We start from the raw sequence: 230,686 nt of genomic DNA, 5'->3' as shown, positions 1-230,686 counted from the left end.
AAACCAGTCGTAATATTCCAAAACGGTGTATTATCTCCTAATCCTTCAAATCCAGATCCGTTATTCGCAGCTGACGATGTATACTCATATACAACTTGCGTTAAACCGTGGAAACCAGAATGAGAAATAGCATCCGTCCCTAAATTTGTTGAAAGAGCTAATGCCGAAAATCCTAAAATGAGCAATGGATGAAATAAAATCGTGACCGCGATTAATTTCATTTCCTTACCTTCAATCTTTTTACCTAAAAACTCTGGTGTCCGTCCAACCATTAACCCAGATATAAACACCGCGATAATTGCATACATAATAATATTTACAAAGCCTGCTCCAACTCCGCCATACACTGTATTTAACATCATATTTACAAGTGGAACTAGACCGCCAATTGGTGTTAACGTATCATGCATTGTATTAACAGCACCAGTTTCAGCAGCTGTCGTTACTGTTGCGTATAGTGAAGAAAATACTGTTCCAAATCGTACTTCTTTCCCTTCTGTACTTCCTTGTACATGTTCGATACCCATTCCATTTAATGCCGGATTCCCGTTTAGTTCAGATGTCGTAATCGTTATAAATCCTAGTAAAAACACCATAAAAAGTGACACGAAAAGGATGCGGCCTTGTTTTTTATTTCCGACCATTCGTCCGTACGTAAATGGAAGTGCTGTTGGTAATAACATCATAAGCATCATTTGCAAAATATTACTCATTTGTCCTGGATTTTCGAAAGGATGCGTAGAGTTTGCTCCGAAAAATCCACCGCCGTTATTTCCAAGTTCCTTAATGGAAACGAATGATGCAACAGGTCCACGTAAAATACTTTGCTTTGCACCTTCAATCGTTTGTGCTGTAACCGCCCCATCTAACGTTTGTGGTACACCAAGTGCGACAAAAACTAGTGCCGTAATAAATGCGATAGGAAGAAACACTCTCGTTAACGCTCTCGTAAAATCAACGAAAAAGTTACCAAGTTCTTTTCCAGCAAGTCCTCTTATAAAAGCCATAACGAGCACTAATGTCGTTGCTGGTGCCGCAAACATTAAAAATGTAATTCCGATTAATTGTGATAAATAAGATAAACCATTTTCACCGCTATAATGCTGTAAGTTTGTATCAGCCATAAAACTAATTGCTGTATTAAAAGCGAGCGTAGGCTCCATCCCTTCAATATGCGCTGGATTTAGTGGCAGCACACCTTGTAATCTGAAAATGAAGTATACGACAACGATCATAAATCCATTTAATAAAACTAATGATAATGCGTACTGTTTCCACGTTTGATTGTATGCTTTTACACCCGTAATTTTAAAAATAAGTTTTTCAAAAGGCCCGAATACTTTATCTAACGTTTTGCTACCTTGAAAAGCTTTTTCTAAATAAATCCCCGTTGGCTTTGCTACTAAAATAAACAAGAGCATTGTAATAATGACTGCAACCCAAATCATAATGAATGATTCCCCCTAATTAAAACTTCTCTGGATTTAATAATGCATACACTAAATACACTGTAATTGCTGCGACAATAACCGATAAGACAATCATCATGATTGCTTTCCTTCTTTCACAACTTTATCTGACCAACTTGCAAGACTTGCCATCGATGCAACTAATAAAATAAAAATCCCGACCATTACAACATCTAACATAACTATCCCTCTCTTCTTTTTTGTAAAAATTTACCATCAAAATATTAAAAAAGAACACTGAGCTCTACTCAGTGTTCAAAAAATGAACAACAAAAAGTAAACCTCCTCTCTAAACGCTTACGAGGTTAGCTGTCGGATTCGGGCCTAAAGAGTAGCCCTACTTTCAAAACTGAAAGATTCACCCCAAGTGACGATGCACAAAATTGGTTCCCCCGCTCCATTTCTGGAACTCAGCGATTTTAGGTTTTTTTGGAAATTTTATGAATGATTTATGAGAGTAAATATACTCCTCTATATTTCACTTGTAAAGGGGTAAATTGCTGAAAATAATAATATTTACATTCATTTAAACGCTTACATTGAAGATTATTACTATTATTTCATCTATTTTCTTTATTTCTCTTTTCTTTTCTTAAAAATGACCTTTTAAATATGAAATAAAAAGAGCGAATGACATGAAGTGCATAGCCTGTTGCACTCAGCATTCGCTCTTTTTTATTCAACCTTTATTCTCCTCTTAAAAATGCACGTAAATTTCTCCCACGAATATAAACTTGTGTCAATTCTGCATGTAGCTGCTCATACTCGGTAATATCCATCTCTAAATACAAAGCATCTTTTGACGGTAATATAATATATGGCCCGGGAAAAAGAGGATCAATCTGAACCAATTCTTGAACTCGCTCTACCGATACTGCCCAACGATTTGCTATATCTCCAAGTAATAGTACCTTCATCATTTCTTCCCCCGCCCTATTCAAAAAATAAAAAAGAAATATTATCACAATTTGTAAACACGACAAACTTAGCTCCAATTGTTTCATAGAGCCTCGCTGGATATCGTTTATTCCTTGTAACAACAGTAATAGGTGCTTGAAAAAAAAAACGAATGTGTTCTGTGAAGAAACTAACGATTGGAAGCTCATCCCCTAGTAAAATGACCTTCTTAATACACTCACAAATACTAGTAAAATCCTGCTCCTTACTACAACTATAAGTCCAATCAAACCCACAATTCCTAACTTCAGCCGCTACCTCTTCATTTGCTGTAAAAATAACTAACTCATGTTGAAATGCAACTAGATCTCTTAAACTATTTACCTTACTTTCTTCTCCAACACAAATAAGTGTTAGTTCCATGTACCTCATCCTCCTTAGTATAAAAGAAATCAAACATAGATTGATATTCCCCTATACTAATCAGATCGATGAAGTGATGTATCCATCATGGCACCGTCCTCTCTCAAGACGCTTACGAAGTTAGCTGTCGGATTCGGGCTTTGAGAGTAGCCCTACTTTCAAATTTGAAAGATTCACCCCTAGTGACACTGCACAAATTGGTTCCTCCGCTCCATATAATTGGACTCAGCGTTTACAAAAAAATATATTCTGGCTGATATATTACTCCTGTATTTTGAAAAAGTAAACAGAAAAAAAGCCAGTTATAAAACTGGCTTTTCACTTATCTATACACGCGTTCTATTCACTTTATACGCAAAATGATTCGTCGGTCCATGACCACTACCAATATTCAATGGCTCTTCAATTGCTATACTAATAAATCGTTTTGCTTCTTGAACAGCATCTTCAATTGAGTATCCTTTCGCAAGTCCTGCTGTAACCGCTGAAGCAAATGTACACCCACTTCCGTGCGTTTGCTTTGAAGGAATTCGCTCGCTTCTAAACTCAATAAATTTTTCTCCATCAAAGAGGAAATCAATTACTTCATTACCTTGATATTCTGCATGTCCGCCCTTCATAAGCACATATTTAGCACCTAATTCGTGCAATACTTTTGCAGCTTCCTTACTATCTTCAACATTATGAATCTCCATCCCAGTTAACACTTCTGCTTCTGGGACATTCGGTGTTATAACAGTTGCTACTGGTAATAAATATTCTTTTAATGCATGAACTGCTTCTTGCTGTAATAATGATGCACCGCCTTTTGCGATCATAACGGGATCTAGCACAATATTATTCCAGCCAAATTTTTCAATTTGTTCTGCAACAATTTGAATTATTTCACTACTAAATAACATTCCTAGTTTCACTGCATCTGGTGTTAAATCCGTACCAATTGAATTCAGCTGTTCTGTAATACCTTCTAACGGAACAGGATATACCCCTTGAACGCCAAGCGTGTTTTGAGCAGTAATTGCCGTAATAGCCGTCATTCCGTATACACCAAGCTCTTGGAATGTTTTTAAATCTGCCTGAATTCCAGCACCGCCGCCGCTATCAGACCCTGCAATTGTTAAAGCTTTATTCACTTTCATCCCACTCATCCTTTTCTATCCAAAATAGCGATGATAAATCGTTTTTGCTTCGCTTATATCTTTCGTTCCATGTACGAGCACACGGCCATCTTTAAAGGCGACTAACCTCTTGTCTTCAACAGAAAATGATAGTAAATATGGATTTACATTTAAATCATTCACGCGACCTTCCAGCAACTCTTTATATTGTTCAAAATTCATTTCTTCTTTATGAGGTGGTCTAATTTGAACTGTATTTCGCCCGCATAAAACTGCTGTTTTTGATGTGTTCTCTTTATTTAAATACGGATATAATGCATTCTCTCCGCATGAAGAACAATTATGCTGGCGAAGCTTTTGCACATTCATACATGAATACTCATTCTTCCACATATCAAACGATACAAGCCCATCTCGAAGTGATTCGTAATCTTCTACTAACAGTTTAAGAGCTTCTGTTACTTGATGAGAAACGACAAGAGATACAGCAGGTGATATAATACCCGCTGTATCACATGTTGCCCCGCCAAGCGGAATCGACTGCAATAAACATGATAAACATGGTGTTTTACTAGGAATGATTGTATAAGAAAGACCGTAACTACCTACACATGCACCGTAAATCCATGGAATAGAATATTTTTGTGCTATATCATTCACAATAAAGCGTGTTTCAAAATTATCAGTCGCATCAATCATTACATCAACGTTTGTAACAAGTTCTTCTAGCTCTTCAGCTGTTACGTCTTGAACGAGAGCTTCTATTGTTACATCGCTATTAATCTCTTCTAAACGTTTTTTAGCCGCTATAGCTTTTGGGAGATTATTCTTTACGTCGCTCTCTGCATACAATTGTTGTCTTTGTAAATTACTCCAATCTACATAATCACGGTCAACAATTGTTATCTTGCCAACACCCGCTCTTACAAACATCTCTGCATTTGCACTACCTAATGCACCTGCACCGATAATAAGTACATGCTTTTCTCTTATCTTTTGCTGCCCTTCTGCTCCAATTGGAGAAAATAGTTCTTGGCGAGAATATCGATTATTCAACTACGCTCATTCCTTCTAAAGGACTACTTGCAGTTGCACAGCGCTTACGTGCAATACGACCTGCTTCAAATCCTAAACGGCCTGCTTCAATACTTAGTTTCATTGCCTGCGCCATTTTAATAGGATCTTTCGCTCCTGATACAGCTGTATTTAATAACACGCCATCTGCTCCTAATTCCATTGCAAATGCCGCATCAGCTGGGCTACCAATACCAGCATCAACGATAACTGGTACTGTCGCTTGTTCAATAATGAAGCCCAAATTTAATGGATTTACAATACCAAGTCCTGATCCGATTGGAGATGCTCCTGGCATAATCGCATGCACGCCAAGCTCTTGTAATTTACGTGCTAATACAACATCATCAGATGTGTACGGAAGTACGATAAATCCTTCTTCCAGTAACATTTCAGATGCCTTTAACGTTTCTACCGGATCCGGTAATAACGTTCTATCATCACCAATAACTTCTACCTTTATCATGTCACAAAGCCCAGACGCTTTTGCTAATTTTGCAATGCGAACAGCCTCTTCAGCATTTTTTGCCCCTGCTGTATTTGGTAATAACGTATATTTTTTCACATCAAGTTTCTCTAATAAATTAGGTTGCTTTGCATCAAAGATATCCATACGACGTACTGCAAACGTTAAAATTTCAGCTTCAGAAACGTCAATTGCCTTTTGCTGTACGTCAAAATCAGGGAATTTACCTGTACCTAATAAAAGTCTAGAATGAAATGAAAATGGTCCAATGTTCAACATAATCAACCGCCTCCTACGAAAGTTACAATCTCAATTTGATCTCCATCAAAAACAGATGTATCTGTATGATCATCTTTTTGTAAAATATCTTTATTACGCTCTACTACAACAATTCTGTTATCTAGCTCTAAATGTGTAAGTAGCTCAGCTACTGTTTTTACACTCGCTGGCACTTCAATTTGGTTACCATTAATTTTTAATCTCAAACTTCCATCCCCTCTCTAAACTCTTCTAGAAAGCAAGGAATCTAGCAAATGATTCTCTTGCTCTCCTTCTATTAAATCAGCCATATATTGGCCAGAAATAGGACTTAATAAAATACCGTTCCGATAATGGCCCGTGCAAGCATATAAACCTTTTATTTCTTCATGCTCTCCCATATAAGGAGCTTCATGATTCGATTGTGGTCTTAATCCTGCCCATGCGCTTTCCCATTCTGCTTCTTTTAAAGCTGGCAATATTGTATAAGCACGCTCCAATATAGAAGTTATACTTTCTGGCTGCACAGTTTTATTGAACGTATGTGGCTTCATTGTTGCCCCAATTACGTAACGTCCACCGCGCTTTGGAGCAATGTAAAATCTTTCTTGAAAAATAGGTGCTTTTAAAAGTTGTTTTCTACTTCTTACCGCAACCACTTCTCCTTTAACTGGATATGTACCCCAATCGCGGTGAAAATAACTGAGTAACTTCGTGCTCCATGAACCTCCTGCAATAACGACTTTCTCACATGTGACAATACCTTCGCTCGTAAAAATTCCGGTCACTTTATTATTTTCAATACGAATATCAAACACTTCTGTCTGTTCATATATATCAGCACCTGACATTGCCGCAGAATGTGCGAATGCTTTCGTAAGCTCTGGTGCAATAACATGACCGTCTTTCGGATAATATACTGCTCCTATAATAGATTCGGATAGATACGGCTCTTTTTCCCGCACATGGTCTCCCGTTAGAAAATAGGAATCTTCACCTGTTTTTTGCTGCCAATCCATAATGTGAAGAATTCTTTCCTTCTCATCTTCATTTTGAGCAATACGATAAATTCCTTTTTCTTCATATCCAATATCAATACCCGTCTTTTCACGTAAAACTGCTGCAAGTTGTGGAAATATAGCTCGGCTTTCTCTAGCAAGTTCAAATAGCGGATCATACGCATCCCATTCTGCCTGAACACCAAGTAGACCAGCAGCTGCTTTTGAAGCTTCCGATGCAATTCTTTGCTTCTCTACAATCGCTACTTTATGTCCTCTTTCTGCTAGAAAATGTGCAACTGAACTACCAATTACACCACCACCAATAATCGCTACATCATACTTCTCACACATGTTTTTCCGCCCACTTTCTTATTGATTCCTTATAAGATTTCGCTTTGCTATACGGGTCACTACTACTTACAATTCCGGACATAACTGCTATACCGCTTACACCGTTAGTAAGGACATCCACTGCGTTTTCTGGAGTAATTCCTCCAATTGCTGTAATCGGTATAGATAAACACCTTGCAATGTCAGAAATTTCTTCAAGCCCTCTCGCTGGCACACCTTTTTTACAATCTGTCGGAAATACATGACCATAAACGAGTGAATCCGCTCCATTTTTAAATGCTACTATCGCTTCATCTAGCGAATGCACAGAATAACCGACATGCAAATACGAAAACTTTTCTTTCACTGACTTTATATCTGTGCTTCGATACCCTAGTTGAACACGAGGAATATTTAATAAAATTGCAATATCAATTCGATCATTTATGACAATTTTAGAAGCCGGAAAGCCTTCCATTAAAAGACTTTCCACACCTTCATATAACTCCTTCGTACTCTTCTCACGCTCACGAATATGCAAATAATCAATCTCACTCTCAATTTGCATCGCTACATTCACTAGCTCTTCGAATGGCATATGGCCATTTGAGATTACGTGGAGCTCATTTTTCATATTCATTCGCCTACTTTAAAATATTTTCGAATAGTTCATCGGCTGGAACGGTTTCTTTCGTCATTCCTTTGTCCTTCAGCCATTTATTTTGTTTCTCCCAAGATTCTTTTGAATCTGATAAAAATGGCTCATCTTTCGTTTCCATCTTCTCTAATAAAATTTTCATACTTTCCTTTTCAACTTCTGGCACAAGTGGGAAGTTTTCTTTTTCTTGATGATTTAATAAAATATTCAATGCTTCATCTGGGTTTTTCTTCATGAAATCATAGCCTTTTTTCGTACCACGTAAGAAAGCTTGCAACGCTTCTTTATCTTTTTTCAACGTTTTATCACCTGTTACAAACACAAGTTCATGATAGTTCGGTACTCCGTAATCAGCTGGATTAAAGTAAGCTGGTTCATGGCCTTCATGACGCATAACCGGTACTTCATGATTAATGTATGCCCCTGTTACCGCATCCACTTTTTTCGTAATTAAGGCTGGTACTAAATCAAATCCAACATCAACTACTTTCACTGTATCAGGATTACCACCAGCTTCTTTTACCATCGTTTTTAAATACATCTCACTTAAAGGTGTTCCAGAATATCCTACTGTTTTTCCTTCTAAATCTTTCGGTGATTGAATACCCGCTGATTTCAGCGATACGACATGATTTAATGGTGAACGTACGACAGCCCCAATTGATTTCACTGGAATTTGCTCATTTGCTCTTGCCATAACAACATCTGGCTGATAATACAAGCCAACTGTCACCTTCCCTGCTGCTGCCAATGTTAATGGATCAGTCGGATTAGAAGGAAATTTAATATTTACCTTTACACCTTCTTCTTTAAAGTATCCTTTTTCAATTGCTGCATAAATAAAGCTATGTACCGCATTTGGATACCAATCTAACATGACTGTTATTTCTTTCTCTTTTTTACTTTTTTCTGATGCTGAATTACTCGAACATCCTGTAATCATTGCAATTAATAATGTAAACACAAAGATGCGCTTTAAAAATTTCATGAATGCTTCCTCCAACTAATGAATTTCTTTTCTAATATGGAAATAAGTACGACGAAGAAAATAGCTAATAATGATAACAATACAATGGGTGCAAATACGCCAGCTCCATCTAACTGCGTCATCATTCTCTTACTGAAATATCCAAGTCCAGCTTGTGCACCGAGCCATTCTCCAATTGCTGCTCCGATAACACTAAGCGGAACTGCAATTTTTAAAGCTGAGAAAAAATAAGGAAGAGCAGACGGCAACTTTAATTTAAGAAAAATATCTCTTTTCGTTGCTCCATATGTAACTAAGAGCTCCTCCCATTCTTTTTTTGTACTACGCAGTCCATCATACGTATTGACCGCAATCGGGAAAAACGTAATTAAAACTGTGACAACAACCTTACTCCAAATTGTGTATCCAAACCATAAAACAAATAGCGGAGCAAGCGCAGTAATCGGAATCGTTTGTGAAGCAACTAATAATGGATAAAATGCTCTTTCCATCCATGTACTCGCATTCATTAACATCGCTAGCCCTACACCTAATACGATAGAAATAACAACACCTATTAAAACGACGTATAACGTTGCAGGTAAATGAACCGTAAATAATATGTCTTTTAGTTTCCATATCTTCATTACAATCGCAGACGGTGACGGTAAAATGTACATCTCATCTACAATTCTTGCTCCTATTTCCCACACAGCTAGTAAAATACTAGAAAGTGTAATAGCAGGAACTAATTCTTTCAATCGGTTCATCACACAAGTACCTGCCTTTGTAACATACTAAGAAGCTCATCTTTCAGCGCTAATACTTCCGGTTTATATAAATCTTTTCGTGTTCTGTTATGATCAAGTGGTACAATCCGCTCAGTCAAAGTCGTTATCGGCTGCTGTTCCACTACTAAAACTCGGTTCGAAAGAAATAACGCTTCTTCAACATCATGAGTAATGAATAAAATTGTTTTTTCCCACTCTTGCCATTGTTCAAACAGCCATTCTTGCAAAGAGGCCTTCGTTAAAGCATCTAACGCGCTAAACGGTTCATCTAATAACAATATCTCCCCGCCCGTTAACAAAGTTCGGATAAAAGATACGCGTTGCCTCATACCACCAGATAAATCTTTCGGATGTTTTGTCTCATATCCTTGTAAACCAAATTTATATAACAGTTCCTTTGCCTTTACTTGGGCTTCTTTCTTCTGTACACCTTGGCACTCTAGCGGCAGAGCAGCATTCTCAATAATTGTTCTCCACGGCAAAAGCATATCTTTTTGCGGCATATATCCTACAGGATGGTGCTTTGTTTCTGTCAGTTCTATCTTTCCAATACTTACCTTCTCTAGGCCTGTAATAAGGCGAAATAAAGTACTTTTCCCACATCCACTCGGTCCGATAATACTGACAAACTCTTTCTCATGTATAGAAGCATTTAATTCATGGATGATTGGTTTCTCATCGTAATGAAAAGAAACATTATGAAACTGTAGTATGTTCTTGCTCCTCAAATCCCCACATCTCCTTACGATAGGACATATCCCAGAATAAATATTCAAATCGACTGGAATATAAGAAAATCTCCTCTAATCTATCTAGTTCTTTCTCAGACTTTCCAACTGCCATTTCATTTAATAAATCTATTAACCAAATACAAAGATTACCGTATTCTTCCGAACTATATCCTTGAATCCACTCACCAAAAAACTCATGATCTCTTGCTCCAGGAATATCATTTAAACGCTTTCCAATTTCCCAGTAGCTCCACATACATGGAAGAAGCGCTGCTATTAATTCTGCAAGTGTGCCATTTTGAGATACAGACATCATGTAATTTGTATAAGCTAAATTTTTAGCAGATGGTTTCGCAGACTCTATATCCTCTATAGAAATTCCAAGTCTTTTTGCATATTGTTTATGGATTGTCATTTCGCCATTTAATATCCCATCAATTTGTTCAGCGAACTTTCCCATTACTTGTGGATTCGTTGCTTTTACAACACCAATCGCATATAACTTTGCATAATCTAGCAGATATAAATAATCTTGAATAATATAATACTGGAATTTATCTTTTTCTAACGTGCCATCTCCCATACCCACTACAAACGGATGATTATGACTCATCTCCCAAACCGGTTGCACAGTTTCTAATAATCTATCGCAAAATTTCATTTCTCTATCCCCTTTCAATATATGTATCTAAATAAAAAACCACTTCTATATATAAGAAGTGGTTACAGCAAATAAAATTATACATTTATTCGATGTTCCACTTCCCTTCGCTAGTATTACCTAGATCAGGTGTTATAAGGGTTAAGGATTATTCCTCTCTCAGCAAATCAAGCACCCCTAGTGGTTTCAATATGAAATTTTTAAATAAAAAAGCCCCGTTTCTATACGCAAAGAAACGGGGACTCATTGTTAGTGTCCGAATTGCTTCCCTACGCTAGCATAATCTAGATCAGGTAATAAAAAGGATCAAAGGCTTACGGCCTACTCTCAGCTGGCAACACCAGCTCTCCTAGCAAACTATAAAATTATCACTGTCAGTATAACACCCTAATAAGACATCATCAACTGTTTTAATTTTCTTAATTATCAACAAAATATTGAAGTTATACAATACATACATTCTATTTTAGAAAATAAAACCCAAATTAATTGTATAAAAAGGAATCATTATCCTCAAAAAATTTATTTTTATATTGATTTCATATTACATTTATGTGAATACACCCACTATATTATATCTTTATACTATAATAAAATTACAACTATACAACTAGAGGAGGTCTCTATTCCATGAATATGAAAGCTACGGCTTTAACAGCAACTACTGTAGCGATTGCTTCTTTACTTCCTTCTATGGGTGAAACAAATGTACAAAAAGCAAACGCTGAACAATTATCTAATGTTAAAACTGGGTATGTCAAAGTCGATCAAGTAGCATTACATACAGAAGATAACGTAAAAAGCACATCAATTGATACAATTCGCTTTAATACAAAAGTGAACATCCTTGAAACAACTAATGGTTGGTATAAAGTATCTGTTCATAATAAAGTAGGTTATGTACAAAAAGATGCTATTTTACTAAAAAACAAACTTCAATCTAATGATCAATACATCGTCAATGCTAATGCATTAAACGTTCGCTCTGAACCTAATTTAGAATCTTCCATTTTAGATGTATTACCAAATGGCAAGTTTATTACTGTTCAAGAAGATCAAGGCGAATGGTATAAAATATCACATAATGGCCAAACGGGTTACGTACAAAAAGCATTCATCTCTAATGGTTCACAACCCTTAGTAAAAGGAATCACCGTTCAAAATAATACAAAATATACTGTTGCAACACCTAATCTGAATGTACGTAGCAACACTAGTACAAGTAGCGCTCTACTCGGTTCATTACAAAACGGTACACAAGTACAAGTAGTAGAAACTGTAGGAACTTGGTATAAAATTCGTTTTGGCACAGGATACGGATATGTAGCAAAACACTATGTAGTACAAAATCAACCACAGGCTAAAACAGATCAGCCTTCATCTATTCCAGCTGCTTTCAAATTCCCTGCTCAAGGAAGAATTAGCTCAACCTTTGATATACGCTGGGAACAAATGCATTATGGTATAGATATTGCTGCTCCAGGGAACGTCTCTATCCAAGCTGCTGCTGCAGGTAAAGTTGTGAAATCTTATTATTCAGCTAGCTATGGCAATGTTGTGTTCATTGCGCATCAAATCAATGGGAAATTATATACAACTGTTTATGCTCATATGAAGGATCGCACTGTACAAACTGGTGATCAAGTACAAGCTGGACAATTAGTAGGTCATATGGGCAACACAGGTCATTCATACGGGCAACATCTTCATTTTGAATTACATAATGGAGAATGGAATTTTGAAAAAACAAATGCAGTAAATCCACTGCCATATTTAGTTAGGTAAATTGTATGCCACGCAATATACCTCTTATAATTGAATACGCAGCCTTTTTAGGTTTAATCTGTTGTTTAATCATTTACAATACAAACATTGTATTTTTATCTATTATTATTGCTTTTGTTGCATTAGAAATTATGATGGAATCATTTCAAGTGCAACTAAAACAAAAAATTGCCCATATTTATAACGCTATATTTCTTTTGAGTGCTCTCATAACAAATATAATTAGTAATGGCTTTTATTTATCTACTGTATTTCCAGTATTCTTTATGGCTGTTTTATTATTTGTAGCTAGATATATTAATGTCCCTTATAACCAAAAACAAAAACAAGAACAAGAAGCTTAGAAAGAGGAGACACTGTGTACCAATCTTTCAAAGATACTCCAATAAAATACATATTGCATTTGTATAAGAAAGCCAATACTTTTTTTGGTATACAAGGAAGTTATACTGCACAACTTCTTCTATATGGAATGTTGTTTCTTGTTTTAATCACTTTCTCCTTGTTTTACTAACAAAAAAGGATCTCACATAAACTGGAGATCCTTTTTAATTTATATTAATTTTTCATATCGAAAATATTGTTTATCCACAAGCATATTTTTCATAAATAAAGCTCAGATTATATTTTTTCTCTAAGCTCATTCGTTGTTCGTCATCGCACCAATAGAAAAGAATATCATGAATCGTTGCGTAACGCTTATTTTTAAGAAATAGCCTAAAGAATGATGGTAAACAATCATGTAATTGTATAAATATATAATTGCGTAGTGTTTCTTCTTTATATTCAATGCCCTTACAAATATACAGTAATTCTTCACAATAATATGCATGCTGTGGAACTTGTATCATCTCGAAAAATGGCACATAAGATAGTAGCTTTCCAATAAAATGACCGTATCGATCCATTACTCCTATCGTCATATGCTCCATCATTTCTTTCATTACATATAAATAATCATCTACATGTGTTGTCTTTAATGGGTCTAAGCGATCGGAAATTTGAGATAATACAGCTCTTTGACATGCTAAAACTGCCTGACTAGGTCCATAATATGATAGGAAATCTGTACACTTACGATATTTCCGTAATAAATCATGTGTATATAAATCATATACGAAAGTATTACAATACATTGCTAAACTCATCATATCACTATTTAATTGCTCTTTTGATAATGATTTCGCTCTCTTGCACATATAAAAGAATGTAAATTCCAATACTTCTTTATGAGATAATAAATGTTTACAATCGGTTATACATTTCTCATTAAATTTAACTCTATCCCAAATTTCAATATCCCTATCTGTCAATTCACCTATACGATATTTAATAATTAAATAGTTTAAAGCAACTGATTGCGTCAAAAGATCCCATGTTTCATATTCCAATGAAGTATGAACAAACTCAGCTAATCCTTGTGCTATCATAAAAGCATTTGCCTCTTCATACCAACCAATCTCTTGGCATAAGCGAAGAATACGCACTAAAGTTGGAATTTCATCTTTATGAAACTGCGGTAAATTCTTTACTTTATTCATGCCATATACGATAAATGCCGCTAAATTTTCTTCTTTATAAAATTCTTTCTCTTTCCATACTAATATAGTTCGTTCTTTCCCCTCACCTTTTGGGTGACAAGGTACAAGCAAAGAAAATAATTCAGCAAAATTATTTGGTTCTATATATGTATCTGTAACCAAATTCCAATTTGGATCGCCCTGTACAGCCTTCATATAATTCCCCTTCCCTTTTCATCTATGTAGGAAATATTAATTTATTATCGTACCACTAAAAATTAATATTGTTATATTCAAAATCTCTCATAATACTTATATCTATCAGTATATCATCTTTTCTCTTATTAAAAATGAAGAATAACAAATTTAAAAAAACTGTGGAAATTATTAACCATATACTTATTATATAATGCCTCAGATACATCACGCTAACATATTAGTTTAATCCATATATACTAGAATAATGCATCTGAACTTTATATATAATTTAGCTCTTTATGAGTGACCATTAAAATCTCGGTTAATTAAAGTTTCAATTTACTCTGTACGCTCTGAGATTTCGCTCAAGGCAAATCCAGCTTGATCATCTGCCGATTCCCTTATAGCTAAATCCCCTAGTGCTAACATGCCAATAAGCTGACCACTATCAACTACTGGTAACCGTCTAATTTGATACTGTGCCATTAGCTCTGTAGCTTTTTCAATAGAATCATTTGGAGAAACTGAGATAATATTTGTTGTCATTACATTTGTAATTTTATTAGATCCAGGATGTTTTTCAGCAATCCCTCGAACAACTAAATCTCGATCAGTAACAAGCCCAATAACTTGCTCATTTTCAACAACAGGAATTAACCCAACCGATTCTTCCTTCATTTTTACAGCTGCCTCATATACATTGTCTAGCGGTGTACAATGTACAATATGGGTACTCATTAAGTCTCTAACTCGTGTCATTATTTATTTCCTCCTTTTTATACATACCATAGCTTTTCCAAAATTCCTTTATTTATTTCTGGAAAGTAACATGATAAAAAGGATCAACAAAATAAAAAAGAGCCAGCATAATGCTGACTCTTTTTTGTATGACCCGTACGGGATTCGAACCCGTGTTACCGCCGTGAAAGGGCGGTGTCTTAACCACTTGACCAACGGGCCATGGCTCCGCAGGTAGGACTCGAACCTACGACCGATCGGTTAACAGCCGATAGCTCTACCACTGAGCTACTGCGGAATAATATATGGTGGGCCTAAATGGACTCGAACCATCGACCTCACGCTTATCAGGCGTGCGCTCTAACCAGCTGAGCTATAGGCCCATATACTTTACAGGGGCAGTAGGAATCGAACCCACACTGGAGGTTTTGGAGACCTCAGTTCTACCTTTAAACTATGCCCCTAAATGATGCCGGCTAGAGGACTTGAACCCCCAACCTACTGATTACAAGTCAGTTGCTCTACCAATTGAGCTAAGCCGGCATAAAAAAAATGGTGGCTCGGGACGGAATCGAACCGCCGACACGAGGATTTTCAGTCCTCTGCTCTACCGACTGAGCTACCGAGCCAACATAAATGGCGGTCCCGACCGGGGTCGAACCGGCGATCTCCTGCGTGACAGGCAGGCATGTTAACCACTACACCACGGGACCATTTGGTTGCGGGGACAGGATTTGAACCTGCGACCTTCGGGTTATGAGCCCGACGAGCTACCGTGCTGCTCCACCCCGCGACAATATTAAATTAAAAAATGGAGGAGGTAGAGGGATTCGAACCCCCGCGCGACTCTCGCCGCCTGTCGGTTTTCAAGACCGATCCCTTCAGCCGAACTTGGGTATACCTCCATGAAGGAAAAAAATAAATATTTATTATTATATGTCTAAACCATTTTTAAAAATGGAGGAGGTAGAGGGATTCGAACCCCCGCGCGATTCTCACCGCCTGTCGGTTTTCAAGACCGATCCCTTCAGCCGAACTTGGGTATACCTCCGAGACATATATTAAATAAAGTGGAGCCTAGCGGGATCGAACCGCTGACCTCCTGCGTGCAAGGCAGGCGCTCTCCCAGCTGAGCTAAGGCCCCATGTTTTTTGGAATATCGGGAAGACAGGATTTGAACCTGCGACCCCCTGGTCCCAAACCAGGTGCTCTACCAAGCTGAGCCACTTCCCGTTAATAAAAGCGCGCCCGAGAGGAGTCGAACCCCTAACCTCTTGATCCGTAGTCAAACGCTCTATCCAATTGAGCTACGGGCGCATATGGTGCCGAGGGCGGGGGTCGAACCCGCACGGTGGTCACCCACCGCAGGATTTTAAGTCCTGTGCGTCTGCCTGTTCCGCCACCCCGGCATGTCATATTGAAAATTGGAGCGGAAGACGGGATTCGAACCCGCGACCCCAACCTTGGCAAGGTTGTATTCTACCACTGAACTACTTCCGCAAGACATGTATGAGTTATTTTATTAAAAGTGCGGGTGAAGGGAGTCGAACCCCCACGCCAAAGGCGCTAGATCCTAAGTCTAGTGCGTCTGCCAATTCCGCCACACCCGCATGTTTTATTAAAAATGGTGAGCCATGAAGGATTCGAACCTTCGACCCTCTGATTAAAAGTCAGATGCTCTACCAACTGAGCTAATGGCTCTTAATGGCTGGGCTAGCTGGATTCGAACCAGCGCATGACGGAGTCAAAGTCCGTTGCCTTACCGCTTGGCTATAGCCCATTAATTAAGAATGGTGGAGGGGGGCAGATTCGAACTGCCGAACCCTAAGGAGCGGATTTACAGTCCGCCGCGTTTAGCCACTTCGCTACCCCTCCGACATATATGGTGGAGGATGACGGGATCGAACCGCCGACCCCCTGCTTGTAAGGCAGGTGCTCTCCCAGCTGAGCTAATCCTCCATTTTGCCTGGCAACGTCCTACTCTCACAGGGACAAGGTCCCAACTACCATCGGCGCTAGAGAGCTTAACTTCCGTGTTCGGTATGGGAACGGGTGTGACCTCTCTGCCATCATTACCAGACTATATTCATTTAAGACAAGAATCATTTTAACTCATTTACTTTTAAAAGTCAACAAGTTTTTTATATTCTTTCAAAACTAGATAACATTGCTTCATATTATATGGTTAAGTCCTCGATCTATTAGTATTCGTCAGCTCCACATGTCACCATGCTTCCACCTCGAACCTATCAACCTGATCATCTTTCAGGGATCTTACTAGCTTACGCTATGGGAAATCTCATCTTGAGGGGGGCTTCATGCTTAGATGCTTTCAGCACTTATCCCTTCCGCACATAGCTACCCAGCTATGCCCTTGGCAGAACAACTGGTACACCAGCGGTGCGTCCATCCCGGTCCTCTCGTACTAAGGACAGCTCCTCTCAAATTTCCTACGCCCACGACGGATAGGGACCGAACTGTCTCACGACGTTCTGAACCCAGCTCGCGTACCGCTTTAATGGGCGAACAGCCCAACCCTTGGGACCGACTACAGCCCCAGGATGCGATGAGCCGACATCGAGGTGCCAAACCTCCCCGTCGATGTGGACTCTTGGGGGAGATAAGCCTGTTATCCCCGGGGTAGCTTTTATCCGTTGAGCGATGGCCCTTCCATGCGGAACCACCGGATCACTAAGCCCGACTTTCGTCCCTGCTCGACTTGTAGGTCTCGCAGTCAAGCTCCCTTATGCCTTTGCACTCTACGAATGATTTCCAACCATTCTGAGGGAACCTTTGGGCGCCTCCGTTACACTTTAGGAGGCGACCGCCCCAGTCAAACTGCCCACCTGACACTGTCTCCCGGGTCGATAAGACCCGTAGGTTAGAATTTCAATACAGTCAGGGCGGTATCCCACCAGCGCCTCCACCGAAGCTAGCGCTCCGGTTTCAATGGCTCCCGCCTATCCTGTACAAACTGTACCAAAATTCAATATCAGGCTACAGTAAAGCTCCACGGGGTCTTTCCGTCCTGTCGCGGGTAACCTGCATCTTCACAGGTACTATAATTTCACCGAGTCTCTGGTTGAGACAGTGCCCAAATCGTTACACCTTTCGTGCGGGTCGGAACTTACCCGACAAGGAATTTCGCTACCTTAGGACCGTTATAGTTACGGCCGCCGTTTACTGGGGCTTCAGTTCAGAGCTTCGCTTACGCTAACCCCTCTCCTTAACCTTCCAGCACCGGGCAGGTGTCACCCCCTATACTTCGCCTTACGGCTTCGCAGAGAGCTGTGTTTTTGCTAAACAGTCGCTTGGGCCTATTCACTGCGGCTTTCCGTTAAGAAAGCACCCCTTCTCCCGAAGTTACGGGGTCATTTTGCCGAGTTCCTTAACCAGAGTTCTCTCGCACACCTTAGGATTCTCTCCTCGCCTACCTGTGTCGGTTTGCGGTACAGGCACCTTTTATCTCGCTAGAAGCTTTTCTTGGCAGCGGGGAATCAAAGACTTCGCTCCATAAGGAGCTTCCCCATCACAGCTCAGCCTTCACGATAAGCGGATTTGCCTACTTATCAGCCTAACTGCTTGGACGTGCACAACCAATCGCACGCTTCTTCTATCCTTCTGCGTCCCTCCATTGCTCAAACGATAAAGAGGTGGTACAGGAATATCAACCTGTTGTCCATCGCCTACGCCTGTCGGCCTCGGCTTAGGTCCTGACTAACCCTGAGCGGACGAGCCTTCCTCAGGAAACCTTAGGCATTCGGTGGACGGGATTCTCACCCGTCTTTCGCTACTCATACCGGCATTCTCACTTCTAAGCGCTCCACCAGTCCTTCCGGTCTGACTTCACTGCACTTAGAACGCTCCCCTACCACTGATACCATTGGTATCAATTCGCAGCTTCGGTGGTGTATTTAGCCCCGGTACATTTTCGGCGCAGAGTCACTCGACTAGTGAGCTATTACGCACTCTTTAAATGGTGGCTGCTTCTAAGCCAACATCCTAGTTGTCTAAGCAACTCCACATCCTTTTCCACTTAATACACACTTTGGGACCTTAGCTGGCGATCTGGGCTGTTTCCCTCTTGACTACGGATCTTATCACTCGCAGTCTGACTCCTAAGGATAAGTCATTGGCATTCGGAGTTTGACTGAATTCGGTAATCCGATGAGGACCCCTAGTTCAATCAGTGCTCTACCTCCAAGACTCTTACACTTAAGGCTAGCCCTAAAGCTATTTCGGGGAGAACCAGCTATCTCCAGGTTCGATTGGAATTTCTCCGCTACCCACACCTCATCCCCGCACTTTTCAACGTGCGTGGGTTCGGGCCTCCATTCAGTGTTACCTGAACTTCACCCTGGACATGGGTAGATCACCTGGTTTCGGGTCTACGACCACGTACTAAACGCCCTATTCAGACTCGCTTTCGCTGCGGCTCCGCCTCTTCAGCTTAACCTCGCACGGGATCGTAACTCGCCGGTTCATTCTACAAAAGGCACGCCATCACCCATTAACGGGCTCTGACTATTTGTAGGCACACGGTTTCAGGATCTCTTTCACTCCCCTTCCGGGGTGCTTTTCACCTTTCCCTCACGGTACTGGTTCACTATCGATCACTAGGGAGTATTTAGCCTTGGGAGATGGTCCTCCCAGATTCCGACGGAATTTCACGTGTTCCGCCGTACTCAGGATACATTCAAGAGAGAACGAAGTTTCGACTACGGGGTTGTTACCCTCTACGACGGACCTTTCCAGGTCGCTTCGTCTACCTCGTTCCTTTGTAACTCCGTATAGAATGTCCTACAACCCCAAGAGGCAAGCCTCTTGGTTTGGGCTATGTTCCGTTTCGCTCGCCGCTACTCAGGAAATCGCATTTGCTTTCTCTTCCTCCAGGTACTTAGATGTTTCAGTTCCCTGGGTCTGTCTTCCATACCCTATGTATTCAGGTAAGGATACCATACCATTACGTATAGTGGGTTTCCCCATTCGGAAATCTTCGGATCAAAGCTTACTTACAGCTCCCCGAAGCATATCGGCGTTAGTCCCGTCCTTCATCGACTCCTAGTGTCAAGGCATCCACCGTGCGCCCTTTCTAACTTAACCAAACTAAAAATTAAAAAATATGAGCTACACTGTTATCTAGTTTTCAAAGAACATACATTTATATATGAGAGATAGTTCTCTCAAAACTGAACAAAACGAAACACGGAAACTTATATTGATGAACAGCGTTCATCAATTCTCCATAGAAAGGAGGTGATCCAGCCGCACCTTCCGATACGGCTACCTTGTTACGACTTCACCCCAATCATCTGTCCCACCTTAGGCGGCTGGCTCCAAAAAGGTTACCCCACCGACTTCGGGTGTTACAAACTCTCGTGGTGTGACGGGCGGTGTGTACAAGGCCCGGGAACGTATTCACCGCGGCATGCTGATCCGCGATTACTAGCGATTCCAGCTTCATGTAGGCGAGTTGCAGCCTACAATCCGAACTGAGAACGGTTTTATGAGATTAGCTCCACCTCGCGGTCTTGCAGCTCTTTGTACCGTCCATTGTAGCACGTGTGTAGCCCAGGTCATAAGGGGCATGATGATTTGACGTCATCCCCACCTTCCTCCGGTTTGTCACCGGCAGTCACCTTAGAGTGCCCAACTTAATGATGGCAACTAAGATCAAGGGTTGCGCTCGTTGCGGGACTTAACCCAACATCTCACGACACGAGCTGACGACAACCATGCACCACCTGTCACTCTGCTCCCGAAGGAGAAGCCCTATCTCTAGGGTTTTCAGAGGATGTCAAGACCTGGTAAGGTTCTTCGCGTTGCTTCGAATTAAACCACATGCTCCACCGCTTGTGCGGGCCCCCGTCAATTCCTTTGAGTTTCAGCCTTGCGGCCGTACTCCCCAGGCGGAGTGCTTAATGCGTTAACTTCAGCACTAAAGGGCGGAAACCCTCTAACACTTAGCACTCATCGTTTACGGCGTGGACTACCAGGGTATCTAATCCTGTTTGCTCCCCACGCTTTCGCGCCTCAGTGTCAGTTACAGACCAGAAAGTCGCCTTCGCCACTGGTGTTCCTCCATATCTCTACGCATTTCACCGCTACACATGGAATTCCACTTTCCTCTTCTGCACTCAAGTCTCCCAGTTTCCAATGACCCTCCACGGTTGAGCCGTGGGCTTTCACATCAGACTTAAGAAACCACCTGCGCGCGCTTTACGCCCAATAATTCCGGATAACGCTTGCCACCTACGTATTACCGCGGCTGCTGGCACGTAGTTAGCCGTGGCTTTCTGGTTAGGTACCGTCAAGGTGCCAGCTTATTCAACTAGCACTTGTTCTTCCCTAACAACAGAGTTTTACGACCCGAAAGCCTTCATCACTCACGCGGCGTTGCTCCGTCAGACTTTCGTCCATTGCGGAAGATTCCCTACTGCTGCCTCCCGTAGGAGTCTGGGCCGTGTCTCAGTCCCAGTGTGGCCGATCACCCTCTCAGGTCGGCTACGCATCGTTGCCTTGGTGAGCCGTTACCTCACCAACTAGCTAATGCGACGCGGGTCCATCCATAAGTGACAGCCGAAGCCGCCTTTCAATTTCGAACCATGCAGTTCAAAATGTTATCCGGTATTAGCCCCGGTTTCCCGGAGTTATCCCAGTCTTATGGGCAGGTTACCCACGTGTTACTCACCCGTCCGCCGCTAACTTCTTGAGAGCAAGCTCTCAATCCATTCGCTCGACTTGCATGTATTAGGCACGCCGCCAGCGTTCATCCTGAGCCAGGATCAAACTCTCCAATAAAGTTAGTTTGTCTAGCATCTAAAAATAAAAATTGACGTTTCACGTTGTTTGTTTCGTTCAGTTTTCAAAGAACTTGTCCGCCGCTTCAGAAGCGACTTCATCATATTAACATCTTCATTTTTCGATGTCAACTAAGTTTATAAATTTCTTTTTTGTCGTTTTCTGCGTTTCCGCATCAGCGACGTTTATTAATATACCATCATGATTTTTAAATAACAAGTGTTTTTTTATAAAAAACACAAAAAAATTATCTATCCTACTTTCTTCTATAGAAAGAATTATTATCCTTCCTACTAAAAATAGTTATTCTGATTGTATACTACTACACTTCATTCAACCAAATTGCATTTCACAATACCTTCCCAAGTTTTCATTCTCTTCTATATTAAAGTTTATAATAATTATCCTTCTATAGAATAACGATATAACTTAGCCGTAAGAAAAAATCCCATCCACATTAAACAATTCCAATGCAAATATAAACTTAAGAATATTATTAGAATTTTTTTACATTTAATTAATGAAAAATATCCATTTTTTGTTATATAGTAAGAAAGGATGTACTCAACTATAAATAAACCAATGGAGGAATTATTTTATGGATAGGTTAACAAAGTTTTCATTAAAAAACCGAGCTGCCATTATCATCATGATTTTTCTCATTTCCATACTCGGTGTTTATTCCGGCTCTAAATTACCTATGGAATTTTTACCAAGTATCGACAATCCAGCAATTACCGTCACAACCTTATCTCAAGGACTCGACGCTGAAACGATGACAAAGGATGTAACTGATCCTCTCGAAAAACAATTTCGCAATTTAGAACACATCGACACCATTACTTCTTCTACATACGAGGGATTATCACGTATCGACATTGCGTATACATCAAAAGCAAACATGAAAGATGCAGCACGCGAAGTCGAAAAAGCCGTCAATACAATTAAATTACCTAAAGATGTAACCAAGCCCGTAGTTAGTCAACTAAACACTTCTATGATTCCACTCGCCCAAATTACTATCCAGAAACAAAACGGGTTTTCAAAAGCAGATGAAAAACAAATTGAAAAAGAAATCGTACCACAACTCGAAAACATTGATGGTGTTGCTAATGTTATGTTTTTCGGAAAATCCACCTCTGAATTATCTATCGTACTTGATCCGAACCAATTAAAAAACAAAAACGTAACATCACAGCAGGTACTCACTGTTTTACAAGGAAAAGAAACTTCTACTCCAGCTGGGGCAATTACTGTTAATCAGGAAGAATACAACCTCCGCGTCATTGGGGACATAAAAAATGTAAATGACATTAAAAACATCACTGTGGCACCCCAAGTGAAATTGCAAGACATTGCTCAAATTGAAATTAAACAACACTACGATACAATCTCACATATAAACGGAGAAGAAGGCACAGGATTAATCATCATGAAAGAACCAAGTAAAAATGCAGTTGCCATTGGAAAAGAGATTGATAAAAAAGTTAAAGAGATAGATAAGGAATATAAAGATCAATTTTCTATTAAACTTTTGGCTTCAACCCATGAACAAGTTGAAAATGCTGTTACTAGCATGGGAAAAGAAGTAATACTTGGAGCAATCGCTGCAACTCTAATTATCTTAATCTTTTTACGTAACTTCCGAACAACACTCATCGCTGTTGTCAGTATTCCATTATCTATTTTATTAACACTCTTTTTACTACATCAATCTAACATCACACTTAACATTTTAACCCTTGGTGGTTTAGCTGTTGCGGTTGGACGTCTCGTCGATGATAGTATCGTTGTCATCGAGAATATTTTCCGCCGTTTACAAAAAGATTCTTTCTCTAAAAATATTATTCTTGATGCAACGAAAGAAGTCGCCGTCGCAATTACTTCTTCTACTTTAACAACGGTCGCTGTTTTTTTACCTATCGGCCTCGTATCAGGAGCAATCGGAAAATTAATGTTACCTATGGTATTAGCAGTTGTATATTCTATTCTATCATCCTTAATCGTTGCACTCACAGTCGTTCCACTTATGGCTTTTTTACTACTCAAAAAAACAAAGCATCGAAAGTCAAGTTCTTCATCACGATATGTCGCTACGTTAAAGTGGTCTCTTTCTCATAAATTCATTATTCTACTTACTGCATTTTTATTATTTGCAGGATCGATTGCAGTCTATATATTACTACCGAAAGCAAACATAAAATCTGAGGATGACACAATGTTATCTATTAACATGACATTTCCAGCCGATTATAATGCTGAAGCTCAAAAACAAAAAGCATTCGATTTCGAAAAGAAATTACTTTCTAATTCATATGTAACAGACGTTATTTTACGAATGGGATCTAGCGCAGAAGATGCACAATGGGGGCAAACAACTAAAAATAACCTTGCTAGTATATTTGTAGTCTTTAAAAAAGGTTCTGATATTGATCAATATATTAAAGAGCTAAAAAAGGAAAATAAAACTTTTGAGCCTGCTGAACTTGATTATATAAAAACAAGTTATTCAAGCTCTGGCGGCGGCAACAACTTACAATTTAACGTAACAGCTACTAACGAAGCGGATTTAAAAGAGGCGGCTACTATCGTCGAAACAAAACTAAAAAGCATGGATGATCTTTCTAAAGTAAAAACGAATTTAGAAGACTCTAAGAAAGAATGGCAAATTCATATTGATCAAACAAAGGCTGAACAACTAGGTTTAACACCAGAAATAGCTGCGCAACAAGTAGCATTCCTTATGAAGAAGTCACCTATTGGCGAAATTACAATTAATAATGAAAAAACTACTATTATGATAGAACATAAAAAGGAAAACATTACTAAACAAGAAGATATTTTAAATACAAACATACTATCACCTACTAATGGACCAATTCCTTTAAAAGACATCGCAGCTATTTCAGAAAAACAAACGCAAACAGAAATTTTCCATAAAGACGGAAAAGAAACAATTCAAATTACCGCCGAAGCTTCAAATGAAGATTTGAGTAAAGTAAACACAGCAGTAAATAAAGCGATAACTGACTTAGATTTACCTAGCGGTTCAAAAGTAAATATCGCAGGAGCTACTGAATCTATGCAAGAGAATTTTACAGATTTATTCAAAATTATGGGGATTGCAATCGGGATTGTATATTTAATTATGGTTATCACCTTCGGGCAAGCACGCGCTCCTTTTGCAATCCTATTCTCCTTACCGTTAGCTGCTGTCGGTGGTATTTTAGGATTAATCATTTCACGAACACCTGTTGATGTAAATTCCTTGATTGGCGCATTAATGTTAATCGGGATTGTCGTTACAAACGCTATTGTATTAATAGAAAGAGTCCAACAAAATCGGGAACACGGAATGGAAACTAGAGAAGCCTTACTTGAAGCAGGTTCTACTAGACTACGCCCAATTATTATGACAGCTATTACAACAATCGTTGCTATGCTCCCGCTCCTATTTGGCCAATCCCAAGCAGGAAGTATGGTATCAAAAAGTTTAGCCGTCGTTGTCATCGGCGGTTTGGCAGTCTCGACTGTTCTTACATTAGTAGTCGTTCCAGTTATGTATGAACTATTAGATAAAATCGGGAGAAAAAGACGCTCCCGTAGGAAAATAAGCACTTCTACAGAAACACCTGATATTTAAAAACAAAAGACGTTATCTTCACAAATGAAGATAACGTCTTTTCTCTACTTAGTCATATAATCCATCATTTTTTCCACATATTGCTCTATAGGCTTACTAGAATCCACAATAAGGTATTCATTATTTAAAGGTCTTTGACTACCATTTAACCACTTTTCAAAACCTACTTCCGACTCCACCTTTTCAATTTGACTGATCATACGCTTACGTGTTTGCAGTCTCCTATTAATCTCTTACATATCATTAAGATAACACTCAATATATTTATATTTCACACCATGTTTAGTTGATAATTTAATTCCTTTTTCAACCATTCCCTCATATAAACACGGACTATCCAATATAACACTATGCCCTTGTTCTAAATAAGAATCAATCAATACCCATTCGGCATCATACGCAAGCCCACCAACAATCGTTGATTCAATTCCTTTTACTTTTAATGATTTTAACAACGCGGATTTCAAAACATCATGATCTATAATTACAGCACCTGTTAATTTCGCTATATACTTAGAAACTGTCGATTTTCCTGACCCAGGAAAACCTGACATTTGCAGAAAAAACAAATTAAAACTCCTCTCTAAATTACATCTGTTCTTCTTTATAATTAATCACAAATTCAACAATCATTACATCCATTCCTTCTATATTAAAATACAAAAGAACCCCCTACTTATAAAATAGCGAGTTCTTCTTTATAATTTATGCCGCTTTTACCTTTTTCGTTGCTTTACTTTTTCTTTTCGTTCCTGTAAAGCGCTTGTGTAATATAGATGCTATCAAGCGTGAAATAACATTGAATAGTAATACCATAATAATTAATACAGCTGCAGATTTTGTCGCAATCAACTTCGCATCTGGAATAACTCCTTCAGAATTTAATTTCCAAATGTGAACCGCTAATGTTTCAGCTGGTCTAAACGGATTTAAAGGATGCGCAGGACTTGAGAAATCCGCTGCTGAATTTAAAATCGGGGATGTTAAACCCGCTGTGTAAATTAATGCTGCCGCTTCCCCAAATATACGACCCGCCGCTAAAATAATCCCTGTAATAATTTGTGGTAATGACGATGGGATAATAATACGAGCGATTGTTTGCCACTTCGTTGCACCTAATCCAAGACTTGCCTCTTTTACATTATGAGGAACTTCTGAAATCGCATTTTCACAAACACGCGTTAAACCTGGTAAATTTAAAATAGTTAAAGCAATAGCACCACCCATTACTGTGTATCCCCAACCTGTCATTGTAACGAACACTAACAAACCAAATAAACCAACAACAATAGAAGGTAAAGACGCCATCGTCTCTATACATAGACGAACAAAATTTAAAAAACGTCCTTGTTTTGCGTACTCCGCTAAATATATTCCAGCACCTAATCCAAGAGGAATAGATATAATAAGCGTTATAACAAGCATGTAGAAGGAATTGAATAACTGCGGACCAATCCCACCACCAGCTCTTGTATTGCTTGGTTCTCCAAACAAGAAATTAGGATCCCAAAATCCCCATCCCTTTTGTAAAATCTCAAATACTAAGAACACTAGCAAAGCTACAACTAAAGCCGCAACCGCATAAAAGATACCTGTCCAAACTTTATTTACCGTTCTTGCATTCATTATTATCGCTCACCTCTTTGCCCAATCGCTCGAATTACTAAAATAAACAGGAATGAAATAACAAGTAAAATCATCGCTAAAGTCCATAGCGCATTGTTCCAAGCAGTTCCGTTCAATGTATTCGTCATATCCATTGTTAAAATACCAGTTAACGTCGCTGTCGGACTATATATTCCTTCTGGTAATTTAATCGTATTCCCGATTACCATTTGAACCGCTAACGCTTCACCGAAAGCACGCGCTAAGCCTAAAACAACACCTGTTAAAATCCCTTTTTTCGCAGCAGGAACAATCACTCGGCTAATCGCTTGCCATTTCGTTGATCCTAGACCATAAGAAGCTTCTAAATAATCAAATGGAACAGAACGTATTGCATCAGAAGCGATACTAGCAATAGTAGGTAAAATCATAATACTTAATACAACAATACCTGCAATTAAACTAAAGCCTACTCCCCCAAACGAATCACGTAATAGTGGTACTAAAATCGTAACACCTAATAATCCGTATACAACCGAAGGAATACCAACTAACAATTCTAGAACAGGCTTCAACACTTTATTTCCAAACTTTGGCGAAATTAAATTCATGAATATAGCAAGAGCTATAGCAATTGGTGCACTAATAATAACCGCACCTAACGAAACCACCGTTGAACCTACAATGAAAATTAAAGCCCCGAAGGATCCTTGATCAGCATTTGGATTCCATTTTGTCGATGTTAACATCTCAGTAAATGAGATACCACTTTGTGTAAAAGATTGAATACCTTTACCACAAATAAACGCAATAATAGCTAATGTAATTAAAACAATAAAAATACCACAAAACGTAACAAGTGATCTTCCTATATATTCACTTTTCACGTAATTAATTTGTTTTTTCCCCTTCATCACAGGACAGACCCCACTTCACAGATTGAAATGAACAGGACTGGCCTTGCAGCCAGCCCCATAAAACTTTATTACTTATTTAATTTAGACATTGGAATGTAGCCCATATCTTCTACTTGCTTTTCAAAGTCTTTACCTTTTACATAATCGATGTAAGCTTTTGTTGCTTCTTTCGCTTCACCTTTTGTTACCATATACTCGTAAGACCAGAATGGATATTTACCAGACGCAATGTTTTCAACTTTCGGTTCAGCACCATCAATTTTCACTGTTTGTAGTGCACCTTTTTTATCTCCAACCATGTAAGACATCGCTAAATAGCTTACTGAACCTGGAGTAGAATTGATAGCTTGCTCTACTGCACCGTTAGAATCTTGTGTTGTACCAGTTCCATCATTAATTTTCGCGTCTTTCATAATCGTTTTTTCAAATGTAGCACGTGTACCAGATGAAGCCGGACGATTAATTACGTTGATTTTTTCATCTTTTCCGCCTACTTCTTTCCAGTTTGTTACTTTTCCAGTGAAGATATCTTGTACTTGTTGCACTGTTAAGTTATCAACTTTTACATCTTTATTTACGACAAGAGCGAATGCAATCCCCGCTACCTTGTTATCTACTAATTCTTTCGCCTTTTCAGCATCTTTTATTTTATCTCCAGACGGAACATCTGAATTACCAATTTGTACTGCACCAGATGCTACTTGGTTAATCCCAGTTCCACTACCGCCACCTTGAACTTGAATAGAAACTTTTGAATTTTTCTCCATGAATTTCTTTCCAGCTTCCTCCGCAAGAGGTAGAAGAGCTGTAGAACCAGCTGCTGCAATCGTACCTGATAATTCTTGTTTTGTATTATCGCTTCCTTTAGCAGTTTCTTTACTAGTTGTATCTTCTGCTTTCCCACACCCAACTAATGCTCCTGCTACCACTAAAGCTGCTAAAGAAAATTTAATACCTTTTTTCATAACCATGTCTTGTACCCCCATTTGGATTATCACTTTTCGAATTCATTTTCTTTCGAACACAAATTCATTGTAGGACAACAATATTATGTGAGTGTTAAGCAATTTTTAATTTTAAGTAAATGACGATAATCATCCTCAAAAGCTAGGAATCCCAACATTTGTAGTTAAAGAAGCAAACAAAAACCACACTAACTATGCTGTAATGTAAATTTATTCTTAACAATGTAAATTCAATGTAAATGTTTTTCTCTCTTTTTCCCTTTTAGTTAAAGTTACATTTACAATTCCGCTGTATTTTGTAACTTTTTCACGCCTAATTTATGCACATTAAAAAGAATTTCAGTAATATTTTTTAGTACAACTAAATAAATTGGAACAATTCTAAAATTAAATGAATATTTTTAAAGTACTAATTGACAGCATCATCCAATGTAGTCTACTATATTACTAACAAAAAGTTTACCTAAGGAAACTTTTTAAACTAACACTAAAAATATAGAGAAGAGGTAACTTTTATGGTATCGGCTAATACTAAACCCCTTTCCGAGTTTAAAACAGGGGAGTTTGTACAAATTGAGAAGATACAATTAGAAGGAACTATGAAACGACGTTTATTAGATTTGGGATTTATCCCAGGGGCAACGATTAAAGTATTGCAACGCAGTCCACTTGGAGATCCGGTCGCTTATCAAGTGAGCAACACAACTATTGCACTGCGCAAAGAAGAAAGCTCCCTTATTTTCGGGGTATTAATAGGAGATGATTTCAGATGAGCAAACATCGTATTGCTTTAGCTGGTAACCCGAATACCGGGAAAAGTACATTATTTAATACTTTAACAGGTTTAAAACAACATACTGGAAACTGGACGGGAAAAACTGTTTTAAAAGCTGAAGGAGAATATGAACATAACGGAAGTAATTATACATTAATAGATTTACCTGGAACTTACTCACTATACTCAAATTCCGCAGACGAAGAAGTAGCGAGGGATTATATTATATTCGAAAAACCAGAAGTAACTGTAGTTGTCATAGACGCAACTGCTATGGAAAGAAATTTAAATTTAGCACTCCAGGTGATGGAGATGACAAATAATGTAGTCATTTGCATTAACTTAATTGATGAAGCTGAGAAAAAAGGGATTGTTATCGATGAAAAGAAATTAGCAAAATCACTTGGTGTACCTGTCGTTAAAATTTCAGCACGTAACCGAGTAGGTATTGGTCATTTGCTAAATGTTATTGCAAAAGTAGCAAATAAAAAACTAATTCCAACACCAATTAAAATTACTTACAGCGAAAAAATCGAAAATATGATTCAGGAATTAGAACCACAAATTTATAAAGTGTTCGGTGATACGTATCCAGCACGTTGGATTGCGTTACGTATATTAGATGGAGATAAAAATTTCTTAACTACACTTCAAAAACACCATAATGAACCACTTGTAAGGGAGGTCGTAATTAATGGAATCTCACTCAGCCAGTAAAGCTCTTCCATTAGACTATATTATTCAACATGCACAAACACTTTCAAAAGAAGATATACGAGATGATATAGTCGGAGATATTTACCGAACATCTGCAAGCATATGTAAAGAATCTGTCCAATATACAAATACTGATAAATTATATCGTTCCGAAAAACTAGATAAAATTTTCACCTCTCCAATCTGGGGATTCCCAATTATGCTCGGTATTTTATCTATTATTTTTTATCTTACAATTGCAGGCGCTAACGTACCATCTGATATGATTGCCGAATTCTTCGGATGGGCCGAAGGATATTTAACATCTTGGTTCCAAGCAGCGCATGCACCTGAATGGTTACATGGCATTTTAATACTTGGTTTGTTCCGTGGTATCGGTGCTGTTATTAGCGTTATGTTACCACCTATGGCAATCTTTTTCCCTATGTTCGCGCTATTAGAAAACTACGGATACTTACCACGTGTCGCGTTTAATATGGACCGCTTATTCAAACGATCCGGCGCACACGGGAAACAATCTTTAACAATGGCAATGGGATTTGGTTGTAATGCAGCAGCCATTATGTCAACACGTATCATTGAATCACCACGTGAACGTATGCTAGCAATTTTAACGAACAACTTCGTTCCTTGTAACGGTCGCTGGCCTATGTTAATTTTAATGGCTTCACTATTTATGGCTGCTGGTTATACAGGCAGTATGCAAACATTGGTTACTGCTGGCGTTGTAGTTGGAATGGTTGTAATTGGTGTTATTATGACATTAACTGTTTCTTGGGTACTATCAAAAACAGCCTTAAAAGGAGTTCCAACTCACTACACACTGGAGTTACCTCCGTACCGCAAGCCAAAAGTTTGGAATACAATTGTTCGCGCAACACTCGATAAATCAATCTACGTTTTAAAACGAGCTATAGTTGTTGCTGCCCCTGCAGCTGCATTAACTTGGTTACTTGCTAATATTTTTATTGGTGACACAAGCTTACTTATGTATTTTGTAAACTTTCTAGATCCATTTGCTAAAATGTTAGGACTTGACGGCTTTATTCTAGCTGCATTCATTCTTGGACTACCCGCTAATGAAATTGTAATCCCAATTTTATTAATGTCTTACTTATCAACTGGGGCTTTAACTGAAATAGATGATTTTAATCAAATTAAAAATCTATTCCTAGAAAATGGTTGGACTTGGTTAACAGCGTTAAACACAATGTTGTTCTCACTTCTTCATTTCCCGTGCGGAACAACACTTGTTAATATATACAAAGAAACAAAAAGTGCAAAATGGACATTCTTATCGTTTGCAATCCCTACCGTTATCGCCATTGTTGTTACATTCCTCTCTACACAATTGGTACATTGGTTAGGGCTTGTATAAAGCAAAGCATACATAGAAGGCATCCCCCTTCACATATGCTTTGCACGAAAGAAACCTGAAATTTATTCAGGTTTCTTTTTTTGTACATCAGTATTCCACGGCTGTGCTCCATACGTTGTGAGTTTTTTATGAATGAAATAAATAGCCCCCGGCAGCACCGCCGTTAATATCGTGCCACTAATTCCTAATCCAGTAAACAACTTTCATCACCTTATTTCACTCTTTTCGGTAAAGCTGAACCTGAATGTTCAATTGTTGGATGAACGTGAACAGTAATTTCAGCATTACTAAAGTAATTTTCGCCTTGATCCCAATTCTTACTTACCTTTTTCCACTCTTTATAATTATGTCGCTTATACACTTCCCCTAACTCTAGTACATCTACCTTATATTTTTTTTGAACAAGTTTAATTGATTTTTGAATACGCTTCTCCATTTCTTCCGATATATCCTTCTCTAAACGCTTTTCATTCAAAACCTTTTTATGATCACTGAAATGCAACTCAGCTATTGTACCTTCCAGAAATAAATGAATATTAAATTTCGGTTTTGTAGCATTCGTTGTGGATACTTTAATTTTTCGACGTAACTTATGAATTTCATATGTAATAAGTTGATTCTTTTTACGGATGGTAAAAAAACCTCCAATTTTTTTGCCTATTATATAATTCATCCCTACTGTTTCTTCCCCACTCAAATTGCCTACACATTTATTATCCTTTCCACGAAACAATGCTGCACCGTTCATTTGTACTCCTTGTTTTGTTAGTTCCAGAATAGGTAATACAAAACTTCGGTTAGAGATCATCTTTTCCTGCACCTCACCAATTCTTGCAGCCTCAATCATTTGGGCATTTTTCGGAGGGTGTTCAGCTAACATATCAATATACTGCGCCGGTAAATTTTCAGGCTTGGCACTTTGTTTTAAAATAGCTTCGGCATTTTTATTAGAAACGAACAAACGAATATTTCTTCTCATCTCATGATCGCGAATATATACATCTAACGTATTTTGTAAAATGTATGGATGTGAAAGTAATTCTTCAGAGAAAATAATCACCTGTATATGAGGGAAAAATAATGTACGACTAATTTTTTTGGCGATTATTCTTATTTGTTCAAATACACTATCTGCTTTTGCACTAACATTAATATAATTTTCGCTATCCCCACCCCCTTGTCCACCCTGTTGAGACAATTTACTAGGGAGTACCATCTGATAGGTCCCTTTCATAATTGGATTCGCTTTCTTCTCCTTCACAATATCGTAAGCCGCTCCTACTACAAATCCTCTTTCTTCTATCTCTTCTAACTCAGAACACCCACTCATAAATCCAGTTAAAGCCATAACCATTATAATTTTAAGAAGGTGTTTCATTTCCACCATTCCTTCTTTTTATTTTATATACAATTAAAACGAGCAAAGGAGCTAACACAACAAACCCCATATCTATCCAAGCTAAATAAGTCCCATAACTTGATAAAGTATTTAAACTACTAGGTATCATATTCACCATAAAAATAATAGGGGCACTTATGAAAATAAAAATTTGTTTCTTCACTTTCGGAAACATAGCACAAAACAATAAAGATGCGACGTCATAATACATTGCTGTAGTGTTATAAATTGTAATAATCCAAGTCGTAAAAAAAATCGCATCAAACCTTTCTAAAAATCCTCCCCCAATTTCAATTTCTTTCCCTAATTCAATTGTTGGATATGTCAATCCACGTGTTGTCATATAAGTAAAAACGCTAATACAAGTTACATAAATTAAAATGTATGACAGTACGTTTACCATCACCGCTTTCGCGACTGCCATTGGCGCTTTTTTCGCTGTCTTATCATTTAGCAACACCGCATAAAATAAAGCTACTTCAAATCCAATAAACGTAAAAATAGAATTTTTAACTCCAACAGCATATTGACTTACTTTCGTTTGAAAAGCTGGTAGTAAATTATTTATTTCCATTAAATTTATATTCAATAAAGAAAGAAGTACTATTGCAATTAAAACAATAGGTAAGAATAAAACATTTAACCTTAATAAGGCTGCTCGTGATCCTGCTATTCCATAAATAACAACTAATAAGAAGAAGAAAGACAGTAGTTGTATCGGTGTATCACTAAATAAATACGTTTGAGAAATAACTGAAATCATTCGCGATTCATATGCTGTCAAAGCAGCAAACGTTAATACTAAAATACTACTAATTGTGTATGCAACAGGCTTCGTCAAATGCGCACTCGTATATTGAACAAAATTTTGTTTCGGAAATAAGATAGCTACTCTCGTCACAAACCAACCTAAAACTGCGCAGATCAATCCACCCAAAAGTAAGATAATCCAACCGTCCGAAAATAAAGTTTGGTTAGCGATATCTCTTGGCATAGACAATGCCCCTATACCAATAATGGTCGATGATACCGCAAACCCAATTTCCCGAGATCCAATCTCTTCATCGCCATACTCAAATGGTTTCACTTATTTTCGCTCCTTTGGACGTATTGTAGAATCTTTTGTTTGTAAGTACTCTGGTCTATCTTTCAACATCGATTTTGGCATGCGAATAAATTCTTCTTTCCAATCTTTATAAAATGCAGGAGCAATTGGGGTTGTATACGGTATACCAACACTTGTTAAATTTGTAATATGAATAGCAAGTGCAATCAGAGCTAGAATGATCCCATACAACCCAAAAGCCGTTGCAGCTAATACAAAGACGAAAAGTAAAATTCGGAACGTAATCGTAATACTATATACAGGAAGCGAAAACGTAGCAATCGCAGTAACCGCAATAATAATAACTAAAAACGGATTTACAATCCCTGCATTTACCGCAGCTTCTCCAATTACAAGACCTCCTACAATCCCTATCGTTTGTCCCATCGGTTTCGGCAATCGGATTCCAGCTTCTCGTATTAATTCCATAGTCAAGGCCATCATTAACGTTTCAATATATGCTGGAAACGGAACACCTTCCCTCGCACCCGCAATTGAATAAGCCAGTTTAGAAGGAATAAGTCCTTGATGGTAAGATACAAGCGCTACATACATAGCTGGTAACAAAACCGCAATTATACCTGATCCCATACGTAAAAATCTTAATAACGTTCCAATCACCCAGCGCTCGTAATGATCTTCTACAGATTGAAAAATATCAACAAATACGAGTGGCGCGATAAGAGCAAACGGGGATCCATCTACTAAAATGGCCGCCTTCCCTTTCGCTAATGAGGCTATAATATTATCAGGCCTCTCCGTATTCAAAAATTGTGGAAATGGGGATAAATTATTATCCTGAATTAATTGTTCAATCGTACCTGTTTCCAAAACGACATCTGTCACTATTGATTGAAGACGGCGATCTAACTCTTTTACAATGTGAGGATTTATAATATCTTCTATATATACTAGGGTTACTTCTTTCTGCGATCGCTTCCCCATAATATAAGATTGGAACCTCAACTTTGGATCGCGTAAACTGCGTCGGATTAACATTTTATTCACATTAATATCTTCATTTAATCCAACTCTCGGTCCGCGTATTAAATCTTCTGTCACTGGTGGCTCTAAACTTCTCTTCTCCCAAGCCCTACTATTAATAACGATAGCAGTTTGAATATTATCAATTAATATAACTGTATCTCCCGCTAAAATCGCATTCATAATATCTGGAAACTTCGTCTTTACACCCACTTCTGCGATAGAAATAAAACGATCCAATAACGTTTGAACAACAGCTTCCTCATTTTGAATTTCTTCGTATTGCAGTGTGCGAATGACATATTTATAAACATTATCCTTATCTGTTAATCCACATAAAAACACAACCGCACAACGTGTAAAACTCCCAGCAAGAGCAACTTCTCTAATTGTTAAATCATTAGGTGAACCTAACTCATCCCTAATTTCTTTCATAACTTCAAATAAGTTACCTTCAAGCTCTAACAATTTCCCCACCTAACTTCCTTTTCAACAAGTTTTTAGTTAGATTCCGCTAATAGAAGAAAATATATACAAAAAAGAGCTATCTCTTTGCAAAGATAGCTCCAATAAACGAATTACTTTTCTACTATTGTAGTGTTTTTCTTTATAAATACACCTTTTGTAAATCCACTAACTACAAACATCACAATCATATTAATTAACAATGCGACTATGCCCACATTCAAATCTTTTATATACTGCGGAAAACTCGGAAACATCGTAGCTATAGTTGAGCCAGATAAGGTAATATATGCGACCACTAACAGCCCAACTCCCATTCCTGCAATCGCTCCTTGCTTCGTAACAATTTGGCGTGGAAACACGCTACATACAAGTGCAGGGAAAAGTTGCGTAACGATACTGTACCCCATTAAGAGAAGCGCTCCTATTGTTTCCCCTCCTTTAAATGTAAATAAAACTGCCACGAGCGTTACTACAGGCACAAATAATTTTGCCATCTTAGCAACTTGTCTATCTGAAGCAGATGGAACAATCGTTCGATAAATATTTTTTGCTAACAGTGTAGAAGCCGCCATAACAAGCATAGAGCCTGGAACCAATGCCGTTAATACTCCCGCACTACCAATAATCCCAATAAACCAAGGATCAAAAGTTTGTAAAGCAAGACGGACTAACGAAAGATCTACATCTGCTCCCTTTAACCCAGGAACTTGCAATATAGCAGCAAACCCTGCGAAAAATACGAAAAGTAACACTAAAGAATACAATGGCATAATTGCTGCATTTTTACGAAATACTTTTTCATTTTTTGCAGAAAAAGCAGAAGCAAATGTATGAGGCCACATATAGAAACCGAGGGCCGTTAATATAATAGTAGAAACAAACCAAGAAATACTCATTCCTTCTTCAGGTAAAGATAAAAATCCTGGTTTCGCTGCTTCTACAGCTTCAAACATCGGCTGAAATCCTCCATAATAATGATACGGTAAATATATACCTAAAAACATAACGATAAACAGTATCATAATATCCTTCAAAGCAGCCGTCCAAGCTGAACCGTGTATACCTGAAACCATTACATATATAGTTATAACAATAGCACCAATCCAAACCGCAACAACAGGTGATACCCTTCCGTAAGACGCTTCTGAAACGATAATTCCCAGTCCCTTTAACTGTAAAACAAGATATGGGATGATGGAAACAACACCAACAATTGAAACAATAAGTCCAAGCGCCTTACTTCTGTATTTCTTCGCAAAAAAATCCGACTGCGAAACAAGGTTATGCTCTTTTGCATACTTCCAAATCGGTGGCAATAAAAAATACGATAAAAGATAAGCTAAAGCACCATAACCTAAAATATAAAAGGTAGGTGCGCCTTTACTATATGCCCAGCCGCTTCCTCCTAAAAATGTAAACGTCGTATAAATTTCACCTGCCATAAGGAGAAAAACAAAAATAGTGCCAAACCCTCTTCCTCCAACTGACCATTGCTCTAAATTCATATCTTTTCCATGTTGTGCCCGAATCCCTAAAAATAGTGCGAGAAACAAAAATAAAATAATGATAAGTAATGCAGTCATTTTACATCCTCCTTATTAGCAGGATCAAACACGTACACAAGCCCCATACAAAGAGATGTAATAAACACTGATAATAATACCCAAAATAATAAAAAGGGCATCCCTAATACGTAAGGAGTAACTGAATTCGCAAATATTGGCCCAACTACTAAACAAAGAACTGGAATAAGCGCTAGGATGTGTATTTTCTTCATCTCATTCTCCTTTACTTATAAAGTTCATAATGGCTGATACAAAGACTTCCACTCCAATCGGTAATGCATCTTCGTCAATCGTAAAACGAGGGTGATGGTGAGGATATATAATACCTTTCTCTTTATTTCCTGCTCCGATAAAAAAGAATGTCCCCGGTGCCTTTTGTAAAAACGCTGAAAAATCTTCTCCAGCCATCGTTGGCTGTAAACGAACAACTCCATCCCTTCCATAAAGTTGTAATGCCGTTTGTTCAATAAGCTCTGTAGCTTCATAGTCATTTACAACTGGTCGATATCCATATTCATATGAAAATGTATATTTCGCTCCGTAAGATTCCGTAATATACTTCACAATCCGCTCAATCTTCTTCTCTGTTTCACCTCGTAATTCATGTCTTAAACTTCTCACTGTCCCTTCAATCTCGGCTTGCTCTGGTATTACATTATGAGTTGTCCCCGCATGAAATTGCGTAACAGATATTACGAGCGAATCTAATGGATTCGTGAGGCGAGATACAATTTGCTGAAGTTGCGAAACGAATTGTGTTCCGATTGCGATACTATCCACCGTTTCATGAGGGATTCCAGCATGTCCACCTTTTCCCTCTATCTTAATTTTAAAAACATCCGGTGCAGCCATTGCAGGACCATAAATAACACCTATTTTCCCAACCTCTAACGACGCCCAAAGGTGAGCACCAATAATATAATCCACACCTTCCATTACACCTGCAGCAACCATCTCCTCTGCACCACCAGGAAAATTTTCTTCAGCATGTTGGAATAGAAAACGAATCTCCCCTTTAATCTTCTCTCTTTCTTCTACTAACTTATGTACAACCCCAAGTAATATCGCTATATGTCCATCATGACCACATGCATGCATTACACCTTTGTATGTAGAAATAAAATCAAACTCATTTTCTTCATGAATAGGAAGAGCATCCATATCAGCTCGAACCGCAACTGTTTTGCCCGGATGTTTACCTACTAACTTTGCCATCACACTATATTTAGTCGGCCGTGACACTTCTAAATATGGGAATTTCCGAAGTATATCGAACACAAACTGCGATGTTTTTTCTTCTTGAAAAGATAACTCTGGATACTTATGAAAATGCCTTCTCCACTCAACTAACTGATTTTTTGACAAAACAAATTCTTTTGCAACATCCATACCCCTTCACTCCTTCTTCACCAAGTTAAATGTTATTATAACGTGAATTGTTAACTTTTAAAAGAATCTTCTGAATTTTCCGTAATAATAACTCAAAAAGAAAAAGCCACCCAAAAGATGACTTTTTCATTATTATAAAATAGTAATTGCTTGTTTTCCCATTTGCTCCCAAGCTTTCTCAAATTCTGCTCGCGGAACAGCCAAACGCGGATTATTTTTAAGAGGATCATTTACATATACAAAGTTTTGATCATATCCAATTACTACTGCACTATGCTCATAATATGTAATTTTCACTTCACCTGAACTCGTATTCCATGTTTCAAAACTACTTTCAGCTAGCGGCTTAAACGTCGTATTAATAATGACCCATACTGGAGAACCAGAACTAATTACTTTATATATATCTTGCATGTCTCTACCTGTTAAATTAATTACTTTTTCAGGAACATATTTTTCTGCCAAATTAAAAATCGGTTGATTATATACACCATATCCAGGCTCTGCCTTTGTATAAATATTTCCAACAAACCCTTCGTAAGGATTTCCCCGTACGCCATTTTGTTCAAATGGAACGCGATGAATTTCGCTAGCAAGTTGCATCTTATCTACTTGTACACCTTTATATTGCAACAACATAGCTAAACTTGTCACTTCACATCCTCGGGGTAATTCTGGTAATTGTTTAATAAACGGAACATCCTCAATCATAGCTGCTTCTTTCATTTCAGATAGAAACTCTAAGCGTAGAACTTGCGCCTTTTGCATGATTTTATCTTTCCCTATAAAAAATGCAGCAGCAAGTATAATCCCAAAAACAAAAAGATATTTTAACTTTTTCATTATAAACAAAACTCCATTAATTATTATTTTACAGACACAACTCTTATCATTGTACCCTTCTTCTTACTAGTTTGCTAGAAAGATCATGTGAATTATCGCTCATAGAATTAATTATAAAAATTCTAATTATTTTTAATAAAAAGAAAAATAAATATACATTTCCAGAATATTTTGCTAAAATCAAAATTGTTAACATAGTGAAGATATCACCATGTTAACAAACATTCTTAGAGTATTTAGTCATAGTTCGTTTATTTACATACTCCATTCATTTCATAGTAAATAAACCGAGTGTGTTGCATCCCCCACTAATGATTAAAAACTCAGAATAAAACGAAGTTCACACATTCAAGAAAATACGGGGTGAGGGGCATATGAATCAACAAATTGAACAAACAGATTTAAAACGAACAATGAAAAGTAGACACCTATTTATGATTGCACTCGGCGGTGTTATCGGAACCGGGCTATTTATGGGATCTGGTCAAATTGTCCATAATGCCGGACCTGGTGGTGCTATTCTTGCATTTTTAGTCGGTGGATTTGTTATGTATTTAACGATGTTATGTCTTGGTGAATTATCCGTTGCTATGCCAGAAGCAGGTTCATTCCAAAGCTATGCAAGCAAATTCATTTCACCTGGTTTTGGATTTGTTGTCGGTTGGATGTATTGGCTAAATTGGGCTGTTACAGTTGGCGTAGAGTTAACAACTGTAAGTATTTTAATGAAACGCTGGTTTCCAGACGTTTCTTCATGGATTTGGTGCGTTACATTTGCAGCAGCGCTCTTTCTCGTAAACGCTTTATCAGCAAAAGCATATGCAGAAGCAGAGTTTTGGTTCGCAAGTGTAAAAGTCGCAACAATTGTTATTTTCATCGTACTTGGTGGCGCTGTTATGTTCGGTCTACTAGACTTTAATGGAAAGCCAGCTCCAATGCTTCATAATTTCACTGAAAATGGCGGGCTATTTCCAAACGGTGCATTAGCTGTTCTTCTTACGATGATTACAGTAAATTACTCCTTCCAAGGAACAGAATTAATCGGAATCGCTTCAGGAGAAAGTGAAAATCCTGAAAAAACAATTCCAAAAGCAATCAAAAATACAATTTGGCGAACTCTCTTCTTCTTCGTCTTAGCGATATCAGTTGTTGTAGGTTTACTCCCGTGGCAAGAGGCTAATCTAGTCGAAAGTCCCTTTGTACTTGTATTTGATGTAGCCGGTGTCCCATATGCAGCAGACATTATGAACTTCGTTATTATTACAGCTGTATTATCCGTTGCTAACTCTGGTCTATACGCAAATTCTCGTATGCTGTGGGCGATGGCAAAACAAGGAATGGCAAGTCCAGCGTTTACTAAATTAACTAAAAGAGGTGTACCGCTAAACGCATTAATTTTCAGTCTGATTTTTGCAAGTCTTTCTTTATTAACAAGTGTATTTGCGGCAGATACTGTCTTTCTAGTTTTAACATCTATTGCAGCGATGGCTGCTGTTGTCGTGTGGATGTCAATCGCCGCTTCACAGTTTTTCTTCCGTAGAAATTTCGTGAAAAATGGTGGCGACGTAAATGATTTAAAATATCGTACACCGCTCTATCCACTAGTTCCAATCGTAGCGTTCTCGCTCAATTTCATTACATTTGTTAGTTTGGCTTTCATTCCAGATCAAAGAATTGCTCTTTATTGTGGCATTCCATTTATGATTACTTGTTACATTTTATACCAAGTTAAATATAAAAAAATTGTCAAACTTGAACAGCCACGAACTGTCACACAAGAAATAAACTAAATATACAAAATATTCAGCTATCTTTCTTATGATAAGATAGCTTTTTTCTATTTCTTGGATATCCTGGTATAACTTTATTTATCTTAAAATTTTCACAATCACGTTTTTCTCTGGAAAATAGTTTACAATGTAATCAAGTTACAAATGATATTCACCTTAAAAAGTGTGCATTTGTGTCTATTTTTTAACAATATATCAAAAACTATTGCCTTCTATAAATTAATAGGTTTATATTGTTTTATTGGCATAGTTTCAATCCAAGGAGAAAGGAGATTTTCAATCGTGCAACTAAAGAAAGCGTTTTGGAAGTTGGCTTCGCTTCTTCCGTTATCATTACTTCTGTTCCTCGGTGGCTGTGATAAAAAACTCGCAGTATTAAATCCGCAAGGACCTGTTGCAAAAGCACAGTATGATTTAATTGTTTGGTCATTCTTGCTTATGTCATTAATTATCGCAATTGTATTCATTCTGTTTACAGTCATCTTGATTCGTTATCGTGAAAAACCAGAGAATATGGACTATGAGCCACCTGAACAACACGGTAACACATTACTAGAAATTATTTGGACGCTTGTTCCTGTTATTATCGTTATCGCATTATCGATTCCAACAGTAAAAGCAACTTATGCTTCGGAAGAGGTTCCGAAAGAGTCCAAACATATTAAACCAGTTGAAATTTATGTTACATCTGCAAACTGGAAATGGTTATTCAGTTACCCAGAGGAAAAAATTGAAACCGTTAACTATTTAAACATCCCAGCTGGTGTACCAATTCAATTCAAACTGACTTCTGTCGGCCCAATGAATGCTTTCTGGGTACCAGAACTTGGTGGTATGAAGTACACAATGGATGGCATGATTATGGATCTTTATTTACAAGCTGATAAGCCAGGTTCTTACCTAGGCCGTAGTGCGAACTTCTCTGGTGAAGGATTCACACACATGGAGTTCGAAGTTGAAGCGAAAACTAAAGAGAAATATGACAAGTGGGTTAAAGAAGTACAAGAAACTGCTCCTAAACTAACAGAAGCTAAGTACAACGAAATTGTTAAACCTGGTGTAGTTGGTCGTATGACATTCTCTAGTCACCACTTAAGTTATGTAGATCCAAAATCACTTGAATATTGTGATTACAACTACTACAAAAACAAAAAATAATAGCTATTATTCCAACAGATTGGAGTGAACACAGTGAAGCTTGATGAATTCTTTGTCACAGGTGACCCGATTATTTACGGTGCAGACGCTTCTATCGTTCTTGTGACATTAGCAATCATTTTCGTACTAACAAAGTATAAAAAATGGAAATGGCTTTGGGACGAATGGTTAACAACTGTTGACCATAAAAAAATCGGAGCCATGTATATTATTTCTGCGGTTATCATGTTATTCCGTGGTGGTATGGATGGTTTAATGATCCGTGCACAATTAACATTCCCAGAAACAACTTATTTAAACGCTGAACACTATAACGGAATCTTTACAACGCATGGTACAGTAATGATTCTTTTCATGGCAATGCCATTCGTTATGGGATTAATGAACCTTGTAGTACCATTACAAATTGGTGCTCGTGATGTTGCATATCCGTTCTTAAATGCTTTAAGTTTCTGGTTATTCTTTGTCGGAGCAATGTTATTCAACATCGCTTTCGTAATCGGTGGTTCTCCAGACGCTGGGTGGACTTCTTACTTCCCAATGGCAGGTACAGAGTTTACTTCAGGCGTAGGAAATAACTACTACGCAATTGCATTACAGATTTCAGGTCTCGGTACGCTAATGACCGGTATTAACTTCCTTGTTACTATCTTAAAAATGCGTACACCTGGTATGACTTTAATGAGAATGCCAATGTTTACTTGGTCAATCTTAATTACAACAATTATCATTATTTTCGCTTTCCCAGTATTAACAGTTGCTCTTGCATTAATGACATTTGACCGTCTATTCGATGCTCACTTCTTTACGATGGCGAGCGGCGGTATGCCGATGTTATGGGCCAACCTGTTCTGGGTATGGGGTCACCCTGAAGTATATATCGTTATTTTACCGGCATTCGGTATTTTCTCTGAAATCATTAGTACATTCTCACGTAAGCGTCTATTCGGTTACAGTGCGATGGTATACTCAATGGTTGCAATTTCTTTACTAAGTTTCGTCGTATGGCTTCACCACTTCTTCACGATGGGTGCAGGTCCAGCGGTTAACTCATTCTTCTCGATTTCGACAATGGCGATTTCGATTCCAACCGGTGTTAAGATCTTTAACTGGTTGTTTACACTGTATAAAGGACGTATCCGTTTTACAGTTCCAATGCTTTGGTCATTGGCATTTATTCCAAACTTCGTAGTCGGTGGGGTTACAGGGGTTATGCTTGGAATGGCAGCAGCTGATTATCAATACCATAACAGCTACTTCCTAATCGCTCACTTCCACTACGTATTAATCGCAGGTACAGTATTCGCTATGCTTGCTGGATTCACATTCTGGTATCCAAAAATGACTGGTCATATGTTAAATGAACGCCTAGGTAAATGGACATTCTGGATCTTTATGAGCGGATTCAACATCTGTTTCTTCCCAATGTACTTCTTAGGTTTAGACGGTATGACTCGTCGTATGTACACTTACTCTGAAAGTCTTGGATGGGGATGGCTAAACCAAATCGCATCTGTTGGTGCGGTAATGATGGGTATTGGCTTCCTACTTCTTTGCTACAACGTAATTTGGAGTGCACGTCACGGTGAACGTGACACAACTGGAGATCCATGGGATGGCCGTACACTTGAATGGGCAACTCAATCTCCTGTACAACATTACAACTTCGCGAAACTTCCTGAAATCAAAGAAGCTGATGCTTTCTGGTACATGAAAAAACGCGGAGAAACAGTTACACCAGCAGCAGAAGATATCAAACCAATTCACATGCCAAGTAACTCTGGTGTGCCTATTATTGCGTCTTTATTCTTCGGTCTTGCAGGTTTCGCATTAGTATTTAGCTGGTTCTGGCTTGCAGCAATCGGCGGCGTTGGTATTTTAGCTTGCTTAATCTATCGTTCATTCGATTATGATGATGGCTACTACGTAAGCGTTGATGAAATTAAAGAAACAGAACATATAGCATGAGAGGTGAAATGACATGGCGGCTTTAGATAAAAGCTTACCTTTGGAATATCAATCCGAACAAAGCAGATTGAATATCCTAGGATTCTGGATTTTTCTTGGGGCTGAAATTATGCTGTTCGCAACACTTTTCGCCTCTTATCTAGTCCTTGCTGGTCGTACGGCAGATGGCCCAACACCAGCGCAACTGTTTGAACTTAAAACGCTTTTAATTCAAACATTACTACTTTTAACAAGTAGTTTCACATGTGGTATCGTAATTCACGAAATGCGTAAGCACAACCAAAAAGCAATGCTTGGATGGTTCGTCCTTACATTACTTTTAGGTGCAGGTTTCCTATTCTTTGAAATCGAAGAGTTCATTATGTACATCGGTGAAGGCGCAACAATTCAAACAAGTGCTTTCCTATCTGCATTCTTCGTTCTTCTTGGAACGCATGGAGCCCACGTAACAGGCGGTATCATTTGGGCAATTTGTGTTATTATCCAAATTTTAAAACGAGGTTTAACACCAGTTACAGCTCGTAAAGTATTCATTATCAGCTTATACTGGCATTTCCTTGATCTTGTTTGGGTCTTTATTTACACACTAGTTTACTTGAACGGGATGGTGGCGTAGATGGCTCAAAACAACAATCAAGCAAACGGGCATGCGCATAGCGGATTCCCTTGGTCACACGTTTTCGGATTTATTTTATCGCTTGCATTAACGTTTCTAGCGTTATACGTGGCACTTTACACAACATTGCCACTTTCAACAGTCTTAACAACTATTATCATAATGGCTGTTGCGCAAGCATTGTTACAATTAATTATGTTCATGCATTTAAAAGAAGGAGAAGGAAGAGTTCAAATTCTTACAATGATATACAGTTTCTTCGTTGCAACTGCAACAGTTGGTTTAACTGTATGGATCTTCTTCTCAATGTAATGTACATGAAAAAGACTGCTGAGGAATCTCAGCAGTCTTTTTTTATTCTCCTCCCCCATTACATCCACATTACGGAATTAACAGCAGAATCATGAAAAATATACTTATTATGACAAATTTTAAGAAAAGTCTTTCTTTATGAAATCGAATCCATATGCGTTGCTTTTCTACCTATTATATGGCTAAATAGGTACTATATTTATTTGAAGGGAGAGAACGCAATGGAACATCATACTTCTGTTCTATCACTTATGGTTGTCGTTGCAATCGCGTTTTTCGTTCCCCTTTTGTTACAACGCTTTAAATTAAAAGCACTTCCTGTTGTCGTTGCAGAAATTATTGCAGGAATCTTTGTAGGTAAAAGTGGGTTTAATATTATTGAGCCAGATATGTGGCTTCAAGTTTTATCAACATTAGGATTTATCTTCCTCATGTTCTTAAGCGGTTTAGAAATTGATTTTTCTATCTTTAAACAAAAAGGGAAAAAAAATACGACAAACGAACCAAATACATTTCAAGCAGCAAGCATTATCTTCTTATTTATTTTCATCTTATCTTATGCCCTATCATTACTATTCGTATGGCTAGGATTTGTAGATAATGCAATGTTCATGACTTTAATTATTTCAACTATTTCTTTAGGTGTTGTTGTACCAACACTAAAAGAGAACAACCTAGGAAAAACTGCAATCGGACAAATCATTTTATTAGTTGCTGTTATTGCAGACTTAGTTACAATGATTTTACTCGCTGTTTTCGTCGGATTAAATTCCGAAAGCGGCCAAAGTATGTGGCTCTTACTTCTTCTATTCGGTGCCGGTATTGTCATTTACTTTATTGCAAAACGCTTTAAAAACATTCCATACTTAGATAGTTTAAAAGCTGGTAGTGTACAAATTGATACACGGGCTGTTTTTGCACTCATTTTAATCTTAGTTGGGTTATCGGAATCTGTTGGAGCAGAAAATATTTTAGGTGCCTTCTTAGCAGGTGTACTTGTATCGTTATTATCACCCAATGAAGATATGGTGGAAAAACTTGATTCCATCGGCTATGGTTTCTTCATCCCTATTTTCTTCGTAATGGTTGGTGTAAATCTAGAGGTATGGTCTATTTTTAAAGAGCCTTCTAGCATGCTAATGATCCCAATCTTAATTGTAGGACTCTTTATTTCAAAACTCTTACCATCACTCGTCTTACGAAAATGGTATCCACGTAATATCGTACTTGGAAGTGCAATCTTATTAACATCGACACTTTCTTTAGTTATCGCGGCTGCACAAATTGGTGAAAAACTAGGGATCATCAGTCCAAGTTTATCTGCCTCTCTTATTTTAAGCGCAGTTATTACTTGTATTTTTGCACCTATATTGTTTAAAAAAATGTTCCCAAAAGTAGAAACACCAAAACCAAAAGTAGCTATTATTGGCGCGAGCAGAATTACCCTTCCGTTATCACTAGATTTAAAACGAGAAGATTATGACGTAACGCTATATATGATGCGTCAAAACAAAATAAATGATGAGGAAGCGAAATCGCATGACTTCCCTATCGTGAAATTAGATGACATCACAATCGCATCATTAACTGAACAAACAGCATTTGATGCAGATCGCGTCGTTGTTGCAACAAGCGATGATGAACAAAACTTATTATTAGCAGAACATGCAAAAGAGCTAGGTGTTGAACATGTTATTGCAAGTGTAGAAGATCCACTTCTACAAGAAAAAGCAACGCAAGAACATATCGCTGTATTCTCAACAATTAACTCTACACGTATTTTATTACGTGCACTTATTGATAAACCTAGTCTCGTTCGCTTAATTACAACAGCAAACGAAACAGTACGCGAAGTTGAACTACGCAGCAATAAATATAACGGCATTGCGCTTCGCCGCCTTCCGTTTTTAGGTGATGTACTTGTCATTCAAATCTACCGCGGTAATAAAGCATTAATACCACATGGTGATACAAGACTACAACACGGCGATACATTACTTGTAACAGGTTCAAAAGAGCATATCGATACACTAAAAAACATATTAGAGTAAAAAAATGCCCCTCACATAATTGAGGGGCATTTTTTTAATTTCATATGGTAAAATGTTACTATCACATATTATGAGGATGGATTACATTATGTCTATTGTAACTTTAGCTCTCTTATTATTAGCGGAAGTACTCGTCGCCATTATTCTCATCGGTGTTAGCATTGAAATTTGCAGCTATGGTTGGAAAAAATCAAATGGAGTTAAATACTCATGCCTTTTTCTTTCACTCCTTCTCGGAACCGCTAGTATACTCGGCCTTCTCGCTGCACCTGCATACTTCTTTATACAACTTATAGAAAAAGGTTTATAAGAAAGGATGATAACATGATTACTGTGCAGTATATTGATGCATCCGAGACACACTTATTACGCCAAGCGGTGTTGCGTCCCAATCAGTCCCTAGCAGACTGTAAATACTCTTCTGATTACGAAAAAGACACATTCCACTTAGGTGCCTTTATAAACGATGAGTTGATTAGCATCGCTTCCTTCTCAAAAGAAATATATCCTGATTTGCAAAAAGGTATCCATTATAGACTACGAGGAATGGCAACATTACCTAACTTTCGGAACAAAAGAGCTGGAAGCTCCTTAATTCAGAAGGCAGAACAAATTTTAAAAGAACGGAAAGCAAACATCCTATGGTGTAATGGCCGAATTACTGTAACTGACTATTACAAGCGATTAGGCTTTCAGGAGCATGGTGAAATTTTTGAAATTGAACCAATTGGCCTTCATAAAGTTTTGTATAAAAAGATATAAGAAAAGCTTTCCTCAATACGGGAAAGCCTTTCTTATATTTCAATCTTCTCTTTTTGTTTTTTCATATATATGTATATAAACAAACTAGGAACTAAAAAACAAGCAAAAATAATAAGTGCTGTTATACTTATTTCTTTTATCGAGATATCTGGTGTTACAATGATACAAACAGCTAATATCCCCATAATAATACCTACTGGAATTAATAATAATTTCATGAAATATCTACGTGACACTCCGCCTGTGTGCTCATATACCTCTACAGAATGTTTTAAATTTAAGAAGTTAATAACTACGATACCGCCAATAAATATCATTAATAAATCCGAAACACTTTCATATCCTGCCTCTTGCAAGACATAGCGGTAAAAGATGATAGCTAGTATGACGATATTTTGTAAGATGAAAGCCAATCTAATATGTTTTAACCCTTCAATCATTAAACGTTCATCTTTCACGATTTTCACCCTATCACTCCTTTTCCTCCCAAAACAAATCATTCAATGTTTTATCTACCGCATAACAAATTTTCAAACATAAATCTAAAGATGGGTTGTATTTCCCCTTCTCAATTAAACTAATCGTTTGCCTTGTAACGCCTACTTTTTCTGCTAATTGTTGCTGTGTTAAATCTAACTGAACACGCGCGACTTTTATTTTACTTACAGCCATTCATGTTCCTCCTCCACCTTTATTGTAACATATACATTACATTAGGTAATTTATATTTTACGAAATTAATTTAATTTCCACATTATCCCGATTGATGCGGGCTAATACACAGTGGGGATAAATCCCCACTACTGCCTATAGTTTCACTTTATTATACACAAAAAAGGAGCCTCTCATAAGAAGCTCACTCTCCTATATCTATATTATAAGAATAAATGACATCCAAATAAAATTGTAAATAAGTATAGTAATGGATGTACTTCCTTTCCTTTACCCTTCACAATTTTCAAAACTGGATATACTAAAAATCCAATTGCAATTCCATTTGCAATACTAGACGTTAACGGAATACCTATAAAAATCAAAAATGCTGGTAACGCATCTTCAAATTCATTCCAATTAATATCTCGAATGCTTTGTGCCATTAAACTACCTACTATAATTAATGAAGGAGCTGTAATAGCGGCTACACTTGATAAAGAAGCAATAACAGGACTGAAAAATGCCGTTATAATTGTTAGACCAACAACTACAATCCCTGTTAATCCAGTTTTCCCACCTGCAGCAATACCTGCTGACGATTCAATCGTCGCTGCTGTTGGGCTTGTTCCAAAGATAGAACCTGTAGTCCCGCCAATTGCATCTGCAATAAACGCTTTACCAAAACGCTTCTCTGTATTGTCTGTAATTAAACCTGCTTGTTTAATTAAACCAAGTAATGCACCTGTTGTATCGAATAAAAGTACAAGTAAAAATGAAAATACAACACCATATAATCCGTATTCAATTACATCTGAAAATGCATTGATTGGGTTTGAAACGATAATACCCTCTGGCAAATGAGGCATCGCCACAATTTTATCAGCAAACTTCAATTGCCCTGTAAAGAAGGCGATAACTCCTGTCACAATCATACTAATAAATAATGCACCACTCACACGTAATGCCATTAATACCGCCGCTAATATTAAACCAATTAAAGTTAAAATAACAGCTGGAGAATGAAAATCACCAATCGTAACTAAATTAGAAGGATGATCCACGATAATTCCAGAAAGGCGCAATCCAATAAAAGCAATAAATAGTCCAATTCCACCTGCAATTGCATGCTTTAAACTATCAGGAATTGCTAAAATTAACTTTTGCCTAAACGAAGTAAAAGATAATAAAAGAAAAATAATCCCCGTTACAAATACAGCTGAAAAGGCAACTACATATGTAATCCCTTCTGCCTTCTGTACAACAGAATAAGCAAAATATGCATTCATTCCCATAGCTGGAGCAATAACAATCGGGTAATTCGCGAAAATCGCCATACCTACTGTTCCAACAACGGTTGCAATAATTGTTGCTGTAAACGCTTGGTCAAATGGTACACCTGCATCAGATAATATTTTTGGATTGATGACAAGAATATACGCAAATGTAAAAAAAGTTGTGATGCCAGCTAAAAACTCTTGCTTCACAGAAGTGTTATATTTTTGTAATTGAAACATGCTTATGTACCCTTCCTACACCTGAATTATTATCACACATTCTTTTCTTACTAGTATGTGAGAAAATATAATACTTAATCTTAACAATCAATAAAAAGAAGAGTCAATATATTCCCTAATAGTTCGAATTTTAAGTTTAAGTCTGACAAGTACAGATGTAGTACAGTTCATTATGATTATTTTTGTAGCATAACAGATAGAAATGTTTTATAATTTGAAATAGTTAAATACTTAGTAAACGCATTCAAATATTGTTCACTCTACAAGGGGGATTCTTCTTATGCAGCACACAAACAAATCTGGAACTTTAAATCGTGGTTTAAAAGAACGACATATTACTTTAATGTCACTTGGCTCAGCTATTGGCGTTGGGCTATTTTTAGGATCTGCTTCCGCTATTAAACTAGCCGGTCCTTCTATTTTACTAGGCTATATGATTGCCGGACTCGTTATTTTTTTCATCATGCGAGCTCTCGGGGAAATGGCAATTGAACAACCTGTTGCCGGTTCTTTTAGTAAATATGCATATGATTATATCGGCCCACTCGCTGGTTATATTACTGGCTGGAATTACTGGTTCTTATGGGTTGTTACTTGTATGGCTGAAATTACAGCAGCTGGCATTTACATGCAGTACTGGTTTCCAGATATCCCGCGCTGGACTTGGGCGTTACTTGCTCTATTGTTAATGAGCGCTTTTAACTTCTTATCGGTAAAAGTATTTGGAGAACTTGAGTTTTGGTTTGCTCTCATTAAAATTGTCACAATTATCTGTATGATAGTTGTCGGCGCTGGTATTATTTTATTCGGATTCGGAAACGGTGGTATCGCTACTGGTATTTCAAATCTTTGGTCACATGGTGGCTGGTTCCCAAATGGTTTTTCTGGATTACTACTCTCCATGCAGATGGTACTATTCGCTTATTTAGGCGTTGAATTAATCGGTGTTACAGCTGGTGAAGCTCAAAATCCGAAGAAAACACTCGCAAAAGCAATTGATAACGTGTTTTGGAGAATATTACTGTTCTACGTAGGAGCTCTATTCGTTATGATGGCAATTTATCCATGGAACGAACTTGGTGAGAAAGGAAGCCCATTCGTATTAACATTCCAGCAAATTGGTATCGCAAAAGCAGCAGGTATTATTAACTTTGTCGTATTAACAGCAGCTCTTTCTTCTTGTAACGGTGGTTTATTTAGTACAGGCCGTATGCTATTTACATTAGCTCAGCAGAAAAAAGCTCCTGAAAGATTTGGTCGTTTAAATAAAAATGGCATTCCAAGCCAAGGAATTGTAGCAACTGCTATCGTTTTACTCATTGGTGTTATATTAAACTATCTCGTACCTGCAAAGGTATTTACATGGCTTACTAGCATTTCAACTTTCGGCGCAATTTGGACTTGGGGCATTATATTAGTTGCTCAAATTAAATTCCGTAAAAGCTTACCTACTCAAAATAAACAAAAGTTATCGTATAAAATGCCTTTATACCCATTAAGCTCATATTTCTCACTCGTTTTCCTTGTATTAGTACTAGGTATAATGGCGTATTCAGAAGATACACGAATTGCATTGATTGTCGGCCCAATTTGGCTTATCGGCTTAGCAATCGTATATTACATGAAAGGGTTTCATAAGATTGATGAAACACCTAACTCAAAAATTAGTTAAGCAAAGCATCCCTTCCTTATTACTTGGAAGGGGTGCTTTTATATCTATATAAATATTTCTCAACAAAATTCACGGTATTTTTACAATCTTTTAATATTTTTTATGTTTTCCGTCTTTATTTTTACAGAAAAATAAATTACATTATTAAAGCACATATATTTATTATTAGGGGGATTCTTCTATGAAGAATAAAAAATGGATTACATTTTCTTTAGCAACAGCAATTACACTAAGTATAGGGACCTCGTTCATACCGTCTACTTATGCCGAAAGCTCTGTAGACCCAGCTCCTGAAATTGCTGCAAAAGTTGTAAATCAAAACAATGGGAAGAAAGTATTATTCGATAATACACACGGTCAAACTGCTGGGACAGCTGACTGGGTTATTGACGGCGGCTTTTCTGACTTCGGAAATGGCATTGCAAAAAACGGTTATCACGTAAAAGAACTTCGTAAATCAACACCTATTACGTACGAAGACTTAAAAGGTTACAATGTATTTATCGTTCCAGAAGCTAATATTCCTTACAAAAAATCTAAGCAGGACGCTATGTTACAATATGTAAAAAATGGCGGTAGTATCTTCTTTATTGCCGATCATTACAATGCGGATCGTAATAAAAATCGCTGGGACTCTTCTGAAGTATTTAATGGATATAGACGCGGTGCTTGGGATAATCCAGCAAAAGGAATGTCTAATGAAGAAGCAAATTCACAAGCTATGCAAGGAGTAGAAAGCTCTGATTGGCTATCTGACAACTTCGGTATTCGCTTCCGCTACAATGCACTTGGTGATGTTTCAGCGAAAACAATTGTATCGCCTGAACAATCTTTCGGAATTACAAAAGGTGTTTCTTCTGTAGCAATGCATGCTGGTTCTACTCTAGCAATTACAAACCCAAAACTAGCAAAAGGACTTGTTTACCTTCCAGAAAATCCATCAAAATGGAATAACGCTGTTGATAGTGGCGTTTATAATGGCGGTGGTATTGCAGAAGGCCCATATGCTGCAATTGCAAAAGTAGGACTTGGAAAAGCTGCCTTTATTGGTGACTCTTCTCCTGTTGAAGATGCTACGCCAAAGTACGTTCGTGAAGATTCTGGCCAAACAAAGAAAACTTACGATGGTTATAAAGAAGAAAACGATGCGATTTTATTAGAAAACATCGTAAATTGGTTATCGAATAAAGAGACATTTACAAGTTTAGATCAAGTAAATGGTTTACAACTTGATTCACCTACAGCTCTACAAACATTTGAACAGCCAAGCTTATCAACAGAACCACAACCTGAACCTTGGAGTGCACCAAATGCGGGTTATCAATGGTTTAATACAAATACTTTTAAACCAGGTTCATACGGTTATAACGGTGCGGTAACAACAAGCGACTACGTCGTTACACACCCTAGCATTCTACCAAACAATGAAATTTTCCAAATGAAGATTCAAGTAAACAACTTACTACCTAATACAACTTATAACAACTATTCTTTAGGTATATTCACTACTGGTGGAACACAAGTAGCAAAAATTCAAAATACAAACGGCACTTGGCCATCTGCTTTTGGATATAGTAGTGCCTTCTCTTTCACAACAAACAGCTTAGGCTCTGCTGAGAAAGTTGTAAATGTACAGATTGATTCAAATACAACTGGACAAGCAACTCTTCGTCTACGCCAAAATACAACAACGAAATATAATGAAACTGTAACGATTAATAAGAAATAATGAAAAAGGCAATCCATACATGGATTGCCTTCTTCTCACTTCTCTTCCTTCGAGAAAAACATTCTTGAAATAACAATACCTATACTACCGACGATTAGGAATAACACTGCCCTAATCATCATCGATACCTCTGGTAAGTCAAGTAGGAATAACTTCCCTACCGTTACTACTAATACGATTAATCCAGCATATAATATTTCATTCATCTGTCTATAACGGCCAAACCAAACTGCAAATAACGCATATATCATCCATAATAACGATACAGATACGCTAATTATACTTCCATCTGTAGAAAGAAATTCACCAATTCTAGTGATTGTAATAAATACAATGACCATTAACCAGTAGAGCGCTATAGAGTACACATACTTACCCATACTCGCTAACACTTCTTTCGCTTGTCTCATGCAATAATAGAACGTTCCTATTAAAATAAGATGAGCAACAAAACCTGCCGAAATAAATTCATCAAACGGGCTAAAAATCGTCTGTATCATTCCAATTGCGTAAACCGTCGCACTAACATACAATTTTATCTGTTGTTTTGCTTTAATAGAAGTGACCATGCCGAGGAAACCTTGTAATAATAGTACAATCGCTGCATTCACTAAACTATACTCGTATAAAATCGCTAAACTAAATGCTCCCATTGCGAAACCAAATAAGAGATTTGTAAATGTAGAATGTCTATTCTTCCTATACTCAAGCACAAACATAGCAGCGTGCACAATTGCACTAATAATCAATCCCCATGTTGTAAAATCAGGTATTTTGGCAATAGCTAGTATAAAGAAAACTGCATTCGCACTAAATATCGCCAAACGTGGTTCTGGTATAAAACTTCTCTCCGTAAACATATGCCAAAATAATAGTAAATGAATCAAACCATATACAATCGTTAACTGTATTTGCAAGTTCTCTACTAATATTGACATAACAGCAAAGAAGACAAAAAGAACAATGGCCGCGACAGCGTAAGAAATCATATATAAGTATTTATAACGATTTTTCAATCCATACCATAATAAACTAAGTGTTAATATCGTCTCGTATCCAAAGAAAATATAAGGATTAGGAGTCGTACTATTTAACAAGAATGGCACGAAGAACGCTCCTACCGCTACGAAGATAGTAAGGTATTCCGAGTTATATCTTTTCGCTAAATAAATCCCTAAAATAACCCATGCAATATTAAAGAGAAACGCGATACTTGCCGGAATAAATGCATACAAATAATGTGCCGCAAACGTCGTTAAAACAATCCCCGAAATACTTCCTCCAACCAATACTAATCCTAACGCCTGCCGTTCTCTTTTAATTTGAATATCTCCTATATAATACAAACCGATAGATAATGCGATACCAAACACAATTCGTATTGCTGGTGTTAATAAACCAGCATCTACTCCTGCTTTAAATAACCAGATCACTCCAAGCAACATAATACCGACAAATACACGCGGTAACCACGTTTGACAAAACTTAATAATATTAAATGGCTCTGGTTTAAAAACAGATATATCTACTTGTTTTACCTCATATTCTTGCACAGGCTCTTTTATCGTAACTATTTCTTCTTTTGGCTTTTCCTCCATTACCGTTTCAATATATTCTTTCTTTTCCTTACTAACATGTTGCTGAGCGTTTTCTACTTCTATTTCCCTTTGCTTCACTTTTAATTCAGCAAGTGCTTCTTGAATTGTTTCAATTGCCGTTTCGAGTGCTTCTATTTTCTTATCCAAATCCTTCTTCATACGCTACCCCCTTATTCGTAACTCTCATTAAACCTATATATTACCAATTATCTTTATCATACTCTTAGTCTATTCATTTTCAATAGTATTTTTCCAAAAAAAAGAAAGGTGTCTTCCCAAAATAGGAAAACACCTTTTTACTCATTTATTCTTATTTAAAGCAATACTAACGATGAAACCAAGACACATGCCTACAATAGCTGGAACAATCCACCCAACACCTTCTGTATAAAACGGAATGTATTTTAATACTGACGTCCACTGATTCATCATTACATTTTTATTTAAAATATCAATTGCACTAAATATCGCTACAACCCAAACAGTTACTGCATATACGTATGCATACCTCCCAATATACTTATGGAATAACCCTAGAATAATAAGCGTTAATGCAATTGGATAAATAAATCCAAGAATTGGTACTGATACTTTTAAAATTTGCGTTAATCCTAAATTAGCTAAGATCATACTAACAACGCTTACTATAAATGCCCACACTTTATAAGATACTTTCGGAAATGCACTCGCAAAAAATTGACTACAAGACGTAACAAGTCCAATTGAAACACATAAACAAGCGATAGTAAAAATAAGACCTAATAAAACGACTCCGCCCTGTCCAAATAATGTAATCATAACTTGTACTAACACTTTCGCACCGTTATCAAATGTTCCTAATGAGCCACTAATTGCCCCCACATATCCAAGGATGACATAAATAATAGATAATAATAGTCCTGCCCCAATTCCAGCAATACTCATATATTTCGCTAAACCTTTATCATCTTCAATACCCTTTGCACGTAATGCATTTGCAATAACAATTCCAAAGATTAAAGCAGCTAACGCATCCATTGTTAAATATCCATCTAAAAACCCTTGAAACATAGGAGCTTGGCCATAGTTCCCTATTGGTTCTTTCATATCTCCTACTGTTGTAAACATACTCTTTATAAAAATAAGTGCAATCATGCATAATAATAACGGCGTCAAGACTTTTCCAAACAACCCCATTAGTTTAGATGGTGATAAACTTAACCAGTAAACAATACTAAAGAAAATAACTGTGTAAAACAATAATACTCCGCTTCCTGCTTCAGGGAATAACTGACCTGGCCCCATTTCAAAGGCTAAACTTCCCGCACGTGGTATACCAAGCCCAGGTCCAATAAATACATACACGATACATGGAAAAATAATTGCAAATGAAGAATGAACTCTACCCGCTAACGTTTGAAAACTTCCTGCTTTTGCAATAGAGATAACACCTAATATAGGAAGACCTGTTGCTGATATAATAAATCCTACTAATGAAATCCACACATGTTCTCCTGCTTCATATCCAAGAAAAGGTGGGAATATAAGATTCCCTGCTCCAAAGAACATCGAAAATAACATAAGACTAATAAGTAAAATTTCTTTTTTCTGTAACAATTTCATTTCTTTCTCCTTCTTTAATTTCATCTCTTATGAAATCAATTCCATATATAAAAAAAGTACAATAACCCGCTTCCTTACAAAGAAAACATAGTCCATAGTCTATCACAAAAGAAACACCCCTTCTATAGCTATTCCCTTTTTCCAATTTCTTCTGAAAAATCAACCTTTATTGACTTATAATAGTTAATAAGGTAAAATATTAAATGTACAAAATTATTAACTTTGTTTTTGTTTGTGTCAGGAGGAAAATAACATGGAATCAGCGATACAACTAGAAAGAGAACAACAAAGAAAAAAGAAACATCCTCCAGGTTTATACTTACTCTTCTTTACAGAAATGTGGGAAAGATTTAGTTACTATGGATTACGAGGATTATTAACATTATATTTAACGACAGCTTTAGTAAGCGGTGGTCTTGGGTTTAGTCCCGCATGGGCACTCTCTATTTACGGATTTTATACTGGAGCCTGTTATTTCACACCAATGATTGGTGGTTACTTAACAGACCGTTTTCTAGGTAGACGAAAAGCAATCACAATTGGTGGTATAACAATGGCAATCGGTAACCTTACACTATTTGCCTTGCAAAACCAATTAGGCCTATACCTCGGATTAGCGCTTATTATTATCGGTAACGGATTCTTCAAACCGAACATCTCTACACTGGTTGGGGAATTATACGAAGAGAACGATCCAAAACGTGATAGTGCATTTACCATTTTCTATATGGGTATTAACGTCGGGTCATTTTTAGCTCCACTCGTTTGCGGATTTTTATCAGAAAATTTATTCAAAACAACAGTTGATGGCGTTGTACATTACGGATTCCGTTACGGTTTCTTAGCCGCTTCAATCGGAATGATTATTGGACAAATTTTATTTACAACACTATCAAATCGCTTCCTTGGTAATATCGGTAAAAAACCAACTCGCGATTTACAAACAGCTGCTGGACAACCATCAGTAGGAGATACACCATTAACAAAAAAAGAAAAACAACGTACCGCAGTTATCGTCATTTTAACATGCTTCGTTGTCTTCTTCTGGGCTGGCTTTGAACAAGCTGGTAGCTCATTAACATTATATACAAACAAATTTGTAGACCGCTCTGTGTTCGGATGGGAAGTTCCAACATCTTGGTTCCAATCGGTCAATCCATTATTTATTATTTTGCTTGCTCCAGTCATTTCTGCATTATGGGCAAAACTTGCAACTCGCAAGCGCGGTGATTTAAAAATCCCAACTAAAATGGGACTTGGGATGATCTTGCTCGGTATCGGTTATATCATTCTCGTTATCGCTACATTAAAAACAGGTAGTGATGAACATAACATTACAGAAAAAGCAAACTTACTATTTATCGTCTTTACGTATCTTTTCCATACGTTAGGTGAGCTATTCTTATCACCTGTCGGACTATCAATGGTTAGTGCGCTTGCTCCGGTAAAATTAGCATCTTTACTAATGGGTGTATGGCTAGCAAGTTCAGGTATCGCCAACATTTTAGGCGGACAACTTGCAAGCTTCACAACTTCACTTGGATACGCTGAAGTATTCACAGTTATTGGCGCTGTGGCAATTGTATTAGGTTGTGTTTTATTATTAATTTCTAAGAAATTAGTGAAATGGATGGATTAAAAAAGATGAGGAATTTCTCCTCATCTTTTTTTATGCTGTTTTACCTTTTTCGATTGCTTGTTCGTACAGCTCTTTATGTTCTTTATATTCACTTGGTACGAAACTCTTATAGAAGAACGAGAACCAGCTGTCTCCCTTTTTATACCCTTCTTCTCGAATTTCCGCTGCTTTTTTATTCGATTTAAATCCTTCAGTAAACCATTTCTTTAACAGTTCATTTCTTTCATACTTAGCAGGAACTTTTAAATCATAGTTTTCAAATGCATACTTATAGCCAGCTTTTTCTACTGCCTTTTTTGTAGACTTATAGCCTTTTTCATACGCTGTTTCATATGCCTTCACGTATACTTCTTTCTCTCTATTTCCAGGATTCTTTTCAGCTAGTTCTTTCCCTGTCTTTTCCCCTAATTCAGCTTGCTCTTTTTCAATTTTTTCTACTCTTTCTTTATTCCCTACTTTGAACCCGTCTGCAAAGTTTACCTTAAACTCTGGAGCAACTTGACTATCGTCCATCGTCTCTTGCGCTAAACCTTGTTCTTTTCCTTTTTCAAAATGCGTTTTCTTCTGCTCTTCTAAAGACCATGCGGCTGCATAAGTCGCTTTAAACGCTTGTTTATATGCATCAGATTTTCCAGCTACATGCACTTCTGCATCATTTTTTCCTGCTTTAAAATCTGTTTCTCCATTCTTTTGACCTTCAAGTTGACCTTTTTCCATATCAGCTTGGCGCTGCGCTTCCTCTTGTTTACGTGCCTCTTCAGCTTTTCTTTGTTCCTCGGCTACACGTTGTCTCTCTTCTTCAGCTTTACGCTGTGCTTCTGCATTACGTTGTTTTTCAGCCTCAGCGTTACGCTGTGCTTCTGCAGCACGTTGTTTTTCAACCTCAGTATTGCGCTGTGCTTCTGCTTGTCTCTCAGCTTCTACAGCACTATTATTATTCTGGCTAGGAGCTGGGCTCGTTGCACCACTACTAGAAGCTGGTTTATTGTGATAATGATATTCCCCGTACTGTAATCCCCATTTCTCACAATTTGTACGACACGTATGTCCGCCATTAGCATCTGTACGCCCTGGATGCGCATAAGCTGAAATTGGAGCTACCAATAACGCTATACTCGTTGTTAAAAGAAGTTTCTTCACCTGTTGTCTCACTCTTGTTCCTCCCAAAATATAGAATTCTAACTTTATTATACATAAATAGAATAATACTTAAATACCAACCAAAATATTCTATTATTTCTCAACATTAGTAAAAAAGAAGGTGAACTCTTTAAAGAGTTCACCTTCTTTTTTTACTTCTTCGCCTTCGTTCCTACTAAATCACCAGCAACAACATAACGCTTAGAATTATCCTTTACAGATACACATGTAATAAGCGTTATCTCATCTTTCCCATGATCCTCTACAACTTCCCACTTATCAGGAGTTACTTCAGATACACCAGTAACCGCATACTCATATTCATTTTCATTGTCATACAAATAAATTTTATCGCCTTTTTTTAAAGAAGCTATATCACTAAATAAAACACCTTTTTTAGACATGTTATGTCCTGCTAGTGCGTAATTTCCTTTTCCCATAACTTGATTCTCTTTTACTGTCGCTGCACCTGATAATAAGTTTTTTTCAGTAGAAGCTTTCAAAACAGGCAGTTCTACTGAAACACTTGGAATCGAAATACGACCGATTACTTGTTTCTTATCTAATGATGCATTCGCTACTTCCGCCAAGTCTGGTTGATTAATTTTGGAAGCATCTACAAATTCCGTCTCATGCTTTTCATAATCCATCTTTTGAACAGCCTGCACATTTTCAGTCTGTTTCTTTTCAGCCTGATATCCATCATAAAATGGCTTTCCAATTAACACGCCACCTACAACAAATAGAAGGATTGCTACTATACTATAAATTCTTTGCTTATTCATATACAATTCCTTTCCCTTACAAAATCTTACTCTATATAAAATGATAAAATAATATCGCCATATGTACAAGTATTAGCTTAAAAAGAAACCTTCTTGCCGGTGCAAGAAGGTTTCTTTTTAAGCTAATTTATTTCTGTATAGTGATACGTGAAATACTGTCATTTGAATAAAGAAAATCGAAAATATAATATATAATGGGTATCCAGGAAGATATTCATTAATAATAGGCGAAAAAGTTAAAAATCCAACTGCACAAGGTAACACAAACCATAACGATACAAATGTTGTTCGGCAAGCTTTATCCGTAATCGCTTTTTCACGTTCATCTTCTAGTGGAAATAATAATGGATACATCCAAAAAGATAAATTCTTATATTTTTTCTTTTGAATTCTATAAAAAATTGTAACTATAATTGCTCCAATAAATAATAAAATGAATGGTACTCCATTAAACCATACTTCAAATGGGAATTTCTCGTTTTTAATTATATCTGCTAACTCTGTAATGACACTATAAAATTCAACAAATGTCCAGCATGCTAAAGCAGTATAAAGCACGTTTATGATATAAGAAAAAACAATTCTATTCATCCTCTTCCCCCTCCTTATTTAAAACAAACACATCTTCCATCTTTAACTGAAACACATCACAAATCGTAAGTGCTAATAACAACGAAGGAACGTAATCCCCTTTTTCAATTGCTGCAATTGTTTGTCTCGTTACTCCAACCTTTTCTGCTAATACGCTTTGTGTAAAGTTAAAACGAGCTCTTAATTCTTTTACTCTATTTAAAATGGTCAAATTTACCACCTCTCACCATTATTGTATGCTATCCTTAACAAAATGTAAACTCAACTTAACATTATTCTTACAAAAAAATCCAACTTTACGTATTGTAAAGTTGGATTACGTTTTAGTTTAAAATTGTAAGCTTAACATTTTTTCTGCCCCACTTACTAGACGAAGCTTTATCTGGCATTAAAACATCAATTTTGTGACCTTTAATCGCGCCACCAGTATCTGCTGCAATTGCTTCTCCGTATCCTTCAACATATACACGAGAACCTAATGGGATAACAGATGGATCCACCGCAATCAATTTCATTCCTGGGTTTGCAGTTAGATTATAGCCTCCCCATGCAGAATATACTTGTTGACCTGGTGCATAGCCATTTTCACCTGGATCTGCTGTATAAGCTGTTGCATGTACATAAAGTTCTTTCCCGCCAGCAGTTGGCTTAGAAGACGGTTCAGGTTGTGCAGGTTTTGCAGGTTCTACCTTCGAATTATTATTAGCAACTGGTTCAGCCGGTTTACTAGCTTTTTCTTGCTTTTGCTTTTCAGCAATTTCTGCTTGTGCTTTCGCTAAAGCTTCTTGCTCTGCTTTTGCAGCCGCTTCTGCTTTTGCACGCTCTTCCGCCGCAATTCTTGCTGCTTCTTGTTCACGAGCAATTGTTTCTTGTACTGCCTTCATATTTGATTCAATTTTAGCTTTTTCTTCCGCTGCTAAATTAAGTTGACTTGCAACCTCATTATATTTAGCTTGAACTGTTTGTAAGTTATCTTGACGTTTTTTCAAGTTATCTTGCAGTTCAGCTTGTGCTTTTGCTAATTTTTGTTTATCTACTACTAAAGATGCTTCTTTTTCGTCAATTGTTTTCTTATCTTCTTCAATTTGACGAAGATCTTGTTCTTGTAGACGTAAAATTTCTTTATCAGCTTCTAGAATAGTAGAAACTGCGTTCATACGTTGTAAGAAGTCTGCAAAGTTTTTTGACTCTACTACAACTTCTACTACTAAACTTGTATTTGAGCTGTTTTGAACAGAAACCATACGTTTTCTCATAATATCTTTACGAGCAAGGACTTTATCCTCTAAAACGACAATTTCTTCCTTTTTTTGTTCAATCTGCTTATGTGTTTCATCGATTTTACGTTGAATAGCAGCTTGATCCTCTTTATTTTTTGCAATTGTATTATTTAAATTATGTAGTTCGTTTTCGATACCTTTAATTTCTTTACTAACAGCTTGCTTCTCTTGCTCTTTCTTTTGCATTTCTGCATCGTTTTGTTGCAATTGCTGTTGCATGTTGTTAAGTTTCTCGTCGTTTGACTCTGCTTTTACAGCGACTGTACTAGAAAGACCGATAATTCCTGCTAATACTAGACTACTGATTCGCTTAAAATAGTTCATAATCCGACTCCCTTCTTATACAGTTATACATGATTTATTTTACAGTTTGTTTACAAAACGATTAAATACAGTTTATTTTTCGTGACAAAAAAAAGAGAATTATGAATAAAATGTAATAGATTCTTAAATATTTAACAATTCCTATATTTAAAAAATACAAAAGATGCTAAAATCCAAATATAGAGAAAATATAACTTTCGAAGGCGGTTGAAATAAATACATGTTTACTCAAAAGAAATCACTCCAACATACAATTGCTCAATTAGAAGAGCGTATACAAGAATTAGAAGCAGAATTAAAACAAAAAGATATTGAAAAACAAGAGACTATTTCTACTATCCACGATCGTGTACAAAGCGTTGTCCAAGAGCACCAACTTGTAAATAACCAACACAATACACTCCAAAATTTAGTTCAACAATTAAGTTCATGTTTCGAAAATGTTTCAACACGTACGACACATTCCAATGAGTTAAATAATGAAATGTTACAAAAGGAACAAAGCTTAATTCAGTCTATTGCAGAAATTATTGACTGCTCTAATGAAGGAAAAGAATCCGTTCACCGCTTACTTATTGTAATTAATAAATTAGGTGAACAATCCCAACGCACGTCTAATAGTATGAATCATCTAAGCGAACGCTCAAAGGAAATCGAGCAAATTGTAGAAGTCATTCAAAACATTGCAGCACAAACAAATTTACTTGCTTTAAATGCGAGTATTGAAGCCGCACGTGCTGGAGAACACGGTAAAGGATTCGCTGTCGTTGCCAATGAAGTAAGAAAACTAGCAGAAAGTACAGCAGAAAGTACAAAAAACATAGGCAACTTAACGAAAAAAATTCAAGAAGAAATTGAAAAAGCATACGATAACACAAAAGATAATTTACATTTAGTCGATGAAGGTGTAGAAATGAGCGCCGATACAAACGCTAGAATTGAAAATATTTTAGTTATGATTCAAACGTTACAAAATGGTGCTACAAATGTTATTAAGGCTATTGAAAACCAAAAATCTTGTAATGATGACATATTACGAGAATTCGCTAACACACAACAAATGTTCAAAAAATTAAATACTACTATTATGAATCATATTCATGATGCTGAAAAAGTCGATGTTCAATTGTCTAAAAGTCTTCAAGGAACAGTAAATTCTTAATTAAAAATAAAAATCCCTTATACTGCTATAAGGGATTTTTATTTTATTTCGAATATTTATTTCTTTTCAATATTCATCCATATCTTTGTTATAATGGAAAAGTTGTTTCTTTCAACTAATAAACAAGGAGGTTATTATGGAACAATTTTACTACGTTTTAAAATATTTAATTCTCGGTCTGTTCCAAGGACTAACAGAACCAATTCCGATTTCTTCAAGTGGTCATCTCGTTTTAGCACAACATTTGCTAGGACTAAAAATAGAAGGGTTTAGCTTCGAACTACTTGTTAATTCAGCTTCATTATTAGCTGTATTACTTATTTATAGAAATGATTTAATTCGTCTAACGAAGAATGGTCTCTCTTATATATTTACAAGAGCAGAAGACGCAAAATCAGATTTCTTCTTTATTATTTATCTTGTTATTGCAACCATTCCAGCAGGTGTTATTGGTGTTTTATTTAAAGATTACATCGATCAGTACTTAAAAGGTGTGAAGATGGTTGGGATTTCCCTTCTTATTACTGCTGTCGGCCTTTGGATTATTAGAAATTTACGCGGTCGTAAAAATGATGGCGACCTTTCTATGAAAGATGCAATCATCGTCGGATTAGCACAAGCTTGCGCACTGATTCCCGGAATAAGCCGATCTGGTGCCACAATCGTAGCAGCAATGTTACTTGGTATGAAGCAAGAAACAGCTCTTCGCTTTTCATTCTTACTATACATTCCTGTTAGCTTAGGTGGGTTATTGTTAAGCATTACAGACATTGCAAATGATCCAAATCTAGACACATTATTCGTGCCATATGTTGTTGCATTCATCGCAACATTTATCATGACGTATATTTCACTAAAATGGTTTATGAACATTATGGCAAAAGGAAATTTAAAATATTTCTCTTTCTATTGTATTATCGTAGGTGTACTTACTCTTATTTTCTTATAAAATGAAACTTACAAATTGAAAGCGAGTCATTCTATTACACTAGATGACTCGCTTTTTTATACCTGTATTAAGTTAAAATCTACCATTTACTTTGAATTTTCTGAATAGTATGATATCATTTAAGTTCACTATTATAGTAAAAGAGGTGTTTATATGTTTATTGTTACTAAACTCATTCATATTAAGTACGGATATGAAAGTGAGCTTCTTTATGGGCTTAAACAATATTATCCTTCTCCCGGAACGAACGGTTGTATTAACATAGAGTTTTCACATGTTCATCCTACAAATGATAAGGCAGAATATATGATTCGTATGTTATGGAAAACACAACAAGATTACCATACATGGCTTTCTCAAAGAGAAAGAAATGTAACTTTGAAGCACAAAATACAAGGCTATATCCTTTCTTCCAAATCAAATGCTAGCTATGTACATTAACCCTTCTCTTTTTATTCCTTACGAGGGGAAAAATGATAAAGTGGAACTTTAATCAGCTCTCATCAATCGGGCTGTTCACAAATAACGAGATAAGGCCCCTCTTACTTTTCATACTGTAAGAGGGCTTCTCTTATGCATACACTTTCTTCTCTTGACAATACAAACGAATAACATGTTTATTTTGTTGAAATACATCATGCGTCAGGCGAATAATAATAAAGTTTCTTTTTGTTTGATCATCATGAACAAAAATCTGTTCTCCCTCCTGAAAACGCCATGCACTTTCAAAAGTCGTAATATGATCCCCACTTACAGAAAAAAGTTCATATCGCATCTCTTGTACCCTCTCTCAACTTATATAATCATAATATCCTCATATTAAATTTATTATAACTTAATTCCTATAAAATTAGTAATTATTTCTATTTCGAAAGATTTTAACTTTGTATTTAAATATTTTTGGCGCTATAATGATAAACGAATTTTCATTGAAAGGAGTTTTACTTTGACTGCATATTTATTTCCAGTAAAAACAGCATTTATTTTATTTCCCTTTTTAGCAATGTTTCTTTTAATCCCTTTTTTAATATTTAATTATCGAAAATACGGTTATTTAAATAAATGGCGCTCATTTATTTTATACTCATTATTACTTTACTTATTAAATGCCTATTTTCTTGTTATTTTGCCGTTACCACAAACGTTTGATACTTGTAGCCTACAACCAGCTAATACACAACACATGCAACTCTCACCATTTTATTTCATACAAGAGATTAGTAGTCATACATCGGCAGTTTTAACGAAACCAGCTACTTATTTCTACTTATTAAAAGAGTCTGCGTTTTTACAAGTTGCATTTAATGTTCTATTAACTATTCCATTCGGTATTTACTTACGTTATTATTTCCGACGTAGTTTCTTACAAACAATTTGCATTTCCTTTTTCCTTTCACTATTTTTCGAGCTAACACAAGTGAATGGATTATACGGTATATACAATTGTGCATACCGATTATTTGATATCGATGATTTGTTTTTAAATACATTAGGTGGCGTAATTGGTTTTATCATTGCCCCAATATTTACGTACTTCCTTCCGAAGACAAATGAGTTAGATAGTCATATTGATTTGGAAACGAAACCAGTCGGATTCATTCGTCGCCTTATCGCGATGCAAATTGATTGGATTTTCTTATCTATCGTCGTACCTGTCGTTAAAAACAAAGGAAATTCTTTCTTCGTTTCTAATATGCAATCTTACACGAATATGTATGAACTCATTTTCATTACGTGTTCAATCCTTATTTATTTTATTCTTATTCCATACTTTACAAATGGAAAAACAATTGGGAAAGCATTGCTCCGCATTCATCTGAAAGGAAAATCAGATCGTATTACATTAAAAGAACTATTTATTCGCTACGGTATATTTTATTTTGCGTTAGGCGGAATCAATTATATTCTTTCTAGTAGCTCTATGTTAAATCATACAGAGCCTTTAGTATTACTCGTTACATTGTTATTCCTATTTATCATTAACGGCCTATTTATTATTCATGTTTTACTGCATGTATTTAGCCGTGATAAACTACTATTTTATGAACATATTAGTCATACAAGAAATGCAATTACGCTAAAAAAAGCTGACAAATAATTATTTGTCAGCTTTTTCATATACATAATTTGAAACTTTAATCAGTGGGGGTCTTACTGCCCGGCAAATAGCGGGATAAATAACTTTTCTGCATAAGGATTAAAAAACATTCCAAGTTCATCTAGAGACTTCCTCGCCTGTAAAAACGAATGAAACTCTGGATATATATCTTGTAATTGCTCATACGATAATGTATGCATTTTCCCCCAATGCGGACGCCCTTCATACTTCAGAAAAATTTTTTCCACTTCGCCAAAGTAAGCAGCATATTTCATACCTTTATACATATGAACAGCGATATACGCTGAATCTCTTCCATAGGCTGGACTAAGCCATATATCATCACCCTTCACATAGCGGCATTCGATCGGGAAGTGCACCTTATACTTTTTCTTTTCAATAAGATTTGAGATTTCTTCTACCACAGTCCTCATATACTTTGAAGGAATGCTATACTCCATTTCATAAAATGGTACCGTACGTGATGTAGCAAATACTTCATAGCTCGGGCCAATTATTTTTGTGTTTGGTACAGCCTTAGCTGATAATCGACTCACTCCTTTACTTATAGAAGGAAACCATTTACACCCTTTAGATAGCAAAGAGAACATCCTATTTTCAAGTAACTCCACCTTTAGTTTATGCCATTTCAAATCACTGCCTGTATTCGTTGTTTCGTTCGTAAGTTTTACTTGTACTTCATCAGAATAAGGAAAAACGAAAAATTCAAAGTGACGATGCTTCTTATACTCTTCTAGTTTGTTCATTACAGTAGATAATGACTGTTTTTCACTTTTATAAACGAGTGAATACGCTGGAATAACCTTCAATTTTATCTTTACAATGATACCTAACATTCCAAGTGACAACTGAAACGCTCTCCAATATTCTACGTTCTCAGCTTCCGAACAAACTATACTCTCACCATTAGATAAAACGGCCGTAATCTCTATAACTTGTGTTGATAAACTCCCAAAGGTAATACCCGTTCCATGAGTCCCCGTACTAATCGCTCCTGCAATAGATTGTGAATCAATATCCCCTAAATTTTCTTGCGCATAACCTTTTTCCTCAAGTAACTTCCCTAAATCATATAACTTTGTTCCTGCCCACACTTCAGCGACCATCTTCTCTTCATCAATATTCACAATGCCCTTCAATTCATCTAAAGAAACTAAAACTTCTTCGGTTTGCACAAGGGGTGTAAACGAGTGTCCTGAACCAACAACACGAATTTTCCGCCCCTTTTTTCGTGCAAGCCCCACTACTTCTACTACATCTTGTATACTTTCTGGATACATCGTATAATGCGGCGTTCCTTCTACATTCCCTGTCCAATTCCTCCACTTTTGTCCCTTTATAGAAAGCATTGGCCATCCCCCCGATATGTTGAATACTCCCCAACAATCTCTCCTTTTTTAACACGATACAAAAAAGGAAAGCGCTCACATAATTCACCAGCCTTACTATGACGAAACAAAATGGACTCTCCTATATCCACTCGTTCCTCGCCGCTATAAAAAATTGGCGTTTGTACCTCGCCAGCACCTTCTAAAGCTAATAGTTTTGCACCCTTCGGTCTCCAAACTTCAGGCTCTTTATCTTTTCCAACTGCTCCTGAAGCAATATATCCACCACCTAGGCAAGTGTAAATAAACGGGACTGGTTTACGCACAACTGGTAAAGCAAATCCGACCGCTGGATGAAATTTCACCTCTTTATAATAATCAAACAGCTTTGGAGAATAAAAAGCAGAACCTATTGTAATCTCTGAAACTGAATTATCTTTCTCAGTTGTTTTTATGCTTCCTGTTCCGCCTCCATTTACAAACCTTAGCTCAATACCAAGTTTTTGTATTGCTTTTACAATATATTCTCTTCTTTCTTTCACTTCTAGCACTGATTTCTGCTTTAAATACGAAATCACTTTACTCTTCAGCCATTGATTCGGTATATGGTCTCCCACCCCAGCAATTTGAGCTTCATAACCCATCACACCATCTAACATTAAATATGATGACCTTCTCACCTTTTCTACTACTTTCAACGCATCCTGCACATTTTTTACTGGGGATCTTTGTACACCAAAATGAAATTGAAAGAAACGACTACTCATATCAATATCCAAACAAACACGAAAACATCCTCTAGATTTCTCAGCAATTTTTTCTAAATACACAATATGCTCTTCACAATCCACCATACAAGTTATAATGAAACCTTTCTTTGTTAGCAAACTAATTTCACACAAAGCTCTTTCATCATAAGCAGGATATCCGAGCAATAAATCATTAAATCCTTGTTCTATTAAAAATAAAACCTCTCTAGGTGAAAAGCACATAATACCTTGAAATCGATCATTTGCAGCTAAAATCTTTTGCATAATCGGAACAGAACGTAACGATTTACTCGCTATACGAATCTTCTTATTTCCACTTAACTCTATAATCGATTGAATATTTCTATCTAAAGCCACTTCATCCAAAAATGCACAAGGTAATGGAACTTCTTTAAAAATTCCTCGATCCACATTTTTCTCTCCTCTTTTCAATATGTCTTATACATATTGGAAAGAAAGTATGATTTTCCTGTTTGCAAATAAAAAAAGTTTCTTCTTTACGAAGAAACTTTTTGAAACTACTTCATAGAAATAGTCGCCTCTACTGGATAATGATCAGAGTAATCATTATACGTATATTTTTGGAACCACGATGTAACAGTCCATTGTGGAGATTTCGGCTGTAACACCTTATTCTCTATATACGATGGGTTCGCATGGTCTTTGCTTGCAATAATATAATCTAAATATTCGGCAGGACTATCAGGGAAATTATATTTTGCAATACTGTTTGTCGTTGCATCCCAAGTCGCTGTATGTCCAGCATAAGATGGTACAGAAGCGTTCAATGTTTTAAACATAGATGCATACTCTGAATCATTATTGTTCTCTGCATTTATCTTATTTACGTTCATATCACCACCAATTAACACATACTCATTATTTGGTATATTTTTATTTTTAATAAAATCTTGAATTTCTTTTAATTGGTTCGTACGTACAGATGCTGGTGAAGTTTTTCCGCACATACTATCTTCAGCCTGCAAATGCGTCCCAATCACGTGAACGAAACGATCATTTTTCTTAATTTTCGTGTATACAAATCCTTTATTCGATAAATTATCTGGCCCGCATCCTTTTGCAAATACATATTGAATCTTTTCAGCGATTGGCCATTTGCTCACAATCGCAACGCCACCATCTTCAGGAGTTGAAGATGAATAGTTTCCTAACGTTTTATCCCATTCGCTTCCACTACTACGACCTAATACTGCTGTTTGATTTGGATATTCTTTCTTCAAATTGCCTAATAAACGATCTGAAGCACTATTATCAAACACTTCATTTAATATAACAACATCTTGATTCTTTATATAATCTGCCGCCCCGATTAAATCAGCACGCTCAGTTTGTCCCCAGTTCGGATATAAGTTTGTTGATAGCATATATACATTATGCGTCATCACTTTTAATGTATCATTTTGATTTGTAGATGCTTCTGCTTGAGCTGAAGTTCCGCTATATAAAGCTCCTAAACCAACCCCTAAGCTAAGTACACCTTTTAGCAATTTACCTTTCACGTTTCATACCTCCATGTATTGTATAGTAATAAAAAGGCCAAATACTCTATTCTGAGATTTGACCTTTTTCAAATACTTAACGATTTCCGTACGTATCAAACCAAAGCTGAATGTATCCAGCAGTAACACGTTGTGCATCCATTAAACGCTTACCTGTCATTGGTGTAACTTCAGCGCGCCATTTATCTGCATATTCTTGTGATACAGCTGCTCTTACGAACCAATCTTTCGTATTATCATTTACAATGCCAGCGTAATCTTGTTTCGCAACTACTGCCGCTCCATGAATCCAATCTTCTGGATTCGTACCTTTCCAGTTCCAATACCCATTTCCATCCGTTACTTTATAATTATCTTTTATCGTATCTACAAAGTTTTCATATTTAGAATGGAATCCTTGTGGATACGAAAGGTTCGTAAAGTTTGCCGCATGCATTGGTTGGTTTACATCCCCTAAATAATGAAGAGATAATCCTAAATAGAAGAATGCTTGTTTCATATCTTTATTTTTGTAAGACTCACCAGCTAATTTAAAATATTTAGCTCCAGTTTCCTTTGCCTGCTTTGCATACGGAATATAAGTTTTCCCATTGTCAGGGTCATAGAAATGTGAAGCAAATGTGCTATTATCATAATAAGGATTTTCATAGTCAGCAGCATAAATACCGTTCTCTAACTCAGTACGCCATTCATTTAATAGTGCAACTCGATCTTGTTTTACAAGTGTTGTATTACGAGACATAATATCAATTGCACGGTTTACAATCCATAAATGAGAATTCACGCCTTCTTTATGTTTATCTTCAGCAGACCAGCGCGGAATAACTCCAAATCTCTGTCCCCCATCATTTTCATGAGCAAATGCAACACTTTGTAATGGAGCAACTAATGTAATAGCTGCCGCTAAAGCAAGTACTTTCTTTTTCATATAAAATCCTCCATTTTATAATTGAATTATTGTAAACATTTTGTTAGGATCCTATGATGTCGTCCGGTTAACCTATGACTAGAATATCCCACCTTTCACGAAATTTCTATCACTAAATTAAAATATGTAAATGTTCATATCATTATAACTTTATACATAGTGAATATAATGAATGAATACACCTTCATTTTAATAAACTATTATTAAGGCTTGTCTAAACTAATGTAAAAAAAGAGTAAAGCACCCACATGCTTTACTCTTTTTTTCTATTCGATAATATACTTGGCAATTGTACATTAACTGCCAACTTATGTATAAATCCAAACACTAATCCGATCCCTATAAATATGTATAATATCGTAAATATCTTTCCGAAGTCAGTTTGGGGACTAAATTGCCCATCACCGACAGTAGTCAGCGTCATAACGCTAAAATATAAAGCATCCAGAGGACGTAACCCCTCCACTGTACTATAAAAGATTGTACCAGATATTAATGTCAAAATTGTTAATACGAATAACACTTGAAATTCTTTATCTTTCCATGCTCGCAAACAAGCTTTTAGCATCCGTTTCAATGTCAATATAAATGAAAGCATTAGACTTCCCCTTCCAAACAAAATACCTTTAGTTACAGGAAAGTCTATCACCTTTCTGTACAGAAAAAAAGTAGCCCTCTTCTATTTCTAGAAAAGGGCTACTTTTTTCGATTCTATCTTATTTAGGTGAAACAAGAATTTTCACTTGGGTTTTATCTTTTACAAGTGCTTCAAATCCTTCTTCAACAACTTGATCCACTGTAATTTTTTTCGTAATTAATTTCTCTGCTTGAATTTGTCCAGAGCTAATCAATTTAATAACAGCTGGGAAGATGTGACGGTATCCTAAAATACCAATAACTTCTTTTTCTTTTAATACTAAGTTATTTGGAGTAATTGTTGCGTCTTTTTCCCATACACTAACAATTACAGTTTGTCCTTCGAAGCTTGTACTTTCAATCGCTTGGCGTAGTACAACTTCAACACCTGTTACTTCAAAGCTAACATTTACACCTAAACCATTTGTTAAGTTACGAATTTCAGCTAACACATCTTGAGTTGCTGGGTTTAATACATAATCCGCACCTGCTAATTTCGCTAACTCTTGACGTTCTTTAGAAAGTTCAACTGCAATAACAGGAGTTGCTCCTGCTGCTTTAGCTGCTTGGATAACAAGAAGTCCAATTGGACCGCAACCAAATACCGCTACAGCTTCCCCTTCTTTTAATTTACTTTGACGTACTGCATGAACTGCTACTGCTGCTGGTTCTACAAGCGCACCTTGTTCATACGTCATTTCATCTGGAATGTGATGAACCATATCTTCTGGTACTACTGTATATTCAGAGAAACCGCCGCCTTCTCCGCCAAGACCGTGGAAAACAAGTTGTTCACAAACATTGTAATGTCCATGTTTACAAGCTTCACATTTACCACAAGAATAAATTGGCTCTACAACAACGCGGTCTCCCACTTTATGAGATGTAACTCCTTCACCAATCTCTATTACCTCACCACTAAACTCATGACCTAAAATAACAGGTGCTTTCACATGTGTTAATGGATGTTCTTCTGTTGGAATAAAAATAGGCCCTGCTAAATATTCATGCAAGTCTGTCCCACAAATACCACACCATTTAACTTTGATTTTCACTGTTCCTGGTTTTACTGTTGGTTCTGGTACTTCTTCTACTCGTACATCACGTTGATTATGCCAAAGTAGTGCTTTCATTTTATACATCCCTCTCTATGTATATACTTAACCTGGTGAAGTTTACAACTCTATTATAATACTTCTATCCATATATTTCAAAAAAACAATCACGTTCCCACTAATTTTTTACAAATAACGTTCAATATTTTGTCACTTTGTACTTTTTTCCACATCTGTTAATTCAATTTCATTGCAGGTGAAATTAGCATTGTGCCATAATAGCATAGGAGAGGTGAATATCGCTTGAAATATTTTATTTACTTTATCGTTATCGTGGCATTTTTAGATACATTTTCACAATTACCTATTATGAGTACTTTCGCTCAAAGCCTTGGAGGAACTCCTCTTATTATCGGTCTAGTTGTCGGTATGTACTCATTCGCTAATATGATCGGTAATATTATTGCTGGAGCCGCTGTCGATAAATTTGGTGCAAAAAAAATCCTTTATATAAGCATGGGAATTACGAGTTTCATAGTCTTGTTATACACCGTTGTTCAAAGTGGTGAACAACTATTAGTTGTGCGCTTTATGCATGGATTTAGTGATGGCTTTTTAATTCCTGCTGCCTTTACATTTTTATCAAAACAAACAAATGCAAAAAGACAAGGAAAAGCAATGGCTCTATCTGGTGCTGCTGTTGGAACAGCCGCAATCGTAGGACCTGCTTTCAGCGGTATTATGAAAGCAACAGCTGGCGTAGAGTGGATCTTCATTACTATTTCTATTTTAATGGCTCTTGGTACGATCGTATCTCTATTCTTCTTACCAAATAACGTATCAAGAAAAGATACATCAAGAACGCAAATGATGAACAAAGAAGATATGGTTGAACTTTTAAAATCAGAACCGTTATTACAAGCATATATTGGTGCTTTCACATTAATGTTTTCACAAGGAATTGTCACTTATATGTTACCAGTAAAAGTTGAGGCATTAGCGCTTAAAGCATCCACAACAGGCATGATGTTAAGTGTATTCGGTATAACTGCTATCCTCTTCTTCTTGCTTCCAACAAATCGTATTTACGATCGATTTAATCGTTCGAAACTAATGCTAATCGGAATTGCAGTTATGGCATTCGCATTATCTTTACTCGGATTATTTGCTACAAAAGGTATGCTCTTTATCGTAATGATGATTTATGGAATTGGATTCGCAATCCTCTTTCCGTCTATTAACGCTTTACTCGTTGAAAATACTACAGACGATAATCGTGGAAAGGCATTCGGATTATTTTATGCCTTCTTCTCATTAGGAGTTGTTGCTGGCTCCTTTACAGTCGGCGCAATCGGAGCATCACCTAGCATCAGCTTCATTATCGGAACAGCATTTTTATTAACATTTGCTGGGATGATTTATGTAAGAAGCAAAGTAAAAAAGACAATGATGGGATAATCCATCGTTGTCTTTTTTAAAATGCATATTGATATAATCCGTAATATAATGGAAGCGTTGGAATAATGCCAATTAATTTAAATATAAAAGGTAATGGCTCATCTCGCTCTTCATATAAACGAAAAACAAAAACTGCAGTTAAAGTCCAAATGACGCTAAACAAGAAGATACATTTCCAAACAATTGAGGTTAATATTTGTATATCAAATACAAAACCAAAAAGCCCTATCCACGTAATAATAGATACTACAAAGTCAAACTTTTGAATTGGTGTTTGAAACATACCCCTTACTAACGAAATAATAGCTAACATTGCTACAATAACTAAATATATTTTCCAAAGCATAATGATAATCTCCTATTCAATTTAACTTTTAACTTTCAGCAAACCATATTTAATAAACAATATAGCATTATATTTTTCATAGAAATAATACAATGGATAACAAAATAAAAAGAAAATAAGTACAGTTGGTACATTGTCTACAATAGAAAAATATTTTACTAGTAATTCCTTAATACTCTCTCCAATAATAATAAACAATGGAATTATACAAATCATCGCTAATATTAAACATGGCGTTACCCTGATTTCTTTCAACTTCACCTTACAATGTGGACACCTTAATGAAAAAGGATGCGGGAGATCAATAATATGCTGTACAGTAATATCCCCTTCACACTGTGGACATTCAATAACTTCTTTCATTTATCGCTTACTCGTTTCTATCTATAAAAAGAGCCCTATTGAATAGAACTCTTTTTTGCCCAATATATTACTTTTGTGTATAACCAAATAACAATGTAAATAAATTGAGCCGTAAAGGCAATAATACATCGCTTCTTTTAAAAAGAAAGTTTATAAATACCGACGATACTTCGACAATTTCCTCGGAAATATTTCCTTTCCCCACATAATTTGATACACTACACATGAATAAACACTTGTATTACATAAACTAAAATAATAACTTACTGTACAAATTAAAAAGCACACTCTTCATATGAAGAATGTGCTTTTATGTTATTAACGTTTAATCCAAACAGCGCCTGCCGATTTATCTTCTGCCTGTCCAACAACTTGGAATTTAAGTCCAAGGTTTGGAACTTTTCTTCCTGCATCTGCAATTTGCTTGTTACTATATACTTTTGAATCATCAAAAGTTGTAACACCTTGTAATCCAGAATAGTTAAACTGACCACGTGTTAATGAATTTACACTCCATGCTGGTGTTTTATCAAATGAAAATGCAGCATCTGCAATTTGCATGCCCGTATTACCGTATGCTGGTTTTCCGTTTAAATTACCAACTAGCGCTTCTGGATGAGAATCTACAACACCAAGGAATCCTTCACCTGGATGCACCCCAACCCAGTTATCTTTGAAACTATCATCTGCATACCAAACGACAAGACCTGTATTATACACTGGACCTTTTCCTGCTTTTAAACCATTATCTGATCCCGCATAGTTTCTCCACTCTAAGTAGTAATAATGAGCTTTCTTCTCTGTCCCATCAGAAACAACAAAACCATTTAAATTCATTTTAGACTGTCCTTCTGCATCATCAGAAAATACAACTTGTCCATCAACAGTTACATTTACATTGTCCATCGCAAAACCTTTATATGTTACAGCCGGATCTGTAATATAGTCTAATTGTAGTTTCACTTTTTTGCCTTTAAATTGACTTAAATCATATGATTTATCAATCCATTTCCCATCTGTTGTATCTTTATCTCCTTGGACTACTTTTTCTCCAAGTCTATCAATTAACGTCTTCGTTCCATCTTCTGTTACTGCATGTACTTCGACGAAATCGCACTCTGCTTCTAACTCATAATTTGCTTTATAATCGAATTTTGCATTTGTTCCTTTTGTTAAATCAAAGAAAGGTGTCTCTAACGTTGTATGCATATCATCGCCTCTTGTACTATAATATGCATGCTTTCCAAACTCCGGTTTAATCGTTTCAACACTTTTACCTGGTAAGTTAACACGTACAACGCCTGGACGATTTGATTTCGTAACACTTTGATCAATATAGGTAGGAACTCCCACACCACTCTTAATTTTATCGTAATCTACTTCTAATATTTTTGCCCAGTTGCCACCCATATTCTTTTGTAAGAAGTCTTTATTTTGTGGTGAAAAACTTGTCGGCTCCGTTCCTGCGATTTTTCCTGTCCAACTACCTCCACTCATTAACGACCAAGCTTCGACAGGTGAACCATTTCCAGTATATTTCGTGTCATATTCATCTGGTAATCCAAGATCATGTCCAAATTCATGCGCAAACACACCTACAGCTCCATCTTCTGGTTCAATTGTGTAATCATGTGCTGCTACTTTTCCACCAAAGTAATCTACTTTTGATTTTGTACCTTCAATCGCTACTGGATCTACTGCTAATTTTGAACGATGTGACCAGATCGCATCATCACCTAATTTACCACCACCTGCTTCTTGACCAACACCAGCATGGATTACCATTAAATGATCAATTACACCATCAGGTTCATTTTGATTCCCATCCCCGTTTGTATCATACCTATCAAACTGATCAAACTGAGATAAATCTAGTCCTTTCTCAGCAGCTGCATGCAAAGCTTCTTTCACTAAATCACGTGCACCTTTCGGACCTTTATTATCGTGACCACTGCTACCATCAGCTCCATAATCAGATGCTTTTCCTGGAACTGTTAGCCACTCCGTTACATATCCGTCTGTCGTATAACTACCACCAGACTGCTCTTCATAGTATTGTTTAAACGTTTTTACTTTTGAACCATCAAATAATGTATAAGGCTCCTTACCAAACAACATCTTTTGATAATGTTCTCTACTAAAGTCTTTCGAATACATATAACCTGGTGTTTGATCAATATTATTATGTTTATAATCACTAAATTCAACGAGTAGCACTAATACTTTATCCGATCGAACAGATCCTTTATATGGAGCTTGCTTTGCTTTTGAAGTTGGAACTTGCCCATTTAATTGCTTTTTATTTGGTTCTGGCTTTTGCTCAAGATTAATATTTTTTTCAGTCTTTTTTACATTTTCCTTTTCTTCCATCTTTTTCTCTTTTACTTTTTTTGTGAAATCAGACGTTTCTTGTGAGTGAGCATCTGGAAGAATTTCTTTGTTCGCCTGATCTCCTTGTTTCTTTTCAATATATTGCTCGACAGCCTTTTTCGTCTCTTCTTTAGAAGATGCTGGATTAATTGTTCCTCTTTCTTTCAAAGCTTCCGCTAAACGATCTTCTTGAATTAAATTGTAATCAATTGGCGTTGTAGACACATTCTCTTTCTCTTTTGCTGGCGTTTCTGCATATGCTAACGGCGCACTCATTACAGATGTGCATCCGATAATTGCTGCAATTGCTAATGATGACAACACTTTAAATGGGGCTTTTCTTCTCATTCCATTTCTCTCCTTTTATAAAACTTAAAATTCAGATAAATCGGTGCGTTTTTGTCGAAATCTCTGTTTACTACCCTCCCTATATAAAAAGACATAATTCTATAAACATTAAACTTTCTGTTATAGAATCATGCCCTCCAGTTTTCTGGTCAGACCCTCTATCTGTTTATCCCTTGGTTCAACTAATAATCAGTGTGCTGATGAACAAAGCCCCCACTGATTAAAGTTTCACTTTATATCGAAATATGAAAAATAAAGAGTTATGTGATATATATTAAATATCTTATATAACAAATTTAAAAGACAATATGCAAAATTGCATGAAAATTCTTTTAAATAAAAAAAGAATCCTAGTCAATTAAACTAGGATTCTTGATTTTCTATTATTTCTCTTGTGTTTTTTCCCAATCAGCTAAGAATTTCTCAATTCCTTGATCTGTTAATGGGTGCTTCACTAATGAAGCAATTACGTTTGCTGGGATTGTTGCAATATGTGCACCGTTTAATGCTGCGTCAGTTACGTGAACGCTGTGACGTACAGATGCTGCAATGATTTCTGTTTCGATGCCATGAATTGCAAAGATTTCTGCGATTTGACGAATTAAATCCATACCGTTATGACCGATATCATCTAAACGACCTAAGAATGGTGAAACATATGTTGCACCAGCGCGAGCTGCAAGTAATGCTTGAACTGCTGAGAATACTAATGTAACGTTTGTACGAATTCCTAAATCTGAGAATGCTTTTACTGCTTTTAAACCTTCTGTTGTCATTGGAACTTTTACAACAACGTTTGGAGCAATCTTCGCTAATTCTTTTCCTTCTTCAATCATTTTATCAGCTTCTAAGCTAATTACTTCTGCACTTACAGGTCCTTCTATAAAGCTGCAAATTTCACGAATACGCTCATGGAAATCTACGCCTTCTTTTGCTACAAGTGATGGGTTTGTCGTTACTCCAGCTACTACGCCTAATGCATTTGCCTCTTTAATTTCGTTAATGTTTGCTGTATCAATAAAAAATTTCATTTGTTATTCTTCCTTCCTAATTTTCATTTTATATTTATTTATTTTTCTTAATAAGCTCTAATTCAATCGGAATAGATTTGTCCACTTTTTTCCCTTGTGTTATCTCTTTTGCTGTTTGCATCGCCTTCTCTCCGATTAATTCCGGTTTTTGAGCGACTGTTGCAGCCATACGCCCATCGTTAACCGCTTTCACAGCATCTTCTGTTGCATCAAATCCAACAACTACTACATCTGTTTTTCCAGCAGACTTCAATGCTTCAAGTGCACCTAATGCCATCTCGTCGTTATGCGCAAACACGGCTTTAATATCACCATTTGCTTGCAAAATGTTTTCCATAACAGATAATCCTTTCGCTCTATCAAAATCAGCCGCTTGTTTGGCAACTACTTTTAAAGACTTATCGGCTACGTTATGGAATCCTTTCCCACGTTCACGAGCAGCAGACGATCCAGGGATTCCTTCTAACTCAGCAACGTTTGCTCCTTCGCCGACTAATTCACGAATGTAATCACTAGCCATTTGACCACCTTCGATATTATTAGATGCAATGTGAGAAACAACCTTACCTGAATTCGCAACGCGGTCTACTGTAATAACAGGAACATTTGCTGCATTTGCCGCACTTACCGCTGAAGCAACAGCATCTGAATCGGTCGGATTAATAACAACTACATCGACACCCTTTTGAATTAAATCTTCAACATCGTTCGTTTGCTTCGCTGCATCATTTTGCGCATCAACAGCAATCAATTCGATGCCGCTATCTTTCGCTTTCTTTTCTGCACCCTTTTTCAAAGTTACAAAGAAGGGATTATTTAAAGTTGAAACAGAGAATCCAACTTTAATAGTTTTATTTCGACCTTTATCGCTAGAATCCTTTGCCCATTCTGGTGGTTCCATTGAACAACCAGCAGTAATGACCATAATACATGCAACGAGTATAAGTAACCATTTCTTCATGAACTGTCCCTCCATTACGCTTCTTTTCGGCGATCAATTAATACAGCTAGTAAGATTACAAGTCCTTTTACAACTTGTTGGAAGAAAGAAGATACACCTAATAAATTTAAACCATTATTTAGTACACCGATAATTAGTACACCGATGAATGTACCAACAATCCATCCTCTTCCCCCAGAAAGACTTGTTCCACCTAATACAACTGCTGCAATTGCATCTAATTCGTAAGAAGTACCTGCAGTCGGCTGTGCAGAATCTAGTCGTGATGTTAAGACAATACCTGCAAGCGCTGCCAAAATTCCGGAAAGACCGTAAATCATTACTTTAATTCTCGTAACATTAATACCTGATAGTGCTGCTGCTTCTTCATTTCCACCAATTGCAAATGTACGACGGCCAAATGTCGTTTTCTTCAAAATGAAGTACAGTACTGCGAAAGCGATCATCATTGTAACAGCTGGTACCAGAATACCAAGAAAATAACCGCGGCCAAACATTTGGAACATTAAATGATCACCAAGACCAGTGATCGGACGTCCGTCCATATAAACAAGCGTCAACCCACGAAAAATAGTCATTGTTGCTAAAGTTGCAATAAATGGAGCTACTTTTCCTTTCGCAATGATGATACCGTTTACAATCCCCATTACAAGACCTGCTAATAGTCCAACTGCCATTGCAAGGAACGGATCCATACCACTTGCCATCATTCCAGCAACAAGTGCACTTGATAATGCTAAAATAGAACCTACCGATAAGTCAATACCCCCTGTTAAAATTACGAAGGTCATTCCGAATGCAATAAGCGCATTAATTGATACTTGACGCAGTATATTAAATAAATTTGGAATTTCAATGAACGCTGGATTTAAAACTGTAATTACGACGATAATTAATACTAAACCGATTAAAGAACCGAGTTGTTGTAATACATTCCCCTTCTTAGCCATCCTTACTCTCCCCCTGTAGCTAGTGCCATAATAGACTCTTGTGATGCCTCATCTTTCCCTAAAATGCCGCCGACTTTTCCTTCATGAATAACAAGAACTCGATCACTCATTCCTAAAACTTCCGGAAGCTCAGATGATACCATAATAACGGCATCGCCTTGCTCTGTAAGCTTATTCATAATAGAGTAAATTTCTTTTTTCGCTCCAACATCGACACCTCTTGTTGGCTCATCTAAAATGAGTAATTGCGGATGAATGCCTAGCCATTTTGCGATTACAATCTTTTGCTGATTTCCACCAGAAAGAGATTTCACTGCCTGCTCTCCGCTAGATGCTTTCACATTAAGAAGCTTCATCATATCTTCTGTAAACTGTTGTTCTAGCTCGTTGCTCAGAACACTTCCCTTTGAAAGACTTTCTAAATTCGGTAAAGCTAAATTTTCTCTAATTGAAAAATCTAACACTAATCCTTCAGACTTTCTATCTTCTGTAATGAAAGCAATTCTTTGTCTAATTGCATCTATCGGACTATCAATCTTTACTTCTTGTCCATTTATAAAAATTTGTCCAGAATCTAAAGGTTCATAACCAAATATCGCTTTCATAATATCAGTACGACCAGCCCCCATCAAACCAGCTACACCAAGGATTTCACCTTTCCTCACTTGAAACGAAACATTTTCAAATTTCCCTTTCTTCGTTCCGTTACGCATTTCAAAAATGACATCACCAATTTGACTATTTCGCTCTGGGTAACGTTCACCAATGCTGCGCCCCACCATCATACTCACTACTTCATCAAATGATGTTTCTGGAATTAATCTCTTTCCAACGTATTCTCCATCACGCAAAATCGTAATGGCATCACATATTGAGAAAATCTCTTCCATACGATGCGAAATGTACACGAATGAAACACCTTCTTTACGTAACTTATTGATTACTGTAAAGAGCGTTTCGATTTCACGATCCGTCAGTGCCGCAGTAGGTTCATCCATAATAATAACGCTCGCGTTTGTCATTAACGCTTTCGCAATTTCGATAATTTGCTGTTGTCCAACCGATAGTTCCTCTGCTAACATAGCACCTCTTACATGCAATCCTAGCTCTGCTAGTTGCTGCTGCGCAATCGCGTTCATTTGTCGAGTGCGTAAAATACCTGTTTTCCCATACATTAACTCTTTACCAAGAAACATATTTTCAGCTACTGTTAAATTCGGCAATATGTTTAGTTCTTGATGTATAAATGCGATGCCGTACTCTTCAGCTTCTTTCGCATTTTTAAAGGTGCGCTCTTGCCCATCAATCGTGATTGTCCCATCATCTTTTTTGTATACACCTGTTAAAATCTTCATGAGCGTTGATTTACCCGCTCCATTTTCCCCCATCAATGCATGGACTTCTCCTGTTTCAATCATAAACTGTGCATTCTTCAAAACAGGATTGCCATTGAACGCCTTTGAAATGTTTTTCATTTCAATATGCATTCCCATCACTTCCCTTTATTAAAAAATCACGCCTGCATGTAAAATTACATTTGCATAAGGCGTAGCCTCGCCTGTACGAATAATCGCCTTCGCTTTCTTTGTATGCTCTTTAAATTGTTCATGAGATACATACTCAAATGCTGGCTCTATTAATTTTTGCTCGATCTCTTTATTTACTTCCGCATTATTTATAATGACTTCTTCTGCTAACGTCACTTTTTCGATTGCCATATCATCAGCTACAACTTGTAACACCTCTAAAAAACTCGGTTTTCCAATCTCAACAGCTAAATCAATTCGTTTTACTCCATCCGGAATCGGTAACCCGCAATCAGCAATTACAACCGTATCTGTATGCCCAAGTGAAGCAAGGACTGCCGCGATTTCACTGTTTAATACACCATGCTTTTTCATCCAACAATCACCTGCACTTCACGTACTCGATCTCTCGTTGGCATACCGCCCTGTGCTCCAAGTTTCGTTACAGAAAGACCACCGGCAATATTCGCGAAACGAATTGCTTTTTGAAGTGTCTCTCCTTCAGAAAGTGCAACTGCTAACGCACCATTAAATGTATCACCAGCTCCAGTTGTATCCACTACATCAACAGCAATGCTAGGAACATGTACAATCTCCGTGCCATTATGGAAACGAACACCGTTAGAACCTTCTGTCATCAATAATTTATTTGGATACTTCGCCAATAAATCTTCAATTGGTGATGTAAAATCATCTAATACAATGCGGCACTCATGTTCATTTGGCGTAATATAAGTTGCTTTTTCTAAAATTTCTTCTGATAAAACTTGTGCTGGCGCTGGATTCAACATAACAGGAATATTATGTTCCTCACAAATAGCCAATACATATTTTACTGTTTCAAGTGGAATTTCTAGTTGAAGAACAACCATATCCGCTTTTACAAGAAGGTCTTTGGAGCGATCTACAACTGACTTATTTACAAGAGCATTTGCCCCTTGTACGACAACAATACTGTTATCTTCTTCTGCTAAAACGATATGAGCAATTCCTGTCGTTCTATCTGTAACCGCTACCACATAATCGATAAAAATGCGTTCGTTCTCTAAATTTTTTCTAACTACTGTTCCATAATCATCATTTCCTACCGCTCCAACCATTGCTACATTTGCTCCTAACCTAGCTGCAGCAACTGCTTGGTTTGCCCCTTTCCCTCCTGGGATTGTATGAAACGCTTCACCAATTACTGTTTCTCCTGCTTTCGGCCGTTTTTTTGAAACAGCCACTAAGTCCATTGAAATGCTTCCTACTACTGCAATATTTGGCATCTGTTTCATCTCCTTACTTCGTTGTATTTCGTTCTATAATTTCAATCGGCAAACGATAGTGTTTCTCTTCTAATGTATTTCCTTCCATTTGCTCTAACAACAACTCTGTTGCAATTTTCCCCATTTCATATATCGGTTGTGCAACTGTTGTAATAGATGGATACATCATTTCTGTTAAAGAAATTCCATCAAATCCGATAATTTGTAAATCATCTGGAATGGCAATCCCCTTTTGAAGTGCAGCCTTTACAATACCAATCGCAATTAAATCATTCCCAGCAACAATACCATCAATATGCGGGTATTCTTCTAATAATTCCATCGCTACACGCTCACTATTTGCTGGCTCAAACGTACTCTCCGCAATCATATACGAAAGATTATTTTGCGTAATAACGTCTACAAAACCTTCAAAACGTTCATTTGCAGTACTCACATCACGTGGTCCGCGAATATGTGCAATATGTTTACATCCTTTATCTAGTAACAACTTTGTCGCAGCCTGACTTCCTGCATAGTTATCTGCATATACAGTAGGAATACGCTCATTAAACATACGGTCAATCGCAACAACCGGAACAGATAAATTCATGTAATTAACACTATTTTGTGGATTCGTTGCTACAATAAATCCATCTACATTATTTTGTCTAAGTACATCAATGTATTGTTTCTCTTTTTCTAAACTTTCATCAGAGTTACAAAGAACAACTGTGTAACCTTGTTTATGTGCTACATCTTCTACGGCACGTGCAACTTCTGGAAAGAACGGATTCACGATATTCGGAACAACTAAGCCAATTAAACGAGACTTTTTATTATACAGTGAACGCGCTACTGTACTAGGCTTATAATCTAACATCTCTATTGCACGCTCTACCTTTTTTAATGTATCTTCATGAACATATCCATTTTTATTTAAAACTCTGGAAACGGTCGCAACAGATACTCCCGCTAATTTCGCAACGTCTTTAATCGTACTCATTCTCTTTTCTCCTCATTTCATGTAACCGTTTACAGAAAATAATATAACGTATTTCTAAAAATACGTCAATCATTTCTCACTAAAAAGCTTTTAAGGTTATACTCAAAAAAGCACCGCCATAAGGCGATGCTTCTTCATTACGAGTATGATACAGTTTTTTCTTTTTCTTCAACAGCAGGCTCTTCAGCATCTTTTTTACGATCTGATAGTTTAATTTTTTGTAAGAAAATCGTAAAGATGGCACCTACTACGATAAATACTAATCCTGTTAAGAATACAGTATGAAGCGAGTCTACTAAAGAGTTTTTCAAAATAGGTACAATGCTGTTAGCAAACGCTTCTGGCATTTGTTTTAATGCCTCTGGGCTAAATAGCATCGAATATAAACCTTGTGGATCTGTGTGAATCATATCTTTAAATTTCGTTACCATTTGTCCCGCTTCTTTCGGGAATGTATCTAATACAGGTACTAATTTATTTGTTAACGTTGTACCTGAAGTGTTATTCATAATTGATCCTAAAATTGTAATACCAAATGTTCCACCAATTTGACGGAAGAACTGACTTGATGACGTTACGACACCAAGGTCTTTTTTCGGGAAGCTTTCTTGTAACGCTAATGTTAATGTCGGCATTACAAGACCCATTCCTAAACCGATAACCATCATATAAGAAGTAGCTGTAAGCTTCGTTGTGTGCATATCCATCGTTGTTAATAACCAAAAACCACCGGCCATAATAAGCATACCTGCGATAATTTGTGGTTTTACACCAACTTTTAATACAAGTTGCCCACCGATAATACTCATTACAATCATTGTAATCATCATTGGAGTCATAATTGTTCCTGATTCAGCAGCACTTACTCCTACAATACCTTGCATGAAGAATGGTACGAACATAATCGCGCCGAACATTCCAATACTCATAAAGAATCCAATCGCATTCAGTATTGTAAATGTGCGATTTTTAAAGAAATGCATTGGTAAAATCGGCTCTTCAGCTTTCGTTTCAACAATAACAAAGCTAACGATACCAATTACAGCTAGTGCGAATAAACCGATAATTTGCCAAGAATCCCATGCATAATCTTTTCCGCCAAACGTTAGCGCAAGTAATAAACTTACAACACCTAGAATCATTGTAAAGATTCCAGCGATATCAATTTTAATTGGTCCTGTTTGTTTATGTGATTTTAATCCCATTGCAATAAAGATTGTTGCTAAAATACCAACCGGTAAGTTAATGTAGAATACCCATCTCCAGTTCACTGCATCTACAATCCAACCACCAACTTGCGGTCCAATTACAGAAGCAAGACCGTATAACGCACCAAAAATACCTTGCCATTTCGCACGTTCTTTTCCCGTGAACATATCTCCAATAATAATCATAGCCATTGGCATCATAATACCGCCACCAAGACCTTGAATACCGCGGAAAATAATTAATTCTGTCATACCATTCGCCATACCACATAACGCCGAACCAATCATGAAAATAACTAGCCCTGTTATATATACGTTACGACGACCAAGTAAATCCGCTAATTTACCTGCAATTGGTACAACTGTCGTTGATGTTAACATATAAGCTGTCGTTAACCATGTCATTAAACTTAATCCGCCTAGGTCACCGACGATACGTGGCATTGCTGTACCAACAATTGTTCCATCTAATGCAGCAAATAGCATCGCGATTACTAAACCGATTAACAACAACTTTCTATTTTGATTTTCTTGTTGCTCCATGTAATCTCCTCAATTCCTCTTAGTTATTCTCTTTTTTCTCTTGTGTCCCGCAAATAATGGTTTCTAACTTCTCAAAGAGACGTAATAAATCTTCTCTTTCTTGCAACTCTAAATGTGAAAAGTATTTTGCAATATGCTCGTTGCGAGCTGTCATTGCCTCTTCTACTCTAGCTTTCCCCTTTTTCGTTAACTCGATGATGACAACACGACGGTCATCTTTGTCGTGATAGCGTTCTACAAGTTCTTGATCGATTAGACGATCAATCATCACTGTAATCGCGCTAGGCTTCACATACATCTTTTTTGCTAATGTTGTCGCTCTTGAAGCCCCATAATGATCTAAAATCTTTAAAATATAAAACTGCGGTGGTGTAAGTCCTGTTGCTTGCATTTGTTCTAATAACTCCGTCTGCATTTTCTTTCCAATCGAAAAGGCAAGAGCTTGAATTTTATCGATATGCGTCATATCATTTGGCATGTTATCCACCTCTTATTTAAACAATAAAATATTTAACGTATTTAAATATTAATCCCGCGAACAAAATACGTCAATACTTTTATTTATAAAAACGTTTACATTTTTGTCACAAAGTTGTATAATTTTCGACGAAGTTAATATTGACAGTCACGGAGAAACGGAGTACACGGCTATGAATCATAAAAAAGGAAACTTTTTTATATTTCATGGCCTTTTTATGTTCTCTGTCTTAAAACGCTTCGAATTAATTAGGGGAGGATTTTCATTTTATGTTTTTCACACAATTATTTAAACCTGCGCCCCACGCGGAACGCTTACCAGCTGATCGCGTTGATAGCGAATACCGTAAATTACGTTTACAAGTATTCTTAGGTATCTTCATCGGTTATGCAGGTTACTACTTTGTTCGAAAAAACTTTTCACTAGCAATGCCATACTTAATCGAACAAGGCTTTAGTAAAGGGGAACTTGGGGTTATCCTTTCAGCAGTATCTATCGCTTACGGATTAAGTAAATTCTTGATGGGTATCGTATCCGATCGTTGTAATCCTCGCTACTTTTTAGCAGCTGGGCTATTTTTATCAGGTATCATTAATATTATTTTCGGCTCATTTTCTTTCATTACAACGAGCATTATACTTATGTTTGTACTTCAGTTTTTAAATGGATGGGTACAAGGTATGGGATGGCCTCCTTGTGGTCGTACGATGGTTCACTGGTTCTCTATTAGCGAACGTGGTACAAAAATGTCTATTTGGAACGTCGCTCATAATGTCGGCGGCGCGCTTATGCCTTCTCTTGTAACATTAGGCTTATACTTCTTTGCAAATGACTGGAAAAGTATTTTTTACTTCCCAGGTATTCTTTCAATTTTAGTTGGTATTTATGTATTAATTACGATGAAAGATACGCCTCAATCTTGTGGACTACCTTCTATTGAAGAGCATACTGGAGAATATCCACCAGATGAGAAAATAAAAGATCGCGAACGCGAACTTTCGGCAAAAGAAATTTTATTTAAATACGTACTAAACAATAAGTTTTTATGGTACATCGCTATTGCGAACGTTTTCGTATATTTCGTACGTTACGGCGTTGTAGACTGGGCTCCTACTTATTTAGTAGAAGAAAAAAGCTTTACTCATAGTAGCTCACGTACTGCTTACGCTCTATATGAATGGGCTGGTATTCCAGGTACACTTCTTTGCGGATGGATGAGTGATAAACTATTTAAAGGACGTCGTGCACCTGCTGGTATTTTATTTATGGTTGGTGTATTTATCGCAGTTCTTGTTTACTGGTTAAACCCTCCTGGTAATCCAATGGTTGATAGTATCGCACTTGTCGCAATTGGATTTTTAATTTACGGACCGGTTATGCTAATTGGTCTACACGCTCTAGATTTAGCACCAAAGAAAGCTGCTGGAACTGCAGCAGGCTTAACTGGATTCTTCGGTTACTTAGGCGGAGCTGCTTTCGCTAGTGCCGCTATGGGCTTTATCGTAGATGCATTCGGATGGGATGGCGGATTTATCTTATTACTTGCATCTTGCATACTTGCAATGTTCTTCCTTGCCCTTACTTTAAATACAGGATCAACAAAACAAAAGCAAGCTTAAGTACAAATATTATACTTATCAAAAAAAAGAGAGACCATTCTTTCCAGAATGCCTCTCTTTTTTCTACATATAAATCTTTTTTCTTACAAAAGATTTATTTTCCTCTCATATATATGTTAGCGCTTCCAAATTACTTCAACACCTAATACAACTGCATTCCACTTTTATATAAAAAGATTTTTGAATATTTTTTCAACTTATCCTTGTCAAACATTGTCAATTTATATTAAAATAACAACATACAAAATATTTAGTTTTTTCAGAAAAGATGGAGGGATAGCCATGAAGAATCCACTTCTTCGTATTGAAAACTTGCAAACTTCCTTTCGTATACAAGATCAGTATCATGCAGCAGTTGATGATGTATCCTTAACTGTTCATGAAAATGAAATTGTTGCTATCGTTGGTGAGTCAGGATGCGGAAAAAGTGCACTTGCCCTTTCCATTATGCGATTGCATAATGAAGCAAATACAAAATTACAAGGGCAGCTTAACTATAGAGATAAGGATCTACTAACCATGTCCGCCGCAGAGATGAATAAAGTACGCGGATCAAACATCGGTATGATTTTCCAAGAACCTCTTACAGCACTCGATCCTCTTATGACAGTTGGAAAACAAATCGAAGAAAACTTAGACTACCACACAAGCCTTTCAAAAGTTGAAAAGAAAGAACGCACCTTAGAACTACTCCATCAAGTTGGTATTCCAAAACCAGAACTTACATATAAACAATACCCACACGAATTATCTGGCGGAATGAGACAAAGAATTGTTATCGCAATTGCAATTGCTTGTAAGCCTGGACTCATCATTGCAGATGAGCCAACAACCGCTCTAGATGTAACAATTCAAGCTCAAATATTAGACTTACTAAAATCCATTCAAGAACAAACAAAAATGGGCATCATCTTAATTACACACGATTTAAGCGTCGTTGCCGAAACCGCCGATCGTATTGTCGTTATGTATGCAGGACAAGTTGTAGAAACAGGAACAGTAGAAGAGATTTTTAATAATCCTCTTCATCCATACACTCGTTCCTTATTAAACTCAATCCCGTCTGCATATGCAGAAAAAGAAAAGTTACACGTGATTCAAGGGGTTGTTCCTTCGTTGGCGAAGATGCCTCGCACGGGTTGCCGTTTCCAAGCTCGAATTCCATGGATTAGACCTGATCACCACGAGGAAAATCCAATTTTGCATGAAGTAAAGCCAGACCATTGGGTACGTTGTACTTGCTACAAGCATTTCAACTTCCAAGATAAGAAAGGAGATGACGTAACTCATGGCACTGCTTAAAGTAGACGATTTAAAAGTACATTTCCCAATTAAAGGTGGTTTCTTCGGACGTACATTAGATTTCGTGCGCGCTGTCGATGGCGTAAGTTTTGAATTACAACCGGGTGAAACATACGGAATCGTTGGTGAATCTGGTAGTGGTAAATCAACAACAGGTAAAGCAATTATGCATTTAACGAAAGCGACAAATGGTAGCATTCATTTTAACAATAAAGACTTAACAAAGTTAAGTCGCTCTGAGCTACGTGAACAACGAAAAGATATTCAAATGATTTTCCAAGATCCCTATTCATCATTAAATCCGAAAAAACGTGTTCTCGATATTATTGCTGAACCTCTTCGGAATTTTGAGAAGCTCTCACCTGATGAAGAACGTAGAACCGTTCAAGAGTATCTTAGTATAGTTGGATTAAACCCAGAATCTGTTTATAAATATCCACATGAGTTTTCTGGTGGACAAAGACAGCGAATTGGTATTGCACGGGCACTTACATTAAAACCGAAGCTTATTATCGCGGACGAACCTGTATCTGCACTTGACGTGTCGGTACAAGCTCAAGTTTTAAACTTCTTGCAAGATTTACAAGCTGAACTCGGACTAACATACTTATTTATTAGTCATGATTTAGGCGTAATTCGCCATATGTGTGACCGTATCGGTGTTATGTATCGCGGGCGCATCGTTGAAGAAGCAACAAGTGCAGAAATTTATAATAATCCACAACATATCTATACGAAGCGCTTAATATCAGCTATTCCTGATATTCGTCCTGAAAACCGCGAACAACAACGTAAATTACGTCGTGAAGTAAGCGCTGAATACGAAAAATCATACGAAAACTATTTCAACGAAAATGGTCGTGCTTACGATTTAAAAACAATCTCGCCAACACACCGGGTGGCATTACCTTAAGGGAGTGATAAAACATGTGGAAGTTTATATTACGCCGAATCTTAATCATGATTCCGCAATTATTCATATTAAGCGTGCTCGTCTTTCTACTAGCTAAAGCAATGCCAGGTGATGCATTAACCGGCAGAGCAATGAATCCAAAAGCGGATCCAAAAGTAATTGAAGAACAACGTGAAAAGCTTGGATTAAATGACCCAGTTACAACACAATATGTTCGCTGGATTAAAAATGCAGTCCAAGGTGACTTCGGTATTTCCTATGCACACAAAATGAAAGTAACCGAGTTAATTGGAGAACGCCTTGGAAATACAGTATCTTTAGCACTTGTTATTCTTATTCTTACTTATTTAATTGCCATACCACTAGGAGTTATAAGTGGGCGGTGGAATGATACATGGGCTGATCGACTCATTACCATTTACAACTATCTAGGTTTTGCTACACCACTATTTATATTTGCACTCGTTATGCTCTTCCTATTCGGATTTAAGTTTGCAATATTCCCAACCGGCGGTAGCGTAGATCCTCAAGTTGCAACAGGAACATTTGCTTACTATTTAAGCAAATTAAATCACATGCTACTACCAGCTTTATCAGGGGCATTAATTGCAACAGTTGGTACTGTTCAATATTTACGAAGCGAAATTATTGATACGAAACATAAAGACTTTGTGCGTACAGTAAGAGCAAAAGGTGTTCCAGAATCAAAAATCTATTCTAGACATATTTTACGAAATTCATTCTTACCAATTGCAGCCTTCTTAGGCTATGAAATTACAGGATTAGTTGGCGGTGCCATCTTCTTAGAAAGTATTTTTAGCTATCCAGGAATTGGACAACTATTTATACAATCTATTTCTCAACGTGATTTTAGTGTAATAACTGCACTCGTTATGTTTACTGGATTTGCAACGTTACTTGGAACTCTCCTTTCAGATATTATTCTAAGCATCGTCGATCCACGTATTCGTATTGATTAATGGAGGTGAAGAAACATTATGTTAGCAAAACCCGAAAAACAAACTGAAGTTATTCATTACGAAAAAAGCCCTTCCGGTTTCTCTATTATGTGGCGAGAACTTCGTAAAGATAAATTAGCAATGTTTTCACTTTTTTTCCTAGCAATTTTATTACTAGCAGTCTACGCAACATCTTTTATTATGAAACAAGAAGATATTGTACGAGTTGATTTATTCGCTATTTATGCTCCTCCCTCTGCTGAACATTGGTTAGGAACAGATTACGGAGGACGCGATATTTTCGGTCAACTTATTATTGGTACACGTAACTCATTTACAATTGGATTAGCAATTACTATTCTTTCTTGTTTAATTGGTCTTTCAATTGGATTAATTGCCGGTTATTTCGGAGGAACTATTGATAATATCATTATGCGCGTTATCGACTTTGTTATGGTTTTACCATTTTTAATGCTTGTAATTGTATTTATTACACTTGTTCCTACGTTCAATATTTTCACTTTCATTTTAATTATGAGCGTGTTCTTATGGACAGGAAAAGCCAGATTAATTCGCTCAAAAGTATTAACTGAAAAAGAACTCGATTATGTCTCTGCATCTAAAACTTTAGGAACACCAAACTGGAAAATCATTCTTTTCCAAGTACTACCTAACTTAAGTTCAATTATCATTGTTAGCATTACATTAAATCTTGCTGGAAACATCGGTATTGAATCTGGTCTAACTTTCTTAGGATTTGGTCTACCAGAAAGTACACCAAGCCTTGGTACACTTGTTAGTTATGCTAGAAATCCAGATGTATTACAAGAGAAATGGTGGATTTGGTTACCCGCATCAATCATGATTTTAACATTGATGCTGTGTATAAATTTTATTGGTCAAGCGCTACGCCGTTCGGCCGACGCAAGACAAAGAAAGGGATAAGGGGTGGAAGAAATGACAAATAAGCCAAAGTTTTTCAAAGTATTAAGTACACTTGCAGTTTCAACATTACTACTTTCAGCATGTGGGGGCAGTGGTGGTAGTGAAAAAACGAGCAGCACAAAAAAAGTAGATACAAATAAATTTAGTGCATCTGTTAAAAATGATAAAAAGGAAATTAAAGATGGTTCATTAACATATGGTCTTGTTTCTAACACACCATTTGAAGGACTTTTAAATTTCGCTGTATATGAAGGAGATCCTGATAACCAAGTCATTACAATTTTCGATGAATCTTTATTATCAAATGACGAAAACTGGGAATACACAAATGATGGCGCTGCTACATATGAAATTTCTGCAGATAAAAAGACAATTACACTAAAAATCAAAGATAATGTAAAATGGCATGATGGAAACCCTGTTACTGCTGAGGATTTAGAATACTCTTATCTAGTGATTGGTAGTAAAAAATATGCCGGTTCTCGCTATGACACTCAAATGCAAATGATTGAAGGTATGGAAGATTACCACAATGGAAAATCCGAAAAAATTTCAGGTATAAAGGTAACGGATCCAAAAACAATTTCGATTACATTTAAAGAGCCGAATCCTTCAGTGAAAACTGGGCTTTGGGCATACCCTCTTCATAAGAAATATTTAGGAGATGTACCAATCGATAAATTAGCAGAATCTGACAAAATTCGTAAAAACCCAATTGGTTTCGGACCTTTTAAAGTGAAGAAAATTACTCCAGGAGAATCTGTTGAATTTGAACGTTTTGATGATTATTATGGTGGAAAACCAAAACTGAAAAGTATGGTTTTAAAAGTTGTTAACCCTTCCGTTGTTAACGCGTCCTTAAAAAATGGTGATATTGACATTGCTGAAGTAAGTGCAGATCAGTATCCAAATGTAAGTAAATTAAAAAATGCACAATTAGTCGGTAAAACCGATTTATACTATAGTTATATCGGCTTTAAATTAGGCCATATGGATAAAGAAAAAGAAGAAGTAGTGATGGATAAGGAGAAATTTAAAGATGTTCGTGTACGTCAAGCGATGGCGTATGCTATTGATCGAAAAGAAATTGGCGAAAAATTATATCACGGCCTACGTTATCCGGCTAACTCACCAATCCCACCATCTCTACCAAAATATCATAACAATAAAATTGGTGCCTATGATAAAGATGTAGAGAAAGCTAAAAAGTTATTAGATGAAGCTGGCTATAAAGATACGAACGGGGATGGATTCCGCGAAGACCCGAATGGTAAAGAATTTAAAGCTAATTTCTTATCAATGAGTGGTAGCGATGTAAGTGAACCACTTGCAAAATTCTTTATTCAATCTTGGAAAGACATCGGTCTAAAAGTAGAGCTTCTTGATGGTCGCTTACATGAATTCAACTCATTCTACGATATGATTAAAAAAGATGATCCAAAAGTTGATCTTTTTGCGGCAGCTTGGGGAACTGCATCTGATCCAGATCCTTCTGGTATTTGGGCTAAAAATGCAGCGTTCAATTACACACGTTGGGCTACTGACAAAAACACAGAATTATTAAAACAAGGTATTTCTCCAAAAGCTGCTGATGAAAAGTACCGTAAAGATGTCTACGATAAATGGCAAAAATTAGTTCATGATGAAGTACCATTAATTCCACTTCATTATAAATTTGACCTAAAAGGTGTAAATAATCGCGTAAAAGATTACAAATATACACCAGAAGATCAATATAAGTGGGGTAAAGTTAGCGTAACGAGCGATAAAGCAGAAACAGAGAAATAATAAAATAGCTCCTGGCACTGAGATACATGCCAGGAGCTATTTTTTATTTACAATCCTTTTCTTACTATTTATAACAACCAATTCCTTCCCTACTCTAATATTAAAAGATTTGATGAAATACCTTTATTAAAACAGCTAACGTAACAGATCCAGCAAATCCTCCTAGACAAATTAAGCTTACCCCTTGACTATATGACAAATTTTGAAATGATTTCATTGCTCCCATCCTCCCTATCTCCCCTTTGATACTTTTATTTTACCAATGGGAAAAATTTCATAACATCGATTTCTCTAACAACTAACTTACAAATTTGTAAGTTAACATCTTTTCAACTTATATATCTAGTATTTCCAGAAATGAGAGTTATTTATACATAAAAAAGACCTCAGCTATACTAAGGTCTTTAGTTACATTTTATTTTATAATCATCACCGGACATTTCACACGCTTTGCTATTTTATGACTCACACTACCAAGCACCATTTCTTGCAGTGTATTTAGCCCTCTACTCCCAGCAATAACAAGATCTATATCTCCTGTATTCACATATTGAACAATCGTATCTCCAGGATCACCATGTAATATCGTAATTGTATAAGAAATGTTCTCTTTCTTTAATAAACCTTCAATCTCTTTTAATTTATCTTTTCGACTAGCTGATATTGTTTCTAAATCTATTTGACCTTGTATAATATCTGATTTTGCCGTTCTATTATCTACTACGTACACAACTTCAACATTTGTTTCTTCGCTACATTTTGCAATATATGTTGCATGTTCGGCTGCTCGAAGTGCATGTTCAGAACCGTCACATGCTAATATAATTTGTTTGTACATATGCTGAATCCCCTTTTCGTTATCCTACTCGTATTATATAATAAAGCCTCCTAAAAAGGAGGCTTTTAACTAGCAATTCTTTTATTATAAGTAGCTAAATTTGCAACAAGTTTTGAGCTACGTTCATTTAATCCTGTTATACTTACTTTCACACCACTTTGCTCATACTTTATGATAACTTTATCAATTGATGCCACCGCTGAATCATCCCATACGTGCGCATGAGTAAAATTCATTTCAATTTCTTTTACATCTTCATTAAATGAAAAATTATTTATGAAATCGGCTGTGGATGCAAAGAAAAGTTGACCGTGAATTTCGTATATTTTCTTATTTTCAATATATAAATGTTTCACGTGAATCTTTGCCATATTGAATGCAAATAACACCGCACTAATTACTGTTCCGATAATTACACCTAATGCTAAGTTATGTGTAATTAGGACAATCACAACTGTTACGATCATAACAAATGCGTTTCCTTTTGGTACTTTATGAATCGTTGTTACAGAGTTCCAATCAAACGTTCCGATTGAAACCATAATCATAACCGCAACTAAAGCTGCCATCGGAATATGAACGACATAATCTCCTAAAACGAATAGTAATACGATTAAAAATCCGCCCGCTACAAATGTTGATAGGCGAACTCGTCCACCTGATTTAATATTAATAACAGATTGACCGATCATTGCACATCCTGCCATTCCTCCGAAAAATCCAGCAACGATGTTTGCAATCCCTTGTCCGCGTGCCTCTTTATGCTTATTACTTTCTGTATGCGTCATATCATCTAAAACTGAAGCTGTTAATAAAGACTCTAGTAAACCAATGATTGCAAGCATAACTGCATAAGGTAAAATAATCCCTAATGTTTCTAATGTAAATGGCACATCAGGAATACTAAAGAACGGTAATTCTTTCGGCAGGCTTCCCATATCCCCTACTGTTTTCAACTGTAATCCGCTCATAAGTGCAATACTTGTCACAATAATAATGGAAATAAGTGTAGACGGTACAGCTGTCGTAATACGTGGAAATACATATATAATTGCAAGTCCTAACGCGACAAGTGCATACATTTGCCAAGTTGCATTTTTAAAATGCGGTAATTGCGCTGTAAAAACTAAAATTCCAAGTGAATTTAAAAAACCACTCATAACAGATTTCGGAACAAACTTCATAAATGAGCTCAGTTTGAACACGCCAAAAATAATTTGGACAATACCTGTTAATATTGTTGTAGCAAATAAATATTGCAAACCATGATCTTTAACAAGCGTTACCATTAATAATGCCATTGCACCTGTTGCAGCTGAAATCATTCCAGTCCTTCCGCCAACAAATGAAATGGTAACCGCAATACAAAAGGCTGCGTATAGTCCAACTGTCGGATCCACGCCTGCAATAACAGAGAAGGCTATCGCTTCAGGGATTAATGCTAAAGCAACGACAATTCCTGATAACACGTCCCCTCTCACATTAGAAAACCAGTCATTTTTTATCGTTTGAAACAAAATACCACTCCTCTACTCCTTTATAATTTGATTTTCTCCATAAGAAAATCTAGCCGACTGCACGAAAGCTATTATATAACGAGTAGAAGATTTTTTGCTATGTAAAAGTTTCCTAAAGAAAAAGACGCTACCTTAGTAGCGTCTTTTCTCATTTCATTAATGTCCACCGTGTCCTTGACCACTTTCCTGAACAATTTCTAACCTCTCATCTAGTATTCCTTGTGTTTCAAATGAAATATCACTCGTACTTCCTAATAAGAAACCATGATTATATGGTCCAAGTGTTGGATCATCTTTAAACTTCGGCTGAATGCTTGCAAGGAAGTCATACACTGGTTGTGAAGCTTTACCTTCTTCTAATAATACAACAGGTGCGTGTTTACCCATATGTGAAAAAGGTGCCCCAGCAACTGCTAAATCTGGTGTTTTGCTTGAAACAAATGACACACCGTGACCAGGTTTTGTGAATCCCCAGCCAAATTTTGTTTTTTCATCTTTAAATTTAGCGAACGCAATCGAGTTTTCTGTAGGGGTCTCTCCACTAATACGCGTTACTTTCCCGTATTTGCTTAACTCTTTTTCTACTTCTTTTGAAACAATTTTTTCTGGCCCTAATACATATATATTTGCTTTATCTTTTCTCATTTTTAATGCCTCTATTGTCGCTTCTGGCACTTTATCCTTTTCTGTATAGAGTAGTGGTTCCGGCATATGAGAAATCCAGTTTACAGCGGGTGTTGTATATAAGCGTCCTTCTTCTGCAGATGAACCGATAATAACACTATTTGGGTAGCTTCCTGTTATATCGGCATACTCCTTATCAACATCTTTCGCAAATATAGCTGGGTCCGTTTCTTTTATTTGTTTTACTTTATAACCTTTTAATTGTTCAAGCGCGCTAGTACCTACATCCCCCATCACCATAATTTGTGTTCCATCTTTCGTTCCGATTGGATTTAATCGTTTTATTTCTTTTAACGTCATTTCCGGTATCTTTTCTTTTTCTATAAATAAAATCGGCCCGTTATTCGGATGATGAATAAGGTCTGCACTCGCAATACCTAATTGCCACTCGCTTGCTGGTACTAAAATAACAGCACCCGGCTGGTTCTCTTTATGGGTTGCTGGCCATATCGTTTGCGAAGTTAACACTGCCATTTGCAGGGGATCATTTGTATTTAACCTTGTTACATTTTTTAAACTTGTCGTTAATAAATCATTCGATGCCCCTTCGTTCATTTCTTTTGGCGCCGTTACCTCCTGATTCATTTTCATTTCCTTTTGCTCTGTTTTCTTCTCTTTTGTAGATTCATGGTTTTTATGGTCTGTATTCGTTTGTCCACATGCAGCAAGACCAACTGCTGTAATTATTGTTATCCCAAAAATTCGGGTCATTTTTTTCATTATACCGCCTCCGTATTAATCATTTTTGAGCCAATATGATTACCTAAAATGTAATTTCAACTCCACAATAACAAGCAATTCTGAAGAAATTATGCAGACACATCATAATCTGCACCATTTCTTCATGATTTTGCATTACACTTTAAGTAACGATTATAAATATGGAGGGCTCTCTATGATTGATATACTGCTCGTAGACGATGAACCGAGAATGCTTGAATTATTAACGCTTTATCTTACCCCAATTGGATATAACTGCGTATGTGCGACTTCAGGAGAAGAGGCTATTTTACATATAGAAAATCGAAACTTTAAATTTGTTTTACTCGATATTATGATGCCAAAGATGGACGGATGGGAAACGTGCAAAAAAATCCGATCTTTTAGTAACATTCCCATTATTATGGTTACAGCTCGTGATCAAACAGTAGATGTCGTTCAAGGATTAAAACTTGGAGCCGATGATTACGTAACGAAACCTTTCCATGAAGAAGAACTTTTCGCAAGAATTGAAGCCGTTTTAAGACGTACAAATGAACATAAACAAATCCAATATCACGGTATTGTATGGGATGAAACAAAACACTTCGTTTCTGTCCATAATGAAGAACTCCTTCTCACACCAATTGAATTTTCTTTACTCGGATTATTTTTACGCCATGTGAACTACGTATTAAACCGTGATCAGCTCATCGAACGAATTTGGGGGTTAAACACAAATACAGAAGATCGCACAGTCGATTCACATATTCGTAATTTACGTGATAAATTGAGAAAAGCAAATTTCCCTATTGATCACCATTTAAAAACTGTTTACGGAGTCGGATATCGATGGGTTGATACTCTAGATTAAGGAGCAAAGCAATGAAGCGAATTTCTATTCAGCTCGGATTTTATTTTTTGATTGTTACACTTTTAATCGAAAGTGTTCTATTTGTCTCGCTTTATTATAGCCTTGTCAACAATAGAGTAAATGAAGAAATGACAGCTTTATTAAAGCGCGGAAATAGTCACAGAGATGTCCTTGAAAAGTATTTTGATAAGCAAACAATCTCCCATGTTGCACTAATGGAATCCGAAGCCGAAACTACTGTTGTTATTACAAATGCAAATAAGGAGGTACTAGCTAAATCCAATGAAATAAATACTACTATAAAAAAGCATATTGAAAAGATGCAAACACGGACAGATCATGACGGAGCAATTATAGAGAATCATTGGAAAACATCTAATTATATATGTACAGTTAGCCCCATTGTAGTGGCTGGAAAAACGGAAGGCTACGTATATATGTTTCTCGGGACGGAATCAATCGAGGAAATGGTTAACGGGCTAACAAGACAATTCATTATTGCCGGAGTCATTACGTTTCTACTAACAGCCATCACCATCTTTCTATTATCACGTTTGTTAACAAAACCATTGTTACACATGAAACATGCAACTGAAAAAATGAGTAAAGGCGATTTGTCCGTTTCGTTAACAACTACTCGAAATGATGAAATTGGTGAACTAGCATCATCTATTCAAACGCTCGCAAATGATTTACATTATATGAAAACAGAGCGAAGTGAATTTCTAGCAAGTGTTGCTCACGAATTACGAACACCATTAACATACGTAAGAGGTTATGCTGACATTGCTTTAAAAGAAAGCACCCCTCCTGAGCAACGTTTGCGATATTTATCAATTATAAAAGATGAGTCTGATTACATTACAAACTTAGTTCAAGATTTATTTTCACTTGCACAAATGGAACAACATAACTTTTCTATTCAAGTAAAGGAAGTGCATTTACACACCTTCCTTACTCGCATAGCTGAAAAAGTAAACGCCATGTATAAAGAAAGATACATTAAAGTTTCTTTCTCTTGTCCTCCTACACTGCTAGGAAACTTAGATGAGCAGCGATTTGAACAAGTTATAGTAAACATGTTAAATAACGCTTATAGACACTCAAAGGAGCATTCTTATATCAATATTTCTGTAATAGAGGAACATAAACGTGTTTCCATTAAAATTGAGGACGAAGGCGAAGGTATCCCGCCTGAAGACCTCCCTCACATTTTTGACCGCTTTTACCGTGTCGATAAAGCAAGAACACGATCTACAGGCGGAACTGGTTTAGGACTCTCTATCGTGAAGGAAATTGTAGAGCTACACGGCGGGAATATTACAGTAACGAGTGAAATCAATCACGGGTCTTGCTTTATAATTTCATTACCATCTATAAAGAAACACGACTATCATCAGTAGTCGTGTTTCTTTATCCCGCATTAACGGGCAGTACGACCCCTACATCAAAATTCAGCGGAAGCAAAGAAGTTAGGTGGGGGATCAACTGCCCGTAAAAGCCCGATTGGTTCAACTAATAATCAGTGGGAGATGAACAAAACCCCCACTGATTAAAGTTTCACTTTATCATTTTACTTTATAATATAAATTTACAAATTGCCCAAAACGTTTCGTATCCGTTAAAGTTAAATTAATTTCTGGATTCTTTTCTTTAAATAATGGGACACCTGAGCCTAATATATGCGGTGTAATCGTAACAATATATTCATCAATTAGATTATTTTTAAAGAATTCTCTCAGTAGCTCTCCTCCACCAACCATCCATATTTTAGATCCTTCTTGTGCTTTTAACCTTTTTGTAAACTCCACTACATCTTCATTTACAAATTCCACGTTTCCGTCTGAACCTTTTTCTGAACGAGAAAAAACATAACATGCTTTATCTAAGTACGGGAATGTTTCCGTATGCTCTACTACATAATCGTACGTTTTCTTTCCCATAATTATTGTATCAATCGTTTCGTACATTTCTGTATAACCGTTATCTCCCTCTCCTTCCGTTTCCATTAACCACTCTAAATCATCATTTTCTTTCGCAATATATCCATCTAAGCTCGCCGCTATAAATAAAACTATTTCACGTGACATATCTTTTCCTCCTTGCATCTCATCTTGATAACATATGATGTAAACAATATACTAACAATAAAACACGACAATTTATGTCATGTTAAAAAGAAAAAAGGTGATACATTTGTCAAAAGCTAAACGCTTATTAGATATTCTTATATTTGCTTCTACAAAAAAAGCATTTACAGCGCAAGAAATAGCTGATGAATTTAATATTTCCGTTCGTACGGTTCATAGATACATTTTAGATTTAAGTGATATGGGATTACCCATTTATGCTGAACAAGGTCGTAATGGAGGATATAAAGTATTAACAACTAGGGTCATTCCACCTATCTTATTTACGGAAGAAGAAGCAGTCTCCATCTTTTTTGCCTTTCAATCTTTAAGCTACTACAGAGACTTGCCTTTTAATACAGAAATCAATTCTGTCACTCATAAACTATATAGCTCTCTACAACATGATGCGAAAGCGAAAGTTGATAAAATACGCTCTTATATTGCCTTTTGGAATCCGAAGAGAGCAATTGATACACCCCTTTTAAACGAAGTGCTAACCGCGGCTATTGAAAATAAAGATTTACACTTTCAATACGAATCTAAGTCGGGAATAAAAACAAAACATGTTCATCCTATCGGTGTATATTCTCATGACGGGCTATGGTACTTACCGTCCTATGACTATGGCAGGAAAAAAGTATTACTGTATCGCATCGATCGTATTCTTTCTATATTATCAACGGAAGAAAATGAGGATACATTCATGAATTTAGAAGAGTGGTTTGCCTCTGACTCTAACTTAGTACATAGTCCTACTCAGTTACATGTTTTACTGACAACAGAAGGCGTACGCCAATGTAAAAGCGTTCCTTACCTTGAGGAATTCGTTATAGTAAACGAGGATGGGACAGGATATATACATTCAACAATTGATAAAGGTGAGACTAACTTTATTACTCCTTTATTTTATAGACTTGGAAAAGATGCAAAAGTTTTAGAACCGAAAGAATTGATAGATGGTTTACGTATACGTGCGAAAGAAGTTTTACATATGTATGAAGACGAAAAAAGCTGCTAAATATAAGCAGCTTTTTGTGTATTTGTTCCTATTGTTTTGACTGTTGACGAATATCAAACCACCAACGATGTTTCGCATTCATATTTTCAGTGTCGCCAGTCCCTCTGTAATTGAAAGCATCCAAAAAGATTGAATCTAGTTTATCCTCATCTACAAAATAACCTAGATTAACCTTTACAGTTTGTCCTGGTGTGATACTGCCAATATTGTAAAAGCTTTTTCCATCTCCGTGAGGTTCTAAATAATCCACTTCACCCGTCATAATACGCGTTGCGTCCATTCCCTCTTCTTTAGCGTAGTTCCATGCATTCCCTTCAAATTTAAGCTGTTTTATGGATGGATGCATATAGATTTCTTCTGTCGACTTTTTACCAATATTTTTCACTGTTGTTGTTAAATAGACAAATTTAACATTAACTAATTTCGAATCTACTAATGTATCAATTGAATCTTTACCATTCCCTAATTTATATTCATCTCGTCTGTACGATAGTAATTTTCCCATCTGATCTAAAGCCTTATTCTTGCTTAATATCTCTAGGCCAAGTTCATTAAAATTCTCTTGTTTAAAATCTTTAATTGAATCAAAGACTTCAACTTTTTCTATCACATATTCAATTTGGCTGTTATCCATAGATATCGTTACTGGAACCTTTTGTCCTATATGAAATAGTCGTTTACTATCTTTTTTCAATGGAATCACCTTATTTTCTTTCGGTTCAGCTGCTTTGGTAAAGCGATTTTCATCATAATCTGCTATATATGATGCCTTTTCTTTTGACGTAGGCTCAAGTGAAATACTCCCTAACACATCTATCATTTGTTCTTCGTTTACATCGGATCCAATATAACTTTCTAACATAATCCCTTCTTTCTCAAAAAAGAGAAAGACCTTTCTGTCAAACATTACGTTGTTGTTTCCAGTTTCTTTATGGACAATTACTGCTTTCCTGCCATTTATCTCTTTTTCTTCATAACTTTTTGAATATAAAGTTTGAAAATCCGCATTTTCTCCCACTCTCGAAAGAACGAATGAAAACCCGCCCATTGCGTCGTTATCTTTAAATGAATATTTCATAGCACTATCATCGATTGCTTCCATATTTTCTGGCAATTTACCTATTTTCAGCTTATACCACTTATCACTCTTTTTTGAGTCCTTATTTTTTACCGACACATTTACTTCGTAATTTTGTTTTTGAACAATCATATTATAGACTTTCACTGCACCAAAAACAGTTGTTGGCATACCAATTAATAAACAGGCAGCAGTGATTAACATACGATGTCTTTTACGCTTTTTCTGTGGTCGCTCGCCTCTCAGCTTCATTTCTTCCATAAACAATTTCTTTTTGCGCGTATATGTATGTGAAAATTCATGTTGTTCTTCGAGTTTATCAAAATCATCTAAAGCAATTTTTTCAGCAAGTTCATATATTTCTTTGGAGTTCTTTGAATTCGTCATGTTGTATACCTCCTATCATATTTTGGACTCGTTTTCGAGCACGCTCAAACTGCTTGCGGACATTGGCCTCCGTTATCCCCATGACACTTGAAATTTCTTGATACGTTAAGTTATAGAAGACTTTATACTTAAACACCTGTCTATTAGACTCATTTAACTCTTTTAACAATGCATCAATTTGAAACTCGGACATTACACGTTTTTCCCACTCTTCAATATTTTCATCTACTGTTTCTGTTGATTCTCTTTCATATTCTCCTAAAAATGTTTCATGTCGTCTATTTTTCCGATAGCTATCAATCGCCTTGTTTTTCGCAACCCTCAAAATGTAGCGTTTAAGCTCTTCCGTACTCAAGCTATGGAGCTTTTCCAAGTTCTTATAAAGAGTAATAAACGTCTCTTGAACCGCATCTTCAGCCTGTTGAATATTATTTAAAATAGAATAAGCTACATAATAAATTTTTTGTTCATACAACTCATATAGCTCTTCCATCTTTTCATAATCGTTGTTTGTAACTTTCATATAATTCCTCCTCTCACTCTATATAACGAATGAGCACTGTAACTTTGTGACACTGCAAAATCTTTTTATAGATAAAATTTAATAATAGAATAAGTAAAAGCCCAATTTCTCTATTGTAACTAAGAAATTGGGCTTTTTAATATTAGAATTTTCCTGACTGTATCTCTAAGAAAAATTCTTTTACACCTTTTCAATATGCAGTATTTGCTCTATCGCTTCTTTTAACAAATTCTTTGTCTCTTCAAAGTTATGATTCTTCTTTTCCTCCGTTTGCACCGTATAAAACTCAGCAAACGAACGCTCTTTATATCTTGGTACGACATGCATATGGTAATGTGTTAACTCGTTAAATACTCCACCATTTTGACAAACTGTAATTCCATCTGGTTTATATAATGCCTTAATCGCTTTTGCAATCAGCTTAGAAGCATCCATAATTGATCTTGCTACAACGTCATCTAATTCGTCTACTTCTACAACATGCTGCTTTGGCACAATTAAAGTATGTCCTGGGTAGAAAGGCGCATGATCTAAAAAGCAAGTTACATAATCATCTTCATATACTTTATATATTTTTTTCTCTTCGTTTGCTAATTTACAACCTAAACACTCCACTACACTTTCCCCTCTTTCTAAAAACATAAAAACGTGAGAATACGGCTCTCACGTTTTTATGTTTCATTTTATTAGTTCAATTGTTTCCGTAACTTTTATACTATCTTTTACAGATTGAACAATCGTGCAATTTTTCACTGCAAGCTGCAATGCTTTGTCCAACTGCTCTTCTGTAATGTTTTCCGCTTTAATTTTATAGTGCAAATGAACACTTTCAACTGGTTTGGATAAAGCTTCACTTCTACCAATTTCAGTTTCGATCGTAAACGTATCGTATGTAATACGTTTCTTTTCTAAAATTGTTCGAAAGACAATTGCACTACATCCTGCGATAGAAGAAACGAGTAATTGTAACGGTGAATACCCGTTTTCTTTTCCAATCGCTAATTGAGCGTACGATAAATCTGCCTTTATATCATCGTGTTTGATTGTTAGTTTCATTTGTTTTGTCCATCTCCACTTTCATCGGTTTCTGCTGTTTCTTACTCATATAATAATAATATATATAGCAGAAAATGATAAATGGAATACCGCAGTATAACGCCATTCTTTGTTCAGGAATAAACGCTAAACTAATAACAACGATGCTATTTGTAATTAAAGCTAAAATTGGAACAATCGGATATAGTGGTGTTCTATACTTTAAGTCCTCTAACTTTCCTCCGCCTTTTATATACTGACTTCTAAAGCGAAGTTGCGATAAAGCAATAATGATCCAACTTGAAACAGCCGATAAACCAGCTATCGATAATAAGTACATGTATACTGTATCTTCTGCAAGGAAACTTGTGAATAGAGATAATCCAGCTACCGCAATCGTTACGACTAGCGCTGTAATTGGAATACCACGCTTATTTACTTTCTGGAAGGAAGTTGGTGCCATTCCTTCATTTGCAAGTGACCATAATATACGTGTCGCTGCATATAATCCAGAGTTCGCTACAGATAATAACGCAGTAATAATAACGAAGTTCATAATATCAGCTGCATATGGAATACCGATTTTATCAAATACAACTACGAATGGACTTTCAATTACGCCTGCTTCTTTCCAAGAAATTAATCCTACTAAAATTGTCATTGTTAAAATGAAGAATAACATAATACGCCATACTGTATTACGGATCGCACGTGGAATTGTTTTTTCTGGATTTTCACTTTCTCCCGCTGCAATTCCGATTAACTCTGTTCCTTGGAACGAGAAGTTAACTGTAATCATTGTAAGTAATACGGCAGCTAGTCCATTTGGGAAAAGTCCACCATCGCTTACAAAGTTAGAGAAAAGAGGTGCTGCTTCTTTTCCGTCATATGATATAAATCCTAATAATGCACTACCACCAAGAACAACAAATGCAAGGATTGTAATTACTTTAATACTAGAAAACCAAAATTCTAATTCGGCATAACTTTTCGCCGAAATTGCGTTTGAAGCATATAAAATAACGCCGAATACAAGGCACCATACCCAAACATCAACATTTGGAAACCATCTTTTCATCATTAAACCGATTGACGTTAATTCTAGTCCTACTGTTACTGCCCAGCCAAGCCAGTATAACCAGCCGATCATAAAGCCCGTTCCTGGTCCAATAAACTTCGTCGCATACTTTTGGAAAGAACCTGAAACTGGCATTGCTACCGTTAACTCTCCAAGACAAAGCATTGTTAAATACATAATAAATCCGCCTACTAAATATGAAAGGATGGCTCCCCCTGGTCCAGCCTGATTAATAGTGTAACCAGAACCTAAGAAAAAACCAGTTCCGATTACACCACCTAGTGCGATCATAAATAAATGTCTACTCTTCATCGTACGATGTAATTTCTCATTCGTTGGTTGCTGCATCTAAATCCTCCCCCTACCATACCCCTATGTCTTGTTAAAATTTTCTGATAATAAAAATATACACGAAAGCGATTACATTTTCTATATAAAATTAAAACTTTTCTGATAAAATAATATAAAAAATCTAATTATTGCAAGATTTAGATTCTATTTAGAGGAAAATAAGGATAAACAAGGAAAAAACCCTTACATATATTGTAAGAGTCAACGAAGTTCTAACCTTCTCGATAAAATTGATAAACTATAATTTACGATAAAATACATACAAGCAACTACTATAAACGTCGGAATCATATAATTTACATTTTGCCCGCTAATAATTTGAGCATTATGAATAAGCTCTGGTAGTGATATAACGACTGCTAGCGCTGTATCTTTCAGCAATGAAATAAACTGACTGACAAGTGGCGGGACCATTCTTCTTAATGCTTGTGGCAAAATAATATGCCACAGCGCTTGAACATACGTTAATCCGGAAGACCTCGCTGCTTCGATTTGCCCTTTTTCGATAGATAATAGACCACTTCGAACAATTTCAGATATCATTGCAGCTTCAAATATTGTTAAAGCAACAATTGTAGCTGTTATAATTTCTAATTTCAAGCCTGCTTCTGGAAGTGCAAAATACGTGAAAAATATAATTAACAGTAGTGGTAAGTTTCGAATCACTTCAACGATAATTCCTAATATTTGTGAGAAGACAGGTATTTTCGTGTAGCGCAATATTCCTATTACACTACCGATAATAAAGCTAAGTACAATTGCTACGAGCGCTACCTCTAACGTTATAAGTAATCCTTTTAATAAAAATAGAATATGATCCCCTGTAATTGCCCCCTTAAAATCCATTTACACCGCCTCCTTTGCCAAGCGTTTTTCTAAATAACGCACTAGCATACTGAGCGGAATTGTTAATATTAAATAAAACATCCCGACAAATATATAAACATCAAACGTAACAAACGTCTTCGTTGAAATTAAATCTCCTTGATACATCAAATCCGTACCAGCGATAATTCCGAGTATGGAAGAGTTTTTTACTAAATTGAGAAATTGATTTCCTAAAGGAGGGATTACGATTTTCATCGCTTGAGGTAAAACGACATGGTACATTGCTTGCGTATAAGTCAATCCTGAGGAACGTGCTGCTTCCATCTGACCTTTCGCAACTGATAGAATACCAGCGCGAATAACTTCCGCAATAAACGCTGCCGTATATACCGTAAGCGTAACTGTTCCTGCTACAAAACCATTTAAAGTAATTCCTATTACAGGTAAAGCAAAATAGAATATAAATGCAATTAATACGAGTGGAATATTTCTTACAAACTCTACAAAAGCTGATCCTACCCAATTTAAAATACGAATCGGTGCAATACGCATTACCGCCAAAATTACTCCTAAAATAAAGCTTCCTATTAATGCAATTACACTAGACATAACTGTATACTTAAAGCCTTCTAAATACATATCAATGTTATCCGTTAGTATAGAAAAATCAGGCACATATTCTCCCCTCTTTCTTTACAAGAAGAGGATGAGCATCCCTCATCCTCTCACTCTTATTATTTATTCCAATTAAGTGTCACTTTATTTTTCTTGTTTTTGACCAATCCATTTCTCATACAATTTATCGTATTCTCCATTCGCTTTCATATCTTTTAGCAAGCTATTAATCTCTTTCGTTAAATCATCTGCACCTTTTTGCACTGCAATTCCGTACGGTTCATCCGTGAAAATTTTCCCTACAACTTCATAATTTGAATCTTGTTTTGCCATGCCGTAAAGAATTGCATTATCTGTCGTTAAAACATCACCTTTTCCTGCTTTTAATGCCGTAAATGCCTCACTGTAATTTTCAAATTCTAATACAGTCGCTTCTGGTGACTTTTGACGAATGTTATTTGTAGATGTTGAGCCTTTTACAGCTAATACTTTCACACCTTGTTTTATATCATCAATACTCTTAATATTGCTTCCTTTTTTCACAAGTAACGATTGCCCTGCTTTAAAATATACATCTGAAAAATCAACTTCTTTTTTACGTTCTTCCGTAATTGTCATTGTTGCGATAATTGCATCAATGTCACCGTTTTTCAGTAGTGGAATACGCGTTTTAGACGTTACTTCTTTTAATTCTAGTTTCTTTTCATCTCCAAGGATTTTTTTCGCAAGCGCCTTTGCGATATCAACATCAAATCCTTCTACCTGCCCTGTTGAAGGATTTTTCAAGCCAAATAAGTTCGTATCATTCTTCACTCCAACTACTAGTTTCCCGCGCTTCTTAATTTGTTCAACAGCCCCGCCTTGCTTCGTATTCGTTTCTTTCGCCTCATCTTTTTTACTTCCGCACCCAGCAACGACAAGTACGAATAAACATGAAAATACGATTAAAGTGAATAACTTTTTCATTTTAAGCATGAAATTCCTCCTCTAATGATTTAGCACCCGACTTAAAAATAAACGAGCTCTTTCTTGTTCAGGATTTGCAAAAAATTGCGCCGGTGTTGTATCTTCGATAATTTGACCATCATCCATAAATAAAATCCGATCTGCTACCTCACGTGCAAATCCCATTTCATGTGTAACGACAACCATCGTCATCCCTTCTTTAGCTAGCGTTTTCATAACATCAAGCACTTCTCCAATCATCTCTGGATCAAGAGCAGACGTAGGCTCATCGAACAGCATAATTTCCGGTTGCATCGCAAGTCCTCTAGCAATTGCTACCCTTTGCTGTTGTCCTCCGGATAGTTGATGCGGATATACATTAGCCTTCTCCGGGATTCCTACTTTCTCTAAATAAAACATTGCTGTTTTTTCTGCTTCTTCTTTGGAAACTTTATTTACTTTAATAGGTGCTAGTGTAATATTTTGAAGAACCGTTTTATGCGGGTATAAATAAAAATGCTGAAAAACCATCCCGATATTTCGGCGTAATTCATTCATATCTGTTTTTGCATTGTGTACCTCCGTATTTTGTACGATTAATTCTCCGTCGGTAATTGTCTCTAGCTGATTTATACACCGAAGCAACGTGCTTTTTCCTGATCCTGAAGGACCAACTACTACTACCACTTCGCCTTTTTTCACTTGCACATTAATATTTTTCAAAACTTGAAAGTTGCCATAATATTTATTTACGTTACGAAACTCTATCAACATACTCACCCCTTCCCCTAACAAAGCATGTACATTCTTTTTATATTCAAAAACAGTCCCAAAAATAACTTTTAGCTTTAATTTGTCCATAAAAAAAGCAAAGGGTTTCCCCTTTGCTTCTTCATTTCTATTCTGTTAAGATACTTCTTCTTTCTTATCTTTCCCGTATTCATGCTCCCAGAAATCAGCATTTTTAATTCCTAATTCCTGCGGATCAAATACTGGATCTTTCCCTTCTTTTTTCTGCTTTTCATAGTCTTTTAATGCGATCAATGCTGGTTTTTGTAGTAGTAAAATCGCGATAATGTTAACCCATGCCATAATCCCTACACCAATGTCACCTAAAGCCCATGCTGTTGCAGCTGTTTTTACACAACCATAGAATACGACTCCTAAGAATACAAATTTTAGTACGATGGACATCCAAGGACGGTCTTTATCACGATTTAAGTATGCAATATTCGTTTCTGCAATGTAGTAATACGCCATAATTGTTGTAAACGCGAAGAATAGTAAAGAGATTGCAACGAAACCATTTCCAAATCCAGGGAAAACAGATTCTACCGCTGCCTGTGTATAACCAGGACCCGGCTGTGCACCATTTAATTTATTGACGATAAAGTTTTTTCCGCTTGCATCAAATACGTTATACATGCCTGTAATAATCATCATAAATGCTGTTGCTGAACAGACGAATAATGTATCAATGTAAACGGAAAATGCTTGTACTAACCCTTGTTTAGCTGGATGTGATACTTCAGCAGCTGCCGCCGCATGGGCCCCAGTTCCTTGCCCTGCTTCATTGGAATAAATACCACGTTTTACTCCCCAAGAGATTGCTAAACCAATAATTCCACCAAAAGCTGCTTCTAATGCAAATGCACTTTTTAAAATTAACATGAAAGCATCTGGTAATTTTTCAATATTCATAGCAACAATGACGCAAGCTACTAAAATATAACCAAGCGCCATAAATGGCACTACAACTTGCGCTACGTTAACAATTCGCTTAACTCCACCAAAAATAATAAGCGCTAATGCCGCTACTAATACCGCTCCAGATACAGAAGTATTAATACCGAAAGCTGTTTCCAAACTTACAGCAATACTATTTGCCTGAACACCCGGTAACAGCATCCCCGTTGCAAGAATTGTTGCTGCAACGAATACTAATGCATACCATTTAACCCCTAACCCTTTTTCAATGTAATAAGCTGGACCACCACGGAATTGGCCTTGATGCTTCGTCTTATATATTTGTGCAAGTGTCGATTCTACATAAGCAGAACCTGCTCCTAGAAAAGCTACCACCCACATCCAAAAGACAGCTCCTGGACCACCAAATGCAACAGCCGTTGCAACACCCGCAATATTTCCTGTTCCAACGCGCCCTGATAAAGAAAGTGCTAACGCCTGGAACGAAGAAACACCAGCATCCGATTTTTCTCCTTGAAATGTAAGCTTCACCATTTCTCCTACATGCCTTACTTGTAAAAACCTCGTTCGAATGGAAAAATATAAACCTGCTCCTAAACATAAATAAACAAGTGCTGGACTCCAAACAATATTATTGATCCAACTTACGATAGCTTCCAACATTCCCCCTCCTCTTTTTATAAAGAATATTCAGAATATATATAAAATTATAAGTGTATACCGAATCTAGGACAATATTATTTTAATAAAGTAAACATATTTTTGTATAAAAAAACAAAGTATATATTTGTTTTATATACTTTGTTTTGAACTAAATGTATTATATATTCACAATTGCTTCTTTTTTGATAATTCTTCCGTATAGCTCTTCCGATAATTTCAAGAAATTATCAGGCATATCTTTCCCTTTAAACTTCTTTTGAAGCGTTCCATATAAACCTATATCACGTAAGCGTAAAAATAGTGGTAACGATTCATACCAACTATCCGCCAGCCTGTGCTCATATTCGTATCCTTTTCTTAACACTTGTAACTGTTTACGAGCGAATGTCGTCTTCTCCTCCACTGTCCACGGTGTAAAAAGGACCGAGTAATAAAGAACCATTGCCAAATCATGAATGAAGTAATTATAGGCCGCATCATCAAAATCAAAGATTGTAAGCTCTTTCCCATCATAATGGAAATTACCTGGATGAATATCGCCATGCATAAGGCCGAATGTTTCTCTTCCAATTGGAAGAGTCTTTATTTCCCCCATTAATACAGCAGCAACCTCTTTCACTTTCTCATCTTCTAATTCATTAACAATTCCACTTTCGTCTTCTTCCCACGTTTCACGGTAGTCTGTTTTAGGATAATCCATTGTAAGGCGATGCAGTTGTCCAATCGCTTTTCCCCACGCTTCAAAATAAGCATTTCCCCAATAAGGCGATTCTTCTCCTTTTACTTGCTCACCTTTTGCATATGTAAATAAGGAAGCGAAAAAGAAAGTCCCATCCTCTGCTGCGATTTCTTCTACAAGATTTTGAGACGTTGAATAAAGAGGTCCTGCTACCTTTGCCCCATTCTCCGCAACATATCGTAAAAAATCTAGTTCAGCCTCTACCTCTTGTTTAGAGCGATGAGAAGAATGTGTTAAACGTAATACGTAATCTTCATCATTATCACCCTTCGCCTTAAAAATATAATTCTCAAAATCTCCAAGTGGCTTTTCTTCCACTGTTACATGAAACAAATTCGCTGCTGTTTTTAAAATCTCTTTTGTAAAAACACGTTCTACAGCTATTTCCATATGTATCCCTCCTATATATCTTCTTAATTCGACACAAAGGTGAGAAGTACTGCTATGAAATTGAATAATGCACAAAAGACAATGTAACGTAACTTTCAATCCTCTTTTTTAAAAAATAATTCAAGCATAAATTTCTCACAAACGACAAAAATTAACAGAAACAATTGTACTTTAAAAGAGGTGGAAATTATGACAGAGAAAAAAGAACAACAAGAGAGTAAAAACCAAAAGCATATGTTTCCATCACTTCCGGAGAACATTAATTACATTGAAAATAAGCTTTCTCATTCTGATGATATAAAAAAATTAGATTTCCCTTTTCAAAATGGAAAAGGAACAATCCTATATATCGAATCTTTAGCAGATCCAAATTTAATTCATCAGTTAGCCCTTGAGCCTTTATTGACACGGTCAGACTTAGCTTTAGATAAAGCTTTTTCTACATTGAATATGACAAAAGAAACGAATTTAAATTATGGTGTGCAGCTTTTATTACAAGGTAAATCATTATATTTCCATGAGCAAGTCGAAAGCTTTTGTATTTTTGAAACAGCTCTATCTTTAAAAAGAGATATAACAGAGCCTGATAATGAAGGTATTGTACGTGGACCGCATACTGGTTTTGTAGAAGATTTAGCAACGAATTTAGCCTCTATTCGTAAACTCATTAAGAGTCCAAATGTAGTTGTTAAATATTTTACACTCGGTGAAGAAATGCACACGAAAGTAGCTATTGCTTATATGCAAAACATAGCTAATGACGATCTCGTTACTGAAGTAAAAAGAAGGTTAGAAACTATAAAAACCGATTCCCTTATGGCACCAGGTTATATACAAGAATTTATAGAAGATAATTCTTTCTCACCATTTCCACAACAATTAAATACAGAGCGACCAGATAGAACTGTCGCTAATTTAATGGAAGGCCGAGTTGCTATTTTATCTGACGGAGATCCAACAGCACTTATTGTTCCTGTTACGTTATTCGCTTTCTATCAATCACCAGATGATTATAATAACCGCTGGATTGTTGGATCTTTCGTCCGAATGATTCGCTTAGTGAGTTTCTTAATTGCTTTTCTCTTACCAGCTATATATATCGCAACCGTAGCCTTTCATCCTGATGTATTGCCGCTTGAACTTGTGTATACAATTAAAGCTTCATTAGAGAAAGTACCACTTCCTCCTATTTTTGAAGCTCTCTTAATGGAATTAATCTTTGAATTATTACGGGAAGCTGGTATTCGCTTGCCAAGCCGAGTTGGACAAACAATCGGTATTGTAGGTGGTTTAGTAATTGGTGATGCGATTGTAAAAGCTGGACTCGTTTCTTACACAATGATTATCGTTGTAGCTTTAACTGCAATCTCATCTTTTCTCGTTCCATCAAACGATATGAGTTCAGCAGTTCGAATTCTTCGTTTTCCATTAATGCTCCTTGCTGCCATATTTGGATATGTAGGAATATCATTCGGTCTAATTATAACTTTCGTTCACCTATGTCAGCTTCATTCTTTCCATACACCATATCTTTCTCCTGTTGCACCAATGCGGATTAAAGATATGAAAGATTCTTTTGTAAGACTACCAATTTGGTCATTTTGGGAACGACCACATGATCCAAAACCGAAAAAAATGCAACGCCAACATGTAACGAGAGAGGATGAGGACGGTGACAAACACGCAAAGTAAAATTTCACTTGTTCAATTTACCTTTTTCGTTATTCAATGCCAAATTGGGGTCGGTATCCTTTCTTTACCTAACCGTCTTCACCCAATAGCAAAAGGTGGCGGATGGATTTCTGCTCTCATCGCTGGGTTTGCGATTCAGCTTATTATTTTACTTATGTGGCTTTTCTTAAAACGATTTCCTGATGCAGATATGTATGAAAGTGTTTGTATGCTATTTGGTAATAAGTTTGGAAAACTATTAGGCTTTGCTTATGTTTTTTATTTTACACTTATCGGTATGACCGTTATGTTAAATGCTTGTAATGTCATTAAAGTATGGGTTTTGCAAGCAACCCCTTGGTCTGCAATTCTCATACTATTTACAATAGCTTGCTGCTATGTAGCCTATAATACATTTAAAGTAATTGTAAGATTTTATGTCATGGCTTCTATTCTCATTTTGCCCATGGCTCTTTTAATTGCACTAGGGTTTTCACGAGCTGATTTTTCTTATATTTTTCCAATTACAGAAGCCGGATGGTGGAATATTATTCAAGCTTCAAAGGAAACCATTACCGCTATGTATGGTTTTGAAATTATTCTGATCGCTTTTCCAAAAGTAAATGGGAATCCTGTTGCACGGCTAAAGGCCATTTCTATCGCTAATGGATTTGTAACTCTTTTTTACACTTTTACCGTTTGGATTTGCTTTATTGTATTTAGTCCAAAACAAGTTGAGCTTATTCCGGAACCAGTTGCTTACTTATTACGCTCTCTCCATATTGGGATTATAGACCGAACAGACCTAATTTTCATTCCAATTTGGATGATAACTGTTGTAGCCTCCATCGCTAGTTATTATTGTGCTGCTTCAATAGGGATTGGACATATATTCAATCTTGCTAATCATAAAAAAGCTGTTCCAATCGTTGGTATTATTGCTTTTAGTGTAGCCTTATTTATAGATACACCTGAGGAGCTTAAAGTACTTGCTACATTTACTGATAAATTCACCTATATTTTTATAGTAATTCTACCTTTTTTATTTCTTCTCTATTCCTTATTCAGAAATAAGAAAGGAGCTCCATATGCACAAAAAAACAATTAAATTATGTAGCATATTGTGCGCTAGCTCACTTCTTTCTGGTTGCTGGGATCAAGAACCTTTAAGAGATGCGAGATTAGCTTATAGTATTGGCTTTGATATTACAGAAGAAAATAAACTGCAGCAAACCATTGAGCTCGTAAAGAGTTCGAGTGGGGATCAATCTTCATTTAAAAATGAAGTACATTCAGCAACTGGCTATAACATACGTGATACAAGTGATTCTTTGAGAAAAAACGTTACTGGTAATATTCGTTATTTTAAATATGGAGTAGAACTATTGGGAACGAAAATCCAAAAGAAAGGCATACTCCCTTATTTAGACGTTGGATTTAGAGACCCAACAAATCCAACCGCATTAGTAAAACTTATATCAGTAGATGGGGAAACGGATAAAATACTTGCCCAAAAGAAGGTAGGAAATTTATTAATTGGAGACTTTTTAAAGAAAAAAGTACAGAGTTTAGAAGACATGAGTATATTTCCAGAGGAAACTTTAGAAACGGCCGCTACAAAAATGTTAGATCCCGGAAAAGATTTCACCCTCCCATCTATAAAGCTAAAAGGAAAAGAAGTTGTAACCAATGGGATAGCTTTATTTAACAAGGATAAATTAACTGGACTTTTACCTTTACGCCAATCGGTACTCTTCGTATTACTAACTGATAAAATGGGGAAAAGCGCTCGCATAACCCAAAAACTTACAAATAACGATTCATCTAGTACATCTGACTATCTTACAATTGAAGTAAGCAATCGAAAGTTAAAACGAGACTTAAAAATAACAACAGATAAAAAAGGAAATGTTTATGCTCACATTAAGCTCCAACTAAAAGTTATAGCGCTTGAAGCTCCGAGAGATAATCTTTACAAAATGGATGAAAGAAAAAAACTAAATAAAGAATTGTCTAAACAACTTACGAAAGAAGCTAAAAAGATAACGAAAAAGTTACAAAAAGCAAACTGTGATGCTTTCGGTATCGGCAGACACCTTATCGCCTATCACCCTGACTTATGGAAGAAGAAAAATTGGAATAAAGATTATGCAAAAGTAAAATTCAAACCTGAGGTAGAGGTAAACATTTTGTACAGTGGTGTCCTAAAATAAAAGGTTGTATGCCCATGCGGCATACAACCTTTTATTTCGTATATCGATACACAATTGATTCATATGGTCTTAAGTTAAGTTTTGCAATATCCTTGCTAGCATCTTTATAATTCGATAGTAGTACTTCTTGTTTCATTCCATCTAATTGAACGTGCGCTGGTACAGAGTACGTTATTTCTTCTCCATAGAAGTTATTTATAACAAGTAGTACTTCACTTCCTGTAGTACGAGTATATGCCCAAATTTTAGGATCATTTTTATCCAAAATAGCATATTCTCCTTCTGTAATTACATCATACGTTTTTCTAAGTTCTATTAACTTTTTATAATGATAAAATACGGACTCTTTATCTTCTAATGCCTTCTCTACGTTTATTTCTTTAAAGTTTTCAGCCGCTGAAATCCAAGGTGTACTTGTTGTAAAACCACTGTTCATCTCTTCATTCCACTGCATTGGAGTGCGCGAGTTGTCACGAGATTTTTGCTTTAAAATCCCTATAATCTCTTCTTTTGATAGCCCTTCTTTTAGCTTTATATCGTATATATTTAACGATTCCACATCACGATATTGCTCGATGGACTCAAATTTAGGATTCGTCATACCGATTTCTTCCCCTTGATAAATATAAGGCGTTCCTTGCAGCATGTGCATGGCTGTCGCTAACATTTTTGCAGATTCGTTTCGGTACTTTCCATCATCACCAAAGCGTGACACGATGCGAGGCTGGTCATGGTTACACCAAAATAACGCATTCCATCCTCCGCCTTTTTGCATTTCAATTTGCCAGTTAGACATAATCTCTTTTAATTTAATAAAATCAAACTCTGCTTTCGTCCATTTATCACCATTCGGATAATCTACTTTTAAATGATGGAAACTAAACGTCATGCTTAATTCATTACGCTCAGGATTAGAATATTTAATACAATTATCAATTGTCGTAGATGACATTTCTCCAACTGTAATTACATCTTTTCCTGCAAAAACATTTCGGTTCATCTCTTGTAAATATTCATGAACACGCGGACCATCTGTATAATACTTGCGTCCATCACTTGTCGCAGTACTACCTTCATCGTTTAAGAAGCATTGGTCTTTTGAAATTAAGTTAATGACATCTAATCGGAATCCTGTTACTCCTTTATCCAGCCAAAAACGCATCATATCATATACTTCTTCACGAAGTTTTTCATTTTCCCAATTTAAATCAGCTTGTGTTTCATCAAATAAATGTAAATAATATTGCTCCGTCTTCTCATCATATTTCCAAGCAGATCCACCAAACTTAGACTGCCAATTATTTTTTTCATCACGCCAAATATAGTAATTACGATATGGACTATTTTTATCTTCCTTCGCTTCTTTAAACCACTTATGTTCAGTCGAACTATGATTTACAACAATATCAAGCATAATCTCAATGTTACGTACTTTCGCTTCTGCTAAAAGTTCTTCAAACTCTTCCATCGTTCCGTAAGATGGATCAATGCTGTAGTAATCACTTACATCATATCCATTATCATTTTGTGGTGATTGGTATATCGGTGTTAACCATATATAATCCACTCCGAGTTCTTTTAAATAATCTAGTTTCTCTGTAACACCTTTTATATCCCCGGTTTCTCTATTGTAATAACTATTAAAGCTCTTCGGATAAATTTGATAGACTACACTTTTATGCCAATCCTTCATGTTTAACTTCCTCCTACTTCTGTTTGACTCTTTTTGCAAATAACCATGTTAAAGTAAATGGGATTACAACTGCAATAATCATTCCTACAATAAACATTGGAATCGATTTCGGAATGATAGAAATAAATGCTGGCAATCCGCCAATTCCGATAGCAGGTGCTAATACACCATTTAATGTAATGAATATCGCTGCCACAGCAGACCCTATAATCGCTGCATAGAACGGGAACTTATTTCGTAAATTCACACCAAACATCGCTGGTTCTGTAATACCGAAGTATGCTGAAATGGCTGATGTTGATGCCATACTTTTATCATTTTGATTTTTAGAAATCCAGAACATCGCAAGTGCCGCACTACCTTGCGCAATGTTAGAAAGAGCGATCATCGGCCAAATAAATGTACCGCCATGTTGTGCAATCAATTGTAAATCAATTGCAATAAACATATGATGCATACCTGTAATTACGAGCGGTGCATATAACGCTCCAAATAATACTGCTCCAACTACTGGTACTGTTTCATATACACCTACTAATCCTACTGTTAATAAATCTCCAATATGACGTGTAACCGGACCGATAATTCCTAATGCTAACACACCTGTCACAACGATTGTTGTAATTGGTACAACTAATAATTGAATTGCATTTGGTACATGTTTCTTTAAGAAAATTTCCACTTTACTTAATACAAATGCTGCTACTAAAACAGGTAAAATTTGTCCTTGATATCCTACCTTCTCAATTTGGAACAGTCCTAAAATGTTGAAGTACTCAATCTTTTGACCCTCTAAACCAGTCGCTGCTTTTCCATAGTCCCAAGCGTTTAATAAGGCCGGGTGCACAAGCATTAATCCCATAACAATCCCTAGTATTGGACTGCCACCAAAACGCTTCGTTGCTGACCACCCGACAAGTGCTGGTAAGAATACGAATGCTGTATTGGCCATCATATTAATTAAATCCCAAAGCCCGCCTAAGTTCGGATAAACATCTAATAAATTTTTCCCATCAAAAAATAAGTCCTTTGCCCCTAATAAATTGTTAATACCCATTAGTAAACCAGCTGTTACGATCGCTGGTAATATCGGCATAAATACATCCGAAAATATTTTTACAAACTTTTGAGCTGGATTTAACTTCTGATTTCCAGAGTCTTTTACGTCAGCTACAGTCGATTCCTTCATACCTGCAAGCGTTATCAATTCAGCGTAAACACGATCTACATCCCCTGGACCAATTACAACTTGAAATATACCAGCGTTATGAAACGCTCCTTTCACTAATGAAACAGACTGTAATTTATCATTATCTATTTTACTTTCATCTTTTAAAGCGATACGGAGCCTCGTCACACAATGTGCAGCTTGTTCAATATTGTCTTTCCCACCAATATACTGCAACACTTCCTCTGCTGTTTTACGATAGTCTTTCCCCATATTCCCGTCCCTCTTTTCTTTTTTTGATACCGTTTACAATTACATATTAACTCGTATATATAAGTTAGTCAACACTCGTATATACGAGTTTGTGTTTTTTTTATAAAAAAAGAGATGAAACAATATTTTGTTCCACCTCTTTACTTCCTGCGTGCCACATCCGAAAAGTGAAAAATATCTAAACGGTGGCGTGATTCTGTATATTCAAACTGACTTCCATCATACAAATGTGTAAAGTTTTTCACAACGACAACATAGTCTGTTCCATTTAAATCTAAATACTTTCTGTCATTCTCTGTACATGGCTGTACTTCAATTACCCTCTGCGAATAACTAATGTGTAGCCCAAGCTCTTTCTCGATGTATTTATAAATCGATGCTGTTGCAATTTCTTTCGTTAATCCTGGAATAAACTCAGATACAAAATGATTTATATCTAAAATTACTTTTTCTCCATCAATATTTCGTACACGTTTAATATGGTCAATCTCTGTTTTTTCTTTTACATTTAATAATTTCGCAATTTCTTTTGTGGCTTTTTCTTTGCCCATTTCCACAACTTCTGTAATACAATGACGTCCTAAACGTTCATTTTCTTCTTGGAAACTTACAATACCGCCAAAATTAAATTCAATATTCTTTCGCTTTAAAACAAAAACACCTTTTCCATGAATTTTTTGCACATATCCACGCTCTTGCAGTAAATCTACCGCTTTTCTTACCGTTCCTCGGCTTGCCTCATACTGCTTCATTAATTCTGTTTCTGATGGGATTTTGCATCCCTCTTTTAATTGTTTATTATCAATAGATTTACTGATTTCTGTATAAATTTGTTCATACTTACTCATCATCTACAATAGCCCCTTGTCACCTTCTAATTCTATATGTATTATAACATGCTTCACTATTCTGCCAATCTCTCACTTATTTTCCAGTACAAGAAAAATATAGGTAAATATTTAATCTTTAAAACGTATTTTTATAAAAATTTTTATATTTTTCTTTTCATTCAAAAAAACATGTAGTATACTAACTTCAAAATCAGAGGAGAAAGGGAGCAAAGAACTATGCTTACTTATACAACAACTGTAGTTACATTTGCACAAAAACATCATCATCATACGTAACCCTTGAAACCTAGCGGAAAAATTACGCGTAGGTACAAGGGTTATTCCCGTTGTACCTACGTTAGGCAAAGAGCCATGTAGGTATTTTTTATCTACATGGCTCTTTTTTTATTGTCAAAAAGCTAGTAAAAAATGATGTTTAAGCAAAACTTACTACAAAGGAGTTAACAAAAATGGAAACGAAAAAATGGGGATTATGGGTTTTAACAGCATTTGTTATCGGGAATATGGTTGGCGGTGGCGTATTTATGCTTCCAGCAAATTTAGCACAAGTATCAGGGCCAATGGGTTCTACACTCGCATGGAGTATTACAGGCCTTGGCGTATTTATGATTGCACTTGTATTTGGAAATTTAGCGATTCGGAAACCAGAATTAAAAGCTGGACCACAAAGCTATGCTCAAGCGATGTTTCCTTCAAAAAAAGCTGGTAAAGTTGCAGGATATAGTATGGCATGGGGATATTGGGCTGCTAACTGGGCTGCAACAGCATCTGTTATTATTTCCTTTGCTGGATATTTATCAACATTCTTTCCAGTTTTACAAAGTAAGCAAATTCTTTTTTCAATAAATGGATTTTCACTGGAACTCGGAAAAGGGTTAACTTTCCTCGTATGTAGCCTTATGCTGTGGGGAATTCAATATATTCTTTCTCAAAATATTGATCGAGCTGGAAACATGAATCTACTTGCTACCATTGCAAAAATTATCGGATTTACAATGTTTATTGTAATTACATTATTCATTTTCAACGCCTCTAATTTCGGAGATGGTCAAACCTTTATGAATGAAGCTGGACAATCAATCTCATTAGGTGGACAAATCAATTCAGCTGCTATTGCAACACTCTGGGCATTTATCGGTATTGAATCAGCAGTTATGCTTTCTAATCGTGCAAAATCACAGCGCGATGTAAAAAAAGCTACGATTTTCGGATTAATTATCGCTCTTCTTATTTACATGTCAATTACTTTACTTACAATGGGAGCTCTTCCGCAAGATGCTTTAAAAGAGTCTCAAAAACCTTTAGTAGACGCATTAAATTTAGCAATTGGAAATAAAGGTGCATATATAATGGCTTTACTCGCTCTTATATCTTTATTTGGATCTACAGTTGGCTGGATTGTTGTTAGTTCAGAAGTACCTTACCAGGCAGCAAAGAATGGACTTTTCCCTAAGTTTTTCGGGAAAACAAATAAAAAAGGTAGTCCTTCAAAATCATTATTGATTACAAATGTAATGACGCAAATCTTCTTATTTTCAACGATTTCTGGTACTGTTTCAGAAGCGTATAGTTTCGCTATCGTCGTAGCAACATTAGCCTATTTAATTCCATACCTTGTTTCTACTCTGTACCAATTCAAACTGGTTATTACAGGAGAAACGTATGATATAATGCCTGGTTCTCGAATAAAGGACGGGATCATCACTACATTAGCATTTGTATACTCAATTTGGGTTATCAAAACAGGAACTGCTGACTTAAAAACGTTCTTCTTAGGAATTGGATTGTTCGTATTAGGTCTTATTCTTTATCCTGTACTAATGAAAGACTCACAAAAAACGGATTAAATAAAGAGAAGCTGCTGGCTTCTCTTTTTTATTAAAAATCTGTAATTAACTTTTCTTTTAGCTCTCCTACAGATAAAGGTTTCGCATAATAAAATCCCTGCACATAATCACAGCTCATTGATTGTAACAAACTCTCTTGCTCTACTGTTTCTACCCCTTCAGCAACTACTGCTAAATTTAAACTATGAGCAATTTCAATAACGGATTTTACAATCGTTCGTTCTGGTTGTGCGTGATCATAATGAAATTCACGAATAAAATTACGATCAATTTTTACAATATCCAGTGGTAGTTGTTTTAAATAATATAAGGAAGAATAGCCAGTTCCGAAATCATCCAAAGCAATTAAAACACCCATATTTCTTAATTCTTGTAATGTAGCAATAATATAATCAAAATGGCGAACTGCAATACTTTCCGTTATTTCTAATATTAAACGGTTCGGAGGAAAACCAGTCCTCTTTAAAATGCTACGTACAGACAAAATAAAACGTTTCTGCATTAATTGTTGTATAGATAAATTTACAGATAACTTTAGTCCTTCTTGGTAATTTGGCAATGTTTTAAACAATCGGCATGACTTTTCTAATACCCAGTCTCCTAGCTTTATAATAAGTCCAGACTCTTCAGCAACAGGGATAAATTCGCTTGGTGAAATAGGTCCGTCTTCTGTCATACAACGTACTAGAGCTTCTATACCAGAATATCTCTTCGTTTTCAAATCAATAATAGGCTGCAATGCTACATCTAACTCTTCATCACGAATTGCCTTTTGTAAAGCAAACTCAACTTTCATTCTACGATTTATTTTCGCGCGTAGCTCATCTGTAAAGAAACATGCAGCGTTTCTCCCCTGTTCTTTTGCACTATACATAGCTAAGTCAGAGTTTTTCAATAAAGTTTCCACATCTTGTCCGTCTTGTGGATAAGAACAAAGTCCTAGACTAGCTGAAATGTATACTTCATGGCCTTCAAGTATAAATGGTGCCTGGAAACATGACAACACAGATGTCGCTAACTGACTCATATCATCTTGTCTATGATTTTTTGTTAACAGCACAAATTCGTCGCCACCTAGCCTAGCCAGAACATCTTTCTCTCCTAGTACATAATGCAACCTTGAAGCAACTTCGCTTAAAAGTAAATCTCCTATCATATGACCTAACGTATCATTTACTAATTTAAAACGGTCCAAATCAAAGTAAATCATACCAAATTCTTTTTTATCTGCAATCAATTTATTAACGGTCGTTATTAATTGTAAACGGTTAGGCAAACTCGTTAAAGCATCGTGATAGGCAAGTTCCCTATAACGACTTTCACTTAGCCGTAATCTATGTTCCGCTTCTTTTCTACTACTAATATCATTTCGAATTGCGATAAACTGGTATGGCTCTCCTTTTTCATTTAAAAATGGAACAATTGTTGTTTTGACCCAATAATATGTACCATCTTTTGCTCGATTCCGAATCTCACCTGTCCATACTTTCCCATTCAAAATACGTTTCCATAAGTCTTGAAAAAAGGTTTTTGGATGATGTCCTGAATTTAAAATACGGTGATCTTTTCCAATTAATTCTTCTCTTTTGTATTTAGAGATTTCACAAAATTTATCATTTACATATGTAATAAGACCTTTTCGATCTGTAATTGCAACAATTGAAGACTCATCTAATGCTAACTTTAAATCTCGCAATGAAGAGTCATATAATGCATGACCTCTCTGTTCTAGCATGCGCATCTCTCCTTGCTTCTATCTGACTAAAACACAACCTGTTTCTCTTCATAGAAATAGAGATATTTCATTTTCTAATACTAGCCCATTACATAAATTATCTTTTTAAATAGACCGATTAAAATAACATAATATTATTTGTAATAAAAAGCAATATTATACCGTTCCAATTATAACTAGTAGCTTCTCATCTCCCTAATTATTTCGCGCCTTATTATACTGCAATCCCTTTAAGTGGCTCTATGCAAGCCTTGTTTCCAACTAATACCACTCACATCTAATCTCTTTGTTTTTAATAACGAAATAGAAATTAGAACATACTACATAACTATTCACGAATAATAATATAAAACTCTACATCAATGTATATGTTTTTGAATTACAATAACAAAATATTAACATATTTTCACCTTAATTTTGGAAGTATTTTATAAATAAATACCGTATTAAACTAAAAAAGAGGCTAGCCTCTTTTTTAGTTTAATACGAATATGGTATTTGCTGATAACCTGGGTATGGCATTGGATACGTTACAGGGTATGGTGATGGATAAGCTACTGGATATGGAGCCGGATAATATCCTCCACTTGTTGCACCTGTTAATGCACCCGCTGTCAGTCCGCCTAACACTCCTCCTGCAAAGCTTCCAGGGAAAAATCCGCCTCCCCATGAACTACCACCACCCCAGCCCCATCCGCCTCCGTGATGATGATGGTGATCATAGTGATTGTGTCCTCCATGGTGATGATGTCCGCCGTTATGATTGTGCCCACCATGATTGTGTCCTCCATGATGATTCCGATAGTACAATCCATTATTTTCTATATAATTCATGTTTCTCCGCTCCTTTTCGATTTTTTCATTTTCATATGCGTTAAGAGTGAGATAAAAAATGGGATAGTACACTGTATGTAGGACAAATGCGGAAAGTATAGGTGAAATGTCTATATTTTGTAAAAAAAGCAAAACACCTTATAATAAAGATGTCATATTACATCTTCTATTTAAGAAGTCTATATTGAAAAAAGATTAGGGGAATTATATAGAAATGAAGAAGCCTATCGTTCAATTACTATTAATATTTACAATTGTATCTATCGTTCTGTTCCTATTAAATACATCGTATATCTCGTTATATACATTTGTCGGTGCTCTATGGTCCATCACAATCGTAGGAATTTCATTCGTTATTTTTATAGAAAATAGATCTCCACAAAGTACATTAGCATGGTTTTTAGTATTAGCACTTCTTCCTATTATAGGTGTGCTTTTATACGCTATTTTCGGACGCAGCCGCTGGAGAAGAAAAAAACATCTCCATCGTTCAGAAGAACAAAGAAAATTATTCCGTGAAATATTAGAAGGAAGAAGACTAGAGTTATTACTCACAGTCCCACTAAATGAACGTTCCTTACATTTAACAGAAGTCATACAAAAATTTGGGGGCGGTCCTGCCGCAGATAAAACAAATACAAAACTTTTAACAAACGGAGATCAAACATTTTCAGAAATTTTGCGAGCTATAGAGCAAGCAAAACATCATATACATATTCAATACTACATTTATAAATCTGATGAAATTGGTACAAAAGTTCGAGATGCTTTAATACAAAAAGCAAAAGATGGTGTTATTGTACGCTTCCTTTATGATGGCCTTGGAAGTAACACGCTAAGAAGACGATTTTTACAACCTATGAAAGAAGCTGGGATTGAAATTGTAGAATTTGACCCTATTTTTTCAGCTTGGTTACTTGAAACTGTCAATTATCGTAACCATCGAAAAATTGTTATTGTAGATGGAAAAATTGGTTTTACCGGAGGACTCAATGTCGGCGATGAATATCTTGGCCGTTCAAAGAAATTTCCTGTTTGGCGTGATAGTCATTTAAAAATAGAAGGAAAAGCATTATATAAATTACAAGCAATCTTTCTAGAAGACTGGCTCTATGCCTCTAGTGGTTTAAATACTTATTCCTGGGATCAATTCATGAATAGACAATACTTCCCAGGTAAAGAGATTTCAAATGCAGAAGGTGCTGTTCAAATCGTAGCAAGCGGACCAAGCTCCGATGATAAAAGTATTCGTAATACATTATTAGCTGTTATGGGCTCTGCAAAAAAATCAATTTGGATTGCTACACCCTACTTTATTCCAGATCAAGAAACTTTAACATTATTACGCTTAAGTGCAATTGCCGGAATAGATGTACGGATTTTATATCCAGGTAAAAGTGATAGCATCATTAGTGATCAAGCATCTCAATCCTATTTCACTCCGCTTTTAAAAGCTGGTGCTTCTATTTACAGTTATAAAGATGGTTTTATGCATGCAAAAATTGTACTCGTTGATGATACAATTGCAACGATTGGAACAGCAAACATGGATGTACGTAGCTTTGAATTGAATTACGAAATTATTAGCGTGCTTTATGAATCAAAAACAGTTCACGATATTAAACGTGATTTTGAAGAAGACTTTAAACATTCAACTGAAATTAAATGGAACTCTTTCCAAAAAAGAAGTATAAAAAAACGCATATTGGAGTCTTTCATGAGGCTCATTTCTCCTTTACTGTAAGCAATCAACTTCATCTTGATTGCTTTTTCTTTTCCCTTTATCCTCCTTCCTTTTCTTTGCATACCATATTAAAACAAGTTATCATAAGATGTATTACTTTATGAAAATAATGTTAGGTGGGAAATACATGTTAGAACAATTTCATATACATTCTGATTTAAAACAACAGCTTTCTACGATTCATGAAAAGAATAAACAAGAAGCTGGTGAAAATGCACATTTAATCGGAACGAAAATATATAAAGCGTCTGATAATAGCATTATTGAAGATGCGATTACAGCACTTCTTCTTGGCAAGAACATTCTATTAAAAGGACCGACTGGTAGTGGTAAAACAGTACTAGCGGAAACTCTTTCTTCTTTATTCCAAAAACCAATGCATAGCATTAACTGCTCTGTCGACTTAGATGTAGAAGGTATTTTAGGATACAACACACTACAAACGAAAGATGGTGCATCTGAAGTTTCATTCGTTAACGGTCCTCTTATGAAAGCAATGAAGAACGGTCACTTCCTATATATTGACGAAATCAATATGGCAAAACCTGAAACTTTACCGCTACTTCACGGCGCATTAGATTACCGTAAAATGATCACAAACCCATTTACACAAGAGGTTGTATACGGTGATGACGAATACCGTGTAATTGCTGCGATTAACGAAGGTTACGTTGGAACAAGTGAACTAAATGAAGCATTAAAAAACCGTTTCGTTATTATTGAAGTTCCTTACATTCAAGGTGACACATTAAAAGAACTATTATTAGCAGAATCAAAATTAAATGATGTTGCAACAATTGAAAAGTTTGTTGCATTTGCAAGCGACCTTATGCCTTTAGCTCGCGATGGACGTGTAAGTGAAGAAGCAGCAAGTATTCGTGGTATTATCGACGCATGTGATTTAGGTGTATATATTCCTGTTATGCGCGCTATTGAACGAAGCATAATTGCAAAACTTAATGATGAAACAGAACAAATGACTGTCCGTGAATTAGCAGAAAGTTATTTCTTTGAGGGATAATTTATGAGACAAATTTTTAGTGACAAAAAAATTGATGCGTCGCTGTTTCTACAAATGGAAAATTTAATGTATGCCCTTCTAAAAGAAGACGATGCCTATCTTGAATATGGCTATAAAGCATACTACGACGAAATTGAAAAGAAAGTTGTCATTAGTCACTTTTGGGATGATCGAAAAGAAGAAGATACAGTAATCGGATTAAAAAGCGAAGTGTTCTTAAAAGCACTTGGTAATAAACATTACTCGGACATGACTTTAATTCGTTCGTATGCGATTGAATTGCAAGAATCGCCCCTAAAAAAGTTTTTAACACAATTATTTGTTCTATTAGAAGATTTACGCGTTGAGGAAATCGTAAAGAACTTACGTCCTGGCACGAAACATATTTTTAAACGTCGAAAAGAAATGTACCGCAATTATTTCGGCTCTCAAAATGAAATAAACCGCGTTCGTAATTATCACGGTGATCGTCTATTTTGCCTATGCTATCTTTCATTAACGAGCGATAAATATGAAATGTTTAATAATGAATATTTTGAGCAAATTGAAGCGATTTTACATGAAACATTCCAAGCACGTAATACAGAAGATATTATGTATATCGTTGAGAAAATTCGCTATCGCTTAGAGGCGCTTCTTGAAAGTGATATGCTTAACAACTATTTCGGACATGCTCCACTTTACTTATCTGTTCTTGCAGACGAAAAGAACTGTCGCGTCGAAGATTTAGCAAATGATGATACGCAGCTTATAGATGACGATGAAAATAAAAACAAAATGGATGAGAGTTTCTCCACATGGCATCGTGAAAATAAAAATAACGAAAACGAGAACTTTTTACGCTTTGAATTAGAAAGCGGAACAAAAACAAACATGATGGGCGATACTGCTCGTGAATCAGAAGATGGCGACCAAGCACTTGGTTCTGTACAAGGTACTTCTCAAAAAAGTACACAATCCAACTTTGATGGCGCTGATACAGAAGAAGCAAGGGCTTCACACGCTTCTAGCCAGCACGACGGTGCATATGGGAAGTATAATGTAGGTGCTTCTCATACATTTAAAGAAGCTCGCAAAGTAAATATTGATGAGAAAAAAGATTACCAAGCTATCAAATCAGTCGTCAATAAAGATGTAAAAGAATTAAAGAAAATTATCGAAAAAACGATTGAAAATAAAACGAATGCGAATAGTGATAAATATTACGGAAGACTTCGTAAGAAATTCCTTCGTATTTATACCGAAAAACAACCACGGATGTTTTATAAAAAAGGACAAGAGTCACAAGAACTCGATGTTGCATTCCAACTGTTAGTTGACTGTTCTGGTTCTATGTATAACAAAATGGAAGAAACGAAGAAGAGTGTTGTACTATTCCATGAAGCTTTAAAATCTTTAAAAATCCCGCACGCTATTAGCGGATTTTGGGAAGATGCCTCTAGCGCTAAACCTGAAGATAAGCCGAACGTTATCCATGAAGTTGTAAATTATAAAAACTCAACGTTACCAAACGTTGGTCCAGAAATTATGCAACTTCGTGAAGAAGAAGATAACCGCGACGGATATATTATTCGTATCGTTTCTGAAAAGCTTGCCAAAAGACCTGAGAAACATAAATTCTTACTAGTCTTCACAGACGGTGAGCCTTCTGCGCTAGACTATCAACAAGACGGAATTTTAGATACGCATGAAGCTGTTAAACTCGCGCGTAAAAGTGGTATGGAAGTAATCGGTATCTTCATCGAAGAAGGCGAAGCGAAAGAAGCAACTTATCAATTGATGAAAAACATTTATAACCATCACTTCTTAGTTGCAAATCATGCTGAAGATTTACGATTGAAGATTAAACCATTGCTGAAAAAACTATTACTGAAGACGATTGAATAGAAAACAGGAGCCTTGTGGCTCCTGTTTTTTCGTTCAATTACTTTGTTTCTGGTTGAAACTTGTATGGAATGGCTACTTCTAACAAAGATTCAAATCCTCCGTCATAGTATGGGAAGCGCTCATTCGCAATTGTTCGATCCACCCACTCTATTGCAGAAATTTCACCTTCATCTTCCGCAATAAGTTCACCTTTTACTACATTCGCTCGGAATGTAAAAAATAGCGCATGATTCCCTGATTCTTCAAAGAATTTTTCATTAATCGCAACAAGTCCAGCTAACGCAGCAGTTAAACCTGTCTCTTCTTTCACTTCTCTTATTAGTGCTTCCTCTAATATTTCACCTTTTTCCACAGCCCCGCCTGGCAATGACCAAACGTTTTGTTCTACATTATGTACCATTAATATTTTATCTGTTTCTTCGTCATGTATTAGTGCATATACGACATCAACTCTCTGCATAAGGCTTCTCTCCCTCCAAAAATGATGAAGAGCCGATTCCTAAGAATCGACTCTTCCTATTAATTCATCACTAACTCAGCTGCAAGCTTTTTTTTTAACTTAGCCAGCATGTCAGTTGTCATTTTATCTAAATCGTATTCTGCTTTGAAGCCCCACTCTTTCATTGCTGCTGTTGCGTCAATAGAGTTTGGCCAGCTATCAGCGATTGTTTGACGAGCTGGATCTACTGCATAATCCATTGTAAACGTCGGAATGTGTTTACGAATTGACGCTGCAATTTGCTCTGGCTCGAAGCTCATTGCTGTAATGTTAAATGCATTTCTATGCACTAGCTTACTTGGATCAGCTTCCATTAATGAAATGATCGCTTGTAAAGCATCAGGCATATACATCATGTCCATGTACGTTCCTTCAGCAATGTATGAGGTGTATGCACCTTTTTTAATCGCCTCATAATAAATTTCAACTGCATAATCAGTTGTTCCGCCTCCTGGAGGAGCTACGTAAGAAATTAAACCTGGGAAACGGACACCGCGCGTATCTACACCAAACTTTTGATAATAATAATCACATAGTAATTCTCCTGCTACTTTGTTTACCCCATACATCGTAGTAGGACGCTGAATTGTATCTTGCGGTGTATTATCTTTTGGCGTCGATGGACCGAATGCACCGATAGAACTTGGCGTGAAGAACTTACAGTTTAATTCACGAGCTGCTTCTAGAGCATTTACAAGTCCACCCATATTTAAATTCCATGCAAATAACGGATTTTTTTCTGCTGTTGCTGAAAGTAAAGCTGCTAAATGAATAATTGTATCTACTTCATTACGCTTTGCGATATCATGTAGTTTTTGTCCATCTGTTACATCTAACGTTTCAAATGGACCAGACGTTACTACTTCACTGTCTGTTTCACGAATATCTGTTGCAATAACATTTGATGCGCCGTATACATCACGAAGTTTCATTACTAGTTCAGAACCAATTTGCCCTAAAGAACCGGTTACTAGAATTTTTTTCATTTTCCCCACTCCTCATTTGCAAGCTATTCAAAAGATGTCGTTACTTAAATGATGCCCATTTCTTTCCCTACTTTTTCATACTTACGAATTGCTTCATTTAACATTTCTTTCGTATGAGCTGCTGTAGGCATATTACGAACACGACCTGTTCCTTTTGCTACAGTTGGGAACACGATAGATTTTGCGTATACGCCTTCTTCATTTAGACGTTTACTAAATTCTTGTGTTAATACTTCGTCCCCAATAATACAAGGTGTAATTGGCGTTTCACTTTCCCCAATGTTAAAGCCAAGTTCTTTTAACCCTTGTTTTAAATAGCGACCGTTTTCCCATAGACGATCATGTAACTCTGTGCTTTCCATTAAGATTTCAATTGATCTCATGCAAGCTGCCGCATCAGCTGGTGTTAATGCTGTAGAGAATAAGAATGGACGTGAACGAACTTTTAACCAGTCAATTAAGTTTTGTTTCCCTGCTACATATCCACCAATTACCCCAATTGCTTTTGATAATGTACCAATTTGGAAATCAACTTTATCAGAAAGACCGAAGTGCTTTACAGTTCCTGCACCTTTTCCAAGTACACCTGAACCGTGTGCATCATCTACGTATGTCATTAAATCTAACTCTTCTGCAATCTCAACAATTTCTGGTAGTTTTGCAACATCTCCATCCATTGAGAAAACACCGTCTGTAATTACCATTAATTTATTATAAAGACCTGATTCTTTCGCCGCGATTGCTTTTTGGCGTAAATCTTCCATATCAGAATGTTTATAAACAATAATTTTTGCTTTTGATAGACGACTACCGTCAATAATAGATGCATGATTTAATTCGTCTGAAAGAATCGCATCATTTTTATCCATAACAGCTGAAATCGCTGCCATATTACAGTTAAATCCTGATTGATAAGCAATTGCTGCTTCTGTATGTTTAAACTTTGCAATTGTTTCTTCTAACTTAATATGCAAATCTAAAGTACCGTTAATTGTACGAACAGCCCCTGCTCCAACACCGTACTTATGAATAGCACCAATTGCTGCTTCTTGCAAACGGCTATCTGTTGCTAATCCAAGATAGTTGTTTGAAGATAAGTTAATATATTCTTTTCCGCCAATTGTAATGATTGGTCCATTCGAACTCTCAAGCGGATCAATTACGTTATAAAGCCCCTTTGATTTTAAATCCTCTAAATTTTCTTCTAAAAATTTCGCAAGTGTTTTACTAGACATTGTGAAGCCTCCCATCGTTCATGTAAGCGGATTATTGTCTTAATAGTTCTAATAATCCCTCTACTAGCTTAACACGTTTTCAGAATTTATTATAGAAAAATAGTTTAAAGTAACCGCTTACAATTCTAGATTATATATGATTCATTACAATAAATCTATCATTTACTTTTCATATTTGATAGAATTAAAAAAATATTTAGGGAGGCTTCAAACATGGCATTTACAGAATCTGATGTATACAATAACACAGCATTTTTCGAACAATATATGAAACGAAGATACCGAGAAAATAGCCCAAATGAATCCATTGAAAAACCAGTATTCTTTCAGCTCATTGGTCATGTGCAAGGAAAACAAATTCTCGATTTAGGCTGTGGTGATGCTAAGTTTGGTGCGGAATTATTAGAGAAGGGATGCTACTCTTACACCGGCATTGAAGGCTCCGAGCTTATGTATGGAAAAGCTAAAAAACAACTAGAAAATAAAAATGGATCTGTTCATTTTTTAAACCTCAAAGATTATACCTATCCCTCTTCCACTTTTGATTTAGTAACCTCTAGACTCGCCTTACATTATATTGAACATCTTGATATCATTTTTCAAAATGTGTTTCAAACTTTAAAAACAAATGGCACCTTTACCTTTAGTGTTCAACATCCCGTTATTACTTCTTCATTTGAAAGCTTACAAACAAGTGCTAAAAGAACGAGTTGGCTCGTCGATGATTATTTTAAACTAGGCAAACGGGTTGAACCATGGATTGACCAAGAAGTTATTAAATATCATCGTACAACGGAAGAGTATTTCACATTATTACAGCAAGCCGGATTTACCATTACATCATTAAAAGAAGCTACACCAAATCCAACCTATTTTCAAGATGAAGAAGAGTATAAACGTCGCTTACGTATTCCTCTCTTCCTGTTATTTTCTTGTACCAAATAAAAAAAACGATGACTCACTCATCGTTTTTTTTATCTCATTGCCTGAGCAACTTCTTTAACTACACGTCTTCCTCTTCCGTGAGGGATACAAAGCGGTGTTCCAAACAACGGATCCGTAATAATTTGACACTCCATTCGGAATACATCACGTACTAGTTTCTCATCTACCACTTCTTCAGGTTTACCTTGTGCATATATTTGTTTATCTTGAATTGCTACAATGTTATCTGCATAGCGGCATGCTAAATTCAGATCATGTAATACCATAACAATTGTTCTTTGTTCTGTTTCATTTAATTCGAATAATAAATCTAACACTTCAATTTGGTGAGTCATATCTAAGTATGTAGTTGGCTCATCCAGTAAAATGATATCTGTATCTTGTGCAAGTGTCATTGCGATCCAAGCACGTTGACGCTGCCCACCTGAAAGAGCATGCACATCACGCTCAGCAAATTCTGTCATACCTGTTGCTGCAAGTGCCTTCTGTACCCTTTCCTCGTCTTTTTCTGACCATTGCTTCAGCCATGTTTGATATGGATAGCGTCCTTGCTTTACAAGTTGTAATACTGTAAGTCCTTCTGGTGCTTGTGGTCCTTGCGGTAAAATCGCCATTTGACGAGCAATTTGCTTCGTTTGCATACTTTGAATTGCTTGATTATCTAACAAAATATCACCATTTGTTGGCTTTAATAATCTGGCTAGTGAACGTAATAAAGTTGATTTCCCGCAACCGTTAGAACCGATAAAAATTGTAATTTCACCTTTTGGAATTTCTAAGTTCAGCTCATCAATAATAATTGTTTCACCATAAGACAACGTCAAGCGTTTCGTCTCCAATGCTTTTTGCATATTCATCTCCCTTTATGAATTCCGACTTTTATAAAGTAAATAAATGAAATAAGGTGCACCAATTGCTGATGTAAATACCCCTGCTGGAATTTCAAGTGGTGTGAAAATTGTACGCCCTATTAAATCTGCAGCAAGTACTAGAATTGCACCGACAATAGCTGCAACTGGGAGTAATGCACCGTATAAAGAACCAACTAATCTTCGTGAAATATGAGGTGCCATTAAACCGACAAATCCAATCCCTCCGGCAAAAGCTACCGCACCACCAATTAAAGCTGTACTAAGTAATAACATAAATACACGCGACTTCGTTAAAGGAACCCCAAGTCCTACCGCTATATCATCCCCTAGCTCTTGTGCATTTAAATGCCTAGCTGCGATAAATGATATTACTGTTAAAATGAGAACCCAAGGCGCAAGTACCATAACATTTTGCCAAGAAGAGCCGTAAACGGTACCCGTAATCCATACATTCGCTTGGCTCGCTTGATAAATTGGTGCTAGTAACATAAATAATGTTGTCGCCGCCTTCGTTAATGCCCAAAATCCAACACCAATTAAAACGAGACTAATTGGTGATAATCCATCATTTTTCCATGCAAATAAGTATACAAAAACCGCTACAATCGTTGCTCCTGCAAAAGCTGCGAGCGGCATATAATGAATACTTACCGTTAGTGCATTATTTTTATCACTAAATAGCGCTAAAAATAATACAACTGCGACACTTGCCCCGCCCGTAATCCCGATGATATCAGGAGAAGCAAGCGGATTTCGAACGAGCCCTTGTAAAATACAGCCCGCTACCGCAAGCGCAATTCCTACGAGGATAGCAATTAAAATACGTGGCATACGAAACTTATTTACAACCATATTTGACATTGCATCGCCATTTCCGGTAATTGCTTGCCATACGTCATAAGGAGCAATTTTCATGTCTCCCATACCTGCGCTCGCAAAGAATAATCCTATTAAAACAACTAGTAAACTTAACAAGACGAGACAAGCTCGTTTATACATTAAAAACGAGAGCTCGCCTTTTCCTATACGAAACGGAATATATTTCTTCATTTGCTAAGCCCTCTCTTACGTGCAATATAAATAAAGAACGGTGCTCCAATAAATGCTGTCATAACTCCTACTGGTACTTCTTGTGGCATAATGACATATCTTGCTGCTATATCAGCCAATATTAGTAGTATTGCCCCTAACAATCCGCTATAAGGTACTCTCCATCTGTGGTCAACTCCAACAAGAAATCTAGCAAAATGCGGAGTAATAATTCCAATAAATCCAATTGGGCCAGCAACCGCAACTGAACCACCAGACAATAGTACAATAATAAGTAACACGAATGATTTCATTAAAATTGTTCGTTGTCCAAGTCCTTTCGCGACGTCTTCTCCCATCATCAATGTATTTACTTTCCCTGCCATCATAAGAGATGCAATCCATCCTATTAATAAATACGGGAATACAGATTGTAAAATTTCTAACTTTCTCCCTTGCACAGATCCGGCAAGCCAAAATAATACCTCTTCAAGCGCTTTTTCATTTAACACAAGTAATCCTTGTGTTAATGATGAAAATAACGCACTAATTGCGACCCCTGCTAACGTTAACTTCAGAGGAGTAGTCCCTTCTTTTCCTAAAGAACTAGAAGCAAATACAAGTACAGCGGCAACCGCCGCTCCTAAAAAGGCAATCCATGTGAAAGCTGATAATGATGTTACTGAAAAGATTACAATTGCTACAACTATGAAGAACGCAGCACCTGAATTTAATCCAATAAAATCTGGAGAAGCAAGTGGATTCTTAGTTAAAGTTTGCATAAGACAACCCGCGATGGCTAAACTAGCACCAACACTTGCTGCTATAAGTGCCCTTGGAAGGCGCACATTTTGAATAATAATATGTTCATTAGAACCATTAAAATGGAAAAAAGCATCTAGCGCTAATTTCCAGCTCGTATTTGTATATCCGAAAATAATACTTCCCCAAATACAAATAACGACTGCAATGATTCCAACAAATAATCCAATCCATTTTGCTTGATTTGTTTTTAATAACATGCAGCGTTTCCCCTTCAATGTATAATGATACGTTGTAAGTGTATTTCAACTTAATTCTTATTGTCAACGGAAATGAGAATTATTTTCAACCATATGTATTGACAATCAAAAGATAAAGGCTTAATATCATGCTTGCTATTGAAAAATATTCTCAACATGTAGGGGGTACATAATGAATTTCATGCGGAAAAAATCGTTTACAGTATTTGTATTTTTACTAGCATTTTCAATGCTTTTAAGCGCTTGTGGAAAATCAAATAACAAAGAAGAATCTACAAAAGAAGATAATAAAAAAGAAGTGGTTACTGTAGAACATGCAATGGGTAAAACAGAAGTTCCTGCTAATCCAAAACGTGTAGTTATCTTAACAAATGAAGGAACTGAAGCTTTACTTGAATTAGGTGTGAAACCAGTTGGTGCTGTAAAGTCTTGGACTGGTGACCCATGGTATCCACATATTAAGGATAAAATGAAAGATGTAAAAGTTGTTGGTGATGAAGGACAAGTTAACGTTGAAACAATTGCTTCTTTAAAACCAGACTTAATTATCGGTAACAAAATGCGTCACGAAAAAGTGTACGAACAACTAAAAGCAATTGCACCTACTGTGTTCTCAGAAACATTACGTGGGGAATGGAAAGATAACTTCAAATTTTATGCAAAAGCATTAAATAAAGAAAAAGAAGGTCAAAAAGTTGTAGCTGATTACGAATCACGTATGAAAGATTTAAAAGGCAAACTTGGCGATAAAGTAAATCAAGAAATCTCTATGGTTCGTTTCATGCCTGGTGATGTTCGTATTTATCATGGCGATACATTCTCTGGTGTTATTTTAAAAGAACTTGGATTTAAACGTCCTGGAGATCAAAACAAAGATGATTTTGCAGAGCGTAACGTATCTAAAGAGCGTATTTCTGCAATGGATGGTGACGTATTATTCTACTTCACATTCGATAAAGGAAATGAGAAAAAAGGATCTGAACTAGAAAAAGAATACATAAACGATCCTCTATTTAAAAATTTAAATGCCGTAAAAAATGGTAAAGCATACAAAGTCGACGATGTTATTTGGAATACAGCTGGCGGTGTAATGGCTGCTAACCTATTACTAGATGATATCGAAAAGCGCTTTGTTAAATAATTTCATTCTAACCAGCTCTCTCTTTGATGGAGCTGGTTTTTTCATTTCACTGAAGTGTCACATTATTTCATTTTGTATTTTTATTCCCAATATGTTATATTATAAAAGTAAATAAAATATATTTTCTCTATATCAGAATAAATGTTTTAATCTAAATTTTCCGATTAATCACTATTTTATTTTCTTTTAGAATTCAATTATTACATTTGAAAACGCTTATCATCTCGTTTTCAGGGCAAAATACAGTAACGGTTGAAGAAAAATAGAACTTTTTTAGAAATTTTCTTTCTATTTCCATATAATTCTATTGACTTCTAAATATTTTGTAAATTAAAATGATTACATAAATATCCGTTATACAGGATTAGGGGGAAACAAACATGGATGCAGCTTTAAAATTAGACAAAGCTGGAGAGCAACAATCACCAAAAAAACATCCACCAGGGTTATACTTGTTGTTCTTTACAGAGGCATGGGAAAGATTTAGTTATTACGGAATGCGTGGCTTATTAGTTCTTTATTTAACAACGAGCTTAGTAAGCGGCGGTTTAGGATTTGATAAAGCAGTTGCAGTTCAAATTTACGGTATTTTCACAATGCTTGTATATTTCACACCTATTATTGGTGGTTGGTTAACTGACCATTTCATTACGAAGCGACATGCCATTACTATTGGTGGTATCATTATGGCGCTTGGTAACTTCGTACTATTTTCAATGAATACGAAAACTGGACTATTTTTAGGATTAGGATTATTAGTTATCGGTAACGGATTCTTCAAACCGAATATTTCGACTTTATTAGGTCAATTATATAGCGACAACGATTCTCGTCGTGATAGTGCCTTCACTATCTTCTACATGGGGATTAACTTAGGAGCTCTTATCGCTCCATTCATTTGCGGGTACTTCGCAGATTATAGATACGGTTTCTTAACAGCTTGTATCGGTATGATTATTGGACAGATTGCATTTAACTTATTAGCACCTCGTTACTTAGGATCAGCTGGAACAACAGTTGTGGGTAAAAAATCTAAAGAACAAAATGCAAAAGCTGTTGAGAAAAAACCTTTAACACCACAAGAGAAAAAACGTACTGTTGCAATTTTAATTTTAACTTGTTTCGTTGTATTCTTCTGGGCAGGCTTTGAACAAGCTGGTAGTTCTTTAACACTTTACACAGATAAGTTCGTAGATCGTACAATTGGTGGATTTACAATTCCAACACCTTGGTTCCAATCTGTAAACCCACTATTCATTATCTTACTAGCATTACCTGTTTCTGCGTTATGGATTAAGCTTTCAAAAACAAAAAATGGTGATTTAAAAATCCCAACAAAAATGGCATTAGGTATGATTTTACTAGGGATTGGATATTTAGTTCTAACTTTAGCTGTTTTAAAAACTGGTAGCGATGAAGGTAACATTACAATGAAAGCAAACTTACTATTCATTGTATTCACTTACATGTTCCACACAATCGGTGAGTTATTCTTATCACCAATCGGATTATCTATGGTAAGTGCAATCGCTCCTGTTAAATTAGCATCATTATTAATGGGTGTATGGTTAGCTGGTACTGGCTTCGCAAACTTATTAGCAGGACAATTAGCCGCTTTCACTCAATCTTTAGGATATTTAGAAGTATTCGCAAGCATCGGTATTATCGTAATTGTACTGGGATTAGTACTTCTTATGTTCTCTAAGAAAATTGCACATATGATGGAATAACAAAAAGACGCTTCTAAAATTAGAAGCGTCTTTTTTATTATTTCTCCTCTAAAGCTGTCACGTCCACATGAACGCTCTCACCAGGATTAGATACATCATACACTTGAGCACTCCCCTTCTGCTCATCACAGCTCTCAATCCATACTGGTACGCCCTCATATGTAACGTCAATTCTACTTGAAGAAGATAAGATTTGTTTCACACGTTTCACATCCATACTAATATCCCTCCTTTTGCTTACTACACTCCTTTCTATTTTTTCTTTTCTTTTTAGAATATATTCCGTAAAGCAGCATGTTGATTGATAGTCATTTCTTCCTCACATGCTAATATTTACTCTCTCGCTACCTTTCTGACAAATAAAAAAAGACGTATATTCTACACGTCTTTTTCCATAATATTCAAATTTTAAGAAAATAATGTTTTTACTACCGCACTTACTTTATCATTATGGATTTGGTAATACACTTCTAATCCTCGTCTTTCAAAGCGCACTACTTTATTTTGCTTTAACTTCGTTAAATGTTGTGAAACCGTTGATTGCGGAATTTCTAATACTTCCTGTAGTTGTGTTACATTACATGTTCCTCTTTGCATAAGTTCCATTACTAGACGTAGACGAAGTGGGTGAGCTAACGCTCTTAACATTTGTACATCTTCTTCTGAAATACGACATTCGAATTGATTTTGGCTCATAAAGTTCCCCTCATTTTCGTTTTTATTTGCGTTTTTATGTTCTTTTTATTTATTTATATATCTGTTCTTATATTTCCTGTTACGACATAACTTTATCAACCTATAAAGCCGAAAAATTTTTCCATTTTCATCAACAAAAATTCAGGAAAAAATCCTTGTTGATTTTGAATATTATACTATATGATATAACGAAAAAGCAAAATAATGGCCTACGAATACTTTGCTTGCAAACGTTGTTTTATCAGGCTTTTTGTTATATTTTCACCTCATTGAAATGCACAGTAACGGTATTGTAAAATACCGTCTATAATTGATAACCTATCGTAATGTAGCTGAACTATACTTAACCTCTTTGTTACGCTAAAAGGAATTTTCAGTAAAAAGAGATGATGTGGTATTAAAAATTTGTTTCTAATTTTTTATTCGTATTGCAAGCGGTTGGACTGTTGTGCAAAATTTCCTATTAAATCCACTCACCATTCCTCCCTCACTAGATCAAACAGGACAGATCAGTTCATATATCAAACTTTATACTCGATATAAAAGATGGCATCTAATATACGCCTATAAGGAACATGCCATCTGAATAAGCAAAATAATATGCAAATAACTTATACAGCACACTTAAATTCATTTGAGTGTGTTTTTTGTCTACTTTATGAACAAAGCTTTTCTTTTAACACTATTATGGAATAATTATACTTTTTTACGTTGACAATAGTGTTGAAGGAGAATATACTAAGCATGTAAGTCGATTGTGAATAGTTTCACAAATAATGTGAATTTCTTCACATATAATAGATAGGAGTTGTCATTATTATGAGTACTTGGACACAAATTTATGACCCATTAAACAATATTTGGTTATCTGCACTAATCGCAGCACTTCCAATCTTTTGTTTCATCATTTGTTTAATGGGATTCAAAATGAAAAGTTACATGGCTGGTCTTTATAGTGTGATTGTCGCTATTATCCTTGCAATATTTGTTTATAAAATGCCAGCAACAGTAGCTGTAGCATCTGCCGGATTCGGTGTTTTATCTGGATTTTATCCAATTTGTACTATCGTTATCGCCGCAATTTTCCTTTACAAATTAACTGTTAAAACAGAGCAATTCAATATTATTCGCGATAGTACTTCAAGCATTACAAATGATCAACGTTTACAAGTATTATTAATCGCTTATTCTTTCGGTGCTTTCTTAGAAGGCGCAGCTGGTCTAGGGGTTCCAGTTGCTATTACAGCTGCACTACTTGTAGGTATGGGATTTAACCCATTAAAAGCAGCAGGTATTTGTTTAGTAGCTAATATCGCTGGTGGTGCTATGGGTGCTATGGGTATTCCAGTTACAGTACCAGCACAATTAACTGAACTTGACGCATTAACTATCGGTCGTCAAACTGTTCTTATTTTACCTTTCATTAGTATCATCTTACCTTTCTTACTTGTTTCAATGGTCGATGGAATTAAAGGTATTAAAGAAACTTGGCAAGGTATTCTTGTAAGTGGTGTTTCTTTCGCAATTACTCAATTCGCTGTAACTTACTTCTTAGGTGCAGAACTTACTAATATTTTCGCAGCCGTTGTAAGTATGATTGCTCTTGCATTATTCTTACGTGTTTGGCAACCAAAATCTTCTACTAAAGAAGAAAAACAAGAAACTAAAGTATCACATACATTCAATCAAATTTTATATGCTTGGTCTCCATTCGTATTCTTAACTGCATTTGTAACAATCTTTAACTTAAAACCGATTAAAGCTTTATTTGCTCCAGATGGTGCGTTAGCAAACTTAGTATTTAACATTCAGTTCCCTGGTCTTCATAATGCTGTTATGAAAACTACACCAATTACAAAAGCTGATACACCTTTCGCAGCTGTTTTCAAATTCGATGTATTCTCTTCTACAACTACTGCGATTGTACTAGCAATTATCGTTTCACTTATCGTTTACCGCGTAAAAGGTAAAATGGTTAAAGAATTAATGATTGAAACAATGAAAGAATTAAAAGCTCCAGTATATACAATTTGTAGCGTTATCGCTTTAGCTTACGTAGAGAACTACTCTGGTATGTCATCTACACTTGGACTTGCATTCTCTTCTACTGGTAATGCATTCCCAGTTCTTTCTCCAATCTTAGGATGGATTGGCGTATTCATTACAGGTTCAGTAGTTTCAAGTGGTTCTTTATTTGCACCACTTCAAGCAGTAACGGCAGACCAGTTAAACATCGTTCCTTCTACACTCGTTGCCTTAAACGTAGTAGGTGGTACAATGGCAAAAATGGTTTCACCACAATCTGTAGCAGTTGCTTGTGCCGCAGTTGGACTAGTTGGTAAAGAATCTGCTCTATTTAAAACAGCAATGAAATACAGTTTAATCTTCTTAGCTGTTATTAGCTTACTTCAATTAAACGCTGTATTTAATATCTTTTAAAAATAAAACACCGATCCAAATGGATTGGTGTTTTTCACATTACATTTTTTTATTTTTTAATAAAGAAGCTCCAGCAATTTCAGGGTGAGTCATTTCGAATGGATCTAAAATAATATCCAATTCCTCTTCTGTCAGTACACCATGTTCTAAACATAACTCCCTAACAGATTTTCCTGTTTCAATTGCTTCACGTGCAATACGAGATGCTGCTTCATAACCAATATGAGGATTAACTGCTGTAATAATTCCAACACTTTTCTCAACATATTGCTTCAGCAATTCTTCATTTGCTGTAATTCCTTCAATACAATATTCACGGAATACACGGAATCCATTATTCATAATACTTATAGATTGAATTAAATTAAATACAAGCACAGGCTCCATTACGTTTAACTCTAATTGTCCTGCTTCTGATGCTAAGCAAATTGTATGATCGTTTCCGATTACTTGGAATGCGACTTGGTTAATCACTTCTGCCATAACTGGATTTACTTTACCTGGCATAATCGATGAACCCGGCTGACGTGCTGGCAATTGAATTTCAGCTAACCCAACACGTGGACCAGACGCCATAATACGAAGATCGTTTGCAATTTTAGACATGTTCATCATACATACTTTAAGTGCTGCAGATACTTCTGTGTATGCATCTGTATTTTGCGTTGCATCAACTAAATGCTCTGCACCAACAAGTGGGAATCCACTAAACGTTCTTAAATGTTTTACTACTTGTTCAATATACGTAGGATTTGCATTTAATCCTGTACCAACAGCTGTCGCCCCCATATTCACTTCATATAAATGTTGACGAGACTGTTTAATTCTTTTTATATCACGCGCAAGCACTCGGCTATACGCTTCAAATTCTTGCCCAAGGCGAATTGGAACTGCATCTTGTAAATGTGTGCGTCCCATTTTAATAACGTGATCAAACTCTTTTGCTTTTTTACGAAAAGCAGAATGAAGTTCTTCCATTGTAATAAGAAGCTTTTCTAACATCATAAGAGTTGCAATATGAATCCCTGTTGGAAACGCATCGTTCGTTGATTGGGCCATGTTCACATGAGTGTTTGGGCTAATTTTCGCATACGCCCCTTTTTCATATCCCATACGTTCTAACGCTCTATTCGCAATTACTTCATTTGTATTCATATTAATAGAAGTTCCGGCTCCGCCTTGAATAGGATCCACGATAAATTGATCATGAAACTTTCCATCAACAATTTCTTGCGCTGCTTCTGCAATTTCATATCCAATGTCTTTAGCTAAGTAACCAGTATCTATATTCGCAAGCGCCGCCGCTTTTTTCACAATTGCCATTGCTGTAATGAGTGATGGATGAATGCGATATCCTGTAATTGGGAAGTTTTCTACGGCACGTAATGTTTGTACACCATAATAAGCTGCACTTGGTACTTCTTTTTCACCTAAAAAATCTTTTTCTATACGTATATCCTTCGTTGCTATCATTTTTATCACCTATACTTTTTCATTCTAAATCCTTATCCAAAAAATCCGCCCTCTAAAAACACGAGTATCATTCAGAAGAATTTTTCAGTATCCACCTTCACTATATAGCACCTTTTTTGAAAGCGCAAACATTTATTTTTCTGTATATCCTTTTTATTAAAGTTTATAGAAAATCATTCTTCTACTTTCCTTATTTCCACTCGTTTAATTTGATGCATATCCTTTTCAAGGACTTTAAAATAAAAACCGTGTTTCTCAATAACATCTCCTTCAGCAACGATTTGTTTTTGTACCATAATCCAGCCACCAATTGTATCTACATCATCAGCAATTAAATGTATGCCAAGCAAATCATTTACTTCACTAATAAGCACTTTTCCCTCTACGATTTTATACCCTTCACTTACATGCTCTATAGGTGGATTCTCATCTTCATCGTATTCATCTCGAATTTCTCCAACAATTTCTTCTAAAATATCTTCTAGTGTAACAATCCCTGCTGTACCACCATATTCATCATACAATACAGCTAATGGAATGTGTTTTCTTTGCATTTGTAATAGCAAATCATGAATTGGAATATTTTCTAGCACTTCAATAACTGGCCTTGTATATGGCATAATCGAGCACTCCTCGTCCCGATTCCCATCCATATAACGAATAAATAAATCTTTTACATTAACCATCCCAATAATTTCATCTTTATCTTCACCAAATACAGGATATCTCGTGTACTTTTCTTGTGCGATTACTTTAATATGTGTTTCAAATGGTTCGTCCTCATATAAGCCTACAACTTCCGTACGAGGTACCATAATTTCTTTTGCTACTCTATTATCAAATTCAAAAATATTATTTACATATTTAAATTCCCTTTGGTTAATCTCTCCGCTCTCATAGCTCTCAGATAAGATTAACCTTAATTCTTCTTCTGAATGAGCTACTTCATGTTCAGAAGCTGGATGTAATCCGAATAAACCAGTAACAACCCTCGCTGAACCATTCAAAGCCCAAATAAACGGATACATAACTCGGTAAAAATAAATAAGTGGTTTCGATAACAATAAGCTAACTTGTTCTGCTTTTTGTATAGCAAATGTCTTTGGAGCAAGTTCCCCAATGACAACATGTAAAAATGTAATTACTGCAAAGGCAATAATAAATGAAACTGTACTGGAAATTGCAGGTGAGAATTGTAATTTTAAAAACAACGGCTCGAGTAAATGTTTAATAGTTGGTTCCCCTAACCACCCGAGCCCTAAAGCAGTAATTGTAATACCTAGCTGACAGGCCGATAAATATTCATCTAAATTTGAAGTTACCTTTTTAGCTGCCAGTGCACCTCGTCTTTTTTCGCTAACGAGTTGATCAATACGACTGCTACGTACCTTAATAATTGCAAACTCAACAGCCACAAAAAATGCTGTTAACCCAATAAGAATGACTACCATCAATAATTTTAAAATATCCACATATGTCCTTTAGCTTTCTTAGCTAAAGCTACACCTCCTTTTAAAAAGAAGTTTCACTTTAGTTTCTTCAATTATTGGAAAGCAACTCTATATAAAATCCACCAATTTTCAAACCTCATACAATTCTAAAGGTAAACCATCGGGATCTTGGAAAAAGACGAATTTCTTCTCCGTTATTTCATCAATACGGATCGATTCTGTCTCAACACCACATTGATTTAAATGCTTCACAGCTTCTTCTATATTTGTAACAGCAAATGCTAAATGTCTAAGACCTGCTGCTTCTGGAAAACTTTTGCGCTCAGGCGGATTTGGAAATGAAAATAATTCGATTTGATACTCTTCTCCTACACATAAATCTAATTTATAAGAATCTCGTTCCTTTCTATATACTTCATTCAGTTCTTTAAATCCTAATATTATAGTATAAAAATACTTTGACGTCTCATAATTCGAACAAATAATTGCAACGTGATGCACTCTACATATATTCATACTCTCTCTATTCCTTTCTTTACCAAAGATGCATATTCTCTCTTGAAATGAAAAACATATATAGCAGAATATCTCTTTTAGGGGGCTTATCATGAAATTCATTACTTTTTTCGTCGGACTAATTGTTGTTTTCTTGCTCGCTTATATTGCTAGCAATAATAAGAAGCATATTAAATTTAAACCAATTTTTATCATGCTTATTATACAGTTAATTTTAACCTATTTACTACTAAATACAGAAGTCGGCCTCATACTAATTAGAATCATTTCCAGTTTGTTTACCAAGCTACTCGAGTATGCTGCTGATGGAATAAATTTCGTATTTGGTGGTCTTGCAAATAAAGGTGAAATGCCATTTTTCCTTAATGTATTATTACCAATCGTCTTTATTTCTGTTTTAATTGGCATATTACAACATTTCAAAATACTACCATTTTTTATTCATTGGATCGGGTACTTTCTTAGTAAAATAAATGGTCTTGGGAAATTAGAATCTTACAACGCTATTGCCTCTGCCATTGTCGGCCAATCAGAAGTTTTTATTACAGTGAAAAAGCAATTAGCTCAAATTCCAAAACACCGTCTTTATACACTTTGTGCCTCTGCTATGTCAACCGTATCTATGTCTATCGTAGGTGCCTATATGACAATGATTGAACCTAAATATGTAGTAACTGCACTCGTTCTCAATTTATTTAGCGGTTTTATTATCGTACTCATCATTAACCCTTACGACGTTAAAGATGACGAAGATATTTTAGAAATCAAAGGTGAAAAACAAAGCTTTTTTGAAATGCTTGGAGAATACATTCTTGATGGTTTTCGTGTAGCCATTGTTGTCGGCGCTATGCTCATCGGATTCGTCGCATTAATTAGTTGTATTAATGACCTGTTCCTCATTATATTCGGTATTACGTTCCAACAATTAATCGGCTATGTATTTGCACCTATCGCATTCCTTATCGGTGTACCAAGTTCTGAAATTGTCGCAGCTGGCAGCATTATGGCAACGAAGCTTGTAACGAATGAATTTGTTGCAATGATGGACCTCAGTAAAATTTCTAATAGCCTTTCTCCCCGTACAGTTGGTATTATTTCTGTTTTCCTTGTGTCTTTTGCCAATTTCTCTTCCATTGGTATTATTTCAGGTGCGGTAAAAGGACTAAACGAGGAACAAGGAAACGTTGTTGCGAGGTTTGGCCTTAAATTACTATATGGAGCTACTCTCGTTAGCATTTTATCTGCAATTATCGTAAGCATTATGTTGTAATTAGGTAAAATTTTATCATTTTCTTATCCCTATCTTTTGTATACAATAACGAATAGGTGTCTTATAAATAATCAAGACATCTATTTTTTATACATGTACAATCGCTTTTATTTAGCGTAAAATATTTTTTATGTGTTTGAATACACTTCTAAATGTATACACTTTGATAGTTTTAAAGGAGAAAAAATGATGAAATCCGACACGAACAACAATACGCGAGCCAAAAAAGGACGCTCAAAGAAAAAACGCCTACTTTGGTTCCTTCTTATTCCATTACTAATTGTAGCACTTGGAGCAGGAGGCTACTCCTTCCATATATACAGTAAAGCAAAGTCCGTCTTAAATAATGCTTATGCTGAACTAGGTCGAGGAGATAAGTCCAGTAAACGTGAAAAAGCTGTTAAACCTATGACCGACAACATTTCCGTACTTATTATGGGTGTTGATGAAAGTGAAATTAGGGAAAAAGGTTATGGAAAAGCGACTCGAACAGATGCGTTATTACTTGCAACAATTAATAAAAACGATAAATCCGTTAAACTTGTAAGCATTCCACGTGACTCACGCGTCTACATTAAATCACGTGATAAATACGATAAAATTACACATGCGCACGTATTCGGTGGTGTAGACAGCACAATTGATACGGTAGAGAACTTTTTAGATGTTCCAGTTGATTACTATGTAAAATTCAACTTTAAATCCTTTATTAAAATTGTTGATTCTCTTGGTGGTATTACTGTAGACGTTCCAGTTGAGTTCACAGAGCAAAATAGTAAAGATGAAGCAGATGCAATTCATCTTAAAAAAGGACGTCAACATTTAAATGGAGAAGAAGCATTGGCGCTAGCTAGAACTCGTCATATCGATAGTGATTATATGCGTGGCCAACGACAACAGCTTGTATTAGAGGCCATTGCTGAAAAGGCACTATCTCTTAATTCCATTAATAAAATCGGTGGCCTACTAGACGCTGTCGATAAGGATTTAAAAACCAATTTAACGTTTGATGATATGATGACAATTACAAAAAATTCAATGGATTCAAATTTAAAGATGGAAAAAATGCAAGTAGAAGGTACAGATAAATATATAGGTGGTATTTATTATTACGTTCCAAATGAAAAAAGCGTCGACACTATTTCAACTACCCTTCAAAAACATCTCGGTGTTACGAATAAAAATGAACATAAAAAATTATAATAAAAAGGCTGCTAGATCTTTCTAGACAGCCTTTTTATTATATTTTTCAACATATTTTTCATACACATTGTGACAAGAAGTGACAATTATTACAGAGATGTAACATTTTTTATGAAAACATTACACACACAGTGAAAATAATAGTATACTAGTACGTACATAATGTTATTTTCATCATTTTTATACAAAAAATGTAATACATATATTTATACATAAATTTCTGGGGGGAAATAAATGAAGCTAAGTAAAATACTGATTGGTTCTGCAATTGCTGGGGGCATATTACTTTGTGTAGGCGGTGTTGGGGGATATCAATATGTATCCAAATTAAATAATCAATTAGATACTACTGCATTACCAAATACTACATTTGAAGGTATTTCTCTCGAAGGAAAAAATAAGAAAGATATTCAAGCAATTATTAATCAAAAGGTAACTGAGTTAGATCAAAAATCCCTTACCTACATATTCCAAAACGATAAACAAACTTACACATGGAAAGATTTAGGGATAAATTATAAAGAGAAAGATATTATTGACAAAATCTTCAAAGAACAAGAAGGAAACGTAATGGATCGTTACAAAATGCGTAAGCAAGCTGAAAACGGTGAATTAAAACGTGACTATAAATTAACACCACAATTAAATGCAACAGCTTATGAAACCTTTATAAAAGATAAATATAATGAAACATTAAAAAATCCTGTTAATGCAGAATTGAGTATTGAAGGCTCAACAGTAAATGTTAGTCAAAGCCAAAACGGAGAAAAAATTGATAAAGGGAAACTAAACGATTTAACAAACGAAGCTATTACTACTGGTAAATCAGATGTTACATTGCCAGTTACATTTATAAAACCAGAACGTTCTACAGAAGACATACAGAAAATGGGTATTAAAGAAGTCATCGCTGAATATTCTACTCCAATGGCCGGCCGTAACGGAAATCAATCATTTAACGTAAATAAGTCAGCCAATACTTTAAGTGGGGTTATTGTCGCACCTGATGAAACGTTTAGTTTTAACGGCCGCGTTGGCGTAACTGATGCTGCACATGGTTACAAATCTGCAGCAGTATATTCACAAGGTAAAGTAATACAAAGTGCAGGCGGAGGAGTTTGCCAAGTCAGTAGTACTTTATACAGCGCAGCTTTAAGGGCAGATTTAGGCATTGTTTCTCGAAGCAATCATTCTATGCCGGTAAATTATTTACCACTTGGGCAAGATGCAGCAGTAGCAGATTATGGTCCAGATTTAAAATTTAAAAATAATACGGGCAATCATATTTATATTCAAGCATTTTCAAATGGAGGTAGTATTACTACACGCATTTTCGGTACAAATACTGGTAAAAATGTTGAAGTTTCTTCCCAAGTAATTAGTAGGACTAGTGATAAAATCACAGCGGTTACGTATAAAAAAGTAACACAAAACGGGGCAGTAATATCAAATGGACAAATTTCAAAAAGCGTATATAAAAGCGCTCCAAAAGAATAGATAATATCAACCGAATAGCATAAAGAAAAAGGCGTGATTTAATCACGCCTTTTTCTTTTGCAGTAATAGTAAAAAAGTTTCAAGATGGTCTTTCGTTTCTTCTAAAGACCACATACGATTCCCTTCCTTCGCAGCTAATACACACGCCTCTTCCCACACGTTCTTTTTCTTCATATTTATTAATTCATCACGTAATTTCAAAACGATTTCTTCGTCTTCTTGTTCAATAAACTCTTCCATCACGCTTACTATTTCATCCTCATGAATACTTAACGTACAGTACGATTTAAGAAAGTATTGTAATGTCGTATACATAATGTACTCCCCCTTCTTATTTATCAGATGGATAAGAAGTAATAATCTTAAACCCTAATTCTCCTGACTTATCTCTTGCTAAAACAGTAACAGTTTTTACCAACTTGTCTTTTACACTCATATTTTTCTTTATTACCGTTTTTCCAACCGGGAATGAATGTGTTGTATTTAATACGAGACGAGCCTCTTTAGAATTTTTTAACCAGTCTTGAATTTCCTTATCATGCTGCTTCAAACTATCTTTTACAGCTTTCGTTGCTGTTTCCTTGTCATAGTATGTACTTGCTGCTGATACTTTATCTGTCTTCAAGCGATTCTTCAAATCTTCTTCTGATTTGCCTACATGTCTTTCAATCGTATGACCATTTTTAGGTGGCCCTTCCATTTCATCTAAAATATTATCACTAATTTTTTCTACTGATGTCGATTGATTCCCTGTTTGTTTCTCTGTTTTTTGTTCTTTTCCTGCACATCCACTTAAGATCAGCATTAGTGCCAATAAACCACTCAAGAAAAGACTACTTATTCGTTTCATCATATCACCTCTTTCATGATTATTATCGCAACTTCACTAAAAGTCAATTTCACAACGAAAAAATCTATCAGTTTTCATTTTTTTCATCTATTTTTCCATATTTACCCGCGCAATTTCATCAATCCTCTATTTTTCGACTTTTATAATATATACCCCCTATATTTTATGATTATTTCCCATATAAAAACAATGATAATATAACTATAAAACTCTTTCATACAAAGGTTTTTATAGTGTTTTTCAAAACATTTTAAAATACCCCTGTTTTTATATACCCAATACCCACATAAGGTATAAAGACCCCTTCTTATCAACGTTTTTCTACATTATGTAAATTTACCCTTGCCTATACAAACGAAATATGGTGTAATGCAAAAAAAGATAAAGGATTTTAAACAATGGCTGAAACGATTCAAAATTTCTTAACAGAATACTATTCAATCGCAATTCCACTTAGTATCTTAATTAACATCATCATTAGTCTTTTAGGCGTTATTCCTAGCATCTTTTTAACCGCCATTAATATACAGCTCTTCGGTGTAACAAATGGCACAATCATTTCGATCGCAGGTGAGGCCTTAGGGGCTATTATCTCGTTTTATATTTACCGCATAGGCCTTCAAAAGTTCACTCACGATAAAGTAAATAAGTACCCAAAGGTAGAGCGTCTTCTTTATGTACAAGGTAGAGAGGCCTTTCTACTCGTTCTATCGTTTCGATTGATACCTTTCATCCCATCAAGTATCGTGACTTTATTTGCAGCTCTAGGGAAAATGTCATTACTCTCCTTCAGTATTGCCAGTACAGTAGGTAAAATACCGGCATTATTGATTGAAGTATATTCGGCATACCAAGTCATGAACGGAACAAATGAAGCGAAGTGGATTGTGACAATCGCAGGTTGTATCGGATTATATTATTTGTGGAAAAAATGGAGAAAAAAATAAAGAAGGAGCCTATGCTCCTTCTTTATTTTTGAGGTATTTTATTAATAGCTATCCTTTAAATCCTTAGTTAATACCAACAGCACTAAACGATTGCTTAACTGCCGCTACTTCCGCAGAAGTCGCACCATATAAATCAGCTGCAGCTTGTACTGCACCAGCACGAGCTTGGCTAAATGTAGTAGATTGCGTGAAATATTGTGTGTTTGCACGGTAATAAATTGCACCTAACTTATCTTTACCAATGCCCGTTACAGTTACACCCGAATGCGTACCACCATTTGCTAATAAATAAGCTTGTTTATTAATGATACCACTGTTTGTATGAACCCCACCGTTATCACTAGTACCAGTGTAACGCTTAGAATAATGGTCTGGGTCACCATATTTCGCTGGATCACTCATAGAGCGAAGCGCATCTCCTGCTTTACCAGGCGTGTAAATATCTTCACCAATCTCCCAATCTGGGTTACGGTTATCATAGAATTCTACTAAAGTACCAAAGATATCAGAAATCGCTTCATTTAACGCTCCTGATTCATTTTGATAAATTAAGTCCGAGCTATTTTCCGTAACAGCATGCGTTAATTCGTGACCAATTACGTCAATTCCACCAGATAATGAAGTGAATGTTACACCATCTCCATCTCCGTATACCATTTGTGAGCCGTTCCAGAATGCATTATTATACTTACTTCCGTAATGAACTGTTGATTTTAACGGTGCCCCTGCATCATTAATAGAGTTTCTATTAAATGTAGCTTTATAATAATCATATGTTTTACCTGCATAGTAATGAGCATCTACTGCCGCTGCATCATACGCTGCATTGAAAACATTATCTGCATCTACCCATAAAGTTCCTGGCAATGTAGTACGATTTTTCGCATCATATGTGAAAATCGTTGCTCCGCGCGTATTATCTTGTAAGTAGTAAGATGAGCCAGATAATGTTGTATTGAGTGATTTCGTATCTCCTAATACACCTTTACCAGTTCCTACTTTATTTGTTCCTGTTACAGGTTTTACTACTGCTTTCGCATCCTGTTTAGGAGCCTCTTGCTTAATTGGTGATTTATCTTCATTTGCTACATGATCCAATTTATTATATTTATTTAATACTTTACCGCTGTCTGCTTCAATGAAATAGTAGTAGTTTCCTGGACTTGGATCTAAGAAATTTAGATTTACAACATATGCATATGTTGTTTCTTCACCATTTTGATATACATATAAGTCCGCTTTTGGTTCTACCTCATATTTCGGTGTTACCCCTAAATCTTGCTGCGCGATTTCAATTGCTTTTGCGCCTTCAATCTTATTTTTATTTTTTAACTTTTCCTTTTTGTCTAAATCAGGTGCAACTGTTCCAGACAATACTTTTAAAGAACCGTCTTTACTTACGTGAGCTACTTGAGTAGAACCCCATACAGGTACTCCTTCGTAGACTTGTTGCATACGTACTACTGTTGAATCAGTTACAGCATCTTTCTTCACTTGTTTCACTTTGAAAGAATCTTGCGCACTCTTTTCCCCTAGCTTGTAATCACCTTTTGCTGCGTTTAAGTAATCAAACACAACAGATTCTGCTTTCTTACCAGTCGCTCCAGTTAGATCACCAGAAATAAACTCAGGTGACTGCACTGTCTCATTGTACTTCTTCGTAGAGAGTACATTTTTAGAATCCGCAAATGCAGAGCCTGTCCCTCCAAACGTTGTAACTGCCATTCCTGTCGCTAACACTAACGCTAAACTTTTCTTTTTCATGAACCTTCCCCCTAATAAAAATTTTTTTTGAAAAAGAGTAGTTTCATATTAGCATTATGTTTCCACTATTAATATACTAAAAATTCAAATAATTATTTTCTCAAGTTTTGTAGAATTTTGAGGAACAAATATTGAAAAACCCCTTTCCGATTGGAAAGGGGTTTCTTCATTATGAATTAATTTGTTCAACGGTTTTAGCTTCTTGACCAAGGACATCTGGTTTCCAAGCATACTGAATATCTAATACTATCGCCGCAATTGACATAATTACAAATGTTCCTACAATAAACTTTTTCATAATCTCACTCCTTTTTATTCTTCTAATAATTTTATTGCTAATTTATAATAATAATTACTTTCTTTAAAATCTGCGCATTCTTCTAAGTACTCCGCCAACTCTAAATATATAGTTTTCAAATCTTTTATATTGTTTTCAGCTTTAAAAAAAGGAACTACCTCTGTTTCCAAAAACCTTTTATAAGTATCTCTTTTTTCAAAATACTTATATTGTAAACTTAATAGTAAATATAACATTCCTTTGTATCTTTCAGCTTTCTTTGCAGCAAAAATACCTTTTTCAATCCATTTCTTCGCGTCTTCAAATTCTCCCAATTGAATACATTGTAAGGATAGTTCATACATAGCATCAATATAATTCATATCCTCTTCTTTTTTATACTTTAAACATTCTATATAATACTCTTTTGCCTTCACATAATTCTTTTGACGGTAATACAAATAACCAATATTATTTAAAGCGATTGACATAATATTATCTTTATCCGCAAAAGAATTTGCTTCTCTTAGAATATGATTATAGATTTCCATCGCTTCATTATATTGTTTTTTTCGAGTATAACTAAATGCAATTAGAAATTTACAATTAATTATATTTCTAAACTTATACTCACTCTTAAAGCCTTCTAACGCAACATTGGCAAAGTATAAAGTCATGTGGTCTATTTCCATCTGACTATATGTGAGCGCTAAATTATAATATATCCCCGTTTCATAATAGCCCAGTGCCTTCGCCATGGTTTCCGTTTGCAGTAAGTACTCCAAAGCCTGTGTATATTTATACTGTAAAGAATATAATAACGCCCTACTATACGTATAAAGCATTTTTTGAAATGGTGAATATTTTTTATACACCTTTTTCAACTTATCCAATTCTTCTTCAAGAGCTACTAAGTCCCTTTTCATAATTAAATATCGCGTATACAGCAGTTTATAATAATTTATAATTTCAAAATCCAACACATGCTTCATTTCACCTTGCAACTCTTCATATATACGTTCTACTTGTTGCTTGTCTAAATGAACTAGTGCATTTAACCATTCATCCAGCTTCCCCTTCACATCTTCTTCTACATCTCTCAAATCCGTCACGGCAATTTCTAGTCTTGTGCAGAGCAATTGTAGAATTTCTTCTGATGCTTCGATCTTTCCATTTTCAATCTTACTTAAGTATGAGACAGAACAAATGCCCTGACATAATTCTTCTTGTGTCATTTTTTGCTGAAGCCGTTTGTAAAAGACTTGTTTGCCTATTTTTTCTAATGTTTGTTGCATTGTCCTCCTCCATTCTCATTACCCCATTACTCTAATAATACATAAAATCTGGAGAAATATAAATTGATAAATATAAATTTTCTAAAAAATATGCATAATTTCATTTTTTTCTCTCTTGACTTCACTTCAATATCTCTTCTTTGCTACGAATGGTGAAAAATTGGTATACTATAACCAAATTATGGAGGTGTTCTCGCGATGACTCATTATAAAGACGATAGTTATGCCTTACATACAGACCTATATCAAATCAACATGGCTTATACATATTGGAAAGATGGTATTCATAATCGCCGTTCTGTTTTTGATTTATATTTTCGAAAGCTTCCATTTGAGAACGGCTACGCTGTTTTTGCTGGCCTTGAGAAAATTGTAGAGTACATAGAAAATTTCAGTTTTACTGAAAGCGATATCGCTTATTTAGCAGAATTAAAATTTGAAGAAGAATTCCTTCATTATTTACAAAATATGAAATTCACTGGGACGATTCGCAGTATGCAAGAAGGTGAAGTTGTATTTAATAACGAGCCTTTATTACGTGTTGATGCACCACTGGGTGAAGCACAAATTATTGAAACCGCCCTCTTAAATATTGTGAATTACCAAACATTAATTGCAACAAAAGCTGCTCGTATGAAACATGCTGCAAGTAATGATGAGCTTTTAGAGTTCGGCACAAGACGTGCCCATGAGTTCGATGCCGCCCTTTGGGGGACACGCGCTGCCTTTATTGGTGGTTTCTCCTCTACAAGCAACGTTCGTGCTGGGAAACGCTTCGGGATCCCTGTAGCTGGCACACACGCTCACTCTTTCGTTCAAGCATATCGCGATGAATACGTTGCGTTTAAGAAATACGCTGAAACTCATAAGAAGTGCGTCTTTCTCGTTGATACATATGACACATTGAAATCTGGTGTTCCAAATGCAATTCGTGTTGCAAAAGAATTTGGGGATCGTATTGATTTCTATGGTATACGTCTTGATAGTGGTGATATGGCTTATTTATCGAAAAAGGCACGAAAACTACTAGATGAATCAGGGTTTACAAATACAAAAATTATCGCTTCTAGCGATTTAGATGAATACACAATTATGCACCTTAAATCTCAAGGGGCAAAAATTGACGTATGGGGCGTTGGGACGAAATTAATTACGTCCTTTGAGCAACCTGCATTAGGGGCTGTTTACAAACTAGTTGCAATTGAAGATACTGACGGAAAATTAAATGATACGATTAAAATTTCATCTAATCCTGAAAAAATTACCACTCCAGGACTGAAACGAATTTATCGTATTATCAATCGGGTTAACGATCATGCAGAAGGCGATTATATTGCGTTAGATTCTGAAGAACCTGGAAAAGAAGAGCGCTTAAAAATGTTCCATCCAGTTCACACATATATAAGTAAATTCGTAACAAACTTTGAAGCCCGTGAACTCCATAAAGACATTTTCGTTAACGGCGAAAGAACATATGAACTACCAAGTATATTAGATATTCAACAATATAATGAACAGAGTCTCGCTCTATTTTGGGAAGAATACATGCGAACTTTAAATCCCGAAGAGTATCCTGTCGATTTAAGCCAAGAATGTTGGGATCATAAAATGAATTACATTCAAACTGTTCGAGAACAAGTTGAAAAAAACATACAAAAGTAAACAGAGAAGTTTCTCCTTCTCTGTTTTTTCAATACTATATGGATATTTGTAAAAAATATATTAAAATAATACGACGAATGTTTTTTATTTGTAAATTTTAATATTATATTATTTAAAAGTAAAATAATATTTGATATTATTTTATTAAATCAATTTCAACAAAATAACCAATAAAAAAGAGGACGCAGGTTGCGTCCTCTTTTTTATAAATCTTTCACTCGTAATACACGCATTGCATTTAACACTGCAAGTAGTGTCACACCAACATCTGAGAAAACAGCTTCCCACATTGTTGCAATACCAAAGGCACCAAGTAATAGAACGATCCCTTTTACACCTAAAGCAAAGATGATATTTTGCCACACTATACTTCTTGTGCGTTTTGCAATTTTTACAGCTGTCGCAATTTTTGAAGGCTCATCAGTCATAATAACGATGTCTGCCGCTTCAATTGCTGCATCTGATCCTAAACCACCCATCGCAATACCAACGTCTGCACGGGCTAATACTGGTGTATCGTTAATACCGTCACCAACGAAGGCAATTTTTTCTTTTCCATGCTTCGCTGCATCAATTTTTTCAATCTCTTCTACTTTTTGTTGCGGTAGTAATTCCGCATGAACTTCATCTAAGCCTAATTCTTTACCGACAGCTTCACCAACTGTTTTTGCATCACCAGTTAACATTACTGTCTTTTTAATACCTAGTTCTTTTAACTTTTGAATCGCTTGTTTCGAATCCTCTTTTACCTCATCAGAAATAACAATATAACCTGCATATTTTCCATCTACAGCAACGTGAACTAATGTACCTACTGTTTCTGGTTGTTTAAATTCAATATTTTCTTTTCTCATTAATTTTGCATTACCTGCAAAAATTTCTTTTCCTTGTACTTTTAAGACTGTACCGTGACCAGAAATTTCGTTATAATCATCGATTATTTTTTCATCAATTGATTTTCCATATGCCTTTCGAATAGATTGGGCAATTGGATGGTTAGAATACACTTCAGCAAATGCCGCATACTCTAATAACTCTTCGCTTGTAGTACCTTCGCTCGGTTCCATTTTTGTAACTTTGAAAACACCTTTTGTTAATGTTCCTGTTTTGTCAAAAACAATATATTTTACATCATTTAAAGCTTCTAAATAGTTACTACCTTTTACTAACACACCACTTTTAGATGCACCACCGATACCTCCAAAGAATCCAAGAGGAATGGATACAACTAACGCACATGGACAAGAGATTACTAAGAACACTAAAGCTCTATAAATCCACTCAGAGAATGTAGCCCCTTCTAAAATAAGCGGTGGAATAAACGCCATGATCGCCGCTGTAATAACTACAACTGGAGTGTAGTAACGCGCAAACTTCGTAATAAAGTTTTCTGTTGGTGCTTTTTTACTGCTTGCATTTTGAACTAAATCTAAAATTTTCGATACAGTTGATTCACCAAACTCTTTTGTAACTTCAATTGTTAATACACCGTTTTGGTTCACAAAGCCACTTAATACATCATTTCCAACTTCAACTTCACGTGGTACAGATTCACCAGTTAATGCTGAAGTATCTACCATTGATGTTCCTTCAATTACTTTTCCGTCTAATGGTACTTTCTCACCTGGCTTAACGATAATATAATCGCCAATTTGTACATCTTCTGGTGATACTTGTTTCGTTTCATTCCCAATCTTTACATTCGCATAATCAGGACGAATATCCATTAATGAAGTAATTGATTTTCGAGAGCGGTTTACCGCAATGCTTTGGAATAGTTCTCCTACTTGATAAAATAGCATTACTGCTACGGCTTCTGAATATTGCTGAATTGCAAAGGCTCCTACAGTTGCAATTGCCATTAAGAAGTTTTCATCAAATACTTGGCCGCGAGTTATGTTTCTTACCGCTCTCCAAACGATATCTCCACCTATTAATAAATAAGCAAGGACGAATAACGGAATTGTTACCATTTGTGGTAAGCTCGCTAATGCAGCAATTGCTGTCAAAATTCCGCCGACCACTAATCTCCCTACCATCTTTTTCACGTTTGCTTCACCATGATCGTGACTATGTCCGTGGTCATGACCGTTCTTCTCTTCACGAACAACTTTCACATCTGGCTCTAACTTTTGAACGACATTTGTTATATTTGCTACAGTTGCTTCTAGTTCTCTTTTATTCGCAACTTCTACTCGTAGTTTCTTCGATACGAAATCAACAGTTGCTTCTGAGACAGCTGGCATTTCCTTCACTTTATTTTCAATTTTCATTGCACAGTTCGCGCAATCTAAACCTTCTAATATAAATACTTCTTTAGCAATTTTATTTTTTTGCTCTTCTTGCACTTTAATATGCGGTTCTAATTTTGTAACGAGTTGTTTTGCTTCCGTAACAACTTCGTTTTCTTTATTTTGTGCTGTTTCTAAGATCATTGTCTTTGTTGCGAAGTTTACAGAGCAAGAATTTACTCCTTCTATATTCCCAACACCTTTTTCAATTTTCATTGCACAATTCGCACAATCTAAACCTTCTAACATCAGTTTCTTTTTCACTAACGCTTCAGCCATCGTTCTCCCTCCTCGCGTTCTTTTTATTCTTCTTCGTTTACGTGTTCAAACGCTTGCTCGAAGATATGAATTACGTGCTGGTCAGCTAACGAATAATAAACAACCTTTCCTTCTTTACGATTCTTCACAAGTTTCGCTTGCTTTAACACACGAAGCTGATGCGAAATAGATGATTGTGTCATTCCTAATAAATAAGCTAAATCACAAACGCACATTTCAGCTTCAAATAGCGCATGTAATATTCTCGTACGTGTACGGTCACCTAATACTTTAAATAGTTCTGCTACTTTACTTAAACTTTCATCAGTTGGAATTGTTTGTTTTACTTGCTCTACAACTTCTTCATGAATTATCGTTTGAGAACATGTCTCTTGTGGTGTTTCTACTTTATTTCCAGCCATAATAGCTCACCTCTTTAATTGAACATATGAACAATCATTCATATATCTTATACTCTTATTATATGAGCGCCTACTCATATGTGTCAATGAAATCTGAATTTTTTTTATGAACATTCCGTTCACATTTTAGTAAGGCATATACATATTTTCCGCATCCTCTATATTCTCATACAAAAAAGGATGTACAATTCGCACACCCCTTTTTACTTACTTTTCATTTTTCACCGCATCCACAATTAAAGAAACAAATCCTAACTGATTATCCCGATTTCTATGGTCAAAACGTTTCGAACGATAAATAAATCCATCTTTCTCATTCCAATCATTATAGTGAAACTTACCATTCTCATCACAGTATTCTAAGAGCCTCACTTGAAAACCTGCTGATTCAAACATGGACGTGATTGTTTTATAGTTATGAACAATTTTATGGCTTGCTGCAGGATGATCTAATGGACCAGGTCCCCCCACTTGTACCCCTTGCTGATATTCTTCATCTGGAAAAAATGCATCTGGTACTGCACAACGAATATATCCATTCTCCATTAAAAACTCATAACAAATTTTTGCAGCTTCAATTCCTTCTTCATATGATAAATGCTCCCATACATGCTCTGCCAAAATGACTGATAAAGAATTAGATTGAAACTTATCAAGCCAAGTTTCTCTCCGTAATAAATTTAATTCTTCTTCATTCGTATGTAACCAACCAGGGTTATTATTATAATCCTCTGCTCCAACAACAACTTTTATTTCTTCCATTTTTCTCCCACCCTTTTTTCATATTCCGACATAAAAATTCAACAAAGTAATATACATCCCCTTTATTTCAACAAAAGAAAAAGCCTTGCGTGCTCCCTAGACGCACAAGGCTTACTGTGTTTATATCCCTTTAATTAGCTTGATCTAAATTATCCTGCGAACTTCCATCGTCTTTTAAATGACTATGTTTTTTCGAATAAACAAAGTATACAACTACTCCAATCGCTAACCAAATACCAAAGTATATCCATGTTGTTAACGGTAAATTTACCATTAAGAATAGACAACATGCAATTGAAATAATCGGTAAGATCGGTACAAGTGGTACCATAAATCCACGTTGTAATTTCGGATGCGTTTTACGAAGAATGATAACAGTTACACCAACCATGGCGAATGTTAATAACGCTCCAATATTCGCTAAATTCGACAATTCTTTTAAATCGATAAATCCAGCAATTAAAGCACTACCAATTCCTGTTAACCAAACTGAAAATGTTGGCGCTTCAGTCTTCTTGTTAATTTTCGCAAAAGATTTTGGTAATAAACCGTCACGACTCATTGCGAAGAATACACGTGTTGTCGCATAAATGTAAGCGAAAATTACAGCCATAATACCGATTACAGCTCCAATAGCAATTACACCAGCCACTTTATCTTGTCCTACAACCTCTAACACATATGCCATCGCTTCCGGTACATCTAGCTCTTTATAAGAAACCATACCCGTCATAACGAGACAAACTACAACATAAATGATTGTACAAATAACTAACGAAGCAATAATACCAATTGGTAGATCACGTTGCGGATTTTTTACTTCTTCAGCAGAAGTTGCTAATGCATCAAATCCTAAGAAAGCAAAGAATACTGCTGCTCCCCCTGCGAACACTCCACTTAAACCGTAAGGTGCAAATGGTATCCAGTTTTCTGGTTTCACGTAGAATACACCAACTGCAATGAATAAAACAACAATACCAATTTTAATTAATACCATTATGTTATTCACACGCTTACTTTCTTTCGTACCTCGTGATAATAACCAAGTTATCACTAACGTAACGATAACTGCTGGTAAGTTTACCATACCACCTTGCGCTGGAATTGTTAGCAACGCTTTCGGAATTTCAAGTCCCAGTCCACTCACTAAATTATTGAAATAACCCGTCCATCCGCCAGCTACTGCGGCAGTCGTTACGACATATACGGATAACAATGTCCATCCCATTAAATGAGCAACAAACTCACCAATTGTTGCATACGAATATGTGTACACACTACCTGAAACAGGAAGTGTAGATGCAACTTCTGCATAACATAATGCTGCAAATCCACAAACAATTGCTGCAATCATAAATGAAAAAATAACTGCTGGACCAGCATCTCTTGCTGCTACTAATCCAGTTAATACTAGAACTCCTGTACCAATTATCGCACCAATCCCTAGCATTGTTAGGTCAAATGCCCCTAGCGTTTTCGTCAAAGTTTTACTTTTACTTTCCCCTAACAATTGCGTAACGGATTTCTTTTTAAATAGGTTGGCCACGATGTATGCCCCCTTTTACTAAGAAGAGCTAAGAGGTATTATCTCTTAGCTCTTATCATGTTGTATTATATATTGTTCGATTTTGTTTTGTATAATGCTTCTATTAGCAAGATACTGTTTCTGCTTCTAATAATTCTTTAGCACCTTTGTACTCTACACCGTGAGCTTCTGCAACTGCTTCAAATGTTACATAGCCATCTAATGTGTTAATACCTTTTAGTAATGCAGAGTTGCCTAGGCAAGCTTCTTTGTAGCCTTTGTTAGCAATTTGTACTGCATATGGTACTGTTACGTTTGTTAATGCAAGAGTTGATGTACGTGGAACCGCACCTGGCATGTTTGCAACTGCATAATGAACAACGCCGTGTTTTTCGTAAGTTGGGTTATCATGAGTTGTAATACGGTCAGTTGTTTCGAAAATACCACCTTGGTCAATCGCGATATCTACAACAACAGAACCTGGTTCCATTGATTTAATCATTTCTTCTGTTACAAGTTTTGGAGCTTTTGCACCTGGGATTAATACTGCACCGATTACAAGATCAGACTCTTTTACAGCTTCTGCAATATTGTAAGGATTAGACATTAAAGTTTTTACTTGGTTTCCGAAAATGTCATCTAATTGACGAAGACGTTCTGCGCTTAAGTCGATGATTGTTACATCCGCACCTAGTCCAACTGCAATTTTAGCAGCATTTGTACCAGCTTGTCCACCACCGATGATTGTTACTTTACCACGTTTAACTCCTGGAACACCTGCAAGTAAGATACCTTTACCGCCTTTGTTTTTCTCAAGGAATTGCGCACCAATTTGTGCAGCCATACGACCAGCTACTTCACTCATAGGTGCAAGTAATGGTAGAGAACGGTTTTCTAATTGTACTGTTTCGTATGCAATCGCAACAACTTTCTTCTCAATTAACGCTTTTGTTAATTCTGGCTCTGGAGCTAAGTGTAAGTATGTGAATAAGATTAAGCCTTCACTGAAGTGTTTGTATTCGCTTTCAATTGGTTCTTTAACTTTCATAACCATTTCCATGTTCCAAGCTTCTTCAGCTGTATCAACAATTTTTGCTCCCGCTTCAACATACTGAGCGTCTGTGAAACCAGATCCTAAACCTGCACCCTTTTGAATGAATACTTCGTGATTGTTACGAATTAAATGTACAACACCTGCTGGTGTCATTGCCACACGGTTTTCGTTGTTTTTAATTTCTGCTGGTACCCCAATACGCATAATGAAATGCCCCCTTATAATTAACAGAAAAAAGAGATTCTTTTTTCTTTTTGTAATAATTAATAACTTATGTCCTTATTCTAGCATAACTTAAAAGTTATGAAAACGCTAACATATCATTTTTCTGAAGTTTATATATTTAGAATAGTGTAAATATATAAAACATTGATTCTATTAGGGGTTTCGTGACATTCCATTATCTTTCACTCAATTTTTATTATACTTCTTCAAAATAAACAGTAATCATTTATTATTTGACAATAATGTAACAATGTAAAAAACTAAGCGATAACGTATACATATACAGTTATTACTTTACTTAATACTTTAGAGATATATTCTTTTCACAAAAAAACAGCTGCTAACATTTAGCTAGCAGCTGGGTAACTTATAAATAATTTTAAAAATAAATCATCTGTCGTTTCAGTAATTTTATCAAACAAATCACTTTCTTCCGCTTCTTGCTCTTTTAACATCTTAATTGTTTCACGTGCATCTTCAGGGTAATCAGTTATGATACCATCTACGTTTAACTTATAATATGCCTTTAAATTTTCCATATCATTTACTGTCCATACGTAAATTGGTTTGTTTAACTTCCTTGCTTCTTTTACTAATTTCTTATTTAACATATATTCTTCTGCTACGTAAAAGTCAGCCTTCACATTCTTTAAGTTAGCTCTACTTGCATACAATATATACCCTACTTTTATATCTGGATTTGCACGCTTAAACTCTTTAATAAGCGGATAGTGTAACGTTTGAATTACACATTGCTTCTCAAATTCATTATCTTTAATCGTTTTTAAGACTTTGTTTACAAAGTCTTTTTCGCCCCCATGAAGCTTCACTTCTATATTAAGTTTGATTTTGCCATTTGCTAGCTTAATGATTTCATCAAGTGTACTTATTTGTCCTGAAAGTCCATCTTGACTAAGGGTAAGCTGCCTTAACTCAGCCATCGTTAAATCTGACACATGCACATTGGCATTGGCAAGACGCTTCAGCTTCAAATCATGTATAACCGCTAGTTCACCGTCTTTCGTTTGTAATACATCTATTTCAGCGTAGTCTGCTTTTGCATCAATAGCACCTTGCACAGCTTCTTTCGTATTTTCTACGCCTTTTGATATATACCCGCGGTGCGCCATAATGATCGGTTCTTTATACGAATTTGAAATAAACGTTACAATGAAGGCAACAACCATTCCCGCAGTAATAATCCCTACAATGTATACGCCAATGAATTTCCAACGATGTTTTTGGAAGAAACATTTATCTGCTTTCGTTTTCGAATAATCTAATCCTTCTTCTAATAAAACATCTTCAACCGGTACCTTTTGTAAGTATAATCGCGTAATCGCCATAATATAAAATGGCGTCACGATAAAGCTGAATAAATACAATGTGCTCGTTAAAAATACAGAAATCGTTGATTCAGCTAATAATGCAAATGTTCCTTTCGGGTTTGTAAATTCATAAACACCCCATAGGCACAATAAATATATTCCCAAAAATACGACATATACAATTCCAATTGAAATAAAAAATCCTACTAAAAAGAGTAGTACTTTAAAAAAGCTTTCCTTTACTAAATTTGCACTTTTACGTGCTGCCACGCGAAATGATTTTTGCTCTAAAACAACAATAGGTAGAACGAAAATCCATCGAAGATTCAAATACGCGACTACAGCAAAGAACGTGTAATAACCAACTTGCCCCATCGTTGTCTTAAACAGTTCTCCTGTAATAAAGTTAGGAATTTGAATTTGCGGGATTAATGCCGTTTCATATCCCATATTTAAAAGAGGCAACAATACGACAGCATATAAAATAAATCCCGGTAAGCAATATGTGAAAAGAGTAGGTAAATACGTTACCGTTTTATATAAAATCGGACGTAATTTCACCTTCTGTCTTTTATGAGCGAAATACGAAATAATAATAAGCACCGCAAATTCCGTAAAGATAAGAAACAGTGCTAACAATGACAAAATTACAATTGCTAAGATGCCATAAGGCGTCTTTAAAAATGCTAATAATTCATCATTTGTCGCATTTGCATAACCACCAAAATACAATAACTTATTAAAAATGATCCCAAATAGTGGAACAAACACAATCGCTGCTAATAATTTATAAGCAAGTTGAAAAGTTAATACATTCCAAAAAGCAAATTTAACTGTTTGAAAGGAATGTCTCATTACTCCTGGTATAGATAGTTTTTTACGGTGTTGCATATATTCCTCCAAATTCTAAAACGGTATTTGAGATGGATTCCATATTTCCAGTTCTAATCCATCTTTTTAATAATAATATATTCCGCTTAACATGAACACTCTTATACATATAATGAAAAAAGTGATGGCTACTTCCCATCACTTTTTCATTTATTCTATTTTTTCTCTAACCCTTGTCCAAATGCTTTCAAGAAGCTAAAACCGAATGTAATAGCTCTATTGATATCTGGATCTTTTAATACTTTAAAGAAATCCATCACTTTTGTTTTTTTACCACTATTTAATTCGTCTGTTGCAAATTGCAATCCTGTAACTAAACTTGACGTAATTTGCTTCGTTATTTCTGGGTCAACTGAAGATAACGCTTCTCCTGCCCCCATCATATTATTTAACGCATTTTTAACGGGTTCACGATTTAATTGCTCCACAGCGATTTTTGAAACATCTTCCTTCGCAGCAAGTAAACTAATTGCCGCATCTAATATACCAGCCTTCTGCAACTGTGCTAAAAGCTGCATCGTTTCTTCTACTGCTTCACGATTATTAGATAGCTCATTTAGAAGTTCATCTGCTACTTGCTGTTTCTGTTCTTCCTCTGTTACAACTTTCTTTTTAATTACAGTAATTTCTTTCGCCACTATCTCCGCCCCCTAGTCCACAAGTGATACGTATTGTTTTCTTTGCCATTTTTGCTGGATTTCAACACCGTTTTGCGGATTACGCTTTTTATCTCTCGGGTTTGAAGATGGTAACGGACGATTCCCTTTTTCACGTAGTACACGCATCTTTACCATCGTTTGTTTGTACGCTGGTGTACACGTATAAAGATCTGTCGCCGTTCCAGTTAAAATATTGATTGCCTCTTCATTTACCGTTGCATGCATCGGTAAATATAGCTCTTTCCCCGTTACACGATCTGTAACAAGTGCCTGTACTTTAATTTTCCCAAATGGTGATGCTAATTCTACAAGACCACCATCTTTCACATTGCGCTCTAGGGCAAGTTCAGGCGAGATTTCAACGAACACTTCAGATACTTTAGATAAAATACCAGCCGATTTATTCGTCATATTCCCTTCATGGAAATGTTCTAACATACGACCATTATTTAAAAGTAAATCATACTCATCTGGCGCTATAACTGGTGGTACCCATTCATCTAATGATAGACGAGCTAGTTTATCTGGGAAGTTAAATCCGTCCACATATAATAGTGGTGTATCGCTACCATCATGGCTACCCCAACATAAACTATTCCATCCTTCTAAACGATCGTATGTTGCCTGAGAATATAAAGGTGCAAGCGATGCAATTTCATCCATGATTTCACTTGGATTTTCATAATTCCAGTCCCCGCCAAGTGCACGAGCTACTTTTTGTAAAATCCACCAGTCTGGCTTTGAATCACCAAGCGGCTTCAATACTTCATATAATCTTTGAATACGGCGCTCTGTATTCGTAAATGTTCCCTCTTTTTCTAAGCTTGGTGCTGCCGGTAAAATAACATCAGCAAAACGAGCTGTTTTCGACAAGAACATATCTTGAACAACAAGGAAATCTAAATTCGCTAAAATATGTTGTACATGGTTGGCATTCGAATCTACTAAAGCCATTTCTTCACCCATAACATACATACCACGTAGTTTTCCTTCATCTGCCGCAAGTAACATTGCAATATTATTTAAGCCTGGTGCTTTCGGAATTGTAGTACCGTATGCTTTTTCAAATTTCGCACGGAGCGCATCATCTGAAACTGATTGGTAACCTGGAAGCCAGTTTGGTAATGTTGCCATATCACAAGCGCCTTGTACGTTATTATGTCCGCGTAATGGATATGCTCCTGCACCAGGACGACGATAATTACCCGTAACAAGCAATAGATTTGAAATTGCTGCTGAAGTTGTACTTCCTCCAGTATTTTGAGTTACACCCATTCCCCAAAGTACACAAGTACCATCTGCTTCATATACCATACGAGCCATTTCTTTCAGATTTTCTTTCGAAATCCCCGTAATTTCTTCTGTATAATCAAGCGTATACTTTTCTACCATTTTGCTATATTCATCAAAATTCTTCACATTTTCAGCTATGAACTTTTTATCGTGCCAATCTTGATCAATAATATATTTCGTAATACCAGCGAGCCATACATAATCAGTTCCTTGGCGCGGATGAATGAATAAATCCGCACGCTCTGCCATTTCATGTTTACGAAGGTCCGCCACAATTAATTTTTGGTCATGTAATTTATGAGCACGTTTTACACGCGTTGCAAGTACAGGATGTCCTTCTGTTGGATTTGCTCCAACGATAATGACAAGGCCAGCTTCCGCAATATCTTTCACTGTTCCAGCGTCCCCGCCCATACCGACAGTTTTAAATAAACCGTCTGTTGCTGGAGATTGACAATAACGGGAACAGTTGTCTACATTATTCGTTCCATATATTTGACGGGCTAGTTTTTGCATAAGATAATTTTCTTCATTCGTTACTTTCGAAGAAGAAATAAATCCAAATGCATCACTTCCATATTCTGATTTAATATGCTGCATATTGGATGCAACAACTTCAAGAGCCTCTTCCCATGAAGCTTCAACAAACATATCTCCTTGGCGAATTAATGGCTTTGTAATACGATCTTCACTGTTTACAAAATCCCATCCAAATTTTCCTTTTACACATGTGGAAATACCGTTAACCGGCGCATCTGAAACAGGCTGTACTTTCAAAATGTGGCGGTCTTTCGTCCATACTTCAAATGAACAACCTACACCACAAAATGTACAAACTGTTTTTGTTTTATTCACTTTCGTCTTACGCATCGCAGCCTCTACTTCTGAAACTGCTAAAATACTACTATATCCAGGCTCTACATCCTTTACAAAATCAATCATCGGATCTAACACATCCGGTTTCAATCCAGTCATGAATCCGGCTTCACCCAGCATTGTTTTTTCCATTAACGCATTACATGGACATACTGTTACACACTGTCCACAACTTACACAAGATGAGTCATTTATACTTACACCATTGTCCCATATAACACGTGGACGGTCTAAGCTCCAATCAATCGATATAGTTTCATTCACTTGTAAGTTTTGACATACTTCTACACACTGCCCACAAGCAATACATTGATTTGGATCATATCGATAAAATGGATGTGACATATCCACTTCACACGCACTTACTTTCGGCTCATACGGATATTTCTGTTCCTCAATTCCCATCATATGTACTGTATTATGGACTTTACAGTTACCATTATTGTTATCACAAACGGTACAATACAGTAGATGATTCTCTAATATTCGATCCATTGCCTCAGTCTGTGCCTCTTTTGCACGCTGGGACTGTCTTTCGATATGCATACCGTTCTCTAATTTCGTTGAACAAGCACGCAATAACTTTCCATTTACTTCTACAATACACGTATCACAAGTTTGAATTGGATCTACTTCTGGTACATGACAAATTTGAGGATGTTCCAAATTACTCTCGTTAAATAATTGTAGTATCGTCTTTTCACCTGATGCAGAAAATTCTTTACCATCGACGGTTACACGGACTGTCTGTTCTGCCATAGTTTCCCCTCTCCTTACAACCAACTGTACAACACAATTATGAATCCGTTTTCAAAACCGCATTACTGTACATATTTTTGAAACGCTCTACCCAAATACTTTCTTATGAAGTCGATTCTAGATGTTATAAGGTATAACTACGAAAGCTTGAAAATATCACTATTCTACAGTTCTATTATATCGTACATATACAATAATAACCAAAATAATCTGTGATCTTCTTGTTAATAGGTGTTTTTATTTTTTCCATTGTTTTATGATAAATGTGGGAGAGAAATACATATAAAAGGGGAATTAAATATGGGGCCTACGCAAGAGACTTATACAATTGTACGTTATCAATCTGGTACATTTTCAAAACAACTTGACGAGATTGTTACAGAATCTCCTATTACTATTAAATTGAATGGTGAAGAATATGTAACAGTCGTATGCACACCAAATTATATTGAAGATATGGTAATTGGTTTTTTAATTTCTGAGGGGATTATTTCTTCCTATAACGATGTTGAAGAACTATGGGTTCAAAAAGATAACGGAATTGTCCATGTAAAATCATCAAAAGTGAATCCGCTCTATCAAACTTTATATAATAAACGATACATCACTTCTTGCTGCGGAAAAGGTAGACAAGGTTTTATTTTCATAAACGATGCGGCAAAAGCAAAAGACTTACATGATATACATGTAAAAATTACTCCTGAAGAATGTTTTTACTTAATGAATACTTTACAACAATCTTCCACTACCTTTCGCCAAACTGGTGGTGTTCACAATACCGCGCTATGTGATCGAAATAATATCCTTCTATCAAGAATGGATATCGGAAGACATAATGCATTAGACAAAATATACGGTCATTGTTTACGCAATGATATATCTGTTAAAGGAAAAATTATCGCATTTAGCGGACGTATTTCATCCGAAATTTTACTCAAAGTTTCAAAAATCGGATGTGAAATTGTTCTATCTAAATCTGCCCCAACAAAACTAGCATTACAACTCGCTCACGATTTAGGCATTACAGTCGTAGGATTTATCAGAAATGAATCCTGCAATATTTACACACATCCACATCGAATTGATGGTTATCAATCAAATAACTAAAATAACTCCTCAATTGAGGAGTTATTTTAGTTATGAAAATGTAATATATTAAAGACTTGAATAGTTAATAAAGTTAATATATAATTTCATTACATATTAAAAAACAAAACATTGTAGCATATATCTTTTCATTCTTTTACAAATTAAAAGAGACTGCTAACAAAACACATACACAATCTTATAAAAGTAATGGATTTATTTTATTTGAAATCGACCAAGGAGGTTACAACTATGGAAATTCGCTTATTAACGACAGAGGACGCAGAAATATATTTAAAAGTTTGTATGGAAGGTTTAACGAAGAACCCGGAAGCTTTTAGCTCTTCCTATGAAGATGTTTTGAAACATGAGGATCCTGTAGCTGCTATGGCAAAACGATTAAGCAATCCGGATAAGTATACTCTAGGGGTCTTCAAAGATGATGATTTAATCGGCATTGCTACTTTAGAAACAAAGCCTTTTATTAAACAAGAACATAAAGCAAAAATCGGTTCCGTTTTCGTTTCCCCAAAAGCGCGTGGCCTTGGAGCAGGACGAGCTCTTATTAAAGCAATTATTGAAAATGCCGATAAATTACATGTAGAACAACTTATGCTCGATGTTGTAGTTGGTAACGCTGGTGCCAAAAAATTATATGAATCATTAGGTTTCCAAACTTACGGCGTACAAGAGCGTTCATTAAAACATAACGGTCAATATTGGGACGAGGAACATATGGTTCTGTTCTTAAATGATTAATACTTCAATATAGTTTTCCAAAAGCATCTTTTTATTAAGAAAGATGCTTTTTTCATTACAACAATGTAATCTTCATGTCACCTTTATCGATCGTACCAATCCTTACCATTCATTATACTAAAAATATAAAGTGACACTTTACTCAGTGGGGAACCACATCTCACACTGATCGCATGTACTTGATATGTAAAGGAGAATGTGACATGAAACAAAACAAACGAGCTATGCTTTTAATATTTACTACAGCAATTATAACTTCTGGATTAGCAATTTTACCTTGGTTTATTATATAGAAATACTCCCCCTAACAACGAAAAAAGCTGATTGCTTCTTAAGAAGCAATCAGCTTTTTTTATATTATAAAATCCCCAAAATTTTATTTACGCAACTTATAATAATAACCATAGATACGGCAACGCACATGACAACCGTATTACGATCTTGCTTTTCTTTTTTTGAAATTTCTTCTTTTGAATTCATGTGTATGATCTCCTTTTAAAAAAAGTGTGAGATAGGAAATTTTTCTTATCCGATGCGAGGTGAATACGAAAACCCTCTCTATCTCACATACACAATAGAATGGAATTGTCATTTTATAAATAAAATGACATGACGTTATGTCGCAACATAGGGTATTTTGTGTCGCTACGTTTTCTATTATAAAAAATAGTTGTGCAAAACTAGTGCATTTTTTATGTCAATTACTCTGAGCGAAAAAATCACCCCTCCATTCAATCACATAAAAAGAGTTTTTTATTATTTTCATGTAAACTATACAAGTAGAATGAACAGTTTGGGGTGCACAAGATTATGGTAAAAATTTTATTAGTAGACGATGAAGAACGTATGTTGCGATTATTAGATCTGTTCTTAAGCCCTCGCGGCTATTTTTGTATGAAAGCTACCTCTGGCCTTGAAGCACTAAAATTAATCGAACAAAAAGAATTCGATATTATTTTATTAGATGTTATGATGCCAAATATGGATGGATGGGATACTTGCTATCAAATTCGTCAAATTTCCAACGTTCCTATCATTATGTTAACAGCTCGCAACCAAAACTACGATATGGTGAAAGGCCTCACGATGGGCGCAGATGATTATATTACAAAACCATTTGATGAGCATGTATTAGTCGCACGAATCGAGGCTATATTACGCCGTACAAAAAAAGATGGCTTTGTTAGTTTCAATGGTATTGAGTGGGATAAAACAAAACATACTGTCACAGTTTATGATGAAAAAATCTCGCTAACTCCTATCGAATTTTCGTTACTCGGGCTATTTTTGCAAAATACAAACCGTGCTTATAGCCGAGATGATTTAATCGAAAAAATTTGGGGCTATGAAACAGATATCGAATATAGAACAATTGACTCACACATTCGTAATATCCGTGATAAACTACGCAAAAAAGGATTTCCGATTGAAGATTACCTAGAAACGGTCTATAAAGTCGGATATAAATGGAAAAGTGAATAATTACTTCGGTCAGTGGGAAATCGTATACCACTGACTCTTTATTATGAATAAGGTATGGTGAAAAAATGAGTAAACTTTCCCTTAAAATTGGGACATACTTTTTAATATTAGCTTTATGTATTGAAACAATTGCTTTCGTATCTTTTTATAAAAGCCTTTCAAAAATGCGTATTGTAGAGGAAACAGATGCTCTTTTAGAGAAAGGTAATCGCTATAGTAAAAAAATTAAAAGCCGCGAGAGACGGGATGAATATTATAAAGAAATGAAACACGCTGAACATAATAAAAATCCTAAACGTCCTGTGTACCCTGAGTTCGATATTACGAATGAGGCTGCACACTTAGTTGAATCGGAATCAATTTCTAACTCCGATATAGCTATCATTATTACTGACCATAACGGCAAAATTATTTCCACCTCAGAACCCGTAACAAAAGATATGCAAAAACAACTTACTTGTAAAACAGAAACTGTCCCAGACGGCGGCTTAGTCGTTGAAAGGAACTGGAAAAAATCAAAGTTCATCACAACAGTAAGCCCACTTAACACAACAAAGTTTCAAGGAAAGCTATATATGTTATTAAAAACATCTTTCCTAGAAAATATGTTGCTTAAACTCATGAACCAATTTCTTATCATTAGCGTTTTAACAATTATTTTAACAACAATTTCTGTCTTTGTTTTTTCACGCGTTATTACAGAACCACTTGTAAAAATGAAGAGAGCGACAGAAAAAATGTCAAAATTAAACAAGCCAATTCAATTAGGTATTAAACGAAATGATGAACTCGGAAGTTTAGCAAAAACAATTGAAGATTTATCGAGTGAACTTACGTATATGAAAAAAGAGCGCAATGAATTTCTCGCTAGTGTCGCTCATGAACTATTAACTCCATTGACCTATATGAAAGGTTATGCGAAGGTAGCAAAGAGAGACTCTTTAACAAAAGAGGAGCGAGAAGAATACTTACAAATCATTGAGGATGAAACGGATAGTGTAACCGATCTCGTCCAAGATTTATTTATGCTTGTACAATTAGAACAACACCAATTTGTTATAAAAAAACAAAAAGTGCTTCTTCAGCCATTTTTAGAACGAATGGTAGAAAAAACAAAAACAACATTAACAAATAAGCAAATGCAACTTCATGTATATTGCAAAGATGATTTAGAAGTTTGTATAGACGAAAGACGTATGGAACAAGTTATGTTAAATTTATTACACAACGCTTATCAACATTCGCCAGAAAACACAGCCATTACGATACGTGTACTTACAAAAACAGATTCTTTTACAATAAGTGTACAAGATGAAGGTGAAGGTATTCCTGAAGAAGATATCCCGCATATATTTGACCGTTTTTATCGTGTCGATAAATCTAGAACACGAGCTACAGGCGGAAAAGGTATCGGGCTAGCTGTTGCAAAGGAAATTGTAGAATTGCATAACGGTTCTATTCTAGTAACAAGCCAATTAGGAGCGGGAACAAACTTTATAATCGAGCTACCTTTTGAATAATATGCGTGTGAAAACACCAGTAGTAGTAAACACTACTGGTGTTATTTTGTTCATAAAAACAGTTCATATAAGCTAAGCTTTTGAAATTATTCTTATTTCAATATAAAATAAAGGTACATTTGCAAAGATTTGGAGGGTGATATAATTGGATATCCATGTATTAACAAAAGACGAAGCAGAAATTTACTTAGAACTTCGCGTAGAAGGATTAAAGCAAAACCCTGAAGCATTCAGCTCTTCTTATGAAGATATTATTAATAAAGAGTGTGCCATTGAATATAAAGCACAAAAATTAGCACAAGATGAAAACTATACGCTAGGTGCATTTAAAGATGGAAAATTAATCGGGGTTGCAACACTGGAAACGAAACCATATGTAAAACAAGAACATAAAGCTAAAATCGGTTCTGTATATGTATCTCCAAAAGCACGCGGACTTGGAGCAGGAAAAGCACTTATTAAAGAATGTCTTGAGCTTGCTAAATCTTTAGAAGTAGAACAAGTTATGCTTGATGTTGTTGTTGGAAACGATGGAGCGAAAAAACTTTATGAATCATTAGGTTTTAAAACATTCGGTGTACAAGAACGTTCATTAAAATATAACGGACAATATTGGGACGAAGAGCATATGGTCTTATTCTTAGATGAAAATAAATAATAAAAAACATCCTCATGTTTGGAGGATGTTTTTTACTTTCTTGTAAACCATGCCGTGTGTAATAATTGAATCGCTTTCGCAATTTCTTCCTCTGATAATATCGCAAACCCAAGTAAAACTACACTCTCAGGCGCCGTACCGTCTTTATAGTACGTAGACACAGGATATATTTTGATACTATGTTTCGCAGCTTCTTGAATTAATTCTTCTTCCCGCATTCCATTATGCACTTTTAATAAAATGTGTAATCCCGAATCTTCTCCTATCACTTCAACACGATTAGAGAAATACTTCTCTATTTCAAAAACAAGTCGATCTCTCTTCTTTCGGTAGACGACACGCATTTTATGAATATGTTTTTCCCAATAGCCTTCATTTAAAAATCTTCTAATCACTTCTTGGTCCATTCTTGAAACACTTTGTGTATAAAATAAATATTGCTGTTGATACTTTTTAATTAATTTCTTCGGCAACACCATATAGCTCATCCGTAGCGATGGCAATAATGCTTTAGATAGCGTCCCCATATAAATAACTTTCCCCTCTGTATCTAACCCTTGCAGCGCCGGTATAGGCTTTCCAGAATAGCGAAATTCACTATCGTAATCATCTTCAATAATATACCTGCTCTCTTCTTTCTTTGCCCATTGTAAAAGCTGCATCCTTCTCGTAATAGGCATAATCATTCCATATGGAAACTGATGGGAAGGTGTAACAAATACAACATTCGCATTGCTATTTTCTAAATCTGCAATACAAATTCCATCTCTATCTAAAGATAACATTTGGACTCTTGCTTCCCCCTTTTCAAAAACAACCATCTTTCTATGATACCCTGGGTTTTCAACTGCATAATTGCTTCCCTTTAACAATTGAAACAATAGTTTCACTAATATTTGTGTTCCCGCTCCTAATATAATTTGACTAGCTGAACAACGTACACCTCTAGATTCATACAAATAATTCGTAATCTCTTCTCTTAAGCTCGCTTCCCCTTGAGGGTGTCCTAGAAAGAGAAGTTCGTTATTATGCGGCTGCCATATTTCATTTACAATTTTCCGATACATATTGAATGGAAAAGCATTTGTATCAATTCCTGTTTGTGTAAAGTCAAATTTATAACTCTTCTCCTGAAACAGTACTTCTTCTATTCTCTCTCCGCTATCCTCTATATGAACCATTTGCTCAATCTTGCATACAAAATAACCTTTTCTCGATATCGACTCAATATAACCTTCTGCAAGTAATTGTTCGTACGCTGCCTCTACTGTATTTTTACTTACTTGTAAATGTATCGCTAACTTTCGCTTAGCCGGTAATTTCGTAAAAGGGACAATCGATCCATCTTTAATTTCTTTTTTTATATACTCATACAATTGCACATACAATGCCTTTTTACTATTCATATTTAAATTAGGCGTTAATTCTAACATAATATCTGACCCCTTAATAAAAATAAAATCTGATACTTTTTACAGTACCAGAAATTATATATAATTCCTTTTATCATGTCACACATAAAAAATCAAATACTGGAGAGGAGAAACATGATAATGAACAATGGTAGACGTATCGGACTCATTATGATTATTACAGGGGCTACATTATGGGGATTATCTGGTCCAATGATTCAGTGGCTATTTCAACATACTAATGTATCCTCAATTGATTTTTTAACAATTCGATTGTTGCTTGCAGGAATATTTATTTTGTCTTTCTTACTTATAAAGAAACAAAACATATTTCAAATTTGGAAACACCCTAGATATTCTATACAACTTATTATTTTTTCTATTCTCGGCATGCTTGGTGCGCAATACGCCTTTATCGAAACAGTTCATATTAGTAACGCGGTCACAGCAACACTATTTCAATTTCTAGGTCCTGTTCTTATAACCATGTATGTTGCATTTGAACAAAGAAAATTCCCTGCTTCCATGCAACTATTCGCAATTATAGCCGCGCTAATAGGAACATACTTTATTATTACAAATGGCTCAATTGAAAATGTTGTTTTATCTAAAGAAGCTATTATTTTTGGACTATTAACAGCAATTGGATTTGCATTTTATACCCTTCATCCGGCTTCTCTCATTAAAGAATGTGGGACAACTGTAGTAATTGGTTGGGGGATGTTAATCGGAGGAATTGCACTACTTATTTATAATCGTTCATTCGGGTGGAATCACTTTTCACAAACCCTTACACTAAAAACTTTTTCTATGCTTATCCTTATCATTATTAGTGGTACCCTTTCTTTCCTTCTATATATCGGTAGTCTTAAATATTTAGCAGCAACAGAAACAAGCATTTTATCTAGCATTGAACCCCTTGTAGCTGCCATCGTTTCAATTACTTGGCTAAATGAATCTTTTGGAACATATCAATTATTAGGCGGCGTATGTATCGTTCTGTCCGTTATTTTTTTGGCGATGCCTCAAAAAGAAAACGAACCAACCTATACAACTGAACAAGTATAAAGTGAAACTTTAATTAGTGGGGCTATCTCCCACTGATTATTAACCTACACCAATCGGGCTTTTACGGGATAAAAAATGTCAAAAGAGGTCGTACAAAACTTACGACCTCTTTTTATACTTTAAAGGAATTGTCCCGCCTTCTAGCAAATACAATTACACTAACAATAAAAACTAGGAGTGTGGCACCATGAAAAAAATCGGAACTATGCTACTTCTCTCCTTCCTCATCACTGGATGCACACCAGCACAACCTGATTCAAAAGCATCTAAAACTGAAGCTGTCGCAACGTCATCCAATCAAGTGAACGCACCTTCCTTCTTTCATCTTAGTGTTTTAAAAGATGTAAATTGGGAAGAAGCCCCCTCATTCATAGACGGAAAAATACCTTTAAAAGGCATCGAAGGAAAAATCGCAATGGCTGATAGTCCTATTATCGCGAATGAACAAAATGAAATAATGTGGTACTTTCTAGATTCTGAAATACCAACTGGAAAATTGTCTATTATTGCGCTAAAACAAGGATCTGTAACTCCGACACCAGTACTCTTTCAAAAAGAAACTTCCAAACAAACTTGGACCACTTCAAATACAATCGATTCTACTGCAAATGAACTCCCTCTCACTATGTCACTACCTTCATCTGGATTATGGTTATTAAATATATATGTGAATGAAAAATATTATGATCAGTTTGTAATCACTGCTGAGTAAAGTGACAAAAATAAACCACTTTCTTACAACAATGTAATTTCTACGGCATGTACTTCGATAGTTGAATTATCTCTCTTCTCTTATACTTAAAGTAAGAAATGAAACGAGGAGAGATGAGAGATGAAAAAAATGATAGAAGTAATCGTAGCAGTAACTGAGGTTTTAGTGAATGGTAAACAAGTTGCAATGGAATTAAATAAATAGTGAAGAAACATAAATAATTCTACACTTCTTCATTATTTTGATTTCTTATCTCAAAAAAGCAGTGCCTTTTAGGCACTGCTTTTAGCTATTAATAACTTGGTATTTTCGTAATTTGCGCCACGCCCGAATCAATAGCTGCTTTCGCTACTGCTTCTGCAACACTTGGAACAACTCTTTTATCTAATGGATTCGGGATTACATAATTCGCATTACGTTCTTCGTCAGTAATGATGTTAGCGATCCCATATGCTGCCGCTAATTTCATCTCTTCTGTAATATCAGTTGCGCGCACATCTAACGCACCGCGGAATATTCCGGGAAACGCCAATACATTATTTACTTGATTCGCATAATCCGAGCGCCCAGTTCCTACTACAGCTGCCCCAGCCTCTAATGCATCCTCAGGGAAGATTTCTGGAATTGGATTCGCCATTGCAAACACAATTGCTTTCTCATTCATCGTCTGTACAAGTTCTTTCGTTAATACGTTAGGAGCAGATACGCCAATAAAAATATCAGCTTGGTGAATCGCTTCTTTTAACGTTCCACGCACATGTTCACGATTTGTCTTTTTTGAAACTTCAATTTGTGCTTCGTTCATCCATGTTTCACCTTCACAAACAATACCTTCTAGGCTAACTAGCGTAATGTGCTTTGCACCAGCCTTTAATAATAATTTTCCAATTGCAATTCCTGCCGAACCCGCACCGTTAATAACGATTTTCACATTATCCATTTGTTTGCTAACAACTTTTAATGCATTAATAACAGCTGCTAAAACGACAATAGCTGTTCCATGTTGATCATCATGGAATACAGGAATATTCGTCTCTTCTTTTAATCGTTTTTCAATTTCAAAACAACGTGGTGCTGCAATATCTTCTAAATTAATCCCTGCAAATGTAGGCTCTAAATTTTTTACAAGGGTAACGATTTCATCTACATCCGTTGTGCCTAAACATAATGGGAAAGCATCTACATTCGCAAATTTCTTAAATAAAATACTTTTTCCTTCCATAACAGGCATAGCCGCTTTCGGTCCAATGTTTCCTAAACCAAGTACCGCTGTTCCATCTGAAACAACTGCCACCATATTACCACGTGCTGTATAGTCATACACCGTTTCTTCATCTGCCGCAATTGCTTTACAAGACTCCGCTACACCTGGTGTATACGTCAGGCTTAAATCATCCGCTGAATTTACTTCCACTTTACTTGTAATTTCAATTTTCCCTACTAATTCTTTATGCAATAACAATGATCTTTCATTAATTTGATTTGCTAACATACTTATAATCTCCCCTTAATTTGACAAGCTAGCTATATGAATATAGCTAGCTTGTTTGATCATGAAAACATTTTTAATAATATTGTCGCTGTTACAACCATTGCCGCTCCGCCTAAACGAGTAGAAATTTGCGCGAACGGCATTAATTCCATACGATTTGAAGCTGATAAAATAGCAACATCTCCAGTTCCACCTAAACCGCTATGACATCCAGTTACAATCGCCGATTCAACTGGATACATCTTCATCACTTTCCCTACAATAAAACCTGATGCTACCATTGTAAGAACAACCGATGCGCACACAACAACATATCCTACTGAAAGAACTGCTGCTACGTCTTTTAATGGAATATATAGCAATCCTAATCCAACCATTAAAGGCCAAGTTAAATTCTTCGAAATAAATTTATATAAATGGAATGCTCCTTGCTCCATTTTTGCTGGCATTAATTTAAAGTATTTCACAAGTGCTGCTGAAAAAATCATAATGATTGCCCCAGGAATACCGATGAACTTAGAAGCAAATCCTCCGAAGATGAAGAACGTACACGCAATTAATAAACCTGCTCCCATTAATGAGAAGTCAATTGGCTTCTCTGTATTTTGTTCTTTTAATAATTCTGCTTGATTGTCTGTTTTCACTAATACACCGTTACCACTAAGCTCCGGTTTCTTCTCACCTAAACGCTTCATATACCCTGCACTTACAATTGCGAACATATTTCCAATAATAGCTGCTGGAATAAGCTGTGATACAAACGTTGCTGACGATTCATTTAAAATATCACTATAAGCTAGCGACAATGGTAAAATCCCTTCCCCGATACCACCACTTACAATTGGTACGATGATAAAGAAGAATGTGTGCTTCATTTCAAATCCAAATAATGAACCGACCAATAACCCTACTGCTACAGAAGCTAACGTCCCTACTACTAAAGGAATAAACATGCGAACGAAACCTTGTACTAACACTTTACGGTTCATTCCTAAAATACTTCCGACTACTAAACAAGAAATATATAAATATAAAAAGTTCGATTTTTTCATTAACATAGTCGCAGCTTCCATTGAAGCTGGATTCATCCAGTTAAAAAATACAAGTAATGATGGAATAAATAACGAAAGTATTGCTGGACCGCCGATATTTTTTAAAATTGGAATTCTCATCCCAATATCGCCTAAGAAAATCCCCATGATCATAATAACTGCAAATCCACCAATCATATCTGCTGGCAATTTATTATATACAGATGCCCCATAAATAATAGCAGCCAATACTACATATAACGGTAAAGGTATAACACCGATTTTTACATTCATAATTTTAGAAGCGAAAGATTCTCTTTGTACTTCATTTCCTTCAGAAAATGATACCGCTTCCACATTCTTTTGAATTCCCATATGGCACCCCCTCGTTTTCTTAATAACAATATTAAAACGCTTTCAATAGTAAAAATAGTTTTTGTAAGTTTTGTAATTGATTTTGTAATTAAAAAAAGTATAAGCGACTTATACTAAGTCGCTTATACGTAAAACTCTATTTTCTTTTGATTAACACATCTTAATTTACTTACAGGTCTTCCCACATGTTGGTACATCATTTCGTTTTCTAACACCCCAATGTCAGTCAGAAACATTACATATTTCCGAATAGAAACTCTTGAAATTCCAACTAATTGTGCCATTTCATCTGTTGTAAACGCTCGTCCATTCAACGACTCGATCTTCTGCCAAATTAATTGCAACGTTTGCTTCGTTAATCCTTTCGGAAGCTCTTTAGTGACAGTAGGCTCTCTTTTTTCTTTTTGTAAAATTAACGAATCTAATTCCGATTGACTAAGCTTTTGTTGTTCTTTCATGAAAGTAAGTTTTTCTCGATATATAGTTAATGCCTCTTTAAATCGTTCGAATGTAAATGGTTTAATTAAATAATCTACAACTCCGTATTGTAATGCTTTTTTAATACTCCCCATATCATGTACAGCTGAAATCATTATAATATCGATTTCTTTTTCTTGATTCCGAATATACATTAAAAGCTCAAACCCAGTCTCTTCAGGCATAAAAATATCAAGTAATACTAAATCCACTCGTGATTTCTCTAATACTTCTATCGCCGACTTTACTGAGTTAACTGCTTGAACAAGTTCAAACCCTCCTACTTGCTCTAAATAATGCGTATTTAACATTGCTACCATCGGGTCATCTTCTACAATTAAAACTTTAATCATATTTGCCTCTCATCCCTACCTTTAGGTATTTCAATTGTTATCGTTGTTCCCTTTCCTACTAATGAATGTATATCAATTTCCCCATTTATTCGCTGTATACTTTCTTTTACAAGATACAAACCATAACCGCGGTTATCTCCCTTTGTTGAATAACCTTTCGTAAATAATGCCTCTATTTCTTTTTCTTGTATACCTTTTCCCGTATCTTGTACTGTAATAGTTAATATATCCCCATATTGTATCTCAACTTCAACTTGCTTCTTTTCACAATTCGTCACTGCCTCTAACGCATTATCAATTAAATTTCCCACAATCGTAATAAGTTCATGAGTAATACTTTCATCATCTATTTCCGGCATATGAGAATCTTCACTTATAATTAATTTGATATTCTTCTCTCTAGCATAGCTGAGCTTACCTAGTAAAAAACCAGCAAATACTGGATTTTTTATTCTTTTCATAACTCCACCAATTTCATATTGATGCTCTGATACCATACCGCTTATATACTTCTGTAATTCTTCATACTGTTTCATATGTGTAAGCCCTAATACGACATGCATCTTATTCATAAACTCATGAGATTGTGCCCGTAATGCTTCTGCATATAGTCTAATACCAGTTAGTTCCTCTGCTAGTTTTCGAATCTCTGTTTTATCACGAAATGTTGCAATTGCGCCAACTATTTCTCCTTTTACATATAAAGGAACTCGATTCGTCACAATCGTAATTCCATAAATATTTTGTTCTTCGTTTAATTGTACTTCTCCCGTTTGCAATACTTCTTTTATACGTGAATTCGGCATATACAACTCAACATCTTTACCGATAAAATCTTCTTCAAGTCCGCTTTTTTTAAATAGACGTTTCGCTTCATTATTAATTAGCGTTACTCTAGCCTCTTTATCTACAGCAATAATACCTTCCTTTACAGATTGTAGCATCGTATTTCTTTCTTCAAGAATTTTTGCTATCCTGTGAGGTTCAAGACCGAATAAGCTTTTCTTTATATGTCTAGCTAGCAATATCGCTCCTATAATTCCGACTAATACTCCAACTCCAACTCCAATATAAATGATATATCTACTTTCCTTAACTCTCTCTTTTACATTATCTGCTGAAATACCGACCGCCACCGCTCCAAGCTGTTCACCCGTTTCAGAAAATACAGGTACAAACACTCGCATTGAAATACCTAAAGTTCCTTCTGCCAGTGATACATGTTCCTTTCCTTTCAATGCAGGCCCTTCATCTCCCCCAATAAAATGATGACCTATTTTTTGAGGATTTGGATGTGATTTTCTTATTCCATTCATGTCCATAACTACAATAAATTGAACACCTGTGTTTTTTAATATCCTATTTGTATACGTTTGGATTGCAGAAGTATCTGCTTTCCCAATCAAGCCATCGATTACAATCGAATCATTCGCCACAATGTGTGCAATTGTTTTTGCTTTCTCTGCTTGGTTATCCTCCGTTGTCCGTTCTACATTGTGACTAATTAATATATCTGTCACAAGTAAAGAAAAAATCACAACTGTACAAACTAACAATGTAATCGTTTTCCATAAATTCCATAGTCTTTTTCTTTTTTTCATCCCGTTAATGACTCCCCTAATTGCTGAATAGAAAAATAAGTAAGGTGATATTATTTTCACCTTACTTATCTGCTGTTATTATACTTTAAATTTACTAGTCATCGCTTGTAATTCTTCTGCCATCCCAGCTAAGTTTTGCGAAGCAGAACTAATTTCTTCCATTGAATTAACTTGTTCTTCTGTTGAAGCTGCAACACTTTGCATACTAGCTGTATTTTCTTCTGCAGCCGCTGCAATTTCATCAATAGCATTTGTCACTTCATTTGCATCTCCCGCAATTCTCTTCGTTGTTTCTACCATTTGATTAACTTGAGAAACAATATGTGTAGTAGAACTTAAAATTTCCGTAAAACTTACTTTCGTTTTTGTTACAACATCAAGGCCTTGTTGAACTTCTCCATTCACATTATCCATTGCCTTAACAGTATGTTCAATATCCGCCTTAATTTCTGCAATTAAATTTGCAATCTCTCCAGATGACTCTCCTGATTGCTCTGCTAATTTTCTAACCTCATCTGCTACAATAGCAAATCCTCGTCCCTGTTCACCTGCTCTTGCTGCTTCAATAGCCGCATTTAAAGCTAATAAGTTCGTTTGAGTAGCGATATTTTGAATTGCTTCAGAAATAGCTCCTACCTGCTTTGATTTCTCATCAAGAAGTTTAATAATAGCATCTGACTCGGATACCGACCTAGAAATAGACTGCATTTGTTTTGCGGTTTGTTCAACTAAATCTTCTCCCTCTTCAGCTCTTTCTCGCGCATGTAATGAGGAAATAGAAATTGACTCTGCGCTTCCAGTTACATCTTGAATTGCTGTATTTACTTGTTGTAATGTAGCCGCACCTTCTTCAACACCTTGGCTTTGTGATTCAGCCCCACCTGATACTTGCTCCATTGCAATTGTAATTTGATCTGTCGCATCATTCGCTTGCTGTACGCTCGCTGTTAACTCTTCTGCCGATGCTGCAACATGTTCTGCTGAAAAGCTAATTTGGGTAATAACATCTTGTAAAGACGTAGACATTTCATTAAATGAATTCCCTAGTTTCCCTATATCATCTTTGGAATGGATTGTAATTTTCTCTGTTAAATCTCCCTTACTAATTTTATGTGCCGATTCAGCTATTTTTCGTAATGGCCTTGTAATAGACTTTGTAATGAAATAAATTAATACACTACCAAATACAATAGCGATAGCAATAACAATTAAAGTCTTATAAAACACTGGATTTGCAGCTTGGGTAATTTCTTCATCGAACATAACGCCAACTACTTTCCAGCCTGTTTTCTCATTTGTTGCAAAGATTAAATTCTTTTTATCATCTTGTTCTGTATAAGACACATTTCCTTGTTTATCTTCATAAATTGGTTTAATCCAAGGATCAGTAACTTTTGTACCTGGTTTTCTAGATGGATGACTAACAATTTGCTTATTTTGATCTAAAATAACTGCATAACCTTTTTCACCAATGTTAATCATTTTGGAAATTTTTAAGATGTTATCTAAGTTTAAATTAATTCCTATAACACCTTTACCATCTTTTACTTCTTTCGCAATTGTCACTACCATATTTTTTGTAGATGCTGACTGATATGGCGCAGTAACAATTACTTTCCCTTTATTTTCATGTGCTTCTTTATACCAAGATCTATCTGTTGGATTATACCCATCAGCCATTTGAATAAATGGTTCTCTTATAAACTTTCCCGTCTCTGTTCCAATATAAATACCTTCTACTTCTGGATGAATCTTTATATATTGTGCCAACTTCGTTCTTACTATTTCTTCTTGTCCATTTGGATATGTATCCTCTGTTAAGATGTCTGCAAAGTACGTCGCATCAACAAATTTCTCTTCTATATTTTGAGAAATAACAGTATTTAAAATCGAAATATTCTCCTTTGCCTTATCTGTCATTTGATGTTCAAAATTTGTTTTGGCAGTTTGATATGAAACACCACCGATAATAATTCCTGGTATAGTTAAAATAATAAAAAATGAAATGATTAATTTTTTATTGATACTCATACATTTAACCCAGTTAAATACTTTTTGCATAATAAGCCTCCTTTATGTAATGTGGATACTTGTGTCATTTTATACAATTAACATATATAAAACAATATATAATGATAAAATGTAATTTTTTCTTCAATTATGCATTTTTACATATTTACTCCCTATAAGTATTTTAATCATAAAAACAAGAGAACTTTAGCATTATATATGCTAAAGTTCTCTTATTTCTTAACAGCTTCTACTCTATAAAACTTCTCTTATAATCCTCAAATGTTTTATCCTTCACCTTATAGTCATATTACTAAAAATCTTCTTCCTAATTTATTTAGCGCTCTTTACATAACTAATTGCCTGACTTCCCATTTGTACCCATGCCTGTTCAAAGGTTTCTCTCGGTACTTTTACATCTAAGCTATCCTCAAGTGGATCTCGAATATATACAGATTCCTGATCATACCCAATAAGTACAACACAATGTTCATTATACGTAATAGAAACATCTCCACTATTTGTTTCCCATGTAGTAAATTCATCTTCATCTAATGGTGCAAATGTTGCATTCGTGATCATGACTACAGGTTTCCCTGCTTTTACACTCTTATAAATTTCTTCTATATTCTTCCCTGTTAAGTCTACAGCTTTATTAGGTAAATATTTTTCCGCTAACTGAAAAAGTGGCCCATGATATACACCGTATCCTGATTCAGAGAATGTATAAATATTACCTACAAATCCTTCATTTGGATTCCCGCGCACACCATCGTCTATAAAATCAACTTTTTTTATTTCATTTGCTAATGTCATCTTATCCACTGAAACACCAGCGTATTGTAACATCATCGCTAAGCTTGTCACTTCACAGCCTCTATCCAATTCTGGTAACTGCTGAATTAATGGAACATTTGATAAGATGACTTTTTCATCGTTATTACTAAACTCCGTTTCTTTTCCTCTTTGTATATTTGAGAATGTTAACTTCTCTACATACTTTGGAATTCCATTTGTATATACACTCCATATTGCTGTACCTAGTAAAGCTGTACATATATACCACTTCAATTTTCTTATCGCTTTCACGCCCTTATTAATTCGTTAAATAAGAATAAAATGCGTCAGCATCCGTTCGTATCATCGGTACAAAATTTAGTTCTTTTCCTTTTTCAGGCTGATCTTTTTTTATCTTTTCCGCTAACTCTTGAATATTCATATTCATTTTATCCATATTAAGCTCATCTGCCATTTGTAGCACCATTTGTTCATTAATTTCTCTTAATATTTGATATATATCTTTACCATACAAATCAATATGATATTTTTTTGCTTCTTCCTGTACTTTTTGTTCGTACACTTCTTGTGCTAACTCTTCAATTTCTTTTCCTTTTTGAGAAATATCTAACTTTCCTGCTTCTTCTCTTACTTTCTTTCCGTAGATTTCTTCCGCGATGTCTTCGATTTCTTGTCCATCTGTCGAAATACCTAATTTATCTGCTTCATCTTTAATTTTAATCGCATTAATTTGAGTAATTAAATCTACAATTGATGTATTCTCTATAGATATACCTAGCTTTAACGCTTCTTGCTTTACTTTTGTTTCATAGATTTCTTCTGACAGCGTCCCAACATCTTTTCCTTCAATCGATATGCCTAACTGCTCTGCTTCCCTTCCTACTTCTGTTTCATGAATTTCTTTTTCTAGTGTAATTTGTTCTTTTCCTTCCGTTTCAATACCTAGTTTCTCTGCTTTTTCTTCTGTATGCACTGCATGTATCTTACCATTGTTCAATTGTTCTTTACTGCGCTGTGTGTAATCTGTCTTTCCTTTTTGTGTTTCAGAAGGAGAGGCACCCCCTAATATACTTAAACTCATTACTCCAATAGTGAATACCGTCATCATTTTCTTTTTCAAAATTAATTCCTCCCTCTTATACTTTCTTTCCCATCATTCCCCTAGTTTTTTTAATACTATACATACATCTCATCGCTGCTTGAGATAACATTATGATTGATAAAACTCACTCACATACACCTAGTCTCTTCTTCATGTAACGAACTTTCTTTATGCCATACATAATATAAATAGTTTCTTAACTTTCCCTTAAAAAAGACGACCTTGTAAAAACAAGATCGTCTTCTTACTTATATTTTTTGATTTTTAGGGAAAATCACTTCAAAGCAAGTTCCATCTCCCCATTTGCTCTCTACTGATATTTTTCCATAATGCTTTTCTACAATCCAATTTGCGATTGAAAGACCTAATCCAGCTCCTTCTGACGTACTTCTTGCTTTATCCCCTTGATAAAAACGATCAAATAATTTCGGAATATCTTCTTCTTTCACTCCTATCCCGTCATCTTTCACATGTATACGAATTGAACTACTCGTTTGCGTGCAATCGATTTGAATATGCCCACCTTCGTTTGTATACTTCATCGCATTATCTAACAGTATGACCATCATTTGATGAATCCGCTCTCTATCCCCCATAAAAGATACACCACGTTCTACTTTTAACATCATTTCTTTTTCTTGATAAGAAGCAATCTCCTTATATGGAGCTACTATTTCTCCTAACAATTTATCAAGTTCAAATGTTTTCTTATCCATCTCAATTTGATTAGAATCAGAACGTGCTAGCAATAATAAATTACTAACGAGTTTCGATAACCGCCTACATTCTTTTGAAATTGTAGAAATATCCATCGCTTTTTCTTCTATCGTAGCGGATGGTGACTGGAATAAAACATCCGTTTTTGATTGAATAACTGCAAGTGGTGTCCTGAGTTCATGTGATGCATCAGAAACGAATTGCTGCTGTTTCTCCCATGAATTTTGAATAGGTACGAGTGCCCTACCAGCTAAGAAAAAGCCGATTCCTATTGCACATAAACTTCCTATGCTACAACCTATAATAAGAATTAAAAATAAAGTATTTAACATTCCTTCTTCCGCTGTTATATCTCGCACGATTTGAACTATTTCTCCATCTTTTTGAAGCGAAAATGCTCTAAAATATCGTCCTTGTACTTTGATATCTTGTAACTCCCCTATTTTTTCCGGAGAAAACTTTTCCAAATTCTCTTCAAAAATAGAACGGAATTTACGGTTATCGCCCTCTATTTTCACTATTTTCCCATTCCAAGTTATTCTAGTTACTCGCGGATCTCCAATTTGGATATTCTCCATACGTTTTCTTGGTGGTATTTTAACATCTAATTTTTCTCTATACTGAGCCATCATTTTTATAGATTGATCCACTTCATTATAAATACGCTTATATGTGTATGAATAAATAATACTACCTAATATACCTATTAATAGGATAAATACTAATGAATTCACTATAGTCAAACGAATGCGTGTCTTTTGAAACATACTTCCCTTTTTCATTGTTCTTTTAATATATATCCAATACCTCGAACGGTTTGAATATCTTTCTGATAACCGAATGGTTCTAATTTTTTACGCAAATGATGCACATACACTTCCACAATGGCTACTGTCGTATCTGAATCAAATCCCCAAACACGATCAAAAATTTGTTCACGCATTAAAATCTTCCCGCTATTTTGAATGAGATACTCTAGTAGCTCATATTGTTTCAATGTCAACTTAATACTTTGTCCATCTACTTGAACGTCTTTATCTTTTCCGAACAATTCAATCCCTTTATAACGAATCGTTTGCTGGGTTGTTAAACTACCACTTCTGCGTAGTAAAGCGCGAATTCTCGCTTTTAATTCAGGGGCCTGGAATGGCTTAACTATATAGTCATCTCCACCAAAATCCAATCCCTTCACCCGATCTTCTAAAGAATCTCTCGCTGTCAAAAACAGGACTGGTGTTTCAATCTTTTCATCACGTATTTTTTGAATTACTTCAAATCCGTCCATTCCTGGCATCATCACATCCAGCAAAATTGCATCATATATATTTTGAAGCGCTAAAAACAATCCATCTTCTCCATTTATTGCCGTATCTACTTCAAATTCATCACGCAAAATTTGTACGATAGACTCTAATAACGAGGCATTATCTTCTACTACAAGTAATCGCATGCTCTCACCTTCCATCAAATAGTTCAATTCTATTTATTATTACATTTCTTCTCTTCATAACAAAAGAATGTAGTTACATTACGTATTTTCATTTTTAACTATTTCCTTCTAAAATTTTGAAGTTTTATTATAAAAACTTTGTCTTAAATTTAGCTTAATAAAAAATTGAAAGAAATAAGATTCCTCTTATCTCTTTCAATTTTTTATTACATATACCTTTTTACTCGGCAACTCCAAACAATTTAGCTGACCACCATACACAGCCCCGCCATCAATTCCAATAATACGATTACTCCCAAAATACACTCCGCAATCCTCACTACCATGAAGCGTTTTTGTTTCCGTATGCCCAAATACAACAACCTTTTCACCACTATATCCATTATGAAATTCATTACGGATCCACATTAACGTATATGGTTCAGATTCAGAAACTCGTTTCATCGGTTCAACCCCAGCATGTACAAATATATACTCTTCTGTTTCAATGTAATGATCTAATTCTTGAATAAACTTTATATGTTCCTCTAATACACGAGATTGTAACATCGGTTTTTGGAAGTCTTTCTCATTAACCGCAATATCCTCTTCTACAAATCCATAGCTATATAATGTCTTATCTCCACCATTTCTTTTTACCCAATGGTTCCATGAACGTTCCTCATTTGTCGTTAACGCCTTAATCATCATATCTTCATGATTTCCTTTTAAAATGAGTGCTCCCTCTTCTTTCAATTCTCTTACCTTTTCAATTACAGCACGCGCATTTGGACCACGATCTACATAATCTCCCAGTAAGATTAATTGATCCTGTTTCGCATCATATTGAGCTTCTTCCAATAACTGTTCGAACTTTTCTATCTCTCCATGAATATCACTAATAACAAGAATTCTTTTCATATTATCCCCCTCTTTCTAATTATAGTTCAAAACGACAGAAAGTTCAGAATTGAAATCCCGCATTAACGGGCAGTAAGCCCCCCACTGATTACAGTTTCACTTTATTACAAACTAAACTATTATCCTTACAACAATGTAAGTCTCTTGTCATCCAATTCGATAGTTGTAATTACTGTATTTCCTTATACTGAGAGTAAGAAATGAAACAAAAAATAAGGAGAGATGAGAGATGAAAAAAGTAATGGAAGTTGTAGTAGCGGTAGTAGAGGTTTTCGTAAATGGTAAACAAGTCGCAATGGAGTTAAATAAATAATGAAAAGGACAACATTCACTCTAGACCCTTTACTCATATAAAAGAGATAAGACTTCATCATTTCTTTGATCCCTTATCTCCCTATAGAGAAAGCCGTATCCCTTTTAAGGATACGGCTTTCTCTTATTTTTGACTCGTACGAGCTGAAATGCTAATTGCTCTATCTGTTGCTTTGGCAGCTTCATCTAACGCTTCTTTACTATTCTTCCCGTCATACATTGCTTCTAATGCTTTTACAACTGCATCTCTTGATTCTGGGAATACACTAATTAAAGCACCTTGTGTTGCCGGAGTTTGCTTCGTCGCTTGCAGTTGATCTACTGTTACTTTCAACTGCGGATATTTTTCATATTGCTCTTTTACTAATGGCTCATTATATGCATCTGGATTAATTGAGAAATAACCTGTTGCAGTATGCCATTTTGCTTGTACGTCTGGCTTCGTTAAATATTTCATAAAGTCCCAAGCACCTTGTTGCGTTTCTTCTGAAACCATATTCGTCATCCATAATGATGCTCCACCAATAACAACACCATTTTGTTTCGAATCCTCTGGATACGGAATATATGAAACACCTACATTAAACTTAGATGCATCAATTAAATCACGAACACCTGCTGAAGAATCTAAATACATAGCAACTTGTCCAGACTGGAACGCGGCACGAATATCATCCCAACTTGCTCCATACTTTCCAAGTGCGCCAGCTTTATTTAAATCATCTAACATTCCAAATACTTTCTGTCCTTCTTTACCGTTAAATACCGCCTTCTTTGCAGCATCTTTACGGCCGTTTTCGTTATCTACATATAAAGCACCTTGTGTCGCTAACAATTCTTCAAAGAACCAACCATAGTTAAGCATGGAGAATCCATATTGTTTTACATTTCCACCTTCTTTAATCGTTAACTTTTTCGCTGCTTCTTGTAATTCCGCATATGTTTTCGGAGCTTTCTCTGGATCTAAGCCCGCCTTTGCAAAAGCATCTTTATTATAAATTAATACTGGTGTAGATGAATTAAATGGCATAGAATACATTTTTCCATCAACTGAATAATAATTTGTAATTGCTTTTTCTAATTTTGACGTATCGTACTTATCTTTTTTTATCCAGCTATCAATTGGTGTGATTTTTTTGCTATCAATCATATATTTCGTTGTAATTTCACTCGATTGAACAAGAGCTGGCGCTTCTTTCGTTGCAGACATCGTTCTAAATTTTGTTAAAGACTCTTCATATGTCCCTTGGAACTCTGCCTTTATCTCGTATTTATTTTGTGACTTATTATAGTCTGCAACAAGACCATCTAGTACACCTTGTGTTTTTCCACCCATCGCATGCCAGAAGCGAATTACAGTTTTATCACCATTTTTTTCAACTGGTGCTACTTTTGCCTGCGCTTCAGGTTTTCCCTCTGTTTTACTATTTGAACAAGCGGCACTAGATAATGCCATTGTTGCTGCCATTAATAGAGCAGCACCTTTTTTTACTAAACTCATTTTAAGCTCACCTTCTCTTAGTTATTTAATTGCACCTTTTGTTAATCCTTGTTGTAATTGTTTTTGTCCTAAAAATAGTAAAATCAATGTTGGAATAACGATAACCGTAACACCGGCCATTACACTTCCCCAATCAGTTGCAACTTCTTGAGACTGAAGCTGCTTTACACCGATTTGCACTGTTCTTACTTTTTCATCAGTGGTCACTAAAAGTGGCCATAAATACATATTCCATGTTGTTAAAAAGCTATATACTCCAAGCGTAATAAAACTCGTTTTACAATACGGTATTACAACGCTGAATAAAAATCTTATATTTCCAATCCCTTCAATAAAAGCAGCTTCTTTCAGTTCATTCGGGAGTGTCATAAAATGTTGGCGTAACAAGAAAATACCGAAAGCTGTTGCAAAAAACGGCACTGTCATCCCAGCGAAACTATTGATCCAGCCAAAGTTTTGAATCGTTAAAAAGTTAGGTACCATCGTTGCTTCCCACGGAATAAGCATCGTTGAAATAAACAGGAAGAAAATTAAGTTTCTCCCTTTAAATTGAAGAAAAACAAAAGCATACGCCGCTAAGCTTGATACGATAAGTTGTCCAATCATAACGACTGTCGATACAATTAAACTGTTATATAAGTATGTAAAAAGTGGTACTTTTTGAAAAATATTAATGAAATTATCAAAAGTAAATTGAGTTGGAAATAACCTTCTCATTTGAATATCGTCTGGTGTCATAAAGCTTATTAAAAACGCATACAGTACAGGGAAAAATACCATTACTGCACTAATTATGAGCAGCATGTATAATAGGAAATTTTGCTTCCACTGTTTAACAATCATTTATAATGCACCTTTCTCTCAGCAAACTTAAATTGAAGTAATGTAGCAATGAAAATGAAAACAAATAATACCATCGCTTGTGCACTTGCTGTTCCAAATTGATGATTCACAAACGCCTCTTTGTAAATCGAGTACACAATTAAATTCGTTGCATCATTTGGTCCACCGTGCGTTAAAATATCAATTTGTCCAAAGCTTTGGAACGCACTAATTAATGTTACTGTTACAATAAAGAATAAAGTTGGCGATAGCATCGGTAATGTAACACGGCGAAGCTTATATAAATAACTAGCACCATCTATAGATGCACTCTCATATAAAGACGTATCAATATTTTGTAAACCACCTAATATAACTAAAAATGCAAAACCTGTATTCACCCAAACTGTTGTAACTGATACAGAGAATAGTGCCCAGTCCGGACTCGTTAACCATGCGATTGCAGGAAGGTTCATAGAGGCTAATATATTATTAAATAATCCTACACTTGGATGAAATAAAAATAGCCAAATCACTGCACTAGCAGCTACTGATATTCCCATCGTCGAAGAAAACAGAACTCGGAATAACCCAATACCTCTTACCTTTCCATTTGCAATCAATGCAAGAAACAAAGCAAATATAATACTCGTAGGAACTGTATATAAAACAAATAATAAAGTTGATTTTATACTTTTGTAGAAGGCTGGATCAGAGAATAAATATTGATAATTTTCTAAGCCAACGAAGAGATTAGCTTCTCCATGTATATCGGTTAAATAAAAACTATAATAAATCGTCCTAAACAATGGATAGAACAGAAAAATCGAAAATAGCAAAATAGATGGCGCCAAAAACAATAATCCTATTCTTAAATCTTTCGTTCTCTCCCATAATTTTTTCTTTTTTGACACCTTTGTTTGAACTGGTAACTTACTTACTTCGATCATTATTTCGCCACCACTTTCAACTCTTCTTCAGCTACCACTTTTAAGCGTTCATTCGTGTTTTCGTTAAAGAAGCATAACTTTTCTTGCGAGAATAATAATTTTACTTTGTCACCTTTGTTCAGGAGTAACTGTCCGATAACTTTCGCACTCCAAGTTGTTCCATTTACCGCAAAGTTCAATATAGATTCATTCCCTAATACTTCTACAGATTGCAACGTCACTTCTTGTCCCTCCTCAGACAGTGCAATATGCTCAGGGCGCATGCCTATGCGAATTGTTCCTTCTGGTAATTGCTTTAACTGTCTAATAGATAATGGAATTTGCAATTTCCCTATATGTAATACACCTTTTTCTTTATCCACTTCTCCATCATTTATATTCATAGAAGGAGAACCTATAAAGCTTGCAACAAATTCGTTTGCTGGTTCGTTATATATGTCAAGTGGTGTTCCAACTTGCTGTATACTTCCTTTATTTAAAACCATGATACGATCTCCCATAGTCATCGCTTCTATTTGATCGTGGGTAACGTAAATCATCGTAATTCCTAATCGCTGCTGAATTTCTCTAATTTCAATTCTCATTTGCGCACGTAATTTCGCATCTAAATTCGAAAGTGGTTCATCCATTAAACAGATTGGTGCTTGACTCACGATCGCCCTAGCAAGCGCAACACGCTGTCTTTGTCCGCCTGATAATTGACCTGGTTTCATTTTCACATACTCTTTCAGTCCTACCATTTCAATAGCTTCCATTAGTCGCTTTTGTCGCTCTTCTTTTTGTACTTTTCTTACCTTAAGTCCAAATAAAATATTTTCTTCTACAGATAAGTGTGGATATAATGCATAATTTTGAAATACCATTGATAGATTACGGTCTTTCGGCTCTAGATCATTTGCAACACGTTCATTAATAATTAAATCTCCCGAAGAAATCTCTTCTAAGCCAGCGATCATTCGTAATAATGTGCTTTTCCCGCATCCCGAAGGCCCAACTAAAACAAAAAATTCGCCCTTCTTAATATGAACCGATACGCCTTTAACCGCTGTCTCTTCTGCATTTTTATATACCTTTGAAACATTTTTCAATTCAATCACAAAGTTGCACTCCTTTTTTCTTCATGTATCCATACTTCATAATGACTTGTTGAAATCGCACTTGCTCCTGCACGAATTGCAATTTCCGCATCTTCTCGCGTTTGAATCAACCCGCCTGCAATAATAGGAAACTCTATTTCCTCTACTAGCTGTTTAATTATAGAAGGCATAATCCCCGGCATAATCTCTACTGCATTTGGTTTAGTCGTTTTACAATTTTCAATTGATTTAGTAAGAGATAAAGTATCTACAATAAAAATACGTTGAATTGTTTTCAATCCAATTTTATTAGCATTTCGAATTGTCGAACCCTTTGTTGAAATAATACCTTGTGCCCCGATAACATCTTGAATATACAAAAGTGCTTCCTCTGTATTCGTATTTAAACCTTGTATAAAATCACAATGAAGAAATACATCATGTCCATGTTTCTGCAATTCATATACACGCTCTGGTAATTCCAGCATTGAACCAGTCATAAGAAAAACTGTTTTCGGCAATTTTTTGTATGCTTTGTATCCTTCCCAATCCTTTATCATCGCAATATAAGGTTCTTTAAACATTCATTCCACCTAACTGTTCTATTTTTATCCAAACTAAAAACACCTACTTACATAGAACGCCTTTCTCCTTATTTGAACTCTAGGGAATAGAGCACACCTAAGAAAGTGGCACATTATATGTAAGTGGGTGTTCTCAAATATTCTCTACCCTAGTTATTTTGTTACTTTTACTATATTACGCATTTATTAAGTCAGTTTTGATAGATTGTTAATTAGGTGTTAATCGAATGTTAATATTCACCACATCATTTTTTACATTAATCTAGATATTAAAATATAAATAAATAGAACGAAACAATACTTAAAATTCAATCAATATGTAAATTCATTCCATAGTTAATGATTTTTAGTTTGCTTGCCACTGCTTGCAAACTAAAGTTATCCCAAGCGGTGCTATAAAGTGGAATGCGCCTTTTCTCTTGTATTGATATGGCCCAGGCTGTAACAACATCAGTACCATATCCGTTCCCTTGAAACTCCGCTAAAGTTTCCACACTTGCCTCAGCAGCTACGGGCGTACTTCTGGCACTGAAACAAACAGAAACTACTTTTTCATTTTTTACAATTGCCAAATAAGGTTGCCTCCTTATTTACTCCATATACCATCCATTCATAATCTATTTTTCATGTTCAAAATAAAAATCCCATTCAAATACACATTACTGAATCCATCATACTAACTGATTTCTTCATTCTGTCTATCTAAATGGGATTATTTTTCGTTTTTTACTCTACTGGTTGTTGTGGCTGTACTACTTCATTCGCTCCAGCTACCCTCAACATATTTACAATATCTTTAAAACCTCTTTTTTCAGCGTATTGCAGTGGCGTCAGATGTTCCTTGTTAGCCATGTTTACATCTGCACCGTGATCAATAAGCAATTGAATTACTTTCTTATGGTTTTCACTACCATTTCCTAATACAATTGCTTCTAATAGCGCTGTTCCACCACGTTCATTTTTATAATTCACATCAATATCTGTATGCTCTAATAATTCTTTAACAACCTCTACATGGCCACGTTCAGATGCAGAAATAAGTGCTGTCCCACCTGACCTAGTCGTTTCTTTCGTATTAACTCCTGCATTAATTAATACTTTTACAATATCCGTATATCCTTCTCTACTTGCATAAAGAAGTGGATTACTTTTTTTCTCATCTTTAATTTCAATATTAGCACCTGCACCAATTAATGCTTTAACTGTCTCTACATGATTTTGGTACGTCGCTGCAAGGACAGGCGTTTCTCCGTTGTCACCTTCTACGTTTATATTCGCTCCATCCTGAATCAACTTCATAGCTGTCTCTGTGTCTCCAAGAGTAGCTGAAAGTAACAACTGTTTGTCCATTAAATTTATACTTTTCTCTTCTTTAGATTCTTCCTGTTCTTTATGCTTCTCTTTTTTCTTTTCATTTTTCACATGAACCGGTTTCGATTCTGGTTCTTCTTGCTTATCGCAAGCCACTACCGTCATTAAAAGTCCTAATAAAATACATAATAAAATTTTTTGTTTTCTCACAACTACAGCTCCTATGAAAGATAATGTTTTCTTAACCATTCCTCCATCACATACAATAACTCTTCTTGAGTACATTTATCCATAAGCCCTTTAGATTCCTTCTTTAATCGGATTATCTTAAGCTTATACTATGTTTCTCAACCTATTGAAATGATACGCCTGATGGCCCCATCATTAACATTATGAAGCAATTAGTTTAGCACGTTTTTACCGCATTTGTATACATTTCTAAAAAGTACATAAATGATTGCTTTAGGTTACTATATTCCATTGTAACCGTTCTGCTAAAAATTTTACACCTTTTCTATATTTGCACCTGAGTAATAATAGAAAAAGACAACTACATAGTTGTCTTTTTCTATTAATGATGTCCACCATGATTTCCTGCTTTCGGTTTCCCCATCATCTCTTTATTCATTTCCCATTTATGCTCTGCTAGCTCTTTATACGAAAGAACTTTCCCCTTATAGTTAGATACAAAGCTCTCTGCATCTTTTTTATTTTTAAATGAAATGACATTATAAGCCATCGGTGTCGTTATTGTTTTATCATATACGTAAGTAGCGTCTTCTAACGAAATCCAATCTTTCGAATCATAATCTCGGACAAATTTCTCTTTCGTCTTTTCATCTGAGTTGATCTCCATCCATTTATACATACAACCGATATCATCAAACTTTAACGCTTTTCCATTTTCTAAAATAATTTCTGTTGCAAATTGATTATCTGTTACCCCAATTTGGCAAATATCACATTTATCATGTTTCTCATCAATGGCAACAGCTGCTGTTTCCTTTTTCCCACACCCGACTACTGTAAATACGAAACATAAACATATAGCAAGTACGACATATTTTACTTTCATCAATATTCCTCCCTAGAAACCGTATACTCCACGAAAAGAATACCAAAAGGTTGTGTGAGATTTGTGAAAAAACAATGTGCTTTTTGTAATATAGGAAACAAAAAAAGATGTGTAGTTATTTCTACACATCTCTCATCACTCACAACCTGTAATTAATAAATCATCTTCTAATTTAACTAATAATGTATCCGCACTAATTTCCTGTCCAACTTCTACATTTACCAATCTTATATTTCCACTAATCCCGACTGCAATTTTTTTTAGCTCACCGTCATTTTTTCGGATCATCAGTAATTTTTCCCATTCATATACGTAAGAAGATTCATTAATAAAAATCTCCTCTACTTTTCCTTCATAAGAGCTATAAATCTCTTCTATTCTCGTTTTCATATAACATCTACTCCCTATTTCACACTTCACTATTTTCATCTTATTCTACCATTCTTACGAGGAGTGGCTTACTTTTTAAAAATTCAAATTAACTACCGTGAACAAAATGAACAAAATAAAAATTATGCTTCTAATGATGTTATTTTTCAAATTATTTACCATTTGAATAGCTGCTTTTATTATAAATAAAAAACCTTTTTCTGAATTTTTATTCTATTTTGAAAGCGCAATCATTCTTTTGAGGGGGAAATTACATGTTAGCACTACTTGGATTTGCGATGGTATTTGTCTTTATGTTTTTAATTATGACGAAACGTATGTCAGCACTAGTAGCCTTAATATTAATTCCGAGTGTTTTTGCAGTAATTGGCGGATTCTATGCCAATATGGGGCCTATGATGTTAGAGGGGATTCAAAAATTAGCACCTACTGGTATTATGCTTATGTTCGCTATTTTATATTTTGGGATTATGATTGATAGCGGTTTATTTGATCCTGTCATTAGTAAGATTTTAAAATTTGTAAAAGGAGATCCTTTAAAAATCGTTGTCGGAACGGCTATATTGACTATTATCGTTTCTCTAGATGGTGATGGTACAACAACATACATGATTACAGTTTCCGCAATGTATCCACTATATAAGCGCCTTGGAATGAACCCCCTCATATTAGCTGGAGTTGTTATGTTAGGGGCGGGGGTAACAAATCTTACACCTTGGGGTGGACCCACAGCTCGTGTTATGAGCGCACTTGGACTTGAGGCTTCCGAATTATTTACACCTCTTATTCCAGGAATGATCGCTGGTGCAATTTGGGTTGTTTTCGTTGCCTACTATCTTGGAAAAAAAGAAAGAAAACGTTTAGGAATTATGGATGTACAGTATTTAAAACAAATGCAAACAATGGATGAGCAAGCTGCAACTGTTGAAGCTGCAGCGCATAAACGCCCTAAACTTCTATGGATTAACTTTTTATTAACCGCTGCATTACTTGTTTGTCTCATACTAGAAGTTATGCCGTTACCTGTTTTATTTACAGTCGCTTTTGCTATTGCTGTTATGATTAACTATCCAAACTTAGAGCAACAGAAAGAACGTATTGCTTCTCATGCAGGGAATGTATTAGCAGTTGTTTCTCTCGTATTTGCTGCCGGTATTTTCACTGGTATTTTATCTGGAACAAAAATGGTAGATGCAATGGCTAACAGTGTAGTAACTCTTATACCAGATGCACTTGGACCACAACTACCAATTATTACAGCACTTCTCAGTATGCCATTCACATTTTTCATGTCTAATGATGCATTTTACTTCGGGGTATTACCTATTTTGACGAAAGCTGCTGCTACTTACGGAATTAGTGCAGCTGAAATGGGACGCGCTTCCTTACTTGGGCAACCCGTTCACTTATTAAGTCCTCTTGTCGCTTCCACTTATTTATTGGTCGGAATGGCCAAAGTTGATTTCGGTGAACATCAACGCTTCACTTTATTGTGGGCCGTTGGAACGACAATGGTTATGTTAATTACCGGAATTGTAATTGGGATTATTCCAATATAAGATGCAAAAAAACAGTAGAAGAAATAAAATCCTCTACTGTTTTTTATTATGAAGAAGCAAGAAAATACCGTCTCTCCGGTCTCCCAACACTTCCATATATTAGCTCTGCGTGGACTTTCTTCCCAGATATCAAATACTCTAAATAGCGCCTTGCCGTTGATCGGCTTACTCCAATCATTGAGCTTAACATTTCTGCTGTAATCCCTTCTTCATTAACTGTTAACATATGCTTTTTTACTTTCGCTAAAGTATAAGGATCTATCCCTTTCGGGGCATATTCTATTTGATCTCCCTTCACGCCTCTTTGAGACCATAAATATTCAATTTGTTCCGTAGATAATTGATTGTTCTTCTTTAACTGTATAATCTTTTTTTGATAGCCTTCTAGACTTGCTTTAAATCGATCAAACATTAGTGGCTTTACGATATAATCTGTTACTCCGCCCCGTAGGGCGTGCCTCACTACATCTGTTTCCGATGCCGCTGTAATCATAATAATATCTGTATCGTGCAAATGATTCCTAATATATGTGACAAGTTCCGTTCCTTGCATATCAGGTAAGTACACATCTAATAACACGAGCTGTGGCTTCACAAGCTCTAGCCATTCTTTCGCTTGTTCTCCAGTCGTTGCCGTTCCAATTACTTTAAATCCCTCAATTTTTTCAGTAAAACGACGATGAATGTCAGCAATCCGAATATCATCTTCTACAATTAATACTTCAATCTCCTCACCCATTACTATTCGCCTCTCTCTTTCGGTAGTGCAATAATAAATAACGCACCACCTAAATCCCCTTTTTCAATCGCAATACTTCCATTTAAATCTTCTACTAACTCTTTCACTTTTGCTAATCCATACCCTCGCTCTCCTCCTTCTTTCGTCGAAAAGCCTTTATAGAATATGCTAGTAATTATTTCATCATGAATCCCTTGCCCTGAATCTTCCACTTCAATTAATATTTCTTCTCCAATATCAGTTACAAACATCCTTACTTTCTTATCATTCTCTTCATTTTTTTCAATTGCTTCAAATGCATTCGTAATTAAATTCCCTAAAATAGAAACGACATAATTACTCTCAATATGTGGACTTAATTTGTCTAAACCACTTTCTCTATCTAGCATAAAATCAATCTTCAACTCTCGTGCTCTATTATAAAATCCAATTAAAATTCCACCTAGCCATGGATTTTGAATCCGCTTCATAATAAATTGAACAAAATCTTGATATACCGCTGTTTCCTTATGAATAAGCTCTAAAGCATCTTCGTATGATTCTAATTGGATAAGACCTGAAAGCGTATACAATAAATTGTTATATTCGTGCGTTTGCGCTCGTAATGCCTCTGTATATTGCTTCGTCTGAGATAATTCTGCTGTTAACTGATCCATTTCAGATTTCAAACGTAAGCTCGATACAACGCCAGTTACTTTATTCTTTACTTTAATAGGTAGACGGTTCGCAATAACAGCCTGTCCTTTTATATTTAATTGACGATCAAACTGTTCTTCACCAGTTTGAAGTACATCTAGTATCGTTGAATTAGGAATTACATTTAAAATAAATTCCCCAATAATATTTTGTTGCTTATCTAGCGAAAGAATATCATAAGCTGCTTGATTGACTAAACTAATCATGCCATTTTTATCGATTACAATAATCCCTTCACGTACAGATTGAATCACTGTACTATGCTCTTCATATAAAGATGAAATTTCTTCTGGTTCCATCCCGAACATCATTCTTTTTATACTTGCCGCTAAATATATAGAGCCGATTATTCCAATTAAAAGACCTATTATTGTAATCCAAAATACACGCTTTCCATACACTTCTACCGCTCCATGAATATCAGCCATTGAAAACCCAACAGACACCACACCAATAATTTCATTTTCCTGGTTACGGACTGGGACTTTCCCACGCAACGAAGGGCCTAATGATCCATTAGCTTTAGAAACATAAGATTTCCCTTCTAATAAAACGCCTTTATTATCTCCGCCAACCATTTTTTCTCCTATTTTATCTCGCTCAGGATGCGCATAACGAATCCCCTCTTTGTTTCCAACTACAATAAAGTCAGCCTCTGTATCAATTCGAATTTTTTCTGCGATTGGCTGAATAATAGAAGCTGGATTTTCTTTTTGAAAAGCTTCCTGAATTTCTGGTATCGCGGCAACTGTTTTCGCAACATGCAAAGCCCGTTTACCAATTTGCTCTTCTACCGTTTCAGATAATATGTAATAAAATAAATAACTCGTTAGCATAAGTACAACTAAAATAAGTGTACTAATAGTTAATGTAATTCTCGGTTGGAGTTTTAATTTTTTAAATTTCAAAACCATTCCCCTAACATGATTAAAGATAGAATTTAAAGAAAATACAGTTTTTTATTATCATAACACGGTTACTATATATTTCTTTCTTTTTTATCTTCATAAAAAAAGAAACGAAGCATAAGTACTACTTCGTTTCTTAACAGTTTATTATTATATTTTAAACTTACCAATCATCTCTTGTAATTCTTCTGCCATTTGTGATAAATGGACTGCTGCTGCATTTATTTCATCTACTGAAGCTAATTGTTCCTCAGAGGAACCAGCAATATTTTGAACACTTGCGGCATTTTCTTCAATCGTAGCTGCAATTTCATTAATAGATGCACTTACTTGTTTTGCATCTACCGTCATTTGTTTTGCTACATCTACCATGCTATCAATTTGTACAACTGTATCATTTGTAGACTTCAATATTTCGACAAAGCTTTGCTTCGTTTCATTTGCAACTACAAGTCCTGATTGTACTTCTGCTCCAACTTGATTCATAGAGCTTACTGTTTCTTTTATATCAAATTGAATCTCTTTCACTAGTTTCCCAATTTCCGTAGAAGACTGTCCTGATTGTTCCGCTAGCTTTCGCACTTCATCTGCTACAATTGCAAATCCTCTACCTTGCTCTCCAGCTCTCGCAGCCTCAATTGCCGCATTTAACGCTAATAAATTTGTCTGTTCTGCAATATGTTGAATTACTTCAAGGATTGCTCCAATTTGTTTCGACTTATCGTCTAACAAACCAATGATTTTGTCTGACTGTGAAACAGACTCATGAATTAATTGCATTTGATTCACAGTTTGTTCAACTAACTTCCCACCATTTTCAGCTTTTTTCTTCGTATACATAGAGGCTGTAGATACTAATGAAGAACTATCTGCAACACGCTGAATTCCTTCTGTAACTTCTTCTAACAATGTTGCTCCTTCTTCAACTTCTTTCGTTTGTATTTCTGCACCACTTGATACTTGCTCTATAGCCTGTGTAATTTGTTCCGTTGCTTCGCTTGTCTGCTTCATACTAGCTGTTAATTCTTCTGAAGATGCCGCTACATGACTTGCTGAAGTGTTTATATTAGAAATGACACTTTGTAACGATGCAGCCATCTCGTTAAAACTTTCTCCTAGCTGTCCAATTTCATCTTTAGAATGAACTGTAATTGATTCTGTTAAATCACCTTCACTAATCTTCTTCGATGATATGACAAGTTGTTTTAACGGTTTAATAATAGACGCAATTATGAAGTAAATTACAATCCCACCGATTATTAGTGAAATTCCAAGAACAGTTATTGTTTTATAGAAAATAGGTTCAGCCGCTTCGATAATTTCTTTGGAAGGCATAATTCCTGCTATTTTCCATCCAGTTTTCTTATTCGTTTTAAAAGTGATATTGCGATCTTCACCATCTAATGAATAATGAAAATCCCCAGCTTCCTGTTTATACAATTCTTTACTAAGTTTCTCTTCTAATTTCTCTCCTGGCTTCATTTTCGGGTGCGCTACTACATTTTTATCTTGATCAAATATCGCTACATATCCTTCCTTACCGATATTAACCATCTTAGAAGTAGTAACGATATCATTAATGATTAAGTCAATCCCAAGAACTCCACTTTTATCCTCGTTTTGTTTTGCTAGTGTAATAACAATATTTCCTGTCGTTTTTGACTTATATGGAGCAGTTACAATTACTTCTCCGCTTTTCTTCACTGCCTCTTTATACCAATCTCTTTCTGTAGGATTATATCCATCTGGCATCTGAATAGCTGGTGATTGAATGAACTGTCCATTACTAGATCCTGTATAGATTGCTTCCATTTCTGGATGCAGTTTATTGTATTCTTCTAGTTTATTTTGTATGTTTTGAATTTGATCTGCTTGGTAACTTGATTGTGTAAATAATTTCGTAAAATAAGTTGCATCTATTTTTTTACTATCCAATTCCTTATTAATTACATTATCCAAAATTTTTATATTATCTTTCGCCGAGTTTAAAATTGTTTCATTAAAATTCGTCTTCGCCTGTTGATAAGACGTCCAACCAATTACAATACTTGGAAGAATTAAAATAATAATAAATGATACAAGTAACTTTGTTTTTAAACTACTACTCCTTAATTTCCCTTGAAACATACTTCTACCCCTCCATACCGTTTTAAATGTAATTAATTAACATTTAATCTTTCTATAAAAATAATACGATTTAAATGTATCAATGAGACTCTCTATCTTTTTATACATCTAAAGAATTGATACATATCTTTTTCATTCTATATAAATTAAATAATTAAAACAATGTATAAAAATGTATATTATTCGAAATATTATAATTCATAGGAGAACCTCTAGTATTTCACTTACTAGAGGTTCTTTTCACCTTACTATTCTTTATCTACTTCTTTTTTCTCATCTTCTACTACAGATACAACAGGTTTATCGCTTGATAATTGTTGTACCGCTCCTTTTCCTGCAAATCCTTCTAATAGCTCTTTTAAGTCAATGCCAGAAGAAGCTTTTAACGTTTCTTGCATCGTTGCCATTAAATCAGTCGCATAACCCGCAACTTTTCCGGCCCCGCTATTTTTACCACCGCCGCCTGTATCGACAACTGTGATTTTATCAATATTACTAAGCGGACTTGCAAGTTCCTTCGCATAACTTGGAAGCATTTTAAGAACCATATCCATAATTGCCGCTTGACCATATAATTCAAATGCTTCTGCGATTTTTTGTTTCGCTTCTGCTTCTGCTAAACCTTTTAATCTAATAACATCTGCCTCTGCTGTACCTTGCGCTTTTTGTACTTCCGCTTTCGCTTGACCTTGTGCTTTTTCAATTTCCGCCTTCGCTAAACCTTCTACACGTACTTCTTCTGCACGTGCTCTCGCTTCTGCTTCAATCTTATATTGATCCGCATCGGCTTTTTTAATTTGTTTTACTTTTTCTGCTTCCGCTGATTGCTCAACAGCATAGCGATCTGCATCGGCTTTTTTCTTAACTTCTGCATCATATTGCTTTTCACGACGCGCAATTTCTTTTTCTTCTAACTCAATTTGCTTTTCACGCTCAATGATTTTAACGCGCATTTGCTCTTCTGTAACACCTTGTTGTGCTTTCGCTTGTTGTAATTCGTAAGAAAGATCCGCATCTGCACGCGCTTGTTCTTGTTCTCTCTTATAAGACTGTACTTTTAATTCTTTATGTTTTTCAGCTTCAGCGATTTGTGCATCACGTTGATATTCTGCTTCTTTTGCCTCTTTTTCAGCACGGGCTTTTTCAATACGTGCTTCTTTTTCACGCTCTGCATTCGCAATTGTTGCATCACGCTTAACTGTCGCAATTTGGGGCTGACCAAGCGCATCTAAGTATCCGTTTTTATCCATTATTTCTTTAATTGTGAAAGAAACAATGCGAAGTCCCATCTTCTTTAAATCTGTAGAAGCTACTTCATGTACCTTTTGAGCAAATTGCTCTCTATTACTATACGCATCTTCTACTGTCATAGAAGATAAGATAGCACGGAGATGCCCTTCTAAAACTTCTTTTGCTTCTATTTTTAACTCTTCTGTTTCTTTTCCTAAATATTGTTCAGCTGCTGTGGAAACTTCTTCAATTGTTGATCCCACTTTAATAATAGAAACACCGTTTACTGTGATCGGTACACCTTGTTTCGTATACGTATCACGTGTACCAACTTCTAATTTATAGTTTAATAAGCTTAAAGGCTCTGCTCTTTGCATAATTGGAACTACGAAAGTACCGCCCCCGCGAATAATCTTAATCTTCTTTCCATCATCAGTGGTAACTACATTCTTTCCTCCACCAAGCCAGTTCCCTGTAACAATTAACGCTTCATCCGGACCAACCGTACGATACTTCGTAATAAATACTAAAATGAGTAGAATTAAAATTGCGAGTAAAACTCCACCGATAATTAATGGAATCGTCATGTAAATTCCCCCTTATAATTTTGGTTTCTTTAAAGAATAAGCGATGTTTTGTACAAGTAAAACACCATCTTGGACTCCCTCGATAATAACCTCTGTTCCTTGCGAAATATCTTTTTTTCCAACAGTTTTAGCTGGGATTGCATTACTTCCAAATTGGGATGAAATTAATACTTCACCAAATCCTTCTGTAGGAATTGTCGTAATGACTTCTCCTTTACAACCGATAAATTCATCCATACGTTGTACGGTATTTTGTTCTGCTTCTGCAATCGGTTTTAAAATTAGTATTTTCATGATGAAAACACCGATAAAAGATATAGCAAATGCAGCCCCAAAAATAAGAATGCTATTAAAGGAAAATAAATATTCTCCTATATAACTAAGTCCACATAACATGGCGAAAAAACTAAGTAATAAAGTAACAACGGATACAGATCCGCCCCCAAAACTAAATATCGATTCAAATATATCTCCAAAAAAGATATAAATAACAGTGAGTATAGTAGCAATAATAAATCCATATAAATAAATTGTTTCAAGTGGATAACCAAACAAAGCCATTTCTTATCCCCCTCTCTTAAACAATCCCTTTTTTGTTATGTGTATGCCCCACCTCTTTCAAAGATTATCGTTCTTAATTTTCAGTCATTTACCTTTTAAATAAAAGCCTGTAAGACAGGCCTCTAAAAAAGAACAGGAGAAACCTATTGTGACAGGCTCCTCCTAGAAAATAACCGATATATTATATATCTATATAATATACTATTTTCCACAAAAAGTAAAGTTAAACATACATTGGAAAAGCGCTTATTTTACTGACAATTCGTATGTTCCATCGCCATTATCATATTTATATACATACAAGTAATACTTACCTGGTTTTGCATTAAATTTTGCTTCTATATGATTCCCATTAGCTTGACCGTAAGCCGCATAATTTTGCATATCTGATTCATGGTGAAGTACCCATGTCATCCCAATTCCATACTCATTTAAAACAGAAATGTCGATATCTTTCGCTGATGCTACATTAAATGTATAAACATCAGTGTGGTCCCCGCCAATAAGACTACCTTTTATCTTACTATTTAGCTCGATACGATTTGCTTCCTCTGGACGATTATTTGGTTCTGATTCTGTTAAACTTCCATCTTTAATCGTAACAGTTGTTTCGCTTCTGCTCTCTTTTCCTTTATCGTCTTTTACTCTTAACGATACTTTATAAGAACCTTCTCTTTCATATACATGTACTGGATTCACTTCTGCACTTGTGCTTCCATCTCCAAATTCCCATAAATAAGAAACAATTTTTCCATCTTCATCGTTTGAACCATCACTTTTAAATTGAATTCCCTCTTTTACAAGCCCATTATAAGGGCCATTTATATTAACTGTTGGAGCTTTATTTTCTCCATCATCTTTTGCAATTCCATGGAAGACTACATCATATTCAAATTCATTTGAACTATTCACACGATAGTTGACGAAGTATGCTGTAACAGTTTTGTAGCCACTCCATTCTTTTCGCGCCAATTGTTCTAAAGATTCATTTACTCTTTTACTCATTTCTTTCCAATCTTCTGATTCACCTTTTGTGACACTACCTGTATACGTACCTTCTAATGTAAATGTATTAAAGAATTGAGAATTATGTTTTGTCATTTTTGTATCTTTCATAGGCAACGTATCACTAATTTCTTTCTTCACCGCTGCTAATGACTTCGTTGCATGTTCAGCTAAATAATCATCAGCTACTTCTGGTACAGTGTATGTATCTTGATTATCAATTAACTGCTGCATATACTCTTGATACTCTTTATTTAACTTAGGATCTTTACTTAGATTTTCACGATATGCATCATAATTTTTCACGTCATTCGCACGAATCAAATCTTGAAGTTTATCAAATGTTTCAAACTGATGCGTATATAAATAAGACTGCAATGCGAACGAGTAATTATAGAAATCCCAAGAACCGTATTTAGCAAATAGTGTACGCTCTGCTGTATAACGGCTTGCAGGATCAGATGATAATCCGCTAATTATACTCTTTCTTGGTACAACGTTATTCGTACGAGTAGATCCTGCGAAAAACTCTGCATTTCCTTCTTGGAACCAAGTTAACCTTTCATTTTGATACATATCTCCTCTTCCAAATAGACCCGGTACTTCATATCTACCTTGCAGGTAATGAGTAAATTCATGACGGAATAACTCTTCTAAACTATAAATACTTTGCTCTGGTGTACGCTCATATGTAAAGAATGTACCTGTCTCTTCAATATAAATTCCACCGTTGTTTGTTTCATATCCATACAATTGTCTATTTAACTGATATTCATCTGGACTATTATAAATTACGATCGTTAATACATCATCCGCATTTCCTGACTCTAACGCTTTGTCATTTCCAATTACACGGTGATACTGTGCCTTTACTTCCTTCGCAGCCCAATATAGTCTCTTAATTTTTTCTTCTGATACTTTATCTCCTGTTTTGAACACAATTGATCCATCGTCGAATGTATATGTTTTTGGTAAGTATTGCTCTTTTCCTTCTTTACGTATTTTCTCTAAATCTACTGTATTCCCGCTATAATCTTTACCATTATAATTTGTTGTAATTTGTTCTACCGCAACAAAATACGGTTCACTTAAGCGCGGGTACATATGCATCGCTTGTGTAACAACCTCTAATCCTTTATTTGGATTACTATGAAACTTTCCTAAACGGCTAGCAAAATAAATGCCATTATTAACGAGCCATTTATTTTCTGGCGTTACTTCATTTAGAAGAGCAATACGATTTATTTCATTAATAAACCCATCTACTTTTCCATACCACATCGTTTCATTCGCTTCTTTACGAGCCTCAGTTAAGTACGACTGTATATCATAGTCAATACCTTGCATAATATCGTATATTGCTTGTCCCTTCATTCGATCATTTACATAAGTAGTATAATTATCATTGTATTGCTTTAAAATATTCGATGCGTATTGAACCGTTTCAACATCGCTTGAAGCATTACTAATTAATTTACCGTATGCAGATACGACTGTATCTTGTTCAACTGTACCAAGCTTAAAGTTTGAATTTTTTGCGATTGCTTTTAAAGCAGGTAAACATTTATCCTGGAAGCTTCTTTCATTTAAGTCGCTTAATTCACTATTATAAAATGCAAGATAAAAAGCTGAACGCAACACTTCAGTAAACGTTTGAATTCCTTTTGAATCATCTTTCGTAAATGTACTACCTCTATGAGCTAATTCATCTATAATGACTTGCATTTTTCCTTTATCTTTATAAAAAGCCTTTGCATCTTCATTAAACTGGAATAAGTCTGTAATTTGGTGCCACTTAATACTGCCTAACGTTTCAACTAATTCTTGATCATTCATTTTGTTTAAATCAGCCATTGAATAGCTTTCTTTAACTTGCTTTACTGCAGTTTTCTTCGTAATAGATGCTGGTCGCTGTGAAAAATCTCCTACTTTTAAACGTTCTTGAAATGATAAAGTTTCATCAACTTTTGAAATATGTCCAACTTCATCTACCGACTTTTCAATTCCAACCGGTTTCGTTTTCAACACGTTATACGGTACTTTTTCTTCCGCTGCTGCATGAGTTTGAAGTGCGCCTAACGATAAAGCCATTGTACTAATGCTAAGCATCACTTTATTGATCTTTGATTTCTTGTTCATATCCTTGCCCCCTATTTTAATATTCCATTCAAGAATTTAACATAAAATCTGGATGTAACAATATAAAATGCAATATTTCATATTATTTCTTCCTATAATTTGTACATATCGTGAACGCATTGCTCTTTACCTCCCTAAAACAAATTACATCCTTTCATGTTAAAAAAAGGGAGTTTTTTGACAATTAAAAACTTAATTGTTATGATTACTATAATTGTTAACTTTATTAAATAAGGGTGGGATTCTATGATAAAAAAAGAAAACAGTGTATTTTATATCTCCTTCTTGCTAACAACATTATTCATTATATGGGGAATTACCCCAGCAAGTTGGATACAAGGCTACGATTTACAAAATGTTACATCTTCTTTAAACTCATTTATCCTCAATAAATTTGGGTGGTTTTACTCTCTACTTATGACTACAATGATTATTTTGGCTGCTTATTTAGCATTTTCTAAGTACGGTTCTATTCGTCTTGGTAAAGATGGAGAAAAGCCAAAATATAATTATCCATCTTGGCTATCCATGTTGTTTGGGGCAGGAATGGGAATTGGACTCCTCTTTTATGGAATCGCTGAACCGATTTCACATTTTACAGATCCATTAACAGGAAAAGCAGGTACAGAAGAAAGCGCCAAACTCGCTATGCAATATTCATTTTTCCACTGGGGACTCTTTCCGTGGTCACTATACGCAATGGTCGCTTTAACAATTGCATATTTCACATTCCGCAAACAAAAAGGTAGCACTATCGGGGCTACAGTTACTCCATTATTTAATCGATCGAAAAATTCTCGTATCGGAAAAACAGTTGATATTTTAGCTGTTTTAGCCACAGTGTTTGGCATTGTACCATCTGTTGGGATTGGTGCTCAACAAATTGCTGGAGGATTAAGCTATTTATTCCCTTCCATTCATAACACTTTACTTACCCAGCTCGTACTTATAGCTATCTTCGCTGTTTTATATTTAACAAGTGCACAAACTGGCTTAGATCGTGGGATTAAATATTTGAGTAACTTGAATTTCTCTCTTGCAGGTATTTTACTCATCTCTTTCTTACTTTTAGGGCCAACCGTATTTATTATGAAATATTTCACATCTACACTCGGTTCTTATATTGGAGCTTTGCCTAGTATGGGATTAAATTTAGGAGCATTTAATGAAAAATCTTCTTCTTGGATTGAAAACTGGACTATTTTCTATTGGGGATGGTGGATTTCTTGGTCTCCATTCGTCGGCACATTTATCGCACGTATTTCTAAAGGGCGTACAATAAAAGAATTTATTTTTGGAGTTGTATTAGTCCCAACTCTTATCTGTACATTTTGGTTTGCAGTATTTGGTGGTACCGCAATTCATATGGAAATGTTCCAATCGCTTGGAATAGCTGATGAAATTGCAAAAAATGGTACAGAGATTGGATTATTTGCTGTTATTTCACATCTACCATTCTCTACATTTTTAACGATTATCGGGTTAATTTTAGTAGCCACATTTTTCGTTACTTCTGCCGATTCAGCAACATTTGTTGTTTCAATGCAAACGAGTAACGGAAGCTTATCACCGAAAAATAGTTTAAAACTTATATGGGGATTAACAATCGCGATAATTGCCGCTATTTTATTACAAGCTGGAGGATTAAATGCACTGCAAATAGCAGCTATAATTGCTGCGCTACCATTTTCTATCGTAGTCGTTCTTATGGTTATTTCACTCTTTAAGGAGCTTCGAAAAGAACATGTTAATTTGCAAACGAAAGAAGTATCTCAAAAAATAAAAAAAGTTATGTAACAATTGGCACCTCAAATTACTTTTAAATCCGTAATAAAACCCATTCATATGAAATATCATTTTCATATGAATGGGTTTTTCACTCTATTATATAGTGTTGTAAACATGCTTTTTCCTCAAAACCTACTTTCTTGTACAATTTCATCGCACGATCATTATTCGTATTCAAACATAGTACTATCTCTCTCATCCCTTGGAAGGAGAAAATATACTGAATTGCCCCTTGTAATATCCGCTCTCCGACACCTTTTCTTCTACTATTTTCAGCGGTTGCAATAAATTCAATATTCGCTTCTTGAAACTCTGGATTTACTTCCACATATACATAACCTTCTAACTTATCATTCTTCATACTTACAAATAATTTATTCGTATTACTTAAACGTTCAATAATTTCGTTTCCGTCATAATACGTATTAGAAAATACATGATTGTGTAAAGCGATAAACTGCTCAAACACTTGTGGTAAAGCCTCTTCTACATTACATATAATACGGTGCTCCACAATATTATTTAAAACGAGAATACTATGTCGACCTTGTTCTTTTGCATGTAAATTCCTCATTAAACGGGCACAATTATTATTTTCCACATGATAAAAACCATAAAATCTCTCAATATGAAAAGGCACCTTTTCTATAAGTTCCTTCCACATATGTAAAGCAACTTCTTCCCAATTCTCTGCGATAATAAACGGTCCCCATATCTCTGCACATTTCTTTACTTCATCCACATCAAATCCTAATAAACCTATTAAATTATTATTCTCATAAGTAGCAACAAAAGATTGTTCCCAGCCTATATCTGAAAAATCATGAATAATTGTCTGTAACAACTCCTCTTTCTCATCTCAACAATAGCCAACATGATGAGTAGCATCTTTATTCATATTCGCAATAAATGCTGCCACCTCTTCAATTTTCAAAATAGAACTGACATACATAACCTCTCCTCCTTCACTAATATATTCACACCTTTTCCATTTATATCCTTCTAAAAAAGACATCACCATCAGCATATTTCAAAATGAAATCGCCATGATAATGTCTTCTCAAAAACTCATATAATCATCTTACGTTATAATAAGATAAAACGTTTTTTATTTCTTAAATAATCTCTTTCTAAATACAAACATACTCAGTGCTGAAAGAACTAATGCTATGCCTGAAAGTAATGTTGATGTATTCTCTTGTCCACCTGTTGCTCCTAATGATTTCTTACTTTCTTCTTGCTTATTAACAGCTGGTTTATTTTCTTTCACAACTTGATTATTCACGTTTTGTTCTTGGACTACTGCTGATTGATTTACCGCGTCTTTTGAACCTTCAATTTCTTTTCCTGTTTCTTTTACCTCCGCTTTCGATCCTTCAACTCCTGTTGTTGGCTCGTCCACTTCCTCTTTCGCTTCTTCAACTTCTTTCGTTGGCTCTTTTACTTCCTCTTTCACTTCTTTTACCGGTTCTTTCACTTCTTTTACCGGTTCTTTCACTTCTTTTACCGGTTCTTTTACTTCTTTTACCGGTTCTTTTACTTCTTCTTTCGTTTCTTCAACTTCTTTTGTTGGCTCTTTTACTTCTTCTTTCGTTTCTTCAACTTCTTTTGTTGGCTCTTTTACTTCTTCTTTTACTTCTTCTTTTAGTATTAATTTTTCTACTATATTCTGCATTACAATGCCACTATATAATATGCCAGTCTCATAATGATCTGCATCTAAATCAAATTCATATATTTTTTCTCCTAAAGTACGCCAAATGATTCCCTCATCAGTAAGCGTTCCACCTTCACTCTTTAGTGTAATCTTTTCAATTGGCTCTCCCTCTAAATCATATACAGAAATTTTCACTTCTTTATTTATTTCTGCATCATCCAAAATGACCTTTTGCCTTCTAACATCAATTGTTATCCACTGACCTAATTGTATTAATGGCCTTACATCACGAATCTCATTTTCAGCTAATTTTAAACTAAGTAAGTCTAGCATTGATCCAAGAACCGTTACATCTTTAATACGATTATCTGTAAGATTTAACCACTGTAAATTTTCCAATGAAGATAGTGGTGTTATATCTTCAATTTGATTATGAGATACATTCACATTATTCAATTGTTTCAAGTTTGAGATGAACTCAATATTTTTCAGACCTACTCCTTCTAAAGTGAGTTTTTCTAAGTTCGTCATGTACTCTAAACCTGTTATATTTTTTATCTCATTTCCATTTTCTTTAAGTATCTCTAATTTTTTAATCTGTAATAAATCTTCTTTTGTAATAGGAGCGTTTAAATTCTCTCTACCTAAATTCTCTTTATTAATATGTTGTTGTAAAGTTTTATCGAGAATTACATTTTCCTTTTGTTCATTATCCTCTTTTATTGTTTCCTTGATTTCGTCTAATCTTTCAACAACATTTTGAATTACTGTTCCATTAAACTTAATACGGTTCTCTTCTGGCTTTATATCCAACGTAAATTCGTATGTTTTTTCACCAGTAGTCCCCCATTTAACAGAACCATTATTAACTATCCCATCTTCACTCTTCAATTGAATAGTATCAAGTGGCTCTCCTTGTAAATTATAGATAGGTATTTTAACTTCCTTATCTTTTTCTACATTATCTAAAAAGATTTTTTGTCTTTGAATATCGATATATATTCTTTTTCCTAGCTCTTGAACAGGTCTAACATCACGAATTTCATTTGAACCTAGCTTTAAATCATATAAGTCTGTTAAGTGACTGAGTGGCGTTATATCTGAAATATAGTTTTCTTCTAAATTAAGTGATTGTACAGTAGACAATCTTGATAAAGGTTCGATGTTTTCTAATTCATTTTTAGCAAGATCTAACTCTACTAATTTTTTCATTGATGTAATATGTTCAATATTCGTAAGTCCATTGTTACTTAAAGATAAGTTTTTTACATTTTTCAATTGCCCAATTCCAGCAAGGTTATCATTACTAATTTGATTATTTGCCACAGTCAAAGTCCTTAAAGATTTCACTGTAAATAATGGTTTAATATCTTTTATATAATTACTATTTAAATCTAGCATTTTAATCTTCTTCATTTGACTTAATGGGCTTAAATCTGAGATTTTATTGTTTCTCAAAGTTAAAAACTCAATATGCTCTAACTCAGCCAAAGGTCCAATATCTTCAAGTTCACCATAGGTTATACTTAATGATTTTAATTGTCTCAATTCCGAGATAAATTTTATATTTTTTAACTTAACTTCTTCCAAAGTTAAATTTTCTAAGTTCGTCATATATTCTAGACCGCTTACGTCTTGTATTCCTTTATTTTTAGCTTCAACGACTATTAAAGATTTAACTTTTAATAAATCTTCCTTAGTTATTGGGGTATCTAGATTTTCTCTATTCAAATTATATTTATTAATATGCCTTTGTAGTTGCTTATCTACTATTACATTTCCAATTCCATCTTGTTGATCCACTTTATCCTCTTTATTTTCCTTTTGTTTTTCTGGAACATTGTTCTCTAAATTCAATGTATTTACTTCAAACTGTACTTGGTACTTATTATCATAGGTCATTGTTGGAATATAAATATGCATTCGCATATTATACCTTTTTCCTAATTCCCCTACTTCAAACTGAATCACTTTCGTTCCATTTTTCTTTTTATCTTCTGATATTACTTTCACATCATGAAACACACCTGGAGTATGAATATCCTCTGTTTTCAAGTATTGAAAGAAATCACTATCACTTAATGTTGCTGTTACAATTTTCTTTCCATTCTCAATTGTTAATTTCGGATCCTTTATATAAACAGCTGCCATAGACTCTTCATTCGTTTTATCTTTATACGCTTTAATAACAGCGTCATATGTACCATCTTCTAAACCTTGTCCCGTTTTATTCATCTCAATTGCTACTGCCGCTAAAGCAGGTGTTGAATAAACAGCAAACGGAAGTGATAACGTCGCCACTATAATCATTGCATTTATACGTTTTCTTTTATTTTGTTTCAACTTTACATCTCCTCTGAAATATATAATTCGAAATGTAATCATTTCTCGAATGAATGATAATGATTTTCATTATCATTTTCAACTAAAAAAATAAAAAGTTTACAAAAAAAGAACCTCTTTAAAAGAGGTTATGCCATTTTCTCACCTGATTCTTCTCTAAAAAAGCTTTTCATCGCATGAAATACGTCTGCTTTTTGCTTTAAAATATAGTATCTAAAGTTTTCATCTTTAATATTTTTATAGGCTGACATGAGTGTACTGTGGCGGTTATACTGGTTCACTTCCCCATATCCAAACATATTACATTTCTTCATTAATTCTTCCACAAGCTTTACACATCTAGCATTATCTGATGTTAAATTATCACCATCTGAAAAATGGAATGGATAAATATTATAGCGGTCTGGTGAATATTTATTATCGATTAGCTCGAGTGCTTTTTTGTATACGGAGGAGCAGATTGTTCCACCGCTTTCTCCTTTTGAAAAAAATTCTTCTTCTGTAACGACTTTCGCTTCTGTATGATGAGCAATAAATTCAATATCAACTGTTTCATACTTTGTGCGTAAAAATCTTGTCATCCAGAAAAAGAAACTACGTGCCATATACTTCTCCCACATTCCCATCGATCCACTCGTATCCATCATCGCTAACACAACAGCCTTTGAATCTGGCTTTAATACTTCATTCCAAGTACGGAACTTTAAATCTTCTTGATGAATTGGATGGAAAGATGCTTTACCACGCATCGCATTTCTTTTATATGCGGATATCATCGTTCGTTTCTTATCGATATTTCCCCATAATCCTGTTTTTCTAATGTCATTAAATTCAACATGTTCAATCCGGTTTTCATCTATTTCTTTTCTCTTTAAATTAGGCAGCTCTAACTCTCTGAAAAACGCTTGCTCTAATTCTAAAATAGAGACTTCAGCTTCATAGTAATCTTCCCCAGCTGCATCTCCTGCTCCTTGCCCTTTTCCTGGCCCTTTTTGTTTTTGACCACCTGATCCATCTCTCGCAACGACATCACCAACTTTGCTGTCACCGTTTCCTTGCCCAACATGTTTATTTTTATCATAATTGTATCTAATCTTATATTCATCTAGAGAACGAATTGGTATTTTTACAACATCCTTGCCATTAGACATAACTATACTTTCTTCTGTTACAAGATCGGGTAAATTATTCTTAATTGCCTCTTGTACTTTTTCTTGATGGCGCTGTTGGTCGTCATATCCTTTGCGATGGAGGGACCAGTTTTCCTGTGAAATCGTATAATTTGGTTGATTTTCTTCGCCCATTCCTTTCCCTCCTTACTGTAATTGTCTTCCTGTATGAACAGCAAGCTACAAATTTTGTTCTGTAATGTGCAAGCTAGAATATTTGAAAGGTAACTGCCCATAGAAAATCATCCCATAAACATTTATAACGTTTTTCATACAATACCCCGAGCATCCTAAACAAAATTTTGCCACTCACATAATAGAAAGAAATATTCAGCCACTGATAAGAAAGAAACACAATGCATTGTTGCACACATTTTTACTTTGCAACATATTGTATTGTGTTGGCTTTTTTCGTATGAATGGTTGGTTACTCTATCATATGCATATTGTAAAAATAATTGACAATAAATTCATGAAATTGCATCTTAATTTATTACATTTGGACAAGGTATGACACTTTACACACATATGAACGGATAATAAAACGCTGTCCCGCAAAATACAAGAGACAGCGTTTTGTTATCAAACTATCGGTTTAACAAGCTACCTACATAGCGTAGTAATTCATTTGCTGAAGAAGAATTATAGCCATGCTCATCAATTAAACGTGCAACAACATCATTGATTTTCTTAAGCTGATTTTCGTCCGGTGTTTTCGTTGATGTTGTAATTTTCACTATATCTTTTAAATCAGCAAATAGTTTTTTCTGAATCGCTTCACGAAGACGTTCATGTGAATTATAATCAAAGCGTTTTCCTTTACGGGCATAAGCAGAAATGCGAATTAAAATCTCTTCACGGAATGCTTTCTTAGCATTTTCTGAAATTCCAATTTGCTCTTCAATTGAGCGCATTAGTTTTTCATCTGGACTCATTTCTTCCCCTGTTAACGGATCACGTAATTTCGATTTATTGCAGTACGCCTCGACGTTATCTAAGTAATTATCCATAAGCGTCTTAGCTGATTCTTCATATGAATAAACAAACGCTTTTTGTACTTCTTTCTTCGCGATTTCATCGTATTCTTTTCTCGCTAATGAGATGAAATTCATATAACGTTCACGGTCTTCATTACTAATCGATGGATGCTGATCCAGCCCATCTTTTAAAGATCTAAGTACATCTAACGCGTTAATAGATGGTACCTCTTTTCGAATGATTGTAGACGAAATTCGGTTAATGACATAACGAGGATCAATACCCTTCATACCTTCATCTTGATATTCGCGTTGTAATTCTTCTACATCAATCGCATTATAACCTTCTACCGTTTCTCCATCATACAAACGCATCTTTTTAATTAAATCAATATCCGGACGCTTCGGATCTTTTAAACGAGTTAAAATAGTGAACATTGCTGCAACGCGAAGTGTATGTGGTGCAATGTGAACATTCGACACATCACTTTCACGAATCATTTTTTCATAAATATGTTCTTCTTCACTTACTCGTAAATTATAAGGAACTGGCATTACAATAATTCTTGAGTGTAATGCTTCATTTTTCTTATTTGCTATAAATGAGCGATACTCTGTTTCATTCGTATGCGCTACAATTAATTCATCTGCTGAAATAAGCGCAAATCTTCCCGCTTTGAAATTCCCTTCTTGCGTAAGCGATAATAAGTGCCATAAAAACTTCTCATCGCATTTTAACATCTCTTGGAACTCCATCATTCCTCGGTTTGCCTTATTTAATTCTCCATCAAATCGATACGCACGGGGATCTGATTCTGAACCATATTCTGCAATCGTAGAAAAGTCCAGACTACCTGTTAAATCTGCAATATCCTGTGATTTTGGATCAGACGGGCTAAATGTACCAATCCCTGTACGGCGATCTTCAGAGAAGAAAATACGCTCTACAACTACATCCTCAATTCTTGATCCGTATTCTTGCTCTAAACGCATGACATTTAGTGGTGATAAATTCCCTTCAATTCTAACTCCATACTCATCAAAGAAATCATCTCGTAAATGATGTGGAATTAAATGCAGTGGATCCTCATGCATTGGGCATCCTTTAATTGCAAAAATTGCTCCGCGATCTGTTCTTGAATATGTTTCTAATCCTCGTTTCAACATCGTAACTAACGTTGATTTCCCTCCACTAACAGGACCCATTAATAATAAAATTCTTTTTCTAACATCTAATCGTTTTGCAGATGGATGAAAATATTCCTCTACAAGACGTTCTAGAGCATCCTCTAATCCAAAGAGCTGATTACTAAAGAAGTTATACTTTCTTCTACCATCAACTTCTTCAATTCCGGCATCTTTTATCATATTGTAAATGCGAGAGTGTGCTGTTTGAGCCACCCATGGTCTTTCTTTCACAAGCTCCAAATACTCCGCAAACGTACCTTCCCATTGTAAACGTTCTTCTGCTGCTCGATGCTGTTCAATCTTTTTTAGAATATCCATTATAGCTCCTCCCCCATCTCCTTGTTCAATCGGATTATTATAAAAGGTATGCTAGGATGTCCTTAAACATTCTTTAAATCAAAACGAAATATATAATAGCACGCTAAAATTCTCTCCAAAATTCAAAGAAAATTCTGTATAATATAGGTATTAACGTTTTTACACTGCTATTCATTATAAATAAATTCTTTTCTTCTAAGAACCTTACATACATTTTGGGTAATAAATAAAACTCGTGAACCGAAAAAAGTAAGGAGGATATTAGTATGAAATTATTATTAATTTTAGGTGTATCACTCACATTTCTTACAGCTATTTTTACATCCGGTTACAATGACAAACCAGGTACACATAAAAAATGATGTGCTTTTAGCACATCATTTTTTATGCATTATTTATAATACATATTTTCCATATCATATTTGGATAGTGGTCGGCTATAATAATAACCTTGTACAAGCTTCACATTCTTTTCTTTCAAAAACTGTATTTGCTCCTTTTTTTCTACTCCCTCTGCAATTACATTCAATTCTAAAGTATGAGCTAAATGAATAATTGCAGCTGTAATATTCGTATCACGTTCATCTATATGTATACCTTCCATAAAAGAACGATCAATTTTTAAAGTATCAATTGGATATGTTTTTAAGTAACTTAAAGATGAATAGCCTGTTCCAAAATCATCTAAATGAATCTTTAAATTTTGTTCTTTTAATTGTAGTAACACTCTCTTCGATATATCTTTATGTATAAGAGCTCCTTCTGTAACCTCTATCGCTAATAAATGAGCTGGTACATTGTACTTATTTAAAGCCCGTGTAATCATCTCTATTAATGTAATAGAGCGAAAGTGTCTAGCTGAAATATTAACTGCGATTGGGACCACTTCATATCCTTTATTTAACCATTCGCGCAGTTGCTGACACACTTGATTTACTACCCATTCATCGAGCTTAATAATAAATCCTGTTCTTTCTGCCAACGGAATAAATTGGTTTGGAGAAACAAATCCTAATTCCTTATTCTCCCACCTTATTAAAGCTTCCATACTAGCTATTTTTTTCGTCTCAATATTAACTTGTGGCTGATAATATAAGAAAAATTCATTTTTTTCTATAGCACGATGTAACTGGTTTTCTATTATAAACCTTTGTTCACGCTCACAGTCTAATCCACTACAATAAAAATGATAATGTCCTTTTCCTTTTTCTTTTGCTTTTTCTAAAGCAGCATCGACCCTCTGAAATAGTATTTTTTCATCTTCTCCATCTGCTGGAGCCATTACAATTCCAATTGACGCACTTAAATATACATCTTCTTCTTCGATTACAAAATATTCACTAATATTTTTCAGTATGCTTTTTGCAACTTCCTCTACACATTCTTTCGTTATATTTTCTATTAACATAACAAATTGATCATCGTGTTCTCTAAATAAGTGCATACCTTCTATTTTTAGATTGCTTAAACATTCTGTAACTTTTTGTAATACTTTATCTCCCTCTTTATGACCAAATGTATCATTAATACGATGAAACTCATCTAAATCTATAAATACAAGCGCAAAATTTATACTCTCATTTAAAAAAGTATTTAACTTATTTGCACATGAAATTCTATTCATTAATCCCGTTAACTGGTCATAGTAAGCTAAATATTCTGTTCGCATTTCGTTTAATACTTGCCTTGTAACATCTCTCGTAACAATATACACTCCAACAATTTCACCGTTCACAATAATCGGGATAGTTCTCAAAGAAATATATAGCTCGTACCCTTCTTTATGAACATATTTCTTTGAAACAATTTGTTTTGCTTTTCCTTGCATCGATCCCTTAAATATAATTTGAAAATCTTTTTCATATTCTTTATTAATAAATTCAAAAATAAGTTTATTATTTAATTCCTCATACCGGTATCCAAATATTTCATACGTTGCCGGATTTGCATATGTAACTCTCCCTATAGAATCTATAGATATAATTGAGTCATTATTATATTCCAGTAACGACTTAAATAACATTTGTTTTTCCTCTATCTCTGTCTTCTCCTCAATTTGAGCTGTAATATCTCTTGTAATACAAATAACAAATTGACATATTCCTTCTTCATCGCAGACAGGATTAAGTGAAGATTCATAATGTATCTCACCTTTTGGTAATTTGACTACATCACAAAAAGTGTGTGCTTTCGCTTCTCTCACTACTTTTTCATATTGCCTTTGCAATATCCCCGCTATATCTTTCGGTAATACTTCTGCAAAAGTTTTTCCATAGCACTCTTCGCTTAACCTAGCATAATCCATTCCTATTTTATTCACATACATATATTTAAACGTTTCATCATCAATAACTTTCAATATAAATACTAAATCTTGAATAGCATGTAATAACCCTTGTCTAATTAAATCCATATCTATCATACTTAAAAAGGTATTTTGATTACTATATTCTTCCTTCATATTTATCTCAACCCGTCTTATCTATTTTTAATCATATATCCCATTCTATATGATTATGTCCTCTCTTTTAAACGTATGATCACATATTATTTTTATTTTATAAAAAAAAGTCGCCATATGGCGACTTTTAATAAACGATTTCTAAATCTAATCCAGGATAATTTTGTTGACGGAATGCTTCATAAATTAAAATTGCTGCTGTATTAGATAAATTTAATGAACGTACTTTATCTGTCATTGGAATACGTAAACAATGATCAAAGTTTTCTTCGATTACATTAGCTGGTAAGCCGTTTGTTTCTCTTCCAAATACAAAATAGTAATCCTTCTCGCGCTTGCTATAGTCAAACGCTGTATGAGCTTTCTCGCCATACTTCGTTAAATAGAAGAATTCACCATCTTTATTTTTTTCATAAAATTCTTCAATTGAATCATAATACGTAATTTTCACGTGCTGCCAATAATCTAATCCGGCACGCTTTAACATTTTATCATCCGTTGAAAATCCAAGCGGTCTAATCAAATGTAATTCTGTTCCAGTTGCTGCACAAGTACGAGCAATATTTCCTGTATTTGCTGGAATTTCTGGCTGATATAAAACAACATGTACTCCCACGCGATATTCACCTCTGTTTTTTGTCTACTACGTATTATACCACTTGAGCGAAAAATCTCTACCCATTAATAATATGAAAGAATTTATATTTCATTTGTGGTGTATATTTACTAGAGTCTTCATAGTTCCAATAACGTCGACGACTATTCGCTGAATGTGCATTTACAAGCGGCATACCATCTGCATCTTTTGCTACTACAATCGTCGTATGATTCCATCTTCCGTCATCCTCGAAATCATAAGCAATTACATCTCCAAGAATAAGTTCTTCTGGCCTCTCTACCGCCTCTGCTCGAAGTCCTGTTGTAGCACCTGACAAATACCAATAAAAAGAATGTGCAACAGCCCAGCTCCAACTCCACTGATTCTCCCTTTGCCACCATCCTTTACGAATATTAGGATATCCGTTCATAGGTACTTCTCCAGTATGAAGACATTGAGAAATGAAATTCGTACAATTATCAGGGAAATTACGATACATAGGATTTCGGTCATCCCACCAACGCTCTGCATATTTCACTGCCTCTAAACGATTATACTGATAAGAACCGTACTTCTCTTTCGTAATTTCCCTTTCTAATGTCTCACCCATTCTAATTTCTTCTGACACTTCAATATCATAATCGCCTATAATCCGACTATTATTTAAACAAACTCTTCGTTTTAATTGTTCCTCTTCAATATAAAATAATTCTTTATGCTTAATTAAATATTTAAAATGTATTTGATAATCAATTTCTTGATGGTCATTACTATTTAATTGTCTAATGAAAGAAACATCCGCAATTGCTTTCACTATATGTGCACTACGCCTTTGAAACAATTGTTTCTTTCTCTGTGCCATTTGTAGTAAATCCTCAGCAATACCATCCACGTCTGTTCGTTTCTCTGTGATATATGCTAAAAACTGTTGTACTTGCTTTTCAATATTCATTTTTACAGCCATTTCGTTTCCCTCCCATATTACAATATGAAAAAGGGAAATATTATCTACTCTTTTTTCTGTGCTAACAATTCAAGCCCGCGATTCATTTCATGAAGTACTTCTTCATCTTTCTCACGTTCCATCGCTTTCTCAATCGCTTCGCCTACTCCATCTCCCCCAATTTTCCCAAGTGCCCATGCTGCCGTTCCGCGCAATACCGGTCTTGGGTCATCTTTCATAACACCAATTAAATCAGGAATTGCCGATGCTTCTTTAAAATGTGCTAATGCTAAAATCGCATTTCTTTGCAGTGGCTTTTTCCCTCTCCATGACCCTGACATAATCCCATATTTCTCTTTAAAATCACGATTACTAATTGTTAAAAGTGGCGTTAATAATGGTTTAACTAGCTCAGGATCCGGCTCCATCTCAGGATGATTATGAAAATCCATTCCTTTATTTTTCGGGCAAACAGTCTGACACGTATCACATCCATATATACGATTTCCTATTTTATCGCGATATTCTTCAGGTAGGAATCCTTTCGTCTGTGTTAAAAATGCAATACACTTCTTCGAATCTAACTGTCCCCCCTGTATTAAAGCACCTGTAGGACAAATATCGATACATTTCGTACAGCCCCCGCATTGATCTTCTATCGGCTTATCTGGCGGGAATGGAACATTTGTAATGATTTCCCCTAAGTATACGTACGAACCGAATTCAGGTGTAATAATAGCACAGTTTTTCCCACTCCAGCCAATGCCTGCACGCTCTGATACAGCTCGATCACTTAATTCACCTGTATCAACCATGGACTTCACTTCTATATCTGGAAGTTTTTCAATTAAATATGCTTCTAATTTTTGCAAACGATCTCGTAAAACAAGATGATAATCTTGTCCCCAAGAAGCACGGCAAAAAATTCCACGGCGTTCTCCACGCTTACTTAATGGTGCATTTTTTAATTTTGAAGGATATGCTAAAGCAATCGCAATAATTGATTTAGCACCCGGTAATAAAAGTTGCGGATTCGTTCTCTTCTCTATATCAGGCTCTTCAAATCCAGATTGATAATTTAATTGTTGTTGCTGGATTAAGCGCTGCTTTAATTCCTCAAAAGGAGAAGCACTCGCAAAGCCTATTTTATCTATGCCAATTGTTTTACTATACGCAATTACATCTTGCTTTAATTGTTCAAAATCCACTCTTAATCGCCTCCTCAGATGAATCCATCATCCCTTATGTAACGACTTTATTGGTTAGTAATTCACTTTTGGAATACTATTATTTACTTCTATTTTCGCATGTAATTATATTTTTCAAACATTAAAAAACGCAATGCCTCGTTTATCTCGGAAACGAAACACTGCGTTGATCACAATTTATAGAAAAACATTTAATAAAATTTGGAGCGGGTGAAGAGAATCGAACTCTCGACCAGAGCTTGGAAGGCTCTTGTTTTACCACTAAACTACACCCGCAAATATGAATTACATATAAGATATTAGAATAACTTATGTAAAGTAGTATAGCATGTTAAAAAAATAGAGGCAAGAATTTTATCGAAAAAAGTCGAAAAAGTGATGAGAGACCTCATCACTTTTTCAATTCTTTATCAATGGCCTTCTTCATACTATCGAAATCAGGGTTTGCAAGATTTCCGTTTACATATACTGAAGGAGCACCTTGAACTTTTAATTTTTGAGCACGATCTGAATCTTTACGTACTTTTTCTGTAATTTCTTTACTGTGTAAATCTTTCTTAAATTGCTCTACATCAACTTTTGGAAGTTTCTCTTTCACAATGCTAAGAAGCAAATCTTCTGTAATCCATTCTTCCGTATCTTTCTTTTGATTTTGATAAATCTCATCATAGAAAATCCAGAATGAATCTTTATCTTGTTTATAAATTGCTTCACCAGCTGCTGCACCTAAATCCGAGTCTTTTCCGATAAATGGGAAGTTAATAAAATATAACTGCACTTTGCCTTTATCAATATACTCTTCTTTTAATCGAGGTAATACTGTTACATCCCAAGTACGACAAGCAGGACATTTAAAGTCTCCAAATTCAACTACCTTAACTGGAGCATCATCTTTCCCTAAAGATTGTTGCGTGGAATAAGCAAACATCTCATTCCCTTTATCTTTTTTGTCATTTATGATGCTATACGCAATTGTTCCAATTACAATCAATACTGCGATAGAAAAAACTATACCAAGAGCCATGAGTTTATTTGATTTCATATACATTCCTCTTTAAATTCATATTCTGTATACAGCATTGTACACAATACACATAATATCAACACTTATATACGTCACGCAATGAACACGCTCACATAAATTACAAAAACACAATAATTGTGACGATATTGTGTCACAATTTGTCACAATTTATTCAAAAAAAGAAGCTCCTCTGTAGGAACTTCTCTTAACTTACTGCTTTTTTACGCGCACTATTTAACATCGACTGCTCTATTTTTATATCATGACGAATTACTAATTTCTCACTAACTGCTTGAACATACTCATCATGGCTTATATAGCCTTCTTTCTCCATTAGTCTCAACACAACATTTCGTCTCTCTACTGCTTTATCATAATTTTGGGCAGGTGAGTAATAAGCAGGTGCTTTTACTACAGCAGCCATCATTGCACTTTCCGCCAACGTTAATTGGTTCACCTTTTTACCGAAGTAAAGGTTTGCTGCTTTTTCAATTCCCCATGCTCCTTCACCATAATAAATGTTACTTACATATAATTTTAAAATTTCATCCTTCGTAAATGTGCGTTCAATTTTTTTCGTATAAAAAATCTCTTTCCACTTACGAGAAAATGTACGCTCATTAGTTAAAAAAGCATTTTTAGATAGCTGCTGTGTAATCGTGCTTCCTCCTTGCACGACACCACCAGCCTTTATATTCTCAACAGAGGCCCTAATAATTGCTATATAATCTAAACCGTTATGATGATAAAATCTTTTATCTTCTGTCGCAATAAATGCATGTGTTAATGATTCTGGCACCTCTAAATTAGCCGGTACATGTAATTTACTAATGTCACTTTTCTCAATCATTACATTTCCAATGAATAATAACGTACAACTTAACAATAATAATAATATAATGGCTTTATAAAAAAGTTTAGTCATTGGATTTAATGCAACTTTTTGATGATAGTTCACCCTAGATAATACTCGTTCTTTCATCTTGAACACCTCTTTTCCACACAGCATATAACTCTTACTTTAAGAATACATTGTTGTAAAAAAATATCCCATCGATTTCTCTTACACGTACCTTACATCATTGTAAGGTATAAAGTGAAACTTTAATCAGCCCTCACCAATCACGTTCCCGGCAAATAGCGGGGTAAAAAAGTATTGTATCACAGACCTTTTTTATCTACTATTCATCTGAAATATTGAATATAGATTATATTCAATCACGAATAACCAATAACAGAGTAAGCCTTAAGGCTATTATATTTTCACTTTATACTTTAATTATATCATCTACAAATATATGTACTTTTGAGTATCTAGTAATCTTAATGTATATAACATATACATTATACAGAACAAACGTTCTATAAATCAATACTAACACTATTATTATTTTGACCTTTTTCTTAAACAGTATACAAAAAAGAGTATTGATTTGAATGTATCTCAAATCAGCTACTCTTTTCTTTACAATCTTCCTATTAAATTATATGGCTGTACTTCCCACGTTTCATACGGAATACAATGTGTTGCTCTCATTGCATCAAGCGTTCTGGATTTCATATGAGGACGAGTTATATACTCATCTATGTTCTCTTCATTTAAATCAACAAATTTAGCCTCTTGTATTTCTTCAGGTTGAATTTTTATTTCGCCACTCACATATGCTACTTTAAAAACAACAGCTAGAATGTGCATAGAGGCATTATAATAAACCCCGGTAATTCCGATAGGCTTCACCGTTAACCCTGTTTCCTCTTTTATTTCCCTACAGACAGCTTGATCGAGTGCTTCTCCTTCTTCTACCTGTCCTCCTGGCATTTCCCACGTATCAGCTCGCCAGTGTACCTTTGTTAATAACACTTCATTTTTCTCATTTGTTAAATAACCTGCTACGGCAACTATATGCTTTGGTGTCTTATGTTCCATACTAAGCCTCCTAGAAATAATGGTTATTTCATATATCCCTATAAGCATATTCCCTATCTATACCAAAATACCTTTAATAATTCATCACCTTAATTAACTTCATAAAAAAAGCCCCTATTCGTTAAACGAAAAGGAGCTTTCATCGTATTACTCTCCTAAGTCTACGTTGTGGTAAACTTGTTGTACATCTTCTAAATCTTCTAATGCATCAACCATTTTCTCAAATTGTACTTGAGCATCTTCAGGAAGTGTAACATCACTTTGTGCAAGCATTGTTAATTCTGCAACTGTAAATTCTTCAACACCAGCACCTTTAAGTGCAGATTGTACTGAATGGAATTGATCTGGTTCAGCATACACGATAACAGCATCTTCTTCTTCTAGAATGTCACGTGCATCTACATCTGCTTCCATTAAAATTTCAAGAACTTCATCTGATGTTTTACCTTCAAGGCCGATAACAGCTGTCGCATCAAACATGTAAGCTACAGAACCGTTTACACCCATGTTACCACTGTTTTTGCTAAATGCAGCTCGTACATCTGCTGCAGTACGGTTTACGTTATTTGTAAGTGTATCTACAATAACCATGGCTCCATTTGGTCCAAATCCTTCATAACGAAGCTCGTCATAATTTTCCTCTGAACCGCCTTTTGCTTTTTCAACTGCACGATCAATAATTGTTCTTGGTACATTGTATGTTTTCGCACGTTCTAATACGACTCTAAGCGCTTGGTTTGATTCTGGATCTGGCTCGCCTTGTTTTGCCGCCACATAAATTTCACGTCCAAATTTCGCGTATATACGGCTTGTATTTGCATCTTTTGATGCTTTTTTGTCTTTAATATTGTTCCATTTACGGCCCATACTTTCCACTCTCTTTCTCGTTTTAAATCTACATAAAAATATTAATATGAAATATAATGTGTGTTCAACACATTTTTAAAAGAAATATAAAAAGTTCATTTTTGATTCATATTACAGACATAATATAAATCACTATCATTTTGTTCTTTCGACAAGTTATATTATACATGAATTCCTAAGTTTATTACGAATTTTAGCATCACATAATATAATTTAACAAAAAAGACTCTAACATTTCTATTAGAGTCTTTTTATATTGCTGATACCAATTTCCATAATATTCCTATAATTACTTTCTATTGTTGTATAATAAAAACAGGGAAAAATTTGAAGAAAAGATAGAGGGAGAATTATGACACATTCAAATGAGAAAAAATTACATGCTTTTAAAGGAATAGGAGAGAAGTTAAACCCAACTATCTATCAAGTAAGATTCATGAAATAAGATGAACCAATCCAATTTGAGGCGTTTCCTGAATTGAAGGAATTAGGGGACTGGTTAAGTACTTCAACGCAAATGTGGGCGTGCCACTCAACAATGTATAAGTACAACAGAGAAGAGTTTAAAAAGAAGTTTTTAGAAATTACAAACTTAACCGTTGATAATGTACTAATATCTACTGGTGGTGTCGGATTTAACTTCATGTCACCAGGGTGGAGAAATTCTCTCTAAATACCGCAATTAAAAGGATAAAATTGAATGTTTGTTTTTATCCTTTTAATGTTTCGCAGTTTACTCACCGTACACTTTTTGTGCTTATTTTGTCATGTAATGAAAAGTAAACAAAAAAACTCTATACTAATTGTATAGAGTTTTTTACGACGTTCATGATACCGATGGTCGGGGTCGAACCGACACTCCCGAAGGAACACGATTTTGAGTCGTGCGCGTCTGCCAATTCCGCCACATCGGCACAAAAGAAAAGGCGGCAACCGGATTTGAACCGGTGATAAAGGTTTTGCAGACCTCTGCCTTACCACTTGGCTATGCCGCCATATTAAATTTTATTGGAGCGGAAGACGGGATTCGAACCCGCGACCCCAACCTTGGCAAGGTTGTATTCTACCACTGAACTACTTCCGCAAAAATGGCTGGGCTAGCTGGATTCGAACCAGCGCATGACGGAGTCAAAGTCCGTTGCCTTACCGCTTGGCTATAGCCCATCGAATTCTTACTTAATTATATGTAAGTATCAATTAAATTATTTGTAATTTTTAAAATAAAAATGGGGCGACTGATGGGAATCGAACCCACGAATGCCGGAGCCACAATCCGGTGCGTTAACCACTTCGCCACAACCGCCATGTTGTGTAAATATATTTGGCAGGGGCAGTAGGAATCGAACCCACACTGGAGGTTTTGGAGACCTCAGTTCTACCTTTAAACTATGCCCCTATGTAAATGGTGGAGGGGGGCAGATTCGAACTGCCGAACCCGAAGGAGCGGATTTACAGTCCGCCGCGTTTAGCCACTTCGCTACCCCTCCGAAACTTACATGGTGCCGGCTAGAGGACTTGAACCCCCAACCTACTGATTACAAGTCAGTTGCTCTACCAATTGAGCTAAGCCGGCGTATTTTATTGAAATAAATGGTGGCTCGGGACGGAATCGAACCGCCGACACGAGGATTTTCAGTCCTCTGCTCTACCGACTGAGCTACCGAGCCTTATTAAAATGGCGGTCCCGACCGGGGTCGAACCGGCGATCTCCTGCGTGACAGGCAGGCATGTTAACCACTACACCACGGGACCATTTGGTTGCGGGGACAGGATTTGAACCTGCGACCTTCGGGTTATGAGCCCGACGAGCTACCGTGCTGCTCCACCCCGCGATAATACTATTCATATAAAATTTATATGGTGGAGGATGACGGGATCGAACCGCCGACCCCCTGCTTGTAAGGCAGGTGCTCTCCCAGCTGAGCTAATCCTCCAAAGTGGTGACCCGTACGGGATTCGAACCCGTGTTACCGCCGTGAAAGGGCGGTGTCTTAACCACTTGACCAACGGGCCAAATATTATAAATCCTATGGCGGAGAGCAAGGGATTCGAACCCTTGATACGCTTGTGACGTATACACGATTTCCAATCGTGCTCCTTCGGCCAACTCGGACAGCTCTCCAATGGCTCCGCAGGTAGGAATCGAACCTACGACCGATCGGTTAACAGCCGATAGCTCTACCGCTGAGCTACTGCGGAATAATATTGCCTGGCAACGTCCTACTCTCACAGGGACAAGGTCCCAACTACCATCGGCGCTAGAGAGCTTAACTTCCGTGTTCGGTATGGGAACGGGTGTGACCTCTCTGCCATCATTACCAGACATTATTCTTTTGAGACAATCATTATTATAACTTATTTACTTTAAAAGTCAACAAGTTTTTTATATTCTCTCAAGACTAGATAACATTTGCTACATATTATATGGTTAAGTCCTCGATCTATTAGTATTCGTCAGCTCCACATGTCACCATGCTTCCACCTCGAACCTATCAACCTGATCATCTTTCAGGGATCTTACTAGCTTACGCTATGGGAAATCTCATCTTGAGGGGGGCTTCATGCTTAGATGCTTTCAGCACTTATCCCTTCCGCACATAGCTACCCAGCTATGCCCTTGGCAGAACAACTGGTACACCAGCGGTGCGTCCATCCCGGTCCTCTCGTACTAAGGACAGCTCCTCTCAAATTTCCTACGCCCACGACGGATAGGGACCGAACTGTCTCACGACGTTCTGAACCCAGCTCGCGTACCGCTTTAATGGGCGAACAGCCCAACCCTTGGGACCGACTACAGCCCCAGGATGCGAT

Annotated in this window: 195 protein-coding genes, 36 tRNA genes, 5 rRNA genes, 7 pseudogenes and 4 riboswitches (2 of these 247 only partly in view); of the genes and pseudogenes, 57 read left to right on the top strand and 186 right to left on the bottom strand. The window is 35.7% G+C overall.

Annotated features, from left to right (window positions below; genetic code table 11):
• The 16 genes from kdpA to tenA form a co-directional block, all read right to left on the bottom strand.
• A protein-coding gene (gene kdpA, locus MHH27_RS04260; protein ID WP_340941709.1) for a potassium-transporting ATPase subunit KdpA crosses the window boundary here: on the bottom strand, positions 1-1,448 show its 5' portion. 220 nt of this gene lie to the left of the window's left edge; only the first 1,448 of its 1,668 coding nucleotides appear in the window; its start codon is at positions 1,446-1,448; its stop codon lies off the left edge, out of view.
• A gap of 19 nt (positions 1,449-1,467) precedes the next feature.
• Positions 1,468-1,545 carry a K(+)-transporting ATPase subunit F gene (gene kdpF, locus MHH27_RS04255; RefSeq protein ID WP_223153441.1) on the bottom strand — a complete coding sequence of 26 codons (78 nt, stop codon included), beginning with the start codon at positions 1,543-1,545 and terminating at the stop codon, positions 1,468-1,470.
• The gene (locus MHH27_RS04250; protein ID WP_000887894.1) at positions 1,545-1,649 is read right to left on the bottom strand and encodes a SipW-dependent-type signal peptide-containing protein; all 105 of its coding nucleotides are present in this window, start codon (positions 1,647-1,649) and stop codon (positions 1,545-1,547) included. Before MHH27_RS04250 ends, kdpF begins: the two co-directional genes overlap by 1 nt.
• Before the next feature lie 100 nt (positions 1,650-1,749).
• Positions 1,750-1,895, bottom strand: a riboswitch (cyclic di-AMP (ydaO/yuaA leader).
• 134 nt (positions 1,896-2,029) lie between these two features.
• Positions 2,030-2,152, bottom strand: coding sequence for a hypothetical protein (locus MHH27_RS04245; protein WP_001034419.1), 123 nt, complete (start codon positions 2,150-2,152; stop codon positions 2,030-2,032).
• Between the two features lie 3 nt (positions 2,153-2,155).
• The gene (locus MHH27_RS04240) at positions 2,156-2,389 is read right to left on the bottom strand and encodes a hypothetical protein (protein ID WP_002025339.1); all 234 of its coding nucleotides are present in this window, start codon (positions 2,387-2,389) and stop codon (positions 2,156-2,158) included.
• A gap of 13 nt (positions 2,390-2,402) precedes the next feature.
• A complete protein-coding gene (locus MHH27_RS04235) occupies positions 2,403-2,789 on the bottom strand; it encodes a hypothetical protein (protein WP_139213332.1) in 387 nt (128 codons plus the stop codon).
• Between the two features lie 93 nt (positions 2,790-2,882).
• A riboswitch (cyclic di-AMP (ydaO/yuaA leader) is annotated at positions 2,883-3,030 on the bottom strand.
• Between the two features lie 85 nt (positions 3,031-3,115).
• The gene (thiD, locus tag MHH27_RS04230) at positions 3,116-3,928 is read right to left on the bottom strand and encodes a bifunctional hydroxymethylpyrimidine kinase/phosphomethylpyrimidine kinase (RefSeq protein WP_098251181.1); all 813 of its coding nucleotides are present in this window, start codon (positions 3,926-3,928) and stop codon (positions 3,116-3,118) included.
• Positions 3,929-3,943: 15 nt separating this feature from the next.
• Positions 3,944-4,963: a thiazole biosynthesis adenylyltransferase ThiF gene (thiF, locus tag MHH27_RS04225; protein WP_098251182.1), complete on the bottom strand. Its 1,020-nt coding sequence runs from the start codon at positions 4,961-4,963 to the stop codon at positions 3,944-3,946.
• Complete coding sequence (gene thiG / locus MHH27_RS04220; RefSeq protein ID WP_000931980.1) at positions 4,956-5,726, bottom strand: thiazole synthase; 771 nt, start codon at positions 5,724-5,726, stop codon at positions 4,956-4,958. Before thiG ends, thiF begins: the two co-directional genes overlap by 8 nt.
• A 2-nt stretch (positions 5,727-5,728) precedes the next feature.
• A complete protein-coding gene (thiS, locus tag MHH27_RS04215) occupies positions 5,729-5,932 on the bottom strand; it encodes a sulfur carrier protein ThiS (protein ID WP_088022297.1) in 204 nt (67 codons plus the stop codon).
• 15 nt (positions 5,933-5,947) lie between these two features.
• Positions 5,948-7,057, bottom strand: a complete 1,110-nt coding sequence (gene thiO / locus MHH27_RS04210) for a glycine oxidase ThiO (protein ID WP_090978433.1) — start codon at positions 7,055-7,057, stop codon at positions 5,948-5,950.
• Positions 7,050-7,670 (bottom strand): thiazole tautomerase TenI, encoded by a 621-nt coding sequence (gene tenI, locus MHH27_RS04205; RefSeq protein WP_098251183.1) that lies wholly within the window; start codon positions 7,668-7,670, stop codon positions 7,050-7,052. Before tenI ends, thiO begins: the two co-directional genes overlap by 8 nt.
• A gap of 10 nt (positions 7,671-7,680) precedes the next feature.
• On the bottom strand, positions 7,681-8,682 hold the full coding sequence (locus MHH27_RS04200; RefSeq protein WP_000670422.1) for an ABC transporter substrate-binding protein: 1,002 nt from the start codon (positions 8,680-8,682) through the stop codon (positions 7,681-7,683).
• Entirely contained in the window at positions 8,679-9,431 is a 753-nt protein-coding gene (locus tag MHH27_RS04195; RefSeq protein WP_001080857.1) for an ABC transporter permease, read from the bottom strand. Before MHH27_RS04195 ends, MHH27_RS04200 begins: the two co-directional genes overlap by 4 nt.
• Positions 9,431-10,180, bottom strand: coding sequence for an ABC transporter ATP-binding protein (locus MHH27_RS04190; protein ID WP_001256788.1), 750 nt, complete (start codon positions 10,178-10,180; stop codon positions 9,431-9,433). The genes MHH27_RS04195 and MHH27_RS04190 overlap by 1 nt, the downstream gene beginning before the upstream one ends.
• A complete protein-coding gene (gene tenA, locus MHH27_RS04185) occupies positions 10,149-10,844 on the bottom strand; it encodes a thiaminase II (RefSeq protein ID WP_000666820.1) in 696 nt (231 codons plus the stop codon). Before tenA ends, MHH27_RS04190 begins: the two co-directional genes overlap by 32 nt.
• Positions 10,845-10,929: 85 nt before the next feature.
• A riboswitch (TPP riboswitch) is annotated at positions 10,930-11,033 on the bottom strand.
• Positions 11,034-11,093: 60 nt separating this feature from the next.
• Positions 11,094-11,205, bottom strand: a riboswitch (TPP riboswitch).
• 269 nt (positions 11,206-11,474) lie between these two features.
• Here tenA and MHH27_RS04180 point away from each other — a divergent pair.
• Positions 11,475-12,629: an SH3 domain-containing protein gene (locus MHH27_RS04180; RefSeq protein WP_001056045.1), complete on the top strand. Its 1,155-nt coding sequence runs from the start codon at positions 11,475-11,477 to the stop codon at positions 12,627-12,629.
• Positions 12,630-12,634: 5 nt separating this feature from the next.
• Positions 12,635-12,973 carry a hypothetical protein gene (locus MHH27_RS04175; protein WP_001137818.1) on the top strand — a complete coding sequence of 113 codons (339 nt, stop codon included), beginning with the start codon at positions 12,635-12,637 and terminating at the stop codon, positions 12,971-12,973.
• A 240-nt stretch (positions 12,974-13,213) separates the two neighbouring features.
• Here the strand turns inward: MHH27_RS04175 and MHH27_RS04170 are convergent, their stop codons facing one another.
• The 25 genes from MHH27_RS04170 to MHH27_RS04050 all read right to left on the bottom strand — a co-directional run bounded on the left by MHH27_RS04170 (position 13,214) and on the right by MHH27_RS04050 (position 21,886).
• A complete protein-coding gene (locus MHH27_RS04170) occupies positions 13,214-14,365 on the bottom strand; it encodes a DUF3965 domain-containing protein (RefSeq protein ID WP_000648915.1) in 1,152 nt (383 codons plus the stop codon).
• A 321-nt stretch (positions 14,366-14,686) separates the two neighbouring features.
• Positions 14,687-15,106, bottom strand: a complete 420-nt coding sequence (locus tag MHH27_RS04165) for a CBS domain-containing protein (protein ID WP_016513712.1) — start codon at positions 15,104-15,106, stop codon at positions 14,687-14,689.
• A 129-nt stretch (positions 15,107-15,235) separates the two neighbouring features.
• A tRNA-Glu gene (locus MHH27_RS04160) sits at positions 15,236-15,307 on the bottom strand.
• Between the two features lies 1 nt (position 15,308).
• A tRNA-Asn gene (locus MHH27_RS04155) sits at positions 15,309-15,383 on the bottom strand.
• Positions 15,384-15,391: 8 nt separating this feature from the next.
• Positions 15,392-15,468: transfer RNA gene (locus tag MHH27_RS04150), tRNA-Ile, on the bottom strand.
• 10 nt (positions 15,469-15,478) lie between these two features.
• Positions 15,479-15,549: transfer RNA gene (locus MHH27_RS04145), tRNA-Trp, on the bottom strand.
• A 6-nt stretch (positions 15,550-15,555) separates the two neighbouring features.
• Positions 15,556-15,628: transfer RNA gene (locus tag MHH27_RS04140), tRNA-Thr, on the bottom strand.
• Between the two features lie 10 nt (positions 15,629-15,638).
• Positions 15,639-15,714 (bottom strand) — tRNA-Phe (locus MHH27_RS04135).
• 8 nt (positions 15,715-15,722) lie between these two features.
• Positions 15,723-15,798, bottom strand: a tRNA-Asp gene (locus MHH27_RS04130).
• A 3-nt stretch (positions 15,799-15,801) separates the two neighbouring features.
• Positions 15,802-15,878: transfer RNA gene (locus MHH27_RS04125), tRNA-Met, on the bottom strand.
• Between the two features lie 19 nt (positions 15,879-15,897).
• Positions 15,898-15,990, bottom strand: a tRNA-Ser gene (locus tag MHH27_RS04120).
• Positions 15,991-16,043: 53 nt separating this feature from the next.
• Positions 16,044-16,136, bottom strand: a tRNA-Ser gene (locus tag MHH27_RS04115).
• A gap of 20 nt (positions 16,137-16,156) precedes the next feature.
• A tRNA-Ala gene (locus MHH27_RS04110) sits at positions 16,157-16,229 on the bottom strand.
• A 15-nt stretch (positions 16,230-16,244) separates the two neighbouring features.
• Positions 16,245-16,318: transfer RNA gene (locus MHH27_RS04105), tRNA-Pro, on the bottom strand.
• Between the two features lie 10 nt (positions 16,319-16,328).
• Positions 16,329-16,402, bottom strand: a tRNA-Arg gene (locus MHH27_RS04100).
• A gap of 3 nt (positions 16,403-16,405) precedes the next feature.
• A tRNA-Leu gene (locus MHH27_RS04095) sits at positions 16,406-16,494 on the bottom strand.
• A gap of 16 nt (positions 16,495-16,510) precedes the next feature.
• Positions 16,511-16,585, bottom strand: a tRNA-Gly gene (locus MHH27_RS04090).
• Positions 16,586-16,614: 29 nt separating this feature from the next.
• A tRNA-Leu gene (locus MHH27_RS04085) sits at positions 16,615-16,695 on the bottom strand.
• 15 nt (positions 16,696-16,710) lie between these two features.
• Positions 16,711-16,786 (bottom strand) — tRNA-Lys (locus tag MHH27_RS04080).
• Positions 16,787-16,790: 4 nt separating this feature from the next.
• Positions 16,791-16,865: transfer RNA gene (locus MHH27_RS04075), tRNA-Gln, on the bottom strand.
• An 11-nt stretch (positions 16,866-16,876) separates the two neighbouring features.
• Positions 16,877-16,960, bottom strand: a tRNA-Tyr gene (locus tag MHH27_RS04070).
• A gap of 8 nt (positions 16,961-16,968) precedes the next feature.
• Positions 16,969-17,044: transfer RNA gene (locus MHH27_RS04065), tRNA-Val, on the bottom strand.
• 5 nt (positions 17,045-17,049) lie between these two features.
• Positions 17,050-17,165 (bottom strand): 5S ribosomal RNA (gene rrf, locus MHH27_RS04060).
• Between the two features lie 101 nt (positions 17,166-17,266).
• A 23S ribosomal RNA gene (locus MHH27_RS04055) occupies positions 17,267-20,188 on the bottom strand.
• A 146-nt stretch (positions 20,189-20,334) separates the two neighbouring features.
• Positions 20,335-21,886, bottom strand: a 16S ribosomal RNA gene (locus tag MHH27_RS04050).
• The 16S, 23S and 5S rRNA genes sit together here with 20 tRNA genes alongside, the layout of an rRNA operon.
• A 598-nt stretch (positions 21,887-22,484) precedes the next feature.
• Between MHH27_RS04050 and MHH27_RS04045 the strand changes: the two genes are divergently transcribed.
• Complete coding sequence (locus MHH27_RS04045) at positions 22,485-25,529, top strand: efflux RND transporter permease subunit (RefSeq protein ID WP_098251438.1); 3,045 nt, start codon at positions 22,485-22,487, stop codon at positions 25,527-25,529.
• Positions 25,530-25,573: 44 nt separating this feature from the next.
• Here MHH27_RS04045 and MHH27_RS04040 read toward each other — a convergent pair.
• From MHH27_RS04040 to MHH27_RS04025, 4 genes and pseudogenes are all read right to left on the bottom strand, one after another.
• Positions 25,574-26,098: pseudogene (locus MHH27_RS04040) on the bottom strand (AAA family ATPase).
• A gap of 136 nt (positions 26,099-26,234) precedes the next feature.
• Positions 26,235-27,155: a phosphate ABC transporter permease PstA gene (gene pstA / locus MHH27_RS04035; RefSeq protein WP_340941700.1), complete on the bottom strand. Its 921-nt coding sequence runs from the start codon at positions 27,153-27,155 to the stop codon at positions 26,235-26,237.
• Positions 27,156-27,157: 2 nt separating this feature from the next.
• A complete protein-coding gene (pstC, locus tag MHH27_RS04030; protein ID WP_000676676.1) occupies positions 27,158-28,048 on the bottom strand; it encodes a phosphate ABC transporter permease subunit PstC in 891 nt (296 codons plus the stop codon).
• Positions 28,049-28,119: 71 nt separating this feature from the next.
• Positions 28,120-29,022 carry a phosphate ABC transporter substrate-binding protein PstS family protein gene (locus tag MHH27_RS04025; protein WP_000245112.1) on the bottom strand — a complete coding sequence of 301 codons (903 nt, stop codon included), beginning with the start codon at positions 29,020-29,022 and terminating at the stop codon, positions 28,120-28,122.
• A 509-nt stretch (positions 29,023-29,531) separates the two neighbouring features.
• Between MHH27_RS04025 and MHH27_RS04020 the strand changes: the two genes are divergently transcribed.
• Genes MHH27_RS04020 through MHH27_RS04010 form a run of 3 tightly spaced genes read left to right on the top strand, consistent with a single transcriptional unit; the run spans position 29,532 to position 31,886 of the window.
• Positions 29,532-29,789, top strand: coding sequence for a FeoA family protein (locus tag MHH27_RS04020; protein ID WP_000252989.1), 258 nt, complete (start codon positions 29,532-29,534; stop codon positions 29,787-29,789).
• Entirely contained in the window at positions 29,786-30,508 is a 723-nt protein-coding gene (locus MHH27_RS04015; protein ID WP_000033865.1) for a FeoB small GTPase domain-containing protein, read from the top strand. Before MHH27_RS04020 ends, MHH27_RS04015 begins: the two co-directional genes overlap by 4 nt.
• Positions 30,486-31,886: a nucleoside recognition domain-containing protein gene (locus tag MHH27_RS04010; protein WP_000443602.1), complete on the top strand. Its 1,401-nt coding sequence runs from the start codon at positions 30,486-30,488 to the stop codon at positions 31,884-31,886. Before MHH27_RS04015 ends, MHH27_RS04010 begins: the two co-directional genes overlap by 23 nt.
• A 62-nt stretch (positions 31,887-31,948) precedes the next feature.
• Here the strand turns inward: MHH27_RS04010 and MHH27_RS04005 are convergent, their stop codons facing one another.
• From MHH27_RS04005 to MHH27_RS03970, 8 genes are all read right to left on the bottom strand, one after another.
• Positions 31,949-32,086 carry a hypothetical protein gene (locus MHH27_RS04005; protein ID WP_340941697.1) on the bottom strand — a complete coding sequence of 46 codons (138 nt, stop codon included), beginning with the start codon at positions 32,084-32,086 and terminating at the stop codon, positions 31,949-31,951.
• Positions 32,087-32,097: 11 nt separating this feature from the next.
• Complete coding sequence (gene gerLC / locus MHH27_RS04000; RefSeq protein ID WP_141541660.1) at positions 32,098-33,264, bottom strand: spore germination protein GerLC; 1,167 nt, start codon at positions 33,262-33,264, stop codon at positions 32,098-32,100.
• A complete protein-coding gene (gerLB, locus tag MHH27_RS03995; RefSeq protein WP_000802008.1) occupies positions 33,248-34,372 on the bottom strand; it encodes a spore germination protein GerLB in 1,125 nt (374 codons plus the stop codon). The genes gerLC and gerLB overlap by 17 nt, the downstream gene beginning before the upstream one ends.
• Positions 34,373-35,851, bottom strand: coding sequence for a spore germination protein GerLA (gene gerLA, locus MHH27_RS03990; RefSeq protein WP_103574563.1), 1,479 nt, complete (start codon positions 35,849-35,851; stop codon positions 34,373-34,375). It abuts the gene before it with no gap.
• A gap of 101 nt (positions 35,852-35,952) precedes the next feature.
• A complete protein-coding gene (locus MHH27_RS03985; protein ID WP_098235128.1) occupies positions 35,953-37,425 on the bottom strand; it encodes a sodium:solute symporter family protein in 1,473 nt (490 codons plus the stop codon).
• A complete protein-coding gene (locus MHH27_RS03980; protein ID WP_000719836.1) occupies positions 37,422-37,619 on the bottom strand; it encodes a DUF3311 domain-containing protein in 198 nt (65 codons plus the stop codon). Before MHH27_RS03980 ends, MHH27_RS03985 begins: the two co-directional genes overlap by 4 nt.
• A 1-nt stretch (position 37,620) precedes the next feature.
• Positions 37,621-38,796, bottom strand: a complete 1,176-nt coding sequence (locus MHH27_RS03975) for an amidohydrolase (protein WP_340941694.1) — start codon at positions 38,794-38,796, stop codon at positions 37,621-37,623.
• Positions 38,797-38,928: 132 nt separating this feature from the next.
• Complete coding sequence (locus MHH27_RS03970) at positions 38,929-39,639, bottom strand: C39 family peptidase (RefSeq protein WP_000734491.1); 711 nt, start codon at positions 39,637-39,639, stop codon at positions 38,929-38,931.
• 374 nt (positions 39,640-40,013) lie between these two features.
• Between MHH27_RS03970 and MHH27_RS03965 the strand changes: the two genes are divergently transcribed.
• From MHH27_RS03965 to MHH27_RS03930, 8 genes are all read left to right on the top strand, one after another.
• Positions 40,014-41,429: an amino acid permease gene (locus MHH27_RS03965; protein ID WP_098235129.1), complete on the top strand. Its 1,416-nt coding sequence runs from the start codon at positions 40,014-40,016 to the stop codon at positions 41,427-41,429.
• A gap of 282 nt (positions 41,430-41,711) precedes the next feature.
• Positions 41,712-42,587, top strand: a complete 876-nt coding sequence (locus tag MHH27_RS03960) for a cytochrome aa3 quinol oxidase subunit II (RefSeq protein ID WP_001176165.1) — start codon at positions 41,712-41,714, stop codon at positions 42,585-42,587.
• A gap of 33 nt (positions 42,588-42,620) precedes the next feature.
• Positions 42,621-44,555 (top strand): cytochrome aa3 quinol oxidase subunit I, encoded by a 1,935-nt coding sequence (qoxB, locus tag MHH27_RS03955; RefSeq protein ID WP_000762374.1) that lies wholly within the window; start codon positions 42,621-42,623, stop codon positions 44,553-44,555.
• A gap of 13 nt (positions 44,556-44,568) precedes the next feature.
• Positions 44,569-45,171: a cytochrome aa3 quinol oxidase subunit III gene (gene qoxC / locus MHH27_RS03950; protein ID WP_000729316.1), complete on the top strand. Its 603-nt coding sequence runs from the start codon at positions 44,569-44,571 to the stop codon at positions 45,169-45,171.
• On the top strand, positions 45,172-45,483 hold the full coding sequence (qoxD, locus tag MHH27_RS03945; RefSeq protein ID WP_000068425.1) for a cytochrome aa3 quinol oxidase subunit IV: 312 nt from the start codon (positions 45,172-45,174) through the stop codon (positions 45,481-45,483).
• Between the two features lie 221 nt (positions 45,484-45,704).
• Positions 45,705-47,534 carry a monovalent cation:proton antiporter family protein gene (locus MHH27_RS03940; protein WP_000399979.1) on the top strand — a complete coding sequence of 610 codons (1,830 nt, stop codon included), beginning with the start codon at positions 45,705-45,707 and terminating at the stop codon, positions 47,532-47,534.
• A gap of 52 nt (positions 47,535-47,586) precedes the next feature.
• Positions 47,587-47,844 (top strand): DUF4022 family protein, encoded by a 258-nt coding sequence (locus MHH27_RS03935; protein ID WP_003260542.1) that lies wholly within the window; start codon positions 47,587-47,589, stop codon positions 47,842-47,844.
• Between the two features lie 14 nt (positions 47,845-47,858).
• Complete coding sequence (locus MHH27_RS03930) at positions 47,859-48,296, top strand: GNAT family N-acetyltransferase (protein WP_071714270.1); 438 nt, start codon at positions 47,859-47,861, stop codon at positions 48,294-48,296.
• Between the two features lie 32 nt (positions 48,297-48,328).
• On the opposite strand, the gene MHH27_RS03925 is transcribed toward MHH27_RS03930, so the two are convergent.
• The 3 genes from MHH27_RS03925 to MHH27_RS03915 all read right to left on the bottom strand — a co-directional run bounded on the left by MHH27_RS03925 (position 48,329) and on the right by MHH27_RS03915 (position 50,464).
• A complete protein-coding gene (locus tag MHH27_RS03925; protein ID WP_098235130.1) occupies positions 48,329-48,763 on the bottom strand; it encodes a hypothetical protein in 435 nt (144 codons plus the stop codon).
• 4 nt (positions 48,764-48,767) lie between these two features.
• The gene (locus tag MHH27_RS03920; RefSeq protein WP_000301182.1) at positions 48,768-48,968 is read right to left on the bottom strand and encodes a helix-turn-helix transcriptional regulator; all 201 of its coding nucleotides are present in this window, start codon (positions 48,966-48,968) and stop codon (positions 48,768-48,770) included.
• A 203-nt stretch (positions 48,969-49,171) separates the two neighbouring features.
• On the bottom strand, positions 49,172-50,464 hold the full coding sequence (locus MHH27_RS03915; RefSeq protein WP_000487188.1) for an NCS2 family permease: 1,293 nt from the start codon (positions 50,462-50,464) through the stop codon (positions 49,172-49,174).
• Between the two features lie 280 nt (positions 50,465-50,744).
• On the opposite strand from MHH27_RS03915, the gene MHH27_RS03910 reads away from it, so the two are divergent.
• Entirely contained in the window at positions 50,745-52,136 is a 1,392-nt protein-coding gene (locus tag MHH27_RS03910) for an amino acid permease (RefSeq protein ID WP_001164892.1), read from the top strand.
• Positions 52,137-52,317: 181 nt separating this feature from the next.
• Positions 52,318-53,865 (top strand): DNA-binding protein, encoded by a 1,548-nt coding sequence (locus MHH27_RS03905; RefSeq protein ID WP_340941689.1) that lies wholly within the window; start codon positions 52,318-52,320, stop codon positions 53,863-53,865.
• Positions 53,866-53,900: 35 nt separating this feature from the next.
• On the opposite strand, the gene MHH27_RS03900 is transcribed toward MHH27_RS03905, so the two are convergent.
• Positions 53,901-55,622: a DUF2339 domain-containing protein gene (locus MHH27_RS03900; protein WP_098251440.1), complete on the bottom strand. Its 1,722-nt coding sequence runs from the start codon at positions 55,620-55,622 to the stop codon at positions 53,901-53,903.
• A 141-nt stretch (positions 55,623-55,763) separates the two neighbouring features.
• Entirely contained in the window at positions 55,764-57,065 is a 1,302-nt protein-coding gene (gene brnQ1 / locus MHH27_RS03895) for a branched-chain amino acid transport system II carrier protein BrnQ1 (protein WP_098251441.1), read from the bottom strand.
• Between the two features lie 253 nt (positions 57,066-57,318).
• On the opposite strand from brnQ1, the gene MHH27_RS03890 reads away from it, so the two are divergent.
• Positions 57,319-58,704, top strand: a complete 1,386-nt coding sequence (locus MHH27_RS03890) for a peptide MFS transporter (RefSeq protein WP_000443144.1) — start codon at positions 57,319-57,321, stop codon at positions 58,702-58,704.
• Positions 58,705-58,734: 30 nt separating this feature from the next.
• Here the strand turns inward: MHH27_RS03890 and MHH27_RS03885 are convergent, their stop codons facing one another.
• From MHH27_RS03885 to MHH27_RS03865, 5 genes are all read right to left on the bottom strand, one after another.
• Complete coding sequence (locus MHH27_RS03885) at positions 58,735-59,856, bottom strand: YHYH domain-containing protein (RefSeq protein WP_065229762.1); 1,122 nt, start codon at positions 59,854-59,856, stop codon at positions 58,735-58,737.
• A 140-nt stretch (positions 59,857-59,996) separates the two neighbouring features.
• Positions 59,997-60,629, bottom strand: coding sequence for a class A sortase (locus tag MHH27_RS03880; RefSeq protein WP_001041724.1), 633 nt, complete (start codon positions 60,627-60,629; stop codon positions 59,997-59,999).
• A gap of 117 nt (positions 60,630-60,746) precedes the next feature.
• Positions 60,747-61,220 (bottom strand): hypothetical protein, encoded by a 474-nt coding sequence (locus MHH27_RS03875; RefSeq protein WP_001080041.1) that lies wholly within the window; start codon positions 61,218-61,220, stop codon positions 60,747-60,749.
• Positions 61,213-61,431 (bottom strand): helix-turn-helix transcriptional regulator, encoded by a 219-nt coding sequence (locus tag MHH27_RS03870; protein ID WP_000154019.1) that lies wholly within the window; start codon positions 61,429-61,431, stop codon positions 61,213-61,215. Before MHH27_RS03870 ends, MHH27_RS03875 begins: the two co-directional genes overlap by 8 nt.
• Before the next feature lie 112 nt (positions 61,432-61,543).
• Positions 61,544-62,824: a 3D domain-containing protein gene (locus MHH27_RS03865; protein ID WP_001105810.1), complete on the bottom strand. Its 1,281-nt coding sequence runs from the start codon at positions 62,822-62,824 to the stop codon at positions 61,544-61,546.
• A 631-nt stretch (positions 62,825-63,455) separates the two neighbouring features.
• Between MHH27_RS03865 and MHH27_RS31975 the strand changes: the two are divergent.
• From MHH27_RS31975 to MHH27_RS03850, 3 genes and pseudogenes are all read left to right on the top strand, one after another.
• Positions 63,456-63,986, top strand: a pseudogene (locus MHH27_RS31975) (methyl-accepting chemotaxis protein); the annotation flags it as partial.
• 136 nt (positions 63,987-64,122) lie between these two features.
• On the top strand, positions 64,123-64,935 hold the full coding sequence (locus MHH27_RS03855) for an undecaprenyl-diphosphate phosphatase (protein ID WP_000434794.1): 813 nt from the start codon (positions 64,123-64,125) through the stop codon (positions 64,933-64,935).
• 153 nt (positions 64,936-65,088) lie between these two features.
• Positions 65,089-65,376: an antibiotic biosynthesis monooxygenase gene (locus MHH27_RS03850; RefSeq protein WP_000471253.1), complete on the top strand. Its 288-nt coding sequence runs from the start codon at positions 65,089-65,091 to the stop codon at positions 65,374-65,376.
• A 130-nt stretch (positions 65,377-65,506) separates the two neighbouring features.
• Here MHH27_RS03850 and MHH27_RS03845 read toward each other — a convergent pair whose 3' ends face one another.
• On the bottom strand, positions 65,507-65,710 hold the full coding sequence (locus tag MHH27_RS03845; protein ID WP_001268332.1) for a hypothetical protein: 204 nt from the start codon (positions 65,708-65,710) through the stop codon (positions 65,507-65,509).
• 171 nt (positions 65,711-65,881) lie between these two features.
• Between MHH27_RS03845 and MHH27_RS03840 the strand changes: the two genes are divergently transcribed.
• Entirely contained in the window at positions 65,882-67,033 is a 1,152-nt protein-coding gene (locus tag MHH27_RS03840; protein WP_340941682.1) for a VanZ family protein, read from the top strand.
• Between the two features lie 53 nt (positions 67,034-67,086).
• Here the strand turns inward: MHH27_RS03840 and MHH27_RS03835 are convergent, their stop codons facing one another.
• From MHH27_RS03835 to bdhA, 6 genes are all read right to left on the bottom strand, one after another.
• Positions 67,087-68,403 (bottom strand): D-arabinono-1,4-lactone oxidase, encoded by a 1,317-nt coding sequence (locus MHH27_RS03835; protein ID WP_098251443.1) that lies wholly within the window; start codon positions 68,401-68,403, stop codon positions 67,087-67,089.
• Positions 68,391-69,563: an amino acid deaminase/aldolase gene (locus MHH27_RS03830; RefSeq protein WP_000373758.1), complete on the bottom strand. Its 1,173-nt coding sequence runs from the start codon at positions 69,561-69,563 to the stop codon at positions 68,391-68,393. The genes MHH27_RS03835 and MHH27_RS03830 overlap by 13 nt, the downstream gene beginning before the upstream one ends.
• Positions 69,564-69,670: 107 nt before the next feature.
• Positions 69,671-70,672 carry a sphingomyelinase C gene (sph, locus tag MHH27_RS03825; RefSeq protein WP_098251444.1) on the bottom strand — a complete coding sequence of 334 codons (1,002 nt, stop codon included), beginning with the start codon at positions 70,670-70,672 and terminating at the stop codon, positions 69,671-69,673.
• A gap of 76 nt (positions 70,673-70,748) precedes the next feature.
• Positions 70,749-71,600: a phospholipase CerA gene (cerA, locus tag MHH27_RS03820; protein ID WP_000730997.1), complete on the bottom strand. Its 852-nt coding sequence runs from the start codon at positions 71,598-71,600 to the stop codon at positions 70,749-70,751.
• Positions 71,601-71,853: 253 nt separating this feature from the next.
• Complete coding sequence (locus MHH27_RS03815) at positions 71,854-72,198, bottom strand: potassium channel family protein (protein ID WP_340941677.1); 345 nt, start codon at positions 72,196-72,198, stop codon at positions 71,854-71,856.
• A 118-nt stretch (positions 72,199-72,316) separates the two neighbouring features.
• On the bottom strand, positions 72,317-73,369 hold the full coding sequence (bdhA, locus tag MHH27_RS03810; protein WP_000645827.1) for a (R,R)-butanediol dehydrogenase: 1,053 nt from the start codon (positions 73,367-73,369) through the stop codon (positions 72,317-72,319).
• Between the two features lie 225 nt (positions 73,370-73,594).
• Here bdhA and MHH27_RS03805 point away from each other — a divergent pair, with 225 nt between their 5' ends.
• A complete protein-coding gene (locus MHH27_RS03805) occupies positions 73,595-74,749 on the top strand; it encodes an MFS transporter (protein WP_340941675.1) in 1,155 nt (384 codons plus the stop codon).
• A 16-nt stretch (positions 74,750-74,765) separates the two neighbouring features.
• Here MHH27_RS03805 and MHH27_RS03800 read toward each other — a convergent pair whose 3' ends face one another.
• The 12 genes from MHH27_RS03800 to MHH27_RS03745 form a co-directional block, all read right to left on the bottom strand.
• Positions 74,766-75,095 (bottom strand): hypothetical protein, encoded by a 330-nt coding sequence (locus MHH27_RS03800; protein WP_000964465.1) that lies wholly within the window; start codon positions 75,093-75,095, stop codon positions 74,766-74,768.
• A gap of 21 nt (positions 75,096-75,116) precedes the next feature.
• Entirely contained in the window at positions 75,117-75,458 is a 342-nt protein-coding gene (locus MHH27_RS03795) for a hypothetical protein (protein WP_000665754.1), read from the bottom strand.
• 318 nt (positions 75,459-75,776) lie between these two features.
• Entirely contained in the window at positions 75,777-78,176 is a 2,400-nt protein-coding gene (inhA2, locus tag MHH27_RS03790) for a M6 family metalloprotease immune inhibitor InhA2 (protein WP_001252976.1), read from the bottom strand.
• Between the two features lie 383 nt (positions 78,177-78,559).
• A complete protein-coding gene (gene fsa / locus MHH27_RS03785; protein ID WP_000667666.1) occupies positions 78,560-79,207 on the bottom strand; it encodes a fructose-6-phosphate aldolase in 648 nt (215 codons plus the stop codon).
• A gap of 34 nt (positions 79,208-79,241) precedes the next feature.
• Positions 79,242-80,168 carry a ribose ABC transporter substrate-binding protein RbsB gene (gene rbsB, locus MHH27_RS03780; protein ID WP_000758975.1) on the bottom strand — a complete coding sequence of 309 codons (927 nt, stop codon included), beginning with the start codon at positions 80,166-80,168 and terminating at the stop codon, positions 79,242-79,244.
• A 14-nt stretch (positions 80,169-80,182) separates the two neighbouring features.
• The gene (locus MHH27_RS03775) at positions 80,183-81,118 is read right to left on the bottom strand and encodes an ABC transporter permease subunit (RefSeq protein WP_340941672.1); all 936 of its coding nucleotides are present in this window, start codon (positions 81,116-81,118) and stop codon (positions 80,183-80,185) included.
• Positions 81,119-81,120: 2 nt separating this feature from the next.
• Positions 81,121-82,605 carry a ribose ABC transporter ATP-binding protein RbsA gene (gene rbsA, locus MHH27_RS03770; protein ID WP_002094284.1) on the bottom strand — a complete coding sequence of 495 codons (1,485 nt, stop codon included), beginning with the start codon at positions 82,603-82,605 and terminating at the stop codon, positions 81,121-81,123.
• Between the two features lie 18 nt (positions 82,606-82,623).
• Positions 82,624-83,019: a D-ribose pyranase gene (gene rbsD / locus MHH27_RS03765; protein ID WP_000716151.1), complete on the bottom strand. Its 396-nt coding sequence runs from the start codon at positions 83,017-83,019 to the stop codon at positions 82,624-82,626.
• Positions 83,016-83,912, bottom strand: coding sequence for a ribokinase (gene rbsK, locus MHH27_RS03760; RefSeq protein ID WP_340941670.1), 897 nt, complete (start codon positions 83,910-83,912; stop codon positions 83,016-83,018). The genes rbsD and rbsK overlap by 4 nt, the downstream gene beginning before the upstream one ends.
• Before the next feature lie 13 nt (positions 83,913-83,925).
• On the bottom strand, positions 83,926-84,897 hold the full coding sequence (gene rbsR, locus MHH27_RS03755) for a ribose operon transcriptional repressor RbsR (protein WP_000104051.1): 972 nt from the start codon (positions 84,895-84,897) through the stop codon (positions 83,926-83,928).
• Between the two features lie 137 nt (positions 84,898-85,034).
• Positions 85,035-86,648, bottom strand: coding sequence for an MDR family MFS transporter (locus MHH27_RS03750; protein ID WP_000437647.1), 1,614 nt, complete (start codon positions 86,646-86,648; stop codon positions 85,035-85,037).
• A 19-nt stretch (positions 86,649-86,667) separates the two neighbouring features.
• Positions 86,668-87,126: a MarR family winged helix-turn-helix transcriptional regulator gene (locus MHH27_RS03745; RefSeq protein WP_001132365.1), complete on the bottom strand. Its 459-nt coding sequence runs from the start codon at positions 87,124-87,126 to the stop codon at positions 86,668-86,670.
• 269 nt (positions 87,127-87,395) lie between these two features.
• On the opposite strand from MHH27_RS03745, the gene glpT reads away from it, so the two are divergent.
• The 6 genes from glpT to opp4A all read left to right on the top strand — a co-directional run bounded on the left by glpT (position 87,396) and on the right by opp4A (position 94,652).
• A complete protein-coding gene (gene glpT, locus MHH27_RS03740; protein WP_000466388.1) occupies positions 87,396-88,745 on the top strand; it encodes a glycerol-3-phosphate transporter in 1,350 nt (449 codons plus the stop codon).
• A gap of 282 nt (positions 88,746-89,027) precedes the next feature.
• The gene (locus MHH27_RS03735) at positions 89,028-90,047 is read left to right on the top strand and encodes an ABC transporter ATP-binding protein (protein ID WP_090978411.1); all 1,020 of its coding nucleotides are present in this window, start codon (positions 89,028-89,030) and stop codon (positions 90,045-90,047) included.
• Positions 90,034-90,960, top strand: coding sequence for an ABC transporter ATP-binding protein (locus tag MHH27_RS03730; RefSeq protein WP_064532047.1), 927 nt, complete (start codon positions 90,034-90,036; stop codon positions 90,958-90,960). Before MHH27_RS03735 ends, MHH27_RS03730 begins: the two co-directional genes overlap by 14 nt.
• A 14-nt stretch (positions 90,961-90,974) precedes the next feature.
• Complete coding sequence (opp4B, locus tag MHH27_RS03725; protein WP_098235137.1) at positions 90,975-91,940, top strand: oligopeptide ABC transporter permease; 966 nt, start codon at positions 90,975-90,977, stop codon at positions 91,938-91,940.
• A gap of 18 nt (positions 91,941-91,958) precedes the next feature.
• Entirely contained in the window at positions 91,959-92,864 is a 906-nt protein-coding gene (locus MHH27_RS03720) for an ABC transporter permease (protein WP_064532043.1), read from the top strand.
• Between the two features lie 12 nt (positions 92,865-92,876).
• Complete coding sequence (gene opp4A / locus MHH27_RS03715) at positions 92,877-94,652, top strand: oligopeptide ABC transporter substrate-binding protein (protein WP_098235138.1); 1,776 nt, start codon at positions 92,877-92,879, stop codon at positions 94,650-94,652.
• Between the two features lie 100 nt (positions 94,653-94,752).
• Here the strand turns inward: opp4A and MHH27_RS03710 are convergent, their stop codons facing one another.
• From MHH27_RS03710 to MHH27_RS03695, 4 genes are all read right to left on the bottom strand, one after another.
• Positions 94,753-94,869, bottom strand: coding sequence for a DUF4027 family protein (locus MHH27_RS03710; protein ID WP_002094283.1), 117 nt, complete (start codon positions 94,867-94,869; stop codon positions 94,753-94,755).
• Between the two features lie 198 nt (positions 94,870-95,067).
• A complete protein-coding gene (locus tag MHH27_RS03705; protein WP_098251447.1) occupies positions 95,068-95,490 on the bottom strand; it encodes a universal stress protein in 423 nt (140 codons plus the stop codon).
• A 65-nt stretch (positions 95,491-95,555) separates the two neighbouring features.
• Positions 95,556-97,007, bottom strand: coding sequence for a SulP family inorganic anion transporter (locus MHH27_RS03700; protein WP_340941663.1), 1,452 nt, complete (start codon positions 97,005-97,007; stop codon positions 95,556-95,558).
• A gap of 156 nt (positions 97,008-97,163) precedes the next feature.
• Positions 97,164-98,411: an ArsR family transcriptional regulator gene (locus MHH27_RS03695; RefSeq protein WP_088022976.1), complete on the bottom strand. Its 1,248-nt coding sequence runs from the start codon at positions 98,409-98,411 to the stop codon at positions 97,164-97,166.
• Positions 98,412-98,586: 175 nt separating this feature from the next.
• Between MHH27_RS03695 and MHH27_RS03690 the strand changes: the two genes are divergently transcribed.
• Positions 98,587-99,264: a response regulator transcription factor gene (locus tag MHH27_RS03690; RefSeq protein WP_053565245.1), complete on the top strand. Its 678-nt coding sequence runs from the start codon at positions 98,587-98,589 to the stop codon at positions 99,262-99,264.
• A gap of 11 nt (positions 99,265-99,275) precedes the next feature.
• The gene (locus MHH27_RS03685) at positions 99,276-100,667 is read left to right on the top strand and encodes a sensor histidine kinase (protein ID WP_098235140.1); all 1,392 of its coding nucleotides are present in this window, start codon (positions 99,276-99,278) and stop codon (positions 100,665-100,667) included.
• Between the two features lie 165 nt (positions 100,668-100,832).
• Here the strand turns inward: MHH27_RS03685 and MHH27_RS03680 are convergent, their stop codons facing one another.
• A complete protein-coding gene (locus MHH27_RS03680; RefSeq protein WP_000085779.1) occupies positions 100,833-101,354 on the bottom strand; it encodes a dihydrofolate reductase family protein in 522 nt (173 codons plus the stop codon).
• Positions 101,355-101,433: 79 nt separating this feature from the next.
• Between MHH27_RS03680 and MHH27_RS03675 the strand changes: the two genes are divergently transcribed.
• A complete protein-coding gene (locus MHH27_RS03675; protein WP_340941658.1) occupies positions 101,434-102,414 on the top strand; it encodes a helix-turn-helix transcriptional regulator in 981 nt (326 codons plus the stop codon).
• A 28-nt stretch (positions 102,415-102,442) separates the two neighbouring features.
• Here MHH27_RS03675 and MHH27_RS03670 read toward each other — a convergent pair whose 3' ends face one another.
• The 11 genes from MHH27_RS03670 to MHH27_RS03620 all read right to left on the bottom strand — a co-directional run bounded on the left by MHH27_RS03670 (position 102,443) and on the right by MHH27_RS03620 (position 112,753).
• Positions 102,443-103,879: a DUF4367 domain-containing protein gene (locus MHH27_RS03670; protein ID WP_098251343.1), complete on the bottom strand. Its 1,437-nt coding sequence runs from the start codon at positions 103,877-103,879 to the stop codon at positions 102,443-102,445.
• Positions 103,845-104,402: an RNA polymerase sigma factor gene (locus tag MHH27_RS03665; protein ID WP_098251342.1), complete on the bottom strand. Its 558-nt coding sequence runs from the start codon at positions 104,400-104,402 to the stop codon at positions 103,845-103,847. The genes MHH27_RS03670 and MHH27_RS03665 overlap by 35 nt, the downstream gene beginning before the upstream one ends.
• 180 nt (positions 104,403-104,582) lie before the next feature.
• Positions 104,583-105,017 carry an HIT family protein gene (locus tag MHH27_RS03660; protein ID WP_098251341.1) on the bottom strand — a complete coding sequence of 145 codons (435 nt, stop codon included), beginning with the start codon at positions 105,015-105,017 and terminating at the stop codon, positions 104,583-104,585.
• Between the two features lie 63 nt (positions 105,018-105,080).
• Positions 105,081-105,458, bottom strand: a complete 378-nt coding sequence (locus MHH27_RS03655) for an OsmC family protein (protein WP_000778853.1) — start codon at positions 105,456-105,458, stop codon at positions 105,081-105,083.
• Entirely contained in the window at positions 105,433-106,863 is a 1,431-nt protein-coding gene (locus MHH27_RS03650) for an amino acid permease (protein WP_001187099.1), read from the bottom strand. Before MHH27_RS03650 ends, MHH27_RS03655 begins: the two co-directional genes overlap by 26 nt.
• Positions 106,864-107,067: 204 nt before the next feature.
• A complete protein-coding gene (locus MHH27_RS03645) occupies positions 107,068-107,712 on the bottom strand; it encodes an amino acid ABC transporter permease (RefSeq protein WP_090978390.1) in 645 nt (214 codons plus the stop codon).
• Positions 107,713-108,369 (bottom strand): amino acid ABC transporter permease, encoded by a 657-nt coding sequence (locus MHH27_RS03640; protein ID WP_098235144.1) that lies wholly within the window; start codon positions 108,367-108,369, stop codon positions 107,713-107,715. It lies immediately after the preceding gene.
• A gap of 84 nt (positions 108,370-108,453) precedes the next feature.
• Positions 108,454-109,284, bottom strand: a complete 831-nt coding sequence (gene glnH / locus MHH27_RS03635) for a glutamine ABC transporter substrate-binding protein GlnH (protein ID WP_000916477.1) — start codon at positions 109,282-109,284, stop codon at positions 108,454-108,456.
• A gap of 12 nt (positions 109,285-109,296) precedes the next feature.
• On the bottom strand, positions 109,297-110,025 hold the full coding sequence (locus MHH27_RS03630; protein ID WP_176549488.1) for an amino acid ABC transporter ATP-binding protein: 729 nt from the start codon (positions 110,023-110,025) through the stop codon (positions 109,297-109,299).
• Positions 110,026-110,160: 135 nt separating this feature from the next.
• Positions 110,161-111,621: an alanine/glycine:cation symporter family protein gene (locus tag MHH27_RS03625; RefSeq protein ID WP_023521044.1), complete on the bottom strand. Its 1,461-nt coding sequence runs from the start codon at positions 111,619-111,621 to the stop codon at positions 110,161-110,163.
• A 160-nt stretch (positions 111,622-111,781) separates the two neighbouring features.
• On the bottom strand, positions 111,782-112,753 hold the full coding sequence (locus tag MHH27_RS03620; RefSeq protein ID WP_098235145.1) for a phosphotransferase enzyme family protein: 972 nt from the start codon (positions 112,751-112,753) through the stop codon (positions 111,782-111,784).
• A 189-nt stretch (positions 112,754-112,942) separates the two neighbouring features.
• On the opposite strand from MHH27_RS03620, the gene gerKA reads away from it, so the two are divergent.
• Genes gerKA through MHH27_RS03605 form a run of 3 tightly spaced genes read left to right on the top strand, consistent with a single transcriptional unit; the run spans position 112,943 to position 116,637 of the window.
• Positions 112,943-114,445, top strand: coding sequence for a spore germination protein GerKA (gene gerKA / locus MHH27_RS03615; RefSeq protein ID WP_098235146.1), 1,503 nt, complete (start codon positions 112,943-112,945; stop codon positions 114,443-114,445).
• Positions 114,426-115,532, top strand: coding sequence for a GerAB/ArcD/ProY family transporter (locus tag MHH27_RS03610; protein WP_088022957.1), 1,107 nt, complete (start codon positions 114,426-114,428; stop codon positions 115,530-115,532). The genes gerKA and MHH27_RS03610 overlap by 20 nt, the downstream gene beginning before the upstream one ends.
• Positions 115,513-116,637: a Ger(x)C family spore germination protein gene (locus MHH27_RS03605; RefSeq protein WP_095691421.1), complete on the top strand. Its 1,125-nt coding sequence runs from the start codon at positions 115,513-115,515 to the stop codon at positions 116,635-116,637. The genes MHH27_RS03610 and MHH27_RS03605 overlap by 20 nt, the downstream gene beginning before the upstream one ends.
• 31 nt (positions 116,638-116,668) lie before the next feature.
• Here the strand turns inward: MHH27_RS03605 and treC are convergent, their stop codons facing one another.
• The 3 genes from treC to treR form a co-directional block, all read right to left on the bottom strand.
• Positions 116,669-118,330 (bottom strand): alpha,alpha-phosphotrehalase, encoded by a 1,662-nt coding sequence (treC, locus tag MHH27_RS03600; protein WP_098235147.1) that lies wholly within the window; start codon positions 118,328-118,330, stop codon positions 116,669-116,671.
• A gap of 13 nt (positions 118,331-118,343) precedes the next feature.
• Positions 118,344-119,771, bottom strand: a complete 1,428-nt coding sequence (gene treP, locus MHH27_RS03595; RefSeq protein WP_000513942.1) for a PTS system trehalose-specific EIIBC component — start codon at positions 119,769-119,771, stop codon at positions 118,344-118,346.
• A 140-nt stretch (positions 119,772-119,911) separates the two neighbouring features.
• On the bottom strand, positions 119,912-120,622 hold the full coding sequence (gene treR, locus MHH27_RS03590; RefSeq protein ID WP_098251339.1) for a trehalose operon repressor: 711 nt from the start codon (positions 120,620-120,622) through the stop codon (positions 119,912-119,914).
• 449 nt (positions 120,623-121,071) lie between these two features.
• Here treR and MHH27_RS03585 point away from each other — a divergent pair, with 449 nt between their 5' ends.
• The gene (locus MHH27_RS03585; RefSeq protein ID WP_000448446.1) at positions 121,072-122,469 is read left to right on the top strand and encodes an amino acid permease; all 1,398 of its coding nucleotides are present in this window, start codon (positions 121,072-121,074) and stop codon (positions 122,467-122,469) included.
• A 31-nt stretch (positions 122,470-122,500) separates the two neighbouring features.
• On the opposite strand, the gene MHH27_RS03580 is transcribed toward MHH27_RS03585, so the two are convergent.
• Positions 122,501-124,204, bottom strand: a complete 1,704-nt coding sequence (locus tag MHH27_RS03580) for a putative bifunctional diguanylate cyclase/phosphodiesterase (RefSeq protein WP_064532017.1) — start codon at positions 124,202-124,204, stop codon at positions 122,501-122,503.
• Between the two features lie 480 nt (positions 124,205-124,684).
• Positions 124,685-125,038 (bottom strand): hypothetical protein, encoded by a 354-nt coding sequence (locus MHH27_RS03575; protein ID WP_001106379.1) that lies wholly within the window; start codon positions 125,036-125,038, stop codon positions 124,685-124,687.
• Positions 125,039-125,252: 214 nt separating this feature from the next.
• Here MHH27_RS03575 and MHH27_RS03570 point away from each other — a divergent pair, with 214 nt between their 5' ends.
• From MHH27_RS03570 to MHH27_RS03560, 3 genes are all read left to right on the top strand, one after another.
• Positions 125,253-126,782 carry a cardiolipin synthase gene (locus MHH27_RS03570; protein ID WP_098235149.1) on the top strand — a complete coding sequence of 510 codons (1,530 nt, stop codon included), beginning with the start codon at positions 125,253-125,255 and terminating at the stop codon, positions 126,780-126,782.
• A gap of 127 nt (positions 126,783-126,909) precedes the next feature.
• A complete protein-coding gene (locus MHH27_RS03565) occupies positions 126,910-127,803 on the top strand; it encodes an ATP-binding protein (RefSeq protein ID WP_000892988.1) in 894 nt (297 codons plus the stop codon).
• 3 nt (positions 127,804-127,806) lie between these two features.
• Positions 127,807-129,690 carry a vWA domain-containing protein gene (locus MHH27_RS03560; RefSeq protein ID WP_016083554.1) on the top strand — a complete coding sequence of 628 codons (1,884 nt, stop codon included), beginning with the start codon at positions 127,807-127,809 and terminating at the stop codon, positions 129,688-129,690.
• Between the two features lie 37 nt (positions 129,691-129,727).
• Here MHH27_RS03560 and MHH27_RS03555 read toward each other — a convergent pair whose 3' ends face one another.
• Genes MHH27_RS03555 through MHH27_RS03545 form a run of 3 tightly spaced genes read right to left on the bottom strand, consistent with a single transcriptional unit; the run spans position 129,728 to position 132,410 of the window.
• Positions 129,728-130,150, bottom strand: coding sequence for an NUDIX hydrolase (locus tag MHH27_RS03555; RefSeq protein ID WP_069354954.1), 423 nt, complete (start codon positions 130,148-130,150; stop codon positions 129,728-129,730).
• A 59-nt stretch (positions 130,151-130,209) separates the two neighbouring features.
• A complete protein-coding gene (locus tag MHH27_RS03550) occupies positions 130,210-131,175 on the bottom strand; it encodes an L-threonine 3-dehydrogenase (protein WP_016083557.1) in 966 nt (321 codons plus the stop codon).
• A gap of 44 nt (positions 131,176-131,219) precedes the next feature.
• Positions 131,220-132,410: a glycine C-acetyltransferase gene (locus MHH27_RS03545; RefSeq protein WP_098251338.1), complete on the bottom strand. Its 1,191-nt coding sequence runs from the start codon at positions 132,408-132,410 to the stop codon at positions 131,220-131,222.
• Between the two features lie 213 nt (positions 132,411-132,623).
• Here MHH27_RS03545 and MHH27_RS03540 point away from each other — a divergent pair, with 213 nt between their 5' ends.
• Entirely contained in the window at positions 132,624-133,355 is a 732-nt protein-coding gene (locus MHH27_RS03540; RefSeq protein WP_088022949.1) for a class I SAM-dependent DNA methyltransferase, read from the top strand.
• 29 nt (positions 133,356-133,384) lie between these two features.
• Here the strand turns inward: MHH27_RS03540 and MHH27_RS03535 are convergent, their stop codons facing one another.
• Genes MHH27_RS03535 through MHH27_RS03525 form a run of 3 tightly spaced genes read right to left on the bottom strand, consistent with a single transcriptional unit; the run spans position 133,385 to position 136,278 of the window.
• On the bottom strand, positions 133,385-134,206 hold the full coding sequence (locus MHH27_RS03535) for an ABC transporter ATP-binding protein (protein ID WP_340941642.1): 822 nt from the start codon (positions 134,204-134,206) through the stop codon (positions 133,385-133,387).
• Positions 134,207-134,218: 12 nt separating this feature from the next.
• Positions 134,219-135,277, bottom strand: coding sequence for a FecCD family ABC transporter permease (locus tag MHH27_RS03530; protein ID WP_000760057.1), 1,059 nt, complete (start codon positions 135,275-135,277; stop codon positions 134,219-134,221).
• A complete protein-coding gene (locus MHH27_RS03525) occupies positions 135,274-136,278 on the bottom strand; it encodes a FecCD family ABC transporter permease (RefSeq protein WP_000925211.1) in 1,005 nt (334 codons plus the stop codon). Before MHH27_RS03525 ends, MHH27_RS03530 begins: the two co-directional genes overlap by 4 nt.
• 172 nt (positions 136,279-136,450) lie before the next feature.
• Between MHH27_RS03525 and MHH27_RS03520 the strand changes: the two genes are divergently transcribed.
• Positions 136,451-137,419, top strand: coding sequence for an ABC transporter substrate-binding protein (locus MHH27_RS03520; protein WP_001010277.1), 969 nt, complete (start codon positions 136,451-136,453; stop codon positions 137,417-137,419).
• 380 nt (positions 137,420-137,799) lie between these two features.
• The gene (locus tag MHH27_RS03515; protein ID WP_000338315.1) at positions 137,800-139,149 is read left to right on the top strand and encodes a peptide MFS transporter; all 1,350 of its coding nucleotides are present in this window, start codon (positions 137,800-137,802) and stop codon (positions 139,147-139,149) included.
• Between the two features lie 37 nt (positions 139,150-139,186).
• Here MHH27_RS03515 and MHH27_RS03510 read toward each other — a convergent pair whose 3' ends face one another.
• Both MHH27_RS03510 and MHH27_RS03505 read right to left on the bottom strand, forming a co-directional pair.
• On the bottom strand, positions 139,187-139,366 hold the full coding sequence (locus MHH27_RS03510) for an acid-soluble spore protein H (RefSeq protein ID WP_000382679.1): 180 nt from the start codon (positions 139,364-139,366) through the stop codon (positions 139,187-139,189).
• A gap of 191 nt (positions 139,367-139,557) precedes the next feature.
• A complete protein-coding gene (locus MHH27_RS03505) occupies positions 139,558-139,845 on the bottom strand; it encodes an ArsR/SmtB family transcription factor (protein ID WP_000081428.1) in 288 nt (95 codons plus the stop codon).
• Positions 139,846-140,664: 819 nt separating this feature from the next.
• Between MHH27_RS03505 and MHH27_RS03500 the strand changes: the two genes are divergently transcribed.
• Complete coding sequence (locus tag MHH27_RS03500) at positions 140,665-142,284, top strand: L-lactate permease (RefSeq protein WP_340941639.1); 1,620 nt, start codon at positions 140,665-140,667, stop codon at positions 142,282-142,284.
• A 39-nt stretch (positions 142,285-142,323) separates the two neighbouring features.
• Here MHH27_RS03500 and aspA read toward each other — a convergent pair whose 3' ends face one another.
• From aspA to gloA2, 3 genes are all read right to left on the bottom strand, one after another.
• Complete coding sequence (gene aspA / locus MHH27_RS03495) at positions 142,324-143,757, bottom strand: aspartate ammonia-lyase (protein WP_075718941.1); 1,434 nt, start codon at positions 143,755-143,757, stop codon at positions 142,324-142,326.
• Positions 143,758-143,930: 173 nt separating this feature from the next.
• Positions 143,931-145,229, bottom strand: a complete 1,299-nt coding sequence (locus MHH27_RS03490; protein ID WP_000353320.1) for a hemolysin family protein — start codon at positions 145,227-145,229, stop codon at positions 143,931-143,933.
• A gap of 108 nt (positions 145,230-145,337) precedes the next feature.
• Positions 145,338-145,724 (bottom strand): SMU1112c/YaeR family gloxylase I-like metalloprotein, encoded by a 387-nt coding sequence (gene gloA2 / locus MHH27_RS03485; protein WP_098251335.1) that lies wholly within the window; start codon positions 145,722-145,724, stop codon positions 145,338-145,340.
• 91 nt (positions 145,725-145,815) lie between these two features.
• Here gloA2 and MHH27_RS03480 point away from each other — a divergent pair, with 91 nt between their 5' ends.
• From MHH27_RS03480 to MHH27_RS03470, 3 genes are all read left to right on the top strand, one after another.
• The gene (locus tag MHH27_RS03480) at positions 145,816-146,994 is read left to right on the top strand and encodes a NupC/NupG family nucleoside CNT transporter (RefSeq protein ID WP_000668875.1); all 1,179 of its coding nucleotides are present in this window, start codon (positions 145,816-145,818) and stop codon (positions 146,992-146,994) included.
• Between the two features lie 186 nt (positions 146,995-147,180).
• Entirely contained in the window at positions 147,181-148,197 is a 1,017-nt protein-coding gene (locus tag MHH27_RS03475; protein ID WP_002153524.1) for an LCP family protein, read from the top strand.
• Between the two features lie 234 nt (positions 148,198-148,431).
• Positions 148,432-149,694, top strand: coding sequence for a VanW family protein (locus tag MHH27_RS03470; protein WP_098251334.1), 1,263 nt, complete (start codon positions 148,432-148,434; stop codon positions 149,692-149,694).
• A gap of 42 nt (positions 149,695-149,736) precedes the next feature.
• Here MHH27_RS03470 and MHH27_RS03465 read toward each other — a convergent pair whose 3' ends face one another.
• Together MHH27_RS03465 and MHH27_RS03460 are read right to left on the bottom strand one after the other, a co-directional pair.
• Entirely contained in the window at positions 149,737-150,009 is a 273-nt protein-coding gene (locus MHH27_RS03465) for a hypothetical protein (protein WP_000288806.1), read from the bottom strand.
• Between the two features lie 16 nt (positions 150,010-150,025).
• A complete protein-coding gene (locus tag MHH27_RS03460; protein ID WP_000822706.1) occupies positions 150,026-150,544 on the bottom strand; it encodes an RNase A-like domain-containing lipoprotein in 519 nt (172 codons plus the stop codon).
• A gap of 398 nt (positions 150,545-150,942) precedes the next feature.
• Between MHH27_RS03460 and MHH27_RS03455 the strand changes: the two genes are divergently transcribed.
• Entirely contained in the window at positions 150,943-151,491 is a 549-nt protein-coding gene (locus MHH27_RS03455) for a TVP38/TMEM64 family protein (RefSeq protein WP_098251333.1), read from the top strand.
• A gap of 63 nt (positions 151,492-151,554) precedes the next feature.
• Here the strand turns inward: MHH27_RS03455 and MHH27_RS03450 are convergent, their stop codons facing one another.
• From MHH27_RS03450 to MHH27_RS03440, 3 genes are all read right to left on the bottom strand, one after another.
• A complete protein-coding gene (locus tag MHH27_RS03450) occupies positions 151,555-153,255 on the bottom strand; it encodes a M4 family metallopeptidase (RefSeq protein WP_000730376.1) in 1,701 nt (566 codons plus the stop codon).
• 169 nt (positions 153,256-153,424) lie between these two features.
• A complete protein-coding gene (locus tag MHH27_RS03445; protein ID WP_000713580.1) occupies positions 153,425-153,553 on the bottom strand; it encodes an NprX family peptide pheromone in 129 nt (42 codons plus the stop codon).
• Positions 153,554-153,567: 14 nt separating this feature from the next.
• Positions 153,568-154,827, bottom strand: coding sequence for a tetratricopeptide repeat protein (locus MHH27_RS03440; protein WP_061661011.1), 1,260 nt, complete (start codon positions 154,825-154,827; stop codon positions 153,568-153,570).
• 198 nt (positions 154,828-155,025) lie between these two features.
• Here MHH27_RS03440 and MHH27_RS03435 point away from each other — a divergent pair, with 198 nt between their 5' ends.
• On the top strand, positions 155,026-156,489 hold the full coding sequence (locus tag MHH27_RS03435) for a nicotinate phosphoribosyltransferase (protein WP_000150177.1): 1,464 nt from the start codon (positions 155,026-155,028) through the stop codon (positions 156,487-156,489).
• A gap of 203 nt (positions 156,490-156,692) precedes the next feature.
• Here the strand turns inward: MHH27_RS03435 and MHH27_RS03430 are convergent, their stop codons facing one another.
• The 8 genes from MHH27_RS03430 to fdhF form a co-directional block, all read right to left on the bottom strand.
• Complete coding sequence (locus tag MHH27_RS03430) at positions 156,693-159,059, bottom strand: heavy metal translocating P-type ATPase (RefSeq protein WP_340941633.1); 2,367 nt, start codon at positions 159,057-159,059, stop codon at positions 156,693-156,695.
• A gap of 23 nt (positions 159,060-159,082) precedes the next feature.
• Positions 159,083-159,460 (bottom strand): ArsR/SmtB family transcription factor, encoded by a 378-nt coding sequence (locus MHH27_RS03425; RefSeq protein WP_000918378.1) that lies wholly within the window; start codon positions 159,458-159,460, stop codon positions 159,083-159,085.
• A 207-nt stretch (positions 159,461-159,667) separates the two neighbouring features.
• Positions 159,668-160,222 carry a class I SAM-dependent methyltransferase gene (locus tag MHH27_RS03420; RefSeq protein WP_061661010.1) on the bottom strand — a complete coding sequence of 185 codons (555 nt, stop codon included), beginning with the start codon at positions 160,220-160,222 and terminating at the stop codon, positions 159,668-159,670.
• A gap of 130 nt (positions 160,223-160,352) precedes the next feature.
• On the bottom strand, positions 160,353-161,768 hold the full coding sequence (locus tag MHH27_RS03415) for an amino acid permease (protein WP_001284896.1): 1,416 nt from the start codon (positions 161,766-161,768) through the stop codon (positions 160,353-160,355).
• Between the two features lie 103 nt (positions 161,769-161,871).
• Positions 161,872-163,005 (bottom strand): alanine dehydrogenase, encoded by a 1,134-nt coding sequence (gene ald / locus MHH27_RS03410; protein WP_001219741.1) that lies wholly within the window; start codon positions 163,003-163,005, stop codon positions 161,872-161,874.
• A gap of 368 nt (positions 163,006-163,373) precedes the next feature.
• Positions 163,374-165,245: a glycerophosphodiester phosphodiesterase gene (locus tag MHH27_RS03405; RefSeq protein WP_001164720.1), complete on the bottom strand. Its 1,872-nt coding sequence runs from the start codon at positions 165,243-165,245 to the stop codon at positions 163,374-163,376.
• Positions 165,246-165,400: 155 nt separating this feature from the next.
• Complete coding sequence (locus tag MHH27_RS03400) at positions 165,401-165,883, bottom strand: DUF1641 domain-containing protein (RefSeq protein WP_001040540.1); 483 nt, start codon at positions 165,881-165,883, stop codon at positions 165,401-165,403.
• A gap of 12 nt (positions 165,884-165,895) precedes the next feature.
• Entirely contained in the window at positions 165,896-168,832 is a 2,937-nt protein-coding gene (fdhF, locus tag MHH27_RS03395; protein ID WP_098251329.1) for a formate dehydrogenase subunit alpha, read from the bottom strand.
• Positions 168,833-169,132: 300 nt separating this feature from the next.
• Here fdhF and fdhD point away from each other — a divergent pair, with 300 nt between their 5' ends.
• Positions 169,133-169,939, top strand: coding sequence for a formate dehydrogenase accessory sulfurtransferase FdhD (gene fdhD, locus MHH27_RS03390; protein WP_053565276.1), 807 nt, complete (start codon positions 169,133-169,135; stop codon positions 169,937-169,939).
• 231 nt (positions 169,940-170,170) lie between these two features.
• Entirely contained in the window at positions 170,171-170,677 is a 507-nt protein-coding gene (locus MHH27_RS03385) for a GNAT family N-acetyltransferase (RefSeq protein WP_000405868.1), read from the top strand.
• Positions 170,678-171,034: 357 nt separating this feature from the next.
• On the opposite strand, the gene MHH27_RS03380 is transcribed toward MHH27_RS03385, so the two are convergent.
• Positions 171,035-171,157, bottom strand: a complete 123-nt coding sequence (locus MHH27_RS03380) for a hypothetical protein (RefSeq protein WP_001085006.1) — start codon at positions 171,155-171,157, stop codon at positions 171,035-171,037.
• A 330-nt stretch (positions 171,158-171,487) separates the two neighbouring features.
• On the opposite strand from MHH27_RS03380, the gene MHH27_RS03375 reads away from it, so the two are divergent.
• From MHH27_RS03375 to MHH27_RS03365, 3 genes are all read left to right on the top strand, one after another.
• A complete protein-coding gene (locus tag MHH27_RS03375; protein ID WP_000238956.1) occupies positions 171,488-172,159 on the top strand; it encodes a response regulator transcription factor in 672 nt (223 codons plus the stop codon).
• Between the two features lie 65 nt (positions 172,160-172,224).
• Positions 172,225-173,679: a HAMP domain-containing sensor histidine kinase gene (locus MHH27_RS03370; RefSeq protein WP_000041023.1), complete on the top strand. Its 1,455-nt coding sequence runs from the start codon at positions 172,225-172,227 to the stop codon at positions 173,677-173,679.
• 145 nt (positions 173,680-173,824) lie between these two features.
• Positions 173,825-174,337, top strand: coding sequence for a GNAT family N-acetyltransferase (locus MHH27_RS03365; RefSeq protein WP_000351212.1), 513 nt, complete (start codon positions 173,825-173,827; stop codon positions 174,335-174,337).
• A gap of 32 nt (positions 174,338-174,369) precedes the next feature.
• Here the strand turns inward: MHH27_RS03365 and pdxR are convergent, their stop codons facing one another.
• Positions 174,370-175,770: a MocR-like pyridoxine biosynthesis transcription factor PdxR gene (pdxR, locus tag MHH27_RS03360; protein WP_000891880.1), complete on the bottom strand. Its 1,401-nt coding sequence runs from the start codon at positions 175,768-175,770 to the stop codon at positions 174,370-174,372.
• 120 nt (positions 175,771-175,890) lie between these two features.
• On the opposite strand from pdxR, the gene MHH27_RS03355 reads away from it, so the two are divergent.
• Both MHH27_RS03355 and MHH27_RS03350 read left to right on the top strand, forming a co-directional pair.
• Entirely contained in the window at positions 175,891-176,817 is a 927-nt protein-coding gene (locus MHH27_RS03355) for a DMT family transporter (RefSeq protein WP_098251327.1), read from the top strand.
• Between the two features lie 187 nt (positions 176,818-177,004).
• Positions 177,005-177,529 (top strand): DUF4871 domain-containing protein, encoded by a 525-nt coding sequence (locus MHH27_RS03350; protein WP_000719680.1) that lies wholly within the window; start codon positions 177,005-177,007, stop codon positions 177,527-177,529.
• A gap of 292 nt (positions 177,530-177,821) precedes the next feature.
• Here the strand turns inward: MHH27_RS03350 and MHH27_RS03345 are convergent, their stop codons facing one another.
• The 20 genes and pseudogenes from MHH27_RS03345 to MHH27_RS03255 form a co-directional block, all read right to left on the bottom strand.
• Positions 177,822-179,021 carry an NAD(P)-dependent malic enzyme gene (locus MHH27_RS03345; RefSeq protein WP_000880781.1) on the bottom strand — a complete coding sequence of 400 codons (1,200 nt, stop codon included), beginning with the start codon at positions 179,019-179,021 and terminating at the stop codon, positions 177,822-177,824.
• A gap of 59 nt (positions 179,022-179,080) precedes the next feature.
• Positions 179,081-180,427, bottom strand: a complete 1,347-nt coding sequence (locus MHH27_RS03340; RefSeq protein WP_000512721.1) for a 2-hydroxycarboxylate transporter family protein — start codon at positions 180,425-180,427, stop codon at positions 179,081-179,083.
• 122 nt (positions 180,428-180,549) lie between these two features.
• On the bottom strand, positions 180,550-181,257 hold the full coding sequence (locus MHH27_RS03335) for a response regulator (protein WP_000598688.1): 708 nt from the start codon (positions 181,255-181,257) through the stop codon (positions 180,550-180,552).
• Positions 181,254-182,858: a sensor histidine kinase gene (locus tag MHH27_RS03330; protein ID WP_065229735.1), complete on the bottom strand. Its 1,605-nt coding sequence runs from the start codon at positions 182,856-182,858 to the stop codon at positions 181,254-181,256. Before MHH27_RS03330 ends, MHH27_RS03335 begins: the two co-directional genes overlap by 4 nt.
• A gap of 78 nt (positions 182,859-182,936) precedes the next feature.
• Complete coding sequence (locus MHH27_RS31970; protein ID WP_434166820.1) at positions 182,937-183,755, bottom strand: methyl-accepting chemotaxis protein; 819 nt, start codon at positions 183,753-183,755, stop codon at positions 182,937-182,939.
• Between the two features lie 120 nt (positions 183,756-183,875).
• Positions 183,876-184,778 (bottom strand): annotated as a pseudogene (locus tag MHH27_RS31965) (HAMP domain-containing protein); the annotation flags it as partial.
• Between the two features lie 423 nt (positions 184,779-185,201).
• Positions 185,202-185,957 (bottom strand): C39 family peptidase, encoded by a 756-nt coding sequence (locus MHH27_RS03320; protein WP_086387701.1) that lies wholly within the window; start codon positions 185,955-185,957, stop codon positions 185,202-185,204.
• A 7-nt stretch (positions 185,958-185,964) separates the two neighbouring features.
• Positions 185,965-186,786 (bottom strand): hypothetical protein, encoded by an 822-nt coding sequence (locus MHH27_RS03315; RefSeq protein ID WP_000728588.1) that lies wholly within the window; start codon positions 186,784-186,786, stop codon positions 185,965-185,967.
• A gap of 230 nt (positions 186,787-187,016) precedes the next feature.
• A complete protein-coding gene (locus MHH27_RS03310) occupies positions 187,017-188,267 on the bottom strand; it encodes a sensor histidine kinase (protein ID WP_340941623.1) in 1,251 nt (416 codons plus the stop codon).
• Complete coding sequence (locus tag MHH27_RS03305; RefSeq protein ID WP_001238623.1) at positions 188,264-188,935, bottom strand: response regulator transcription factor; 672 nt, start codon at positions 188,933-188,935, stop codon at positions 188,264-188,266. Before MHH27_RS03305 ends, MHH27_RS03310 begins: the two co-directional genes overlap by 4 nt.
• Before the next feature lie 195 nt (positions 188,936-189,130).
• Positions 189,131-189,835 (bottom strand): metallophosphoesterase family protein, encoded by a 705-nt coding sequence (locus tag MHH27_RS03300; RefSeq protein ID WP_000821970.1) that lies wholly within the window; start codon positions 189,833-189,835, stop codon positions 189,131-189,133.
• 436 nt (positions 189,836-190,271) lie between these two features.
• Positions 190,272-191,648 carry an ABC transporter substrate-binding protein gene (locus MHH27_RS03295; RefSeq protein ID WP_000060580.1) on the bottom strand — a complete coding sequence of 459 codons (1,377 nt, stop codon included), beginning with the start codon at positions 191,646-191,648 and terminating at the stop codon, positions 190,272-190,274.
• A 21-nt stretch (positions 191,649-191,669) separates the two neighbouring features.
• Complete coding sequence (locus MHH27_RS03290; protein WP_000635946.1) at positions 191,670-192,491, bottom strand: carbohydrate ABC transporter permease; 822 nt, start codon at positions 192,489-192,491, stop codon at positions 191,670-191,672.
• Positions 192,488-193,420, bottom strand: coding sequence for a carbohydrate ABC transporter permease (locus tag MHH27_RS03285; RefSeq protein WP_000573796.1), 933 nt, complete (start codon positions 193,418-193,420; stop codon positions 192,488-192,490). Before MHH27_RS03285 ends, MHH27_RS03290 begins: the two co-directional genes overlap by 4 nt.
• Positions 193,420-194,517 carry an ABC transporter ATP-binding protein gene (locus MHH27_RS03280; RefSeq protein WP_000571384.1) on the bottom strand — a complete coding sequence of 366 codons (1,098 nt, stop codon included), beginning with the start codon at positions 194,515-194,517 and terminating at the stop codon, positions 193,420-193,422. The genes MHH27_RS03285 and MHH27_RS03280 overlap by 1 nt, the downstream gene beginning before the upstream one ends.
• Positions 194,514-195,080: a glycerol-3-phosphate responsive antiterminator gene (locus tag MHH27_RS03275; RefSeq protein WP_090978368.1), complete on the bottom strand. Its 567-nt coding sequence runs from the start codon at positions 195,078-195,080 to the stop codon at positions 194,514-194,516. The genes MHH27_RS03280 and MHH27_RS03275 overlap by 4 nt, the downstream gene beginning before the upstream one ends.
• A gap of 308 nt (positions 195,081-195,388) precedes the next feature.
• A pseudogene (locus MHH27_RS03270) lies at positions 195,389-195,664 on the bottom strand (GNAT family N-acetyltransferase); the annotation flags it as partial.
• Between the two features lie 142 nt (positions 195,665-195,806).
• Positions 195,807-196,676 (bottom strand): ankyrin repeat domain-containing protein, encoded by an 870-nt coding sequence (locus tag MHH27_RS03265; RefSeq protein ID WP_000287336.1) that lies wholly within the window; start codon positions 196,674-196,676, stop codon positions 195,807-195,809.
• A 286-nt stretch (positions 196,677-196,962) separates the two neighbouring features.
• On the bottom strand, positions 196,963-197,466 hold the full coding sequence (locus MHH27_RS03260; RefSeq protein ID WP_000865665.1) for a nitrous oxide reductase accessory protein NosL: 504 nt from the start codon (positions 197,464-197,466) through the stop codon (positions 196,963-196,965).
• Positions 197,467-197,601: 135 nt separating this feature from the next.
• Positions 197,602-197,856: a hypothetical protein gene (locus MHH27_RS03255; RefSeq protein WP_000857376.1), complete on the bottom strand. Its 255-nt coding sequence runs from the start codon at positions 197,854-197,856 to the stop codon at positions 197,602-197,604.
• 254 nt (positions 197,857-198,110) lie between these two features.
• Here MHH27_RS03255 and MHH27_RS03250 point away from each other — a divergent pair, with 254 nt between their 5' ends.
• The gene (locus MHH27_RS03250; RefSeq protein WP_053565293.1) at positions 198,111-199,415 is read left to right on the top strand and encodes a CitMHS family transporter; all 1,305 of its coding nucleotides are present in this window, start codon (positions 198,111-198,113) and stop codon (positions 199,413-199,415) included.
• 46 nt (positions 199,416-199,461) lie between these two features.
• Here MHH27_RS03250 and MHH27_RS03245 read toward each other — a convergent pair whose 3' ends face one another.
• The 7 genes and pseudogenes from MHH27_RS03245 to colA all read right to left on the bottom strand — a co-directional run bounded on the left by MHH27_RS03245 (position 199,462) and on the right by colA (position 209,407).
• Positions 199,462-200,154, bottom strand: a complete 693-nt coding sequence (locus tag MHH27_RS03245) for a response regulator (RefSeq protein WP_000503468.1) — start codon at positions 200,152-200,154, stop codon at positions 199,462-199,464.
• A gap of 2 nt (positions 200,155-200,156) precedes the next feature.
• A complete protein-coding gene (locus MHH27_RS03240; protein ID WP_003269387.1) occupies positions 200,157-201,764 on the bottom strand; it encodes an ATP-binding protein in 1,608 nt (535 codons plus the stop codon).
• A gap of 144 nt (positions 201,765-201,908) precedes the next feature.
• Positions 201,909-202,769, bottom strand: coding sequence for a methyl-accepting chemotaxis protein (locus MHH27_RS31960; protein WP_369812832.1), 861 nt, complete (start codon positions 202,767-202,769; stop codon positions 201,909-201,911).
• Between the two features lie 81 nt (positions 202,770-202,850).
• Positions 202,851-203,885: pseudogene (locus MHH27_RS31955) on the bottom strand (HAMP domain-containing protein); the annotation flags it as partial.
• Positions 203,886-204,133: 248 nt separating this feature from the next.
• A complete protein-coding gene (locus MHH27_RS03230) occupies positions 204,134-205,702 on the bottom strand; it encodes a flotillin family protein (RefSeq protein WP_000154998.1) in 1,569 nt (522 codons plus the stop codon).
• 12 nt (positions 205,703-205,714) lie between these two features.
• A complete protein-coding gene (locus MHH27_RS03225; protein ID WP_001173144.1) occupies positions 205,715-206,263 on the bottom strand; it encodes an NfeD family protein in 549 nt (182 codons plus the stop codon).
• A gap of 246 nt (positions 206,264-206,509) precedes the next feature.
• Positions 206,510-209,407 (bottom strand): collagenase ColA, encoded by a 2,898-nt coding sequence (gene colA, locus MHH27_RS03220; protein ID WP_098251519.1) that lies wholly within the window; start codon positions 209,405-209,407, stop codon positions 206,510-206,512.
• Positions 209,408-209,653: 246 nt separating this feature from the next.
• Between colA and opuD the strand changes: the two genes are divergently transcribed.
• Complete coding sequence (opuD, locus tag MHH27_RS03215; protein ID WP_098251518.1) at positions 209,654-211,204, top strand: glycine betaine transporter OpuD; 1,551 nt, start codon at positions 209,654-209,656, stop codon at positions 211,202-211,204.
• Between the two features lie 79 nt (positions 211,205-211,283).
• Here opuD and MHH27_RS03210 read toward each other — a convergent pair.
• From MHH27_RS03210 to MHH27_RS03150, 13 genes and pseudogenes are all read right to left on the bottom strand, one after another.
• Positions 211,284-212,147, bottom strand: a pseudogene (locus tag MHH27_RS03210) (GNAT family N-acetyltransferase).
• 156 nt (positions 212,148-212,303) lie between these two features.
• Entirely contained in the window at positions 212,304-215,195 is a 2,892-nt protein-coding gene (locus tag MHH27_RS03205) for an NEAT domain-containing protein (RefSeq protein WP_340941617.1), read from the bottom strand.
• 128 nt (positions 215,196-215,323) lie between these two features.
• Positions 215,324-216,499, bottom strand: a complete 1,176-nt coding sequence (gene yhbH, locus MHH27_RS03200; protein WP_000503516.1) for a sporulation protein YhbH — start codon at positions 216,497-216,499, stop codon at positions 215,324-215,326.
• A 452-nt stretch (positions 216,500-216,951) separates the two neighbouring features.
• On the bottom strand, positions 216,952-218,847 hold the full coding sequence (locus MHH27_RS03195; protein WP_000353273.1) for a PrkA family serine protein kinase: 1,896 nt from the start codon (positions 218,845-218,847) through the stop codon (positions 216,952-216,954).
• Between the two features lie 391 nt (positions 218,848-219,238).
• Positions 219,239-221,308 (bottom strand): sensor domain-containing protein, encoded by a 2,070-nt coding sequence (locus MHH27_RS03190; protein ID WP_098235162.1) that lies wholly within the window; start codon positions 221,306-221,308, stop codon positions 219,239-219,241.
• Between the two features lie 127 nt (positions 221,309-221,435).
• Positions 221,436-221,924: a tRNA (uridine(34)/cytosine(34)/5-carboxymethylaminomethyluridine(34)-2'-O)-methyltransferase TrmL gene (gene trmL, locus MHH27_RS03185; protein ID WP_000538147.1), complete on the bottom strand. Its 489-nt coding sequence runs from the start codon at positions 221,922-221,924 to the stop codon at positions 221,436-221,438.
• Positions 221,925-221,982: 58 nt separating this feature from the next.
• Complete coding sequence (locus tag MHH27_RS03180) at positions 221,983-222,870, bottom strand: amidase domain-containing protein (RefSeq protein WP_000279322.1); 888 nt, start codon at positions 222,868-222,870, stop codon at positions 221,983-221,985.
• Positions 222,871-222,914: 44 nt separating this feature from the next.
• Complete coding sequence (queG, locus tag MHH27_RS03175) at positions 222,915-224,057, bottom strand: tRNA epoxyqueuosine(34) reductase QueG (RefSeq protein ID WP_098235163.1); 1,143 nt, start codon at positions 224,055-224,057, stop codon at positions 222,915-222,917.
• 202 nt (positions 224,058-224,259) lie between these two features.
• Positions 224,260-224,333: transfer RNA gene (locus tag MHH27_RS03170), tRNA-Gly, on the bottom strand.
• Positions 224,334-224,448: 115 nt separating this feature from the next.
• On the bottom strand, positions 224,449-225,099 hold the full coding sequence (locus MHH27_RS03165; protein WP_000841308.1) for a DsbA family protein: 651 nt from the start codon (positions 225,097-225,099) through the stop codon (positions 224,449-224,451).
• A gap of 187 nt (positions 225,100-225,286) precedes the next feature.
• Complete coding sequence (locus MHH27_RS03160; protein ID WP_000664716.1) at positions 225,287-226,063, bottom strand: transglycosylase domain-containing protein; 777 nt, start codon at positions 226,061-226,063, stop codon at positions 225,287-225,289.
• Positions 226,064-226,546: 483 nt separating this feature from the next.
• Entirely contained in the window at positions 226,547-227,008 is a 462-nt protein-coding gene (locus MHH27_RS03155) for an NUDIX hydrolase (RefSeq protein ID WP_000400463.1), read from the bottom strand.
• A gap of 147 nt (positions 227,009-227,155) precedes the next feature.
• On the bottom strand, positions 227,156-227,875 hold the full coding sequence (locus tag MHH27_RS03150; protein ID WP_000532949.1) for a YebC/PmpR family DNA-binding transcriptional regulator: 720 nt from the start codon (positions 227,873-227,875) through the stop codon (positions 227,156-227,158).
• Between the two features lie 352 nt (positions 227,876-228,227).
• Between MHH27_RS03150 and MHH27_RS03145 the strand changes: the two are divergent.
• Positions 228,228-228,548 (top strand): annotated as a pseudogene (locus MHH27_RS03145) (DUF3884 family protein).
• A gap of 159 nt (positions 228,549-228,707) precedes the next feature.
• Here the strand turns inward: MHH27_RS03145 and MHH27_RS03140 are convergent.
• The 17 genes from MHH27_RS03140 to MHH27_RS03060 all read right to left on the bottom strand — a co-directional run.
• A tRNA-Leu gene (locus MHH27_RS03140) sits at positions 228,708-228,789 on the bottom strand.
• A gap of 10 nt (positions 228,790-228,799) precedes the next feature.
• Positions 228,800-228,870 (bottom strand) — tRNA-Cys (locus MHH27_RS03135).
• Between the two features lie 14 nt (positions 228,871-228,884).
• A tRNA-Gly gene (locus MHH27_RS03130) sits at positions 228,885-228,959 on the bottom strand.
• Between the two features lie 5 nt (positions 228,960-228,964).
• Positions 228,965-229,039, bottom strand: a tRNA-Gln gene (locus MHH27_RS03125).
• Between the two features lie 63 nt (positions 229,040-229,102).
• Positions 229,103-229,178: transfer RNA gene (locus MHH27_RS03120), tRNA-His, on the bottom strand.
• A gap of 19 nt (positions 229,179-229,197) precedes the next feature.
• A tRNA-Trp gene (locus MHH27_RS03115) sits at positions 229,198-229,271 on the bottom strand.
• Positions 229,272-229,278: 7 nt separating this feature from the next.
• A tRNA-Tyr gene (locus MHH27_RS03110) sits at positions 229,279-229,362 on the bottom strand.
• A 10-nt stretch (positions 229,363-229,372) separates the two neighbouring features.
• Positions 229,373-229,448, bottom strand: a tRNA-Thr gene (locus tag MHH27_RS03105).
• An 18-nt stretch (positions 229,449-229,466) separates the two neighbouring features.
• A tRNA-Phe gene (locus tag MHH27_RS03100) sits at positions 229,467-229,542 on the bottom strand.
• Between the two features lie 9 nt (positions 229,543-229,551).
• Positions 229,552-229,627, bottom strand: a tRNA-Asp gene (locus MHH27_RS03095).
• Positions 229,628-229,630: 3 nt separating this feature from the next.
• Positions 229,631-229,707: transfer RNA gene (locus MHH27_RS03090), tRNA-Met, on the bottom strand.
• A gap of 26 nt (positions 229,708-229,733) precedes the next feature.
• Positions 229,734-229,809 (bottom strand) — tRNA-Val (locus MHH27_RS03085).
• A gap of 4 nt (positions 229,810-229,813) precedes the next feature.
• Positions 229,814-229,888, bottom strand: a tRNA-Glu gene (locus MHH27_RS03080).
• 17 nt (positions 229,889-229,905) lie between these two features.
• Positions 229,906-229,997 (bottom strand) — tRNA-Ser (locus tag MHH27_RS03075).
• A gap of 2 nt (positions 229,998-229,999) precedes the next feature.
• Positions 230,000-230,074, bottom strand: a tRNA-Asn gene (locus tag MHH27_RS03070).
• A gap of 8 nt (positions 230,075-230,082) precedes the next feature.
• Positions 230,083-230,198, bottom strand: a 5S ribosomal RNA gene (rrf, locus tag MHH27_RS03065).
• A 101-nt stretch (positions 230,199-230,299) separates the two neighbouring features.
• A 23S ribosomal RNA gene (locus MHH27_RS03060) occupies positions 230,300-230,686 on the bottom strand (it continues 2,535 nt past the right edge of the window).

It is taken from the genome of Bacillus sp. FSL L8-0152, assembly GCF_038006365.1.
GTDB classification, from domain to species: Bacteria; Bacillota; Bacilli; order Bacillales; family Bacillaceae_G; genus Bacillus_A; species Bacillus_A cereus.
Note: the sequence above shows the minus strand (reverse complement) of the source record. Positions and strands in the feature narration are given on the sequence as shown.

Bases quoted from the DNA above. Each gene is read 5' to 3' on its own strand.
- kdpF (WP_223153441.1), bottom strand. From the start codon at position 1,545: ATGATTGTCTTATCGGTTATTGTCGCAGCAATTACAGTGTATTTAGTG.
- MHH27_RS04250 (WP_000887894.1), bottom strand. From the start codon at position 1,649: ATGTTAGATGTTGTAATGGTCGGGATTTTTATTTTATTAGTTGCATCG.
- MHH27_RS04240 (WP_002025339.1), bottom strand. From the start codon at position 2,389: ATGATGAAGGTACTATTACTTGGAGATATAGCAAATCGTTGGGCAGTA.
- MHH27_RS04235 (WP_139213332.1), bottom strand. From the start codon at position 2,789: ATGGAACTAACACTTATTTGTGTTGGAGAAGAAAGTAAGGTAAATAGT.
- thiD (WP_098251181.1), bottom strand. From the start codon at position 3,928: ATGAAAGTGAATAAAGCTTTAACAATTGCAGGGTCTGATAGCGGCGGC.
- thiG (WP_000931980.1), bottom strand. From the start codon at position 5,726: ATGTTGAACATTGGACCATTTTCATTTCATTCTAGACTTTTATTAGGT.
- thiO (WP_090978433.1), bottom strand. From the start codon at position 7,057: ATGTGTGAGAAGTATGATGTAGCGATTATTGGTGGTGGTGTAATTGGT.
- tenI (WP_098251183.1), bottom strand. From the start codon at position 7,670: ATGAAAAATGAGCTCCACGTAATCTCAAATGGCCATATGCCATTCGAA.
- MHH27_RS04200 (WP_000670422.1), bottom strand. From the start codon at position 8,682: ATGAAATTTTTAAAGCGCATCTTTGTGTTTACATTATTAATTGCAATG.
- MHH27_RS04195 (WP_001080857.1), bottom strand. From the start codon at position 9,431: ATGAACCGATTGAAAGAATTAGTTCCTGCTATTACACTTTCTAGTATT.
- tenA (WP_000666820.1), bottom strand. From the start codon at position 10,844: ATGAAATTTTGCGATAGATTATTAGAAACTGTGCAACCGGTTTGGGAG.
- MHH27_RS04180 (WP_001056045.1), top strand. From the start codon at position 11,475: ATGAATATGAAAGCTACGGCTTTAACAGCAACTACTGTAGCGATTGCT.
- MHH27_RS04175 (WP_001137818.1), top strand. From the start codon at position 12,635: ATGCCACGCAATATACCTCTTATAATTGAATACGCAGCCTTTTTAGGT.
- MHH27_RS04170 (WP_000648915.1), bottom strand. From the start codon at position 14,365: ATGAAGGCTGTACAGGGCGATCCAAATTGGAATTTGGTTACAGATACA.
- MHH27_RS04165 (WP_016513712.1), bottom strand. From the start codon at position 15,106: ATGACACGAGTTAGAGACTTAATGAGTACCCATATTGTACATTGTACA.
- MHH27_RS04045 (WP_098251438.1), top strand. From the start codon at position 22,485: ATGGATAGGTTAACAAAGTTTTCATTAAAAAACCGAGCTGCCATTATC.
- pstA (WP_340941700.1), bottom strand. From the start codon at position 27,155: ATGAATGCAAGAACGGTAAATAAAGTTTGGACAGGTATCTTTTATGCG.
- pstC (WP_000676676.1), bottom strand. From the start codon at position 28,048: ATGAAGGGGAAAAAACAAATTAATTACGTGAAAAGTGAATATATAGGA.
- MHH27_RS04025 (WP_000245112.1), bottom strand. From the start codon at position 29,022: ATGGTTATGAAAAAAGGTATTAAATTTTCTTTAGCAGCTTTAGTGGTA.
- MHH27_RS04020 (WP_000252989.1), top strand. From the start codon at position 29,532: ATGGTATCGGCTAATACTAAACCCCTTTCCGAGTTTAAAACAGGGGAG.
- MHH27_RS04015 (WP_000033865.1), top strand. From the start codon at position 29,786: ATGAGCAAACATCGTATTGCTTTAGCTGGTAACCCGAATACCGGGAAA.
- MHH27_RS04010 (WP_000443602.1), top strand. From the start codon at position 30,486: ATGGAATCTCACTCAGCCAGTAAAGCTCTTCCATTAGACTATATTATT.
- gerLC (WP_141541660.1), bottom strand. From the start codon at position 33,264: ATGAAACACCTTCTTAAAATTATAATGGTTATGGCTTTAACTGGATTT.
- MHH27_RS03985 (WP_098235128.1), bottom strand. From the start codon at position 37,425: ATGACTGCATTACTTATCATTATTTTATTTTTGTTTCTCGCACTATTT.
- MHH27_RS03980 (WP_000719836.1), bottom strand. From the start codon at position 37,619: ATGAAGAAAATACACATCCTAGCGCTTATTCCAGTTCTTTGTTTAGTA.
- MHH27_RS03975 (WP_340941694.1), bottom strand. From the start codon at position 38,796: ATGGATGTTGCAAAAGAATTTGTTTTGTCAAAAAATCAGTTAGTTGAG.
- MHH27_RS03970 (WP_000734491.1), bottom strand. From the start codon at position 39,639: ATGAAAAAGTTAAAATATCTTTTTGTTTTTGGGATTATACTTGCTGCT.
- MHH27_RS03965 (WP_098235129.1), top strand. From the start codon at position 40,014: ATGAATCAACAAATTGAACAAACAGATTTAAAACGAACAATGAAAAGT.
- qoxC (WP_000729316.1), top strand. From the start codon at position 44,569: ATGGCGGCTTTAGATAAAAGCTTACCTTTGGAATATCAATCCGAACAA.
- qoxD (WP_000068425.1), top strand. From the start codon at position 45,172: ATGGCTCAAAACAACAATCAAGCAAACGGGCATGCGCATAGCGGATTC.
- MHH27_RS03940 (WP_000399979.1), top strand. From the start codon at position 45,705: ATGGAACATCATACTTCTGTTCTATCACTTATGGTTGTCGTTGCAATC.
- MHH27_RS03935 (WP_003260542.1), top strand. From the start codon at position 47,587: ATGTTACTATCACATATTATGAGGATGGATTACATTATGTCTATTGTA.
- MHH27_RS03930 (WP_071714270.1), top strand. From the start codon at position 47,859: ATGATTACTGTGCAGTATATTGATGCATCCGAGACACACTTATTACGC.
- MHH27_RS03920 (WP_000301182.1), bottom strand. From the start codon at position 48,968: ATGGCTGTAAGTAAAATAAAAGTCGCGCGTGTTCAGTTAGATTTAACA.
- MHH27_RS03915 (WP_000487188.1), bottom strand. From the start codon at position 50,464: ATGTTTCAATTACAAAAATATAACACTTCTGTGAAGCAAGAGTTTTTA.
- MHH27_RS03910 (WP_001164892.1), top strand. From the start codon at position 50,745: ATGCAGCACACAAACAAATCTGGAACTTTAAATCGTGGTTTAAAAGAA.
- MHH27_RS03905 (WP_340941689.1), top strand. From the start codon at position 52,318: ATGAAGAATAAAAAATGGATTACATTTTCTTTAGCAACAGCAATTACA.
- MHH27_RS03900 (WP_098251440.1), bottom strand. From the start codon at position 55,622: ATGAAGAAGGATTTGGATAAGAAAATAGAAGCACTCGAAACGGCAATT.
- brnQ1 (WP_098251441.1), bottom strand. From the start codon at position 57,065: ATGAAATTGTTACAGAAAAAAGAAATTTTACTTATTAGTCTTATGTTA.
- MHH27_RS03890 (WP_000443144.1), top strand. From the start codon at position 57,319: ATGGAATCAGCGATACAACTAGAAAGAGAACAACAAAGAAAAAAGAAA.
- MHH27_RS03880 (WP_001041724.1), bottom strand. From the start codon at position 60,629: ATGAATAAGCAAAGAATTTATAGTATAGTAGCAATCCTTCTATTTGTT.
- MHH27_RS03875 (WP_001080041.1), bottom strand. From the start codon at position 61,220: ATGAATAGAATTGTTTTTTCTTATATCATAAACGTGCTTTATACTGCT.
- MHH27_RS03865 (WP_001105810.1), bottom strand. From the start codon at position 62,824: ATGAACTATTTTAAGCGAATCAGTAGTCTAGTATTAGCAGGAATTATC.
- MHH27_RS03855 (WP_000434794.1), top strand. From the start codon at position 64,123: ATGGAACAATTTTACTACGTTTTAAAATATTTAATTCTCGGTCTGTTC.
- MHH27_RS03850 (WP_000471253.1), top strand. From the start codon at position 65,089: ATGTTTATTGTTACTAAACTCATTCATATTAAGTACGGATATGAAAGT.
- MHH27_RS03845 (WP_001268332.1), bottom strand. From the start codon at position 65,710: ATGCGATATGAACTTTTTTCTGTAAGTGGGGATCATATTACGACTTTT.
- MHH27_RS03835 (WP_098251443.1), bottom strand. From the start codon at position 68,403: ATGCTTTCTATAAAGGGACAAAAGTGGAGGAATTGGACAGGGAATGTA.
- cerA (WP_000730997.1), bottom strand. From the start codon at position 71,600: ATGAAAAAGAAAGTACTTGCTTTAGCGGCAGCTATTACATTAGTTGCT.
- MHH27_RS03815 (WP_340941677.1), bottom strand. From the start codon at position 72,198: ATGCTTTCATTTATATTGACATTGAAACGGATGCTAAAAGCTTGTTTG.
- bdhA (WP_000645827.1), bottom strand. From the start codon at position 73,369: ATGAAAGCACTACTTTGGCATAATCAACGTGATGTACGAGTAGAAGAA.
- MHH27_RS03800 (WP_000964465.1), bottom strand. From the start codon at position 75,095: ATGCTTTGGAAAATATATTTAGTTATTGTAGCAATGTTAGCTATTATT.
- MHH27_RS03795 (WP_000665754.1), bottom strand. From the start codon at position 75,458: ATGAAAGAAGTTATTGAATGTCCACAGTGTGAAGGGGATATTACTGTA.
- inhA2 (WP_001252976.1), bottom strand. From the start codon at position 78,176: ATGAGAAGAAAAGCCCCATTTAAAGTGTTGTCATCATTAGCAATTGCA.
- fsa (WP_000667666.1), bottom strand. From the start codon at position 79,207: ATGAAATTTTTTATTGATACAGCAAACATTAACGAAATTAAAGAGGCA.
- rbsB (WP_000758975.1), bottom strand. From the start codon at position 80,168: ATGAAGAAATGGTTACTTATACTCGTTGCATGTATTATGGTCATTACT.
- MHH27_RS03775 (WP_340941672.1), bottom strand. From the start codon at position 81,118: ATGGCTAAGAAGGGGAATGTATTACAACAACTCGGTTCTTTAATCGGT.
- rbsA (WP_002094284.1), bottom strand. From the start codon at position 82,605: ATGCATATTGAAATGAAAAACATTTCAAAGGCGTTCAATGGCAATCCT.
- rbsD (WP_000716151.1), bottom strand. From the start codon at position 83,019: ATGAAAAAGCATGGTGTATTAAACAGTGAAATCGCGGCAGTCCTTGCT.
- rbsK (WP_340941670.1), bottom strand. From the start codon at position 83,912: ATGCCAAATATTGCAGTAGTAGGAAGCATTTCAATGGACTTAGTGGCT.
- rbsR (WP_000104051.1), bottom strand. From the start codon at position 84,897: ATGAGTACGATTAAAGACGTTGCGAAATTAGCGGGAGTATCTGTTGCG.
- MHH27_RS03750 (WP_000437647.1), bottom strand. From the start codon at position 86,648: ATGGAGCAACAAGAAAATCAAAATAGAAAGTTGTTGTTAATCGGTTTA.
- MHH27_RS03745 (WP_001132365.1), bottom strand. From the start codon at position 87,126: ATGCCAAATGATATGACGCATATCGATAAAATTCAAGCTCTTGCCTTT.
- glpT (WP_000466388.1), top strand. From the start codon at position 87,396: ATGTTTTTCACACAATTATTTAAACCTGCGCCCCACGCGGAACGCTTA.
- MHH27_RS03735 (WP_090978411.1), top strand. From the start codon at position 89,028: ATGAAGAATCCACTTCTTCGTATTGAAAACTTGCAAACTTCCTTTCGT.
- MHH27_RS03730 (WP_064532047.1), top strand. From the start codon at position 90,034: ATGGCACTGCTTAAAGTAGACGATTTAAAAGTACATTTCCCAATTAAA.
- opp4B (WP_098235137.1), top strand. From the start codon at position 90,975: ATGTGGAAGTTTATATTACGCCGAATCTTAATCATGATTCCGCAATTA.
- MHH27_RS03720 (WP_064532043.1), top strand. From the start codon at position 91,959: ATGTTAGCAAAACCCGAAAAACAAACTGAAGTTATTCATTACGAAAAA.
- opp4A (WP_098235138.1), top strand. From the start codon at position 92,877: ATGACAAATAAGCCAAAGTTTTTCAAAGTATTAAGTACACTTGCAGTT.
- MHH27_RS03710 (WP_002094283.1), bottom strand. From the start codon at position 94,869: ATGAAATCATTTCAAAATTTGTCATATAGTCAAGGGGTAAGCTTAATT.
- MHH27_RS03705 (WP_098251447.1), bottom strand. From the start codon at position 95,490: ATGTACAAACAAATTATATTAGCATGTGACGGTTCTGAACATGCACTT.
- MHH27_RS03695 (WP_088022976.1), bottom strand. From the start codon at position 98,411: ATGAAAAAAATGACCCGAATTTTTGGGATAACAATAATTACAGCAGTT.
- MHH27_RS03690 (WP_053565245.1), top strand. From the start codon at position 98,587: ATGATTGATATACTGCTCGTAGACGATGAACCGAGAATGCTTGAATTA.
- MHH27_RS03685 (WP_098235140.1), top strand. From the start codon at position 99,276: ATGAAGCGAATTTCTATTCAGCTCGGATTTTATTTTTTGATTGTTACA.
- MHH27_RS03680 (WP_000085779.1), bottom strand. From the start codon at position 101,354: ATGTCACGTGAAATAGTTTTATTTATAGCGGCGAGCTTAGATGGATAT.
- MHH27_RS03675 (WP_340941658.1), top strand. From the start codon at position 101,434: ATGTTAAAAAGAAAAAAGGTGATACATTTGTCAAAAGCTAAACGCTTA.
- MHH27_RS03670 (WP_098251343.1), bottom strand. From the start codon at position 103,879: ATGACGAATTCAAAGAACTCCAAAGAAATATATGAACTTGCTGAAAAA.
- MHH27_RS03665 (WP_098251342.1), bottom strand. From the start codon at position 104,402: ATGAAAGTTACAAACAACGATTATGAAAAGATGGAAGAGCTATATGAG.
- MHH27_RS03655 (WP_000778853.1), bottom strand. From the start codon at position 105,458: ATGAAACTAACAATCAAACACGATGATATAAAGGCAGATTTATCGTAC.
- MHH27_RS03650 (WP_001187099.1), bottom strand. From the start codon at position 106,863: ATGCAGCAACCAACGAATGAGAAATTACATCGTACGATGAAGAGTAGA.
- MHH27_RS03645 (WP_090978390.1), bottom strand. From the start codon at position 107,712: ATGGATTTTAAGGGGGCAATTACAGGGGATCATATTCTATTTTTATTA.
- glnH (WP_000916477.1), bottom strand. From the start codon at position 109,284: ATGCTTAAAATGAAAAAGTTATTCACTTTAATCGTATTTTCATGTTTA.
- MHH27_RS03620 (WP_098235145.1), bottom strand. From the start codon at position 112,753: ATGGAAATAGCTGTAGAACGTGTTTTTACAAAAGAGATTTTAAAAACA.
- gerKA (WP_098235146.1), top strand. From the start codon at position 112,943: ATGACAGAGAAAAAAGAACAACAAGAGAGTAAAAACCAAAAGCATATG.
- MHH27_RS03605 (WP_095691421.1), top strand. From the start codon at position 115,513: ATGCACAAAAAAACAATTAAATTATGTAGCATATTGTGCGCTAGCTCA.
- treC (WP_098235147.1), bottom strand. From the start codon at position 118,330: ATGAAGGATTGGCATAAAAGTGTAGTCTATCAAATTTATCCGAAGAGC.
- treP (WP_000513942.1), bottom strand. From the start codon at position 119,771: ATGGGGAAAGACTATCGTAAAACAGCAGAGGAAGTGTTGCAGTATATT.
- treR (WP_098251339.1), bottom strand. From the start codon at position 120,622: ATGATGAGTAAGTATGAACAAATTTATACAGAAATCAGTAAATCTATT.
- MHH27_RS03585 (WP_000448446.1), top strand. From the start codon at position 121,072: ATGGAAACGAAAAAATGGGGATTATGGGTTTTAACAGCATTTGTTATC.
- MHH27_RS03580 (WP_064532017.1), bottom strand. From the start codon at position 124,204: ATGCTAGAACAGAGAGGTCATGCATTATATGACTCTTCATTGCGAGAT.
- MHH27_RS03575 (WP_001106379.1), bottom strand. From the start codon at position 125,038: ATGAATTATATAGAAAATAATGGATTGTACTATCGGAATCATCATGGA.
- MHH27_RS03570 (WP_098235149.1), top strand. From the start codon at position 125,253: ATGAAGAAGCCTATCGTTCAATTACTATTAATATTTACAATTGTATCT.
- MHH27_RS03565 (WP_000892988.1), top strand. From the start codon at position 126,910: ATGTTAGAACAATTTCATATACATTCTGATTTAAAACAACAGCTTTCT.
- MHH27_RS03560 (WP_016083554.1), top strand. From the start codon at position 127,807: ATGAGACAAATTTTTAGTGACAAAAAAATTGATGCGTCGCTGTTTCTA.
- MHH27_RS03555 (WP_069354954.1), bottom strand. From the start codon at position 130,150: ATGCAGAGAGTTGATGTCGTATATGCACTAATACATGACGAAGAAACA.
- MHH27_RS03550 (WP_016083557.1), bottom strand. From the start codon at position 131,175: ATGAAAAAAATTCTAGTAACCGGTTCTTTAGGGCAAATTGGTTCTGAA.
- MHH27_RS03545 (WP_098251338.1), bottom strand. From the start codon at position 132,410: ATGTCTAGTAAAACACTTGCGAAATTTTTAGAAGAAAATTTAGAGGAT.
- MHH27_RS03540 (WP_088022949.1), top strand. From the start codon at position 132,624: ATGGCATTTACAGAATCTGATGTATACAATAACACAGCATTTTTCGAA.
- MHH27_RS03535 (WP_340941642.1), bottom strand. From the start codon at position 134,206: ATGCAAAAAGCATTGGAGACGAAACGCTTGACGTTGTCTTATGGTGAA.
- MHH27_RS03530 (WP_000760057.1), bottom strand. From the start codon at position 135,277: ATGAAGAAATATATTCCGTTTCGTATAGGAAAAGGCGAGCTCTCGTTT.
- MHH27_RS03525 (WP_000925211.1), bottom strand. From the start codon at position 136,278: ATGTTATTAAAAACAAATCAAGCAAAATGGATTGGATTATTTGTTGGA.
- MHH27_RS03520 (WP_001010277.1), top strand. From the start codon at position 136,451: ATGAATTTCATGCGGAAAAAATCGTTTACAGTATTTGTATTTTTACTA.
- MHH27_RS03515 (WP_000338315.1), top strand. From the start codon at position 137,800: ATGGATGCAGCTTTAAAATTAGACAAAGCTGGAGAGCAACAATCACCA.
- MHH27_RS03510 (WP_000382679.1), bottom strand. From the start codon at position 139,366: ATGGATGTGAAACGTGTGAAACAAATCTTATCTTCTTCAAGTAGAATT.
- MHH27_RS03505 (WP_000081428.1), bottom strand. From the start codon at position 139,845: ATGAGCCAAAATCAATTCGAATGTCGTATTTCAGAAGAAGATGTACAA.
- MHH27_RS03500 (WP_340941639.1), top strand. From the start codon at position 140,665: ATGAGTACTTGGACACAAATTTATGACCCATTAAACAATATTTGGTTA.
- aspA (WP_075718941.1), bottom strand. From the start codon at position 143,757: ATGATAGCAACGAAGGATATACGTATAGAAAAAGATTTTTTAGGTGAA.
- gloA2 (WP_098251335.1), bottom strand. From the start codon at position 145,724: ATGAATATATGTAGAGTGCATCACGTTGCAATTATTTGTTCGAATTAT.
- MHH27_RS03480 (WP_000668875.1), top strand. From the start codon at position 145,816: ATGAAATTCATTACTTTTTTCGTCGGACTAATTGTTGTTTTCTTGCTC.
- MHH27_RS03475 (WP_002153524.1), top strand. From the start codon at position 147,181: ATGATGAAATCCGACACGAACAACAATACGCGAGCCAAAAAAGGACGC.
- MHH27_RS03470 (WP_098251334.1), top strand. From the start codon at position 148,432: ATGAAGCTAAGTAAAATACTGATTGGTTCTGCAATTGCTGGGGGCATA.
- MHH27_RS03465 (WP_000288806.1), bottom strand. From the start codon at position 150,009: ATGTATACGACATTACAATACTTTCTTAAATCGTACTGTACGTTAAGT.
- MHH27_RS03460 (WP_000822706.1), bottom strand. From the start codon at position 150,544: ATGAAACGAATAAGTAGTCTTTTCTTGAGTGGTTTATTGGCACTAATG.
- MHH27_RS03455 (WP_098251333.1), top strand. From the start codon at position 150,943: ATGGCTGAAACGATTCAAAATTTCTTAACAGAATACTATTCAATCGCA.
- MHH27_RS03450 (WP_000730376.1), bottom strand. From the start codon at position 153,255: ATGAAAAAGAAAAGTTTAGCGTTAGTGTTAGCGACAGGAATGGCAGTT.
- MHH27_RS03445 (WP_000713580.1), bottom strand. From the start codon at position 153,553: ATGAAAAAGTTTATTGTAGGAACATTTGTAATTATGTCAATTGCGGCG.
- MHH27_RS03440 (WP_061661011.1), bottom strand. From the start codon at position 154,827: ATGCAACAAACATTAGAAAAAATAGGCAAACAAGTCTTTTACAAACGG.
- MHH27_RS03435 (WP_000150177.1), top strand. From the start codon at position 155,026: ATGACTCATTATAAAGACGATAGTTATGCCTTACATACAGACCTATAT.
- MHH27_RS03430 (WP_340941633.1), bottom strand. From the start codon at position 159,059: ATGGCTGAAGCGTTAGTGAAAAAGAAACTGATGTTAGAAGGTTTAGAT.
- MHH27_RS03425 (WP_000918378.1), bottom strand. From the start codon at position 159,460: ATGGCTGGAAATAAAGTAGAAACACCACAAGAGACATGTTCTCAAACG.
- MHH27_RS03420 (WP_061661010.1), bottom strand. From the start codon at position 160,222: ATGGAAGAAATAAAAGTTGTTGTTGGAGCAGAGGATTATAATAATAAC.
- ald (WP_001219741.1), bottom strand. From the start codon at position 163,005: ATGCGTATTGGGGTACCAGCAGAAATTAAAAACAACGAAAACCGTGTG.
- MHH27_RS03405 (WP_001164720.1), bottom strand. From the start codon at position 165,245: ATGCAACACCGTAAAAAACTATCTATACCAGGAGTAATGAGACATTCC.
- fdhF (WP_098251329.1), bottom strand. From the start codon at position 168,832: ATGGCAGAACAGACAGTCCGTGTAACCGTCGATGGTAAAGAATTTTCT.
- fdhD (WP_053565276.1), top strand. From the start codon at position 169,133: ATGGGGCCTACGCAAGAGACTTATACAATTGTACGTTATCAATCTGGT.
- MHH27_RS03385 (WP_000405868.1), top strand. From the start codon at position 170,171: ATGGAAATTCGCTTATTAACGACAGAGGACGCAGAAATATATTTAAAA.
- MHH27_RS03380 (WP_001085006.1), bottom strand. From the start codon at position 171,157: ATGAATTCAAAAGAAGAAATTTCAAAAAAAGAAAAGCAAGATCGTAAT.
- MHH27_RS03375 (WP_000238956.1), top strand. From the start codon at position 171,488: ATGGTAAAAATTTTATTAGTAGACGATGAAGAACGTATGTTGCGATTA.
- MHH27_RS03370 (WP_000041023.1), top strand. From the start codon at position 172,225: ATGAGTAAACTTTCCCTTAAAATTGGGACATACTTTTTAATATTAGCT.
- pdxR (WP_000891880.1), bottom strand. From the start codon at position 175,770: ATGTTAGAATTAACGCCTAATTTAAATATGAATAGTAAAAAGGCATTG.
- MHH27_RS03355 (WP_098251327.1), top strand. From the start codon at position 175,891: ATGAACAATGGTAGACGTATCGGACTCATTATGATTATTACAGGGGCT.
- MHH27_RS03350 (WP_000719680.1), top strand. From the start codon at position 177,005: ATGAAAAAAATCGGAACTATGCTACTTCTCTCCTTCCTCATCACTGGA.
- MHH27_RS03345 (WP_000880781.1), bottom strand. From the start codon at position 179,021: ATGTTAGCAAATCAAATTAATGAAAGATCATTGTTATTGCATAAAGAA.
- MHH27_RS03340 (WP_000512721.1), bottom strand. From the start codon at position 180,427: ATGGGAATTCAAAAGAATGTGGAAGCGGTATCATTTTCTGAAGGAAAT.
- MHH27_RS03335 (WP_000598688.1), bottom strand. From the start codon at position 181,257: ATGATTAAAGTTTTAATTGTAGAAGATGACCCGATGGTAGCAATGTTA.
- MHH27_RS03330 (WP_065229735.1), bottom strand. From the start codon at position 182,858: ATGAAAAAAAGAAAAAGACTATGGAATTTATGGAAAACGATTACATTG.
- MHH27_RS31970 (WP_434166820.1), bottom strand. From the start codon at position 183,755: ATGGAGCAAGTATCAGGTGGGGCTGAATCACAAAGCCAAGGTGTTGAA.
- MHH27_RS03310 (WP_340941623.1), bottom strand. From the start codon at position 188,267: ATGAAAAAGGGAAGTATGTTTCAAAAGACACGCATTCGTTTGACTATA.
- MHH27_RS03305 (WP_001238623.1), bottom strand. From the start codon at position 188,935: ATGCGATTACTTGTAGTAGAAGATAATGCCTCGTTATTAGAGTCTATC.
- MHH27_RS03300 (WP_000821970.1), bottom strand. From the start codon at position 189,835: ATGAAAAGAATTCTTGTTATTAGTGATATTCATGGAGAGATAGAAAAG.
- MHH27_RS03295 (WP_000060580.1), bottom strand. From the start codon at position 191,648: ATGAGTTTAGTAAAAAAAGGTGCTGCTCTATTAATGGCAGCAACAATG.
- MHH27_RS03290 (WP_000635946.1), bottom strand. From the start codon at position 192,491: ATGATTGTTAAACAGTGGAAGCAAAATTTCCTATTATACATGCTGCTC.
- MHH27_RS03285 (WP_000573796.1), bottom strand. From the start codon at position 193,420: ATGATCGAAGTAAGTAAGTTACCAGTTCAAACAAAGGTGTCAAAAAAG.
- MHH27_RS03275 (WP_090978368.1), bottom strand. From the start codon at position 195,080: ATGTTTAAAGAACCTTATATTGCGATGATAAAGGATTGGGAAGGATAC.
- MHH27_RS03265 (WP_000287336.1), bottom strand. From the start codon at position 196,676: ATGTACTCAAGAAGAGTTATTGTATGTGATGGAGGAATGGTTAAGAAA.
- MHH27_RS03260 (WP_000865665.1), bottom strand. From the start codon at position 197,466: ATGAAAGTAAAATATGTCGTACTTGCTATATGTTTATGTTTCGTATTT.
- MHH27_RS03255 (WP_000857376.1), bottom strand. From the start codon at position 197,856: ATGAAAACGAGAATAGAAGAGATTTATAGCTCTTATGAAGGAAAAGTA.
- MHH27_RS03250 (WP_053565293.1), top strand. From the start codon at position 198,111: ATGTTAGCACTACTTGGATTTGCGATGGTATTTGTCTTTATGTTTTTA.
- MHH27_RS03245 (WP_000503468.1), bottom strand. From the start codon at position 200,154: ATGGGTGAGGAGATTGAAGTATTAATTGTAGAAGATGATATTCGGATT.
- MHH27_RS03240 (WP_003269387.1), bottom strand. From the start codon at position 201,764: ATGGTTTTGAAATTTAAAAAATTAAAACTCCAACCGAGAATTACATTA.
- MHH27_RS31960 (WP_369812832.1), bottom strand. From the start codon at position 202,769: ATGAAGCAGACAAGCGAAGCAACGGAACAAATTACACAGGCTATAGAG.
- MHH27_RS03230 (WP_000154998.1), bottom strand. From the start codon at position 205,702: ATGACGATTCCATTAATTATCGGTGGAGTTTTACTCGCAATTTTAATT.
- MHH27_RS03225 (WP_001173144.1), bottom strand. From the start codon at position 206,263: ATGGCTTTGTTTGGTTATCCACTTGAAACAATTTATTTATATGGATTT.
- colA (WP_098251519.1), bottom strand. From the start codon at position 209,407: ATGAACAAGAAATCAAAGATCAATAAAGTGATGCTTAGCATTAGTACA.
- opuD (WP_098251518.1), top strand. From the start codon at position 209,654: ATGATAAAAAAAGAAAACAGTGTATTTTATATCTCCTTCTTGCTAACA.
- yhbH (WP_000503516.1), bottom strand. From the start codon at position 216,499: ATGGGCGAAGAAAATCAACCAAATTATACGATTTCACAGGAAAACTGG.
- MHH27_RS03195 (WP_000353273.1), bottom strand. From the start codon at position 218,847: ATGGATATTCTAAAAAAGATTGAACAGCATCGAGCAGCAGAAGAACGT.
- MHH27_RS03190 (WP_098235162.1), bottom strand. From the start codon at position 221,308: ATGAAGGAAGAATATAGTAATCAAAATACCTTTTTAAGTATGATAGAT.
- MHH27_RS03180 (WP_000279322.1), bottom strand. From the start codon at position 222,870: ATGGCTGTAAAAATGAATATTGAAAAGCAAGTACAACAGTTTTTAGCA.
- MHH27_RS03165 (WP_000841308.1), bottom strand. From the start codon at position 225,099: ATGAAATCAAATAAACTCATGGCTCTTGGTATAGTTTTTTCTATCGCA.
- MHH27_RS03160 (WP_000664716.1), bottom strand. From the start codon at position 226,063: ATGAAAGAACGAGTATTATCTAGGGTGAACTATCATCAAAAAGTTGCA.
- MHH27_RS03155 (WP_000400463.1), bottom strand. From the start codon at position 227,008: ATGGAACATAAGACACCAAAGCATATAGTTGCCGTAGCAGGTTATTTA.
- MHH27_RS03150 (WP_000532949.1), bottom strand. From the start codon at position 227,875: ATGGGCCGTAAATGGAACAATATTAAAGACAAAAAAGCATCAAAAGAT.